The sequence below is a fragment of the Niallia tiangongensis genome (assembly GCF_044704065.1).
GTDB classification, from domain to species: domain Bacteria; phylum Bacillota; class Bacilli; order Bacillales; family Cytobacillaceae; genus Niallia; species Niallia tiangongensis.
Window position 1 is genome coordinate 2,129,970 of the sequence record NZ_CP162613.1, and the last position, 230,686, is coordinate 2,360,655.

234 protein-coding genes, 7 pseudogenes, 3 riboswitches and 3 other annotated features (2 of these 247 only partly in view) are annotated in these 230,686 nt (G+C 35.9%); of the genes and pseudogenes, 193 read left to right on the forward strand and 48 right to left on the reverse strand.

Annotated features, from left to right (window positions below):
• The 65 genes and pseudogenes from AB3U99_RS09910 to AB3U99_RS10230 all read left to right on the forward strand — a co-directional run.
• A protein-coding gene (locus AB3U99_RS09910) for a flagellar hook-length control protein FliK (RefSeq protein ID WP_400247229.1) crosses the window boundary here: on the forward strand, positions 1–1,597 show its 3' portion. Its footprint begins 884 nt before the window's first position; 1,597 of the gene's 2,481 nt are visible here — the last part of the coding sequence; its start codon lies off the left edge, out of view; it ends in the stop codon at positions 1,595–1,597.
• A gap of 15 nt (positions 1,598–1,612) precedes the next feature.
• Positions 1,613–2,251 carry a flagellar hook assembly protein FlgD gene (gene flgD, locus AB3U99_RS09915; RefSeq protein ID WP_400247230.1) on the forward strand — a complete coding sequence of 213 codons (639 nt, stop codon included), beginning with the start codon at positions 1,613–1,615 and terminating at the stop codon, positions 2,249–2,251.
• 11 nt (positions 2,252–2,262) lie between these two features.
• Positions 2,263–2,664, forward strand: a complete 402-nt coding sequence (locus AB3U99_RS09920; RefSeq protein ID WP_400247232.1) for a TIGR02530 family flagellar biosynthesis protein — start codon at positions 2,263–2,265, stop codon at positions 2,662–2,664.
• Between the two features lie 75 nt (positions 2,665–2,739).
• Entirely contained in the window at positions 2,740–3,627 is an 888-nt protein-coding gene (gene flgG, locus AB3U99_RS09925) for a flagellar basal body rod protein FlgG (protein ID WP_400247233.1), read from the forward strand.
• A 50-nt stretch (positions 3,628–3,677) separates the two neighbouring features.
• Entirely contained in the window at positions 3,678–3,899 is a 222-nt protein-coding gene (locus AB3U99_RS09930) for a flagellar FlbD family protein (protein ID WP_400247234.1), read from the forward strand.
• Positions 3,889–4,317, forward strand: coding sequence for a flagellar basal body-associated protein FliL (fliL, locus tag AB3U99_RS09935; RefSeq protein ID WP_400247235.1), 429 nt, complete (start codon positions 3,889–3,891; stop codon positions 4,315–4,317). The genes AB3U99_RS09930 and fliL overlap by 11 nt, the downstream gene beginning before the upstream one ends.
• Positions 4,318–4,349: 32 nt before the next feature.
• Complete coding sequence (gene fliM / locus AB3U99_RS09940) at positions 4,350–5,348, forward strand: flagellar motor switch protein FliM (protein WP_400247236.1); 999 nt, start codon at positions 4,350–4,352, stop codon at positions 5,346–5,348.
• Positions 5,338–6,564: a flagellar motor switch phosphatase FliY gene (gene fliY, locus AB3U99_RS09945; protein WP_400247237.1), complete on the forward strand. Its 1,227-nt coding sequence runs from the start codon at positions 5,338–5,340 to the stop codon at positions 6,562–6,564. The genes fliM and fliY overlap by 11 nt, the downstream gene beginning before the upstream one ends.
• A 21-nt stretch (positions 6,565–6,585) precedes the next feature.
• Positions 6,586–6,948, forward strand: a complete 363-nt coding sequence (locus AB3U99_RS09950; protein WP_400247238.1) for a response regulator — start codon at positions 6,586–6,588, stop codon at positions 6,946–6,948.
• A gap of 24 nt (positions 6,949–6,972) precedes the next feature.
• The gene (locus tag AB3U99_RS09955; RefSeq protein ID WP_400247240.1) at positions 6,973–7,710 is read left to right on the forward strand and encodes a flagellar biosynthetic protein FliO; all 738 of its coding nucleotides are present in this window, start codon (positions 6,973–6,975) and stop codon (positions 7,708–7,710) included.
• A complete protein-coding gene (fliP, locus tag AB3U99_RS09960; RefSeq protein ID WP_400247241.1) occupies positions 7,703–8,368 on the forward strand; it encodes a flagellar type III secretion system pore protein FliP in 666 nt (221 codons plus the stop codon). Before AB3U99_RS09955 ends, fliP begins: the two co-directional genes overlap by 8 nt.
• A 12-nt stretch (positions 8,369–8,380) precedes the next feature.
• Positions 8,381–8,650, forward strand: a complete 270-nt coding sequence (gene fliQ, locus AB3U99_RS09965) for a flagellar biosynthesis protein FliQ (RefSeq protein ID WP_031534510.1) — start codon at positions 8,381–8,383, stop codon at positions 8,648–8,650.
• A gap of 7 nt (positions 8,651–8,657) precedes the next feature.
• Entirely contained in the window at positions 8,658–9,437 is a 780-nt protein-coding gene (gene fliR / locus AB3U99_RS09970; RefSeq protein ID WP_400248018.1) for a flagellar biosynthetic protein FliR, read from the forward strand.
• Positions 9,438–10,517 (forward strand): flagellar biosynthesis protein FlhB, encoded by a 1,080-nt coding sequence (gene flhB / locus AB3U99_RS09975; RefSeq protein ID WP_400247243.1) that lies wholly within the window; start codon positions 9,438–9,440, stop codon positions 10,515–10,517. It abuts the gene before it with no gap.
• A gap of 74 nt (positions 10,518–10,591) precedes the next feature.
• A complete protein-coding gene (gene flhA, locus AB3U99_RS09980) occupies positions 10,592–12,628 on the forward strand; it encodes a flagellar biosynthesis protein FlhA (RefSeq protein WP_400247244.1) in 2,037 nt (678 codons plus the stop codon).
• On the forward strand, positions 12,625–13,815 hold the full coding sequence (gene flhF / locus AB3U99_RS09985) for a flagellar biosynthesis protein FlhF (protein ID WP_400247246.1): 1,191 nt from the start codon (positions 12,625–12,627) through the stop codon (positions 13,813–13,815). The genes flhA and flhF overlap by 4 nt, the downstream gene beginning before the upstream one ends.
• 2 nt (positions 13,816–13,817) lie before the next feature.
• Positions 13,818–14,696 (forward strand): MinD/ParA family protein, encoded by an 879-nt coding sequence (locus AB3U99_RS09990; protein WP_400247247.1) that lies wholly within the window; start codon positions 13,818–13,820, stop codon positions 14,694–14,696.
• Positions 14,697–14,708: 12 nt separating this feature from the next.
• Positions 14,709–15,818: a chemotaxis response regulator protein-glutamate methylesterase gene (locus AB3U99_RS09995; RefSeq protein WP_400247249.1), complete on the forward strand. Its 1,110-nt coding sequence runs from the start codon at positions 14,709–14,711 to the stop codon at positions 15,816–15,818.
• Between the two features lie 21 nt (positions 15,819–15,839).
• Positions 15,840–17,903 (forward strand): chemotaxis protein CheW, encoded by a 2,064-nt coding sequence (locus AB3U99_RS10000; protein WP_400247251.1) that lies wholly within the window; start codon positions 15,840–15,842, stop codon positions 17,901–17,903.
• A gap of 199 nt (positions 17,904–18,102) precedes the next feature.
• Positions 18,103–18,579 carry a chemotaxis protein CheW gene (locus AB3U99_RS10005; RefSeq protein WP_400247252.1) on the forward strand — a complete coding sequence of 159 codons (477 nt, stop codon included), beginning with the start codon at positions 18,103–18,105 and terminating at the stop codon, positions 18,577–18,579.
• 2 nt (positions 18,580–18,581) lie between these two features.
• The gene (locus tag AB3U99_RS10010; RefSeq protein WP_400247254.1) at positions 18,582–19,220 is read left to right on the forward strand and encodes a chemotaxis protein CheC; all 639 of its coding nucleotides are present in this window, start codon (positions 18,582–18,584) and stop codon (positions 19,218–19,220) included.
• Entirely contained in the window at positions 19,213–19,710 is a 498-nt protein-coding gene (locus AB3U99_RS10015; protein ID WP_400247256.1) for a chemotaxis protein CheD, read from the forward strand. Before AB3U99_RS10010 ends, AB3U99_RS10015 begins: the two co-directional genes overlap by 8 nt.
• Positions 19,711–20,481: 771 nt before the next feature.
• Positions 20,482–21,246: a FliA/WhiG family RNA polymerase sigma factor gene (locus AB3U99_RS10020; protein ID WP_400247258.1), complete on the forward strand. Its 765-nt coding sequence runs from the start codon at positions 20,482–20,484 to the stop codon at positions 21,244–21,246.
• 18 nt (positions 21,247–21,264) lie between these two features.
• A complete protein-coding gene (locus AB3U99_RS10025) occupies positions 21,265–21,576 on the forward strand; it encodes a hypothetical protein (RefSeq protein WP_400247260.1) in 312 nt (103 codons plus the stop codon).
• Positions 21,577–21,585: 9 nt separating this feature from the next.
• Entirely contained in the window at positions 21,586–22,149 is a 564-nt protein-coding gene (locus tag AB3U99_RS10030; protein ID WP_400247261.1) for a hypothetical protein, read from the forward strand.
• A 151-nt stretch (positions 22,150–22,300) separates the two neighbouring features.
• Positions 22,301–23,002, forward strand: coding sequence for a 30S ribosomal protein S2 (gene rpsB, locus AB3U99_RS10035; RefSeq protein ID WP_400247263.1), 702 nt, complete (start codon positions 22,301–22,303; stop codon positions 23,000–23,002).
• A 199-nt stretch (positions 23,003–23,201) separates the two neighbouring features.
• Positions 23,202–24,086, forward strand: coding sequence for a translation elongation factor Ts (gene tsf, locus AB3U99_RS10040; RefSeq protein ID WP_400247265.1), 885 nt, complete (start codon positions 23,202–23,204; stop codon positions 24,084–24,086).
• An 83-nt stretch (positions 24,087–24,169) separates the two neighbouring features.
• On the forward strand, positions 24,170–24,904 hold the full coding sequence (gene pyrH / locus AB3U99_RS10045; RefSeq protein WP_400247267.1) for a UMP kinase: 735 nt from the start codon (positions 24,170–24,172) through the stop codon (positions 24,902–24,904).
• On the forward strand, positions 24,897–25,454 hold the full coding sequence (gene frr / locus AB3U99_RS10050; RefSeq protein ID WP_400247269.1) for a ribosome recycling factor: 558 nt from the start codon (positions 24,897–24,899) through the stop codon (positions 25,452–25,454). Before pyrH ends, frr begins: the two co-directional genes overlap by 8 nt.
• Positions 25,455–26,169: 715 nt before the next feature.
• Entirely contained in the window at positions 26,170–26,946 is a 777-nt protein-coding gene (locus tag AB3U99_RS10055; protein WP_400247271.1) for an isoprenyl transferase, read from the forward strand.
• 17 nt (positions 26,947–26,963) lie between these two features.
• The gene (locus AB3U99_RS10060; protein WP_400247272.1) at positions 26,964–27,755 is read left to right on the forward strand and encodes a phosphatidate cytidylyltransferase; all 792 of its coding nucleotides are present in this window, start codon (positions 26,964–26,966) and stop codon (positions 27,753–27,755) included.
• Between the two features lie 38 nt (positions 27,756–27,793).
• Positions 27,794–28,936, forward strand: coding sequence for a 1-deoxy-D-xylulose-5-phosphate reductoisomerase (locus tag AB3U99_RS10065; protein WP_400247273.1), 1,143 nt, complete (start codon positions 27,794–27,796; stop codon positions 28,934–28,936).
• 15 nt (positions 28,937–28,951) lie between these two features.
• Positions 28,952–30,217 carry an RIP metalloprotease RseP gene (rseP, locus tag AB3U99_RS10070; protein ID WP_400247275.1) on the forward strand — a complete coding sequence of 422 codons (1,266 nt, stop codon included), beginning with the start codon at positions 28,952–28,954 and terminating at the stop codon, positions 30,215–30,217.
• A 115-nt stretch (positions 30,218–30,332) separates the two neighbouring features.
• Positions 30,333–32,039, forward strand: a complete 1,707-nt coding sequence (locus tag AB3U99_RS10075) for a proline--tRNA ligase (protein ID WP_400247277.1) — start codon at positions 30,333–30,335, stop codon at positions 32,037–32,039.
• Between the two features lie 188 nt (positions 32,040–32,227).
• Positions 32,228–32,695: an IS200/IS605 family transposase gene (gene tnpA, locus AB3U99_RS10080; RefSeq protein ID WP_400247279.1), complete on the forward strand. Its 468-nt coding sequence runs from the start codon at positions 32,228–32,230 to the stop codon at positions 32,693–32,695.
• Between the two features lie 239 nt (positions 32,696–32,934).
• Positions 32,935–35,853: pseudogene (locus AB3U99_RS10085) on the forward strand (PolC-type DNA polymerase III); the annotation flags it as partial.
• Between the two features lie 1,403 nt (positions 35,854–37,256).
• Positions 37,257–38,660: pseudogene (locus AB3U99_RS10090) on the forward strand (PolC-type DNA polymerase III); the annotation flags it as partial.
• A gap of 275 nt (positions 38,661–38,935) precedes the next feature.
• Positions 38,936–39,409, forward strand: coding sequence for a ribosome maturation factor RimP (rimP, locus tag AB3U99_RS10095; protein ID WP_400248020.1), 474 nt, complete (start codon positions 38,936–38,938; stop codon positions 39,407–39,409).
• 99 nt (positions 39,410–39,508) lie between these two features.
• Positions 39,509–40,639 carry a transcription termination factor NusA gene (gene nusA, locus AB3U99_RS10100; protein WP_400247281.1) on the forward strand — a complete coding sequence of 377 codons (1,131 nt, stop codon included), beginning with the start codon at positions 39,509–39,511 and terminating at the stop codon, positions 40,637–40,639.
• A 15-nt stretch (positions 40,640–40,654) separates the two neighbouring features.
• Positions 40,655–40,939 carry an RNase P modulator RnpM gene (gene rnpM, locus AB3U99_RS10105; protein ID WP_400247282.1) on the forward strand — a complete coding sequence of 95 codons (285 nt, stop codon included), beginning with the start codon at positions 40,655–40,657 and terminating at the stop codon, positions 40,937–40,939.
• A complete protein-coding gene (locus AB3U99_RS10110; RefSeq protein WP_016201165.1) occupies positions 40,936–41,238 on the forward strand; it encodes a YlxQ family RNA-binding protein in 303 nt (100 codons plus the stop codon). Before rnpM ends, AB3U99_RS10110 begins: the two co-directional genes overlap by 4 nt.
• Before the next feature lie 19 nt (positions 41,239–41,257).
• The gene (gene infB, locus AB3U99_RS10115) at positions 41,258–43,429 is read left to right on the forward strand and encodes a translation initiation factor IF-2 (RefSeq protein ID WP_400247284.1); all 2,172 of its coding nucleotides are present in this window, start codon (positions 41,258–41,260) and stop codon (positions 43,427–43,429) included.
• Positions 43,426–43,707: a DUF503 domain-containing protein gene (locus AB3U99_RS10120; protein WP_400247286.1), complete on the forward strand. Its 282-nt coding sequence runs from the start codon at positions 43,426–43,428 to the stop codon at positions 43,705–43,707. Before infB ends, AB3U99_RS10120 begins: the two co-directional genes overlap by 4 nt.
• Positions 43,708–43,728: 21 nt before the next feature.
• The gene (gene rbfA / locus AB3U99_RS10125) at positions 43,729–44,094 is read left to right on the forward strand and encodes a 30S ribosome-binding factor RbfA (protein ID WP_031534565.1); all 366 of its coding nucleotides are present in this window, start codon (positions 43,729–43,731) and stop codon (positions 44,092–44,094) included.
• A 332-nt stretch (positions 44,095–44,426) separates the two neighbouring features.
• Positions 44,427–45,344 (forward strand): tRNA pseudouridine(55) synthase TruB, encoded by a 918-nt coding sequence (truB, locus tag AB3U99_RS10130; RefSeq protein WP_400247288.1) that lies wholly within the window; start codon positions 44,427–44,429, stop codon positions 45,342–45,344.
• A gap of 80 nt (positions 45,345–45,424) precedes the next feature.
• Positions 45,425–46,372 (forward strand): bifunctional riboflavin kinase/FAD synthetase, encoded by a 948-nt coding sequence (ribF, locus tag AB3U99_RS10135; RefSeq protein ID WP_400247289.1) that lies wholly within the window; start codon positions 45,425–45,427, stop codon positions 46,370–46,372.
• 427 nt (positions 46,373–46,799) lie between these two features.
• Positions 46,800–47,069 (forward strand): 30S ribosomal protein S15, encoded by a 270-nt coding sequence (gene rpsO, locus AB3U99_RS10140; RefSeq protein ID WP_016201171.1) that lies wholly within the window; start codon positions 46,800–46,802, stop codon positions 47,067–47,069.
• A 228-nt stretch (positions 47,070–47,297) separates the two neighbouring features.
• Positions 47,298–49,418 (forward strand): polyribonucleotide nucleotidyltransferase, encoded by a 2,121-nt coding sequence (gene pnp / locus AB3U99_RS10145; protein WP_400247291.1) that lies wholly within the window; start codon positions 47,298–47,300, stop codon positions 49,416–49,418.
• Between the two features lie 194 nt (positions 49,419–49,612).
• On the forward strand, positions 49,613–50,569 hold the full coding sequence (locus tag AB3U99_RS10150; RefSeq protein ID WP_400247292.1) for a polysaccharide deacetylase family protein: 957 nt from the start codon (positions 49,613–49,615) through the stop codon (positions 50,567–50,569).
• A gap of 367 nt (positions 50,570–50,936) precedes the next feature.
• Positions 50,937–52,175 (forward strand): M16 family metallopeptidase, encoded by a 1,239-nt coding sequence (locus AB3U99_RS10155; protein ID WP_400247293.1) that lies wholly within the window; start codon positions 50,937–50,939, stop codon positions 52,173–52,175.
• Positions 52,176–52,740: 565 nt separating this feature from the next.
• Positions 52,741–53,637 (forward strand): dipicolinic acid synthetase subunit A, encoded by an 897-nt coding sequence (dpaA, locus tag AB3U99_RS10160; RefSeq protein ID WP_400248021.1) that lies wholly within the window; start codon positions 52,741–52,743, stop codon positions 53,635–53,637.
• Positions 53,638–53,639: 2 nt separating this feature from the next.
• Positions 53,640–54,236 (forward strand): dipicolinate synthase subunit B, encoded by a 597-nt coding sequence (gene dpaB / locus AB3U99_RS10165; RefSeq protein WP_400247295.1) that lies wholly within the window; start codon positions 53,640–53,642, stop codon positions 54,234–54,236.
• Between the two features lie 209 nt (positions 54,237–54,445).
• Positions 54,446–55,492: an aspartate-semialdehyde dehydrogenase gene (locus AB3U99_RS10170; protein WP_400247297.1), complete on the forward strand. Its 1,047-nt coding sequence runs from the start codon at positions 54,446–54,448 to the stop codon at positions 55,490–55,492.
• 361 nt (positions 55,493–55,853) lie between these two features.
• Positions 55,854–57,071, forward strand: a complete 1,218-nt coding sequence (dapG, locus tag AB3U99_RS10175; RefSeq protein ID WP_400247299.1) for an aspartate kinase — start codon at positions 55,854–55,856, stop codon at positions 57,069–57,071.
• 47 nt (positions 57,072–57,118) lie between these two features.
• The gene (dapA, locus tag AB3U99_RS10180; protein WP_400247301.1) at positions 57,119–57,982 is read left to right on the forward strand and encodes a 4-hydroxy-tetrahydrodipicolinate synthase; all 864 of its coding nucleotides are present in this window, start codon (positions 57,119–57,121) and stop codon (positions 57,980–57,982) included.
• A gap of 309 nt (positions 57,983–58,291) precedes the next feature.
• Positions 58,292–59,629: an amino acid permease gene (locus AB3U99_RS10185; RefSeq protein ID WP_400247303.1), complete on the forward strand. Its 1,338-nt coding sequence runs from the start codon at positions 58,292–58,294 to the stop codon at positions 59,627–59,629.
• Positions 59,630–59,824: 195 nt separating this feature from the next.
• A complete protein-coding gene (locus AB3U99_RS10190; RefSeq protein ID WP_400247304.1) occupies positions 59,825–61,498 on the forward strand; it encodes a ribonuclease J in 1,674 nt (557 codons plus the stop codon).
• Between the two features lie 277 nt (positions 61,499–61,775).
• Positions 61,776–62,516: a ClpP family protease gene (locus AB3U99_RS10195; protein WP_400247305.1), complete on the forward strand. Its 741-nt coding sequence runs from the start codon at positions 61,776–61,778 to the stop codon at positions 62,514–62,516.
• On the forward strand, positions 62,513–62,725 hold the full coding sequence (locus tag AB3U99_RS10200; RefSeq protein WP_400247307.1) for a YlzJ-like family protein: 213 nt from the start codon (positions 62,513–62,515) through the stop codon (positions 62,723–62,725). The genes AB3U99_RS10195 and AB3U99_RS10200 overlap by 4 nt, the downstream gene beginning before the upstream one ends.
• A gap of 100 nt (positions 62,726–62,825) precedes the next feature.
• Entirely contained in the window at positions 62,826–65,162 is a 2,337-nt protein-coding gene (locus tag AB3U99_RS10205; RefSeq protein WP_400247308.1) for a DNA translocase FtsK, read from the forward strand.
• Between the two features lie 381 nt (positions 65,163–65,543).
• Positions 65,544–66,275, forward strand: a complete 732-nt coding sequence (locus AB3U99_RS10210) for a GntR family transcriptional regulator (RefSeq protein ID WP_400247309.1) — start codon at positions 65,544–65,546, stop codon at positions 66,273–66,275.
• Between the two features lie 65 nt (positions 66,276–66,340).
• The gene (locus AB3U99_RS10215; RefSeq protein ID WP_400247310.1) at positions 66,341–67,408 is read left to right on the forward strand and encodes a BMP family protein; all 1,068 of its coding nucleotides are present in this window, start codon (positions 66,341–66,343) and stop codon (positions 67,406–67,408) included.
• Between the two features lie 256 nt (positions 67,409–67,664).
• Positions 67,665–69,194: an ABC transporter ATP-binding protein gene (locus tag AB3U99_RS10220; RefSeq protein WP_400247312.1), complete on the forward strand. Its 1,530-nt coding sequence runs from the start codon at positions 67,665–67,667 to the stop codon at positions 69,192–69,194.
• Positions 69,194–70,252 (forward strand): ABC transporter permease, encoded by a 1,059-nt coding sequence (locus AB3U99_RS10225; RefSeq protein WP_400247314.1) that lies wholly within the window; start codon positions 69,194–69,196, stop codon positions 70,250–70,252. The genes AB3U99_RS10220 and AB3U99_RS10225 overlap by 1 nt, the downstream gene beginning before the upstream one ends.
• Positions 70,253–71,215: an ABC transporter permease gene (locus AB3U99_RS10230; protein WP_400247316.1), complete on the forward strand. Its 963-nt coding sequence runs from the start codon at positions 70,253–70,255 to the stop codon at positions 71,213–71,215. It abuts the gene before it with no gap.
• Positions 71,216–71,605: 390 nt separating this feature from the next.
• Here AB3U99_RS10230 and gpmA read toward each other — a convergent pair whose 3' ends face one another.
• A complete protein-coding gene (gene gpmA, locus AB3U99_RS10235) occupies positions 71,606–72,397 on the reverse strand; it encodes a 2,3-diphosphoglycerate-dependent phosphoglycerate mutase (RefSeq protein WP_400247318.1) in 792 nt (263 codons plus the stop codon).
• A 189-nt stretch (positions 72,398–72,586) separates the two neighbouring features.
• Here gpmA and AB3U99_RS10240 point away from each other — a divergent pair, with 189 nt between their 5' ends.
• The 17 genes from AB3U99_RS10240 to AB3U99_RS10320 all read left to right on the forward strand — a co-directional run bounded on the left by AB3U99_RS10240 (position 72,587) and on the right by AB3U99_RS10320 (position 89,545).
• The gene (locus tag AB3U99_RS10240) at positions 72,587–73,138 is read left to right on the forward strand and encodes a hypothetical protein (RefSeq protein WP_400247320.1); all 552 of its coding nucleotides are present in this window, start codon (positions 72,587–72,589) and stop codon (positions 73,136–73,138) included.
• A gap of 102 nt (positions 73,139–73,240) precedes the next feature.
• On the forward strand, positions 73,241–74,521 hold the full coding sequence (gene yfmF / locus AB3U99_RS10245) for an EF-P 5-aminopentanol modification-associated protein YfmF (RefSeq protein WP_400247322.1): 1,281 nt from the start codon (positions 73,241–73,243) through the stop codon (positions 74,519–74,521).
• The gene (gene yfmH, locus AB3U99_RS10250; protein ID WP_400247324.1) at positions 74,521–75,804 is read left to right on the forward strand and encodes an EF-P 5-aminopentanol modification-associated protein YfmH; all 1,284 of its coding nucleotides are present in this window, start codon (positions 74,521–74,523) and stop codon (positions 75,802–75,804) included. Before yfmF ends, yfmH begins: the two co-directional genes overlap by 1 nt.
• Before the next feature lie 86 nt (positions 75,805–75,890).
• Complete coding sequence (gene ymfI / locus AB3U99_RS10255; protein WP_400247325.1) at positions 75,891–76,613, forward strand: elongation factor P 5-aminopentanone reductase; 723 nt, start codon at positions 75,891–75,893, stop codon at positions 76,611–76,613.
• A 93-nt stretch (positions 76,614–76,706) separates the two neighbouring features.
• Entirely contained in the window at positions 76,707–76,964 is a 258-nt protein-coding gene (locus AB3U99_RS10260; protein WP_031534605.1) for a DUF3243 domain-containing protein, read from the forward strand.
• A gap of 105 nt (positions 76,965–77,069) precedes the next feature.
• Positions 77,070–77,324, forward strand: a complete 255-nt coding sequence (locus AB3U99_RS10265) for a hypothetical protein (RefSeq protein WP_400247327.1) — start codon at positions 77,070–77,072, stop codon at positions 77,322–77,324.
• Between the two features lie 51 nt (positions 77,325–77,375).
• Entirely contained in the window at positions 77,376–78,167 is a 792-nt protein-coding gene (locus AB3U99_RS10270) for a DUF3388 domain-containing protein (protein ID WP_400247329.1), read from the forward strand.
• A gap of 11 nt (positions 78,168–78,178) precedes the next feature.
• Positions 78,179–79,072, forward strand: a complete 894-nt coding sequence (locus AB3U99_RS10275; protein ID WP_400247330.1) for a helix-turn-helix domain-containing protein — start codon at positions 78,179–78,181, stop codon at positions 79,070–79,072.
• A 115-nt stretch (positions 79,073–79,187) separates the two neighbouring features.
• The gene (pgsA, locus tag AB3U99_RS10280; protein WP_400247332.1) at positions 79,188–79,766 is read left to right on the forward strand and encodes a CDP-diacylglycerol--glycerol-3-phosphate 3-phosphatidyltransferase; all 579 of its coding nucleotides are present in this window, start codon (positions 79,188–79,190) and stop codon (positions 79,764–79,766) included.
• Positions 79,767–79,864: 98 nt separating this feature from the next.
• Positions 79,865–81,103, forward strand: a complete 1,239-nt coding sequence (locus AB3U99_RS10285; RefSeq protein WP_400247334.1) for a competence/damage-inducible protein A — start codon at positions 79,865–79,867, stop codon at positions 81,101–81,103.
• A 202-nt stretch (positions 81,104–81,305) separates the two neighbouring features.
• Entirely contained in the window at positions 81,306–82,349 is a 1,044-nt protein-coding gene (recA, locus tag AB3U99_RS10290) for a recombinase RecA (protein ID WP_400247335.1), read from the forward strand.
• A 526-nt stretch (positions 82,350–82,875) separates the two neighbouring features.
• A complete protein-coding gene (rny, locus tag AB3U99_RS10295) occupies positions 82,876–84,447 on the forward strand; it encodes a ribonuclease Y (RefSeq protein ID WP_235247713.1) in 1,572 nt (523 codons plus the stop codon).
• Between the two features lie 146 nt (positions 84,448–84,593).
• Positions 84,594–85,391 carry a TIGR00282 family metallophosphoesterase gene (locus AB3U99_RS10300; protein WP_400247337.1) on the forward strand — a complete coding sequence of 266 codons (798 nt, stop codon included), beginning with the start codon at positions 84,594–84,596 and terminating at the stop codon, positions 85,389–85,391.
• 175 nt (positions 85,392–85,566) lie between these two features.
• Positions 85,567–85,827 (forward strand): stage V sporulation protein SpoVS, encoded by a 261-nt coding sequence (gene spoVS, locus AB3U99_RS10305; protein WP_016201204.1) that lies wholly within the window; start codon positions 85,567–85,569, stop codon positions 85,825–85,827.
• Positions 85,828–86,312: 485 nt separating this feature from the next.
• On the forward strand, positions 86,313–87,236 hold the full coding sequence (locus AB3U99_RS10310; RefSeq protein ID WP_400247339.1) for a dipeptidase: 924 nt from the start codon (positions 86,313–86,315) through the stop codon (positions 87,234–87,236).
• A 375-nt stretch (positions 87,237–87,611) separates the two neighbouring features.
• Positions 87,612–89,162: a tRNA (N6-isopentenyl adenosine(37)-C2)-methylthiotransferase MiaB gene (gene miaB / locus AB3U99_RS10315; protein ID WP_400247341.1), complete on the forward strand. Its 1,551-nt coding sequence runs from the start codon at positions 87,612–87,614 to the stop codon at positions 89,160–89,162.
• Positions 89,162–89,545 carry a RicAFT regulatory complex protein RicA family protein gene (locus tag AB3U99_RS10320; protein WP_400247343.1) on the forward strand — a complete coding sequence of 128 codons (384 nt, stop codon included), beginning with the start codon at positions 89,162–89,164 and terminating at the stop codon, positions 89,543–89,545. The genes miaB and AB3U99_RS10320 overlap by 1 nt, the downstream gene beginning before the upstream one ends.
• Positions 89,546–89,695: 150 nt before the next feature.
• On the opposite strand, the gene AB3U99_RS10325 is transcribed toward AB3U99_RS10320, so the two are convergent.
• The 3 genes from AB3U99_RS10325 to AB3U99_RS10335 all read right to left on the reverse strand — a co-directional run bounded on the left by AB3U99_RS10325 (position 89,696) and on the right by AB3U99_RS10335 (position 90,960).
• Positions 89,696–90,049 (reverse strand): hypothetical protein, encoded by a 354-nt coding sequence (locus tag AB3U99_RS10325; protein WP_400247344.1) that lies wholly within the window; start codon positions 90,047–90,049, stop codon positions 89,696–89,698.
• 110 nt (positions 90,050–90,159) lie between these two features.
• A complete protein-coding gene (locus tag AB3U99_RS10330) occupies positions 90,160–90,468 on the reverse strand; it encodes a hypothetical protein (RefSeq protein ID WP_400247345.1) in 309 nt (102 codons plus the stop codon).
• Between the two features lie 36 nt (positions 90,469–90,504).
• Entirely contained in the window at positions 90,505–90,960 is a 456-nt protein-coding gene (locus AB3U99_RS10335) for a hypothetical protein (protein ID WP_400247347.1), read from the reverse strand.
• A gap of 352 nt (positions 90,961–91,312) precedes the next feature.
• Between AB3U99_RS10335 and AB3U99_RS10340 the strand changes: the two genes are divergently transcribed.
• Positions 91,313–91,861 carry an outer spore coat protein CotE gene (locus AB3U99_RS10340; protein ID WP_251627950.1) on the forward strand — a complete coding sequence of 183 codons (549 nt, stop codon included), beginning with the start codon at positions 91,313–91,315 and terminating at the stop codon, positions 91,859–91,861.
• 99 nt (positions 91,862–91,960) lie between these two features.
• Here AB3U99_RS10340 and AB3U99_RS10345 read toward each other — a convergent pair whose 3' ends face one another.
• On the reverse strand, positions 91,961–92,185 hold the full coding sequence (locus AB3U99_RS10345) for an excalibur calcium-binding domain-containing protein (RefSeq protein ID WP_400248023.1): 225 nt from the start codon (positions 92,183–92,185) through the stop codon (positions 91,961–91,963).
• A 406-nt stretch (positions 92,186–92,591) separates the two neighbouring features.
• Here AB3U99_RS10345 and mutS point away from each other — a divergent pair, with 406 nt between their 5' ends.
• On the forward strand, positions 92,592–95,213 hold the full coding sequence (gene mutS / locus AB3U99_RS10350; RefSeq protein ID WP_400247349.1) for a DNA mismatch repair protein MutS: 2,622 nt from the start codon (positions 92,592–92,594) through the stop codon (positions 95,211–95,213).
• 212 nt (positions 95,214–95,425) lie between these two features.
• A complete protein-coding gene (gene mutL, locus AB3U99_RS10355) occupies positions 95,426–97,351 on the forward strand; it encodes a DNA mismatch repair endonuclease MutL (RefSeq protein ID WP_400247351.1) in 1,926 nt (641 codons plus the stop codon).
• A gap of 63 nt (positions 97,352–97,414) precedes the next feature.
• Here the strand turns inward: mutL and AB3U99_RS10360 are convergent, their stop codons facing one another.
• The 4 genes from AB3U99_RS10360 to AB3U99_RS10375 are packed head-to-tail and all read right to left on the reverse strand — an operon-like array spanning position 97,415 to position 98,445.
• Positions 97,415–97,561 carry a hypothetical protein gene (locus AB3U99_RS10360; protein WP_400247353.1) on the reverse strand — a complete coding sequence of 49 codons (147 nt, stop codon included), beginning with the start codon at positions 97,559–97,561 and terminating at the stop codon, positions 97,415–97,417.
• Positions 97,561–97,791, reverse strand: coding sequence for a tyrosine-type recombinase/integrase (locus AB3U99_RS10365; RefSeq protein WP_400247355.1), 231 nt, complete (start codon positions 97,789–97,791; stop codon positions 97,561–97,563). Before AB3U99_RS10365 ends, AB3U99_RS10360 begins: the two co-directional genes overlap by 1 nt.
• Entirely contained in the window at positions 97,760–97,960 is a 201-nt protein-coding gene (locus AB3U99_RS10370) for a tyrosine-type recombinase/integrase (protein ID WP_400248025.1), read from the reverse strand. Before AB3U99_RS10370 ends, AB3U99_RS10365 begins: the two co-directional genes overlap by 32 nt.
• Entirely contained in the window at positions 97,939–98,445 is a 507-nt protein-coding gene (locus tag AB3U99_RS10375; RefSeq protein WP_400247356.1) for a hypothetical protein, read from the reverse strand. Before AB3U99_RS10375 ends, AB3U99_RS10370 begins: the two co-directional genes overlap by 22 nt.
• A 120-nt stretch (positions 98,446–98,565) precedes the next feature.
• Between AB3U99_RS10375 and AB3U99_RS10380 the strand changes: the two genes are divergently transcribed.
• The 7 genes from AB3U99_RS10380 to AB3U99_RS10410 all read left to right on the forward strand — a co-directional run bounded on the left by AB3U99_RS10380 (position 98,566) and on the right by AB3U99_RS10410 (position 102,942).
• Positions 98,566–99,372: an SMI1/KNR4 family protein gene (locus tag AB3U99_RS10380; protein ID WP_400247358.1), complete on the forward strand. Its 807-nt coding sequence runs from the start codon at positions 98,566–98,568 to the stop codon at positions 99,370–99,372.
• Positions 99,373–99,637: 265 nt separating this feature from the next.
• Positions 99,638–100,198, forward strand: coding sequence for a hypothetical protein (locus AB3U99_RS10385; protein WP_400247360.1), 561 nt, complete (start codon positions 99,638–99,640; stop codon positions 100,196–100,198).
• A 65-nt stretch (positions 100,199–100,263) separates the two neighbouring features.
• Complete coding sequence (locus AB3U99_RS10390; protein WP_400247361.1) at positions 100,264–100,419, forward strand: sporulation protein Cse60; 156 nt, start codon at positions 100,264–100,266, stop codon at positions 100,417–100,419.
• 62 nt (positions 100,420–100,481) lie between these two features.
• Positions 100,482–101,012: a hypothetical protein gene (locus tag AB3U99_RS10395; RefSeq protein WP_400247363.1), complete on the forward strand. Its 531-nt coding sequence runs from the start codon at positions 100,482–100,484 to the stop codon at positions 101,010–101,012.
• A 158-nt stretch (positions 101,013–101,170) separates the two neighbouring features.
• A complete protein-coding gene (locus AB3U99_RS10400; protein ID WP_400247364.1) occupies positions 101,171–101,614 on the forward strand; it encodes an NUDIX hydrolase in 444 nt (147 codons plus the stop codon).
• Positions 101,615–101,649: 35 nt separating this feature from the next.
• A complete protein-coding gene (locus AB3U99_RS10405) occupies positions 101,650–102,111 on the forward strand; it encodes an NUDIX hydrolase (protein ID WP_400247366.1) in 462 nt (153 codons plus the stop codon).
• 30 nt (positions 102,112–102,141) lie between these two features.
• Positions 102,142–102,942, forward strand: a complete 801-nt coding sequence (locus tag AB3U99_RS10410) for an EcsC family protein (RefSeq protein WP_400247367.1) — start codon at positions 102,142–102,144, stop codon at positions 102,940–102,942.
• Between the two features lie 127 nt (positions 102,943–103,069).
• On the opposite strand, the gene AB3U99_RS10415 is transcribed toward AB3U99_RS10410, so the two are convergent.
• Positions 103,070–103,207, reverse strand: a complete 138-nt coding sequence (locus AB3U99_RS10415) for a hypothetical protein (RefSeq protein WP_400247368.1) — start codon at positions 103,205–103,207, stop codon at positions 103,070–103,072.
• 152 nt (positions 103,208–103,359) lie between these two features.
• Here AB3U99_RS10415 and AB3U99_RS10420 point away from each other — a divergent pair, with 152 nt between their 5' ends.
• From AB3U99_RS10420 to AB3U99_RS10445, 6 genes are all read left to right on the forward strand, one after another.
• Positions 103,360–103,533 carry a hypothetical protein gene (locus AB3U99_RS10420; RefSeq protein ID WP_400247370.1) on the forward strand — a complete coding sequence of 58 codons (174 nt, stop codon included), beginning with the start codon at positions 103,360–103,362 and terminating at the stop codon, positions 103,531–103,533.
• Between the two features lie 127 nt (positions 103,534–103,660).
• Positions 103,661–103,975 (forward strand): hypothetical protein, encoded by a 315-nt coding sequence (locus tag AB3U99_RS10425; RefSeq protein ID WP_400247372.1) that lies wholly within the window; start codon positions 103,661–103,663, stop codon positions 103,973–103,975.
• 139 nt (positions 103,976–104,114) lie between these two features.
• Complete coding sequence (gene psiE, locus AB3U99_RS10430) at positions 104,115–104,528, forward strand: phosphate-starvation-inducible protein PsiE (protein ID WP_400247374.1); 414 nt, start codon at positions 104,115–104,117, stop codon at positions 104,526–104,528.
• A 261-nt stretch (positions 104,529–104,789) separates the two neighbouring features.
• Positions 104,790–106,007: an ATP-binding protein gene (locus AB3U99_RS10435; RefSeq protein WP_400247376.1), complete on the forward strand. Its 1,218-nt coding sequence runs from the start codon at positions 104,790–104,792 to the stop codon at positions 106,005–106,007.
• Between the two features lie 316 nt (positions 106,008–106,323).
• Positions 106,324–106,767, forward strand: coding sequence for a cell wall hydrolase (locus AB3U99_RS10440; RefSeq protein WP_400247377.1), 444 nt, complete (start codon positions 106,324–106,326; stop codon positions 106,765–106,767).
• 686 nt (positions 106,768–107,453) lie between these two features.
• Positions 107,454–109,421: a CoA-disulfide reductase gene (locus AB3U99_RS10445; protein ID WP_400247379.1), complete on the forward strand. Its 1,968-nt coding sequence runs from the start codon at positions 107,454–107,456 to the stop codon at positions 109,419–109,421.
• 716 nt (positions 109,422–110,137) lie between these two features.
• Here the strand turns inward: AB3U99_RS10445 and AB3U99_RS10450 are convergent.
• Positions 110,138–110,326 (reverse strand): hypothetical protein, encoded by a 189-nt coding sequence (locus AB3U99_RS10450; RefSeq protein ID WP_400247381.1) that lies wholly within the window; start codon positions 110,324–110,326, stop codon positions 110,138–110,140.
• Positions 110,327–110,617: 291 nt separating this feature from the next.
• On the opposite strand from AB3U99_RS10450, the gene AB3U99_RS10455 reads away from it, so the two are divergent.
• The 15 genes from AB3U99_RS10455 to cydC all read left to right on the forward strand — a co-directional run bounded on the left by AB3U99_RS10455 (position 110,618) and on the right by cydC (position 122,606).
• Positions 110,618–110,968 carry a hypothetical protein gene (locus AB3U99_RS10455; protein ID WP_400247382.1) on the forward strand — a complete coding sequence of 117 codons (351 nt, stop codon included), beginning with the start codon at positions 110,618–110,620 and terminating at the stop codon, positions 110,966–110,968.
• 49 nt (positions 110,969–111,017) lie between these two features.
• Positions 111,018–111,281 carry a metal-sensitive transcriptional regulator gene (locus AB3U99_RS10460; protein ID WP_031534652.1) on the forward strand — a complete coding sequence of 88 codons (264 nt, stop codon included), beginning with the start codon at positions 111,018–111,020 and terminating at the stop codon, positions 111,279–111,281.
• Positions 111,282–111,367: 86 nt separating this feature from the next.
• Positions 111,368–111,595: a sulfurtransferase TusA family protein gene (locus AB3U99_RS10465; protein ID WP_400247384.1), complete on the forward strand. Its 228-nt coding sequence runs from the start codon at positions 111,368–111,370 to the stop codon at positions 111,593–111,595.
• Between the two features lie 63 nt (positions 111,596–111,658).
• Positions 111,659–112,138: a DsrE/DsrF/DrsH-like family protein gene (locus AB3U99_RS10470; protein ID WP_235247659.1), complete on the forward strand. Its 480-nt coding sequence runs from the start codon at positions 111,659–111,661 to the stop codon at positions 112,136–112,138.
• A 42-nt stretch (positions 112,139–112,180) separates the two neighbouring features.
• A complete protein-coding gene (locus tag AB3U99_RS10475; RefSeq protein ID WP_400247386.1) occupies positions 112,181–112,546 on the forward strand; it encodes a rhodanese-like domain-containing protein in 366 nt (121 codons plus the stop codon).
• Between the two features lie 12 nt (positions 112,547–112,558).
• Positions 112,559–112,855: a rhodanese-like domain-containing protein gene (locus tag AB3U99_RS10480; protein ID WP_400247387.1), complete on the forward strand. Its 297-nt coding sequence runs from the start codon at positions 112,559–112,561 to the stop codon at positions 112,853–112,855.
• 53 nt (positions 112,856–112,908) lie between these two features.
• Positions 112,909–113,484 (forward strand): sulfurtransferase TusA family protein, encoded by a 576-nt coding sequence (locus AB3U99_RS10485; protein ID WP_400247389.1) that lies wholly within the window; start codon positions 112,909–112,911, stop codon positions 113,482–113,484.
• 256 nt (positions 113,485–113,740) lie between these two features.
• A complete protein-coding gene (locus AB3U99_RS10490) occupies positions 113,741–114,133 on the forward strand; it encodes a DsrE/DsrF/DrsH-like family protein (protein WP_400247391.1) in 393 nt (130 codons plus the stop codon).
• 50 nt (positions 114,134–114,183) lie between these two features.
• Positions 114,184–115,311, forward strand: a complete 1,128-nt coding sequence (locus tag AB3U99_RS10495; protein WP_400247392.1) for an MBL fold metallo-hydrolase — start codon at positions 114,184–114,186, stop codon at positions 115,309–115,311.
• Between the two features lie 26 nt (positions 115,312–115,337).
• Positions 115,338–115,565 carry a sulfurtransferase TusA family protein gene (locus AB3U99_RS10500; protein ID WP_031534664.1) on the forward strand — a complete coding sequence of 76 codons (228 nt, stop codon included), beginning with the start codon at positions 115,338–115,340 and terminating at the stop codon, positions 115,563–115,565.
• Between the two features lie 53 nt (positions 115,566–115,618).
• Positions 115,619–116,395 carry a sulfite exporter TauE/SafE family protein gene (locus AB3U99_RS10505; RefSeq protein ID WP_400247394.1) on the forward strand — a complete coding sequence of 259 codons (777 nt, stop codon included), beginning with the start codon at positions 115,619–115,621 and terminating at the stop codon, positions 116,393–116,395.
• 360 nt (positions 116,396–116,755) lie between these two features.
• A complete protein-coding gene (locus tag AB3U99_RS10510) occupies positions 116,756–118,108 on the forward strand; it encodes a cytochrome ubiquinol oxidase subunit I (RefSeq protein WP_400247396.1) in 1,353 nt (450 codons plus the stop codon).
• Entirely contained in the window at positions 118,105–119,118 is a 1,014-nt protein-coding gene (locus AB3U99_RS10515) for a cytochrome d ubiquinol oxidase subunit II (protein ID WP_400247397.1), read from the forward strand. Before AB3U99_RS10510 ends, AB3U99_RS10515 begins: the two co-directional genes overlap by 4 nt.
• Before the next feature lie 39 nt (positions 119,119–119,157).
• Positions 119,158–120,891, forward strand: coding sequence for a thiol reductant ABC exporter subunit CydD (gene cydD / locus AB3U99_RS10520; protein WP_400247399.1), 1,734 nt, complete (start codon positions 119,158–119,160; stop codon positions 120,889–120,891).
• Positions 120,888–122,606, forward strand: coding sequence for a thiol reductant ABC exporter subunit CydC (gene cydC, locus AB3U99_RS10525; RefSeq protein ID WP_400247400.1), 1,719 nt, complete (start codon positions 120,888–120,890; stop codon positions 122,604–122,606). Before cydD ends, cydC begins: the two co-directional genes overlap by 4 nt.
• 40 nt (positions 122,607–122,646) lie before the next feature.
• On the opposite strand, the gene AB3U99_RS10530 is transcribed toward cydC, so the two are convergent.
• From AB3U99_RS10530 to AB3U99_RS10540, 3 genes and pseudogenes are all read right to left on the reverse strand, one after another.
• Entirely contained in the window at positions 122,647–122,781 is a 135-nt protein-coding gene (locus AB3U99_RS10530; protein WP_400247402.1) for a hypothetical protein, read from the reverse strand.
• Between the two features lie 256 nt (positions 122,782–123,037).
• On the reverse strand, positions 123,038–123,427 hold the full coding sequence (locus tag AB3U99_RS10535) for a CBO0543 family protein (protein WP_400248027.1): 390 nt from the start codon (positions 123,425–123,427) through the stop codon (positions 123,038–123,040).
• 225 nt (positions 123,428–123,652) lie between these two features.
• Positions 123,653–124,202: pseudogene (locus tag AB3U99_RS10540) on the reverse strand (GNAT family N-acetyltransferase).
• 155 nt (positions 124,203–124,357) lie between these two features.
• Between AB3U99_RS10540 and AB3U99_RS10545 the strand changes: the two are divergent.
• Positions 124,358–125,065, forward strand: a complete 708-nt coding sequence (locus AB3U99_RS10545) for a DNA alkylation repair protein (protein WP_400247403.1) — start codon at positions 124,358–124,360, stop codon at positions 125,063–125,065.
• 242 nt (positions 125,066–125,307) lie between these two features.
• On the opposite strand, the gene AB3U99_RS10550 is transcribed toward AB3U99_RS10545, so the two are convergent.
• Together AB3U99_RS10550 and AB3U99_RS10555 are read right to left on the reverse strand one after the other, a co-directional pair.
• Positions 125,308–125,775, reverse strand: a complete 468-nt coding sequence (locus AB3U99_RS10550) for a CBO0543 family protein (RefSeq protein ID WP_400247405.1) — start codon at positions 125,773–125,775, stop codon at positions 125,308–125,310.
• On the reverse strand, positions 125,772–126,263 hold the full coding sequence (locus tag AB3U99_RS10555; protein ID WP_400247407.1) for a CBO0543 family protein: 492 nt from the start codon (positions 126,261–126,263) through the stop codon (positions 125,772–125,774). Before AB3U99_RS10555 ends, AB3U99_RS10550 begins: the two co-directional genes overlap by 4 nt.
• An 806-nt stretch (positions 126,264–127,069) precedes the next feature.
• On the opposite strand from AB3U99_RS10555, the pseudogene AB3U99_RS10560 reads away from it, so the two are divergent.
• Both AB3U99_RS10560 and AB3U99_RS10565 read left to right on the forward strand, forming a co-directional pair.
• A pseudogene (locus AB3U99_RS10560) lies at positions 127,070–127,531 on the forward strand (VOC family protein).
• 150 nt (positions 127,532–127,681) lie between these two features.
• Positions 127,682–127,825: a hypothetical protein gene (locus AB3U99_RS10565; RefSeq protein WP_400247409.1), complete on the forward strand. Its 144-nt coding sequence runs from the start codon at positions 127,682–127,684 to the stop codon at positions 127,823–127,825.
• A 216-nt stretch (positions 127,826–128,041) separates the two neighbouring features.
• Here the strand turns inward: AB3U99_RS10565 and AB3U99_RS10570 are convergent, their stop codons facing one another.
• From AB3U99_RS10570 to AB3U99_RS10580, 3 genes and pseudogenes are all read right to left on the reverse strand, one after another.
• Entirely contained in the window at positions 128,042–128,668 is a 627-nt protein-coding gene (locus AB3U99_RS10570) for an isochorismatase family cysteine hydrolase (protein ID WP_400247411.1), read from the reverse strand.
• A gap of 360 nt (positions 128,669–129,028) precedes the next feature.
• On the reverse strand, positions 129,029–129,685 hold the full coding sequence (locus tag AB3U99_RS10575; protein WP_400247412.1) for a cupin domain-containing protein: 657 nt from the start codon (positions 129,683–129,685) through the stop codon (positions 129,029–129,031).
• A 182-nt stretch (positions 129,686–129,867) separates the two neighbouring features.
• Positions 129,868–130,234: pseudogene (locus AB3U99_RS10580) on the reverse strand (manganese catalase family protein); the annotation flags it as partial.
• Between the two features lie 149 nt (positions 130,235–130,383).
• On the opposite strand from AB3U99_RS10580, the gene AB3U99_RS10585 reads away from it, so the two are divergent.
• Positions 130,384–130,932 (forward strand): ATP-binding protein, encoded by a 549-nt coding sequence (locus tag AB3U99_RS10585; protein ID WP_400247414.1) that lies wholly within the window; start codon positions 130,384–130,386, stop codon positions 130,930–130,932.
• Between the two features lie 256 nt (positions 130,933–131,188).
• Here the strand turns inward: AB3U99_RS10585 and AB3U99_RS10590 are convergent, their stop codons facing one another.
• Together AB3U99_RS10590 and AB3U99_RS10595 are read right to left on the reverse strand one after the other, a co-directional pair.
• Entirely contained in the window at positions 131,189–131,551 is a 363-nt protein-coding gene (locus AB3U99_RS10590; RefSeq protein ID WP_400247416.1) for a hypothetical protein, read from the reverse strand.
• Positions 131,552–131,567: 16 nt separating this feature from the next.
• Positions 131,568–131,897, reverse strand: coding sequence for a YolD-like family protein (locus tag AB3U99_RS10595; RefSeq protein WP_400247418.1), 330 nt, complete (start codon positions 131,895–131,897; stop codon positions 131,568–131,570).
• Positions 131,898–132,244: 347 nt separating this feature from the next.
• Here AB3U99_RS10595 and AB3U99_RS10600 point away from each other — a divergent pair, with 347 nt between their 5' ends.
• Positions 132,245–132,349: a hypothetical protein gene (locus AB3U99_RS10600; protein ID WP_400248028.1), complete on the forward strand. Its 105-nt coding sequence runs from the start codon at positions 132,245–132,247 to the stop codon at positions 132,347–132,349.
• Positions 132,350–132,384: 35 nt separating this feature from the next.
• Here the strand turns inward: AB3U99_RS10600 and AB3U99_RS10605 are convergent, their stop codons facing one another.
• The 3 genes from AB3U99_RS10605 to AB3U99_RS10615 are packed head-to-tail and all read right to left on the reverse strand — an operon-like array spanning position 132,385 to position 133,698.
• Positions 132,385–132,627, reverse strand: coding sequence for a DUF2164 family protein (locus tag AB3U99_RS10605; protein WP_400247420.1), 243 nt, complete (start codon positions 132,625–132,627; stop codon positions 132,385–132,387).
• A gap of 44 nt (positions 132,628–132,671) precedes the next feature.
• Positions 132,672–133,118 carry a GNAT family N-acetyltransferase gene (locus AB3U99_RS10610; RefSeq protein WP_400247422.1) on the reverse strand — a complete coding sequence of 149 codons (447 nt, stop codon included), beginning with the start codon at positions 133,116–133,118 and terminating at the stop codon, positions 132,672–132,674.
• 22 nt (positions 133,119–133,140) lie between these two features.
• Positions 133,141–133,698 (reverse strand): GNAT family N-acetyltransferase, encoded by a 558-nt coding sequence (locus tag AB3U99_RS10615; protein WP_400247425.1) that lies wholly within the window; start codon positions 133,696–133,698, stop codon positions 133,141–133,143.
• 174 nt (positions 133,699–133,872) lie between these two features.
• Here AB3U99_RS10615 and AB3U99_RS10620 point away from each other — a divergent pair, with 174 nt between their 5' ends.
• Positions 133,873–134,922, forward strand: coding sequence for an LLM class flavin-dependent oxidoreductase (locus tag AB3U99_RS10620; RefSeq protein ID WP_400247428.1), 1,050 nt, complete (start codon positions 133,873–133,875; stop codon positions 134,920–134,922).
• A 538-nt stretch (positions 134,923–135,460) separates the two neighbouring features.
• A complete protein-coding gene (gene ltrA, locus AB3U99_RS10625; RefSeq protein ID WP_400243428.1) occupies positions 135,461–136,756 on the forward strand; it encodes a group II intron reverse transcriptase/maturase in 1,296 nt (431 codons plus the stop codon).
• A gap of 557 nt (positions 136,757–137,313) precedes the next feature.
• Positions 137,314–137,396, reverse strand: a riboswitch (cyclic di-GMP riboswitch).
• A 239-nt stretch (positions 137,397–137,635) separates the two neighbouring features.
• On the opposite strand, the gene AB3U99_RS10630 is transcribed toward ltrA, so the two are convergent.
• From AB3U99_RS10630 to AB3U99_RS10645, 4 genes are all read right to left on the reverse strand, one after another.
• Positions 137,636–138,115 (reverse strand): hypothetical protein, encoded by a 480-nt coding sequence (locus AB3U99_RS10630; RefSeq protein WP_400247430.1) that lies wholly within the window; start codon positions 138,113–138,115, stop codon positions 137,636–137,638.
• 72 nt (positions 138,116–138,187) lie between these two features.
• The gene (locus AB3U99_RS10635; RefSeq protein ID WP_400247432.1) at positions 138,188–138,928 is read right to left on the reverse strand and encodes an AAA family ATPase; all 741 of its coding nucleotides are present in this window, start codon (positions 138,926–138,928) and stop codon (positions 138,188–138,190) included.
• A gap of 14 nt (positions 138,929–138,942) precedes the next feature.
• On the reverse strand, positions 138,943–140,160 hold the full coding sequence (locus AB3U99_RS10640; protein WP_400248029.1) for a DNA polymerase thumb domain-containing protein: 1,218 nt from the start codon (positions 140,158–140,160) through the stop codon (positions 138,943–138,945).
• Positions 140,161–140,226: 66 nt separating this feature from the next.
• Positions 140,227–140,556: a YolD-like family protein gene (locus tag AB3U99_RS10645; RefSeq protein WP_400247434.1), complete on the reverse strand. Its 330-nt coding sequence runs from the start codon at positions 140,554–140,556 to the stop codon at positions 140,227–140,229.
• A 230-nt stretch (positions 140,557–140,786) separates the two neighbouring features.
• Positions 140,787–140,897, forward strand: a riboswitch (SAM riboswitch).
• A gap of 122 nt (positions 140,898–141,019) precedes the next feature.
• Positions 141,020–141,209, forward strand: a riboswitch (cobalamin riboswitch).
• Positions 141,210–141,429: 220 nt separating this feature from the next.
• Between AB3U99_RS10645 and metE the strand changes: the two are divergent.
• The 10 genes and pseudogenes from metE to lysS all read left to right on the forward strand — a co-directional run bounded on the left by metE (position 141,430) and on the right by lysS (position 152,182).
• Positions 141,430–143,715 (forward strand): annotated as a pseudogene (gene metE / locus AB3U99_RS10650) (5-methyltetrahydropteroyltriglutamate--homocysteine S-methyltransferase).
• Positions 143,716–144,082: 367 nt separating this feature from the next.
• A complete protein-coding gene (locus AB3U99_RS10655) occupies positions 144,083–144,802 on the forward strand; it encodes a YebC/PmpR family DNA-binding transcriptional regulator (RefSeq protein WP_341192871.1) in 720 nt (239 codons plus the stop codon).
• Positions 144,803–145,266: 464 nt separating this feature from the next.
• The gene (locus tag AB3U99_RS10660; protein ID WP_400247436.1) at positions 145,267–147,120 is read left to right on the forward strand and encodes a heavy metal translocating P-type ATPase; all 1,854 of its coding nucleotides are present in this window, start codon (positions 145,267–145,269) and stop codon (positions 147,118–147,120) included.
• Positions 147,121–147,311: 191 nt separating this feature from the next.
• Positions 147,312–147,557 (forward strand): heavy-metal-associated domain-containing protein, encoded by a 246-nt coding sequence (locus tag AB3U99_RS10665; RefSeq protein ID WP_400247439.1) that lies wholly within the window; start codon positions 147,312–147,314, stop codon positions 147,555–147,557.
• Positions 147,558–147,609: 52 nt separating this feature from the next.
• Entirely contained in the window at positions 147,610–148,317 is a 708-nt protein-coding gene (locus AB3U99_RS10670; RefSeq protein WP_400247440.1) for a Crp/Fnr family transcriptional regulator, read from the forward strand.
• Positions 148,318–148,643: 326 nt separating this feature from the next.
• On the forward strand, positions 148,644–149,054 hold the full coding sequence (locus AB3U99_RS10675) for a VOC family protein (RefSeq protein WP_400247443.1): 411 nt from the start codon (positions 148,644–148,646) through the stop codon (positions 149,052–149,054).
• 67 nt (positions 149,055–149,121) lie between these two features.
• Positions 149,122–149,331: a class I SAM-dependent methyltransferase gene (locus AB3U99_RS10680; RefSeq protein ID WP_400247446.1), complete on the forward strand. Its 210-nt coding sequence runs from the start codon at positions 149,122–149,124 to the stop codon at positions 149,329–149,331.
• Positions 149,315–149,875, forward strand: coding sequence for a class I SAM-dependent methyltransferase (locus AB3U99_RS10685; RefSeq protein ID WP_400247448.1), 561 nt, complete (start codon positions 149,315–149,317; stop codon positions 149,873–149,875). The genes AB3U99_RS10680 and AB3U99_RS10685 overlap by 17 nt, the downstream gene beginning before the upstream one ends.
• Before the next feature lie 86 nt (positions 149,876–149,961).
• Positions 149,962–150,276 (forward strand): DUF3892 domain-containing protein, encoded by a 315-nt coding sequence (locus tag AB3U99_RS10690; RefSeq protein ID WP_400248031.1) that lies wholly within the window; start codon positions 149,962–149,964, stop codon positions 150,274–150,276.
• 72 nt (positions 150,277–150,348) lie between these two features.
• Positions 150,349–150,626: a binding site (T-box leader), on the forward strand.
• Positions 150,627–150,721: 95 nt separating this feature from the next.
• The gene (gene lysS / locus AB3U99_RS10695) at positions 150,722–152,182 is read left to right on the forward strand and encodes a lysine--tRNA ligase (RefSeq protein ID WP_400247449.1); all 1,461 of its coding nucleotides are present in this window, start codon (positions 150,722–150,724) and stop codon (positions 152,180–152,182) included.
• 162 nt (positions 152,183–152,344) lie between these two features.
• Here the strand turns inward: lysS and AB3U99_RS10700 are convergent, their stop codons facing one another.
• Entirely contained in the window at positions 152,345–153,676 is a 1,332-nt protein-coding gene (locus AB3U99_RS10700) for a methyl-accepting chemotaxis protein (protein WP_400247451.1), read from the reverse strand.
• 948 nt (positions 153,677–154,624) lie between these two features.
• Between AB3U99_RS10700 and AB3U99_RS10705 the strand changes: the two are divergent.
• Positions 154,625–155,217 (forward strand): annotated as a pseudogene (locus AB3U99_RS10705) (kinase).
• 67 nt (positions 155,218–155,284) lie between these two features.
• Here the strand turns inward: AB3U99_RS10705 and rarD are convergent.
• A complete protein-coding gene (rarD, locus tag AB3U99_RS10710) occupies positions 155,285–156,217 on the reverse strand; it encodes an EamA family transporter RarD (protein WP_400247453.1) in 933 nt (310 codons plus the stop codon).
• A gap of 316 nt (positions 156,218–156,533) precedes the next feature.
• Between rarD and AB3U99_RS10715 the strand changes: the two genes are divergently transcribed.
• The 3 genes from AB3U99_RS10715 (at position 156,534) to AB3U99_RS10725 (ending at position 160,175) form a co-directional block, all read left to right on the forward strand.
• Positions 156,534–157,454 carry a LysR family transcriptional regulator gene (locus AB3U99_RS10715; RefSeq protein ID WP_400247454.1) on the forward strand — a complete coding sequence of 307 codons (921 nt, stop codon included), beginning with the start codon at positions 156,534–156,536 and terminating at the stop codon, positions 157,452–157,454.
• Between the two features lie 108 nt (positions 157,455–157,562).
• Positions 157,563–158,132, forward strand: coding sequence for a dienelactone hydrolase family protein (locus AB3U99_RS10720; RefSeq protein ID WP_400247455.1), 570 nt, complete (start codon positions 157,563–157,565; stop codon positions 158,130–158,132).
• A gap of 1,107 nt (positions 158,133–159,239) precedes the next feature.
• Entirely contained in the window at positions 159,240–160,175 is a 936-nt protein-coding gene (locus AB3U99_RS10725; protein WP_400247457.1) for a DNA/RNA non-specific endonuclease, read from the forward strand.
• 217 nt (positions 160,176–160,392) lie between these two features.
• On the opposite strand, the gene AB3U99_RS10730 is transcribed toward AB3U99_RS10725, so the two are convergent.
• Positions 160,393–161,892 (reverse strand): transposase, encoded by a 1,500-nt coding sequence (locus AB3U99_RS10730; protein ID WP_400242960.1) that lies wholly within the window; start codon positions 161,890–161,892, stop codon positions 160,393–160,395.
• Between the two features lie 195 nt (positions 161,893–162,087).
• Here AB3U99_RS10730 and AB3U99_RS10735 point away from each other — a divergent pair, with 195 nt between their 5' ends.
• From AB3U99_RS10735 to AB3U99_RS10745, 3 genes are all read left to right on the forward strand, one after another.
• Complete coding sequence (locus AB3U99_RS10735; protein ID WP_400247458.1) at positions 162,088–162,264, forward strand: hypothetical protein; 177 nt, start codon at positions 162,088–162,090, stop codon at positions 162,262–162,264.
• A complete protein-coding gene (locus AB3U99_RS10740; RefSeq protein WP_400247460.1) occupies positions 162,254–162,487 on the forward strand; it encodes a hypothetical protein in 234 nt (77 codons plus the stop codon). The genes AB3U99_RS10735 and AB3U99_RS10740 overlap by 11 nt, the downstream gene beginning before the upstream one ends.
• 421 nt (positions 162,488–162,908) lie before the next feature.
• Positions 162,909–164,033, forward strand: a complete 1,125-nt coding sequence (locus AB3U99_RS10745; RefSeq protein WP_400247462.1) for an IS4 family transposase — start codon at positions 162,909–162,911, stop codon at positions 164,031–164,033.
• Positions 164,034–164,834: 801 nt separating this feature from the next.
• Here AB3U99_RS10745 and AB3U99_RS10750 read toward each other — a convergent pair.
• Positions 164,835–166,412: an FAD-dependent oxidoreductase gene (locus AB3U99_RS10750; RefSeq protein WP_400247464.1), complete on the reverse strand. Its 1,578-nt coding sequence runs from the start codon at positions 166,410–166,412 to the stop codon at positions 164,835–164,837.
• A 617-nt stretch (positions 166,413–167,029) separates the two neighbouring features.
• Between AB3U99_RS10750 and AB3U99_RS10755 the strand changes: the two genes are divergently transcribed.
• A complete protein-coding gene (locus tag AB3U99_RS10755; RefSeq protein ID WP_400248032.1) occupies positions 167,030–167,776 on the forward strand; it encodes an aspartate--ammonia ligase in 747 nt (248 codons plus the stop codon).
• 579 nt (positions 167,777–168,355) lie between these two features.
• Here the strand turns inward: AB3U99_RS10755 and AB3U99_RS10760 are convergent.
• Together AB3U99_RS10760 and AB3U99_RS10765 are read right to left on the reverse strand one after the other, a co-directional pair.
• Entirely contained in the window at positions 168,356–169,645 is a 1,290-nt protein-coding gene (locus AB3U99_RS10760; RefSeq protein WP_400247465.1) for a hypothetical protein, read from the reverse strand.
• 60 nt (positions 169,646–169,705) lie between these two features.
• Positions 169,706–171,103 (reverse strand): PLP-dependent aminotransferase family protein, encoded by a 1,398-nt coding sequence (locus AB3U99_RS10765; protein ID WP_400247467.1) that lies wholly within the window; start codon positions 171,101–171,103, stop codon positions 169,706–169,708.
• 150 nt (positions 171,104–171,253) lie between these two features.
• Here AB3U99_RS10765 and AB3U99_RS10770 point away from each other — a divergent pair, with 150 nt between their 5' ends.
• Complete coding sequence (locus tag AB3U99_RS10770) at positions 171,254–171,781, forward strand: ECF transporter S component (protein ID WP_400247469.1); 528 nt, start codon at positions 171,254–171,256, stop codon at positions 171,779–171,781.
• 675 nt (positions 171,782–172,456) lie between these two features.
• Here the strand turns inward: AB3U99_RS10770 and AB3U99_RS10775 are convergent.
• A complete protein-coding gene (locus AB3U99_RS10775) occupies positions 172,457–173,227 on the reverse strand; it encodes a phosphotransferase (RefSeq protein WP_400247471.1) in 771 nt (256 codons plus the stop codon).
• 114 nt (positions 173,228–173,341) lie between these two features.
• On the opposite strand from AB3U99_RS10775, the gene AB3U99_RS10780 reads away from it, so the two are divergent.
• The 3 genes from AB3U99_RS10780 (at position 173,342) to AB3U99_RS10790 (ending at position 176,259) form a co-directional block, all read left to right on the forward strand.
• On the forward strand, positions 173,342–173,860 hold the full coding sequence (locus AB3U99_RS10780) for a general stress protein (protein ID WP_400247472.1): 519 nt from the start codon (positions 173,342–173,344) through the stop codon (positions 173,858–173,860).
• A gap of 893 nt (positions 173,861–174,753) precedes the next feature.
• Positions 174,754–175,272 carry a DUF3841 domain-containing protein gene (locus AB3U99_RS10785; protein WP_400247474.1) on the forward strand — a complete coding sequence of 173 codons (519 nt, stop codon included), beginning with the start codon at positions 174,754–174,756 and terminating at the stop codon, positions 175,270–175,272.
• A gap of 96 nt (positions 175,273–175,368) precedes the next feature.
• Entirely contained in the window at positions 175,369–176,259 is an 891-nt protein-coding gene (locus AB3U99_RS10790) for an NAD-dependent epimerase/dehydratase family protein (protein WP_400247476.1), read from the forward strand.
• A gap of 192 nt (positions 176,260–176,451) precedes the next feature.
• On the opposite strand, the gene AB3U99_RS10795 is transcribed toward AB3U99_RS10790, so the two are convergent.
• A complete protein-coding gene (locus tag AB3U99_RS10795; protein ID WP_400247478.1) occupies positions 176,452–177,456 on the reverse strand; it encodes a phosphotransferase in 1,005 nt (334 codons plus the stop codon).
• A 236-nt stretch (positions 177,457–177,692) separates the two neighbouring features.
• Here AB3U99_RS10795 and AB3U99_RS10800 point away from each other — a divergent pair, with 236 nt between their 5' ends.
• A complete protein-coding gene (locus AB3U99_RS10800; RefSeq protein WP_400247479.1) occupies positions 177,693–178,001 on the forward strand; it encodes a hypothetical protein in 309 nt (102 codons plus the stop codon).
• Between the two features lie 44 nt (positions 178,002–178,045).
• Here AB3U99_RS10800 and AB3U99_RS10805 read toward each other — a convergent pair whose 3' ends face one another.
• Together AB3U99_RS10805 and AB3U99_RS10810 are read right to left on the reverse strand one after the other, a co-directional pair.
• Positions 178,046–179,224, reverse strand: a complete 1,179-nt coding sequence (locus tag AB3U99_RS10805) for a CynX/NimT family MFS transporter (protein WP_400247481.1) — start codon at positions 179,222–179,224, stop codon at positions 178,046–178,048.
• Between the two features lie 64 nt (positions 179,225–179,288).
• The gene (locus AB3U99_RS10810) at positions 179,289–179,966 is read right to left on the reverse strand and encodes a FadR/GntR family transcriptional regulator (RefSeq protein ID WP_400247483.1); all 678 of its coding nucleotides are present in this window, start codon (positions 179,964–179,966) and stop codon (positions 179,289–179,291) included.
• A gap of 248 nt (positions 179,967–180,214) precedes the next feature.
• On the opposite strand from AB3U99_RS10810, the gene AB3U99_RS10815 reads away from it, so the two are divergent.
• From AB3U99_RS10815 to AB3U99_RS10840, 6 genes are all read left to right on the forward strand, one after another.
• Positions 180,215–180,907, forward strand: a complete 693-nt coding sequence (locus AB3U99_RS10815) for a response regulator transcription factor (RefSeq protein WP_400247485.1) — start codon at positions 180,215–180,217, stop codon at positions 180,905–180,907.
• Positions 180,885–183,146, forward strand: a complete 2,262-nt coding sequence (locus AB3U99_RS10820; RefSeq protein WP_400247488.1) for a histidine kinase dimerization/phospho-acceptor domain-containing protein — start codon at positions 180,885–180,887, stop codon at positions 183,144–183,146. Before AB3U99_RS10815 ends, AB3U99_RS10820 begins: the two co-directional genes overlap by 23 nt.
• 2 nt (positions 183,147–183,148) lie before the next feature.
• The gene (locus AB3U99_RS10825) at positions 183,149–183,328 is read left to right on the forward strand and encodes a hypothetical protein (RefSeq protein WP_400247490.1); all 180 of its coding nucleotides are present in this window, start codon (positions 183,149–183,151) and stop codon (positions 183,326–183,328) included.
• Between the two features lie 106 nt (positions 183,329–183,434).
• Positions 183,435–184,355, forward strand: coding sequence for a ketopantoate reductase family protein (locus tag AB3U99_RS10830; protein WP_400247491.1), 921 nt, complete (start codon positions 183,435–183,437; stop codon positions 184,353–184,355).
• A 31-nt stretch (positions 184,356–184,386) separates the two neighbouring features.
• Complete coding sequence (locus AB3U99_RS10835; RefSeq protein ID WP_400247493.1) at positions 184,387–184,818, forward strand: NUDIX hydrolase; 432 nt, start codon at positions 184,387–184,389, stop codon at positions 184,816–184,818.
• Positions 184,819–184,876: 58 nt separating this feature from the next.
• Positions 184,877–185,533 carry an HAD family hydrolase gene (locus AB3U99_RS10840; protein ID WP_400248034.1) on the forward strand — a complete coding sequence of 219 codons (657 nt, stop codon included), beginning with the start codon at positions 184,877–184,879 and terminating at the stop codon, positions 185,531–185,533.
• A 182-nt stretch (positions 185,534–185,715) separates the two neighbouring features.
• On the opposite strand, the gene AB3U99_RS10845 is transcribed toward AB3U99_RS10840, so the two are convergent.
• Both AB3U99_RS10845 and AB3U99_RS10850 read right to left on the reverse strand, forming a co-directional pair.
• Positions 185,716–186,219, reverse strand: a complete 504-nt coding sequence (locus AB3U99_RS10845) for a GNAT family N-acetyltransferase (RefSeq protein ID WP_400247495.1) — start codon at positions 186,217–186,219, stop codon at positions 185,716–185,718.
• A gap of 166 nt (positions 186,220–186,385) precedes the next feature.
• Complete coding sequence (locus AB3U99_RS10850) at positions 186,386–186,640, reverse strand: YueH family protein (protein ID WP_400247497.1); 255 nt, start codon at positions 186,638–186,640, stop codon at positions 186,386–186,388.
• 233 nt (positions 186,641–186,873) lie between these two features.
• Between AB3U99_RS10850 and AB3U99_RS10855 the strand changes: the two genes are divergently transcribed.
• From AB3U99_RS10855 to AB3U99_RS10870, 4 genes are all read left to right on the forward strand, one after another.
• The gene (locus AB3U99_RS10855) at positions 186,874–187,245 is read left to right on the forward strand and encodes a GntR family transcriptional regulator (RefSeq protein WP_169188452.1); all 372 of its coding nucleotides are present in this window, start codon (positions 186,874–186,876) and stop codon (positions 187,243–187,245) included.
• A complete protein-coding gene (locus AB3U99_RS10860) occupies positions 187,238–188,104 on the forward strand; it encodes an ATP-binding cassette domain-containing protein (RefSeq protein ID WP_400247499.1) in 867 nt (288 codons plus the stop codon). Before AB3U99_RS10855 ends, AB3U99_RS10860 begins: the two co-directional genes overlap by 8 nt.
• Before the next feature lie 5 nt (positions 188,105–188,109).
• Entirely contained in the window at positions 188,110–188,340 is a 231-nt protein-coding gene (locus tag AB3U99_RS10865; RefSeq protein ID WP_400247502.1) for a hypothetical protein, read from the forward strand.
• A gap of 115 nt (positions 188,341–188,455) precedes the next feature.
• On the forward strand, positions 188,456–188,809 hold the full coding sequence (locus tag AB3U99_RS10870; protein ID WP_400247505.1) for a hypothetical protein: 354 nt from the start codon (positions 188,456–188,458) through the stop codon (positions 188,807–188,809).
• 471 nt (positions 188,810–189,280) lie between these two features.
• Here the strand turns inward: AB3U99_RS10870 and AB3U99_RS10875 are convergent, their stop codons facing one another.
• The gene (locus AB3U99_RS10875) at positions 189,281–189,808 is read right to left on the reverse strand and encodes an isochorismatase family protein (protein ID WP_400247508.1); all 528 of its coding nucleotides are present in this window, start codon (positions 189,806–189,808) and stop codon (positions 189,281–189,283) included.
• Between the two features lie 223 nt (positions 189,809–190,031).
• On the opposite strand from AB3U99_RS10875, the gene AB3U99_RS10880 reads away from it, so the two are divergent.
• The 7 genes from AB3U99_RS10880 to AB3U99_RS10910 all read left to right on the forward strand — a co-directional run bounded on the left by AB3U99_RS10880 (position 190,032) and on the right by AB3U99_RS10910 (position 194,472).
• Positions 190,032–190,505: a DinB family protein gene (locus AB3U99_RS10880; protein ID WP_400247509.1), complete on the forward strand. Its 474-nt coding sequence runs from the start codon at positions 190,032–190,034 to the stop codon at positions 190,503–190,505.
• A 331-nt stretch (positions 190,506–190,836) separates the two neighbouring features.
• Positions 190,837–191,481, forward strand: a complete 645-nt coding sequence (locus AB3U99_RS10885; protein ID WP_101731346.1) for a TVP38/TMEM64 family protein — start codon at positions 190,837–190,839, stop codon at positions 191,479–191,481.
• A 119-nt stretch (positions 191,482–191,600) separates the two neighbouring features.
• The gene (locus AB3U99_RS10890; RefSeq protein ID WP_400247512.1) at positions 191,601–191,837 is read left to right on the forward strand and encodes a hypothetical protein; all 237 of its coding nucleotides are present in this window, start codon (positions 191,601–191,603) and stop codon (positions 191,835–191,837) included.
• 103 nt (positions 191,838–191,940) lie between these two features.
• Positions 191,941–192,384, forward strand: coding sequence for a hypothetical protein (locus AB3U99_RS10895; protein WP_400247515.1), 444 nt, complete (start codon positions 191,941–191,943; stop codon positions 192,382–192,384).
• Between the two features lie 98 nt (positions 192,385–192,482).
• On the forward strand, positions 192,483–192,695 hold the full coding sequence (locus AB3U99_RS10900) for a hypothetical protein (protein ID WP_400247517.1): 213 nt from the start codon (positions 192,483–192,485) through the stop codon (positions 192,693–192,695).
• 52 nt (positions 192,696–192,747) lie between these two features.
• Complete coding sequence (locus AB3U99_RS10905) at positions 192,748–193,605, forward strand: GyrI-like domain-containing protein (RefSeq protein WP_400247519.1); 858 nt, start codon at positions 192,748–192,750, stop codon at positions 193,603–193,605.
• Positions 193,606–194,049: 444 nt separating this feature from the next.
• Positions 194,050–194,472 carry a hypothetical protein gene (locus AB3U99_RS10910; RefSeq protein WP_400247521.1) on the forward strand — a complete coding sequence of 141 codons (423 nt, stop codon included), beginning with the start codon at positions 194,050–194,052 and terminating at the stop codon, positions 194,470–194,472.
• Between the two features lie 77 nt (positions 194,473–194,549).
• On the opposite strand, the gene AB3U99_RS10915 is transcribed toward AB3U99_RS10910, so the two are convergent.
• Positions 194,550–194,843, reverse strand: coding sequence for a hypothetical protein (locus AB3U99_RS10915; protein WP_400247524.1), 294 nt, complete (start codon positions 194,841–194,843; stop codon positions 194,550–194,552).
• Between the two features lie 117 nt (positions 194,844–194,960).
• Positions 194,961–195,173 (forward strand) — a binding site (T-box leader).
• 48 nt (positions 195,174–195,221) lie between these two features.
• On the opposite strand from AB3U99_RS10915, the gene argS reads away from it, so the two are divergent.
• The 15 genes from argS (at position 195,222) to AB3U99_RS10990 (ending at position 208,327) form a co-directional block, all read left to right on the forward strand.
• Positions 195,222–196,898: an arginine--tRNA ligase gene (gene argS / locus AB3U99_RS10920; RefSeq protein WP_400247526.1), complete on the forward strand. Its 1,677-nt coding sequence runs from the start codon at positions 195,222–195,224 to the stop codon at positions 196,896–196,898.
• A 208-nt stretch (positions 196,899–197,106) separates the two neighbouring features.
• On the forward strand, positions 197,107–197,775 hold the full coding sequence (locus AB3U99_RS10925) for a YcnI family protein (RefSeq protein WP_400247528.1): 669 nt from the start codon (positions 197,107–197,109) through the stop codon (positions 197,773–197,775).
• Positions 197,776–198,038: 263 nt separating this feature from the next.
• A complete protein-coding gene (locus AB3U99_RS10930; RefSeq protein ID WP_400247530.1) occupies positions 198,039–198,410 on the forward strand; it encodes a VOC family protein in 372 nt (123 codons plus the stop codon).
• A gap of 480 nt (positions 198,411–198,890) precedes the next feature.
• Positions 198,891–199,817 (forward strand): DUF2268 domain-containing putative Zn-dependent protease, encoded by a 927-nt coding sequence (locus AB3U99_RS10935; protein ID WP_400247531.1) that lies wholly within the window; start codon positions 198,891–198,893, stop codon positions 199,815–199,817.
• Between the two features lie 141 nt (positions 199,818–199,958).
• Positions 199,959–201,395: a PLP-dependent aminotransferase family protein gene (locus AB3U99_RS10940; protein WP_400248035.1), complete on the forward strand. Its 1,437-nt coding sequence runs from the start codon at positions 199,959–199,961 to the stop codon at positions 201,393–201,395.
• 160 nt (positions 201,396–201,555) lie between these two features.
• Positions 201,556–201,987 carry a YfmQ family protein gene (locus AB3U99_RS10945; protein ID WP_400247533.1) on the forward strand — a complete coding sequence of 144 codons (432 nt, stop codon included), beginning with the start codon at positions 201,556–201,558 and terminating at the stop codon, positions 201,985–201,987.
• A gap of 629 nt (positions 201,988–202,616) precedes the next feature.
• Positions 202,617–203,792: a DNA polymerase III subunit beta gene (dnaN, locus tag AB3U99_RS10950; protein WP_400247535.1), complete on the forward strand. Its 1,176-nt coding sequence runs from the start codon at positions 202,617–202,619 to the stop codon at positions 203,790–203,792.
• A gap of 95 nt (positions 203,793–203,887) precedes the next feature.
• Entirely contained in the window at positions 203,888–204,835 is a 948-nt protein-coding gene (locus tag AB3U99_RS10955; RefSeq protein WP_400247537.1) for a DUF2268 domain-containing putative Zn-dependent protease, read from the forward strand.
• Positions 204,836–204,886: 51 nt separating this feature from the next.
• Positions 204,887–205,180: an antibiotic biosynthesis monooxygenase family protein gene (locus tag AB3U99_RS10960; RefSeq protein ID WP_400247539.1), complete on the forward strand. Its 294-nt coding sequence runs from the start codon at positions 204,887–204,889 to the stop codon at positions 205,178–205,180.
• 349 nt (positions 205,181–205,529) lie between these two features.
• Entirely contained in the window at positions 205,530–206,129 is a 600-nt protein-coding gene (locus tag AB3U99_RS10965; protein ID WP_400247541.1) for a DUF2441 domain-containing protein, read from the forward strand.
• Positions 206,130–206,276: 147 nt separating this feature from the next.
• Complete coding sequence (locus AB3U99_RS10970; RefSeq protein WP_101731331.1) at positions 206,277–206,465, forward strand: hypothetical protein; 189 nt, start codon at positions 206,277–206,279, stop codon at positions 206,463–206,465.
• Positions 206,466–206,569: 104 nt separating this feature from the next.
• Positions 206,570–206,761, forward strand: coding sequence for a DUF6366 family protein (locus AB3U99_RS10975; RefSeq protein WP_400247544.1), 192 nt, complete (start codon positions 206,570–206,572; stop codon positions 206,759–206,761).
• Positions 206,762–206,980: 219 nt separating this feature from the next.
• Positions 206,981–207,136, forward strand: coding sequence for a DUF3934 family protein (locus AB3U99_RS10980; protein ID WP_400247547.1), 156 nt, complete (start codon positions 206,981–206,983; stop codon positions 207,134–207,136).
• A gap of 141 nt (positions 207,137–207,277) precedes the next feature.
• A complete protein-coding gene (locus tag AB3U99_RS10985) occupies positions 207,278–207,733 on the forward strand; it encodes a GNAT family N-acetyltransferase (protein ID WP_400247549.1) in 456 nt (151 codons plus the stop codon).
• Between the two features lie 60 nt (positions 207,734–207,793).
• Positions 207,794–208,327 (forward strand): dihydrofolate reductase family protein, encoded by a 534-nt coding sequence (locus tag AB3U99_RS10990; protein WP_400247550.1) that lies wholly within the window; start codon positions 207,794–207,796, stop codon positions 208,325–208,327.
• A 114-nt stretch (positions 208,328–208,441) separates the two neighbouring features.
• On the opposite strand, the gene AB3U99_RS10995 is transcribed toward AB3U99_RS10990, so the two are convergent.
• Entirely contained in the window at positions 208,442–208,624 is a 183-nt protein-coding gene (locus AB3U99_RS10995; RefSeq protein ID WP_400247552.1) for a hypothetical protein, read from the reverse strand.
• A 167-nt stretch (positions 208,625–208,791) separates the two neighbouring features.
• Here AB3U99_RS10995 and AB3U99_RS11000 point away from each other — a divergent pair, with 167 nt between their 5' ends.
• Both AB3U99_RS11000 and AB3U99_RS11005 read left to right on the forward strand, forming a co-directional pair.
• Positions 208,792–208,968: a Fe3+ hydroxamate ABC transporter substrate-binding protein gene (locus tag AB3U99_RS11000; RefSeq protein WP_400247554.1), complete on the forward strand. Its 177-nt coding sequence runs from the start codon at positions 208,792–208,794 to the stop codon at positions 208,966–208,968.
• Between the two features lie 20 nt (positions 208,969–208,988).
• A complete protein-coding gene (locus AB3U99_RS11005; protein WP_400247556.1) occupies positions 208,989–209,216 on the forward strand; it encodes a hypothetical protein in 228 nt (75 codons plus the stop codon).
• Positions 209,217–209,769: 553 nt separating this feature from the next.
• On the opposite strand, the gene AB3U99_RS11010 is transcribed toward AB3U99_RS11005, so the two are convergent.
• The 4 genes from AB3U99_RS11010 to AB3U99_RS11025 form a co-directional block, all read right to left on the reverse strand.
• Positions 209,770–210,420: a hypothetical protein gene (locus AB3U99_RS11010; RefSeq protein WP_400242608.1), complete on the reverse strand. Its 651-nt coding sequence runs from the start codon at positions 210,418–210,420 to the stop codon at positions 209,770–209,772.
• Positions 210,350–211,354 carry a transposase gene (locus AB3U99_RS11015; RefSeq protein ID WP_400242607.1) on the reverse strand — a complete coding sequence of 335 codons (1,005 nt, stop codon included), beginning with the start codon at positions 211,352–211,354 and terminating at the stop codon, positions 210,350–210,352. The genes AB3U99_RS11010 and AB3U99_RS11015 overlap by 71 nt, the downstream gene beginning before the upstream one ends.
• Before the next feature lie 80 nt (positions 211,355–211,434).
• A complete protein-coding gene (locus AB3U99_RS11020; RefSeq protein ID WP_400241655.1) occupies positions 211,435–212,772 on the reverse strand; it encodes an ISLre2 family transposase in 1,338 nt (445 codons plus the stop codon).
• Positions 212,773–212,928: 156 nt separating this feature from the next.
• Entirely contained in the window at positions 212,929–213,207 is a 279-nt protein-coding gene (locus AB3U99_RS11025; protein WP_400247558.1) for a tRNA-binding protein, read from the reverse strand.
• A 311-nt stretch (positions 213,208–213,518) separates the two neighbouring features.
• On the opposite strand from AB3U99_RS11025, the gene AB3U99_RS11030 reads away from it, so the two are divergent.
• The gene (locus AB3U99_RS11030; protein WP_400244534.1) at positions 213,519–214,886 is read left to right on the forward strand and encodes a transposase; all 1,368 of its coding nucleotides are present in this window, start codon (positions 213,519–213,521) and stop codon (positions 214,884–214,886) included.
• Here AB3U99_RS11030 and AB3U99_RS11035 read toward each other — a convergent pair.
• The gene (locus AB3U99_RS11035; RefSeq protein WP_400247560.1) at positions 214,870–215,601 is read right to left on the reverse strand and encodes a class I SAM-dependent methyltransferase; all 732 of its coding nucleotides are present in this window, start codon (positions 215,599–215,601) and stop codon (positions 214,870–214,872) included. The two genes, AB3U99_RS11030 and AB3U99_RS11035, sit on opposite strands and share 17 nt — an antisense overlap.
• A gap of 174 nt (positions 215,602–215,775) precedes the next feature.
• On the opposite strand from AB3U99_RS11035, the gene AB3U99_RS11040 reads away from it, so the two are divergent.
• From AB3U99_RS11040 to AB3U99_RS11110, 15 genes are all read left to right on the forward strand, one after another.
• A complete protein-coding gene (locus tag AB3U99_RS11040; protein ID WP_400247562.1) occupies positions 215,776–216,306 on the forward strand; it encodes an RNA polymerase sigma factor in 531 nt (176 codons plus the stop codon).
• A complete protein-coding gene (locus AB3U99_RS11045; protein WP_400247564.1) occupies positions 216,266–217,156 on the forward strand; it encodes a DUF4367 domain-containing protein in 891 nt (296 codons plus the stop codon). Before AB3U99_RS11040 ends, AB3U99_RS11045 begins: the two co-directional genes overlap by 41 nt.
• Before the next feature lie 393 nt (positions 217,157–217,549).
• Positions 217,550–218,029: a hypothetical protein gene (locus AB3U99_RS11050; protein ID WP_400247566.1), complete on the forward strand. Its 480-nt coding sequence runs from the start codon at positions 217,550–217,552 to the stop codon at positions 218,027–218,029.
• An 823-nt stretch (positions 218,030–218,852) separates the two neighbouring features.
• Positions 218,853–219,062, forward strand: coding sequence for a hypothetical protein (locus tag AB3U99_RS11055; protein WP_400247568.1), 210 nt, complete (start codon positions 218,853–218,855; stop codon positions 219,060–219,062).
• Positions 219,063–219,118: 56 nt separating this feature from the next.
• Positions 219,119–219,655 carry a DUF5412 family protein gene (locus tag AB3U99_RS11060; protein WP_400247569.1) on the forward strand — a complete coding sequence of 179 codons (537 nt, stop codon included), beginning with the start codon at positions 219,119–219,121 and terminating at the stop codon, positions 219,653–219,655.
• A gap of 160 nt (positions 219,656–219,815) precedes the next feature.
• Complete coding sequence (locus AB3U99_RS11065; protein WP_400247571.1) at positions 219,816–220,136, forward strand: HesB/IscA family protein; 321 nt, start codon at positions 219,816–219,818, stop codon at positions 220,134–220,136.
• A gap of 192 nt (positions 220,137–220,328) precedes the next feature.
• The gene (locus AB3U99_RS11070; protein WP_400247572.1) at positions 220,329–220,718 is read left to right on the forward strand and encodes a VOC family protein; all 390 of its coding nucleotides are present in this window, start codon (positions 220,329–220,331) and stop codon (positions 220,716–220,718) included.
• A gap of 133 nt (positions 220,719–220,851) precedes the next feature.
• Positions 220,852–221,107: a binding site (T-box leader), on the forward strand.
• A 71-nt stretch (positions 221,108–221,178) separates the two neighbouring features.
• Positions 221,179–222,858 (forward strand): glutamine--tRNA ligase/YqeY domain fusion protein, encoded by a 1,680-nt coding sequence (locus AB3U99_RS11075; protein WP_400247575.1) that lies wholly within the window; start codon positions 221,179–221,181, stop codon positions 222,856–222,858.
• A 224-nt stretch (positions 222,859–223,082) separates the two neighbouring features.
• On the forward strand, positions 223,083–223,598 hold the full coding sequence (locus AB3U99_RS11080; RefSeq protein WP_400247577.1) for a GNAT family N-acetyltransferase: 516 nt from the start codon (positions 223,083–223,085) through the stop codon (positions 223,596–223,598).
• A 239-nt stretch (positions 223,599–223,837) separates the two neighbouring features.
• Entirely contained in the window at positions 223,838–224,314 is a 477-nt protein-coding gene (locus tag AB3U99_RS11085) for a DUF2975 domain-containing protein (protein ID WP_341192956.1), read from the forward strand.
• A 10-nt stretch (positions 224,315–224,324) separates the two neighbouring features.
• Positions 224,325–224,543 carry a helix-turn-helix domain-containing protein gene (locus tag AB3U99_RS11090; RefSeq protein ID WP_400247580.1) on the forward strand — a complete coding sequence of 73 codons (219 nt, stop codon included), beginning with the start codon at positions 224,325–224,327 and terminating at the stop codon, positions 224,541–224,543.
• A gap of 88 nt (positions 224,544–224,631) precedes the next feature.
• A complete protein-coding gene (locus AB3U99_RS11095) occupies positions 224,632–225,384 on the forward strand; it encodes an isoprenyl transferase (RefSeq protein ID WP_400247581.1) in 753 nt (250 codons plus the stop codon).
• 106 nt (positions 225,385–225,490) lie between these two features.
• On the forward strand, positions 225,491–226,087 hold the full coding sequence (locus AB3U99_RS11100) for a class I SAM-dependent methyltransferase (protein ID WP_400247584.1): 597 nt from the start codon (positions 225,491–225,493) through the stop codon (positions 226,085–226,087).
• A 632-nt stretch (positions 226,088–226,719) separates the two neighbouring features.
• Positions 226,720–228,237 (forward strand): NADH dehydrogenase subunit 5, encoded by a 1,518-nt coding sequence (locus tag AB3U99_RS11105; protein ID WP_400247586.1) that lies wholly within the window; start codon positions 226,720–226,722, stop codon positions 228,235–228,237.
• Between the two features lie 14 nt (positions 228,238–228,251).
• Positions 228,252–230,686, forward strand: partial view of a DUF2309 domain-containing protein gene (locus AB3U99_RS11110; RefSeq protein ID WP_400247588.1) — the 5' portion only. Its footprint extends 196 nt past the window's final position; 2,435 of the gene's 2,631 nt are visible here — the first part of the coding sequence; it begins with the start codon at positions 228,252–228,254; its stop codon lies off the right edge, out of view.

Below are 230,686 nucleotides of genomic sequence, written 5' to 3' on the forward strand. Positions count from 1 at the left end.
ATTACAAACGCCAGCAATGAAACTAGAAATGAAGTCCGAGAAGAACGTTTCTGAGAATTCAATTGGACGAAATGAAGATAAAATGAATTTTATCCCTAATGATAAGCAAAGTAGTCGTGTTAATGAGCATATGGTTGATCAATGGAATATAAGCTCTCAGGTGAAGAATTCAGTTGTAAATCATTCGTCTGAAGAAAATTATCTAGTCCAAATGAATGGAGTAGAAGATAATGCAGGGGAAAATCAAGACGGGTTAAGGCTATCTATTGATTATATAATGGATGCTGTCTCAGAAGGATTAATCCCACCAGCTGATCAAAGAATGCGAAACCCAAATGACAAGTCTTCAGATCTAACTGAAGTAGAGATGACTGTTCAAGGGGGTAAAGCAAATTTACAAATGGAAAGAGATCTCTATAAAAGAAGTCGAAATCAAATAGAGCATAGCTTATCCAAAGTAAATAATGCAATAGAATCTCTGGCTAAGGAAACAACGATAGCTTCTGATATCAATAGTAAAATGACTGCGGGTACAGTGATAGCAGACAATGGGACTGAAGAAAATCATTTATGGATGGCAAGTAATCCAAATAACGGATTAGAAAAGCAAAAAGAAAACAGCTTATCTATAAAAAATAGTTCGAGTGATTCTAAGCCAGAAGAAACGGCAAACTCCTTTAACGAAGCAGAATTAATGACTAGTAAGTATAATAGTGAAAACGCAAAAAGATTTTCTACAGTTGATTCAAAGCTATTAGCAATGCAAAATCGTGTATTGCAAGAAACTAGAAATGCGGTTGGGAAAGAAACGAATACACCGAAGCCGAAGATAGATGCTTCGCAGTCTATTCAATCGAATCTTTTTCATGCAGATCGAGCAGAGAGTCGTGTTACAGAAGCAACAACTGAGCTTAAATCGATCATTTCTTCTATTCTATCAAAGCTAGATAAACAACCAGAAGGAAAGAGTGCAACCGTTGCTCAAAAAGTCATCAATCCGATAATGGTAAGTTCCTTACGAAAATCGGGAGAAACTATCTTGCCAAGTGTAGGAATGAAGGAAGCAGCTGAAGTGAGTCATAAAGATATGAACACCAATGTACTTCCATCTGTGCAAAATCCCTTTATAAAGGAAAATCCATTTATATTGTTGACTGATGCAGGGAAAATGGTACAGCCGAAAGATGTGGAGGAACAGTTTGCTAAACTATTAGCTAATAGTACGTTTACAAAAGTCGGCGATATGCAAAAGCTTTCGATTCGTCTCGCACCAGATCATTTAGGATCGATTCGAATCGAAATTACGCAAAATGAAGGCAATTTGATAGCAAAAATTATCACCTCAAGCGCTGAAGCAAAAGAGGCTTTAGATAAACAGCTTACTAGCTTAAAGCATGGATTTACTGTACAAAATTTGCAAGTGGATAAACTGGATATCATTGTCTCTTCTCAACCACAGGAAAAACTGCAAAAAGAGCAACAACAGCAACAAGAGCAGCAACAGTCTCAATCACAAAGAGACAAGAAAGATGCTGATGAAGACGAGAATAAACGAAAAACTTCCTTTTTCGAGGAATTATTAAATATAGAAGTATAGAGGAGCTAGTAACTTATGGTAAATACAATTAATGATACTTCTCTTTATTTATCAGACTATCAGAAATCAAATAATTCTACTGGCAGCTCTGCTTTAGGAAAAGATGATTTCTTGAAAATTTTAATTACTCAATTGCAGAATCAAGACCCAACTAGTCCGATGGATGATAAAGAGTTTATCGCACAGATGGCTCAGTTCTCAAGTTTAGAGCAAATGCAGAACTTGAACTCATCTGTGACAAACTTGATTTCACTGCAAACACAGTCAAACCTAATTTCTTACGGACAATTTATGGGACAAGAAGTGAATTGGAGTAAGATAGAAACAGATAATGTGGGGAATAGTACGACAACTTCTGGTATAGGAAAAGTAATTTCTGTTGCTTATACAGAAGACAGTGTAGTATTCACGTTAGAGGATGGAACAAAAGTAACTCCTGCAAATATAGCAAGCATAAGCACAAATTCATCGGAAAATAATCTAGTGCTAGCAAGCCAATTGATTGGAAAGACCGTTTCTTATTTAAATGCGAATAAGGAAGAAATCAGTAGTAAAGTTCAATCTGTATCACTAAAGAATGGACAAATACAACTAACATTAGATGATGAGGCAGAGAGCAAAATTACCTCAGGACAAATTACAAAAATTGAATAGGAAGTGATTAGATGGATAAACCTATTTATCCTTCCGTAAAATCACATGCTGCTATTAAAAATGGTATTGAGGCGATTAAATCCAAATCAACTGTGCATAAAGCACAAAATCTCACATCGTTTTCTACCCATTTTCATCAGTCAATTTCTTCCTTAAATACGCTTAGTATTAGCAAACACGCAAATGAGAGACTTCAGCAGCGGGGGATTGAAATAGATGATGCCAAATGGAAGGCGATAGAAGAAAAAGTTAGCCAGGCAAAGAAAATTGGAATAAAAGAATCACTCGTACTTTTAAATAATGCCGCATTAATTGTAAGTGCGAAAAACAATACGGTTATCACGGCCATGGATCGTGAGGAAGCAACAAATCAAATTTTTACTAATATAAACGGAACAATCGTTATGAATTAATAAGGCTGGACCAATACTGGAGGCCAAAAACTGCTGAGTGATAGAGGCAGTTCATTCGAAGGGAGATAATTATACATGTTACGTTCATTATATTCAGGAATCAGTGGGATGAAAAACTTTCAAACAAAATTAGATGTTACAGGTAATAATATCGCAAACGTAAATACGTATGGATTTAAAAAGGGACGTGTGACGTTTAGTGATCTAATCAGTCAAACAACAGCTGCTGCAACTGCACCATCCCAAACAACAGGTGGTATTAATGCCAAACAGGTCGGTTTAGGGGCACAAATTGCTTCTATCGATACATTGCATACACAAGGTAGCATGCAGACAACTGGTAGAATATTAGACTTAGCTATTTCAGGAGATGGATATTTTGTTCTAAGATCACCTGGGGCTACAACGGATTACTATACAAGAGCTGGTAATTTCTACTTGGATGGAGATCGCAATATTGTGGCGACAAATGGTATGCAATTACAAGTGGAGAATGGGATTACAAGCTATGAAGTTACAGTTAATGAAAATGGGTCAACAACCACAGCAGTGGAAAGAGTGACTGCAAATCCTCCTGTATCTGGAACAAAAATTCCTGAAACTGCACAAAGTTATAGTATTTCAGCAGATGGAAAAATCACTTATGTTGATGAAAATGGTCAGACTCAAGAAGCTGGACAAATTCTTATGGCGAAAGTAGCAAACCCAGAAGGCTTAACAAAATCTGGAGCTAATTTATATCAAGCTTCTAATAACTCAGGTGATTTAGCTACTGGTGGACTTGTAACATCTGGTGTTGCTGGAACAGGGTCCATCAATAGTGGTTTCCTTGAAATGTCCAATGTGGACCTATCAGAAGAATTCACTGATATGATTGTTTCTCAAAGAGGATTTCAGGCAAATACTAAAATCATTACAACTTCTGATGAAATTCTTCAAGAATTAGTTAACTTAAAACGATAATTTAATTGGAGGGGAAGAGGCTTTCCGTTAGGTTAGCCTCCCATATAAAAATGATACATTTAACTCGACTAAACGGAAAAAAGTTTTTATTAAATGCTTTATTTATTGAAACAGTCGAATCCTTTCCTGATACAACAATTACATTAACAAATGGGAATAAATTTGTTGTTAAAGAAAGCGAAGAGGAAGTTTTAGAGAGAATGAATCATTTTTATCAAAAGGTGAACCTCTTCGGATTACCACATGTGGGAGAGAAGGACGATGAAGAATAATAAAGTTATTATTACGATGCTTGTTTTATTACTAGTCATTACACTAGCAGGAGCAGGAGCATTCATTTATATTTGGAAATTCACTGGAGATGAGAAGGAAAAAGAACCATCGATTGAAGAAATCTTGGAATCCTCTGTTGATATTGAAGAAATTACGACGAACTTAGCATCCGATAATTTCATCCGAATATCCTTTAAGATTCAGACAGATAGTAAGAAAGCGAAGGAAGAACTAGAAAAAAGGGATTTCCAAGTGAAAAATATTATTATTCAAGAGCTATCTGAGAAAAATACAGAAGACTTAAAAGGGAAAAATGGACAAATTACATTAGAGAATGATCTCAAGGATAAAATTAACGAACTGATGCAAGAAGGCAAAGTAGTCCAAGTTTATATTGTAAACTCTCTACTCCAATAAAATAAAAGTGAAAAAGATGGAGGTGAGTAATTTTGTCAGCTGATATTTTATCCCAAAATGAAATAGATGCCCTTCTTTCTGCATTATCATCTGGTGAAATGGATGCAGATGAATTGAAAAAGGAGCAACAGGAAAAAAAGGTTAAGGTATATGATTTCAAAAGAGCATTAAGATTCTCAAAGGATCAGATTCGAAGTTTAACAAGGATTCATGAAAACTATGCTAGATTATTAACCACCTTTTTCTCTGCACAATTAAGAACATATGTGCAAATTACAGTTACATCGGCAGATCAAATTCCATACGAAGAATTCATTCGTTCGATTCCGAAAATGACTATTTTAAACGTATTTGATGTTCCTCCATTAGAGGGAAGAATCTTGATGGAAGTGAATCCTAATATAGCCTATGCCATGATGGATCGAATGATGGGTGGAAGAGGCAGCAGTATAAATAAAGTCGAAAATTTGACTGAAATTGAAACAAAAATCATGTCGAATACTTTTGAAAGTGCCTTTGATTACTTTAGAGAGGCAATGGAGGATCTTATAGATATTGAACCGAGCCTTGCTGAATTCGAAGTAAATCCACAGTTTTTACAAATGGTTTCTCCAAATGAAACGGTAGTAGTTATTTCGTTAAGTACTACGATCGGAGAAACAAGTGGGATGATCAATATCTGTATTCCACATGTGGTGCTTGAGCCTATCATGCCAAAGCTATCCGGACATTATTGGATGCAGGCAGAGAAAAAGGAAAGACTGCCTGAATTTACTTCCCGTTTAGAAGAGAATATTCAGCAGTCAATTGTGCCGATAGTAGCTGAACTAGGTACATCTGATATTTCCATCCAAGATTTTTTAATGTTGGATATTGGTGATATCATCGAAATGAATCAAACGATACAACAACCCTTAATCATTAAAGTTGGAGATATCCCTAAATTTATTGGACAACCAGGAAAAGTAAATAAAAAAATGGCCGTTCAGGTTTTAGGAACTTTAGAGGAGGGGAAGGAAGATGGTGAGTAAGGATATGCTTTCACAAGATGAAATTGATGCTCTCTTAAGGGGAGATACTGTAACGAATGAAAGTCCAGCAATGGATGTGGAAAAATACTTATCAGATATAGAAAAAGATACCTTAGGGGAAATTGGAAATATATCCTTCGGTAGCTCGGCAACAGCTCTATCCACATTACTAAATCAAAAAGTAGATATCACGACACCGACTGTAAGTGTAATTTCAAAAAATATGCTGTCGGACGAATTTCCACAGCCATATGTGGCAATAAGAGTTAATTATACAGAAGGATTTTCTGGCATGAATTTACTTGTTATTGAACAAGCGGATGCTGCTGTTATTGCTGATTTAATGCTTGGTGGAGATGGGCTTAATGCCAATAAAGATATGTTAGATGAAATCCAGTTAAGTGCGGTACAAGAAGCAATGAACCAAATGATGGGTTCGGCAGCTACATCCATGTCCACCATTTTTAGCAAAAAAGTCGACATTTCACCTCCAAGTATTGATCTATTAGACTTTAATCATGGAGAAGGAACAGATAAGATTCCGGATGAAGATATTTTTGCGAAAATTTCCTTTCAAATCAAGATAGGAAATTTAATTGATTCTAATATTATGCAATTATTACAGCTTTCTTTTGCGAAAGATCTAGTAGAAGGATTATTAAATCCAGATATTAAAAAAGAAGACGTTTCAAATATTCCCGAAGTCGATTATAATTCAGTATATGAGCCAAAAGAACCGATGCAAGAGTCACGTACAACAAATAATTATCAGCAGGTTTCTAACGAAATGCCTAATAATAATCATGTCCATTATGCCAATGTAAGTGCTAATCAGACCAACGTGAATCATCAGCAGCAATATTTTGGCTCAGGATTTAATACACAAGGTCCTCCACCGAATGTGCAACCTGCAGGATTTTCTAGTTTTGAAACGCAACCACAAATGACGACTGAAACAAAAAATTTAGATATGTTGTTAGATATTCCTTTACAAGTAACGGTTGAGCTTGGAAGAACGAAAAGATCCGTTAAAGAAATATTAGAGCTTTCTTCAGGGTCCATTATTGAATTGGACAAGTTAGCTGGAGAACCAGTGGATATTCTGGTAAATAATCGTTTGGTTGCACAAGGGGAAGTAGTGGTAATTGATGAGAATTTCGGTGTTCGTGTAACCGATATTGTTAGTCAAAAGGATCGATTAAAGAATTTAAAATAATTTTTGGGGGTATTGAGGAAAATGGCACAAAAAATACTAATTGTAGATGACGCTGCATTTATGCGAATGATGATCAAGGATATTCTATCAAAGAACGGATATGAAATCGTTGGAGAAGCTGCTGATGGCATGCAAGCAATTGAAAAATTTAAGGAAACACAACCAGATTTAGTAACAATGGATATTACCATGCCAGAAATGGATGGAATTACAGCATTAAAAGAAATCAAAAAAATGAACCCAAATGCGAAAGTTATTATGTGTTCAGCAATGGGACAACAAGCGATGGTTATTGATGCAATACAGGCTGGTGCGAAGGATTTTATTGTTAAGCCATTTCAGGCAGATCGTGTATTAGAAGCAATCAGTAAAACATTAGGCTAAAAATTAAAATAGAGGGTGCCGAATGTGAATAAAGCATATTTATTAATTCGTTGTTCACTACTCATCATTGTTCTGCTAGGCTTTGGAACGAAAGCCTATGCAGAACAAATTGATAAAAGTGTATATGATATTTTACATAATGAGGAATCGGAAGAGAATAAAAATCAAGAAGAGGCAAAAAAAGATACAACAGAAGAAAGTCCTAATGCAGAAGATCAAACAACGGATCAATCTGAATTACTGCTAGATGAACCAGATGCAGAGGAATCAGGTTCTATAGGCGTTACCATTTGGGATTTTATTAAAATGATCTTTGCGACCATATTTGTCATTTTCTTAATGTATTTTATTCTGCGATTTATCAATAAAAGAAATCACGGATATAAAAACTCACAAATTATTGAAAATATTGGTGGTACAGCATTAGGTTCCAATCGATCCATTCAATTAATAAAAGTAGGGAACCGATTATTAATCGTAGGTGTGGGAGATAGTATTCAATTAATTAAAGAGATTGACGATGAACAAGAGTATAAAGAAATATTAGAAGAATATAACCGAAAATTAGATCAGCTAGTACAACCAAGCGATATTGTGACAAAGGTGAAGAATATAGTAGCTTCAGGTCATTCTACATCGAAGACAAAAGATTCTTTTTCTATTCGTTTGTCAAAAGAACTAGAGCGAATATCAAGTGAACGTAAGGAAAAGATGGAAGTACTAGAGAAGAATAAGAAAGGAACGTCTGAAAAAAATGAATGAGTTTATGCAGTTGTTTAATAACAATGACCCAGGAAACGTCTCAACTTCTGTTCAATTGTTATTATTATTAACCGTCCTTTCTTTAGCACCTAGTATCATCATTTTACTAACTAGTTTTACGAGAATAGTGATTGTTCTTTCCTTTGTCAGAACGGCGCTTGCAACACAGCAAATGCCTCCTAACCAAGTAATCGTTGGGTTAGCTTTGTTTTTAACATTCTTTATTATGGCACCAACTTTTCAGGAAGTAAACGATAAGGCGTTGACCCCTTTATTTAATGAAGAAATAACATTAGAGGAAGCATATGATAACGCAGCATTACCATTTAAAGAATTTATGAGCAAGCATACGAGACAGAAAGATCTAGCCCTGTTTTTAAATTATTCGAATGCAGAAGCTCCTAAATCGATTGAGGATATCCCATTAACTACAATGGTTCCTGCTTTTGCAATTAGTGAATTAAAAACGGCCTTTCAAATTGGATTTATGATCTTTATCCCATTTTTAGTTATTGATATGGTTGTTGCAAGTATTCTGATGTCCATGGGGATGATGATGTTACCACCTGTTATGATTTCCTTGCCGTTTAAGATTCTATTATTCATTATGGTAGATGGTTGGTATTTAGTTGTAAAATCACTGTTAGAAAGTTTTTAAGAAGGTGAAAAAATGTCACAGGAAATGGTTATTTCCATTGCTGAGAAAGGTATACTTACCGTATTAATCGTCAGTGGTCCATTGTTAATTATTGCTTTAGCAGTTGGACTAATAATCAGTATTTTTCAAGCAACCACACAAATTCAAGAGCAGACTTTGGCTTTTGTACCTAAAATCGTAGCTGTTCTTGTTGGGCTTGTTTTCTTTGGATCATGGATGTTAAGTCACATGCTATCCTATACGAAAGATATATTTTCTAATCTAACAAGGTTTATTGGATAGAAGGATGATGGATGAACTTTTATCAAATTTCCCAGCATTCCTACTTATCGTTGTTCGGGTTACTTCGTTTTTTTTTATGTTGCCTTTATTTTCTTATCGGACGATTCCTACATCTTTTAAAGTAGGTTTAGGCTTTTTTTTATCTTTAATTATGTTTTGGGGAATGGATGTACCAACACTAACAATTGATTCAACCTACTATTTTCTTATTATGAAAGAGGCGATGGTAGGGCTGTTAATTGGATTTGTCGCATATATGCTGTTTTCTGCTATTCAAATTGCTGGTGGATTTATTGATTTTCAAATGGGATTTGCTATTGCAAATGTGATAGATCCACAAACTGGAACGCAAAGTCCTCTAACAGGTCAATATTTAAGCATTATTGCTATGTTCTTTTTGTTAGCAACTAATGGTCATCATTTATTGTTAGACGGCATCTTTTATAGCTATCAATTTATACCAATGGAACAGGCTTGGATTAACTTTGGAAACGGGAATTTGGCTGAATTTCTCCTTAAAACATTCAGCTTAATGTTTGCGATTGCTTTTCAGATGTCTATCCCAGTTGTCGGAAGCATTTTTCTAGTCGATGTGGGATTAGGAATTGTTGCGAGAACCGTACCACAATTAAATATCTTTGTTGTTGGTGTGCCGATTAAACTTATTGCAGGCTTAGTCATTCTCTTTATTGTTATGGGGGTACTTATGACTTCCGTATCTCATTTATTCTCGTCTATTTTAACAACGATGAAGGGAATGATGAACATAATAGGAGGTGTTGGTTAAATGAAACTCCTACCATTAAATCTTCAGTTTTTTGCAGGGGAAAAAACTGAAAAAGCTACTCCTAAGAAAAAACAAGATACAAGAAAAAAAGGACAAGTTGCAAAAAGTCAGGATGTTAATACAGCACTTGTTCTTTTAGTTGTTTTTGGTGTATTAAGCTTCACAGGAGGGTATCTTTTAGATGGATTAATGTCCATTCTCACCTTTACATTTAGTGACTTTACGAACATTAACTTGTCTGTGAATTATATGCAGACATTGTATTTGGACATTGTGAAGGAAGCAGCACTTCTATTAAGCCCTATTTTAATTGCAGCCCTTGTTGGGGGAGTAATCGCCAATTATATGCAAGTTGGTGTTTTATTCTCGCCAGAAGCAATTAAATTTAAATTAGAAAAAATAAATCCCATTTCTGGATTTAAGAGAATGTTTTCCCTTCGCTCAATTGTAGAGCTATTAAAGTCTTTGCTGAAAATTACAGTGATTGGCATCGTTGTTTTTTCTGTTCTATGGGGGAAAATGGATGAAATTCTTATTCTCTCCCATAAATCAATCGGTTCTATTGCCGTGACAATTGGCAAATTAACTGTGCAAATGGGACTTTACGCGTCCGTTGCGCTGTTAGTATTATCCTTAATGGACTATATGTATCAACGATATGATTATGAAAAAAATATTCGAATGTCAAAGCAAGACATTAAAGATGAATATAAAAACATGGAAGGGGACCCATTAGTAAAATCAAAAATAAAACAAAAGCAGAGAGAAATGGCGATGCACCGAATGATGCAAGATGTGCCTACTGCCGATGTAGTCATCACCAATCCAACTCATTATGCGATTTGTTTAAAATATGATGAGGAAAAGTATGACGCACCTTATGTTGTTGCGAAGGGGGTAGATTTTATTGCACAAAAAATTAAGTTAGTCGCAAAAGAAAATAATGTTGTGATGGTAGAAAATCGTCCCTTAGCACGTGCTATGTATAATCAAGTTGAGATAGGCGATTTAGTGCCAGAAGAATTTTATAAAGCTGTTGCGGAAATTCTTGCAGTCGTCTACCAAACTAGAGATAAATAACGCCTGAATTACTAGTAAATGAATTATTGTAAATAATAAGGAAACAAATGAGAGTTTTTTAAGGAGCGGAAGAAATGGCAAGGAAAGACTTAATCGTAGTGATAGGAGTAATTCTCATTATTGCAATGTTGATTATTCCATTTCCAACTTGGTTATTAAGTGTTCTTATACTACTTAATATTACGTTGGCACTACTCATCTTATTATTAACTATGAATATGAGTGAAGCTCTCGAATTCTCTATTTTCCCTTCCCTTTTGTTATTAACAACCCTTTTTCGCCTAGGGCTTAACGTATCCACCACTAGATCCATTTTATCAACAGGGGATGCAGGTGGGGTAGTACATACCTTTGGAACCTTCGTTATTGGCGGGAATATCGTTGTTGGGTTAGTGGTGTTTTTAATTCTTGTCATCATACAATTTGTGGTTATTACGAAAGGTTCAGAACGTGTATCAGAAGTTGCTGCACGTTTTACATTAGATGCAATGCCTGGTAAGCAAATGAGTATTGATGCTGATTTAAATGCAGGAATAATTTCCGAACAAGAAGCGAGACAACGTCGTGAAAAAGTAAGTAGAGAAGCTGATTTTTATGGTTCGATGGATGGTGCCAGTAAGTTTGTTAAAGGGGATGCCATTGCAGGTATTATTATTGTTTTTATTAACTTGATTTTTGGAATTGTAATCGGGATGACCCAGCTTGGAATGGTAGCCGGAGATGCTGCCCAGCATTTTTCTTTACTATCAGTAGGGGACGGAATTGTCAGCCAAATACCTGCACTATTAATTTCTACTGCAACAGGTATCGTGGTAACAAGAGCTGCTTCTGAAGGAAATCTAGGTTCTGATATTACATCACAGCTAATGGCTTATCCGAAAATGCTGTATGTTGCAGGCGGAACGATTTTTCTCTTAGGATTATTTACACCAATTGATGATTTTTTAACGATTCCTATTGCAGGTCTTCTTATCTTTGGCGCCTATTACTTATCGAAAAAGCCAAAGCCTGATTTAGAACATATGCAGGAAATGGAGGAAGAGATACAGACAGATGAGCTGAAGAGTCCAGAAAGTGTAGTTAGTTTATTAAATGTTGATCCGATTGAGTTTGAGTTTGGATATGGTCTCATTCCACTTGCAGATGCCAATCAAGGAGGAGACCTGTTAGATCGAGTTGTTATGATTAGAAGACAACTAGCCATAGAATTAGGACTGGTTATTCCTGTTGTACGGATAAGAGATAATATTCAATTACAACCAAATGAATATCGGTTAAAAATAAAAGGGAATGAGAGAGCGCGCGGAGAGCTATTACTGGATCATTATTTAGCGATGAGTCCAGGAATGGATGATGATGCTATTGAAGGAATTGATACTATTGAGCCATCTTTTGGGCTGCCAGCTAAATGGATTACGGAAAGTACAAAGGAACAGGCGGAAATATTCGGATATACAGTAGTGGATCCACCATCTGTCGTATCCACACATATTACTGAAGTTATTAAGGCAAATGCCTATGAATTATTAGGTAGACAAGAGACAAAGCAATTAGTTGACCATGTGAAGGAAAGCTATCCTATTTTAATTGAGGAAGTGACACCTAGTCCTTTATCTATTGGAGAAATCCAAAAGGTTCTCGCAAAATTACTAAGAGAAAACGTCTCTATCCGTAATTTGCCAGTGATTTTTGAAACATTAGCTGATTTTGGGAAAATGACGTCTGATACAGATTTACTGGTCGAGTATGTAAGACAATCATTAGCGCGTCAAATAACCAATCAATACTCAAATCAAACTGATTCACTAAAGGTTGTAACTTTGTCAGGAAAAGTGGAAAAACTAATAGTGGACAATATTCAACAAACAGAACATGGAAACTTTTTGGCGCTGGATCCAAGTATTTCCCAATCCATTTTAGAAAGCATTGCAGGACAAATTGAGCAACTATCTGTTATGGAGCAGATGCCAATTCTTTTATGCTCGCCAGCAGCAAGAATGTATGTAAGACAATTGACAGAACGCTATTTTCCACAAGTTCCAGTATTATCGTACAATGAATTAGAAGCAAATGTGGAAGTTCAAAGTGTGGGAGTTGTGAATATCGAATGAAAATACAAAAATATATAGCACGGGATATGCCAGAAGCTATGAAAAGAATTCGAGCAGAATTAGGAAACGATGCCGTCATTCTTCATTCTAAAGTGATTTATACAGGAGGATTCTTAGGTCTTTTTAAAAAAAGAAATATTGAAGTTCTAGCTGCAATTGATCCAAGTATTTCGGATATGCCTGGCCCGCAGCAGAAACAGACTAAGAAATACGAAGTGCGGAACCCAATATTAATAAAAGAACCACCATCTCATACGAAATCAGTTGATCATGCTAGTATGTCGCGTTCGATGGAAGAAAAAAGAGTTTCTGATTTTCCGGATATAGTAAAGCAACTCGATGAAATTAATCAACATGTACAAGCATTTGGAGACTTCAGCAGCAACGTCTCCTTCTCCATTCCTACTCCAATAAAAAAAGTAGTGAAACAGTTAGATAAACATGAAATTGATAAAACGATTACAAACAGAATGGTCAAAGAGCTTGTGGCAAAATGGTATGCAGCCGGGGAAAATGTACAAGACACCGATGTTTTTAAATGGATACAACAGCTTCTTTTGACGGAGATTTCCTCCTATTCCTTTGGGGAAATCTCTTTATCAAAAAAATATATTAATGTAATTGGTCCTACGGGTGTAGGGAAAACAACCACTTTAGCAAAAATAGCAGCCAATATTATTCTAAAGCAACAAAAAACGGTAGGTTTTATTACAACAGATACATACAGAATTGGAGCGATTGAACAGCTAAAAACATATGCAACTATTTTAGATGTTCCGCTTGAGGTTTGCTATTCAATGGAAGATTTTGAAAATGCAACAAAAAAACTAGAAAATTGCGATATTATTTTAATTGATACGGCAGGTAGAAATTTCCGAAATAAAAAATATGTTGAAGATTTGATGCAAGTGGTCGATTATAAAAGAGAAATGGAAACGTTGCTTGTTCTTTCGTTGACGGCAAAGCAGAAGGATTTAGAAGAGATATATCGACAATTTTCAGCAATTGAAATCGACTCATTTGTTTTTACAAAATTAGATGAGACGTCTTCTTATGGAGCAATGATCAATTTAATCGTTTCATGCAAAAAGGGTGTTGCCTATATTACGACAGGGCAGAATGTTCCTGACGATATTATCCCAGCAACGCCAATAGAGCTGGTAAATAAAATAATTGAGGTAGATTAGGTATGACAGATCAGGCTTCGATCTTAAGAAAAAAAATTGAACAATTGAATTCGAATCGTAAAAATCAGAGCAATCACAAAACGTTAGCAATTATAAGTGGAAAAGGTGGCGTTGGGAAATCAAATTTTTCTCTAAATTTTGCCCTAACGTTACAAAAACGGGGCTACCGTACATTGCTGATTGATATGGATATAGGAATGGGCAATATTGATATTTTAATGGGAACCCAATCTCGTTTTACGATCGTTGATTTTTTTAGAAATAATATAGGATTTGAGCATATTATTACGAAGGGCTTTAAGGGATTAGATTATATTGCAGGTGGTTCTGGGCTTAGTGATTTTGTTGATATCGAGGATACGAAGCTAGATAGCTTCTTTCAGCATTTTCACGTCTTGTTGAGTCAATATGATTTTATCCTCCTTGATATGGGAGCAGGAATCAGTACTGATTCCTTAAAATTCATATTATCTGTCGATGATTGTATTGTCATCACTACACCGGAACCAACATCGATTACAGATGCCTATGCTGCGATGAAATTCATTCATACGAGGAATAATACCCTACCGTTGTACCTTGTCGTTAATCGAACAATCACGAAAAAAGATGGAGTGGAGACACTTCAAAAACTTCGCCAAGTGGTGAAACAATTTTTACATCGAGACCTCATAAACCTAGGCTATATTCCAGATGATCCGAATGTTGCACAGGCTGTAAGAAAACAAATTCCTTTCGTCTTTTTTAATGAAAAATCGGAAGCAGCTAAAGCTTTGCGCGAAATTGCCGATAGATATGGTAAACAACAGTTTACAGAATCTCATCCAGATAATAGACACTCTTTCGTGTCAAAATTAAAAAAGTTTTTGATTGAAAGGTAGTTGGGGGTTAAAGTGGAGAAAATAAAGGTTCTCGTTATTGACGATTCTGCATTTATGCGTAAGCTAATTACTGATTTTCTCTCTGAAGACACGAGAATAACCGTTATTGGTACCGCTAGAAATGGCGAGGATGGCATTAAAAAAATCAAGGAATTAGCTCCTGATGTGGTAACGCTTGATGTTGAGATGCCGGTCTTAGATGGATTAAGTGCTTTAAAGAGAATTATGAATGAACATCCTGTACCGGTTCTTATGCTTTCAAGTATAACGAAGGTAGGAGCGGAAAGTACCATTCAGGCAATGCAGGCAGGAGCAATTGATTTTATTACAAAGCCATCCGGATCTATTTCTCTAGATTTATATAAAGTAAAGCAGGAATTGATCGCGAAAGTAATTTTGGCAAGCAACATAAAGCCAAAAACATTAATAAATCTCTTCAATGAAGGAAAAAAGACTGTTGCTTCACAATCTTCTTATAGTAAAATGGAACCAAGTGAAGAGAAGAAAAAAATAGTACAAAAGATTGGTTTATCTGATAATTGGATGAAATCTATGAAAAAAGTAGTGGTTATTGGAACATCAACTGGTGGTCCAAGAGCATTGCAAAAAGTTTTAACTAATTTACCAAGTGATATAGAAGCGCCGATTTTAGTCGTTCAGCATATGCCAGCAGGATTTACCCGTTCGCTTGCAAATCGTCTTAATACATTATCGGGCATTACAGTAAAGGAGGCCGAGCATGGTGAGGTTATCCGTAATGGAGTTGCCTATATCGCTCCAGGTGGTCTGCATTTAAAGGTAAAGACAGTTGGTGTCCATACAGCAATTGAGTTAGACAAAGCAGCTCCTCTAAATGGCCATAGGCCATCGGTTGATGTAATGTTTGAGTCTGTTAGCGAATTGAAAGCCTATGCAAAAATCGCGGTTATTATGACAGGTATGGGTTCAGATGGTACGGAGGGTTTAAAGAAATTAGCAAGACAAGGCAATCTAAAAGCTATCGCTGAGTCACAAGAAACATGTATTGTTTTTGGAATGCCTAAAACAGCTATTGCCACGAATTATATAGATGATATTCAAAAGGTAGATCATATTGCTGAAACTATTATGAAATATGTATAACGTCAAGGGATGTGAAGTAAGGTGGAATTGAGTCAGTATTTAGAAGTTTTTATTGAAGAGAGTAAAGAACATTTACAAGCATGTAATGAACATCTATTAGAATTGGAAAAGGATCCTGAGAATTTACAAATAGTAAATGAGATTTTCCGTGCAGCACATACTTTAAAAGGGATGTCAGCAACAATGGGATATGAGGACTTAGCGAGTCTAACCCATCAAATGGAAAATGTACTCGATGCTATCAGAAATAAGAAAATTGTTTTTTCTCCAGAAATATTGGATGTCATTTTCTTAGCTGTTGATGATCTTGATGCGATGGTAGAGTCAATTGCTAGTGGTGGAGACGGAAAGAGAAATGTAGAGGAAGTTGTTGAAAAGCTTGTACAAATCGAAAAAGGTCAGCTATTAAATCAAAGGAATACAGCTAAGGTTGAAGTAGCCGCTACTGCTATAGAAAGAGAACCGTCTAGAGAAAATCAGTATGATCAATTTGAAACGACTGTATTACAACAATCAGCTGATCAAGGTTTTTTCACTTATGAAATTAACATTACCTTAAAAAGTGACTGTTTATTAAAAGCTGCAAGAGTATATATGATTTTTGAAGCATTAGAATCATTAGGAGAAGTCGTTAAATCGATTCCCACAGTAGATGAACTAGAGGAAGAAAAGTTTGACTATGACTTTATGGTAACCCTTATATCAAAAGAAGCAGCTAATAAAATTGAAACATCTATCATGAAAGTTTCAGAAGTAGATAAGGTAGAAGTAAGAGAGTTTTTTGCAACTAGTTATTCTGGTAAGCAAGCAGAGCAATCTACTACTGAAATGAAAGAGTTGGAAGAAGTACAGGAAGAAACGAAAAATACTCCTGTTACAAAAGAGGTTGCTCCTATAGAAAATAAACAATCAGAGAAACAAACGGCGACTAAAATATCGAATAAGACCATTCGTGTTAATATTGAGCGTTTAGATATTTTGATGAATCTATTTGAAGAACTCGTTATCGATAGAGGAAGATTAGAGCAAATATCTTCTAATCTGAAAGATCAAGAGCTTCATGAAACAGTGGAGAGAATGTCAAGAGTCACAGGAGACCTTCAAAATATTATTTTAAATATGCGAATGGTTCCTGTTGAGACAGTGTTTAATCGTTTCCCAAGAATGGTTAGACAGCTTGCCCGTGATTTAAATAAGAAAATTGATCTGCAAATTGTTGGCGCTGAAACCGAGCTCGATCGTACAGTAATTGATGAAATCGGCGATCCATTAGTCCATTTAATTCGCAATGCGCTTGACCATGGAGTGGAAACACCAGAAGTAAGAAGAGCAAATAATAAAAACGAAGAAGGTACAGTCGTTCTGCGTGCTTATCATAGCGGTAATCATGTTTTTATTGAGCTCGAAGATGATGGAGCAGGGATTAATAAAGAGAAGGTTCTTTCTAAAGCTATTAATAAAGGCATTGTTTCAAAAGAAACAGCTAAGACGTTAACAGATTCTCAAATTGCTGAACTTATTTTTGCATCTGGCTTTTCTACCGCAGACCAAATTTCTGATATTTCGGGACGTGGCGTAGGGCTTGATGTTGTAAAGAATACGATTGAATCTCTAGGTGGTTCGATCACAATCGAATCAGAGGAAGGGAAAGGATCGCTATTCTCTATCCAATTACCATTAACCTTATCGATTATTTCTGTTATGTTAGTAGAAATTCAAGCAGAAAAGTATGCAATTCCATTGTCATCGATTATTGAGACGGCCATCGTTAATAAAAAGGATGTTATGCATGCCCATAATCAGACAGTAATTGATTTCCGCGGCAAAGTGGTTCCGTTATTATTCTTAAAAGATATTTTTGATGTTCCATCAACAAAAGAGGAAAGTGACTATTATTCTGTTGTAATCGTACGAAAAGGGGAAAAACTAGCAGGTCTTGTTGTGGATGGATTTATAGGACAGCAAGAGGTTGTATTAAAGTCACTAGGCGCTTACCTTTCAAGTGCGTATGCAATATCTGGGGCAACTATTTTAGGTGATGGACAAGTAGCACTTATTATGGATTGTAATGCTTTAATTAAATAATTCTCTCAGATAGAACGATTTATGTGAGAAGTCTATGTAGCAAACGTATTAGCCTTTATAAGACGAGACCATGTCGACTGAAAAATGGAATGGTGAAAACATTACTTTATGCTATAAATGACACAAGCATTACTTCGGTGATGATATATAATCTTTCGCTTTAGTATACAGATAGGTTAATTTGAGAGGGATGAAAAAAATGAGCGATGCAGTTTCAACAGAAAAAAAATTAATTATATTTGAATTGAAAGGGAAGGAATATGCTATTTCTGTTAATGAAGTCATGTCCATTGAGAAGAATATGCATATTACTAGAATTCCAAATATCGCTCCTTTTGTTAAAGGTGTGATTAATTTAAGAGGAGTAGTTACTCCGATTATTGATTTACGACTTCGTTTTAATTTGGAAGAAATTCCTTATACAGAAAGCACAAGAATCATCATTATTATGTTAGAAGATATGGAAGTAGGTATTATTGTTGATTCAGCTAATGATGTAGTAGATGTCGATACCTCTTTATATGAGCCCGCACCAGAAACCATTAGTGGGGATGAGGTTGATTATATTAAAGGAGTAGTCAAGCTTGATAAACGTTTACTAATTCTCGTAGATTTAGAAAAAGTGTTTGACCGAACTATTTTAAGAAATTATTCCACTACTAAAAGCGATGAATAAGCATGGGATATATTAATGATATTGATTCAATAAAACTAGATGTATTAAGAGAAATCGGTAATATTGGGGCAGGACATGCTGCAACTTCTTTGTCAAAGCTTCTTAATAAAAAGATTGATATGAAGGTACCGGATGTTCAAATTGTAACATTCGATGAAATGATGGAAATGGCAGGAGGTGCTGATAATATTGTTGCAGGAGTTTTCTTAAGAATAGAGGGGGATGTTCCAGGAAGTATGTTCTTTATTCTTCCTATCGAGCAAGCTACTAAATTTGTCCAAGATATGATTGGAGATGCTTCTGTTAACTTAGCACCTCCATATGATGAGTTATCTATTTCAGCATTACAGGAATTAGGAAATATTTTATCTGGTTCCTATTTATCTTCCTTATCTGATTTCACACAGTTATCCTTATATCCATCCGTTCCAGCGCTTGCCATTGATATGGTTGGCGCGATTGTTACATATGGATTAGTCGAACATTCACGAGTAAGCGATTATGCAATCGTCATCAATACGGAATTAAATGGAGAAGATATTAAGCTATCTGATACTGTCAATGGCCATTTCTTTTTGTTGCCCGACCCCGACTCTTTTAGCACATTATTTCAGTCATTAGGAGTGAAAGATGGTGACTGAACAGATTACAGTGATAAAAGTAGGGATAGCTGATATGAATGTGGTGCAGTCTCCTAACACGATTCGAACCTCAGGGCTTGGCTCCTGTGTTGGGATTGTATTATATAGTCCAATGAAACCAATTGCTGGTTTAGCACATATCATGCTACCAGAAGCGTCAATTTCCAAGTCTGGAGCCGTAAATAAGGCTAAATTTGCAGATACTGCGATTATAGAATTAGTAGAGCGTTTAAAGAGATTAGGGGTAAAAAAAAATACGTTAATAGCCAAAATTGCTGGAGGGGCGCAAATGTTTCAGTTTAATGGAACAAGCGATATTATGAGAATTGGGCCCCGAAACGTCGAAGCAGTGAAGAATACACTGCAAGCATTAAGGATTAGAATAGTTAGCGAAGATGTAGGAGGGAATAGCGGAAGAACGATTGAATTTTCCCCATCTACCCATCAACTAACAATTCGTACGGTGAACAAAGGGATTCATATTATTTAAGTCGGACGAAAAGTACTTTGTTTAACGAACCAAATACGAGCGAAGAATAAGACTGTCTCTAATAAAAAGAATTCCTATCATATAGGTAATTCATTATTAAGAGCTAGTCTTTTTTTGCTGCATTTTTTAAAGGATCATTTAGAAAACTTTAGCAACCTGACATGTAGACTCATATGGGGATTAGCAAGAAGAATGAGATTCACTACTGATCTGATGTGGCTAAAAGAAACCCGATTATTTATAGGATTAAAACAAAATAAGTCTTTATACCTATTTTTAATGGCGATTTTAGAAAGCATAGATAAAAAATCATGTCTTCTGCTAAAATCAATAGTGAAATATATACATAATAAGGGACTGGGTGTATCCTACTTATAATTCTTATTTTTTTGCTGAATGGATAGGAATGTAAATGATAAAAATAAAGGAAGCACGAATGGAGAAAATGGGACATCCCATTGTATTAATCCCACCCTTAAACTTCAGTAAGACTCTCACCTCAAGCTTTGGAGAATACAAGGAAGATAGGTGGGAGATCAACTGTTCGTAAAGGTCCGAATGGTTCAACTAACCATCAGTGAGAGATGAAGGACCCCTCTACTGATGGGAAGGTTCACTTTATTAAATTGGCTTGATAAATGTAGTTTTCTTGCAGAAAAAGGGGAAATAGAAAATGAAAGTATCTATCTCTTTTTTTCTAATTTTACTTGTATAAACAGAAAAGTTTTAATGCGAATGTTATGTTCATTGTTTTTTAGAGGAGGGTATTTAATGGCCAATGAGTCAACAACAGAAGAAAAGCAAGCATGGGAAATATGGATTAGTTCGAGAGATCAAGAAGCGGGCAATCAATTAATAAAGAAGTATATGCCATTAGTGAGCTTTCATGTGCAAAGAATATCAATAGGATTACCAAAAAGTGTGTCCCGAGATGAATTAACGAGCCTCGGGATGATGGGTTTATATGATGCTTTGCAACGATTTGATCCAAATAGAGATTTAAAGTTTGATACATATGCATCTTTTCGGATTAGAGGAAGTATTATTGATGGCCTTCGGAAAGAAGATTGGTTATCAAGGGGGACAAGGGAAAAGTCCAAAAAAATCGAGGCTGCAATTGAAAAGCTTGAACAAAAATTAATGAGGAATGTCACTGCACAGGAAGTTGCCAATGAATTAGGTACAAGTGTCGAAGAAGTGTGCAGTACGATGAATGAACACTTTTTTGCTAATGTGTTATCCATTGATGAGCAAATGAATGAGGGCGAAGAGAAAGAGGCACAAAGTTTTTCGATTCGAGATGATAAAACCATTATTCCAGAGGAAAAAGTTATAAAGGATGAATTAGTGCAAGAAATGGCAGGGAAAATTCAGGAGCTTAATGATAAAGAACAGCTTGTAATTAGTTTGTTTTATAAAGAGGAATTAACGTTAACTGAAATTGGACAAGTAATGAATTTATCTACCTCGAGAATATCGCAGATTCATTCAAAAGCTATTTTTAAATTAAGGCATTCTTTAGAAAAAGTAATCTAATGAAATGGGTGAACGCATATGAGTTTGAAGGCGATAGAAATGCAAGTTGCCCTACCAAGAACTTATGATGCAGGCAAGCTTCAGGAACAACAGGATCAGAAACATCAGCAAATGTATTCATTCGCTGCTCAAGAAGCAGGAAAAGAAGAAGAAAGAAAAAGAACAATGGTTATAAAGGGAGAAGGAGAGGGTAAAGTCAATTCTAATAAAAAGAGGGATAAACACCTTCATGAACAAACAGGGAGTGAAGGGGAGAAGGAGTCTGACGAAATAGAGAGAAGAAACACGATACACCCATATAAAGGACAAAGTATCGACTTTAGTGGATAGAGGGATGAAATGGTTAACTTTTTACTTTTTTTAAGCATCACATTAAATTTAATCGCTATACTTAGTATTGTAATTTTATATCTTAGGCAAAATCGGTTTGTCGACATAGAAAAAGAGCAGAAAAAGAATATAGAGGAAATGGAAGAAGTAATTTCTACCTTTATAACGGAAATTAAAGAGGAAAATGAACAGTTTTTAGACAAGCTTTATTCCTTTCAACCCAAAGAGATGAAACAGGAAAGGATAGAGGAAGAAGGGATGGATGTTGATTCGGCAAGTGTTGAATTTAAGCCGAAAGATTTGAAAGGGAATAAAGCCATGCTAAATGTATATAAAAAAGCTGCTCCTTCTGTACGAGAAAAAAATAAAAAAGAAGATCGACTGGAGAAGGAAGATGTGGATGAGCTGTTGAATTTAATTTTGCCACCAGAGAAAGAGCAGAAGGAAAAATCGATTGTTGAAATAGCCTCTGAGATGCAAGCAGAAGGAAAAAGCATGGAAGAAATAGCGAAAGCATTAAATAAAGGGAAGACTGAAATGGAGCTACTCCTTAAATTTAGACAAAATTCGTAAATATACTTGATTGTGCACAGTACATATGCTATATTAACAAATGGTGTTAATACACACGCTTTTGGATTTAATCAATGGTGCTGTATTACTTACAGTTTTGATTAAAAATGAAAAAAGCGGAGGAAATCAAAACCATTAGGAGGAAAAAAACATGTCAGTTATTTCAATGAAACAATTACTTGAAGCTGGTGTACATTTCGGTCACCAAACTCGCCGTTGGAACCCTAAAATGAAAAAATATATTTTCACAGAGCGTAACGGCATCTACATCATCGACCTTCAAAAAACAGTTAAAAAGGTTGAGGAAGCTTATAACTATGTGAAAGAATTAGCTGGAAACGGCGGTACAGTTCTTTTCGTTGGTACGAAAAAGCAAGCACAAGATTCAGTTAAAGAGGAAGCTATCCGTTCTGGTCAATACTATGTAAACCAACGCTGGTTAGGTGGAACTTTAACTAACTTTGAAACTATCCAAAAACGTATTACTCGTCTTAAAGATATCGAAAGAATGTCTGAAGATGGTACATTTGAAGTACTTCCTAAAAAAGAAGTAGTTCAATTAAACAAAGAGCTTGAGCGTTTAGAAAAATTCTTAGGCGGAATTAAAGATATGAAAAAAATTCCGGACTGCTTATTCATCGTAGATCCACGCAAAGAACGTATTGCAGTTGCAGAAGCTCATAAATTAAATATTCCAATCGTTGGTATTGTTGATACTAACTGTGATCCAGACGAAATTGATGTTGTTATTCCTGCGAATGATGATGCAATCCGTGCTGTTAAATTATTAACTGCAAAAATGGCAGATGCTATTCTTGAAGCTAAACAAGGCGAAGAAGTAACTTCTGCTTAAATTAGAACTGAATGACTTGTTATACGAAATAGTTTAGGGTCAATGGATAAACTTAATGGATAATAAGTATTTGTTTAGGGACTTGTGGAAAAGGTGATAAAGAGCATCCCTCTTATCACCTTTTTTTCAAGCATCCTGCTTAAAAGTGAAATAAAATGGTTAAAAAAATAATACATAAACCTTAAGGAGGCTAATTACTATGGCTGTTACAGCTCAAATGGTAAAAGAACTACGTGAAAAAACTGGTGCTGGAATGATGGATTGTAAAAAAGCACTTACTGAAACGAATGGAGATTTAGATAAAGCGATTGACTTCTTACGTGAAAAAGGTATTGCAAGTGCTGCTAAGAAAGCGGACCGTGTAGCTGCTGAAGGTTCAACTTATATCGCTGTAGAAGGTAATGAAGCAGTGATTCTTGAAGTAAACTCTGAAACTGATTTCGTTGCAAAAAACGAAGGTTTCCAAAACTTAATAAAAGAACTTGCAGCACATTTATTAGCAAGTAAGCCTGCAACCGTAGAAGAAGCACATGCTTCAAATATTACGGAAGGTGCAACAGTTGAAGCTCATATCAATGCAGCAATCGCTAAAATTGGTGAAAAATTATCTCTACGTCGTTTTGAAATCAAAACAAAAACAGATAATGATTCATTTGGTGCTTACCTTCATATGGGCGGACGCATTGGTGTTCTTACTGTATTAGAAGGAACTACTGATGATTCTGCAGCTAAAGATGTAGCAATGCACATTGCAGCATTGAATCCTAAATATGTATCTCGTGACCAAGTTTCTCAAGAAGAAGTGGCACATGAGAAAGAAGTATTAACACAACAAGCTCTTAATGAAGGAAAACCAGCTAAAATCGTTGAGAAAATGGTTGAAGGCCGCTTAAGTAAATATTTTGAAGATGTATGTGCACTTGATCAAACATTTGTTAAAAACCCAGACCAAAAGGTTCGTCAATTTGTAGAATCTAAGGGTGCTACTTTACGTGAATTCGTTCGTTACGAAGTTGGAGAAGGAATCGAAAAACGTGAAGATAACTTTGCTGAAGAAGTTATGAACCAAGTAAATAAGAAATAATGAATGAGCGATTAATTGTTTTCATAGGGGGCACCATGGTGTTCCCTATTTTTCAAAATATTACATATTAAGCGGAGGTTTCCATGAGTAGTAATCCAAAATATAAACGTGTTGTTCTGAAATTAAGTGGCGAAGCATTAGCTGGTGAAGCTGGTTTTGGCATCAATCCAAGCGTCATCAAAAACGTAGCGCAGCAAGTGAAGGAAGTTGCAGATCTTGGTGTAGAAGCGGCTGTAGTAGTTGGCGGCGGAAATATTTGGCGCGGTAAAATCGGGGAAGAAATGGGAATGGACCGTGCAAACGCTGATTACATGGGAATGCTTGCTACTGTAATGAATTCATTGGCACTTCAAGATAGTTTGGAGCAAATGGGCATTGAAACACGTGTGCAATCTTCTATTGAAATGAGACAGGTAGCAGAGCCTTATATTAGAAGACGTGCAATTCGACATCTTGAGAAGAAACGTGTTGTGATTTTTGCAGCAGGAACTGGAAACCCTTATTTCTCAACAGATACAACAGCTGCCCTAAGAGCTGCTGAAATAGAAGCAGACGTTATTTTAATGGCGAAAAATAATGTGGATGGCGTATATTCAGCAGATCCGAAAGTGGATAAAACGGCAACGAAATATGAAGAGCTTTCTTATTTTGATGTTATTAAAGACGGTCTTGCAGTAATGGATTCAACTGCTTCATCATTATGTATGGACAATGACATTCCGTTAATCGTATTCTCTATTATGGAAAACGGCAATATTAAGAGAGCGGTAATGGGTGAAACAATTGGAACAATCGTGAGGGGGAAAAATAATGCCTAAACAAGTTATCGCTAATACAAAGGAAAAAATGAATAAAGCGATTCAAAGTTATTCACGTGAGCTTGCAAGTATTCGTGCAGGTAGAGCTAATGCATCCTTATTAGACCGAATCACAGTAGATTATTATGGTTCGCCAACACCAATCAATCAAATTGCTGGTATCAGTGTTCCAGAAGCTAGATTGCTTGTTATTCAACCGTATGATAAAACGATTCTTGGGGATATTGAAAAAGCAATTCTTAAATCTGATATTGGTTTAAATCCTTCAAATGATGGTAGTGTTATCCGTCTTTCTATTCCAATGCTAACAGAAGAGCGTCGTAAGGAATTAGTGAAGAACGTGAAAAAAGAATCCGAAGAAGCGAAAATTGCTATTCGTAATATTCGCCGAGACGGCAACGATGATTTGAAGAAATTAGAGAAAAACGGAGATATCACAGAAGATGCACTTCGTGGCTTTAATGATGATATCCAAAAATTAACGGATGAATTCATTAGTAAAATTGATGCGTTAACGAAAGAGAAAGAAAAAGAAATTTTAGAAGTATAACACTGCAAAGTAATAAGGTGTATTCTAATGTTAAAGATTCTTTAGTTGATTCTAGTAGCAATGGACACTTGACTCCTGCGGGAGGAGAGGGAAGTGGGAGAATCCCGCAAGCTATAATAAACCAAGGAGTCGCCCCTCCTGTTCCTCTCCCCAAAAAAGCAAGCGTCTGGAGCGGAAATCAACGAGCTTCGTTTATATGTTGATAAAACCCTCTACTTTATAGGGGGTTTTTTTCTTCATCAAATTCGTAGTGCTCTTTCTTAAAGATTGCATTTTGTCTATTATAAGCGAGTTGCTTGCTGCAGAAAAAAGGGGAATAACTTCTGTGGCTCGAGAATAGTGACAAGCCGCTTACTGGAATTAACTAATTGAAAAAGGATCGAATATTATCCAAAATATTAATCTTTGTTCAAAAATAGCCAAAACTAGCTAGTTTTTTAATTCTTAGTTGCTTAAGCTGACTATTTTCCTATAATATAGAAAGGGAACTTATTGTGTTATCCTATTAGAAGGATAAGATAGGTTTATTGGACACGAAGAATTTAATAGAAAAGTCGATCCTTGTATTCATGCAATATCGTTATCATGATGATTATCTAAATCATAATCGTTTAGTAGAGAATATAAACAGATACAGTTGAAAGCATATACTGTATACATATAATCACTGTTAATAGTAAGATACGAAAGGGATCTATTTTGGAGGAGCTATTTTATGTTTAACAAAATAAGGTTATGGAAGAAGAAACCAGTTTCTTCTAATTTCCAAGACCGTATATCTGCATTAAAAATGCGAAAGATTCCAGAGCATGTTGCGATTATCATGGATGGTAATGGGCGATGGGCAAAAAAAAGAAAATTGCCTAGAATTGCTGGACATCACGAGGGAATGAAATGCGTTAAGCGGATTACAACCATCGCAAACGATCTTGGAATTAAAGTGTTAACTCTATATGCCTTTTCAACAGAAAATTGGAAAAGGCCGAAATCGGAAGTTGATTATATATTGTCCCTTCCAGAACAATTTCTTGGTACATTTTTGCCGGAATTAATAGAGAAAAATGTTCGTGTAACAGCGATTGGTTATACAGTCGGATTGCCAGAGTCTACACTTAATGCCTTAAATCGTGCTGTGGAACAAACAAAGCATAATACTGGTCTTCAATTAAACTTTGCCTTAAATTATGGTTCTCGAGCCGAAATCATAGACGCTGTTAAAGGTGTTGTGAAAGATAGTCAATCGGGGAAAATAGAGATAGACAATTTAACAGAAGAAATGTTTGCCTCTTATTTAATGACAGGAGAGATAATAGAGCCTGATTTATTAATTCGTACAAGTGGGGAAATAAGAATAAGCAATTTTATGCTATGGCAAATAGCTTATTCAGAACTTTATTTTACAGAAGTCTTATGGCCAGATTTTAGTGGACAACATTTAATAGAAGCAATCGAAGAATTTCAAAACAGACAACGCCGTTTTGGCGGTGTCTGAAGAGAGTTGGTTTAGAGATGAAGCAAAGAATAATTACAGCAATTATTGCAATAGCCGTATTTTTGCCGTTCGTTTTAATAGGAAAGCTACCATTAGTACTTTTTACTTTTCTGCTAGTCGGAATAGGCGTATTTGAAATGTTTCGGATGAGAAAAATCCCTTTTCTTTCTATTCCGGGAATCATTTCTTTAATTACTGTATGGATGATTGTGCTACCTAACCATTATTTAACTTCCTTAAATATGACAAAATTAGAAATGGGATTAATCGCTGTTTTGTTGTATTTAACGTATATGGTTTTTTCTAAAAATAAATTTACATTTGATGATGTCGCATTTTCCATATTGGCTGTTATTTACATAGGAATAGGATTTCATTTCTTTATTGAAATTAGAGAAACGCATTTAGCGTATCTTATTTATTCGTTATTTATTATTTGGGCAACAGACTCTGGTGCTTACTTTATAGGCAGAGCTATTGGGAAGCGGAAATTATGGCCAGAAATAAGTCCAAATAAAACAGTCGAAGGATTTGTTGGAGGGATTATCAGTGCTTTAGTGGTAGGAGTTCTATTTAGTGTATTTGGCTACATAGAATGGTCTATAGGCTTTGCTTTTACTACCATTATCTTATCTATTTTTGGACAAATTGGAGATTTAACAGAATCAGCGTTAAAGAGACATTATGATGTGAAGGATTCTGGTAGATTATTACCAGGACACGGTGGGATTCTGGATCGATTTGATAGCCTTATTTTTGTCTGGCCACTGCTTTATTTTATCTTTGAACGATTTCTTGATTTAATTTAAAATAAAAGGTAGGAAATAATGGGTGTAGGAGTGAGGTAGTGAAGTATATTAGTTTGCTTGGGGCGACTGGATCGATTGGAACACAAACTTTAGATGTTATTAAAAATCATCCTGATATGTTTCAATTAGTTGCCTTTTCATCAGGAAGAAATATAGAACTTACAAAAAAGATTATCGAAGAATTTAGACCATCCCTTGTTTCTGTTGCAGAAAAAAGCAATTATGAGCAATTAAAACAAATCTTTCCGACCGTTCATTTTAGCTATGGAATGGAAGGGCTGATTGAAGTGGCTGTCTTTGACAAAGCGGATATACTAGTCAATGCAGTAATTGGAAGTGTTGGACTACATCCAACGCTACAAGCAATTGAAGCAAAAAAGGTTATAGCGATTGCAAATAAGGAGACATTAGTTACAGCAGGGCATATTGTGATGGAAGCTGCTGCAAAATTTAATGTACCTGTTTTGCCAGTTGATAGTGAGCATTCGGCTATTTTTCAATGTTTACAAGGGGAAAATCAAAAGAATATTGAGCGCCTAATCATTACAGCCTCGGGAGGAAGCTTCCGAGATCTTAGCAGAACAGATTTAGAGCAAGTAACAGTAGAAGATGCTTTGAATCATCCAAACTGGTCAATGGGTGCAAAAATTACGATTGATTCTGCGACAATGATGAATAAAGGGTTGGAAGTAATTGAAGCACACTGGTTATTTGGACTTCCATATGAGAAAATAGATGTATTATTACATAAAGAAAGTATCATTCATTCCATGGTAGAATTTCATGATAGCAGTGTGATAGCTCAATTAGGGACACCAGATATGCGAATACCAATCCAATATGCACTTTCCTATCCTGAGCGCCTTTCTATAGCGAATGGGAAACGATTGGATTTAACTGCTATTGGGAAATTGCATTTTCAGCAAATGGATATGGAGAGATTTAAATGTCTTCATTTTGCATATGAGGCCGGGAAAGCAGGCGGCACATTGCCAACAGTATTAAATGCAGCAAATGAAGTGGCGGTTCAAAAGTTCTTAAATAACGAAATTAGCTTTCTGCAAATTGAAGACTTAATCGAAAAAGCACTAAATAGTCATCAGAATATACTAAACCCTAGTTTTGAAGTGATCCAAGAGGTTGACTTAGAAACAAGAAAAAGAGTAAGCACACTTCTATAAAAAGGTGGTTAAATTTTGTATACAGTTATAGCTTTTATCATCATTTTTGGTGCGTTAGTATTTTTTCACGAATTAGGGCATTTCGTATTAGCTAAGCGTGCAGGTATTTTATGTCGTGAATTTGCAATTGGAATGGGACCTAAAATTCTTTCATTGAAAAAGGGAGAAACCGTTTATACCATTCGTCTTCTACCAATTGGAGGCTATGTCCGTATGGCAGGGGAAGATCCTGAGATGGTCGATATTAAACCTGGTCATCGAATCGGTTTAATCCTAAATGAAAAAGAAGAAGTAACCAAAATCATTATTAATAATAAAGAAAAGTATCCAAATGCCCGTGTCATTAATGTAGAAGATGCTGATTTAGAACATAAGCTTTTTATTAAAGGCTATGTAGAGGATGACATGGAGGAAAACCTTCTTGTTTTCCCTATTAAAAAAGACGCTGTCTTCGTTGAAAATGGCGTTGAGACACAGATTGCGCCATATGACCGTCAATTTGCAAGTAAGTCATTAGGACAACGAACGCTTGCTATTTTTGCAGGTCCTGCGATGAACTTTGTATTAGCTTTCCTTATTTTTATCGTTATAGCTTTATTACAAGGGATTCCTTCGAATGAAGCTAAGCTTGGAAAGTTAACAGATGATGGGGTGGCAATTAGTGCTGGGTTACACGAAGGCGATAATGTAATAAGTATTGATGGTCAATCGGTTGGATCATGGAAAGAGGTTGTCTCTATTATTCAAAAGAGTCCTGGGGAAAACCTAGAATTTCTAATTGATCGTAATGGACAAGAGATAGCGATTGATGTTACACCGAAGGAAACAGAAGTAGATGGGAAAACGATTGGGCTAGTTGGTGTATACAGCCCAATGGAGAAATCCCCATTAAAATCTATTCAATTTGGAGCAACACAGACCTATACATGGACAAAAGATATTATTGGCGCAGTTGGAAAACTAGTAACTGGCCAATTCTCGATTGATGCATTAGGTGGTCCTGTAGCTATTTATCAATCAACAGATACTGTTGCTCAATCAGGTGTCTATTCCTTAATGAATTGGGCGGCTGTCCTAAGCATTAACTTAGGAATTATGAATCTACTGCCATTGCCGGCATTAGATGGTGGGCGGCTACTGTTCTTTGCAATTGAAGCAGTTCGTGGAAAACCAATTGATCGACAAAAAGAAGGTTTAGTCCATTTTATTGGATTCGCCTTACTTATGCTATTAATGATTGTCGTTACTTGGAATGATATCCAACGATTTTTTATACAGTAGGGTACTTTTTCATTCCTCTTTTAAAAAGGGGAATGTTGTTTTGTGGGGAAAAGTTTTTTGTACCTGCTGTAACAACAATAATAAATATATAAAAATATTAGAGGTGCAATCATAGATGAAGCAAAGTAGAATGTTAATTCCAACATTAAAAGAAATACCGGCAGATGCAGATATTAAAAGCCATCAGTTATTATTAAGAGCAGGGTTTATTAGACAAAATGCAAGTGGAATCTATTCCTATCTACCATTAGCAAACAAAGTAATAAAGAAAATTGAACAAATAATTCGGGAAGAAATGGATGCAGCAGGAGGGGTAGAATTACTAATGCCTGCTTTGCAACATGCGGAATTATGGCAAGAATCTGGTAGATGGTTTACTTACGGACCAGAATTAATGCGTCTAAAAGATCGTAATAACCGGGAATTTGCATTAGGTGCAACCCATGAAGAAGTAATCACAAGCTTAGTTCGTGATGAAGTAAAATCCTATAAGCGTCTACCACTTACGCTTTATCAAATCCAAACGAAATTTAGAGACGAGAAAAGACCACGTTTTGGTATTTTACGCGGTAGAGAGTTTATAATGAAGGACGCCTATAGTTTCCATTCATCTCATGAAAGCTTAGGAGAGGTTTATGATGCTATTTTCCAAGCATATTGCAATATTTTCGAGCGTTGCGGTTTAAACTATCGTGCAGTTATCGCAGATAGTGGTGCGATGGGTGGAAAGGATACCCATGAATTTATGGTGTTATCTGATGTTGGAGAAGATACTATTGCGTATTCAACAGAATCCAATTATGCTGCAAATATTGAAATGGCGCCTGTTGTTAACTCCTACGAAAAATCGGACGAGCCTGCAAAAGAATTAGATAAAGTAGAAACAAAAGAGCAAAAATCGATTGAAGAAGTGTCTGCTTTCTTAAACGTAGCAGCAGATAAATGCATCAAATCTCTATTGTTTAAAGTAGATGAAAAATTTGTTCTAGTATTAGTTCGTGGCGACCATGAAGTAAACGACATTAAGGTGAAAAACTTATTAGAGGCAAATGTGGTAGAATTGGCAGATCACGCTGATACAGAAAAAGTATTAGGAAGCAAGATTGGCTCACTAGGACCTATAAACGTAAAAGATGTAGAAGTAATTGCAGATCACGCTGTGAAAGCAATTGTTAATGGAGTTTGCGGGGCAAATGAAGAGCATTTCCACTATGTGAATGTGAATCCTGATCGTGATTTTGCTGTCAATCAATATGCAGATATTCGTTTTATTCAAGAAGGTGACCTTTCACCAGATGGAAAAGGGACGATTACGTTTGCTAAAGGGATTGAAGTAGGTCATGTCTTTAAGCTTGGTACTCGTTATAGTGAAGCAATGGGTGCAACCTATTTAGATGAAAACGGCAGAGGTCAAGCACTTATTATGGGTTGCTATGGAATTGGTGTATCAAGAACGATGGCAGCAATTGTGGAGCAATTTAATGATGACAGAGGAATTGTATGGCCAAATGCTGTAGCACCATTCGATGTGCATTTAATTACTGTCAATACAAAAGACGAAGCACAAAATGAATTAACAGATAAATTATATGCTTCATTAAAAGCAAATCGTTTTGATGTACTAGTCGATGACCGTGCAGAGCGTGCTGGTGTGAAATTTGCTGACTCTGATTTAATTGGTTTACCAATTCGGATAACAGTTGGGAAAAAAGCAGCAGAAGGAATTGTAGAAGTGAAAGTAAGAAGTACAGGAGAAATGCTAGAAGTTCATGAAAGTGAACTGGCAGCTGCCATTCTTCGTTTAATACAAGTAAAGGAATAATTAAAAATAGATATACAAAAGATTTAGCAATTGGCTAAATCTTTTTCTTTTTGATGGTTTCGAAAACCCCTGGCTATGCCGGGGGTTCCGGAGAGCTTATAGCGAGGTAACAAAAAAACCTCCTTTCATGGTAGGATAAAGTTGGTTTCCCGACCACTTTATCTCACGCAAGAAGGAGGTATGCCCTTATGAAGGACATGAACAGTTTAGCACATACAACATGGAATTGTAAGTACCACATAGTCTTTGCCCCAAAATACAGAAGGCAAATTATATATGGCAAATACAAAAAGAGTATTGGACAAATCATAAGAGAGCTATGTGAAAGAAAAGGTGTTATCATACATGAAGCAAATGCCTGTCCGGATCATATCCATATGTTGGTTAGTATCCCATCAAAATTAAGTGTATCGCAGTTCATGGGTTACTTAAAAGGAAAAAGTAGCCTGATGATATTTGATCGACATGCGAATTTGAAATATCGCTATGGGAATCGGAAATTTTGGTGTCGTGGTTTCTACGTTGATACCGTGGGGAGAAATAAGAAACAAATACAAGAATATATAAGAAATCAGCTGAAAGAAGATTATATGGCTGATCAGCTAACGTTGTTCGAAGAATTCGATCCGTTCACGGGTGAGAAAAATCGGAAGTAAATAAAGAAATTCTTTAGAATTGGTGAGTGAATGTGGTGCAGAAGGGAAACCTTTTCAGTGGGCCTTTAAGGCCGAGGCCGGTAAGAGAGGCTTTTAGCCGCAGAGCAAACCACCAGTTCACACTGGTGGTTTTGATTTGTAGATAAGATTGTATGCTAAACTGCATTAAGTAAAAGAACAGATTTTCTGTGCTATAATAATTTTTATAGAATTTAGCAAGATTGGAAGGAGCGACATAAATGAGTGATATACAGGGGAAAGTGGATCGTTTCCAGATTTTGTTGCAGCAATTGCAATTAACAGACGATCAATATATTTCCCATTTTCGCAACGCCAGCATTGAAAAAATTGTTGTCGAAAAGCGGTCCAAAAAATGGCATTTTCATTTTTTATTTGACGATATCATTCCATTTCAAGTCTATCAATTATTTACTGCAAAGTTAAGAAGTAGCTTTTCGCATATTGCTACTATTACGTATGATATTCGAGTAAGAAATGGAATTGTCACAGACGTTTTAATTCGTGACTATTGGTCTGCGTGTATTGAGGAAATGCAAGGAATTTCTCCACCGCTATTAAAATTATTAAATGAGCAAGTGCCTCAATTTAATGGGAATAAGCTAACCATTCAAGTTAGAAATGAAATGGAAGGCTTAGCGATTAAACGAAAATATGCTAACTTGATTACCGATGCCTATCAGTATTTTGGCTTTCCTGCAATGAGTTTAGATACAGAGATAGTAGAGGAAAAATCGAATTCAGAGTATGAACAATTTTTACTAGCGAAGCAAAAAGAGGACGAGGAGAGAGGAAAACAAGCTTTACTAGACATTCAAAAGATGGAAGCTGAGAAAGAAGCTGGTGACTCTCCGATTCCAAGTGGTCCGTTAACAATCGGACTAACGATTAAGGATGATAGCGATTATCGTCGCATGGAAGAGATAGTGGATGAAGAAAGACGTGTTACCGTACAAGGCTATGTCTTTTTTGCAGAAACGAAAGAGCTTCGTAGTGGCCGAACGCTTCTAACATTTAAGATAACAGATTACACAAGTTCTATTCTTGTGAAAATGTTCTCACGTGATAAAGAAGATGCTGCTCTTTTCCAATTAGTCAAAAAAGGTATGTGGCTACGAGCACGAGGAAGCATTCAAAATGATACCTTCGTTCGTGATCTAGTGATGATTGGGAATGATTTAAATGAAATTAAGCCTGCGGAACGGAAAGATACTGCAAAAGAGGATGAAAAACGAGTAGAGTTACATCTTCATACACCGATGAGTCAAATGGATGCTGTTTCATCCGTTGCTACTCTTGTTGGGCAAGCGAAAAAATGGGGGCATAAAGCGATTGCTATTACAGATCATGCTGTTGCTCAATCCTTCCCAGAAGCGTTTGGAGCTGGAAAGAAAAACGATGTTAAGATTCTTTACGGAGTAGAGATGAATCTAGTAGACGACGGAGTGCCGATTGCCTATAATCCAAAGGATATCGTACTAGAGGATGCTACGTATGTCGTATTTGATGTGGAGACGACAGGGCTTTCAGCTGTATATAACACGATTATTGAGCTTGCGGCAGTGAAGATTCATAATGGGGAAATCATTGACCGATTTGAGTCCTTTGCAAATCCTCATCATCGACTTTCTGCGACAACGATTAATCTAACCGGCATTACCGATGATATGGTAGAAACTGCACCTGAAATTGAGATTGTCTTACGAAAGTTTGCAGAGTGGACAGGCGATAGTATTTTAGTTGCCCATAATGCCTCCTTTGACGTTGGCTTTTTAAATGTCGGCTATCAGAAGGCTGGTTTGCCTAAATCGACAAATGCGGTTATTGATACGTTGGAACTCGGTAGATTCTTATATCCGGAAATGAAAAATCACCGCTTGAATACGCTAGCGAAGAAATTTGATATTGAATTAACCCAGCATCACCGTGCGATATATGATGCAGAAGCTACTGGATATCTGGCTTTAAAAATGCTGAAGGATGCTTCTGAAAAGGGCATCACGAATCATAATCAATTAAATGACAATATGGGGCAGGGAAATGCGTATCAAAGAGCTCGTCCTTATCATTGTACGGTGCTTGCTCAAAATGAGGTAGGGCTTAAAAATCTATTTAAGCTTGTATCGATTGCTCATATTAATTATTTCTACCGAGTTCCACGTATTCCGAGATCTGTGTTGCAAAAGTATCGGGAAGGCTTACTAGTAGGTTCAGCCTGTGATAAAGGGGAAGTCTTTGAAGCGATGATGCAAAAGGCACCAGAGGAAGTAGAAGATATTGCACCATTTTATGACTATTTAGAAGTAATGCCAAAAGAGGTTTACGCTCATTTAATCGAAATGGAGTTAGTACAAGATGAAAAAGCGCTAGAAGAAATAATTGGGAATATCGTAAAACTAGGTGTTAAATTAGATATACCTGTTGTTGCAACCGGAAATGTCCATTATCAAAATCCAAATGATAAGATATATCGGGAAATTTTAGTTGGGTCACAAGGGGGAGCAAATCCACTTAATCGCCATAAGCTTCCAGATGTCCATTTTAGAACAACGAATGAAATGCTGGACTGCTTCAGCTTCCTTGGCAAAGAAAAGGCAAAGGAAATAGTCGTCACAAATACAAATAAAGTCGCTGATATGATTGATGTCATTAAACCAATCAAGGATGATCTTTATACTCCAAAAATTGAAGGCTCTGAAGAAGAAATGCGGGAAATGAGTTATGGAATGGCTAGACGCATTTATGGGGATGAACTTCCTGAAATCGTAGAAGCCCGGTTGGAAAAAGAACTGAAGAGTATTATTGGCCATGGATTTGCCGTTATTTATTTGATTTCTCATAAACTCGTGAAAAAATCATTAGATGATGGATATTTAGTAGGTTCCCGTGGATCTGTCGGTTCTTCCTTTGTCGCCACGATGACAGAAATAACCGAGGTAAACCCACTTCCTCCTCATTATATTTGCGCAGAATGTAAATATTCGGAGTTCTTTAACGATGGATCTGTCGGTTCTGGATTTGACTTGCCGGATAAAGATTGCCCTAACTGTGGGGCACGGTTGAAGAAAGATGGTCATGATATTCCGTTTGAAACTTTCCTCGGATTTAAAGGGGATAAGGTTCCTGATATTGATTTGAGTGCGCCACGTTACCAATTGAAAAGATTGGTCACTAGCTTTTGCTAGGAGAACTGTTAACTCGAAGTGTGGAATGATAGGGTAACGCCTTAAAACACACTCACTGAATCTGCGGCAAGCGAAGGATACATTGTAAATAGTTGAACTCGTTTGAAGCCCGCTAAAGTCGGCTAAAGTTTACCCTAACACTTTATAGTGAGGAAAGACCTAATAAGGTTGTAAATGATAGGCCGGGTGTCTACAAAACTTTTATGGTTAGAATGGATAGAGTTATCTGGACGAATCCTCGACTGACTCTTCGTGAATGTCACTAAGTAGAAATGCTTAGGGGTCCTTATTGGACTTTCTAGTGTGGATGAGTAAGCGTTAGGTTATGAAAATCCATATAGCTTTCTCAGGAGCTATCAAGCTAGACGGAGTATAGAGGAAACCTAAGAAAGTATGTACAGATAGAGTTAATGGAACGTGGGAAGCTTCGGAGACTTGAGGTGATTACACACCATTTAAAAGTCGTTCTTCAAAAAACTCAAATTGAGGATAATGAAGATTTGTCGAAGTGGCAGTAAAGCCGTAGTACCGTTTGCAAGAGCTGCCTATGACGGCCGAATATAGTGAATAGGCCAGAGGGGAAAACAGTTCTGAGGGAAGGGCTTGAGTTGTCTTTTACGATCCAAATCCTACAAAAGTCAGTATTCTAAGTAAGATTAAAAAGAAACGAAAGCCTTGTTGGAGGTGATTAGTTGGCTGACTTAATGGTTCAAAAGTTAAGAAATTAAGAATACTTTAATGCTCAAGAAACATTTGAGGCTTTGTTATAGCTGATTGTTGATTGTAATGTTTATGAAAAATAACCGGTAAAATTACGCTGAAATTAGGAAATATCCATATTTTCTTAAATTTAAGGGGAGTTTTTCCGTTTATCTTCTCCAAATCTTTGGATTTAGTCATATTTAGAGCATATAACCGGAATATCTCTGCTTATATCTGCTACTTATGCTCACTTTATATACATTAGCCGGAAATTTTCCGCCTATAATTTCTCATACTTACAAGATAATCAACAATGAATGATAACAGAACCTATGCTGAAAGTACAAGTGGAAGATATTTAAAAAAGCTGTACGATTTAATCATCTCAGAAGAAAATATTCTTCTCGCTTTTCGAAACTGGAATAGGACACTGGAAGCAGAACAAATGGTCAAACTATTATCATGTCAAAACACTAGACGCCAAAGGATTAAAGAAACTTAATGCACTACGCAAGGTAGTAGGATTCCAAGCGTTAGTGATCTAATTATCGTAAATAGAAAGACGATGGAGCGCCGTATGACGCCGAAAGGGTCACGTACGGTGTGGGACAGGGGAAAAGCTGGAGATAATTTCAAAGGTTTACCTATTGTCATATTTTTCCGGTGAATATCAGCCAATCGCCCATAACTATACAAAAGTACTGTTTGGTGATGAATATGTATACCGTGCAGGAACAATAGGTACTGTAGCTGATAAAACAGCATATGGTTATGTTAAGGCATATCAAAACGACAATAATTTGCAAATTCGCGGTGCGGAAATCGACCGATTAGCATCTGGCTGTACGGGTGTTAAGCGAACAACTGGACAGCATCCAGGGGGAATCATTGTTATTCCTGATTATATGGATGTTTATGATTTTACTCCAATTCAATTTCCAGCGGATGACCGAAATTCTGAATGGAAAACAACCCATTTTGATTTCCATTCCATCCATGATAATGTACTGAAGCTTGATATTCTAGGGCATGATGATCCGACTGTTATCAGAATGCTTCAAGACTTAAGTGGAATTGATCCGAAGACGATTCCGACAGATGATCCGGAAGTAATGAAAATATTCAGTGGTACGGAGTCCCTTGGGGTAACCCCAGAACAAATTTATTGTAAAACGGGTACATTTGGTATCCCTGAGTTTGGAACTAAATTTGTTCGACAAATGCTAGAAGATACAAAGCCGACAACGTTTTCTGAGTTAGTACAGATATCTGGTCTATCTCACGGTACGGATGTTTGGTTAGGAAATGCACAAGAACTTATTCATAATAATATTTGTAACTTAAGTGAAGTAATAGGATGTCGTGATGACATTATGGTTTATCTGATATATCAAGGACTGGATCCAAGTTTCGCTTTCAAAATCATGGAAAGTGTGCGTAAAGGGAAAGGTCTATCAGATGAGATGGAAGAAGAAATGAGAAAGAACGAAGTACCCGAGTGGTATATTGATTCTTGTAAAAAGATTAAGTATATGTTCCCGAAGGCGCATGCCGCTGCTTACGTATTAATGGCAGTAAGAATTGCCTATTTCAAAGTGCATCATGCATTGCTTTATTACGCTGCTTATTTCACTGTTCGTGCCGATGATTTTGATGTTGATGCAATGGTGAAAGGCTCCCATAGTATTAAAGCAGTAATCGATGATATTAGTGCAAAAGGGTTAGATGCATCAACGAAAGAGAAAAACCTATTAACTGTAATGGAGCTAGCCTTTGAAATGGTAGAAAGAGGCTATTCCTTTAAAAAGGTCGATTTATATAAATCTAGTGCTACTGAATTTATTATTGAAGGCAATTCTCTTATTCCGCCATTTAATAGTATTCCAGGATTGGGAACAAATGCTGCGATTAATATTGTGGAAGCTAGAAAAAATGGAGAGTTTTTATCAAAAGAGGATTTACAGCAGCGCGGAAAAGTTTCCAAAACGATTATGCAATATCTTGACAATCATGGTTGCTTGGCTGATATGCCAGACCAAAACCAGCTTTCCTTATTCTAAAAATACATTTAGAAATGGGAAGAAACGTTGAAGCAACGGACTTTCATTTGCATAAATGAAGCGGTTATGGTATAGTTTAATTGGAAATACTAAGAATAACTTTCGCGAATGGAGAGTGGGGCAACCCACTCTTTCCTGTTTGTATTAGGTTTTTTTCTAAATAAACAAGCGAAGGATATCGCACTAATTTGATGAATGAGCAACAAGTATACATATTTTAGTTTGCTAAGTTGACTCTAAAAACATAATAAGGTTCCTTGCTTAAGGAGGGAAAAATTTTGAGCAAAGTAACACAAATAGTGGAAGAAATGGTACATCCCATTTTAGATGAACTGCATTTAGAATTAGTAGATGTCGAATATGTAAAAGAGGGACCAAACTGGTTTTTACGTGTTTACATTGACAAAGAAACTGGTGTGGATATTGATGAATGTGCAGTCGTTAGTGAAAAACTAAGTGAAAAGCTAGATGAAATCGACCCGATTTCAGAGAACTACTTTTTAGAGGTTTCTTCACCTGGAGCGGAACGACCATTGAAAAAAGACAAAGATTTCGAAATGGCAATTGGGAAAAATGTTCATATTAAAACATATGAACCAATTGAAAACGAAAAAACCTTCGAAGGAATCTTAACAGCTTTTAATGGAAAAACGGTGACAGTCGAAGTCAAAATCAAGACAAGAAAGAAAACGATTGAGATACCATACGAAAAGGTTGCTAAAGCAAGGCTTGCAGTTACTTTTTCATAATTTATAAAAGACCTTAAAAGAAGAAGGTTTATGAAAAAGCTTCGCTAACATACGGTCGTATCATTATTGATAATAGAGAATAAAGGGGGATACACGCTCATGAGCAGTGAATTAGTTGATGCTCTAGTGTTACTTGAAAAAGAAAAAGGAATATCACGAGAAGTGATCATGGATGCAATGGAAGCGGCATTGATCTCTGCTTATCGTCGCAATTTTAACCAGGCACAAAATGTACGAATAGATTTGAATTTAGGTGCAGGTTCTATGCGTGTATTTGCTAGAAAAGAAGTAGTAGATGAGGTATTTGATCCACGTCTGGAAATTTCTTTGGAAGACGCACAAAAAATTAATCCAAACTATGAAGTAGAAGATATTGTAGAATTAGAAGTTACACCAAAAGATTTTGGTCGAATTGCAGCCCAAACTGCAAAGCAAGTAGTAACACAAAGAGTGCGTGAGGCAGAAAGAGGAATTATTTATTCCGAATTTATCGATCGCGAAGAAGACATCATGACGGGGATTGTTCAACGCCAAGATAGTAAATTTATTTATGTAAGCTTAGGCAAAATTGAAGCAATCTTACCTACAAATGAGCAAATGCCAAATGAGCATTATAAACCACATGATCGAATCAAAGTGTTTTTAACAAAAGTAGAAAAGACTACAAAAGGTCCACAAATCTTTGTTTCTAGAACACATCCTGGTTTGCTAAAAAGATTATTTGAGATGGAAGTGCCGGAAATTTATGATGGTACAGTTGAAATCAAATCTGTTGCTCGTGAAGCAGGAGATCGTTCCAAGATTTCCGTTCATTCCGATAACGAAGAAGTAGATCCAGTAGGTTCATGCGTAGGTCCTAAAGGAACTCGTGTGCAGACGATTGTAAATGAGTTAAAAGGGGAAAAGATTGATATTGTTAAGTGGTCTAGTGACCCAACAGTATTCGTCGCAAATGCTTTAAGTCCTTCAAAAGTATTAGAAGTAATTGTGAGTGAAGAAGACAAAGCAACAACTGTCATTGTTCCAGATTATCAATTGTCATTGGCAATCGGTAAGAGAGGCCAAAATGCACGCTTAGCAGCGAAGCTTACTGGCTGGAAAATTGATATCAAATCTGAATCTGAAGCAAGAGAAGCTGGAATTTATCCAACTGAAAATTCATTAATTAAATTTGATGAAGAGGTAGAAGAAGAGGATGATTTTCGTTTAAGCACGGAAGATTTCGAGTGATAGAGGTGAATGTGTGTGAACAAACCAAGAAAAGTACCAATGCGTAAATGTATTGCTACCGGTGAAATGAGGCCGAAAAAAGAATTAGTTCGCATCGTTCGTTCCAAAGAAGGGGATGTATCCGTCGATTTAACGGGAAAAAAATCCGGTCGCGGAGCATACCTTTCATTGGATAGAGAAGCAGTACTATTAGCCAAGAAGAAGAATATTCTTTCTAATCAGCTAGAAGTTACAGTAGATGATTCTGTCTATGAGGAGCTGTTAGAACTAATAGATAAGGAGCAAAGACAATCCAAATGAACGATAACAAGTGGATGTCATTACTTGGCTTAGCAAATCGAGCACGGAAAATAACCTCAGGTGAGGAATTGACCGTAAAAGAAATTAGAAGCGGTAATGCAAAACTAATATTATTGTCGGAAGATGCGTCACAAAACACGACAAAGAAAATCACAGATAAATGCCGCTCCTATAAAGTACCAGTGAAGCTTGTTTCAAATAGGGAAATCCTAGGGAAAGCGATAGGGAAAGAGCAAAGAGTGGTTGTCGCTGTTTTGGATAATGGATTTGCAAAAAAACTTTTAACGCTGCTCGATTAATTCTAGCGGGGGTGAAATGATGAGTAAAGTGCGAGTATACGAATACGCAAAACAATATAACATTTCAAGCAAGGATGTTATTGCTAAATTAAAAGAGATGAACGTAGTAGTCTCAAACCATATGACAACATTGGATGAGGACGCAATAAAAAAATTAGATAGTGTATATAATAAAAAGAACGAAGAAAATAAGCCAAAAACACCCGCTCAAAAAGCGGCTGCTAAAAATATCGCGGACGAGTATGAAAAAGAAAGCGATTTGATGGCTGAAAAGGGGAAAGTAAATCAATCTGTGAAAAATACTAAAGATAATAAACCAGGGTTTAATAAACCAAAAAACAACAATAACAATAATAATAAAAATAGAAATAACAACCGCAAAGGGAAGCAAAATGCTGCTCCAGTTGCACCACCTGTTCCGAAAAAAGAAAAAGAATTACCGGAGAAAATTACGTTCAGTGAGTCTTTAACTGTTGCTGAATTAGCAAAAAAATTACATCGTGAACCATCGGAAATCATCAAAAAATTATTCCTTCTTGGTGTAATGGCAACGATCAACCAAGAATTAGATAAAGATGCGATTGAGTTAATCTGTACGGATTACGGAGTGGAAGTCGAAGAAGAAATTAAAATCGATACAACCGACCTAGAAGTATACTTTGCAGATGATGAAAACGCAGAATTAATCGAGCGTCCATCTGTTGTTACAATCATGGGACACGTTGACCACGGGAAAACAACATTACTTGACAGTATTCGTAATACAAAAGTAACAGCAGGAGAAGCTGGTGGTATTACCCAGCATATCGGTGCATACCAAATTGAGGAAAATGGCAAGAAAATTACGTTCCTTGATACACCAGGACACGCAGCCTTTACTACAATGCGTGCACGCGGTGCGAAAATCACTGATATCACCATTCTTGTTGTAGCTGCTGACGATGGTGTTATGCCACAAACAATCGAAGCAATCAACCATGCGAAGGCTGCTGAGGTTCCAATTATTGTTGCAGTCAATAAAATGGATAAACCAACTGCAAACCCTGATCGAGTAATGCAGGAATTAACAGAACATGGATTAGTACCTGAAGCTTGGGGTGGGGAAACTATCTTTGTTCCACTTTCCGCATTAACAGGAGAAGGTATTGACTCTTTACTTGAAATGATTTTATTAGTAAGTGAAGTAGAAGAATATAAAGCGAATCCGAACCGTAACGCGGTTGGAACTGTTATTGAAGCAGAACTAGATAAAGGTAAAGGTTCTGTAGCAACATTACTTGTTCAAAATGGGACATTGCGCATTGGAGATCCAATTGTAGTTGGTAATACATTTGGTCGTGTTCGTGCAATGGTTAACGATTTAGGCAGACGTGTGAAATCAGCTGGACCATCCACTCCTGTTGAAATAACTGGTTTAAATGAGGTTCCACAAGCTGGTGATCGCTTTGTTGTCTTCAATGATGAGAAAACAGCAAGACAAGTCGGAGAAGCTCGTTCTACACAAGCAATCCAAGCACAAAGATCAGAAAAAACAAGAATCAGCCTTGATAATCTGTTTGAACATATGAAACAAGGGGAAATGAAAGATATTAATATCGTTCTTAAAGCCGATGTTCAAGGTTCAGCAGAAGCGTTAGCTGCCGCTCTTTATAAGATTGAGGTAGAAGGCGTAAACGTTAAAATTATTCATACTGGTGTTGGTGCCATTAATGAATCAGATATTACACTTGCAGCAGCATCTAATGCAATTGTTATCGGATTTAACGTACGACCTGACGTTAATGCAAAAAGAGCTGCAGATGCTGAAGAGGTAGATGTACGTTTACACCGTATTATCTATAAAGTAATTGAAGAAATTGAAGCGGCAATGAAAGGGATGCTTGATCCTGAGTTCCAAGAAAAAATTATTGGTCAGGCTGAAATTCGCCAAACCTTTAAGGTTTCTAAAATCGGTACAATTGCAGGTTCATATGTAACAGACGGAAAAATTACAAGAGACAGCGGCATTCGCTTAATCCGTGACGGTGTTGTAATTTTCGAAGGCGAAATCGATGCATTAAAACGCTTTAAGGACGATGCAAAAGAAGTAGCTCAAGGTTACGAATGTGGGATTACAATCAAAAACTTTAACGATGTTAAAGAAGGCGATATTATTGAAGCATACGTTATGGAAGAAATTGAGCGTAAATGATTGTCGGTATAATGACAGTGGAATGCATCATTTATGATGCCCACTCATTAAAAGAAAAGCGGGCGGTTCTGCAAAGAATTATGACCCGCTTAAAGCAAAAATACAATATCTCTATTTCAGAGGTGGACTTTCAAGATACTTGGCAAAGAACAAAGTTTGCTATCGTTACGGTTGCTTCTGCACGCGTCTCTGTTGAAGGCGTATTGCAGCAAGCACAGCAGTTTATCGATTCTTTCCCTGAAATAGAGAGAACAGTAACAGATATAGAATGGCTTTAATAAAATGAGGTGAATTGCGCGATGAGTCTAAGACCAAATCGTGTTGGTGAACAAATGAAGAAGGAATTGGGCGAGATTATTACTCGTAAGATAAAAGATCCTCGCATTGGCTTCGTAACAGTAACAGATGTTAACGTTACAGGTGACCTTCAACAAGCAACCGTGTATATTTCCGTACTTGGCGATGAAGAGCAACGTGAAAATACACTAAAAGGATTAGCGAAAGCGAAAGGCTTTATCCGATCAGAAATTGGACAACGCATTCGTTTACGTAAGACTCCTGAGATTACTTTTGAATTTGATGAGTCGATAGATTACGGAAATAGAATTGATACATTATTGCATCAAATCGCAAAAGAAAATCCGTCTAGTAACGACGAAAGATAAGATGTAAAAATAAGTATGCTCCTATCGGACTTTTTCCATGATGGTTATGGATATGGACGATAGGAGTTTTTTTGTAGAGGCTGAAAATAGAGAAATTTAACTTTTGAATAAAGCCCGTTGATTTCCGTTCCAGGAACTTGCTTTCCGCGGGGAGGGATGAGAGCCTCCTCGGCTTTGCCTGTGGGGTCTCTCATTTCCCTCATTTCCCGTAGGAGTCAAGTTCCCACCACTACAATCAACTCAGAGTATCAAATGACATTACAATAAAAAGTTAAGATTCATTTTCGCATTAAACATGATAATTTATAAATGAATGATAAAGGATGAGGTATATGGAAGGGATTTTACCGTTATGGAAGCCGAAGGGGCTTACTTCGCATGATTGTGTTTTTCGGTTGCGAAAGATTTTACATATGAAGAGAATTGGTCATACTGGCACACTGGATCCGGATGTAACGGGTGTATTGCCGATTTGTTTAGGAAGAGCGACGAAAGTAGCGGAATATATAACAGATGCCGGCAAAGAATACGTAGGAGAGGTAACGATAGGCTACTCTACTACTACGGAAGATCGTTCTGGAGAAAAGGTAGAGGAAAAGGAAGTAACTGAAACGATTACAAGAGAAAGAATCGAAGCAATATTACAAGAATTAACGGGGACCATTACGCAAACACCGCCAATGTTTTCTGCCGTTAAAGTAAATGGAAAAAGGCTTTATGAATATGCAAGACAGGGATTAGTGATTAAACGACCTTCAAGACAAGTGACTATTTATGCATTAGAATTAATAGAAGAATGGAAGGAGCTAAAGGGTGATACTGTATCCTTTCGCTTTAAAGTAAGCTGCAGTAAAGGGACATATATCAGAACGCTTGCTGTGATGATTGGAGAAAAATTAGGGTATCCTGCCCATATGTCAGACTTAAGTCGAACACGTTCTGCAACATTTACGGGGAAAGAATGTGTGACCTTTGAAGAGCTTGAAGAATATGTAGAAAAAGGGATAGTTGATAAGTATATTTATCCGATTGAATACGCGCTTTTACATTTGCCGAAATATGAAATAAATGATACATTAGCAATGAAGGTACGAAACGGAACGGTATTAGATACTCCTGCTCATTTAGTAGAAGAACAGGAGCCAATTGTCATTCAAACAACAACAGGTGAAGCGTTAGCTATCTATGTTCAGCATCCGTCAAAAAAAGGATTAATAAAACCGTCTAAAATATTAAAAATTTTGGAGTAATGAATGGATACTTCGTACACCTTGAAACAGTGTGACAAAAAAGGTAAAGAAATTTTAAGCTAGAAAAGGTGAGTAGCGTAGTGAAAATAGTTAGAATCAATCATTCAGAACGAAATAAAGAGCAAGATCATCCACCAATTTCCATTGCTTTAGGTTCTTTTGATGGTGTACATCTTGGTCATCAAAAAGTAATCGGGGAAGCCAAAAAAATAGCAGATCAAAATGGATGGAGCAGTGCTGTTATGACATTTGATCCCCATCCTTCTATCGTGCTAGGTGGAAAAACGAAAAAAGTAGAGTATTTAACCTCATTTGAATCCAAGGTGGAAGAATTGGCAAAATTAGGAATTGATTATTTATTCATTGTCGATTTCACTATTGAATTTGCTAGTTTACCACCTCAAGAATTCGTTGATACGTATTTAATTGACTTAAATGTGAAGCATGTTGTAGCAGGCTTTGATTATACCTATGGCAAGAAAGCCCAAGGAACGGCTGAAACACTTTCTGAACATTCACGAGGTCAATACGAAACAACCATTATTGGGAAAGAAACCTTTGGAGGGGAGAAAGTAAGTTCCACATTGATTCGTTCCCTGATTAATAATGGGGATATGGAAAAAGTTCCTGCTCTATTAGGCAGATATTATACGATTAAAGGCACCGTTATTCATGGCGACAAGCGCGGAAGAACGATTGGTTTTCCAACAGCAAATGTGAAGCAAACAAACGATGTTATTCTGCCACCACTTGGTGTATATGCCGTGCGCTTATTAGTAAATGAAAAGTGGTATGAAGGAGTATGTAATTTAGGTACAAAACCAACCTTCACTCCAGAAGAGAAAACAGCTAGTATCGAAGTTCATATTTTCGACTTCCACCAAGATATCTATGGTCATTCCGTTACAGTAGAATGGCATAAACGAATCAGGAGCGAACAAAAATTCAACGGAATCGACGAACTAGTAGCCCAAATAGAAAAAGACAAGCAAACCGCTTTACAGTATTTCTATGACAAAGCACAATAAGAAAAAAATAAAAGTAATACTGAATATTTCTAAATGGATTTGGAAATACTGATTAAATATATCCAAAGGAAGTAAATGGAAAGAAACTAGTAATTGTAAGGTAACTTTTTATTTGATTTTATTAGTATCGATGTTAATGATTGGTACTAATATAGCAGGGTGAATATACGTAGACTCATGCGGGGATTAGCGGAGGGCACTGAAGGAAAAGGTTGTTACTACCAATCAATAGTACCAACTTTTTGCCAGACTCTATTTTTGTTTTCTTTGTATATTTTTAAAAATAAAAGGTTATGTCTTGATTTTTCACAAGAAAACAGTTATTCTTAAATACGTACTAAAAACAACCTTTGCTTGGCAAATCGAATCACCAACGTTTTGCTCGGTAATTGGGGATTAGTGTAATAGAATTAGGAGGTGAAACAGGATGGCAATCACTCAAGAACGTAAAAACGAACTTATCAATGAGTACAAAACGCATGAGAACGATACTGGATCTCCAGAAGTTCAAATCGCTGTCCTTACTGAGTCAATCAATAACTTGAATGAACATTTACGTACACATAAAAAGGATCATCACTCACGTCGTGGTCTTTTGAAAATGGTAGGTAGACGTCGTAATCTTTTAACTTACCTACGTAATAAAGACGTTCAACGTTACCGTGTTTTAATTAACAAACTTGGTCTACGTAGATAGTTAAAAAAGCGGGATATTTTTCCCGCTTTTTTATTGTAAATAAATGCGAATCTAACATATGGTTTCTATAGATTACATAAATTAATTTCGTTTTTTAGTTACATAAAATGTGTATACTAGTAGAAGAGAAATTTAAGGGTAGTATTCTTTATTTTATAAAATAGTAGGTTTTAGGTAGTACTTAACCGGAAACCTCCATGAAGTGAATGAGTAGAGAGGGGTTTATGAATGGGACAAGATAAGCATGTCTATTCCATTGACTGGGCTGGAAGAAAGCTTACAGTCGAAATTGGACAATTAGCAAAACAAGCAAATGGTGCAGTACTTGTACGATATGGTGATACTGCTGTATTAAGCACAGCGACTGCTTCAAAAGAACCGAAAAACTTAGACTTCTTTCCATTAACAGTAAACTATGAGGAACGCCTATATGCAGTTGGTAAAATTCCAGGTGGTTTCATTAAAAGAGAAGGACGTCCAAGTGAAAGAGCAATTCTTGCAAGCCGCTTAATCGATAGACCAATTCGACCATTATTTGCTGATGGCTTCCGTAATGAAGTCCAAGTAGTCAGCTTAGTAATGAGTGTGGATCAAGATTGTACGTCTGAAATGGCGGCTATGTTTGGATCATCATTAGCATTATCTGTTTCTGATATTCCATTTGGCGGACCAATCGCTGGTGTATATGTCGGTAGAATCGATGGCGAATTTGTCATCAACCCAACAGTAGAGCAAGCAGAGAAAAGTGATATTAATCTTGCAGTAGCAGGAACCAAAGACGCGATCAACATGGTAGAAGCTGGTGCAGAGGAAGTACCAGAAGAAGTGATGCTTGAAGCAATTATGTTTGGTCATGATGAAATAAAGCGTTTGATTGCTTTCCAAGAAAAAATTGTTGGAGAAATTGGCAAAGAGAAAACAGAAGTTGTTCTATATCAATTGGATAAAGATATAGAAGCGGATGTTCGCGCATTATGTGAAAGTGAAATGCTAGATGCTATCCGTGTACAAGAAAAGCATGCTCGTGAAGCGGCTATTAAAGTAGTAAAAGATTCTGTTCTTGCAAAGTATGAAGCGGAAGAAACAGAAGATGAAGACTTAAAGCAAGTGAAGGCTATTTTAGATAAATTAGTAAAAAATGAAGTTCGCCGTTTAATTACTGAAGATAAGGTTCGCCCAGACGGACGTGGATTAGAAGAAATTCGCCCACTATCTTCAGAAGTTCATTTATTACCAAGAACACATGGTTCTGGTCTGTTCACTCGTGGACAAACTCAAGCATTAAGTATTTGTACATTAGGTGCTTTAGGGGACGTACAAATATTGGACGGTCTTGGTGTAGAAGAAGAAAAACGTTTCATGCATCATTATAATTTCCCTAACTTTAGTGTTGGTGAAACTGGACCAATGCGTGGACCAGGACGAAGAGAAATCGGCCATGGCGCACTAGGGGAAAGAGCATTAGAACCAATCATTCCTTCTGAAAAAGACTTCCCATATACCATTCGCCTTGTATCAGAAGTATTAGAATCCAATGGTTCTACTTCACAGGCTAGTATTTGTGCTAGTACGCTTGCAATGATGGATGCTGGGGTGCCTATTAAAGCGCCGGTTGCTGGTATTGCAATGGGTCTAATTAAATCTGGTGAACATTACAGTATTTTAACAGACATTCAAGGAATGGAAGATCATTTAGGAGATATGGACTTTAAAGTTGCTGGTACTTCTAAAGGGGTAACTGCACTTCAAATGGATATTAAAATTGATGGACTATCTCGTGAAATTTTAGAAGAGGCATTACAGCAAGCGAAAATTGGTCGTATGCAAATTCTAGAATCCATGATGGCAACAATCAATACTCCTAGAGAATCTTTATCTTCTTACGCTCCAAAAATCTTAATGATGTCTATTAACCCAGACAAAATTCGTGATGTTATTGGACCAAGTGGTAAACAAATCAATAAAATCATTGAAGAAACTGGCGTTAAAATTGATATCGAGCAAGATGGTACAGTATTCATTTCTTCTGTTGATGATGAAATGAATAACAAAGCAAAACAAATTATTGAAGATATTGTTCGTGAAGTAGTTGTTGGACAAATGTATCTTGGTAAAGTAAAACGAATCGAGAAATTCGGTGCATTCGTTGAAATTTTTAACGGCAAAGACGGTCTTGTTCATATTTCTGAGCTTGCTGAAGAAAGAATTGGAAAAGTAGAAGACGTTGTAGCGATCGGTGATGAAATCCTTGTGAAAGTAACAGAAATCGATAAACAAGGAAGAGTTAACCTTTCACGCAAAGCGGTTTTAAAAGAACAAAAAGAGCAAGCTGAGAATGCTAAAAACTAACTAAAGAAACAAAATAAAAGATGACGGATAAAACTGTTAATTGCTTAACAGATATTTTATCCGTCATCTTTTTTTGTGGAATGAAAAGAATCATCTTGAACCAAAATAATAAAATAAGGATAAGTAAAGTCCATATTTCTGCGTTCTACCTTGTCCTTGATTATCATACTGTAATAACTAGGGGGGAAAAGGTGATGAAGAAAATAGTTTCACTAGTAGGGATTTTTGTTGTCTCTTGGTTTTTAGTTAATAATCCTTTAGCAGATACATATGTTAGCTCGTTACAAGAAAATTCAGTTACAGTAACAGCAAATGATTCCTTATATACAACCATTAGTGAAAAAGCAAAAGAGTTTGAAAAAGAACCAATTGATGCAAAGTTAGATCCCGTATGGAAAGCAATTCCTGGATTAAACGGGCTAAAGGTCGATGTTGATGCATCATATAAAAATATGAAAAAAGAGAAGAAATTCAATGAACAAAAATTAGTTTATCAACAAGTGAAACCAGACATTACATTAGCTGATTTGCCACCTGCTCCGATTTATAAAGGGAATCCAGACAAAGAAACAGTTAGTTTTATTATAAATGTAGCGTGGGGGAATGAATTTTTGCCTGATATTTTAGCTACCTTGAAAAAACATCATGTGAAGGCTAGCTTTTTCTTAGAGGGTAGATGGGTTCAAAAAAACCCGGATCTTGCAAAAATGATTGCAGAAGCTGGACATGAGCTCGGAAATCATTCCTATACACATCCTGATATGAGTAAAATTAGTAGCAGCAAAATTCATGAGGAAATTGTAAAAACAAATGATGTGATAGAAGCAACAACAGGAGAGCAAGTTACATTATTAGCACCACCAAGCGGATATTTTAATAATGAGGTAGTGCAGATTGCGGATCAGCAGAAACTGAAAACAGTAATATGGTCTGTAGATACGATTGATTGGCAAAAACCAAGCCCAGATACATTGCTTAAAAGAGTTCTTGGAAAAATCCATAATGGGGCTCTCATCCTCATGCACCCAACAGAAGTAACGACAAATAGTCTGGAGCGATTAATTATCGAAATTGAGAATAAAGGGTATAAAATAGATACAGTTAGTGACATGCTTAGTGAGGAACGGGAAAGCTTCAATACAAAAAAATAGTAGTTCATTACATCTTATAGTATTCTATAAGAAGGAAACGTTTTGTAAGGGTTGTTGCTTTACTTTTATGGATGCTTCTAGTTGTAAGTTTTAACATCTTCTGCGGGAATGTAGGAAATGGGAGCGTCTGCAGTAAAATTTCCGATGAAGCTTACTTGAAGAAAAAACGAAAATCAACAGGGGTCATAAGAAGTAATCAACATATCATCATCTCCCTTCAATAGGGAAGTAATCGTTATTTCATCTTTTAAACATTCGTATGTTATGATTATAATCAAACAATGTTTTGGAAAAAATAAGAGGAATAAGATATACTAGCATTCGCAGCTATTTTTTACAACTTGGTAGAAGAACAGGAGGAACATAATTGATCAAAAGATATACTTGCCAAAATGGAGTAAGAATTGTATTGGAAAACATTCCAACCGTTCGCTCTGTAGCTATTGGCGTATGGATAGGCACAGGGTCTCGGAAAGAGGATGAAAAAAATAATGGTGTATCTCATTTTTTAGAGCATATGTTTTTTAAAGGGACAAAAACACGAAGTGCAAGAGAAATAGCAGAATCATTTGATAGTATTGGCGGTCAAGTAAATGCTTTTACCTCAAAGGAATATACTTGCTATTATGCAAAAGTGTTGGATACACATGCGGATATGGCTTTAGAAGTATTAGCAGATATGTATTTTAACTCAACTTTTGACGAAGAAGAGTTAAAGAAAGAGAAAAATGTAGTATGTGAAGAGATTAAAATGTATGATGACACACCGGATGATATTGTCCATGATTTATTAAGTCAGGCAATCTATGATAAACATCCATTAGGCTATCCAATTTTGGGTACAGAGGAGACACTTGCTACCTTCAATGGAGATACGTTAAGAGAATATATGTTTAATCATTATACTCCAGAAAATACAGTTATTTCGATTGCTGGCAATATTACAGAGACATTTATTTCAGAGGTAGAAAAGTATTTTGGAACATATGAAGCGGGTAAATCGGATGTTGAGATAGTAAAGCCTTCCTTCCATGCCAAAAATTTTTCTCGAAAAAAGGAAACAGAGCAAGCACATCTATGCCTAGGCTTCAATGGATTACAGGTGGGCGATGAGAGAATGTATACACTTGTTTCCTTAAACAATATTCTTGGCGGCAGTATGAGTAGTAGACTGTTCCAAGATGTTCGAGAGCAAAAAGGCTTAGCCTACTCTGTCTTCTCTTATCATTCTGCATACCAGGATAGTGGCATAGTAACGATATACGGCGGTACAGGAGCAAAACAGCTAGATGAATTATTTGATACCATCCAAAGTACGCTTGCTACCTTGAAAAAAGAAGGAATTACCGAAAAGGAACTTCTAAATAGTAAGGAGCAATTAAAAGGTAGCTTAATGCTAAGCTTAGAGAGCACGAATAGTCGAATGAGCAGAAATGGCAAAAACGAATTATTATTAGGCAAACATCGCTCCTTAGATGATATCATTGCTGATATTGACCGTGTCACAAAAGAAGATGTCGATCAAATGGCAAATGATATATTCACTGACACATTCTCCGTCTCCCTAATCAGCCCAGACGGACAACTGCCAAAAGCACTACAATAAATAATAGCACTACATATATGAAGAAAGAACTAGGAAACAGAATTTACTTCTGAATCCTAGTTTTTTTTTGCCCCCATCTTTGAGACTCGTAGGTTGCTATCCACTACAGGATTCCCTCTTTCCGGGGTAGTCTCGCGCCTTTACTCAATTACCAGTTTTCCATAAACAGAAGGTTACATCCTAAGTTTATCTTCATTGGCTACTTTATTCTATAATATTAATTCGAATGAACAGAAAAGTTAGTGTGATGCAAATTAAGAGGCGACCGCTCCTATTGAAGATATGAACAAGTTCGAGCAGAAACTAGGACAGGAAGGGCGAAGCAGACTCGCCGCTCGCCCTGGAAATGAGAGCTATATTCCAATTTAACAGCAGGTTTCATTATATAAATAATACATAAGATCGAGAAGCTTTCCCATTTTTAACTATTTGTTCTAAATAAAGAAGAAATCCTTCTTTTTGAGGAATTCCTAGAAACAACTCACCTAATAATGTGTATTCACATAAGATGTTGAAGTAGCGAGCTATGAAAACAGGATCTTTAAAAAAAGAAGGTGAAATATTCATGCTGAAAGGGATGAAAATCGCGGTTATCGGCGGTGATGCAAGGCAGCTAGAAATTGTTCGCAAGCTAACCGAACAAGAGGCAATCCTTTCATTAATTGGGTTCGAGCAATTAGACCATGCATTCACCGGAGCTACAAAAGAAAAAATCGATAACGTAGATTTTTCGAAAATAGATGCTATTATCTTACCCGTTAAAGGTACCGATTTAAATGGGCAAGTTGATACAATCTTTTCGAACGAACAGGTTTTTTTAACAAAAGAAATATTAGAAAAAACCCCAGGACATTGCACCATATATTCAGGGATAACGAATGACTATTTAAATTTGCTAATTAAAGAAACGAACCGAAAACTCGTTCAATTATTTGATCGAGATGATGTAGCAATATTAAATTCCATTCCAACAGTAGAAGGTACGATTATGATGGCAATCCAACATACAGATACAACGATTCATGGCTCTAAGGTAATTGTGCTTGGGCTAGGGCGTGTAGGAATGAGTGTTGCACGGACTTTCCACGCATTAGGTGCGAAAGTAAAGGTTGCAGCTAATCAAAGTGAACATATTGCTCGCATTATAGAAATGGGATTAACTCCTGTACATTTAGATGATTTACAAATCGCGGTGGAAGATATTGATATTTGTATCAATACGATCCCCCATCTCGTCGTAACTTCTGATGTCATTGAAAAAATGCCCCTTCACACATTGGTGCTCGATTTAGCATCTAAACCAGGTGGAACAGATTTTCAATATGCAGAAAAAAGAGGGGTTAAGGCATTACTTGCACCAAGTTTACCGGGAATTGTAGCCCCGAAAACAGCAGGGAATATACTCGCAGATGTCTTAGCTCAATTACTTGCTGATCAACCGCAACAAGGAAAGGAGAAATAAGAATGAGTAGTTTACAAGGAAAAAGAATTGGATTTGGTATTTCAGGATCTCACTGTACGTACGCAGAAGTAGTACCACAGGTAGAAAAGTTAGTATCACTTGGCGCAGAAGTAGTACCAGTTGTAACGGGAAATGTTAAAAATACAGATACTCGTTTCGGCAAGGGGAAGGATTGGGTTAGCAAAGTAGAAGAAATAACAGGGCAGCCAATAATCGATAGTATAGTAGCAGCAGAGCCCCTTGGACCGAAAGCCCCACTAGATTGTATGGTAATCGCCCCATTAACAGGAAATAGCATGAGCAAATTTGCAAATGCCATGACAGACAATGCAGTATTAATGGCAGCTAAAGCTACATTAAGAAATCAAAATCCAGTTGTGTTAGGAATTTCTACAAATGATGCATTAGGATTAAATGGCATCAATCTAATGCGTTTGATGGCAACAAAGAATATTTTCTTTATCCCATTTGGCCAGGATGATCCAGAAAAAAAACCAAATTCCATGGTAGCAAGAATGTCTATGCTTGCAGAAACAATTGAAGCAGCATTAAAATATAAACAGATTCAGCCAGTAATTGTGGAGAAATATTTAGATTAACGAGTGTTTTTAGAAAATCACCGATAAAACAAGGCGCTTTTTGTAATCCATTCGGAACTCTTTAGCGCCAATCGGTGTTTTTTGAAAGAATCTGATAAAAGTTTCTTTTATTGCTGCTTGAATATGTTAAAATAGATAATATTATTTAAGGCAGTGCATTTACATTAGCCTATGATTATTAGAGAAAGCCTTTGGAAGGAGAACCATAGATGGAGCAATTAAAAGGATACAACGTAGCAGTAGTCGGAGCAACAGGGGCTGTTGGTCAACAAATGATGAAAACATTAGAAAGCAGAGATTTTCCTATTTCAACATTAACACTTTTGTCATCAAAACGTTCAGCAGGGACAAAAGTTCTTTATAAAGATAAGGAAATTGTGGTACAAGAAGCAACTCCAGATAGCTTTAAAGGAATTGATATTGCGTTATTCAGTGCAGGTGGTGGGGTATCGAAGGAGCTAGCGCCACATGCGGTAAGACATGGAGCAATTGTTGTTGATAATACAAGTGCATTCCGTATGGACAAAGACGTGCCATTAGTAGTACCAGAAGTAAATGAAGAGGATCTTCGCAAACATAACGGAATTATTGCAAACCCAAACTGTTCTACTATTCAAATGGTCGTAGCTCTACAACCGTTAAAAGAAAAGTATGGCCTTTCTAAAGTATTAGTGTCGACATATCAAGCTGTGTCTGGATCAGGTGCAGCAGCAGTAGAGGAATTAAATAGCCAAACGCAAGCGATTCTTAACAATGAATCATTTGAACCAAAAATTCTTCCTGTTAAGAGCGATAAGCAGCATTATCAAATTGCCTTTAATGCAGTTCCGCAAATTGATGTGTTCACAGAAAATGGATTTACTTATGAAGAAATGAAGATGATCAACGAAACAAAGAAAATCATGCATGCAGATGACTTAAAAGTTGCGGCAACATGTGTACGTATTCCAGTTGCGACAGGTCATTCTGAATCTGTTTATTTTGAGTTAGACAATGATCAAGCAACAGTAGCAGAAATCAAAGAATTATTAGCAGCTTCTCCTGGCATTGTTCTTCAGGATGATCCGAATAATCAAATCTATCCAATGCCTGCAGATTGTGTAGGAAGCAATGATGTTTTTGTCGGACGTATTCGTCAAGATTTAGACGTGAAAAACGGATTCCATATGTGGGTAGTGTCAGATAACTTATTAAAGGGTGCCGCATGGAACTCTGTTCAAATCGCTGAAAGCCTAATTAAATTAGGACTTGTATAAGTAAATGAAGAAAGGCAAGACTGTAAATGGTTAGAATACAGGAAAATGCCTGTAAGTAGAGTTCTAATTTTTCTACATACAGGAAGTACAAGTTTGGATACAGCAATATACGCCTCGTGCCAAAATCTTGTCTTTCTTAACAAATGAGTATTTTTAGAAGAAAGAGATCCTTTTTTTAACGAATACTATTATTAAATGGCTTAAAGGTTAACTAGAGTCAAACAACAAGGGATCCTCCTAGTAATATGATGTTTGAGGTATCTAATCTTTATAGTTAAGGATTTGAGATTCCTCCAATTTGTTCTAGAAAAAGGCACCCTTATATTTACACTCATTTAGAAAGTGTTCAGAGGTGTTTACTGTGAAAATAATGCTTCAAAAATTTGGTGGAACATCGGTACGAGATGAAAAAAGCCGAATTCAAGCAAAAGATCATATTAAAGATGCATTAAGTGAAGGGTATAAAGTGGTTGTAGTTGTTTCAGCAATGGGTCGTAAAGGAGAACCATATGCAACCGATACACTCTTATCATTAGTTGGCGGAGCAGAAACAAGTATCAGCAGAAGAGAAAATGACTTGCTAATGTCATGCGGTGAAATTATTTCAAGTGTTGTGTTCACACAGCTATTGCTAGAAAATCAGATTTCAGCTACAGCTTTGACAGGTGCTCAAGCTGGATTTAAAACGAATAATGATTTTACGAATGCAAGAATAATGGAAATGGACTGCAGTCGTATTCTTCAAGAATTGGAAAACCATGATGTAGTTGTGGTAGCTGGCTTTCAAGGCGCAGCCCCAAATGGAGATACGACAACATTAGGAAGAGGCGGAAGTGATACTTCAGCAGCCGCTTTAGGATCTGCCCTAAATGCAGAATATATTGATATATTTACAGACGTAGAAGGAATTATGACAGCTGACCCAAGAATCGCTGAAAATGCTCGGCCGTTATCAGTTGTCACTTATTCAGAGGTATGTAATATGGCATACCAAGGCGCAAAAGTTATTCATCCTCGAGCAGTGGAAATTGCGATGCAGGCGAAAGTGCCAATTCGAATTCGTTCTACTTATTCAAAAGGTGCTGGTACGCTCGTTACATCCAGTAATGCAGAGAACAAAGGAAGCGACATTAAAGAAAGACCGGTTACTGGTATTGCGCATGTAGTGAATGTAACACAAATTAAGGTATTTGCGAAAAAAGATCAGTATGATTTGCAGGCGCAAGTATTTAAAGCAATGGCAAACGAAGAAATAAGTGTCGACTTTATCAACATTTCACCAAACAGCGTTGTCTATACCGTAACAAATGAAATGACCAATAAGGCTATAGCTGTTCTTGAAAATATGGGCTACGAACCTGTTATTGAAAGAGAGTGTGCGAAAGTTTCAGTAGTTGGTGCTGGAATGGCCGGTGTACCAGGTGTTACATTTAAAATTGTTACAGCACTATCAAATAAAGGAATTCGAATCCTGCAATCAGCAGATAGCCATGCAACGATATGGGTACTGGTGAAACAGGATGATTTAGTAAACGCAGTGAATGTATTACACGATGCGTTTGAGCTAGAGAAAGAATAGATTAGATATAGATACGACGAGATCGAGATGAGAATAGGAGTGGAACGATGGGTTTATTTGGTAGGGTGTCAACGGCCATGATTACACCATTTGATGCCAAGGGACATATAGATTTTCCAAAAACAACACAGTTAATTAATCATTTACTTGAAAACGGAACAGATTCTTTAGTAGTAGCTGGTACAACTGGAGAATCACCCACATTATCCAAACAAGAGAAGATTGCGTTATTTAAACATGTGGTAAAGGTAGTGGAAAAGAGAGTTCCAATTATTGCAGGAACAGGTAGTTATAACACATATGAGTCCATCGAATTGACGAAACAAGCTGAACTTGCAGGTGTGGACGCTGTTATGGTAGTTGGACCATACTATAACAAGCCGAACCAAGAGGGTTTGTTTCAGCATATTAAAGCAGTTGCAGAATCTACAAAACTACCCGTTATGATATATAATATTCCAGGTCGTTCTGTTGTCAATATTGAACCAGACACTATTATTCGCATGTCTGAAATTGAAAATATAGTAGCAGTAAAAGAAGCTAGCGGAAATTTAAATAACATCACGAAAATTATTGCGTCAACACCAGATGATTTTTACGTATACAGTGGCGATGACGGTTTAACATTACCGTTATTATCTGTAGGTGGAACTGGAATAATCTCTGTTGCATCTCATATCATCGGCAAAGAAATGAAAGAAATGGTGAATTCTTTCTTAGCTGGAAATATAGAGGAAGCTTCAAAAATGCATCAGAAATTACTTCCTCTGATGTTAGCCTTATTTAAAGCACCTAACCCTGTACCAGTAAAAACGGCGCTTCAATTAAAAGGCTTTGATGTTGGTTCTGTTCGTTTACCTTTAGTTCCTTTAACAGAGGAAGAACGCAAAGAACTAGCGAAATATTTATAAGCTTTTTTAAGTTTTACGTCTTTATCCGTAAATACGATTAAAATGATACAAAAGCTTACTTTGCAAGGTTAAAAGAATCTTTACTTGTCAGAAGAGTTCAGCTATCTCTTATTACTAAGGATGAACCAGTAGTTAAATTGGTTCCTTCCTCCATGAGATAACTAGCTCTTCTGACTTTTTTGTTTGACAGCCTTATTAAGAAAAACTTGTTTCCAAACTAGTAATTGATTATGATTGGATACATAGTAAATGTTCGATTTATAGAAATTGTTTATTACTAGTAAATGTAAGAAACGCGGAGGAGAAAGCATGACGAATAATCAGTTACAAAAAAACTTATTGCCAAGACATATTAGTTTAATGGCAATGGGAGGAGCGATTGGTACCGGAATATTTAAAGGAAGCGGTGAAACAGTATCTATTGCCGGCCCAGGCGTTATCTTTACATACATATTTGCAGGACTTTTATTGCTCGTAGTAATGGGAAGTATTGCGGAAATGGCAATTATTTATCCCAATACAAATATGAAAGGCTTTATTGGGAAAGCTTTTGGCAATCGAATGGCATTCATTATTGGCTGGATGTATTGCATTTTATGGCTTGCTGTATGCGTGATTGAGGTTGTTGTAGCAGGAAGCTTTTTGCAATTTTGGTTACCAGATATTCCGCTTTGGATATTAAGCATTATTTGTTCCATTATTTTAATTGCTGTAAATACAATGAATGTTAAAAATTATGGTGAATTTGAGTTTTGGTTTGCAGGCATTAAAATTGGGATGATAATTCTCTTTATTATTCTAGGAGCGGCTGTTTTATTTGGCATCATTCCATCTGGCCAAACAAATTATTTGCAAAATTACACAGAGCATGGTGGATTTTTCCCAAATGGTTGGATGTCTGTCTTGTCAGCATTATTAATTGTTATGTTCTCCTATGGTGGCTCTGAACTAATTGGAGTTACCGTAACAGAAGCAAAAGATGCAGAGAAAATACTGCCTAAAGTAATTAAAAGCTTTATTTTACGAATCATATTATTTTACACGTTACCTATATTAATTATATGTGGTCTTATTCCTTGGAATAAGCTAAACGATGCTTCCAGTCCATTTGTACAAGTGCTGACTATTTCTGGATTATCTGGTGCAGCTCATATTATGAACTTTGTCTTGATTATTGCGGTGTTATCTGCAGCGAATTCGGGTATATACGGTTGTACGAGAATGATGTATTCCCTTGCTTTAGAAGGACAAGGACCAAAAGCGTTTAGCAAGGTAAATAAAAATGGAGTTCCTTTATATAGTTTAATGCTTACAGCTATTATTTTGATTGCTGGTTCCATGATTGCATTAGTAAAGCAAGATGAAGTATTCACTTTGCTTATGGCATTCCCAGGTTTTGTTGTTTCGATTGTTTGGATAGCCATTTGTTTAGCACAAGTAAAGCTACGAAAATCTTATCCCTTTGAACCAAGCTTTAAAATTTGGGGATATCCGTTCATACCTATAATTACGGTAATTTGTTTAGCAATAATTAGTATCAGTTTCTTATTTGATGAAGCAAATCGAATTAGCATCATGGCATGTTTAGCTTGTTTCTTTGTCGTAATCGTTATTTCTATTTTTAAATTTAAATCGAATGAACGTTAAAAATTATCATTTGACTAGGAAAAAAATCGATGAAATTAGGTTAAATCCAATAATGGAATAGCTATATTTTCTGAAGAAATCATTTTAAAAAAGAAGATTTCATAAAATTGGTTGTAAACATTTTTAAACATCAAGTATAATAAGCATAACTGATCAATGGTCGGCTTAACTCAACATAGGAGGAAACAAAAATTTATGAAGAATGAAAAAATAAAGCTCGTTGCACTCGGTGGAGTGGGCGAGAACGGAAAAAATATGTTTGTAGTCGAAGTGGATGAAGACATATTTGTAATTGATGCTGGTTTAATGTACCCACAAAATGAAATGTTGGGGATTGATATTGTTATTCCAGATATATCGTATTTAAAGCAAAACAAAGACAGAGTCAAAGGAATTTTCTTAACACATGCACATGAAGATCACATCGGAGGCTTATCTTATATATTAAGAGATTTGGACGTGCCCGTTTTTACGACTCTTTTAACAGCTGAACTGACAAAGGAAAAGATGAAAGAGCAGGATTACAAAGGACAAGCACAATTTGAAATTATTACCTCTAAATCAGTTCTTACGTTTGCTTCTTCAAAAGTATCTTTCTTTAAAACGAATCATAGTATCCCAGATAGTATTGGTATCGTTATTCATACATCAGAAGGTGCAATCGTACATACAGGGGATTTTAAATTTGACCAGACTGCAAGTGATTTATATAAGCCTGAGTATGGTGAGATGGCAAAAATTGGAGAAGAAGGCGTTTTAGCTTTACTTTCTGATAGTACAAATGCAGATAAGCCAGGCTATTCTACTACAGACTTTGTAGTAACGCAAAGCTTGATCGACTCCTTTTTACAAACAAAGGGCCGTATCATTGCAGCATGCTTTGCAACAGACTTAAATAGAATTCAGCATATCATTGACGCTGCAGAGAAAACGAATCGTAAAGTTGCAATTATCGGAAAAAATTTACAAAGAGTATTACAGATTGCTATAAAGAACCATTATTTAACAGTAGATGAGGAAACAATTGTTACCTATAATGAGCTTCAAGAGTATGCGCAGGATCAAATGGTAATTATCACGACTGGAACAAAAGGGGAGCCAATTGAAGCTCTGCAAAAAATGGTGAGAAAAAACCATAAGCAAGTAAGCATCATGCAAGGGGATACCGTGTTATTTGCAGCATCTTCTTTCTTAGGCAGTGAAGTGTTTGTTGGAAAAACAATTGATAAACTATATAGAGCCGGTGCGACACTTCTTGCAGACTATAAAACATTTAATAGCTCCAATCACGGCAGTCAAGAAGAATTGAAATTCATGATTAATATGATGAAGCCAAAATTCTTCTTGCCAATCCATGGAGAATATCGTTTATTAAAAGCGCATGAAAAAATTGCGGTTGAATGTGGAATTGCCCCTCAAAATATCTATCTTCCTGAACAAGGGGAAGTTCTTGAATATAAAGAAGATACGCTTCGAGTTGGTGGAAAGATTCCAGCAGGGAATGTATTAATCGATGGCAGCGGTGTTGGCGATGTCGGAAATATTGTCCTAAGAGATCGAAAGTTATTGTCACAGGATGGTATCTTAACAGTTGTCGTAACATTAAATAAGGCAGAGAGAAAGATTTCTGCTGGTCCAGAAATTATTACGCGAGGCTTTGTGTATGTTCGTGAATCAGAGAAATTACTCGAAGAAGCTTCTGATCGAGTAAGAGATATTGTAGAAAAAAGCATCAGCAAGGACAGCTTTGACTGGACTGGTATTAAGCAAGATATAAGAGACACATTAAACCAGTTCCTTTATGAAAAAACAAGACGCAGACCAATGATTCTGCCGATTATTATGGAAGTAAAACCAGCTAGAAAATAAAAGTAACAGTCTCCTTTGATAAGGAGGCTGTTTTTTTGTATGCCATTATTTAAAGAGCCAAATATAAAAAGGCGTACATACAGTGAATGAACGTCGAAAATGTAAGCGAGCTGATTGAAAAAAGCGTTCATACCTTCCTATTCAGGAGATACTATAAATATCATTGTGCATTCCAATGGCAAATAAACAGGCATTTTGTCTTTTCGATTTCAACCGCATGAAATAGTGTCTCTCGCTTCATACTAACATTATTATGGTCTTAGGAAGGGAGAACATTATGATTTCAGTAAATAATAATAATGAGCCTGAAGAACAGCCGAAAGAGGATAAACCAACTGGTGGTTTAATGGAAAAAATACAACAGCTGGGACAAACCAATGTACCACAGCTTTCTCAGGATTCAAAAATACATTGTTTAACGATTGTTGGCCAAATTGAAGGGCATTTGCAATTGCCACCTCAAAATAAAACGACGAAATATGAGCATTTAATTCCGCAAATTGTTGCAATTGAACAAAACCCGAAAATTGAAGGGGTACTGGTTATTTTAAATACAGTTGGAGGCGACGTAGAAGCTGGGTTAGCAATTTCCGAAATGCTTGCATCTCTTTCTAAACCAACTGTTTCTCTTGTTTTAGGAGGAGGACATTCTATCGGGGTACCGATTGCTGTATCCTGTGATTTTTCTTTTATTGCAGAAACAGCAACGATGACCATTCACCCAATACGATTAACAGGGCTCGTTATTGGAGTTCCCCAAACATTTGAGTACTTAGATAAAATGCAAGAAAGAGTCGTTAATTTTGTCACAAAGCATTCCAAAATAACGGAAGAAGATTTTAAAGATCTTATGTTTGCAAAAGGGAATTTAACAAGAGATATTGGAACAAACGTAATTGGTATAGATGCTGTAACTTCTGGACTTATAGATGCTGTTGGCGGGGTAGGAAATGCGATGAAAAAGCTCAATGAGTTAATTGATGCGAATAAAGAACAGACGGAAGGGATTATCCAATGATCATGTATACAATGATGCCGGAAGAATTGATTTTTCCAATGAGTCAAGATATTTATGAAAAGCAGCAGGTTATAAATTATAATGGAATACCTTTGTTAGTCGCGAAAAATGAAGCAAATGAATTTGAAGTAGTGAGAGTACTTAGCACCGATCCAAGTGATTTTCTCCATACAGGCATGCAACCAGGAACAAAAATTCCAAACATATAATCTGTTTTTCATAAACTATGGTATAATATAGTAATCAATAAAGAAGCAGCCTAAAGGCTGCTTCTTTATTACAAATGATTATAAATATTAGGTGATATAAATGGCGAAAAGGAAAAAAAGAAAGAAAAGACAAAAACAAGCACTTAAATTAACGATACAATATGAACTTGCAGCCCTCGTCATTATGGCGTTGAGTTTTATCTCGATTCTACAGCTTGGGGCTGTTGGAACAACAATGGTTTCTTTTTTTCGTTTCTTCTTCGGAGAGTGGTATATGCTTTGTCTGATTGGACTAATCGTATACGGTGGTTATTTAATGTGGAAACGAGAAAAACCTTATATGTTCCATACTAAATTGAATGGGATCTATTTAATTGTTGGAGCGATTTTGTTATTGAGTCACGTAACATTATTTAAATTGCTAGCCAGTCAAGGGGCTTTTACGAATCCGAGTGTTATTTATAACACTTGGGAATTATTTTGGATGGAAGTAAATAAACAGTCAACAAATATTGATCTAGGTGGTGGAATGATTGGTGCCGTTTTATTTGCCCTATTCCATTATTTATTTGATACAGTAGGTACGCAAATTATTAGCTTTATCGTCATTGTTATTGGTTTTATTTTGCTTACAGGCAAAACTTTAAGTGGTGCTTTTAAGAAAGTATTATCAGGTATTTGGAATTTTATCCAGGATCAATGGACAGCGTTTATTCAAGATTTAAAGGATTGGAAAGAATCCATGCAAAAAAATAAGGAAAAACGCAAAGCGGATAAACAGGGAAGAAAAGAAAATAATCAGCGAGAGGAAAATACAAACCCGCAGATTATCGTAAATACTCCGCAAGAAGAGGAAGAGCCATACATACAAGAGCCAATTATTAACACATTTGCAGAAAAAGCGTATCAGGATGAAGCAATTCATGAAGAGCCTGTTACACAGATAGAAGAACCAGCTGATGAGGGAGAAGTCGTTGTCCCAATATCCTTTACAGAAGTAGAAAATAAAGATTACGAGCTTCCTCCTCTTAAATTATTGAAGCTGCCAAGAAAGGCGGATCAGAGTGGGGAGTATGAACAAATTCATGCAAATGCTGCTAAATTAGAAAGAACCTTTCATAGCTTTGGAGTAAAAGCGAGAGTGACAGAGGTTCATTTAGGTCCTGCAGTAACAAAGTATGAAGTTCATCCAAGTGAAGGGGTAAAGGTAAGTAAAATTGTCAATTTAAGTGATGATTTAGCATTAGCATTAGCAGCGAAGGATATTCGTATTGAAGCTCCGATTCCTGGAAAATCAGCAATCGGGATAGAGGTGCCGAACTCAGAAGTTGCTGTTGTATCCCTAAGAGAAGTACTGGAATCAAGTAAAAATGATAAACCAGATTCCAAGCTGATGATTGCGTTTGGGCGGGATATTACCGGTGAGGCAGTATGTGCAGAATTAAATAAGATGCCTCATTTACTTGTTGCAGGAGCAACGGGAAGCGGAAAATCTGTCTGCATTAATGGAATTATTACAAGCATTTTAATGAGAGCGAAGCCTCATGAAGTCAAATTGATGATGATTGACCCGAAAATGGTGGAATTAAACGTGTATAATGGGGTGCCTCATTTGCTTGCACCAGTTGTAACGAATCCGAAAAAGGCATCGCAGGCATTGATGAAGGTAGTAAGTGAAATGGAGAGAAGATATGATTTATTCTCCCACACAGGAACAAGAAATATTGAAGGCTATAATGAATATATTAAACGCATTAATGCAGAGGAACAGGAAAAGCAGCCACTTCTTCCATTTATCGTTGTGATTGTGGACGAGCTTGCAGACTTAATGATGGTAGCATCCTCTGATGTAGAAGATGCTATTACAAGACTTGCTCAAATGGCCCGTGCAGCTGGAATCCATCTTATTATTGCAACACAACGTCCATCTGTTGATGTAATCACTGGCGTTATTAAAGCGAATATTCCATCTCGAATTGCATTCGCCGTATCCTCACAGACAGACTCACGCACCATTTTAGATATGGGCGGAGCAGAAAAGCTATTAGGAAGAGGAGATATGCTATTTTTCCCCTATGGAGCTAGTAAACCGGTTAGGGTGCAAGGTGCTTTCTTATCAGATGAAGAGGTAGAGGATGTAGTCGATTTTGTTATTGGACAGCAAAAGGCACAATATCAAGAAGAAATGATTCCAGATGAAATTGTCGAAGTTACTGGGGCAGTTGAAGATGAATTGTATAATGATGCAGTGGAATTAATCGTTGAAATGCAAACCGCGTCTGTTAGTATGCTGCAAAGAAGATTCCGTATCGGCTATACAAGAGCGGCAAGATTAATCGATGAAATGGAAGCTCGCGGAGTAGTCGGACCATATGAAGGTAGTAAACCGAGAAATGTCCTTATTCCAAAGGGTTCAGAAGAAATGAACATTCAGTAAGGAACAAACTAAATTAGTATGGATTAATAAGAAATTTATCGGTTTGAGTATGGAAATTTATGCTTAAATGGATAAAAAATAATCATATTATCAAAGAGAACCTGAAATAGTATAACCTATTTCAGGTTCTCTTTTTATCGTATATTCAGAACAATCTTTCGAGTATCGGAAGAAAAAGAGGGGGAAATGACTGTGTTTTTTATAGGAATATACAAATGCAAACGGTTGATTTCCGAACAATTCCTCATTTCAGTTTTTTTTCGACGAAATTCTTAAAAGTCTATTTATTTATTAGTCAAAAAGTGTTATAGTATTTTCGATTAGTAGGAATGATTGAACATCAGAGGTCTGATGTCTTAGAAATGTTTGGAGGAACATCATATGCTAATTAAATCGGATACGAGACATTTATATTTGCAAGTAGTCGATCGTCTAAAGAAAGATATTGAGAAGGGAATATATAAAGAAAAAGAAAAATTCCCCTCAGAATTCGAGCTTGCAAAGACTTTAGGTGTAAGTCGTGCCACTCTAAGAGAGGCATTGCGTACATTAGAAGAAGAAAATGTGATTGTCAGAAGACATGGGGTTGGCACTTTTGTTAACAGTAAACCGTTGTTTAATTCTGGCATCGAACAATTGAATAGTGTCACGAATATGATTAAGCAGGCAGGAATGAATCCAGGTACCATATTTCTAAGCTCAAACACGATGTTTGCCACTGAAGAAGATACGACACGCTTCTCTACTTTGCAAGAGGAAGAACTACTCGTTATTGAAAGAGTTCGAACAGCTAATGGCGAACCGGTTGTTTATTGTATTGATAAATTGCCACAGAATATCTTACCTGACCGTTTTTCATACGATCAAGAATCGATTTTTCAATTCTTGGAATCGGATAGTCAAAGGCATATTACATACGCTGTTGCACAAATCGAACCGATTGGATATCACGAGAAGGTATCTCCCATCCTGCAATGTGAGCCAGAAATTGCTCTGCTTGTTTTAAAGCAGATGCACTATGATGAGAGGGATGAACCGATTCTTTATTCAGTAAATTACTTTCGATCAGATAAGTTTAGCTTTCAAGTATTAAGAAAACGAATTTATTCGTAAAAAGCTGGACAAACTAATCACAAACGTTCTTTATTAAATTACAAAAAATCTAGGGGGTACAAGCTTTGAAGAAGCGTAAATTTGGCTTAGCACTATCTTTAGTATTAGCTGCGGGGACTGTATTAAGTGCTTGTGGAAGTAATGACAAAGGCAACGACAATGCAGCAGAGGGTGATAAAGATAAAGACTCATTTCAAGTTGCAATGGTAACAGATGTTGGTGGGGTTGATGATAAATCATTTAACCAATCTGCTTGGGAAGGTTTAAAAGCATTTGGTGAAGACAATGGTCTATCAAAAGGTAATGGTATTGATTACCTTCAATCACAGTCAGATGCAGATTATGCTACTAATTTAAATAGCTTAACTCGCCAAGGTAATGATTTAGTATTTGGTATTGGATTTATGATGGAAGGTGCAATTTCAGAAATCTCTCAACAACAAACAGATGCTCATTTTGCAATCGTTGACGCTGTAGTAGACCAACCAAATGTAGCAAGTATTACTTTTAAAGAGCAAGAAGCTTCTTTCTTAGCTGGTGTAGCAGCTGCTCATGCAACTCAATCGAAGAAAATCGGTTTTATCGGTGGGGTTGAAGGAGAAGTTATCGGTCGCTTCGAAGCTGGATTTGTTGATGGCGTTAAAGCGGTAGACCCTGATATTGAAGTAGATGTACAATATGCTGGTGCTTTTGATAAACCCGAAATTGGTAAAACAATTGCAAGTAAAATGTACTCTTCTGGTGCAGATGTAGTATTCCATGCTTCTGGTGGTACTGGTGCTGGATTATTCTCTGAAGCACGTGATTTAAAAGAAAAAGATCCTGAAAAATACATCTGGGCAATCGGAGTTGACTCTGATCAATCAGCTGAAGGTGCTGTTGGGGATCATAACATTGTGTTAACTTCTGCATTAAAAGGCGTTTCAACTGCAGTACAAGATATCTCTACAAAAGCAAAAGAAGGTAATTTCCCTGGTGGCGAAACTACTGTTTACGGCTTAAAAGAAGATGGCGTTGGACTTGCAGCAATCAATGAAGAAGTAGAAAACAAAGCAGAAATCGATGCAGCTGTTGAAGAATGGACTGCAAAAATTAAAAACGGTGAGTACACTGTTCCTGATACTGTTAAGTAAATAGCATATGCTAATTTTCCAGGAATAAGTGGTTTGCGTTGCAAACACTTATTCCTTTTTTACGACAAAAAATAGAATTTTAACTAAAGAGTAGAAGCGTTATTCTAGTCTTTATTAAAAATTTTATAGGTTGAAATTATCGTGATATAAAATTACATAATTTCTTTGCGGATTGTTTTAGAACATTATTTCTTTGACATCATACGTTTTTTTAAGCTTGAAAATTTATGTAAGCAAGTAAGAAGGAGTGGATTAGATGGAATATGTAATCGAGATGTTAAATATTCGAAAAGAATTCCCTGGTATTGTTGCAAACAACAATATCACCCTTCAAGTTAAAAAAGGTGAGATTCACGCGCTTTTAGGGGAAAATGGTGCAGGAAAATCTACGCTTATGAACGTTCTTTTTGGGCTATATCAACCAGAAAAAGGCGAAATTCGTGCGCGTGGGAAAGTCGTTAATATTTCCAATCCTAATATTGCTAATGATTTAGGAATTGGAATGGTCCATCAGCATTTTATGTTGATTGATACCTTTACAGTTACTGAAAACATTATTTTAGGAAAAGAAACAGTTAGCAAAGGAAAAATCGATCTGAAAAAAGCAGAAAAAGAAGTGCAGGAAATCTCCGAGCGATATGGACTAGCAGTAGATCCGAAAGCGAAAGTTGCCAATATTTCAGTTGGGATGCAACAAAGAGTAGAGATTTTAAAAACTTTATATCGCGGCGCGGAAATTTTAATTTTTGATGAACCGACAGCTGTTTTAACTCCACAAGAAATTACTGAATTAATTGGCATTTTCCGTAAGTTAATTCAAGAAGGAAAGTCCATCATCTTAATTACCCATAAATTAAAAGAAATTATGGAAGTTTGTGATCGTGTGACTGTTATCAGAAAAGGGGAAGGCATCGGCACGTACAACGTTAAAGATACAAATCCGAATGAACTTGCAAACCTAATGGTTGGTCGTGAAGTTTCCTTTAAAACAGAAAAGAAAGCCCCAAATCCGAAAGAAACGGTATTGAAAATTTCGGATTTAACGGTGAAAGACAATCGTGGTGTTCATGTAGTAAACTCTCTTAACCTAGATGTAAAAGCTGGTGAGATTGTCGGAATTGCTGGAGTAGACGGCAATGGGCAGTCCGAGCTGATTGAGGCAATCACTGGTTTAATGAAGAAAAATAGCGGAAGCATCACCCTTAACGGCAAGGAAATTAGTGTACTGGCACCTCGAAAAATAACGGAAAGTGGGATTGGCCATATCCCGCAAGATAGACATAAACATGGTTTAGTCCTTGATTTTTCGATTGGCCAAAATATGGCATTGCAAACTTATTATAAAAGACCATTTTCTAATTATGGTTTCTTGAATCAAACAGAAATTGAAAAAAAAGCAAGCGAATTAATTGAAGAATTTGATGTGAGAACACCAAGTATTCACACACCTGCAAGAGCACTTTCTGGCGGAAATCAGCAAAAAGCAATAATAGGTAGAGAAGTAGATCGTGATCCTGATTTGCTAATTGCAGCCCAGCCTACGAGAGGGCTGGATGTTGGTGCGATTGAATTTATCCATAAACGTTTAATTGAACAACGAGATAAAGGAAAGGCAGTATTGTTAATTTCCTTTGAGCTTGATGAAATTTTAAATGTAAGTGATCGAATCGCAGTTATTTTCGACGGGGAAATCATTGCAACTGTGGATCCAAAAACAACAACAGAACAAGAATTAGGGCTATTAATGGCAGGTTCGAAAGCTAAAAAAGTGGGTGTGGAGAAATAATGTCTAATACAATAAAGAAAATTAGCATTCCGATTATTTCCGTATTATTAGGGGTTATTGTTGGTACAATTATAATGCTTGCAACAGGATACAATCCTGCAGACGCTTATACTGCACTATGGAATGGAGCATTTGGCGAAATCTATTTTACTGGGGAAGTTGTTCGTCAAATTACACCATTGATTCTAGCAGGTCTTGCAGTTGCCTTCGCTTTTCGTACCGGACTATTTAACATTGGGGTAGAAGGACAATTAATCGTAGGCTGGCTTGCTGCAGTTTGGGTAGGAATTGCTTTTGATTTACCAAAAATCATTCACTTGCCACTTGCAGTATTAGCCGCTGCTGCTGCTGGAGCACTTTGGGCATTTGTGCCAGGCTTCTTAAAAGCAAGATTTAGAGTGCATGAAGTTATCGTAAGTATTATGATGAACTATGTTGCGTTACATGTATCCAATTATTTAATTCGAAATGTATTAACAGACAAGGCAGACCGTACAGAAACGATTCCGCCATCCGCTAGCTTACGTTCTGATTTTTTAGCTAGTATTACGGATTATTCACGTCTTCACTGGGGAATTTTAATCGCAATCGGTTGCGTTATTCTTATGTGGGTTATTTTAGAAAAGACTGTAAAAGGATATGAATTAAAAGCAGTTGGTTTTAACCAAAATGCATCTCAGTATGCTGGAATGAACGTAAACCGCAACATTATTCTATCCATGGTTATCTCTGGTGCTTTTGCAGGTCTTGCAGGAGCGATGGAAGGATTAGGAACCTTTGAATATGTAAGTAATAAAGGTGGATTTACAGGTGTTGGATTTGATGGAATTGCCGTTGCATTGCTTGGGGCAAATGGACCAGTGGGAATCTTGCTTGCTGCATGCTTATTCGGTTTCTTAAAAGTAGGTGCGTTAAATATGCCGCTTGAAGCTGGTGTTCCAAATGAGATGGTGGATATCATTATTGCCTTAATCGTATTCTTTGTTGCTTCAAGCTATATGATTCGCTTATTCTTAGACAGATTAAGTAAAAATAAAAGTAAAAAGGGGGAGAAGTAAATGGGATTAATGGATGTTTTATTAATTGTCATACCCTCTTCACTATTGTTTGCTGCTCCACTAATCTTTACTGCACTCGGCGGTAACTTTTCCGAACGAGCTGGGGTCGTTAATATTGGATTAGAAGGTTTAATGGTTATGGGAGCTTTCTCTTCCATTGTTTTTAACTTAACATTTGCCGATAGTCTTGGTGCTTGGACACCTTGGATTTCATTGCTTGTTGCAATGGTTGTTGGTGCGATTTTCTCTGTACTACATGCTGTGGCAAGTATCACATTCCGTGCCGATCAAACCGTTTCTGGTGTAGCGATTAACTTGCTTGCGGCAGGACTTGCTATGTTTTTAGTAAAATTAATCTATGATGGAAAAGGACAAACAGGTACCATTCGTTATAGCTTTAAGAAAATTGATATTCCCGTGTTAAAAGATATACCGGTGATTGGTGATTTATTTTTCTCCAATACGTATTGGACTTCCTACTTAGCAATTATTGTCGCTATCATAGCTTGGTATGTGATGTATAAAACGCCATTTGGCCTGCGTCTTCGTTCGGTAGGGGAACACCCAATGGCTGCAGATACGATGGGAATTAACGTAACAAAAATGCGCTATATTGCTGTTATTCTTTCTGGGGCATTTGGCGGAATCGGCGGTGGGGTATTTGCCCAGTCGATTACAAATGATTTTACACATGCTACGATTAGTGGACAAGGGTTCATGGCACTTGCTGCCCTTATTTTCGGAAAATGGAATCCGCTTGGGGCTATGGGAGCTGCGATTTTCTTCGGCTTTGCTCAAAGTTTGAGTATTGTTGGTAGCAGTTTACCGTTTTTAGAAAACATTCCAAATGTGTATCTGTTAATTGCACCATATGTATTAACGATTATTGCATTAACAGGCTTTATCGGTCGCGCAGATGCACCAAAAGCTTCAGGTGTACCTTATATTAAAGGTAGTAGATAAAATGAATTTTTAGGAAAATGAGAAAGAGGCTGGAACATAGGTACTCCAGCCCAAGTTATAGCCAAACAATTACACGAAAGTTTCGTATAATTGTTTGGCTTTTTAATTTGCTTTTGAAAATGCTGTTCCATGAAGTTTGTTGCTATTACGCGCAGCTAGAATACACTATTTCTGATATGACCGCTCGCTTTCCATGGGGCGAGCTCCGAGTCTCTTCACAGTTCACTAAGGGAATGAAAACCATTTTTGACTAAAGCGAGAGAAAAAATAGCGTTCATCAAGGGAATGAGAACCATTTTTGATAATTATTCGCCCTTACAGACCTTCTATTTAGTTATTTCCCATCCTCGTTCCTATTCTCGGAAAAAATCCTGCCTAACCTATGATTTCTTATTCCTCATGTGTATTAATCGCTTTCGTCTTTATTTCTGTATCTAATAATTCAATTGGAATATGTTTTGGAATGACATTCGCTGGAACTTCCCCATTTATATCTAAATAATAGTGGCGAATAGGCTTTAGGGTGCTATCGTCTAATTCATATACCAACGGAATGCTTGTTGGGATGTTCAAAGAGGCGATTCCATCTGATGAAACACGGTCTAAATACTGAATAATAGCCCGAATAGTATTGCCATGTGCAGCAATGATAACTTTTTTGTTTCTCTTTAACATTGGTGCAATTTCTTGATCCCAGTAGGTTAAAACACGTTTTTCCGTATCGGCAAGATTTTCTGTTAACGGAAATTCTCCTTCTTTAAGCTGCCCATAGCGAGGATTCTTGATTGTGTATCGGGGATCTTCTTTACTGAGTGCAGGTGGTCGAACATCCATGGACCTTCTCCACAACTGTACTTGATCCTCTCCGAATTTATCCGCTGTCTCTGCTTTATTAAGCCCTTGCAACGCGCCATAATGGCGTTCATTTAACTTCCATGTTTTATGTACGGGAATCCACATACTGTCCATTTCATCAAGGATTATCCATAGGGTGCGGATCGCCCTCTTTAAATAGGAAGTAAAGGCAGTATCAAAGTAAAAGCCATTTCTTTTTAAAATCATCCCTGCTTCTCTCGCTTCTGTTAATCCAGTTTCGGATAGCTCGACATCAGTCCAGCCGGTAAAACGGTTCTCTACATTCCAAATACTTTCTCCATGGCGGATTAAAACAAGTTTTTGCATCATCATTTCTCCTTTATCTCTTTTATATGCTTCCTTTATTTTTTTCCTATTTTTTAATAAATAGTCTTTTGAACTTCTTCGTTGAATAAATTAAATGGAATTATTTTCATTTTCGGTTGAATAGACGTAATCCAAATGATATGTTGAATATACAAAGTTGCTTAGACCTTTTTTTAGGGGGGGGAAACGATGAAAAGAACGCGAATAGTAGTTGTGGCAATCGGATTAATAGTTATTTTTGGATTTGGTCTTTTGTGGAATAAGCCTGTTTATGGGACTGATGAAGCATCTATTAAGAAGCTAATCGCCGAAAGTGATTTACTTCAGGTAAAAACGAATATTGAAATTATTGATATAGTAGATACAGATACGAATAGAATGGTTGGTTTTACAAATGGAGAAGGGCAGGGCATTATTCGGTTTGAAAAAGATTCTAACGGGGATTATACGTACCTTGGTATGAATTTTGAAAGTGGTGCGAGCAATGGAATCACTACCTATACCGTTCCGGTAGATAATAGCAGAACGCCACTTTTTCTATTTCTATCAGATGGTTCCACCGTTGGGACGATTGAATTGTTCATTAATAATCAATTAAGAGAAGAAAAATCAGTTCCTTTAGGCTCCTTTTCCATGGGGGCGTTTCAAGAGAGACTTTCAGAAGCAGAAGCGAAAGCCTTTAGTTTGGAGTTTAAGCTTTTTAACAAAGAAGGAAAAGAGGTAACAGAAATAGAATCATAAGTTGAAGGGAAATAATCCATACTTAATAAGAATAACCTTATAAATAGAGTTAATACTAGTAAGTAGTGTATGATTAGTGCAAGTATACGTAGGAGGTATGTTATGAGTGTAGTATCGGAAAAAATCACGAAATGTGGCGGCTTTCAATTACATACAGTAAAGACAGAAAAGTTTAAAACAAATAATATTGTAGTGAAATGGCGAACACCCATTACAAAAGAAAATGTAACACACCGGGCACTTTTGCCATATGTCATGCAAAATAGCACCGAGAAATATCCCACAACCGCAAAGCTTCGTTCCTATGTAGAAGAGTTGTATGGAGCGACCTTTTTTATTGACCTTGCTAAAAAAGGAGAATACCACATTGTTTCTTTCTCATTAGAAGTTGTCAATGAAAAATTTTTATCAGACCCTACTCCTTTATTAAAAAAAGGATTGGAATTTTTATCTGAAATTATTTTTCACCCGAATGTCACTGACAATAGCTTTGATTCAAACGTCATCGAAAATGAGAAGCGTGCTTTAAAGCAACGAATTCAATCGATTTATGATGATAAAATGCGTTATTCCAATCAGCGAGTGATTGATGTTATGTGTGAAAACGAACCATATGCACTAAGCGTATATGGAGAAAAGGAAGAGGTGGATAGCATTTCGCCACAATCCCTTTTTTCCTATTATCAAAATGCGCTTGCAGAGGATCAAGTTGATCTGTATATGGTAGGCGATATAAACGAAGAAGAGGTTGCTTCTTATATAGAAGAATTATTTCCGTTTAAGGAACGAATGGTAAAGTCTATTGATCGCAGAACGCCTCACGAAGCTAGAGAAGTAAAAGAGGTTCGTGAAGTACAGGATATAAAACAAGGGAAATTAAATATGGGATTCCGTACTCAGATTGTCTATGGGGACCCTGAATATTTTGCACTGCAAGTACTAAATGGCATTTATGGAGGCTTCTCTCATTCAAAATTGTTTATAAATGTCAGGGAAAAAGAAAGTCTTGCTTATTATGCAGCAAGTCGTCTCGAAAGCCATAAAGGGCTATTGCTAGTAATGTCAGGGATTGATAATCAAAACTACGAAAAAGCTGTGAAAATTATTAAAGAACAAATGGAGCTCATGAAAAAAGGAGAATTTTCCGATCAGGAAATCATGCAGACAAAAGCAGTGATTCATAATCAAATGCTGGAAACATTAGATACCTCCCGTGGGATGATTGAGTTGTTCTATCATAATAGTGTAAGTGACAAATATGTAGAGATGGGCGAATGGCTGCAGCAGATGAGCACAGTTTCTAAAGAGGAAATTATCGAAGCAGCCAAGAAAATTGAATTGGATACTGTTTATTTCTTAACCGGATCGGAGGGGAATGTATAATGGAAAAAATAGAATTTGCTCAATTGCAAGAAGAGCTATATTATGAAAAATTAGTGAATGGCTTAAAAGTGTATATTTTACCTAAAAAAGGCTTTAATAAAACGTTTTGTACGTTTACAACAAACTATGGTTCGGTAGATAATACCTTTGTTCCCCTTGATGGTTCTGATTTCACACAAGTTCCTGATGGAATTGCTCATTTCTTAGAGCATAAGCTCTTTGAAAAAGAAGACGGAGATGTTTTTCAAGATTTCAGCAAGCAAGGGGCAAGTGCGAACGCATTTACTTCCTTTACAAGAACGGCCTATTTATTCTCTAGCACCTCCAATGTAGCGAATAATTTAGAAACGTTGATAAATTTTGTGCAAGAGCCTTATTTCACGGAAAAAACAGTGGAAAAGGAAAAAGGAATAATCGGTCAGGAAATTACGATGTATGATGATAATCCAGATTGGCGCCTATATTTTGGTTTAATTGAAAATATGTATGTCAATCATCCAGTGAAAATTGATATTGCCGGAACGATTGAATCAATTTCCCATATTACGAAAGATATGCTTTATGAATGCTATAATACATTCTATCACCCAAGCAATATGCTTCTTTTCATTGTGGGGCCAGTTGATCCAGAAGAATATATGACTCAAATAAAAGAAAATCAAAACAAAAAGGATTATACGAATCACAGTGAAATCCAGCGTAAATTTGCGGAAGAGCCAATGCATGTCAATAAGGAAAAGCAAGTATTGAAAATGAATGTGCATACTTCTAAATGCCTTGTTGGAATTAAAGGGATTGACGTGGAGCGCTCAGGAAAAGAAATGATGAAACAAGAGTGGAGCATCAATTTATTACTTGATTTCCTATTTAGCGAAAGCTCAGAGAACTATCAAAATCTTTTCCAAGAAGGTTTAATTGATGATACCTTCTCCTATGATTACACACAGGAATATGGCTTTGGATTTGCGATGATTGGTGGAGATACGAGTGATCCTGATCGTTTGGAAGCTGCAATCAAAGAAATCCTCATGAAAGCGAAAACAAGTGATTTTGCAAGCGAGACATTAGAAAGAACAAAGAAAAAGAAAATTGGTGCATTCTTGCGTGCAATTAATTCACCAGAATATATCGCGAATCAATTTACTCGCTATGCATTCAATGAGATGAATTTATTTGATGTAGTGCCTACTGTTGAAGAAATCACAGTCGAAGATATTAAAAATGCGGCGACCAAATTATTGGAAAAAGACAGAATCACAACATGCCAAGTGGTGCCGAAATAATATGGAAGCAGACACAAAGGAAGGATTTTCTTTGTGTCTGTTGCTGTTTTTAGAAAAAAAGAAAGTAAATGGAGTGGAGACGAGCAATGGGGAAATGGATTTTAATTACTGGTGCATCTGGTGGAATAGGACAAGCGATAGCGAAACAGTTGGCAGAGGAAGGATATTCGCTTTATTTACATTTTCATCAAAATCAACCAGCAATGGAGGGGTTGCTTTCAGCGTTAGCAGAGTATGGGGGAGAATATTTTCCAATTCAAGCAGATTTAAAACAGCCAGATGCCTATAAGAAAATAGTGGGAAACATTTTTACAATCGATGGCATTGTTCATGCGAGCGGCATTAGTACATATGGGTTATTTACTGATTTGAAGGATGAAGAAATGAAGGATTTATGGAATGTCCACGTTCATTCGATGATGTGTATGACAAGAGAGCTATTACCCAAAATGCTTTCCCAGCAAAGTGGTAATATTATCGTTATAACAAGTATATGGGGGCAGGTAGGGGCTGCGATGGAAGTGGCTTATTCCGCTGTAAAGGGAGCACAAATTAGCTTCGTGAAGGCGTTAAGCAAGGAGCTGGCTTACAATGGTATCCGGGTGAATGCGGTAGCGCCTGGCGCAATTGAAACAAATATGCTTCAGGCATTTTCGCCCGAGGAAATGCAAATAATCGAAGAAGAAATCCCAATGGGAAGACTAGGAAGACCGAAAGAGGTTGCTGAAAGCATTGCATTTTTGTTATCAGAGAAATCTTCCTATATGACAGGACAAGTTCTTTCCCTAAATGGAGGATGGCATATGTAATAGCTTTTTCCATTTGCTTTTCATGCATATTATTTCAGGAACTATCCAAAATAATGATGTAATGCACATTAAGCAATGAAAGGAGTATTTCATATGTCTATTTTAGAAAATTGGGATCAATGGAAAGACTTTTTAGCAGATCGTCTTCATCATGCTGAAAATGAAGGAATGAACCAAGCGGTAATAGGAGATCTTGCGTTTCAAATAGGAGATTACCTATCCAATCAAGTTCAACCAAAAAACGAACAAGAAAAAATTCTATCCGATCTATGGTCAGTTGCAGATGAACAGGAACAACATGCGATCGCTAATATGATGGTAAAACTAGTCCATAATAACGGAACAAAATAATTATGTGTATAAAGAAGCTCGATAAATAGAGGAAGAAATTTTAGTCTATTTATCGAGCTTCTTCCATTAGTATAGTGTTGAATACTGCTGGAGGCTGTTGGGTCAGTGACTGGATTGGCACAGGAATATCATGTCAGTGACCGACCGAAAGAAAAACCAAAGCAAAAGGTAACAGAGGAAGTGCTTCATCAAATACCATCCCCCAACCCAAATAAAATCATCTATATCTATCAGAAATCAACGTTCCGCCTACAAAAAACAAAGCAACATTTTTCTAGAAAGCACCCTTTCAACAAAAAGTCCATCTTTTTTTCTATTTTTACCCCTTTTTTCTTGATTATTTATACTATTCCTATATGATAGAAATTAAAAGACTATAAAATTTCACTTGATATTTGTAGGAGGATTTTTTTGGAACAGAAGGAATGGTATTTAGAATACGAAATTCAAAAAAACCGACCTGGCCTATTAGGGGATATTTCCTCTTTACTAGGGATGCTTTCTATCAATATTATCACTATTAATGGGGTAGACGATGGACGTCGCGGCTTATTAATGTTAGCAAAAAATAAGGAACAAATAAAAAGGTTAGAATCTATTCTCTATACAATGGACACAATAAAAGTAATCAAGCTTAGAGAACCATCTTTAAGAGATAAACTTGCGGTGAGACATGGCCGGTATATTCAAAGAGATGCTGATGATAAAAAGACATTTCGATTTGTTCGCTATGAACTTGGATTGTTAGTAGATTTTATGGCTGAATTGTTTAAAACAGAAGGTCATAAATTAATAGGCATTAGAGGGATGCCTCGTGTAGGCAAAACCGAATCTATCGTTGCGGCTAGTGTTTGTGCAAATAAAAGGTGGCTTTTAGTAAGCTCTACCTTGTTAAAGCAGACCATTCGCCATTCCTTAATGCAAGGAGAATACAATGAAAATAATTTATTTATCATTGATGGAATTGTATCTTCTAAGCAAATCAATGAGCGACATTGGGCTGTAATTAGAGAAGTGATGCGCCTACCGTGTATTAAAGTGGTAGAACATCCCGATGCCTTTGTACATAATACAGAATACACTTTAGATGATTTTGATTATATTATTGAGCTAAGACATGAGCCAGGCGAGGAGATTCTTTATGATGTTCATAAAAAGAATACTCTTGCCATAGAAAGTGAATTCGAGGGTTTTGATTTTTAGTAAGTTGGAAGGTGTTATCTTTGAGTGAATTAGGAAATCGATTAAAGGAAGCTAGAGAAGCAAAAGGACTAACGTTAGAGGAATTACAGGAGATTACAAAAATCCAAATCCGATATTTAGTTGGCATTGAAGAAGGCAACTATAGTATGATGCCAGGTAAATTTTATACACGGGCATTTATCAAACAATACGCAGAAGCGGTAGATTTGGTTCCAGAAGAATTATTTGAAGAATATAAAGATGAAGTGCCGACAACAGCAAACGATGAGTTACCGCAAAATTTATCGAGAGTGAATTCAAGAAGATCCTTAGACGGAGCGAGTTCAAAAGTATTTGATATCCTTCCTACTATACTTATTGCTATTCTGGTTCTAGCTGTTGCTTTTTTGGTTTGGTACTTTTGGTATGCGAAAGATTCCAATCCAGACAAACAGTCCAATAATGATACGGAACAAAATTCTGTTTATATGAAATCAGATGCGTTAAATGAGAAGGAACAAGAAAAAGCAACAGATGAGAATGCGAATAAAGACGAAAAGAAAGTAGTAGAGGAAGAAGAGAAAAAGGTAGAAGAAGAAAAAACAAAACAAGAGATTACCAAAAAAGAAACAGAGGGAAGAACAACTACTTATGAAGTGGAAAATGCGGAGAAATTTGTTGTGAAGCTTGTTTCAACTGGAAAAGTTTGGGTTGATATCCAAAATGGCAAAAACTATTCGTTTTTCCAAGGTATTCTTGAAAAAGATGGATCTGATACCAAGGAAGTAGATCTATCAAAAGAGACTGAGGCGCATGTAATTATCGGAAATAGTCAGGTAGATGTTTTTGTCAATGATGAGAAATTAGAGCTTGGTGATTCTTCCTCTAGACAAGATCTTGTCATTAAATACGCAAAAGAAGAATAGTCATCCATTTGATGACTATTTTTCGCTATTATAACGTATTTAGGTTATAATACTAATGGTTTTAATTTATTTTTATGGAAGTGGCGATTATCGTCATGGTAATGGAGGTTGTAAGATGAATTTACCAAATAAGATTACCGTAGCAAGAATTTTATTAATCCCTGTCTTTCTAGTAATTATGCTAGTAGATTTTTCATGGGGAGAGCTGACACTTTTAGGTGTTACCTTACCGATGACACATTTTATCGGTGCCTTGATTTTTATTATAGCATCCACAACGGATTGGATTGATGGACATTTTGCAAGAAAATATAATCTAGTAACCGACTTAGGGAAGTTTTTAGATCCTTTAGCAGATAAATTATTAGTTTCTTCTGCACTAATTGTCTTAGTAGGATTAGATATGGCACCTGCGTGGATTGCCATTGTTATTATCAGTAGAGAATTTGCGGTAACTGGATTGCGTTTAGTACTTGCTGGTGGCGGCGAAGTTGTCGCTGCAAATATGCTAGGAAAAATTAAAACATGGGCGCAAATTGTTGCGATATCAGCACTTTTACTACATAACATGATTTTCGAACTTGTCTCACTTCCGTTTGATATCATTGCACTATGGGTTGCCTTAATCTTTACTATCTGGTCTGGTTGGGATTATTTTGCAAAAAACAAACAAGCTTTTGTTTCATCCAAATAAAATAGAGGAATAAAAAAGAGGACATCGATTTTACAAGCGAATATTGCTTTATAAAGATGTCCTTTCTTTATGAGCGACAAAAAGGGGGAGCACAATAGATGAATGCAGAAATTATCGCGGTTGGCTCAGAATTATTGCTTGGGCAAATTGCTAATACAAATGCGCAATTTATTTCCAAGCATTTAGCCGACTTAGGAGTAAATGTTTATTATCATACAGTTGTAGGAGATAATGCTGCTCGTTTAATGGAAGCGATTAAAATCGCAGAAAGTCGAGCACAATTGCTTATTTTCTCAGGAGGACTTGGTCCGACGAAGGACGACTTAACAAAAGAAACGATTGCCAATCATCTAGGAAAAGAGCTAGTCTTTGATAAAGCTGCACTTCAATCAATTGAAGACTATTTTTTTAAGACAAAACGCACAATGACCGAAAATAATAAAAAACAAGCGTTAGTTCTAGAAGGATGTGACGTTCTTCCCAATGATCATGGAATGGCTCCTGGCATGTTTTTGAAAAAAGACGATCAATTTTATATGCTCTTACCTGGACCGCCAAAAGAAATTCAGCCAATGTTTGTAAAATATGGATTTCCAGCGATACAAGAGCAAATGACAAGTAAAGATGTCATCATTTCACGTGTGCTTCGCTTTTTTGGAATTGGGGAGTCTTTATTAGAAACAAAAATTGAAGATTTAATTGATGCACAAACAAACCCGACAATTGCGCCTCTTGCAGGAGACGGGGAAGTAACATTGCGTATTACGTGTAAGCATGATTCAGTGGCAGAAGCAGATAAATTAATTGCAAAGACAGAGGAAGAAATATTCTCTCGAGTAGGCGAATTCTTCTATGGATATGATGACACAACGTTAATGAACGAACTCGCTCACGTATTATTAAAGAAAAATTTGACCCTCGCAGCTGCAGAAAGCTTAACAGGTGGCCTATTTCAACAAGAGGTTACGAGTATTCCAGGTGCCGGAAATATCTTCCAAGGAGGAGTTGTCTGTTACACAAATGAGGTGAAGCATCAAATCCTTCATGTGAAAGAGGCAACCATTCAAGAACATGGCGTTGTTAGTGAGCCATGTGCAAAGGAGCTTGCAGAAAATATTGCAAGATTATTAAATGCAGATATTGGCATAAGCTTTACAGGCGTTGCTGGTCCAGATGAACTGGAGGGGAATCCGGTTGGTACCGTTTTTATCGGAATAGCTAAAAAAGGTGAGCCGACTAAAGTGGAAGCTTTAGCGCTTAGTGGTACTAGAGCTGGTAATCGAAGCAGAAGTGTGAAATATGGTCAATATTTTTTATTGAAAATGTTGAAGGGATAGACTGAATAGACGTAAGTGATGATTTCTTGCTTGCGTCTTACTAGTGTAGTGCTTCTCCCGTTAGAAATAAAAAAACGAATGAATGTTCGATTTTTTGCTGTACAAATGAAAAGAAAAAAGGTATATTAAATATATAATCTTTTAAACAACGAATGAATCATGATTAGTGAGATTCATTTTTTATATAAGGAGGAGAACGTATTTGAGTGATCGTCAAGCTGCATTAGAAATGGCGTTAAAACAAATAGAAAAACAATTCGGTAAAGGTAGTATTATGAAGCTGGGAGAGCAAGCTGATAAAGTCATTTCTACTAGTCCAAGTGGATCGTTAGCTTTAGATGCAGCCCTAGGTGTTGGTGGATATCCAAGAGGTCGTATTGTTGAGATATATGGTCCTGAAAGTTCAGGTAAAACAACAGTAGCGCTACATGCTATTGCTGAGGTGCAGGCAAATGGCGGACAAGCAGCATTTATTGATGCAGAGCATGCATTAGATCCGGTTTATGCACAAAAGCTTGGCGTTAATATCGATGAATTATTACTTTCTCAACCAGATACTGGAGAGCAAGCGCTAGAAATTGCAGAAGCTTTGGTTCGAAGTGGAGCAGTTGATATTTTAGTAATTGACTCTGTAGCTGCACTTGTACCAAAGGCAGAGATTGAAGGAGAAATGGGAGATTCCCATGTTGGACTTCAAGCACGCTTAATGTCACAAGCCCTTCGTAAATTATCTGGAGCAATTAATAAGTCAAAAACAATTGCTATTTTCATTAACCAAATTCGTGAAAAAGTCGGAGTAATGTTCGGAAACCCTGAAACAACTCCTGGTGGACGTGCATTGAAATTCTATTCATCTGTTCGTTTAGAAGTTCGTCGTGCTGAAACGTTAAAACAAGGAACAGACATGGTAGGAAACAAAACCAAAATTAAGGTTGTTAAAAATAAAGTAGCACCACCTTTCAAAGTGGCAGAAGTAGATATCATGTATGGAGAAGGTATCTCTAAAGAAGGAGAGATTATTGATCTTGGTTCAGATCTTGATATTGTTCAGAAGAGTGGGGCTTGGTATTCCTATAATGACGAAAGATTAGGACAAGGCCGTGAAAACGCGAAGCAATTCTTGAAAGAAAATAAAGAAATGCGTCTAGAAATTCAAAAGAAAATCCGCGATCATTACGGGCTCGATAAAGAAGTAACACTAAAGCCTGAAAAGGACGACCAAGAACAATTTGAATTAATCGACTAATTGTTAACCAAAAGATGGTATAGTGGATATCCACTTTGCCATCTTTTTTTGATTGATTATTAATAAGCGACTATTAATTCAGCTAATAGAATCTATCGTTTATCTCATGATATTTTATTAAAATTATAAAAAGACTTCATGAGAAAAACACACTGAATAAAAGACTCAATTAGGTTTAACAAGCTTAATTTCTGACCATAATATAGATGATAGGTTAGAAAGTGATAATCTATTACAGTTTAATAGGGAGAAATTTTCATACATATATAGGAATAATAGAGCAATTGTTAGAGAAAAAGGCTAACAAGATAGCCAATGAGAAATAGGTTAATCCTACTAGTTCAAAGTCTTGACAATAAATTGGTACAACTATACAATTGAATTGTATATTTTACATTTTTATAAGTATGAAAACCTAGAAAACGATTATATGACTAGGGAAAATTTCGATTGAAAAAAGGAACATTAAGCCAATACTTTTAAAATCGTAACAAACACAATTTGATAGCAAGAGGAGGTGAAAATGATGGATCCACTATTAAAAATCATCTCCATTTTGCTTATTCTAATCGTTATTGCCGTTGTTGGCTTTGTTGTATATTTTATTCGAAAGTCCAATGCTAATGCAAAAATTAGCAATGCAACAATGACTGCTGAACAAATTATTGAAAATGCAAAGCGTGAAGCAGACGCATTGAAAAAAGAAGCTTTGTTAGAAGCAAAGGATGAGATTCACAAGCTTCGTAGTGAAGCAGAACTAGAAGTTCGTGATCGAAGAAATGAACTACAAAAACAAGAAAATCGTTTATTGCAAAAAGAGGAAAATCTTGATCGCAAGGGAGAAGCGTTAGACAAACGTGAATCAGTTTTAGAAAAGAGGGACGATTCTCTTAATAAAAGACAACAGCATATGGAAGAGATGGAAAGCAAAGTGGACGAGATGGTTCGCAAGCAGCAAACAGAACTAGAGCGCATTTCTGGCTTGACTCGAGAAGAGGCAAAGTCCATCATTTTAGACCGTACAGAGCAAGAAGTTGCTCATGATATTGCGGTAATGATTAAAGAAAGTGATACTAGAGCGAAAGAAGAAGCAGATAAAAAGGCTAAAGAAATTCTGTCACTTGCAATCCAACGTTGTGCGGCTGATCATGTTGCAGAGACTACAGTTTCCGTTGTAAACCTTCCAAATGATGAAATGAAAGGGCGAATTATCGGTCGTGAAGGTCGAAATATTCGAACACTTGAAACATTAACAGGAATTGATTTAATCATTGATGATACACCAGAAGCAGTTATTCTCTCTGGTTTTGATCCAATAAGACGTGAAACTGCAAGACTTGCGTTAGATAAGCTCGTTCAGGATGGTCGTATCCATCCAGCTCGTATTGAAGAAATGGTTGATAAAGCGCGTCGAGAAGTGGATGAACATATTCGTGAAATCGGAGAACAAACTACGTTTGAAGTCGGAGTTCATGGATTACATCCAGATTTAATTAAGATTCTTGGACGTTTAAAATTCCGTACAAGCTATGGACAAAATGTATTAAAGCACAGTATGGAAGTGGCACAATTATCAGGAATTTTAGCTGCTGAACTTGGGGAAGATCAAACCCTTGCCCGCAGAGCCGGACTACTACATGACATTGGGAAAGCCATTGACCATGAAGTAGAAGGAAGTCATGTGGAAATTGGTGTCGAGCTTGCTACCAAGTATAAAGAGCATCCTGTTGTAATCAATAGTATCGCATCTCATCATGGTGATACAGAACCAACTTCAATCATCGCTGTACTAGTAGCTGCTGCTGACGCACTTTCAGCTGCAAGACCAGGAGCGCGAAGAGAAACATTAGAAAATTATATTCGCCGACTGGAGAAATTAGAAGAAATTTCTGAATCTTATGATGGAGTAGAGAAATCATTCGCTATTCAAGCAGGTCGTGAGATTCGAATTATGGTGAAACCAGATCTTGTGGATGATTTAGAGTCTCATCGATTAGCTCGCGATATTCGTAAGAAAATCGAAGAGGAACTCGATTATCCAGGTCATATAAAAGTAACCGTCATTCGTGAAACAAGAGCGGTTGAATATGCAAAATAAAAGACGGTGCGATTGCACCGTTTTTTTTATCGAAAAATACAGCAGCATGCCTGAAAAGTTCCTTTTAAGGCAAATCGCGTTAGGAGCGAAAGGGAATTATATGTTACACTGTTACATAGTGAAAAGTAGAAAGTAGGAAATAGGATATGCATATTTTATTTATTGGGGATGTTGTCGGTTCTATGGGCCGAGACATGATTAAAGAGTACGTACCAAAGTTAAAGGATAAATACAGACCACAATTAACGATTATCAATGGAGAGAATGCTGCTGGGGGAAAAGGTATTACAGAGAAAATTTATCGAAGCTTTTTGGAAATCGGTGCTCAAGCGATAACAATGGGGAATCATACATGGGATAACCGCGAAATATTTGAGTTTATTGATAACGCGAAATATTTAGTGCGTCCCGCTAACTTTCCGGAAAATAATCCTGGAAAGGGGATGGTTTTTGTAAAAATAAATGATATTGAAGTAGCTGTTATCAATTTACAAGGACGTACCTTTATGAATCCAAGTGACGATCCATTTATTGTAATTGATGGCTTAGTGAAGGAAGCGAAAAAGCGTACAGATATTATTTTTGTCGATTTTCACGGAGAAGCAACAAGTGAAAAGCAAGCAATGGGATGGTATTTAGATGGGAAGGTTACAGCGGTGGTTGGAACACATACACATGTGCAAACTGCTGATAATCGCATCCTTCCAAATGGGACTGCGTTTATGGCGGATGTGGGCATGACAGGACCGTATGATGCTATTCTTGGTATGCAAAAAGAATTGGTGCTAAATCGCTTTCTAACGAATTTGCCAACACGCTTTGAGCCGCCAAAAAGTGGGAGAGCTCAGCTAAGTGGATGTCTGATTGAGGTGGATAAGAAGACGGGCAAAGCGAAGAAAATGGAGCGCATTTTAATTAATGAGGACCATCCTTTTTATTCCTAACAGAATATAGCTCTTCCTTCTTTCCTGAAAAATCAAATATTTTCAAAGTTTTTATGTCCAAGCTGGAATATGTGTATTAAACTTGGAATATAGTAACATTGGAATGATATATATCCTGATATGTTCATTAATCTTAATGAAACATGCGGGGGGGTTAAACAAGGAGGAGCTAGAAATGGAGATATTAAAGGTTTCAGCAAAGTCTAGTCCCAATTCTGTAGCTGGTGCGCTTGCAGGTGTTCTACGAGAAAGAGGTGGAGCGGAAATCCAGGCAATTGGTGCAGGTGCATTAAATCAAGCGGTTAAAGCAGTTGCTATCGCAAGAGGGTTTGTAGCACCTAGCGGAGTGGATTTAATCTGTATCCCTGCCTTCACTGATATCGTTATTGACGGTGAGGAAAGAACGGCCATCAAGCTCATTGTGGAGCCTAGATAAAGAGAAAATAAGATTATATGGAAAAAAGAAAGGAAAGCGTGATTCTCATGCTTTCCCAATTTTCCCTTCTTAATGATTGGTAAATTCGCTCGGGCAGAATGAATCCTTTTAGGGAGATTTTCATCAGAAGGAAATAGAGCAAACCTTCAAAATGAAGGGGGGTGTCTTATCGATTAGGTTTCGTCCTCACAGCTGTAAGATTTAAAGTTGGAGAATGAATATTCTTCTTAACTAATCTCTTAAAAGCAGTGCTTAAGTAACCGAATGAATGAGAACCCCTTTCTTTTTATTTTGGCCATGATGGAACGCCCCTGTGCTTTTTGTTCTACTTCTTAGCAAACAATACGCATGCAAAATAAATCTTAATTTTTGAAAAATTAAAAATACGGGTTTAAATAGTTTGCGATTAATGATATCTTGGTGGAAAGCCTACAAGATTTACATAGAAGAAAATAAAGAACATATTCGTATAGGAGTGAATTTTTTTGAATTACTTTGATGGGCATTGCGATGTATTGTTTAAAATGTTTAAGGATAAAACAATTAATTTTCAGAATAGTGAAAAGCTTCATATAACGAAAGAAGGACTCCAAAAAGGTGGAGCAAAAATTCAATGCTTTGCTATCTATATTCCAGAATCCGTTCATCCAGATATGAAGTTTGAAGCCGCATTATCCATGGCAACTATTTTTTATGAAAAAATCCTTCAGCCTAACCCAGATTTTAAATTTATCCGTAATAAAATGGATATCGAGCAATTGAAAGAAGGAGAAATTGGCGCGATTCTAACACTTGAGGGCTGTGATGCAATCGGTGGAGATTTATTGAAATTAAAGACATTGCTACAATTAGGCGTATCAGCAGTTGGTCTAACCTGGAACTATGCAAATGCTGTTGCAGACGGTGCGTTAGAGCCTAGAGGGGCAGGCTTGTCTTTATTTGGAAGAGAAACAGTAAAGCTTCTGAATCAACAAGATATATTGGTAGATGTTTCCCATTTATCGGAAAACTCTTTCTGGGATGTAATGGAGCTTGCAGATCATCCGTATGCATCTCACTCGAATACATATAATCTTTGTCCACATCCTCGTAATCTACGAGATGAGCAGATAAAGGCGTTGATAGAAGCAGACAGCGTGATTGGGATTACTTTCGTGCCGCCGTTTTTAAGTGGCTCAAATGCAGCAACCATAACAGATGTATTGCGGCATTTAGATTATATCTGTTCCCTTGGAGGGGAGGATCATGTCGGCTTCGGCTCTGATTTTGATGGAATCTCTCAAACCGTTAAAGGGCTATCTTCTACTGCCGATTATCGGAATCTAATTAACGAACTAACGAAATATTATACTAGTAGTCAAGTAGAGAAGTTTTTATATACGAATATGGTAAAAAGGTTTCCGAAATAAAGGGGAATTTTAATGAAGCATACGGGCAGTTGCGTTATCTCCTTTTGAGGTAGAAAACGCAACTGCCCGTTACTGTGAGATTCCTAGTTAAAGATAAAAAAATAGTAGAAATATTTCTTTCTAACCTTGCTATTGTTTTCAAAAGGTCAAAGGCTTATACTAGAATAATGAAAATATGTCTATAAAGAATAGTACATATGAAGTATAGATTGTTGTTTAAGTATCGCGACAGTACAGTACTTGACTTCTGTGGGTCATAGCAACAAACTTTACGAAAAAATCCTAAAAAAACAATCTATAAGAACTAGCCTAAAACATGTATATTAACAAACTTATGGATGAAACAAGTTTATCGATAAGAGAGGAGTAGTTGAAATGAACGAAAAACAACGTTTAGATGGACAAAAAATTGAAAGCAATAATTCTTCGGACAAAAAATCCGAAAAGGATTACAGCAAATATTTCGAAACAGTATACAAAGCACCTTCTTTAAAAGATGCAAAAAGACGTGGAAAAGAAGAAGTTCGTTATGAAAAAGATTTCTCTATTTCAGAGCAATTCCGTGGAATGGGAGAAGGACGCAAATTCTACATTCGCACATACGGATGTCAAATGAATGAGCATGATACAGAAGTAATGGCAGGAATTTTCTTAGCATTAGGCTATGAAGCAACAAATACTGTAGATGATGCCAATGTTATTCTTCTTAATACATGCGCGATTCGCGAAAATGCAGAAAATAAAGTATTTGGTGAATTAGGACATTTAAAGCATTTAAAAACAGAAAAACCAGACCTTTTAATAGGGGTTTGTGGCTGTATGTCCCAAGAAGAATCTGTAGTAAATAAGATTTTAAAAACATACACACAAGTAGACATGATCTTCGGAACACATAATATTCACCGTTTACCAAATATTCTTCAAGAAGCATATATGTCGAAAGAAATGGTAGTGGAAGTGTGGTCTAAAGAAGGGGACGTTATCGAGAACCTTCCAAAAGTACGGAAGGGGAAAATTAAAGGCTGGGTTAATATTATGTATGGCTGTGATAAATTCTGCACCTACTGTATCGTTCCTTATACTCGCGGGAAAGAGCGTAGCCGCCGTCCAGAAGATATTATTCAAGAAGTTCGTCAATTAGCTGCACAAGGCTATAAAGAAATTACGCTACTAGGTCAAAACGTAAACGCATATGGAAAAGATTTCACTGATATCGATTTCCGTTTCGGTGATTTAATGGAAGAAATGCGCAAAATTGATATTCCGCGTGTTCGTTTTACAACAAGTCATCCACGTGATTTCGATGATCATTTAATCGAAGTGCTTTCTAAAGGCGGCAACTTAGTAGAACATATCCATTTACCAGTACAGTCTGGTTCATCTGATGTGTTAAAAATCATGGCACGTAAATATACAAGAGAAAAGTATTTAGAATTAGTTCGCAAAATGAAAGCAGCTATTCCTAATTTAACTCTTACAACAGACATTATTGTAGGGTATCCAAATGAAACAGATGAGCAATTCGAAGAAACATTGTCTCTTTATAAAGAGGTTGGTTTTGAGGCTGCTTATACATTCATTTATTCACCGCGTGAAGGGACGCCAGCTGCGAAAATGAAAGATAATGTTCCAATGGAAGTGAAAAAGGAACGTTTACAGCGCCTAAATGCTTTAGTTAATGAGTATTCTGCAAATTCCATGAAGGGCTACCAAGACAAAATTGTTGAGGTTCTTGTGGAAGGGGAAAGCAAGAATAATCCAGATGTACTTGCAGGTTATACACGCAAAAACAAGCTAGTAAACTTTGTTGGACCAAAATCAGCAATCGGTAAACTTGTTTCTGTTAAAATTACGGATGCGAAAACGTGGTCATTAAACGGAGAAATGATTGAGGTATTAGAAGCAGAAGCTGTTGAGGCAAACTAATGGCTAAGTATACAAAAGAAGAAATAATCGAGCGAACAGAACAACTTGCCAAGATGATTCGCGATACAGAAGAAGTCGAATTTTATCAGCGGGCAGAACAGCAAATCAATCAAAACAAAAAAGTGAATGATCGAATTGCTCAAATCAAAAAATTGCAAAAACAAGCAGTCAATCTTCAGCACTATGGGAAAATTGCTGCTTTAAAAGAAACAGAAGCAAAAATTGATGCAATGCAAAAAGAAATCGATGAGCTTCCAATCGTCAGCGAGTTTAAAGAATCACAAGAAATCGTGAACGACATGCTTCAAATGGTAACAAAAACAATCGCAGAAACAGTTGAAACCGAAATTCTTTCTTCTGTTGATAAAAAGAAAGAAGATTAAAAAAGAGTTTTTTGTAAGATTGAATGTTCATGAGTTAAATAACGTTTAGCATACTAAGTTGATAGGAGGGGAAATCAACGGGCTTCCGTTATTTGCGAATACAATTAAATCCCAAAAGTAGAAAAACCAAGCATATTCTCGCTTGGTTTTTTACTTGTTCTGATTATTTAAAATGTTAATCGCTCGTAAGAAAGCTTTCCGATATTCCTGTTGTTCCTTCATAGCGGTTTGCAAGGTGGAAAGCAATGCTTTGTTCAGCTGCTTCGTTTCTTTATCTTTCGCGTCTCCATTATTAATCGATTGTTGAAGAAATGTATAGACTAGAAATAGAACAGAATAGTTATCAACATAAGTAAGGCTGACAGCACTTCCACCATTTCCTCCTTCTGCATGGGTATTAACAGAAGGCCCACCCGTTTCCAAAATTTTTTCAATAAGCTCCTCTGGTACACCAAGCTCCTTTAATTTCTCAGCAGTTAAGCCAATATTTTTATCCTTCGCCATTCTTTTCCCTCCTCCTATTAGGTATGTAAAAGAAAAGGGCAACCATCAAAAATGATGTTGCCCTTTATTATATGCTTATCTCTTGTAGGAGTGATTATCTTGAAAGGTGATTAACCTTCGTTCACCATTTCAGGGCTGTTTTCGTTGTAAGATACAGCAGTAGCAGCACCAGCAACGTTAGCATTAACTAAAATACCACCAACGAAGAAGTTTAATAAGTTAACACCTACAGCAGCACCACCAGCAGCACCAGAAGCAGTAAATTGGTTAGCAAGGTTACCATTTCCTTGAGTAGCGTTAGTGAATCCGCGAAGTTCTGCCCCTTTATTCCCAATGCCTTTACCTTTAGCAGCAACATCAGTACCAGCAACGCCAGAACCGTTACCTTTGTGACAATCAGATGTGTAGTTAGACAACATATGATTTCACCTCCTTTCAAAAGTGAGATTCATTGATTATTTTTTGATGAAATCTGATAAATCTAGTGAAAAAATAGGCTTGCCATTCACGTTTAATTTAAGATTCCCATCATCATTTGAAGCATCAATAACAGGTAATTTTTCCTGTAGCTTACTTAATGTTTCTTGATTTATTAAACTCTTTAGCGTTTCTGGATTAAGATTCGGCATTACTTTATCTTTAAGAGAATCTAAATCGACATTAGCCATTTTTTCTTTAATAGAATCAAAATCAATATTTGGTGTAACTTTCTCTTTCACTGCATCAATTGTGCTTTCAGATACATTACTGGTTAAACCTTTTGTTAATTTTTGAACTAAGCCACCCATTTCAGTAGATAGCTTGCCGATTAATTCTTGTGCGTATTTTGCTCCTTCTTCACCAGTAACCTCTTTACCATTAACATTGAATTTAAAATCAAACTGATCGTTTTTATTAAATAACCCTGCCAACTTCCTCACCCCCTTACCGTATACTACAGTATATAAAGATTCGAACAAGCTGTATCCGCGAATGTATTAATACAAACGCATATTTTTTTCATAGTATAAAAATTTCATCTAAGGAAAGATGATTTTTACCCATAAACAGAAATAAGTCGTACCAGTTCATAAGCAGGCAGTAAGGCTTAGCAAAAACGAGGATATTCGTCTAGAAAAATGGCTAATATCGGCACACTTACCCAAGTTTTACATACAATGAAGTAGATTTAAGCATTACTTACAGTCTTTAAAATTTATCGCACACTAGACTTCTATCCCGCATAGGATGAAATGAAAATGAATGAGGAGGTTTCGCTCGAACATGGGAGAATATAGAGAGATTATTACAAAGGCAGTCGTAGCGAAAGGACGTAAATTCACAAAATCCAATCATACGATCTGCCCAGACAACAGCCCTTCAAGCATTTTGGGCTGCTGGATTATCAACCATACGTATGAAGCAGAAAAGGTTGGTAAAACAGTAGAAATTTGCGGATACTATGACATTAACGTTTGGTATTCCTATAATGACAATACACAAACAGAAGTAGTTACAGAGCGTGTAAAATATACAGATGTCATTAAACTAAAATATCGTGATCCTGACTGCCTAGAAGACCACGATGTGATTGCAACTGTATTACAGCAACCAAACTGTATCGAAGCAGTGATTTCTCCAAATGGCAATAAAATTATTGTTCATGTAGAAAGAGAATTTATCGTAGAAGTTATCGGAGAAACAAAAATTTGTGTAGAAGTATGCACAGACGAATGTGGCAAAGATGACGATGCATGGTTTGAAGATGAAGTAGAAGACGAAGAATTTGAAGAATTAAATCCAGATTTTCTCGTAGGCGGAGAAGAAGAGTAAAGGCTAGGAGCTTCCTAGTCTTTTTTTCTTGAACCTTTTTAATACGAATCCATAAATATAAAACCTTTTTCCTATTTGCATAAGAAAAAGGCAGGCTGATTATCTTTCACAAGCGATTCCGTCTTTATCACGGTCACTTTTTTTATTTGCATCATATAAAGCTTTTGAAACATACGGTTTGTACTTCGTTTTTCCACCCTTATTTTTAGTGGATTTTGATTTAGCGACCCCACCCTTATAATCTTTGTTAAGTGCTGTACAATTTTTGTAAGTTTTAACTTTCGATTTTGCTGCAACACTTGAAAACGGCATAAAGCTAAACATAAGCACAATTGTTAGAAGAATAGATAGAAAACGTTTCAAAATAATTGCTCCTTTTCCTAATATTAGAATTTATAGCAAGCTAATTATAAAAGATTCGCTTGCGAAATACTAGTCTTAATTTAAATTGATAGTGGAATGGTGCGGAAGACATTTGACACCTGAGGGAAGAAGAGGAAAGGCTGAGACCCCACAGGCGTACCCGAGAAGGCTCAGCTATCTCCCCGGCGAATCATATGTCTGGAGCGCAATGGAACGAACTAGTTATCAAATCTTCCTTTACGTAAATACCAAAAATTTTATATGTATAAATTAGCTGCGTTTTCCCAAAACCCCCCACTCAAATATTCTATTTCTTTATGGTATAATGAGAAAATAATAGATTTGGACTTGGATTTTGGAGGAAGTTATGACAACATATACGCCAATGATACAACAATACTTACAGGTAAAGGCAGATTATCAGGATGCCTTTTTATTTTTTCGTTTAGGAGACTTTTATGAAATGTTCTTTGATGATGCGATCAAAGCATCTCAGGAGCTTGAGATTACGTTAACAAGTAGAGAAGGGGGCGGTGCAGAGCGAATCCCGATGTGTGGAGTTCCGCACCATTCTGCACCAAACTATATTGAACAGCTTGTCGAGCGCGGCTATAAGGTAGCAATATGTGAACAAACAGAAGACCCAAAGCAAGCAAAGGGAGTCGTAAAAAGAGAAGTTGTTCAGCTAATTACACCTGGTACGATGATGGAAGGGAAAAATCTTTCCGATAAAGAAAACAATTATATTGCAACTATCTCGATATTTGCAGACGATAAATTCGGATTTGCCTATAGCGATTTATCGACAGGGGAAAGCAAAGCAACGATTTTAACTGGAATCGATTCTTTATTGAATGAATTATCATTATCAGGAGCAAAAGAAGTGGTTGTTGCAGACGACTTTTCTAAAGAGTATCTGAAAAGATTACAGGAGCGCGGCACGTTAACGCTTTCGATTGAAAATGATACCGATGAAAAAGGCATGCATGCACCTTTATTACAAGGAATCAATGAACAGCAGCTGAAAAACACGGTTGCTCGCTTGTTTAACTACTTATATCGAACACAAAAACGAAGCCTGGATCACTTACAGCCAGTTTCTATTTATGTAATCGATCAATTTATGAAAATTGATTATTACTCCAAACGAAATTTAGAATTAACAGAAACGATTCGTTCGAAAGGAAAAAAAGGTTCTCTGCTATGGCTCTTGGATGAAACGAAAACAGCGATGGGCGGGAGACTGCTGAAACAATGGATCGATCGTCCGCTATTAAATAAGGGTGAGATTGAATATCGCCAAAATTTAGTCGAGACGATGATTGGTCATTATTTTGAACGCCAAGATTTGCGAGAAAAATTAAAGGAAGTCTATGATTTAGAACGCTTGGCAGGTCGAGTTGCTTTCGGTAATGTCAATGCAAGAGATCTTGTTCAGCTAAAAAAATCGTTGCAGCAAGTGCCGATTATACAGCAAATTGTTGCGTCATTTGGGTCAAAAGAAGCAAGCAGCCTTGCAGATAAACTGGATCCATGTGAAGATATTACCGATTTATTAGAACATGCAATTGTGGAAAATCCGCCCCTTTCGATTAAAGAAGGAAATATTATTTTAGATGGTTATCACCCTGAATTAGATAGCTACCGGGATGCAAGTCGAAACGGCAAGACATGGATTGCCCAGCTGGAAAGAGAAGAACGGGAAAAAACAGGCATTAAATCACTGAAAATCGGCTATAATCGTGTATTTGGCTACTATATTGAAGTGACGCGAGCTAATGTGCATCTTTTACAGGAAGGACAATATGAGCGCAAGCAGACACTTGCTAATGCAGAACGATATATTACGCCGGAATTAAAGGAAAAAGAAAGCCTAATCTTACAAGCGGAAGAAAAAATGGTGGAGCTGGAATATGAAATTTTCACGACTATCCGCGAGATGATTAAAGAATATATTCCACGCTTACAGAAATTAGCTAAAACAGTAAGTGCACTAGATGTATTGCAATGCTTTGCGACTGTTAGTGAGGATCGTCGCTATGTGAAGCCTCAATTTTCAACGGATCGAATCCTTTCTATTAAAAATGGCCGTCACCCTGTAGTAGAGAAGGTGATGAATGCTCAAAGCTATGTTGCAAATGATTGCACCATGCATAAAGATCGGGAATTGCTATTAATTACAGGACCGAATATGTCTGGTAAAAGTACGTATATGCGCCAGATTGCTTTAACCAGTATTTTAGCGCAAATTGGTTGTTACGTACCAGCAGACGAAGCAGTACTTCCGCTATTTGACCAAGTATTTACAAGAATCGGTGCCGCAGATGATCTTATTTCTGGGCAAAGTACGTTTATGGTCGAGATGCTAGAAGCTAGAAATGCGCTTTTACATGCTACCAATAATAGCTTAATTCTATTCGACGAAATTGGCCGAGGCACAAGCACCTATGATGGAATGGCGCTTGCACAAGCAATTATTGAATATATCCATCATGAAGTCGGGGCAAAGACATTATTCTCGACTCACTATCATGAGCTAACAGTGCTTGCGGACGAGCTTCAGTCATTAAGCAATGTTCATGTAAGTGCAATGGAGCAAAATGGAAAAGTTGTCTTCCTTCATAAAATAAAAGAAGGAGCAGCAGATAAAAGCTATGGTATTCACGTTGCCCAACTAGCAGAATTACCAGAGGCATTGATTGAGCGAGCACAAGAACTGTTAACAAGCCTAGAGCAAAAAGACCAATTTGCTGGAGAAGCAGCAGTGGCGCAAATCGAGCAACCTGTTCAAAAAACAGAAAAAATCGAGGAAGAGGCACAATTATCTTTCTTTGGTACAGAAGAAGAGAAGAAACCTCAAAAAGCGATTTCCACTAAGGAAAAGCAAATTTTAGCGAAGCTCAAAGAAATAGATATTCTAGAAATGACGCCAATGCAGGCATTAAATACATTGTATGAACTTCATAAAAAAGTTCGGAATGATGGATGAAGTGGTTTTCGTGAGTTGGATGAAAGCCGGAAATTAGAGGAACTTCAGAAAAGTGGCTTTCATAAGTGAAATGAACGCCAGAAACCAGAGAAACCACGGAAAAAGTGGTTTTCATACACAAAATGAAAGCCGAAATTAGAGCCACAGTTAAATCTATACATGGTACCGCCCACTTAATCTGAATAAAAGTAAGAAAGAAAAGAGGAGAAGCAATGGCAAAGATTATTCAACTGGATGATGCACTCTCGAATAAAATTGCTGCAGGTGAAGTTGTTGAGCGGCCAGCCTCTGTTGTAAAAGAGTTAGTAGAAAATAGTATTGACGCAAAGAGTACTTCGATTGAAATTTTTATCGAAGAGGCTGGTTTAGAGAGCATCCGTATTCTTGATAACGGACTAGGAATTGACGAAGAGGATGTCTTAACTGCTTTTTCCAGACATGCGACAAGTAAAATTAAAGACGAAAACGACTTATTCCGAATTCGGACCCTTGGCTTCAGAGGAGAGGCACTACCGAGTATTGCCTCTGTCTCCCAAGTAACCTTAACGACTTCAACAGGGGAAAAGGGGACAACGGTTGAGCTCAAAGGCGGTCATTTAGTGAAACAGGAAGGCGCACCTGGAAGAAGAGGTACAGAGATTATTGTCAGCGATTTGTTCTTTAACACGCCAGCAAGATTGAAATATATGAAGTCGATTCATACCGAGCTTGGCAATATAACGGATATCGTCAATCGTCTTGCCCTTGCGCATCCTGATATTAGCTTTCGCTTAGTTCATAATGATCGCAAGTTACTTCATACGAATGGCAATGGGGATGTAAGACAAGTTCTTGCAAGCATTTATGGCTTAAATATTGCCAAAAAAATGATTCCAATTTCCGCAAGCACCCTTGATTTTAAATTAAGTGGCTATATGGCGCTGCCAGAAATTACGCGAGCGTCACGTAATTACATTTCCACGATGATTAATGTGCGATTTATTAAAAACTATTCTCTTGTTCGCAGTATTCAGGAAGGCTATCATACCTTGCTGCCGATTGGAAGATATCCAATTGTTCTCTTAAATGTGGAAATGGATCCGATTCTAGTTGATGTCAATGTGCATCCATCGAAAATGGAAGTGCGCTTTAGTAAAGAACAAGAGCTGTATGAGCTTGTCAGCAATACGATTAAAGCAGCATTTAAGAAAAAAGAGCTTATTCCGGCAGGACTTATCCGTGAGAAAAAGGCTGCTCCTAAAGAAGAGCAGGCGGCCTTTAGCTTTGACACGGTTCGTGAACCGGCAATGCCTGTATCTGTTTCGAAAACGGAATCAATTTATTCAAATCAAACAGTAGAGCAAGAGGAAAAGGCAACTTGGAACGAGCCAGTAGAAGAAGCACAAAGTAGTTGGCAAGCTGGAGAAGGTGGAGAAGATGGAGAAGATACAACAATAACAGATGCCACAGCCTTTTTCTTTGGACAGGAAGACAGTAGTTTCATTCCACCTGCACCAGTGGAAGAGGTAGCGGAAACATGGGAAGAGGAAGAAATAGCCGACGTCGTGGAAGGTCCCAGAGTTCCGCCTCTTTATCCAATTGGGCAAATGCATGGAACCTATATATTTGCGCAAAACGAAAGAGGATTATACATCATCGACCAGCACGCAGCCCAAGAACGTATCAAATACGAATTTTTCCGGGAAAAAGTTGGAGAAGTTCATAATGAATTACAGGAAATGCTTATCCCGTTAACATTAGATTATTCCCTTGATGAGTGGATGAAAATAGAAGAAAATAAAGCCGAATTAGAAAAAGTAGGCGTATTTCTCGAACCGTTTGGCCAGCAAAGCTACCTAGTTCGCTCCCATCCACAATGGTTCCCAAAAGGAGAAGAAAAAGAAACAATCGAAGAAATGATTGAACAAGTTCTCTCCATGAGAAAAGTAGACATTAAGCTCTTACGAGAAGAAGCAGCCATCATGATGAGCTGCAAAGGCTCCATTAAAGCAAACCGCCATTTACGAAATGATGAGATTCAAAGCTTATTGGACGAACTTCGGACTACATCTGATCCATTCACTTGTCCCCACGGTAGACCGATCATTGTGCATTATTCTACTTATGAAATGGAGAAAATGTTCAAGCGCGTGATGTAGTGGAATTTACAAGGGTTAATAGGGGGTGGAAAAGTAGTTGCCCCCCATTTGCCCCCACATTTTTTATTCTTCTTCTTCTTCTACATACTTTTTGAACCGGTTAATACTTTCTAACGCATGTTTTTTGGTAATAGGTAATATGTAAATATACATCAGTTGTAACGCTAAGAGCTGCATGTCCAAGCCTATCACTAACAGCTTTAATATCATTACTCAAGCATCATAATAGCATGAGTGTGACGTAAGCCATGAGGACTAATTTTAGGAAGATCTGTTTTATCGATAATGGTTTTGAGTACCTTGTTGATACCATATGGACCTAGTGGTCTTCCACTCCACGTTGTAATAACATAATCCTGATCGATGTATTTTTCCCCGTATCTCTCTTTATTCTGTTGTTGCCAATCTTTAATGTAATAAATCTTTAATAAGCTTATCACCTATAGGGATAGTTCGGAAACTAGAAGACGTCTTAGGTTTTTTGATTTTTTTATCATTTCTAGACTTCGAAATAATGATTACTTTTTTATCAAAAAAAATATCTTGCCATTTAAGTGCTAATAGTTCGCCTTTTCTTAAGCCAGTCCTTATTTGGTCACTGGGTGATATTTATTAGACATATGACCATTTTTAACTGTTTCATATACTTTCTTACCATTTCCTTTAAATACTTGAACTTTTACTGTCTTTGTTTTACCTTTTGTTTTTATTCTTGTAGTAGGATAGATATTTATAGCTCCTCCATATGGAGGATTATTGTTTTTTTCAGCATATTCGATTGCGGGCGCTTTATCAGGTGATTCTGAATCAGAATCAAAATCGATAATTGGTTCATCATCAAAATCATCAATATTTTCAGGTTCATCTTCTAAGGTTTCAACTGGTACTGTTTCTAGTTCGTCTATATTGATATCTTCATAAGTCTCTAAATCTGGCTCAAGGTATTCATATTGTTCTTCTGTAACAGGATCGCTTGGATCTTTTGGGTATATATGTATATTTGGTGCAGCGTTAATATTTGCTTCGCTTAATGTACTAAAAATTAATAGAATTGGTAATAATACTGTTGCTATTTTTAAAATATATTTTTTCACAACTCTTCTCCTTTTTAATAAATTGGTATAGTATTGTAACAAGTCAGAATATTTACCTAAATTACATAATAAATTATTTTTTACAAAAATAAACATTTATTTGAAAGGAATGTTAAAGTTGTGAATATTTGGAAATCTAGAGAGAGTAGTTATACTCTAAATAATTTAACAAGTGAAGATATAGATAAAGCAGAAAAGCATTTTCGTGTAAAATTGCCAAAAGCATATATTGATACTTTAAGGGAAAAGAACGGAGGGAATCTATTATATAACGCATTACCAATATCTCTAAATCGTTGGGAAGGTGATAATTATTTATTAATTGAGCACCTATTAGGGATAAAAGAAAATGAGGGTATCATGATGACAGATTATTATGTAAAAGAATGGCAGATAAAACGAAAAAATATTATTTTGTTAAGTGGTGATGGCCATGAATGGCTTGCATTAGATTACAATCATTCAGAGAATCCTAAAGTTATCTATATAGATACAGAGGAAGACAAGATTATAGAATTATATTCATCGTTTGATGAAATGGTAGATAATCTTTTTATTCAAGAAGAAAATGAAGATGATCAAGTTGGCGAAGGTGCAATTATAATTACACTTGAAGAAGCAAGAAAATTAGTAAGAAGTAATGATATTTCTGAAATTAAAAATGGACTTGATGCATTCGAACATTATATATATGAGGACAACATCTTAACCGAACACCAAGATGATATTATTAGATTGTTAAAACATGATGAGGAGGATGTGGTCGAATACGCTGCACAAAAGGCTTGGAGTGCCATTACAATGGGCTATAATGTGAAAAGAGAATTTATAAATTATGTCATTTCAGATTTTGAAAAAAGACAAGATCAAATATTTAAAACATTTCTGTATCTTATATCTGAGTATTTAAATGATAATGAAAGATAATGAAATAGTAAGAATATATATGGTTAATGTAGTTTAAAGAGAAGCCCTTCTCAAATGAGTTGGGCTTTTTCATTTCAAATAATCATCTTCCTTAACCCTACTAAACTAGAAAAAATTACTTGTAAATGGGATGTCTTAGAATTTCATTATTTTGTGTAATAGAAAGGTCTACCCCAAAAAACAGTATCCACTGATTTTTGGAGCAGACCTGTTTTATTCCAAATTGAAACTTTTTGACTATTCAAACGTATTTCCTAAGAGAGGGGTGAGTAAAATAAATAAATTTGTAAGAAAATTTACGTCCATTTTATTCATTGCAATGTTGCCAATGGTAGTGGGCTGTTCCGCTGAAAATGACTCAGAGGATAAAAACAGTAGAACACTTGAAATGGTATTGAACGAAACGTTTACTGTACCTAATAAGGAGCTTCGTGATATTTTAGAGGATCCAAATAATTACACGATTATAGGAGCGGAAGAAAAAACTAGTTTATCTAATAACCTGGATGCTTACATAGAGAAGAAGTATAAGGCATATTTTACCGAGGAAATGTATGATAAATATACAGGAACCTACGCATTAAGCTATGTAGCACCTAGTCCTGAAAACAGTGAAATGAAGATTAGGGATGTTTATGTAGAGCAAAAGGAAAAATTGCAAAATATATATGACTTTACAGCTATTATAGATTATAAAAAGGGTGATGGCTCTGAGGTCGAAAAATATGAGGTGAAGGGCCAAGCGAATTTCTCGGAAAACGGAAAGATTGCTGCGTTTATGATTAGACAGGATAGTAATTTGTCTCTTGATATAAGAAGTAATTAAATAAAAATAGTTCATCTATTCACCTATAAGGAGAAGGGAGGTATTGCATTATGATCTAATCTAAAGTGGTTTCAGAATTTTATAAAAATTTTGAGCTTAATTTAAATAAAGCGTTAAAGGAATTGGAAAATCATGAAATAATAGATGTGAAGTTTGCGGTGAACAATGAACCTTTAACGGAACAAGAAATCTATGCAGCAGTTATTTTATATAAAGCATAAGGTTTCAACAAATCCTTTTCCTATTCTAATCGTATACAAAAAATGTCTGGAGCTGTTTATTTATGAAAAAATTACTTGCTTCCTTTCTTATTTTATTCACTTTGATTGGTTGTTCCAATCAAGGGAAAGATTCTGATGTAAAATCAGGTGATACTGCATCACTTGAAGAACAAATTTCGAGTGTAATGGAAGAACACAAATTAAAGAATAAAGAAATTATTGATTACGATCTAAAAGATGATTTCATTTATGTTATTTTTAAAAACAAGCATGAAAGCGGCAATACCCATAATCCTGATTTAGTTATTTTAGAGAATAAGGAAGGAAAGCTAACTTGGGTAGCGGGACCAGAGGATCGTACAGGGTCTGTTGATACGTCTATGATATTTGCAAGAGAAGATGGTCCTACTGTTACTATTACGATGCCAATGGGAAATGCATCAGTCAAAGAGGTAAAGGTGCTTGGAGAATCGGCAAAAGCAGTAACCTATTTAGAGCATTTTACAGATGATTTTTCTAGAGAATATACATATTGGATTTCTTATACAAAGGATAAACCAACGCATGAGGATATCGAAGTGATTACGGAGTAGGGATGTGCTCCATTATCTCCTTGTCAATTACTATGATAGGGGGATAATATTTAATTTTAGTGATCTATTATGAAGATGATTTTTCTAGTAAACTATGGAGTTCTAGAGAAAGACAAATGAGAGGAATTGGTAAATGAAATGTTAAGAGGAGATTCATAATGAAAATAATCACATTCGGTAAAAAAGAAGAAGGTAAAGAATACATAATAAGACCTGCTGCGTATTGTGTGATCTTTAATAAGCAGAAAGATAAAATTGCTGTCATTCAAACTAGTGATGGCAACTACTTTCTTCCTGGTGGAGGAATAGAAAAGAATGAGACCCACAAAGTATGCTTAGTAAGAGAAGCTTTGGAAAAAATGGGGATGGACATTGAAATAGGTTCCTTTATTGGGAGTGCGCGCAGATATTTTTACTCAACAAATGAATATAAGTATTATCTGAGTGAAGGGTATTTCTATATATGCAAGATCATTAAACAAATAGGGGAACCAACAGAGGAAGGTCATTTACTGAAATGGCTAGAACCAATTCAAGCAATAGAAGGTTTATTTCATGAGCATCAAAGCTGGGCAATTCAGGAAGCATTAAGAAAAGGATAACAATTTTCACTTATCGGAGCTGGGAGGTATAATAAATGGAATACTATAAATATTTAAGGCAGCATGTAGGGCATAAGCCACTTATTCTACCTGGTTCTGTTGTCATCATGCTAAATGAACAAGAGGAAGTGTTATTACAAAAAAGGCTTGATGGATATTGGGGATTGCCAGGTGGGTTAATGGATTTAGGTGAGAGCTTTGAAGAAGTAGCAAGAAGAGAGGTTTTTGAAGAAACAGGATTAAGCGTTGAAAATCTTACATTACTAAATGTATTTTCTGGTTCTGATTATTATTTTAAAATTCCCAATGGCGATGAAGTATATGCAGTAACAGCAATGTATTTTACAAAAGATATAAGTGGAGAAATGAACATTGATTATAGTGAGTCAGAAAAAATGCAGTATTTTCCTTTAAATAAATTACCTAGTGAATTATCGGATAAATATAGAGGATATCTGGAGAAATATATTGAATGGGAAAATAATGTGTTACGATAACGGAAGCATTTAATTATAAGAGGTGTAGCAATGGAAAATCTAGAACAGCTCAGAATAAAATTAAAGACCATTGAAAAATGGGAGAAAAACCAAAAAGGGTTGTTCTTCTGGGAAAAAATCGGGCGGCTTCCATTTGTGCTGTTAGACAAATTGACACCGAAATACATACAAGAGAAAATACATATCCTATTAGATGAAATTGCAGTATATATTGACAATGGCGGAAAATATTTAGTGAATAAGGAAAAAACAGTACATAAAGTAAAAAAAGAATTATCGTTACAGGAGGATATAAACCTTGATGATATCAAGTACTTTTCTATTGATTCCATGGAAAAGACAGCAGAAGCCTTTATAAAAAATCATGCTAAGAACGCGCAAATTCAGGGGGCTACAACTGGATTTGGTGGGATTTTTACTCTAGCTGTAGATATTCCCCTTATTTTTGGGATTACCTTAAAGACTATACAAGAAGTGGCAGTTGCATATGGATATGACCCATCCAATAAGGAAGAACGCATATTCATGATCAAATGTATGCAATTTACGTCATCTGATATAGTTGGAAAAAAAGCAATCTTAAATGAATTGACAAATGCACGAGAGGAGGAAGGCTTTGCGCAGCTACAAGGCTGGAGAGAGGTATTCGCCTCTTATCGAGATAATTTTGGTTGGAAAAAGCTGTTTCAAATGATTCCCGTCGCTGGAATGATTTTTGGTGCTTATATGAATAAAACAGCAATAAAAGATGTGGGAGAGGTTGCGAATATGCTCTATCAAAAGCGTAGGGTATTGGAGAGAATAGAGCAATACACAGGTAAGGAGGAATAGTCCTCCTTTATTTGATTACAAGGACGATTGAATTGGCAACAACCTTCCTATAGGACAAGTTAGAATGAAATTTGCGCTTGTCTTTAAGTAAGTTTCCCCCTAATTGGATAGGGGGCAGGGGGTGGAGCTATTTTCTCTTAGGCTCTTGGATTGATACATGTTTGGGACGTTTTGGATACGATGCTTTGTCTGCATCGGGTCCAGTAAGGTCATTTCGCTGGTCTAGAACCTTCCCAGTATATTCAACAGGATTTTGCTTGTTCATCTTTACCACCTCCAATAATAGGATGGGTAAAAATGAAAATCCCATGACAGGTAATTTTTCCATGGTGGCTTAAACCTTTTCTCATTGTTAGAGGAAAAGGAATAACGGTATGATATTTGGAAAGAATATCCTTAAAAAGGAGTCTCATTCAAATGAAAAATATCGTTTCTATTATCTTCATTTTGTTTTGTTCGATTTGTACTGTAGAGAAAGTATCTGCTCACTCCTTCTCGTCAGCGGTAGATGATGTAGCAGTGGTCGTTAACCAGCCAGAATTATCAATAAAAAAAGCGATCGATTTAGCTTATCCGTCTGCACAGAAATAAGAATGCGCAATTATTACAAGCGATTAATATAGACTTAGATCTGCCCGGAAATGCGAATGGAAGTAATGGTAAAAGAAAATTTTGGAATATTAGCTTTGGTGTACCAGACACGAAGCAATTTTTTCTAGTGACCATCCATGAGGGAAAAATAGATAATGCACAGGAATTAACGGAAAAAGGGGATACTCCTAAATCGAAAAATGAGTTTATTAAATTGGAAGATATACATTATGATCCACCTGAATTACTGAAAAAGGCACTTGATAAGGGCACTATTTATCCAGGTGAAGAATGGGCAAAAGGGTATCATTTTGTCCTTAGCAAGGATACGGAGACAAATAGGAACCAAATGCTAGTAATAGGCTGGAATAACAAGCAGACAAAAATGAAAGCAGCAGGCTTTAATATTACAACAGGGGAAGCAGTCCCGCCAAAGTTTTAAACTAATAAGTGCGTTATCCTATGGAGGGTTACCGCTTATTTGTTTCAACCGTATAAAAATTAAAGTATCTACTTCCTGGTTATTTGATCCAAATATAGCTCATATTAAGTTATACCACTGATAAAGGAGTTATAGAAAATTGAATCAAATAAAGTTTTTCTCTAAACTACCTATATTTTTACAAATACTGTTGAATATCTCCCTGTTTCTTATAGGATTGATTTTGAGTTTTCTACTTATAAAGGAAACGTGGTATATTTTTACATATGTAGCCTTTGTACCAGAGAATGAACAAGATTATTATTTATTCACAGAGGAGCTACTTACCTACTTTTTATACTTTGAATTTATCGCTTTAATTATTAAGTATTTTGGTTCTCATTTTCACTTTCCGTTACGCTATCTTATTTACATTGGTATTACAGCAATTGTCAGATTAATCATTATTGAACATGATGATCCAATTAATGCTTTCTGGTGGGCATTGGCTATTCTCGCTTTAACTATTTCCTTATTATTAACAAACTTAAAACTTCTAAAAAAAGATTATTAGTCCATTATGTAGAAATGTTACATCCTAAGCTTAAACAAATGTTAAACGTCTAACCCTTATTTTCCTAAAGGTAGACGTTTTTTTATTACTTTATAAAAAATAGGCACAAACCATAGCAATAAATAGACCGTAAAAATTGTTTTAGAGAAAACTAGACTACAAAAAGAAGGAACATTAAGGTAAAATAGACTTTTACATAGCCAAAGGAACATTTTTTTGAATAATTTAGTAAGATACAATAGTATTGTGAGGACTTTTTAAATGATAGACAATGAATTTTTACCTAGTATAAAGCTATATCGTATGATTATTGGCTTATTTATTACATTAATGAGTGCAGGGTTAGTATTAATTTACATAGAAGATGATCGAAATATTTCTTTATCTTTAATTTTGCAATTATTATTCGTTGTAAGCATTTCTATTCTATTAATCATTTTTCCAAAAAGAGATTCAGTAAATTTTAGAGCCACGATTATTCTTTTAATGTCTGCATACTTTTTCTTTATGTTTTTACGATTTCCTGACAGATTTGCTTTGTTATTACTGATTAGTTTTATCCCAGTTATTCCCGTATTATTTTTACATATAAGACTATTCTATATCACTTTGTTATGTAACATTACGATAACGATTAGCATTATTATCTATTTGATGATGTATGATACACATAGTATACATGTTTACAACTATTTGGACTTCTTTGGAGTAGCCATTAATTTCTTGGCGACACAGCTTTTGCTACTTTTCCTGTTCCTTCTCTTTCAAAAAAGAATGAAAGATCAAGAGTTATATTACGATCAAGTTAAGCAAGCTGAAAAGCTGAGGACAACTGGGCAGCTTGCGGCAGCTGTTGCACATGAAATTCGTAATCCTATAACGGTAGTAAAAGGGTTTATTCAACTACATGAAAATGATAAGGCATTACCAGAACATATCAAAAAGCACTACAAGCTGATGTTGGATGAGCTACAAGTTGCTGAGACCGTTATTTCTGATTTTTTATCACTGGCAAAGCCGTCGGAAACAAAGATGGAGGTTGTATCGGTCAACACTGCACTTCATACAGTGATGGACTTACTAAACACATATGCAATGGTTGATACGATTCATATTGAGCTAGAAATGGAAAAGGACTACAAAATTCACTGCACCATCATGGAGTTTAAGCAATTATTTGTAAATTTATTAAAAAATGCGATTGAAGCTTCTCACCATGGAGATACGATTCAAGTAAAAGTAACCGGTGAAGAGGATAGAGTGAAAGTTATGATAATCGATAGCGGTTCAGGCATGAGCCAGGAACAACAAGAGCGGGTTGGAACCCCTTTCTATTCCTTAAAGGCCAAAGGAACAGGATTAGGCTTAATGATTTGTTATAACATTATCGAAAAGTATGAAGGAACGATTAACATTTGGAGCGAGGAAGGAAAAGGGACAGAGGTTACAGTAACTTTTCCTATTGTAAAAATCGATTAATAATGCGTATATCAATTGTGAAACGTCTAAACTCTTTCTACATCAGGATTTAGACGTTTTTATTATGTACACATTTCTTCTATTTCGATTATCAGGGGGGCTTAGTTGACAAAACTTTTTAAAAGGGAATCTGCCTTCTATTTCGTCTACAAATAACTTTTATTTTATTTTAGGTAATTGACAGGGATTTTGTTGAATAAAACTATAAAAAAGAATGCTTTTCGTTTTCTTTTAAGTTCAAACGAAGCATTCTTATTTTCTAAATAAAAATCTTTCAATGAAGCTTTTTTTTATATTAATTTTAGGGGTGAAAAAAATGCCAAGAGTAAGCTATAAAAGTGCAGACGTTGACTTAATGGCAAGAATGATGAGGGCGGAAGCAGAAGGGGAAGGGCCACAAGGAATGCTATATGTTGGAAATGTAATTGTTAATCGTCTTAAAGCTGATTGTACAGATTTTAAAGATTTAAGAACCATTTCACAAGTTATTTTTCAAGTTCAAGGAGGAAATTATTCTTTTGAAGCTGTTCAAAAGGGGAATGTATTTTATCAAAGAGCAAGAGCTGCTGAAAAAAAATTGGCGAAACAAAATTTAGATTATTGGCGAGAGCATCCAGGAAAATATGCGCTTTGGTATTTTAATCCATATGCACCATGTCCTCCAACTTGGTATGGTCAACCTTTTGCAGGGCAATATAAAGATCATTGTTTTTATGAACCACAAGCTGGAACATGTGAAACGGTTTATACAGGAGGTTAAGCTTATTTTAATCTGTGCAGTAGATAATGGAGGAGCGGTTGCAATAGGTTCACTTGGTAATAAAAAATAAGAGTTCTTCCAAAATAAATACAGAATTTAGCCCAAGTATCGGAATTAAGTTCAAAGAATTTAAACATATTTATTAGGAGTCTGTAACCTGTTATGCTAATTTCAATGGTTACAGACTCCTTTTTAGAATTAGAATATAAAGTATTTATAGGACTACATTGTGGAAATTATACGTAAATTACCTGAGCATTGACTCGAGTAAGATTAATGCTTGTATTTTGAAATTAAAAAGTACATAATATTGCAACTGCAGAGTTCTGCAACTTGACATGGAGCCTCTATGGGCATGCTCTATAAGCCAAGACCCCAGCTGTTATTAGGCTTGGCTCGCTAATCCCACAGGGAGTCTACGTGTATTCCGGCTGCTCTATTTTTCCAACTAATTCTTTTTTCCTATTAAAAAAAACAATAATCTTTTAGAAAAATAGCCTTAAATAAATGAATGGAATATTTTTACAATATTACAATTATTTAATTGTGAAGATATTGTGAAAGAAACTCAAATAACCTTCACAAAATTAATTTATATTTTATAATACCCATATAGGTATAAACCTAGCGGGGTATATTTAAGGGTTTTTATTTGAATTAAATTAAAAATAGTTGGAGGGAATAATATGTCACAGAAACTCATTATAGTAGGTGGAGTTGCAGGTGGGGCAACAGCTGCAGCAAGATTAAGAAGAATAAGTGAAGATGTAGAAATTGTTCTTATAGAAAGGGGGGAACATATTTCATTTGCTAATTGCGGACTGCCTTATTATATTGGAGAAACAATCAAAGACAGAAGCAAATTATTAGTCCAGACCGTTAAAGGAATGTCAAATCGATTCAATCTGGACATTCGGAATTTAAGTGAAGTATTAAGCATTAATCCCAAAAATAAAAAAGTCACAATTAAGAATTTACAATCGGGGCAAGAGTATGAGGAATCCTATGACAAGTTATTATTATCACCAGGGGCTAAACCAATTGTCCCACCAATTCCAGGATTAAGTGAAAATGAGGTATTATTTACATTAAGAAATATTCCAGATACAGATAAAATAAAAAAATATGTTGATACCAATCATCCTAAAAAGGCGATAGTAATTGGCGGAGGATTTATTGGAATTGAAATGGCGGAAAACTTGTTAGAAAGAGGAATAGAAGTAACGATTATTGAAATGGCAAAGCAAATTATGGCACCAATTGATTTTGAAATGGCTAGTATTTTACACGGAAACATAAAAGAAAAAGGTGTGAATCTAATATTAGAAAACGGGGTCCAAGCATTTGCTAATAAGGGAAAGAAAGTTATTCTCTCTGATGGAACAGAAATAGAAACCGATATGACCATTCTTTCTATAGGTGTTAAACCGGAAAATGAATTAGCTAAGGTAGCAGGACTTGAATTAGGAGAGCGTGGAGGAATTGTTGTAAATGAATACCTTCAGACTTCTAATGAAGATATTTATGCTGTCGGGGATGCAGTTGAGGTGGTGGATTATATTAGCGGGAAAAAAGCTATGATTCCACTTGCAGGGCCGGCTAACCGACAAGGCAGAATTGCGGCAAATAACATGATGGGGAAAAAGGAGAAGTACCATGGTACATTGGGAACTTCCATTGCTAAAGTATTTGATTTAACGGTTGCGGCAACTGGCAATAATGAAAAGACGCTAAAACGCTTAGGAGTTTCATATGAAGTTGTTCATATTCATCCAAGTTCTCATGCAGGATACTACCCAGGAGCAGCACCAATTGCTTTAAAATTAATCTTTGATAAAGAAACAGGAAAAATATTTGGTGCACAAGCTATCGGAGCAGATGGTGTTGATAAACGGATTGACGTAATCGCAACAGCAATAAAAGGTGGATTAAAGGTGAATGATTTGACTAATTTAGAATTATCTTATGCTCCTCCATATTCTTCAGCAAAAGATCCTGTTAATATGGCTGGCTATGTAGCTTCTAACATAATGGAAGGGGAATTAGAAATGGTTCAGTGGCATGAAATCGATGAGATTGTTAAAGCTGGAGGGTTATTGATTGACGTTCGCGAGCCAATGGAACGGGAATTTGGTTATATTAAAGGTTCCTTGAATATTCCGTTAGATGAAATCAGGAACCGATTAGATAGTCTTTCAAAAGAGCAAACAATATATGTCAGTTGTCAAGTTGGATTAAGGGGATATCTGGCAAGCAGGATATTAAAAAATAGTGGATACACTGTTAAAAATGTTGATGGAGGTTTTAAAACGTATTCCTCTGTATTTAGAAGCGTTATAAACAAAACTATTGAAACGAAAACAAATCAACCTTGGGAATCAGATATAGAAGATATTGATGAAATAGAGGTGAATGCTGTTGTTGATGTTACTGGTTTACCCTGCCCAATGCCGATTGTAAAACTAAAAAAAGCGATTGAGCAGTTGGATAGCGGTCAAATATTAGAAATCCATGTGACAGATAAAGGTGCGTTAAATGATCTGCCTGCATGGTCAAAAAATGCCGGACATACCCTTTTAAAAACAAAACAAGAGGAAAAAGTGATTAAATTTTGGATTGAAAAAAATGAAGAAAAATTAAAGGGAAGCATTTAACTTCTATTTAATCAAAAATACTTTTAAAAGAGGCTGGGACAAATCAAAATAGCCAACCTGTAAAGACGAACAATCCTTAATTCAGCTCTTAAATAAAGGCTACTTTTTCATGCTAGTTATTTATGATTTTAAATATAGTCAGTTAAAATCTAATTCGTTATTAAAGATTGTTTTTCTATAAACTATTATGGAAATAGAAAAAATTAATTAATTGGAAAGACGGAGCAGCCTGAATACACGTAGACTCCCTCCAGAAAAGTTGATATACCAACGTTTGTAGTAGATTTTTTGAGAAATAAAAAAATTTTTAAAAGTTATTTCAGACTCATTTCAGGTGGTGTTACCCATTTTTTAAAATAACTCCTATGGGAGCTGCGAGAAAGTCCGAGACCCTGCAGGAGCGTGAGCGACGAAGCGGCTCGGCGCTCGCCCCATGGAAAGCGAAGTGTATTCAGGCTGCGGATAATAACACCATCTTTACTGAAACAGCCTTTTATAAACCAATATAAACCCGAACAATCATATGGAATACCATATAGTTGTTCGGGTTTATCTGTGGCTGGAATACTTATGTCCTAGCCTCTTTTTTATCTTTCGCAAAATCTGTCAAAGTTAACAGTACGGTATTGGGGAATATAATTAATAGCTAATGCTTTGTATACTCATTCTTTGTTGAAAGTTACAGTCTCCCATGAAAATTTATGATTACTGCCATTTTAATATTTTTTTAAAGAAACATGATTGCTTTCAACATACGTTTCAAGAGCTGGATGATATTCTTTTTGATAATGATTATCAGGACAAGACTTTTTTACTATCGAATTCATAAAAGCTGTTTTATCCGTTACTAAAGTTTTCTTACATTCAGGGCACTTTTCGCTAAATAAAGTTTTAAATAAACTCATAATGACACCTCCACAATAACCTTTAAATCATATTGTAATACTTGGTATTATAAATGAGTAGTTAAAAAAACTCAATGGATTGAAATCCAAAAGTTAAAATAATAGGAGGTAGTAACTGCAAGATATACTTATTCGATATTATCAAGGTTTGTAAATGCTTGTGCTCTTGAGTAAGATGTCCAATGATTAAGTAATAAAAAACAAAAAGGAGTGTTGACAAAATACCTATCGGGGTATATTATAGGTTTTGTCAGTTATTCCTGCCTCTTTAATTTAGGAGGAAAGATTCATATGACTATTGTTATTTTAAGTTTTATTATTATTGGTTACTTTATGTTTAGAAGGAATATCCCAATAATGGGGGTTCCACAAATAAATAAAAAAGATATTGAATTAAGTATGTTGAATGTTGTAGATATAAGAGATTATAATGTTTCTTATAAAAGCCCTATACAAGGTGCGATTAACATTCCAGTCTCTTATATAAATAGGCATTACACAGATATATCAAAAAGCGATCTGATTGTAGTAGCTTCAAATCGCTTGGAAAAGAATGTAGGAGTTCGTTTATTACGCCAAAAAGGTTTCAAGATAGTCGGATACATCCTTTTCGATCAGTATGAAATGGGAGAACATAGGTAACTATAGGAAACAAGTTAAAAAGTAATTATTTGTTAAGGAGGGTAATCACATGGAGTACAATGAGCAAATGAAAAATAGAGTAAAACGTATTGAAGGCCAACTTAGAGGAATTTTAAGGATGATGGAAGAAAACAAAGACTGTAAGGATGTTATAACTCAGCTATCTGCAACACGTGCTGCTATTGATCGGACAATTGGTGTTGTAGTTAGTTCTAATTTAGTAGAGTGTGTGCGCAATGCAGAAGAAAATGGAGAAAAAAACACAGAAGATTTAGTAAAAGAAGCTGTAAATCTGCTTGTGAAAAGTAGATAAAAATAAAAGGGTTGACACCCACTTTTATTTTTATTACTATTATACCCATAGGGGTAATGGTAAATGATGAAAGGAGAGTTAAAAGAATGAATATAGATAAATTGTTAGATGCAAAAGGATTAGCATGTCCAATGCCAATTGTAAAAACAAAGAAGGCAATAAATGAATTAATTGCTGGTCAAGTATTAGAAATTCATACTACTGATAAAGGTGAAAAGAACGATCTCACTGCTTGGGCAAAATCGGGTGGACATGAGCTGCTAAAATATGAAGAAGCGAATGATGTGTTAAAGTTTTGGATTAAAAAAGGTTAAAATTTTTTGTTTATAAATATACCCATACAGGTAAGGGTGACTGATACATGAGGAGGAACTACAATGACAGAAAAGAAAAAAACAACAATTGTATTATTTAGTGGCGATTATGATAAAGCAATGGCAGCTTATATCATTGCGAACGGGGCAGCAGCGTATGATCATGAAGTAACCATTTTTCACACGTTTTGGGGACTAAATGCCTTGCGAAAAGATGCAGATATTCAAGTGAAAAAAGGCTTCATGGAAAAAATGTTTGGCAGAATGATGCCAAAAGGTGCAGATAAAATGGGGCTGTCAAAAATGAACTTTGCTGGTTTTGGTCCTAAAATGATTAAAAATGTGATTAAAAAACACAATGCAATGCCACTCCCAGATTTAATCGAAATGGCAAGAGAACAAGATATAAAGCTTGTTGCCTGTACGATGACAATGGATTTATTAGGACTTCAAAAAGAAGAACTGTTGGATAATATTGAATATGCAGGTGTTGCTGCTTATTTGGGTGATGCAGAAGATGGAAATGTAAACCTATTTATCTAAATCAGTAGGGGATTCTTCCCTACATAAAAGGGAGAGATAATCTTGGAATATCTAAATTATATAATAATTGGGCTACTGTTAATTTTTACCATCAGACGATTCATTCCTACAAAAGGTGTAAGACAGATTACAGCATTAAAGCTAAGGGATGAGTTAAAGGATATAAATAAACAATTTATTGATGTCCGTACTCCTGGGGAATATAGAGTAAACAATATTAAAGGATTTAAAAATCTTCCACTTCAACAAATTATGCAAAAAGCGGAGAAAGAACTCTCAAAAGATAAAGAAGTAATTGTTATTTGCCAAAGTGGAATGAGAAGTCAAAACGCAATTAAAATGTTAAAAAAATTAGGATATACTAAAGTGACCAATGTAAAAGGCGGAATGAGCGCCTGGAGATCATAAGGAGGCAAAAGTATGAAACAATTAACTGCAAAAGAAGTAGAGAAACTTTTAAGAGAAGGTAAAGCATTAAATATTATTGATGTTCGAGAAGTTGATGAAGTTGCAACTGGTAAGATACCAGGAGCCATTCATATCCCACTAGGGTTAGTAGAATTCCGTATGCATGAATTAGATAAATCTAAAGAATATATCATGGTTTGCCGTTCTGGTGGAAGAAGTGGTCAAGCAAGTCAATTTCTCGAAGATCATGGATATAAAGTAATAAATATGACTGGCGGAATGCTTGCATGGGAAGGCGAGACGAAGTAAATATTTTCGGCTAATCAAATACCCGATGGGGTAAAATAGGAGGCTTTAATAAGATGGAATCATTAAAAACAGATTTTTTATTAGATGCAAAAGGGTTAGCTTGCCCAATGCCAATCGTAAGAACAAAAAAAGCAATGAATGATTTACAAGCTGGTCAGGTCTTAGAAGTTCAAGCAACAGATAAGGGCTCAAAAGCTGATATTCAAGCATGGGCTAATAGTGCTGGTCATCATTATCTTGGAACAATTGAAGAAGACAATGTATTAAAACATTATTTAAGAAAATCATCTAATGATGCTTCAATTGAAAGAAAACATCCCAATGTAACTAGCAATGAAGAACTTGAAAAGAAGCTAGAAACGCATGAAAATATCGTGGTTCTTGATGTAAGGGAAGAAGCTGAATATGCATTTAATCATATACCTAATGCCGTTTCGATTCCGTTAGGAGAATTAGACTTGCGTTTAAACGAATTAAAAGCAGATGATGAAATCTATGTGGTATGCCGCACAGGTAACCGTAGTGATCTTGCTGCTCAAAAGTTAGCTGAAAAGGGTTTTGATAATGTGATTAATGTGGTTCCAGGCATGAGTGCTTGGACAGGAAAATCGGATTCATTAATCAATTAGAGAGATTAATATGGACGAAGTAACAGTATATACTATTTCGCGTTTTCCATAGTGTGTTCTGCTAAAAAACTTTTTGGCAGAACACATTGTTCCTTTCATAGAGGTGAAAGTTGCAACAAGACCTGAGGCTATGTACGAGTTAATAAAACAAAACAGGTCAAATGGGAATGCCACAGACTTAGGTAAACGGTAATTGGATTGTAGGCTATGACCCGAATACAATTATGTCGGCTTTAAAAAACTAGGAGGATGAATAATGAATAAAAAAGTAGCAATTATAGCAAGTAATGGTGGATTATTCGATGCTTACAAGGTATTTAATATTGCAACAGCAGCAGCAACAGATAAAGAAGTAGCCATTTTCTTTACTTTTGAAGGGTTGAACTTAATTCATAAAAATGAATACAAACAGCTACCAATGCCTCAAGGCAAAGAACATTTCGCGCAAGGGTTTGCTAATGCAAATGTACCAGCTATTCCCGAATTAGTTGCAATGGCCCAAGAAATGGGTGTTAAATTCATTGGTTGCCAAATGACAATGGATGTTATGGGATTAGAAAAAGATGCTTTTGTTGATGGAATTGAAGTAGGAGGAGCAGTAACCTTTTTAGAATTTGCTAAAGATGCAGACGTAACACTAACTTTTTAAGAGGGTTTATTATTTTTTTAACCAAAAATATACCGTAGGGGGTAAATGATATGACTGTTAAAGTTATGCAGACAAAAGAAGTAACTAAAAAAGTATTTAACAAAGAAGAATTATTTATTCTAGATGTTCGTAACGAAAGTGATTTTAAGGATTGGAAAATTGAAGGGGAAAACTTTGATTATTTAAATATCCCGTATTTTGAATTACTTGATGGAGTGGAAGGAATTTTAGAAAAACTTCCTGCTACAAAAGAAATATTAGTTGTTTGTGCTAAAGAGGGTTCTTCTGTAATGGTGGCAGAGATGCTTTCAGAACAAGGTTTAACTGTTTCTTATTTGCAAGGTGGTATGAAAGCGTGGAGTGAACATTTAGAGCCTGTAAAGATTGGAAATTTAACGGAAGGTGGAGAAGTATACCAATTTGTTCGTATCGGAAAAGGTTGTCTATCCTATATGGTGGTTTCTAACGGAGAAGCTGCAATTATAGACGCCACTCGTATGACAGATATTTTTCTAGACTTTGCGAATGAAATGGGAGTAAAAATCACACATGTTTTTGATACTCATCTTCATGCAGATCATATTTCAGGAGGAAGAGTCATCGCTGAAAAAACAGGTGCAACATACTGGTTACCTCCAAAAGATGCGACTGAGGTAACTTTTGAATACAACGCTCTAGAAGGCGGCAAAGTAGTGACAATCGGAAAAACAGAAATTGATATTCATGCGCTGTACTCTCCAGGTCACACAATCGGTTCTACATCATTTGTTGTGGATGGGAAATTCCTTCTGTCAGGTGACATCTTATTTATTGATTCAATTGGAAGACCCGATTTAGCGGGAATGGCAGAAGACTGGGTAGCAGATTTGCGTGAAAGCCTGTACTCTCGTTACAGAGAACTTTCAGAAGAACTAATTGTACTCCCAGCTCACTTTATGATCATTGATGAACTGAATGAAGACGGTAGTGTATCAGAAAGATTAGGTATATTGTTTGAGAAAAATCATGGTTTAAATATTGAAGACGAAAATGAGTTTAGAAGACTTGTAACAGAGAACCTACCACCACAACCAAACGCTTATCAAGAAATTCGTGAAACAAATATGGGGAAAATTAGTCCAGACTTAGATAAACAACGTGAGATGGAAATAGGACCAAACCGTTGTGCAGTCCGATAATTTATAAATAGGAGGAAAATATGATAATGGAATCAACTAAAGTATTAGATGCAAAAGGGTTAGCTTGCCCAATGCCGATTGTAAAGACAAAAAAAACAATGGGAGAGATGGAATCAGGTCAGGTATTAGAAGTTCATACAACTGATAAAGGGGCTAAAAATGATTTAACTGCTTGGGCTAAATCAGGAGGGCATGAATTATTACAACACGAAGATGAAAACGGAGTGTTGAAATTTTGGATTAAAAAAGGTTGAACTATAAGGGGACCAATTAAGGTTTCTTTTTTTTCTAAAGAGGGGGGATCTATATGGATATTAATTTCATCATCACTATTTTCACAATTGGCTTTATCGGTTCCTTTCTTTCTGGAATGTTAGGAATAGGAGGAGCCATTATAAATTATCCAATGTTATTATATATTCCAGTAATTTTAGGGGTGGGTCATTTTACATCACATGAAGTTTCAGTAATTACAGCCATCCAAGTGTTCTTTGCGACGCTTGGTGGTGTTTGGGCTTATCGTAGTGGCGGATATTTAAATAAAAGATTAATTGTTAATATGGGAATTAGCGTTTTAATCGGGAGTTTTATTGGGGGGATTAGTTCTACTCACATGTCGGAAAGTGGAATTAATATCGTATATGGCATTTTAGCTATTATTGCGGTTGTTTTAATGTTTGTCCCTAAAAAGGAGATAGATGCTAACCGTTTAGAACAAGTCAAGTTTAATAAATGGCTAGCTGCTTCATTTGCCTTTATCGTAGGTGTAGGGTCAGGTATTGTAGGGGCAGGAGGAGCATTCTTATTAGTTCCTATCATGCTTGTCCTATTAAAAATACCAACAAGAATGACCATTGCATCATCCTTAGCCATTACACTTATTTCATCAATAGGAACTGTTTCAGGAAAAATCTCAACAGGCCATGTACCTATCTTGCCTTCTCTTATTTTGGTTGTTGCCAGTCTGGTGGCGTCACCTATAGGAGCTAACGTTGGAAAAAAGGTCAACACAAGGGTCTTACAAGGAATAATGGGAATTTTAATTTTAGCGACAGCAGTGAAGACTTGGATGGAAATATTATAAGTATTTATTGATCAGCCAAAGAGAAGTAGTTGACTAAACTACTGTTTTCCTAATAATATTAACATAGTTAAGTTATATCAAAGGGAAAAGAAGGTAGAATTATTGAAGTACTGTGTTTATATAAAATCCCAATGAGATAATAAAAGTGATTTTAATTGAAATTAGTTTTTTATTTAATCAATAGGAGGCTAGATAGGTGCCTCATTCTATCTAGCGTATCCATACATAAGTATGAAATAATGTGGGCACTCTAAAAGGGAACTCTTAGTAAAATGAGGAAGGACAGCAATCCTATATCGATATAATATGGCATAATTATGCTCAATAATTCACTAATTCAAAATGAATAGGAGAGAAAATATGGATTTCGATACGGTCACGATTAGTAGATTGATTACAGCAATGACCCTGCTTTTTCATATAATCTTTGCAACACTCGGGGTAGGAGTACCATTGTTTATTTCAATAGCTGAATTAGTCGGTATTAGAAAACAAGACAAGCATTATGAATTGCTTGCTAAAAGATGGTCAAGGGGGTTTGTAATAACTGTTGCAATAGGAGTAGTGACTGGAACAGCCATTGCCCTACAGTTATCTTTAGTCTGGCCTAACTTTATGCAGCTTGCAGGGAATGTAATTGCATTGCCGTTATTTATGGAAGTCTTTGCTTTTTTCTTTGAAGCTATTTTCTTGGGGATTTATTTATATACTTGGGATCGATTTAAAAGTAAATACACGCACTGGCTATTAACGTTACCGGTCGTTATTGGTGCGGGCATGTCTGCTGTTTTTATAACGACGGTAAATTCATTCATGAACTCGCCTAATGGATTTACGATGGTGGATGGGGAATTTGTTGCTGTTAATCCATTAAAAGCAATGTTGAACCCATCATCTCCAACTAGAATTTTTCACGTATTGGGAGGTTCCTATTTAACTGTAGCCGCTATTTTAGCAACTATTGCCGCAATTGCGTTAATAAGGAATAAAGGTGCTCTTGAATATCATAAAAAAGCATTAAAAATGACGGTTATTGCTATGTTTATATTTTCGGTAATTACTGCGTTAGCCGGTGATGTGTCAGCAAAATATTTAGCAAAACATCAGACAGAGAAACTAGCTGCCGCAGAATGGCTTTTTGAGTCAGAGGAGAATGCTGATCTCCTTCTTTTTGGATGGCTGAATAAAGAAAATGAAGTCGTTGGAGCGATTCGCGTACCAGGATTTCTAAGCTTTTTAGCACATGGTGACTTTATGAGCGAGGTAACTGGATTGGAAGCAACGAAAGAAGAGGAAAGACCCCCATTAATCATACACTATCTATTTGATTCAATGGTATCCATTGGTTTCTTCTTATTAGGTATTTCATTCTTATATATTGTTTTAAGCAGACTCAAACGCTGGAATGTGCACAGTAAATTAATGCTTTGGCTACTTGCGATAAGTGGACCGCTTGCAATGTTAGCTGTAGAACTTGGATGGCTTTTTGCAGAATTAGGAAGGCAGCCTTGGATAGTAAGAGGATATATGACCGTTGATGAGGCAGCAACTTCTTCTCCTTATATCGTGCATATGTTTTTTCTATTTCTAGCATTGTATATAGTGCTCGGTACATTATTTACTATAACCTTGCGAAAATTATTTAAAGACAATCCAGCAGAACTTGAGTTAGAGAAGCATTACCCTGAATGGAAAGAGGGGATTGAAAAATGAGCTATGAAGTAATTGGAATTACGGTGTTATGGTTGTTTTTATACGGTTATCTCATTGTAGCATCGATTGATTTTGGAGCAGGTTTTTTTGCATACTATGCAAAGATAACGAAGCAAGATCATATCATTAATCAAATTATTTCGCGCTATTTATCGCCTGTTTGGGAAGTTACGAATGTGTTTTTAGTTTTCTTTTTTGTGGGAATCGTCGGTTTTTTCCCGTCTACGGCATATTATTATGGATCCTCTTTACTTGTACCTGCAAGTTTTGGGATTATCTTGCTAGCAATTCGAGGTTCCTTTTATGCTTTTGAAAATTATGGTTCAAAACAAAGTAATGTTTATATGTTTCTATATGGAGCTACAGGGCTATTCATCCCGGCATCGTTATCGGTCGCCTTAACGATTTCAGAAGGAGGATATATTTCTGAACAAAACGGTCAAGTTTCGTTAAAGTATTTAGAATTATTTACCAGTCCATTAGCATGGAGTATTGTTACGTTAGCTATTGTTTCTGTTTTATTTATTAGTGCAAGCTTTATCACCTATTATGCATCAAGAGCAAAAGATATAGCAGCACTTCAGTTAGTACGTAAATGGGCATTATTTTGGGCAACACCAACCATTATTATGGCGTTGACAACGATGATTGCTTTAAGTCAGAGAAACCAGGTCAACTATGAAAATATGTTGGATTTATGGTGGATATTTGGCTTATCAATGGGCTTTTTCATCATTGGGATTAGCCTATTATATATTGGTAGAAATTATGGTATTGCATTTATTGCTATTATGCTGCAGTTCCTCTTTGCCTTTTTCGGATACGGAATGGCTAAGTATCCCTATTTGCTCTATCCATACATCAATATTGAAGATAGTGTTACAAATTCATCTATGGCAATGGCGCTTATAATTGCCTTTATTGGGGGACTTTTATTATTAATTCCTTCTCTAATCTTATTGATGCGCCTCTTTTTATTTGATGCAGATTATGCCAAAGGAAAAAAATGATGAATACGCTAAATTATAGATTAGAGGGCTGAATTGTTCATGGGAAATTTAAAGAAAACGGTTTGGATTCATAAGAAGAAGGTTTATTTTTTAATGGGTCTCACATTGATCCTTGGCCTCGCAATAGTTGCACAGGCTTACGTGATGACAAGCATTGTCGATGGTGTTTTTCTAAAAAACCAAACATTTTCAGCAGTTATACCGTGGTTGATAGCGTTACTCCTCATTCTATTTGTAAGGTCCAGTATGGATTATATAAGTAAACGGATTGGTGTTTTGATTGCAAGCGATGTCAAGGGGGATACGCGTAAGAAGTTATTAAAGAAGTATGTTTCTAATTCTGTCCAACTAGCTGAAAAAGGTCAGACTGGGGAAAAAGTAAGTATGCTACTTGATGGTGTGGATGAGATGGATAGTTTTTATAGTCAGTTTATCCCTCAGGTTATGCAAAGTATATTTGTGCCGATTCTAATGCTTATTGTTATTTCCACACAGCATATGAATTCAGGCATTATTTTAATGGTCTGTGCCCTATTTATTCCTATTTATATGATAGTAATTGGTATCAAAACACAAAAAAAATCAGAGGAGAAGTTGGAGAAATTAGCTTCTTTTTCTGCTAAATTTTTAGAAACCTTACAAGGGTTAGTAACTATAAAGCTATTTGCACAAACAATTCGGCAAAAAGAAGAATTAGAAAAAAGTAGTTTAAGCTTTCGCGATACTACGCTAGAAATATTGAAGATTGCATTTACACAATCTTTTGCACTTGAACTTATATCGATGTTGAGTATTGGGATAGTAGCACTAGAACTTGCTATTCAAATAATTATATATGAAAGTCTCTCTTTTTTTACTGCATTTTTGATTTTAATATTGGTTCCGGAATTTTATAGTTCATTAAAAGAACTTGGAGTAACGTTTCATAATGGTAGAAGCAGCATGGGAGCAGCTAAAAAAGTATTAGAAGTATTTGACGAAGAAGATGAACCTACTATATGGGGGAAACAAATTTTTCCAGAGTGGGAAGTGCCACCAACCATTCAGCTCAATCAAGTGAATTTAACTTACGCAAATACTAACTTTCAATTGGAATCTGTGACAGCTTCTTTTTTACCTAAGCAAAAAATTGCCATTGTAGGCGCTAGTGGAGCAGGAAAGACAACCTTACTTCATTTAATAGCAGGTATGATTACTCCTGAGAAGGGGGCGATTTACATTAATCAAGAAGAGCTCACAAAATATACAGAATTCTCTTGGTTAGAGAAAATTTCCTATATATCGCAAAACCCTTATATTTTTTCAGGAACGATAGCTGAAAATATTGCGATGGGAACTACAGAAGAAGTTGGCATGGAAGCAATTAAAGCGGCAGCAGAATTAGCAGGAATCGCTTCATTGATTGAATCATTAGAAAATGGGTTTGAAACTAAAATTGGTGAAGCTGGAAGGGGGCTTTCTAGCGGTGAAAAGCAAAGAGTATCCATTGCACGTGCTTTTCTAAAAAAACCTCATATTGTATTGTTGGATGAACCAACACGTGGGCTGGATTTAGCTACTGAAAAAATCTTACAGCAATCGATCCAGAAATTAAATGAGACAGCAACGGTTATTACCGTTGCGCATCGTTTACATACGATAAAAAATGCTGACCGAATTCTATTTTTAGAAAATGGAAAACTACTAGATGTTGGTAATCACGAATCATTATTAGAAAATTCACCCGCATATAAGGAGCTAGTAATGATCCAAAAAGGGAGGGTACAAAAGTGAGCGCACTGCAGAAAATAATGAAATTGATGTTAATGGAGAAAAAAGATATTAGTATTGCTGTCATTTGTGGGTTTATTGCTGGAACTAGCAGTGTAGGTTTGTTTGCTGCAAGTGGTTATCTAATAGCTAAGTCTGCATTAATTCCTCCTTTTTATACATTGATAATATTGACTTCGACAGTAAAGTTACTCGGTCTTGTTAAAGCAGGAGCGAAATATGGGGAGCGACTTTATTCACATCGAGCAACATTTACGATTCTAGGTAATTTACGAGTAGCTTTCTTTGAAAAACTAACGCCACTTATTCCACAAATTTTTCACAAATATAGAAGCGGGGATCTACTTGCGCGTGTTGTCGGAGATGTAGAAAGCCTTCAAAATTTCTTTTTAAGGGTGTTTTATCCACCGCTTGTGCTCTTACTTGTTTTTGTTAGTACTATCTTATTTACTAGTTTTTATTCGATTGCCATTGCTCTAATTCTATTACTTGGATTTTTCCTAACGACGATTATCATTCCAGCACTATTTTCCTTAAAGCAAGTCAGAATTAAAGGGAAAGTTAGGCAGGATCGTGGTGAGCTATCAACTCACATTACAGAGGTAATGTATGGGTTTCGTGAATTAAAGCTGTTTCATCAATTACCAAGTAAACAACAACAGCTTTTAAGTCACTCTGAATCGTATATTAATCAACAACAAGTAGAAAATTTAAATAAAGTGTCTAGTCAATCGTTTAATGGTTTTATGACGTTTGTTACAAGTTGGTTTGTCATAGGAGCTGGAGCCTATTTTGTTACTAATGGGATGCTTGAAGGGATATTTTTGGCAATGCTTGTCATGATTTCTCTAACAGTCTTTGAGCCTGCTGCACCGATGGCGGTTTTTCCTATCTATATGCAAGAAAGTAGAGATGCATCTACACGTTTATATGAAGTAGTAGAAGATCTGAGTTTCATAGAAGATAAGAGGGAGACTACTCTTAATGAATTACCTAGCCTCGCACCATCATTAACGTTTAAAGACATTCAATTCACTTACACGGGAGATTGGCGTAAAACGATTCCAAACTTATCATTTATGATGCCAGCCGGGTCAAAGACGGCGATTGTTGGTGCGAGTGGCTCTGGAAAATCCACCTTGCTTCAGCTTATCTTAAAGCTACAACATGTAGATGCTGGAAAAATTTATTGGGGAGATTTTGACACATCGACAGTTTCCAGCGAGGCGATTTGGGAACAAACGAGAGTTGTCTTACAGGAAAATTATTATTTTTATGGAACTATTCGTGATAATCTTCAATTAGCTGGATTACAGCTTAGTGACGACCAAATGGAAGCGGCATTAAAAAAAGCAAGGTTAGAACATTTTTCGCTAGAGCATCGCGTGTTAGAAAAAGGAGAAAATCTTTCTGGGGGAGAAAAACAACGTTTGGCCATTGCTAGAGCATTTTTGAAAAAAGGGCATTTATGGTTACTAGATGAGCCAACGTCATCACTTGATGCACAGACAGAACAAAATATTTATCAGGAAATTTTTGAGTGTGCTGAACAGGATACATTCATTTTAGTTAGCCATCGCTTACAGGAATTAGAGCATATGGATCAAATTATTGTAATGGATCAAGGAGAAATTGTCGAGTGCGGTTCTTATAGGGAGTTAATGAATAAACAAGAATATTTTTATAATATGAAAGTAGTAGAAGAAAGCTTGCTTTAAGAACGAAGCGGATTTAAGACTTCCTTAGTTGTTATATAATTCACTCGATTTCCCTAATAATGGTAATCCCTTTACTTTGGACAAATTCATACGCTTCATCAATATCTTGAACGATAAAATTAAATAAAACGTGGTCAGAAGGATGAAAATCTGGATCAAATGAGTGATCGTCCAATATAATCCCGGTTTCTGAAGGAACGGGAATGTTATAGACAGGTGATCCTTATTAAACGGGAGTCCAAGTAATTCGCTATACCATGCCGCTGCTTTTTCAAGATTACTTACATGAATAAACACATTATTTACTTTGCAAGTGATAAGAAGGAATTGAATGCATAAACATTCCACCTTTATTTAGAATTTATTAAAAAGTTCTATAAAAACTAGAAATTAAATTCCTTTAAAAGATGGAATGTTTATATTGTAATTTATCATTCTTCTCCCGATTGCTTAATTGCAGCTTTTCTAATTAATACCATCATAAATCTTACGAATAAAAAAGTTCCTGCGATCGAAAGAAAACTATGGAAAGATGTCCAAGTTTTTTTATAACGAATTAAATTAGTATTTCTTTCAATCCAATGTTCTGCAAGTGTAGATGGGACGCTAAAAAATAGGCACTTAACCAATATCCCAACCATACTTGAATTTTTAGTCACTTGATTGAAATAAATGCAACTTGCAGGAAAAAGAAGATAGCTGAATAGAACGCTTACATCAAACGTTTTTAATAATTTTACTGGATAGGTTAGGAACCCTTTCTTTACTAACAGATTATCTAAGATGGAGGCTATATAACTTTTAAGTAAGAAAATAATCAGCCAATCCTTTAATGGCGGTTTTCAAAGCAGGTTAAAAAAAGAACCAATTCCTAATACACATAAAATTCTTAAAATGATTTTTTCATACTTTCGCTTCTTCATACGGATACTCCTTTGATTTTAAGTTAGTTTAACCAAAGGAGGAAAATTAATGTTGAATTTTTAAGGGAAATAGCTGGAGTTGATTCCCCTTGAATGCTTATTAAGTGGATTTAAAAGGAGAAGTTAAAAATCGAAATCTCCTTTAAGGATGGAGTACATGTATAAATCATCAAATTTTCCGCAAGTATATTCATAATGCCTTAATAAACCTTCTCTTAGAAAGCCGTGTTTTTCGACTAATTTTTGTGAAGATGTATTTAATGGTTCAATTAAGGCTTCGATTCTTTCTAAGTCAAAATGCTGGAATCCATATGCAAGCACGGCTTTTAAGGCTTCGCTAGCGATGCCTTGCGCCCAATAATTTCTGCTTAGTTCATATCCTATTTCTGCTTTATAATGCTTCTGCTGCATATTCAAAAAACCGCAGCTGCCAATTACGGTATCTTCGTCTTTTTAATGTAATGCACCATCTTATTCCAGTCCCGTTTTCCCAAATTGATTTGTACCAATCTATTTCTTCCATCACTTCTTCAGCAGACTTATATGGTTCTAGCCCCATATGTTGAACAACTTCTTGATCAGATAAGTAGGTAAACATATCCTTAGCATCTTTTGCGCTTACGTTTCGTAAAGATAAACGCTCTGTTTCAATAATTGGAAATATGTGCTTCATTGACAATTCTCCTTCTTTGTAAATACAATAGCTTTAGTACATATTTCAACATACAAACGGATAATTCCTGCTAACCATCGCTTATGGTAAAAGGAAGATACAAAGGGAACAAAAGATTTAAGAAGAGATCAATATTATTAGGAGGAAGTGAACCAATGGAGTTTGAAACAGTGATGCAAGAGTTAGAAGCTCTTGGGAAGGAAAGGACGAAAAAGCTTTATATGGGCAATGGTGCCGAGGAGCCTGTTTTTGGCGTAGCTACAGGCGCAATGAAGCCAATTGCTAGGAAAATTAAGAAGAATCAACGGTTAGCAGAGGAGCTATACGCTACCGGTAACTATGATGCGATGTATTTTGCTGGTGTCATTTGTGATCCAGATATAATGACAGAGGAAGATTTTGAACGCTGGATAGATGCTGCCTATTTCTTTATGCTGTCTGACTATGTAGTGGCCGTGTCTTTAGCAGAAACAGATATTGCTCAAGCTGTTGCTGATAAATGGATTCAAAGCGGAGAAGAACTGCGAATGTCGGCAGGCTGGAGCTGTTATTGTTGGCTTTTAGGAAATCGACAGGACTTTGAATTTAGCGAGAGCAAGCTTGCAAGTATGCTTGATCAAGTGAAAAATATGATTCATCAATCTCCAGATACCGTGAAATCTGCTATGAATAATTTTATCTACACCGTTGCCATTTCCTATGTGCCTCTTCATGAAAAAGCAGTAGAAACTGCTATGGAGGTTGGCCTAGTCGAAATTAAGAAAGGTAAGAAAAAAAGCACGATGTCTAATGTTTCGGAAAGAATTCAAAAGGATTTAGACAGGGGAATACTGGGGTTTAAGCGTAAATATGTAAGATGTTAACATAATCGAATTTTTCAAGTAGTATAGCGAAAAAGACCAAATTCTTTTTTGCAAAAGGGGATTTGGCTTTTTATTTATTCCACTCTTAAACTTCAGTAAGACTTTCGCCTCTCGCTAATGAGAATTTGAGGAAGATAGGTGGGAGAGCAACTGTCCGTAAACGTCCGAATGGTTTTGACTAACTATCAGTGGGGGAGAAAGGAAAATCCCCACCGATGGGAGTTTCCCTTTATGCTAACTCTTTATTTAAAACCTTTCCTAAACCAGAAAGCAAATGTTTTCACAAGGTACAAAATAAAAATGTCGATACTGACAGCGAACCACCAATGCCAGTTTATATCATGAATAAGTTCAGTATGTCTCTCCACTAAAAACATATAAAGATGCATAGCGTTGCTAAAAAGTAGGTAATGAATCAATACTCTCATCCAATTCTTCTTTTCCGGATAATAAAGCATGAAAAAAACTGCAAAAGTTGGCAAAACCAAATAATAGAGGGAAAAACTCATTTTGGTTGCATGCTCAAATTCTCGATATGGAAAGCTTACTACCCTTATATTTACTTGGATATATTGAACTATCCATGCGGTTGCATGGGCAACTAAAAAAATTATTTGAAAATACCTTTTTTTCTCTTTGGGAATAAATTTAATTAGTAAAAACAAACAGGTAATCCATGAAAGAAATAAAATAACTAGTTCTTTATTCATTTCGTTTCCGTTCCTTTTAGCCCTTTTTTAAACCAAATATAATAGGTATGGTTAATGAATAAGGTAACCATAACAGATATTAGTGTATAAGATCCATGCCAGGTTAGATAGTTCACGAGCTTAGTATGTCGCTCAATTATCACTTCAAGACAAGTGAAAAAGCCTGCAAAGAGAAAATAATAAAAAAAGGTCCCTGTTTTTTTCATTTTTTTAGGGAAGTATAAACTAAATATAATTGCTGTAACGGGAAAAAGGAAAAATTCAAAGGTGAAGCTGGATCGATTAAATTCGTTTGCGAATGAGAAAAGCTGAATAGGATAATCAATCATGTTCCATTCCACTGCAAGTAATCCAGCAGGCCAAGTGATAATCTGTAAAGAAAAAAATATCACCAAAGCTTCTCTAGCTCTATTTTTTGGAACAAGAAATAAAATGGCAAGGATGCTTATTGCAATAATCCCGATTAAGATCCATCTTTCCATATTCATACTAGCTTCACCAGCTCCAATAGATAATTAGTCATAGTATTACCTATAGGGAAAAATATATGTAAAGATAGCCAACGATAATCTAGCTAGCTGTTAAACGTTATATCGAACTTTCTATTTTATTTATACAACGAAAATATTTAATGACTATTAATAATAAAAACGGATTAAGTAAAGCAGAATACCACCATTTCCACCAGCCATAATGGAAGTAGCCCCAAGGCTCTGGAGAAAGAGTAAGGAATTCATAGAGTAGGAACGCAATATTCCATAGCAGGATTGCGGTTATTTTATGTAAAAAAGATTTTTTGAAAGGAAAGTAATTGAGAAAAATTATATTAACAGGAGGTACTAGAAAGATAGCATATAATAAAACATGCCATTCTATTTCTATTGTAAAATACCAATATGCATGCAGCTTAAAATCGATAATTATATCAAATAATAATTGGAACGCTATGGAAAAAATATAAATATGTAGTAGCTGATTCTTGTTTAAGTGCTTATTCAATCGGAAGGCAAAGAAGTTAAAAAGAAGTATGGAAATTAATAATCCAATCACATTGATCATTACTCCTAACGTTGCATAATTTTTCCTTTATTTTACCAAGAAACACTAAAAATAGAAATAGTAATTTTTTACATTTATTGTTGTTTTTGAGTGCAGAAAACGATTCTAAAAAAGTGTTTTAGCACTGTGTTTATGTGTGTAATGGTTTTGCTTAGGTATAACATTTATGGAAAATATTACTATCGCATAAACTAATGATATTAGTAGTCTACCAACCAATAAAGGTGGGAGTGTAATGATAAAAGGTTTGTATGAAGCACATTTACCTGTAAAAAGTTTAGAAGTATCTATTCCATTTTATCAAAATCTTGGATTATCTTTAGCATGGCGTGATGAGGATACGGCATTTTTTTTGATGGAAGAGGGGAAAAGCTGGCTTGGGTTATGGGAAGGGGAGGAATATGAAACACCTTATCACCCTTCATTAAGACATATTGCTTTTCGAGTGGATTATCAAGATATGAAGGAATCAATCGTTTGGCTAAACTCTATTCAAGTGGAAGCAGTGCCCTTTGGCAGCAGGAAAATTATTGATCCGTTTGTACGACCAAATCAAGGCAATGCCTCTGTTTATTTTAATGACCCAGATGGAAACAGTTTAGAATTAATTGTTATGTAGGAGGTTCCATCTGAGTTAAAAGAAATAACGACAAAGCTGTCTTTAGAGGAATGGGAAGAGTTAGTAGCTAAAAAATAGAGGAAGCTTTTTGATTCTATAGAAAGAGGAACATTATTTAATGTTCTCTCGCAATTCTCCATTATCATTCCTTAAGATTCGTTCATTATTCCACCTCCTTAATGATGAGACGAAGCGTATTTAGGAAAAGAATAGGGAGTCTTTAAAAGCATGCGAATTGTATTGGTTCTATTTAAGGGGTCAGACGACTTGCTAAAAGGCTATAGGCTCCAGGAATCAGAGACGAAGCTACTGTTTGCTGTCCTTATCGTAACGATTCCATACATAATAAACGCACCAGAATATGATAGGTAAAGATAATGGAATGAAATATTTTTCAGTTGGAAGAAAAAGTATAAGCAGAATACAGGCTATTAAAAAAGGTGGCATTAAAATCCAATATTTTTTGTTATAGTTCAAATGGAATCACTCCCCACTCTTTATAGTTTATTAATATACGGGAGAAAAGAGGGAAAGGTTTCCTTTTTTAGCCAGTATTCTTTTTTACTACCCTCTCAAGAGAAGCAGATTCTACAGCTGAGAAACAGCTTCTCTTGTCGACCAAGTTGCACTGCTAAAAGCACGGAAATTAGTAATGGCTGCATAAAAGTCTTGTTCACCTGTGGCTGCTGTTGCATCATAAACAACTGCTGTTTTAAAGCCATTTTCGACTAAATCTCTCATATGGGATTCTACACATATATTGGATAGAACTCCAGCTAAAATCACTTGTTCTTTTCGATGCTGCCGTAATTGGTATAATAAATCATTGGACTGAGGACTGGCAATTTTGTGTGCCGTTGCAATTACTGTTTCGGGATTTAGGATATAGGGAGCGAGGGAAGGAACCCAATCTGCACCTGCTGTTGGTGGAGAATACGCATTTTGTTTTTGAAAAACCTTCAGCTTTAATAACATATTTTGTTCATTTCCTGTTAAATTCCATGCATAATCATGTGGGAAAATGTAATGGGGGGAAATAAATAATTGATAGCCTTTCGTTAGTGCTGTACGCATAAGCAGCTCAAGGTTTTTTACCGTATCGTATTGCTCGATAGCTGTTTTTGTTAAATGATATCCTCTCCCTCCAAAAGACAGAAAATCATTTTGTGGGTCGGTTATAACGATTGCTGTGGTAGCAGGGGTGGGCTTAAACATCTATATTCCTCCTAATAATCACTAGATTTTGTATTTCTCACCTGGGAAAAACACTAAGATTATTTGCGAAATAATCTCCAGAAATAATGAGAGAATCAGAGTAATCTCCTTCCTGGTAATATATATTTCTTTGCAGAAAAAGATATGATTTTAGAGAAAAATCTAATTTGGTCCCTTCTATATTATGTATATTCAAAGGGAATTAGGAATAAAAAATGTTATTTTTCTATATCCAAATATACAAATAGTGCATAAGATAAAGAGGATGGACAACCAATATTTTTGCCAGCTAGGAACACAAAAGCTCTGCTCATTTCATCCTGAGTAGAGCGATTTTTATAAACAAGAGGGCAAGACAACCTAATAATCAATTCGTTTCTGGTTGATGTGGATGGATATTTTATCTTGTGAGGGGTTCTCTTTTTTGGGTCTTTCTTGCTTCGGTGCTAATGGTGGGTGTACCTGGTTTGAATCAGGCGGACCAATGACAACCGATTCTTTCAGCGTTGAAAACGCATTGGCAACTTTCTCTGAATCTATGCCGTAAGCAACTTCAAAAACTTTTGGAGGCGTTAAGCGCAAGGTATCAGAGCCTTCCGCACTTTCAAATTGGTCATTATTAAAAAAGAGATGCAGGTGTAATTTTTCTGAGACTGGCTGAATCCAATGCCACCATGCCATTGGAATAAACACAACATTACCAGGCCTTGCATGGTAATTATGGAGCTTCTTTGTATCTGGATCTACGATGGAAATCATAGCTTCCCCTGATACAATAACATCTAATTCCCAAGCATTTGGATGCCAATGGGGTTCTCTCATATGTCCTTTTGTTAAAAATAAATCGACAAATGCCCCGCCAATCATCGCTGGTAGCTGAGTAGAGGTCACTTTAAAAGCGATATTTTCTGGATTTCTTTCGAAAAATACATTATCACGCGTATTATAAATAAGATTCGGAGTTCCACTTGATTGATGAATATTGGTGTTATCAGGAATATAGCCTGACTTTGACATGCAAATTCCTCCAATACATAAATTTTACACAAGAAAAGGGATAGTATCCTATTTTTATATGCTTGATAAATCATACTTGTGATAAATCTAGAGGGGAGAAAAGGGGATATAAAAGAAAAACGGGAGAGGCTATAAGCTTCTTCCCATTGTTTTAGCAAAGTTATTAATTATTTAAATCAGCAAGGAAGAGAAGCTTTAGCACCAACAATATAATGATGGGGATTTGCACCAGCTTTTATCACATCATCTAAAGGAGCTCCGTAGCTTGCTAGATTACCTGGCATGCTTTCGCCTGAGTCGTTCAGCAGCTGATTGATGGTGGTTTGAACGAGCTTGATATGGCTAAGCTCTTCCAAAAAAACACCGCGAATTAAATCACGATATTGCTTTGCCTTTCCACGGAAGTTCGCACTTTGAAAAGAGAACTGCATCATTGTTCTCTTTTCTCCCAATTGCCCTCCTAACGCTTCTTGCAACACTTTTGCTGCATTCGGGATCTGGTTTATCAGGGACAATCATATTGATTAAATCTTCTCTATAAAAATACATAAATCATCGAACTCCTTTAGTTAAAATCACACTACCCTTTTATCCTTCCAAAAGAGGAAGGGGATATACATGAACCAGATTTTTTGATGGGAAAAGATAGTTGTTTTTTGTAGAATGAAGGTACAACTATTTTTGTGGAGGGAAAAAGTATGAACAGGGTAGTCATCATGACAGTTGGCATGACTCATAGCGGAAAAACGACATTTGCAAAAGCGCTCGAAAGCAGGCTTGGCAATGCGCTTGTTGTCGACCAAGATAACCATAGCGAATTTTTGCAGAGGTATTATGAAAAACTGGTTCCAAAGGGTGGAACCAATCATATAAAGCATGCACTGACAAAAATGATTGTTGATTATGCCGTGCATCACTCGGATTGTCATCTTATTTTGAGTAATGCTAATCGTAATCAGGAAAGTCGCAAGGAATTGCTTTCCTACTATAAAAAACATGATTTTACTACTGTCCTTGTCCATTTTGATCTTCCGATAAGCCTATTAAAAGAGCGGATTGCTAAAAACAACCGAGATACACTTCGTTTAAGAACTGCTTTCTCTTATGATGAGGTGCTTGCTCGTCAAGACAAGCAAACAGGTATGGAGGCACTTGATCCAATTGCTGGAGAAGCAGATTATTTATTCACGGTTAAGGAAGAAGAGAATGTGTTAGCTGTTATGGAAATGATTTGTAAGCTTACATAACATTTCAGCATTCCTGAAAGTGATTACAAATAATAGGAAGATTAATAGTATTGTATTGCCAGACATATCTTGATTATGGTAGTAGTTGATGGATAACGAAGAAGGGTAGTTGCATATAGTATTTTCGTTTCCTTTTTCATGGAATTGTAAAAGAGTATGGATAAGGGATAAAGCAATGTTTTCCTACTTGGAGGATTGCATTGCTTTTTTTGCTTGATGAGGGAGTTTTTTGTTGCTTCATAAAGATTCTTACTGATTAACCAGCATTTTCCTTAAATAAATAGTAACATAATAGCTTTTCCGTATTTGCCTTTAATGTCGCATTAGAATAACGACGGACTTCGTGATAGTTGGCCACATAATAATGATATTCGGTAAAGCTTTTATCTGTAGTTCCCTTTACCAGTTTCATTTTATTTTTATACATGTTCTCCTTGAATCCTTTTAAATCGGCTTGGACTTTTAACATTGTATTTTCTATAAGGTTTATATAGACTTGGTTTAGCTTAAAGGGAGTTGTTTTTGCTTGCTGGTAATCTCTTTCTAAAACAGCTAGTAAGAGGGGCAAATAAATGAGATGCTCCAGTATTTTTGTTTCTTCCTTTGATAGTCTATTCATGATGTTTTCCTCTAAATTATCGGCGTTCCACATCGATTAACAGATGAAACGGAATGTAGTGAATGGTATTGTTTTCGTCCTCGATTCGAATCTCTTTTTTTTTGTAGTCAATAAAAACCGTTCTTCCAATCAGTGTTTCGGCAAAGCCCTGTTTAAATAATGAAAATTGCAGGAATAAATGGTATTCCATTCCCTCGTGAATCAGTAAATCGATATCATTTAGCTTTTCTTGATCTAATTCTGGTTTTTTCCCTTTCTTCTCATTTAATAGCTCTTCTTTCACAGCAGCAACATGTTCTGGCAGCATCATCGCCACCCATTTTTTTGTTCCACGGTCTTTAATCATGAAAAAACACACTCCTTCTATATAATATATAATAACAGAACACTTGTTCTTTTTAAAGGTTTTTAAGAACGTTTGTTCGTTTGTAGTATATGCCAAATGAATAAATTTATCCCACTTTCTCTTGCTTAAGGAGAATTAACTGTCCGTAACAGAAAGGGAGTTTTGAAACCAACGGGGCATAAATTTCGTATAGAAAAGACGGAAAACTAAAACGAATGATTAGGGGATGATTACATGTATGAATATCAATTTGTGTCTATACCAGTTGGGGGATTTAGTGGAAAACCAAAAAAGATTATCAAGCAATTGTACATGAGTATGCAAAAAAGGGATGGAGGCTTCATAGTATCCTAACTCCGCCTTTTGGAAATGGTGGAATGGCTTTAACGATGGAATTAGTTTTTGAAAAAGAACAAAAAGAAGGGGAGAGCTTAATCTCACCCTTGGATTGAATTAGCAGATAGAGATAGAGACATAGCTAGCGCTCTTATTTAATCGGTCTTTCTAGTGTTAATAGCTCGTCTTCAAGAGCGTTAGATCTTTCTTCGACTATTTTTCTTGCGTCCTTAACCCCGGCATTATAAAAATGGGGAGCAAGGGATTTCTTCACAAAGTCTAACACTCTTTCGGCAGCGAATTCGGAGATTTCTTCCTCTCTTTCTTCAGAAAAGAAGGATTGAATATCTGCAATCATGTCATCTTGTTGTTTTTTTGTCAGTTTATAAAACAATAGTATCCCATCCTTTTTGTTTATGTCTAACAGTATTGGAGCAACTAATCTAGGGCTTTTTCAAAGCATATAGCTTCTGGCATATGCTCATATTTCCCGTAATTCGCTATTTTGCTATAGCCATTTTTCTGGTAGAATGCTACTGCATTTCTGTTTTTTAATCTTGTTTCCAACCAGATTTTTTGGTAGCCCGCATTTTTAGCCGATACTTCTAAATGCTGAAGGAGTGTTTTGCCAATTTGTTGACCAGGGTATTTCGCATACATTCGTTTCATTTCTGCAATTTGTGGAGTAAGTGGGCGAAAGGCACCACAACCAACTGGCATCCCTTTTTTATAAGCAATAACGAATTTCGCGTTTGGTTTTGTTAGATTTTCTAGCTGGATAGAGCTTTGCCCGCTACTTCCTGTAATAGATACAAGGGATTGTGATAATTCCTCCATCAACATTTTTGCATCTTTTGAAAAAGGGCTGACTTCGATGATTTTCATCTCATTCATTCCTCCAAGCAAATCAGCTTTGATTTTTTCCCCATTCTTCACGTAACAGTCCATAGATAACATGGTCCACATAATGATCATAAAGCCATTCTGCTTGTCTAATCGTACCTTCTTCTGTAAACCTTAGTCTTTCTGGCAATGCTCTACTTTTCTTGTTTTCGGTTGCTGCCGCAATTTCAATCCGATTAAGATTTAATTCTGTGAAGCCATATGTAATGAATGCTTCGCAAGATTTTGTCATAATTCCGTTTCCTTGATATTCTTCTCCTAACCAATAGCCGATTGTCCCAATTCTGCTTGTACGGTTAATCTCATTGTAGCCAATCGTTCCAGCAATTTTTCCTTTATAAAGGATAGCAACGGATTTTGGATAGCCGCCTGTTTCAACTATTCCTTGCAATCTTCCACGAATATTCTCTTTCGTATCTTCTACTGTGTTCGTATAATCAAGCCAGCCGAGCCATTCTTTTAAATAGGCTTTATTTTTCATCGTTAATTGAAAAAATTCTTCCGCATCATCTAAGCGAAACACTCTTAATGCTAAATTCTCATCGATTGTATGCTGAAACATCGTATCCCTCCAGTTAAATTATGTATGTTTACCTCATTGTAAGGGAAAGGAGCGTGAAGTTCATTACTTTTTTTCAGTAGCACACAATAGTTGTAATTCGAGACATCCCCTGTTTTAATAGAGAAGAAGTACCTAGTTTGATTTTTTGCTTTTGATTAAGGGGGAAATACAATAGTGGAGATAGGAATAAGTACATTTGTGGAAACAACACCAGACCCTCATTCAGGGAAGGTCGTTAGTCATGCAGAACGAATTCGCCAAGTTGTAGAGGAAATAATTTTAGCAGATAAAGTGGGATTAGATGTCTTTGGAGTAGGGGAGCATCATCGAAAGGATTACGCGGCATCAGCACCTGCGCTGATTTTAGCAGCGGCAGCTACACAAACAAGCCGGATCCGCTTAACAAGTGCAGTTAGCGTTCTTTCCTCTGATGATCCAGTTCGAGTATTTCAAGATTTTGCAACATTGGACGGACTCTCAAATGGACGTGCCGAAATTATGGCAGGTCGCGGCTCCTTTATCGAATCATTTCCGCTCTTTGGCTATGATTTAAATGATTATAATGAATTATTTGATGAAAAATTAGATTTGCTTTTAAAATTACAAGCATCTGAAAAAGTGACATGGAGTGGAAAGCATCGTCCAAGTATTAATAATCTTGGGGTTTATCCTCGGCCAGTGCAAGATCCATTGCCGATTTGGATTGGAAGCGGGGGAAACAGTGAGTCGGTTGTACGTGCCGGTATCCTTGGTTTACCACTAGTGCTAGCGATTATTGGAGGAAATCCAGCGCAGTTTGCGCCACTTGTTGATCTTTATTACCGTGCAGTAGAGCATGCCGGTCATGATCCGAAGAAGTTAACAGTTGCTTCTCATTCCCATGGATTCGTTGGAGAAGATACAGAAAGTGCAGCAGATGCATTCTTCCCATCCACACAATATGCCATGAATGTTCTTGGTAAAGAAAGAGGATGGGGAGCCTATACAAGAGAAACTTTTGATGCAGCGCGGAGTGAAAACGGAGCACTGTATGTAGGAGATCCGCGCACAGTTGCGGATAAAATCATCGCTCTTCGCAAAAATGTAGGAGTTACTCGTTTTATGCTTCACGTTCCAGTTGGCACTATGCCGCATGATCAAGTGCTTAGAGCAATTGAATTGCTTGGAACAGAAGTAGCGCCAATTGTCCGCAAAGAAATTGCTGAATGGGAAAAGAAAAACTAAAGAAGAAAAGGAATGCTTGTTACTAAGGGCATTCCTTTTTTGTGTGCCGGGCATGTTCACTAGCTTGGTGGTGAAAGTCCACTATGGGCGTTGGGATATGCGAACCATTAGTCGAAGGCAAGGGTGTCCGTGGTGACGCGGAATCTGAAGGAAGCCCTAGACAAATCCTCGGTCTGAGGTACACGAATCACATTTGAGGTTTCCATTTCAGGATGAGTTTGCAAAACAAAACAAAGTCCAAAATATCCACAGATGAAATGGGAATAAATGTGGCAGATATATGAGGAGAAAGCGAGTGAACTTACCCCGGGAGATCTCTTGAAAACCCTACTAGGAACCTATCTAGCGATAGATAGCTGAATCAAGAGAAGTCAGCAGAAGTCATAGTATCAAATTTTCGAATTTGAGAAGGACGGAACGAAAGGAGAGACCGTGTTAGAGTTATTTATAAGGAAACAAGGAAACAGCCAACATAATGACTATATGGGAAAGAAGGCTCGGAAAGCTGGTGAGTTCCATATAGAGTGTAGTTATCCTTATGCAATCTCCAAAACACGGAAACAATATGAAATCAAATTCAGATATAAGTTTAATGGAAAAAATAGTAGAACTAGATAATCTAAATAAAGCTTTCAAGAAGGTCAAAAGTAACAAAGGAGCAGCAGGAGTCGATGCGAAAGATGTAGAAGCTACTCACCTTCACTTGAAAGAAGAAGGTCAAAAGATTATCGGACTTATGAAGGAAGGAAAATATAAACCGCAAGCAGTAAGAAGGGTTGATATTCCCAAACCAAATGGAGGGAAACGGAAGCTAGGAATCCCTACAGTGACAGACAGAGTAATCCAACAAGCCCTTGTACAGAAGCTTACCCCTATTTTTGAAAGACAGTTTAGTCCTTATAGTTACGGATTTAGACCAAATAAAAGTGCTCATCAAGCGATAGAACAAGCAAGGCAATTTATCGAAGATGGATACAACTTCGTAGTAGACATAGACCTAGAGAAATTTTTCGACCGAGTTAACCATGATAAACTCATGTCTCTAATAGCTAAGACCATAACAGACAAACCTACCTTGAAATTAATCAGAAGATATCTTCAAGCAGGAGTTATGGAGAACGGACTAGTTAAACCGAATACAGAAGGGACACCTCAAGGAGGCCCGCTAAGTCCGTTACTAAGCAATATCATGCTTAATGAACTAGATAAAGAACTGGAAAAGCGAGGACACAAATTCGTGAGATACGCAGATGACTGCAACATCTTTGTCAAAAGTATGAAATCAGGAGAACGAGTAAAAGAAGGTATTACTCAATTCATCGAAAGAAAATTAAAACTGAAGGTGAATGAGGAGAAAAGCGCTGTGGGAAAGCCGATAGCACGGATATTTTTAGGGGTAAGTTTTTACCAGAATAGAAGCAAGACTAGAGTATTCGTGCCAAAAGAGAGAAAGAAAAGGTTTGAAGAAAAACTAAAGAAACTAACGAACCGAAACTGGGGAGTAAGTATGGAATTACGTATCGCGAAAATAAACCAACTAATACAAGGCTGGGGAAACTACTTTAAAATTGCGGACATCAAGAAATATGCCCGTGAAACAGACAGTCATATTAGGAGAAGATTAAGAGCTTGTAGATGGAAAGAGTGGAAAAAGGTCAAAACGAAATACAAAAACCTGAGAAAGCTTGGAATATCCATCGATGAAGCAAGAAGAAACGCCAACTCCCGAAAGGGATATTGGCGCCTATCATACAATCCTATCTTACATCTTGCCCTAAATAATCAATATTGGCAAGAGCGAGGTTTAAAATCCTTAATGAAGGTGATTTCATAAACTTTCGAACCGCCGTATACCGAACGGTACGTACGGTGGTGTGAGAGGTCGGCACGGTAACGTGCCTCCTACTCGATTGTTATATATTTATCCGTTACTTTGTAGAGTGTGGAAAAAGGTAACAGAGGAGCGTTCTCAGAGCCCAAATAGCCGGTGGGAGAGGAGAAAAGTAACAGAGAAGGCGTCTCTGAACCTCAAGAGCCGACAAAAAAGAAAAAAGGTAACGGAAGAGTCCGTCCCTATTAACCCAGGAACATCCCATAAGGAACAGACCAGAAGCAGACAAAATAAAAATCCATCATTAATTAATGATGGACTGGCAGTAAGGACAGGTGATATCAGGTAGCTGCTTAAATTCAATTCGTTTAAAGTCTGATTTTTTAAAGGTAGAATACGATTTGTATTTCGAACCACACATACAATAATTCTTGTCCTTTACAACATGTCTAACACACGGTTTTTCAGTTACTACGGTTGGATAAAACATAACATTCCTCTTTTCTAATTTTATAAGGCAAATTAGACAGGAAGATTTTTCAACAAGATATATGTATAATCTTGGCAACCCGGCTACCATAGCAATTGCTTTAGGCCCGTGGCTTTGCGTCTTTTACTTTCGTAAAATTTGCCCAAATTTAATTTTACCATGTTATTCGGTTAATTCAAGGTATAAAGTCGTATTTTTTTTTGATTTATAAAAAAACATGAGTTTATAGTCCTATTTGTTATTTAGAGGAATGTTGTCAATAGGAATAAGGGGTGTTTTGGTCGGTATATAGAATAAAACGGTTTCATCACTTAAACCAAACTGTAAGAAGAAAGAAAAGGTGGAGACTCTAAAGGAGTATTTGTTCTTATAATCCAAAGGCAAAACAATAATCATTCCATCGTCGAAAGGGATTTCTTCTCCAGTTTGGTTACTAGCTTATAATATTTTATTAAAATAAATAGTAAAATTGGATTAATGCAGAAGGAGTAGGAAAGCTTCCACCAGCCATAATGAAAATATCCCCATGGTGATGGGAATAAAGTGATCCATTCATACCCTACAATGATAAGATTCCACATGAAAATAAATAAAATTTTATTTAGAATCTTTTTCTTCATCGGATAAAGATTTAGGAAAATAATATTTACAGGCGGTACCAATAATAAAATGTGGATAATTGATTCCCAATCCACCTCTGATTTACTGAAGTACCAGTAGGCATGGTATCCTACATCTATATATAAATCAAACAGCTGTTGAAAGGCGATAGTGAATATCCATATATGTAAAACTTGATTGAGCGTTAATTTTTTATTCGTTATATAGGCAACAAAATTAAAGATAAAGACAGAGAGTAATAATCCAATCATAATAATCTCCTTAAGTAATCAGATAGTTATACTATTTACTTATTAAGATTAGAATATCCAACGTCCGGATTTTTACATCTCTTCTGTTTCTTCTTCAAATATATCTCGCAGCATTTTCTCCCGATATTGCAAAAAGTATTTGGTAATTTGATAATGCTCTGTGTTTTCGTATTCGATTTCCTCCATTTGGTCTCCATCAAAGCTAAGAATCGTCGCATTTGGATAGCCTAATAAAATCGGAGAATGAGTCGCAATAATAAATTGGCATTCTTCGGTCTCTGCTAAATCATGGAGGATGCGGAGAAAGCTTAATTGCCGCTGTGGCGATAATGCAGCTTCCGGCTCATCTAATAAATAAATCGCTTCTCCCCTGAAGCGATGGAGAAATAGAGAGAGGAAGGATTCGCCATGGGACTGCTGTAATAATGATTTTCCACCATAGCTCGCATACTTTTTTTCACTTTCCAATTGATCAATATGTGTAGCAAATTCATAAAAGGATTCCGCCCGCAGAAAAAATCCATTCGTAAGCTTAGTAGGAGACCATGATAACTGTAGATATTCTCCCAAATCGGACTGAGAGGAATGAACATCATAGCTGTTATTTCTGCCACCGCCTGCTGTGTTAAATTGGCATTGATAGGCAATAGCCTCAAGCAAGGTAGACTTTCCAGAGCCATTTTCTCCAACAAAAAACGTTACATTCTTTTTAAAATCAAGGGAGCTGAAATGACGGAGTGCAGGGATCGTAAAAGGATAAGTATTTTTGGAAGGGACATTTTCCTCTTTTAATCGAATTCGTTTTAACATCAATCCACCTCATTTTCTTATTTTTTATGTCCGCCAAGTAAATTAGCGCGCTTTAGGGCCGTACCCCCAGAGGTGTAGGAAACAGCACGTAAGATGGCGGTCGAGCCATAGCGATTTCGAATCGTATCGACAACATACCCAAGCTTCCTTTTTTTCCAGCCGCCTGTGTCAAATAAATCTAATTGCATTTCATAATCATTCTCTAATTTTGTAATAGAAACAGAAATTTGTCTAACAGTTTGTCCCCGGTAGTTTTCGTGAAATAATTCAAGGCAGACCTGATAAATAATCATGGTTACATTCGTTGGATTTTCAATTGTTCGCGATCGTTGGAAACCGCCGCCAAATTCATCTTTGCTGTAAGAAATCCCTAAGGTGATCGTTCGCCCTGCATGATGATTGCTTCGTGCTCTTTTTGCTACATCCTCACACATTTCAAGGAGAACGGATTTAATTTCGTGGATTTCTTTATAATCTCGCAGCAATATCTGGCTTTTCCCGTAGCTTATTTGTCCTTGCATAATGGGTGCACCAATTTCCGATAAATCAATTCCCCAAGCATGGTGATAAAGCTGATTGCCCAAAATCCCAAATTTCTTCTCAAGCAACGTTAAATCATAGCGTGCTAATTGACCAATAGAAAATATCCCCATATTGTTTAACGTTTTTTCTGTTCGTTTCCCGATTCCCCACATCTCGCATAAAGGGGAAATAGGCCATAATTTATGCGGAATGTCCTCATAAGACCATCTGCTTATTCCTCCATCTACCTTTTTCGCTTCTAAATCAAGGCAAAGCTTTGCCATGAGCATATTGGGCCCGATGCCAATTGTCGAAGGCAGCCCAAACTCGCGCATAATATCGCCTTTAATTTTCTGCGCTATTTCCATTGGTGTGCCAAAGCTTTTTTCCAGTCCGCTTACATCGAGAAAGCCTTCATCGACAGAATAGGTATGGACAGCAGAGGGGGGCACATATCGGAAAAATAATTTCGTTATCTCGGTCGATACTCGAATGAATAGTCCCATTTTCGGATTTCGCACGATAATTCTTGGATCATCTGGTATTTCAAAAAGTCTAGAGCCTGTTTTTATGCGAAAGTCTTTCTTCATAGCAGGAGATGCCGCTAAGACGACACTGCCTTTTTGGTCGGTATTGCCGACAACAACAAGATGGCAGGTGAGGGGATCTAATCCTTCTGTGACAGCAATAATGCTCGCATAAAAGCTTTTCATATCTACGCAAAGAATGGCTCTATTTGGAAATTGCGCATAATCAAACACGGTAATGCTCCTTTTTTATTAATCGTTTTGTATGTTTACCAAGTTGTGAAAAGGAATGGAGTGCGTATGATTATTCGTATCTAGAATACGAAGCTCTCGGTTTAAATGGTCTATAGAAGTTGTTTTTCCAGATAAACGCCTGATAGCTCCATCATCAAAAATATCAAAGTGAAGCAAAAGATTATATTCGATTCCTTCAAGTAACAGTAGCTCCATTTCGCGTATTTTATCTTCTTCTAAAATAGGCATTTTTATTTTTTTTGCTTCCTCTAAAATCTCTTTTATACTCTGAACATGTTCTGGCAGCATCATCGCTGACCATTTAATCGTGCCTCGATCGCGCAGCATATAAATCATCTCCTTAATGGTTTTATCATATCAGAACAAATGTTCGTAATCAAGAAGAGAGAGAAAGAAATCTATCATGTAAAAATAGGAAAAGGCGTGTAAAAGTGAATAAACTTAAAAATTTTACGTATCCAAAAAGATTAAAAAGTAATTTGCAGCATGTAAAACAAGAATTGACAACTAGATTTTATCGTGCTAATATTTTGTTAATTCAAAAAGTGCATAAAAAACTCTTATGTAGAGAGGAGGAGGGACTGGCCCGTTGATACCTCAGCAACCATTCTTTTTAAAAGAAGAGGTGCTAATTCCAGCAAAGTAATTCATGCTTTGAAAGATAAGAGGGGGATAAAGATACAAGACGAAACCTCTCTTTTTTATAAGGGAGGTTTTTTATTTTGCTAGGTTTCTGAAGCCAATTGGCGTCTAGCTACGGTTGCCTTCGCTTTTGTAAGGAATGAAAAAAAACTAAATAGCGCAAATAGGTGCTGTGAATTCCCATTCATGGCTTAAAAGGGAAGACCGGTTAGAATCCGGCACGGTCCCGCCACTGTAAGGAGGAGCAAATTCTCATATCCACTGTCTTTTTTAGATGGGAAGGAGAGAAGGAGTGATGATCCTAAGTCAGGAGACCTGCCTATTTGTAAGTAAGCTACTCTACGCGGATATAGAGGAGGGAGAATATGTGTTGGGATAAAGATTGTCTCAACTCTAGTTAGTGCTGTACTTAAATGAGTGAACCTCATAAGAGTCTGACTCCACTGTTGATCTAGGAAGCAAGAAAGTAGAGAGCTTCTGTATAGATATGTGGACGTCAGACTCTTTTTTTTAACTAACTTTTGTTGGAGATAAAAAAATCGGAAATGGGGAAGCAGAATGTACAAAAGTTCTAATTTAGGTTATCCAAGAATTGGAGAGAAACGAGAATGGAAAAGAGCATTGGAGCGTTATTGGAAGGGGAAGTGTTCGGAAGAAGAGCTGCTGCAAGAAACGAAAAAGCTTCGATTAAAAAACATACAAAAGCAAAAGCTTCAAGGAATTGATTTAATTCCTGTCGGTGATTTTAGTTTATATGACCATGTATTAGATACGGCTACGATGTTTGGGCAAGTGCCAGCTAGATTTGCTTATAATGGGGGAAAAGTGCCATTACAAACTTATTTTCAGATTGCTCGAGGGAATAAGAATGCAGTAGCATCAGCAATGAAAAAATGGTTCAATACAAATTATCATTATATGGTGCCAGAACTGGGGGAAAGAAAGCCAATATTAACAGAGAATCGCCCACTGGCATTTTTCCGGGAAGCAAAGGAAGCATTAGGAATTGAGGGAAAACCGGTATTGTTAGGACCACTGACCTTTATAAAATTAGCGAAAGGCTAGGAAGAAGATAAGCTAGAAGAAACAGTGGAATCCTATCTTCCTTTATATGCACAGATTTTAACAGAGCTAGAAAGAGAGGGAGTGGAATGGCTTCAAATAGATGAACCATATTTAGTTACAGATGTCACAGCAAGAGAATGGCAAATTACACAGCAAATCTATCAAACATTGCAAGAGGCGGCGCCAAAATTAAAAGTGATTCTTCAAACCTATTTTGACGCTGTGACAGATTATAAAACGATTATTTCGTTACCTGTCGCAGGAATTGGTTTAGATTTTGTTCACGATGACGGAGAGAATTTAGCATCTATTCAGCAATATGGATTTCCAGAAGAGAAAATCCTTGCTGCTGGTATTATTGATGGTAGAAATGTGTGGAGAGCTAATTTGGAAGAAAAGGGAAATCTGCTTGCAGAAATACAAAAGGCTATTGGAAGTGACAAGATAATTATCCAGCCATCATCAAGCTTACTTCATATACCGGTAACAGTGAAGGAAGAGCAAATAGCTCCGATTTTAAAAGAGGCACTTTCTTTTGCTGATGAAAAATTACAAGAAATAAATACGTTAACAGAGGGTGCCAGAAAAGGAAAAGCCGTCATTCAAGCACAAATCGATAAAAGTAAAGAAGCGATTAGTAGGTTGAATGCTTCTACTGCAAGAAATAATCAAGTTCTTCAAAAAAAATTAAAAAGGGCTGCTGAAAAACCAGAAAGAAGCGATAATGCAAGGATAAGACAGCAAGCACAACAAGAAGCTTTTAAACTTCCAATTCTTCCGACAACGACAATTGGAAGTTTTCCACAGACGAAGGAAGTGCGGAAGGAGCGGTTAAGATGGCGAAAAGGGGAAATAACCAATGAAGAGTATGAGACTTTTATTCAAGCAGAAATTAAATAATGGATAGAGATACAAGAAGACTTGGATTTGGATGTAATTGGTACATGGAGAATTCGACGAACAGATATGGTTGAATATTTTGGTGAGAAACTAGCTGGTTTTCAGTTTACAACTGCTGGTTGGGTCCAATCCTATGGTTCCCGCTGTGTAAAGCCCCCCATTATTTATGGCGATGTCGCTTATGTGAATCCGATGACGGTAAAGGAAAGGGTCTATGCGCAAAGATTGACGACTAAGCCTGTCAAAGGAATGCTGACAGGGCCAATCACCATTTTAAACTGGTCCTTTGTAAGAGATGATATTTCAAGAGCAGAAGTAGCAAAACAAATCGCTTTCAGCCTCAAGCAAGAAGTAGAGGAGCTCGAGAGAAATGATATTCGCATGATTCAAGTAGATGAACCGGCTCTACGTGAAGGACTGCCATTAAAAAAAGAAAAATGGAAGCATTATTTAGATACAGCTGTCTACTCTTTTAAACTCGCAACAACATCTGCGGAAAGAGAAACGCAAATTCATACCCATATGTGCTACTCGAATTTTGAGGACATTATCGATGCCATTGATGCACTTGATGTCGATGTGATTTCGATCGAAACTTCCAGAAGTCACGGGGAATTTATTCAAACATTTGTAGAGAAAACATATGAAAAAGGAATAGGTCTTAGCGTATATGATATACATAGTCCAAGAGTGCCAACAAAAGAAGAGATTACTCGAAACATTGAACATGCTCTAGCTGTTCTTGATTCACGCTTATTCTGGATTAATCCAGATTGTGGCTTAAAAACAAGAAATGAAGAAGAAACAATCGGTGCGCTAGAAGTAATGGTAGAGGCAGCGAAGGAAAGAAGAGCAAAGCTGCTAGTGCAAAACCAATAATAGATAATAAAAACTTGTAACTTTTGTTGCAGGTTTTTTGTATTAGGCTCTATTAGTGTTCATTGTGATTTTTTCTAGTGGAAGAGACAGAATAAGCGGAGAATTTCCGGCTGATTTATAGAGAAGGAGCTTAAATAGCGGATATAAAAGTAATGTCAGAATTTTCTATGGACAAATTTGTCCAAGCTTTGCCACAAAGTTTTTAACAAAAAGCTGAATAAAATGGCCATTTCATGTATAATATTAGTGGCTTTAAGAAATGGCGGGGAGATAAACGCCTAAATACAATAAATAAAAGTTGAAGAAGTGCTGTGTTTTTATCTATAATAAATAAGTTGAATGTATAAGCAGAAAGAGAGTGTTCATAATGGGTCGTAAATGGAACAATATTAAAGACAAAAAAGCTTCAAAAGATGCAAATACTAGTCGTATTTATGCAAAATTCGGACGTGAAATTTTTGTAGCAGCAAAACAAGGGGAACCAGATCCAGAATCTAACCAAGCGCTAAAAGTTGTACTAGAGCGTGCAAAAACATATAGTGTACCAAAACATATTATTGACCGTGCGATTGAAAAAGCAAAAGGCGGTTCAGAAGAAACATATGATGAGCTTCGCTATGAAGGCTTTGGTCCTAACGGTTCGATGGTAATCGTTGATGCGTTAACAAATAATGTAAACAGAACGGCTTCAGATGTTCGTGCCGCATTTGGTAAAAATGGCGGAAACATGGGAGTAAGTGGTTCCGTTTCTTATATGTTTGATGCAACAGCGGTTATTGGGGTAGAAGGAAAAACAGAAGAAGAAGCACTAGAGCTTCTAATGGAAGCAGATGTAGATGTACGCGATATTATGGAAGAAGAAGATTCTGTTATTGTATACGCAGAGCCAGATCAATTCCACGCTGTACAAGAAGCATTTAAACAAGCTGGTGTAACAGAATTCACAGTAGCTGAGCTAACAATGCTTGCACAAAATGACGTAACATTAGATCCAGAAGCACAAGCACAATTCGAGAAAATGATTGATGCGATTGAAGAGTCAGACGATGTGCAGCAAGTGTATCATAATGTGGATTTAGGCGAGTAAGGTTATAAGGATAAGGGAAAACTCACTGTTTGTATGGAATTAGAACCATACAGAAAGTGGGTTTTTTGTTTGTTATTTGAAGAAGCAATATCAAAGAATATTAAAGCATTTTTAATGTTTTGAAAGAACAAGAGATTAACTGAGTTATACATCAATACTGTACATAAATGTGTACGTTCCTTGTTCAACAAACCGGGCAGGGCAGGATAGCATTGGTTGTGTTGGTAATGCCAGTCTTGATCCGAATGGATAGTAGTGCGATAGGTTGCATGATTTTCTATTATCTCAATTGTTTCTTTTTAAAGGACCTATTCACGTATAGGTGTCTGACTTCCAATATTATATTTTTTTGCCAATGATCCATAGTAGAACTTGATTTGAATCAATTTTTATTTTATATAAACACCCTATACTAGAGATATCAACAAGGAATACAAAAGAAAATGAAATTGGAGGGAAATAGCATGCAATGTTTTATATTAAGTAAAAAGAATTCGATTACACTGATTAGTGCGATTTTAATTGCACTTACATTTTTCGGACGATTTGCCTTAGACAACATGACCATTTTCAATTGGTCGCTCATCATCGCATCCATTCTTGGTGTAGCACCGATTGCTATTCAAGCCTATCAGGCAATAAAAGTAAAAGTTGTTAGTATTGATGTATTAGTCACCATTGCCGTAATCGGGGCAGTATTGATTCAAAATTATGAGGAATCAGCTATTGTTACTTTCTTATTCTTATTTGGTTCTTATTTAGAACAACGTACGTTGAACAAAACACGTTCTGCCATTAAGGAATTAACAGAGTTGGCTCCAGAAAGTGCTTTAAAACAAATGGAAAATGGAGACTTTGAAGTAGTAGACGTCGATGATGTAGACGAAGACGATATCTTGTTGGTTAAAACTGGTGCAAAAGTTCCAGTAGATGGAACCGTGATAACTGGTGAAGGTCACATTAATGAAGCAAGTATCACTGGTGAGTCTGTACCGGTAAGTAAAAAAGTTGATTCAGAAGTATTTGCAGGAACTATTTTAGAAAATGGAACCATTCAAATTCGTGCGGATCGTGTTGGAGAAGATACGACATTTGGCAGAATTATCGAATTAGTGGAAGAGGCACAGGATTCCAAATCAGAGGCAGAACGGTTTATTGACCGATTCTCCAAATACTATACGCCTGCTGTTTTAATCCTTGGTTTTATTGTTTGGTTATTCTCAAGAGATATTGAACTAGCCATCACAATTCTCGTGTTAGGATGTCCAGGTTCATTAGTAATCGGGGTACCTGTATCGAACGTCGCTGGTATCGGAAATGGTGCACGTAATGGTGTACTTCTAAAAGGTAGTGAAGTGATCAATGACTTTAGCAGAGTAGATACGATCGTTTTTGATAAAACAGGAACATTGACAGTAGGAAACCCTGAAGTAGCAGAAAAGGAATTCTACGGTAAAAACTCACAGGAAGTTCTAGGATATTTAGCAAGTGTGGAGCGTGAATCAGACCACCCACTAGCAAAGGCTGTCCTACAGGTTATAGGCGAGACCACTTTCTCAACAGTTGAAGAAACGGAAATTGTTAAAGGTGGCGGGATTGTAGCAAAAGTAAAGGGTCATCGTATAGTAGTCGGTAACGGAGCTTTAATGGAAAAAGAGAATGTGCTATTTAGCGAAAAAGCTAAAAGTGATGTTGAACGCTTTGAACAAAACGGAAACTCTCTTGTTTTAACTGCGGTCGACGAAGAATTAAAAGTTCTGATGGGGATTCGGGACAAAATCCGTCCAGGTGTAAAAGAAAATCTTCAACAATTTAAAAATCTAGGAGTCAAAAACCTAGTCGTCCTATCAGGAGACAACCAAGGAACTGTTGATTTGGTTGCTCGTGAACTTGGGTTAACGGAAGTACATGGTCATATGTTACCAGAAGATAAATCTGCATATATTGAGAAAATGCAAGAGAAAGGTAAAATCGTTGCCTTCGTCGGTGACGGAGTGAATGATAGTCCATCATTGGCCATAGCAGATATTGGAATCGCTATGGGAAGTGGAACAGATGTCGCAATCGAAACATCAGATGTTGTTTTAATGAACTCTGACTTTAGCCGCTTACCACACGCGTTAGGTCTGACAAAATCCACCTCAAACAACATGAAACAAAACATTTTCATTGCGGTAGGTGTGGTATTGGTTTTACTTACTAGCCTACTATTTAGTGAATGGATGAACATGTCCATTGGAATGTTGGTTCACGAATTAAGTATCTTGGTAGTTATTTTAAATGGTATGAGGTTGCTTCAATACCGTTTGAGAGGATAATTTTAATAGAAAGAGATACTTACGAACAGTAAACGGAGAGTATTCAGTTAGGAAGAACAAAATACTTCCCCACCTTTTTCTAAAACTTGATTTGCATCAATTTCATTTCGTTGAACTTGAGCTATACTTGAATTGTAAAGAAAAAGTAGTAAAACAAATAAAACCCAAAAAAGATGAAGGGGGAAATATTCATGCAAAAAGCAGTTATTCAATTAGAAACATTATCTTGTCCATCTTGTATGCAAAAGATTGAAAATGCGGTGAAAGGATTAAACGGAGTTAATCAAGATAGCTTAAAAGTATTATTCAATGCAAGTAAAGTAAAAGTAGATTTTGATTCAGAAGTAATCGCTATTAACGATATCGAAAAGGCTATTAAAGACTTAGGATATCCTGTTGTCAAATCAAAAGTAAAACCTGCTTACTTGAGTAAATAGAATGGAATCCTAAGATGCCCTCTTAGGCTTTTTATAAAAAGGAGAGGTTATTTTGGAACAAAACCAATATTGTCATCACCACCATGGACATGCAGAATGTATTCGTATCGTTCCCATTTTCAACCATTTGGAAGACCCACAAATGGATTTGATTGCAGAATCTGCCAAGACACTTCATCTAAAAAGAGAGGAAATGTTATTCCATGCAGGTGAGGAAGATGATACCTTATATATTATCAATTCAGGTAAGGTTCGGATTTACCGCTTATCAGATTCTGGAAAAGAACAACTTGTTCGCATTTTAAATCCGGGTGATTTTACAGGTGAAGTGGCCATTTTCCAACCTGGAAGCGTTCATGAAAATTATGCGGAAGCACTACAAAATACATCCATTTGTTTAATTAAACGAGAGGATTTACAGAAGTATTTGGTGGAATATCCGCAGATTTCTATAAAAATACTGTCAGAAGTAACGATGCGTTTGAAGGATTCTGAAAAACAAACCACACAAGTAGCGATTGAAAATGTAGAATCCCGCGTTATATCCTTTTTGGCTGAGAATGTTGAAAAGGGAAGTGGCAATAGTCCAACGATTACCTTACCAATGTCCAAAAAGGATTTAGCTTCGTATCTTGGTACCACACCAGAAACAATTAGCCGTAAATTTACATCTCTAGAAGAACTTGGATTGATTAAACAGTTACCGAAAAAGATAATTAAAATAATGGATTTAGATCAATTGTTACTTCGTACTGAATAAAAATAAGCAGAGCAGCATGCGCCGGGTTCGGTTTAATAGTACAAAACATAAAATAGCAAACCTTTTAGCAATCCAATTAGCATATAAAATGGCTTGCTAATTTTTGTTGGTTTAACAATGTTGATCTAAAGAGAATGTCTCCCTATTTTTGGCACTTGTTTTACCAGATAACATAAATTTGTGTGAACTGTGGATATTGCCACGTGTTATATCCACCTTTGCCTATCAGCCAAACCAGTATATATATGAACAAATACAAGAAAGAGGATATATTTTCCTTTTGTCGAATATAAAAGCAAGTTTACTCTTTGAAAAGGAGAATAATGATGAATACAATCATCCACAGAGTTGGAACAATCTATCTGCCTGTTGAGAATCCGGATCTAGCTTCAAACTGGTATCAAGAAAAATTAGGTGCAGTGGAAAATTTCAGAAATGAAGATAAAGCCATTCTGGACTTTGCAAACCAAAGCTTCTTTCTTGTTAAATCGAAAAAAGGGGAAAAAGCAGCCTTTCAAGATGAGAAAGGCAAGGAGCATTTTTATCTGACATTTGAAGTAGATGGTATAGAAGAATTAAAGAAACTGCATTCCGTGTTAAAGGAAAAAGTTGTGACGGTAGGCGATATCGAGGATAGAGGACATCCAGGTAATAATTTTATCTTTTTCGATATGGATGGAAATAAATTTGATGTGTGGAGTGAGTTAAGTCCAAGCTTTAAAGAAATTCTTGATTAGTCAAGGAATAATGAAAAATTTCCAATTTAAGATGTTTCTTCGATTTTAAAGAGAGGAGATGATCAATATGCAAAATGAATTTGTTCATAAAACGAAAGAGTATGCGATTGGAAGACCGTCTTATACAAAAGAAATATTAAATATCATTAATGAGCTAGGAATTAAAAAGCAATCTATTATTGTAGATATCGGGGCCGGAACAGGACTCCTTACAAATATGTTAGGAGAATTGGATTGCACTATTCTAGCGATTGAGCCAAATGAAGATATGCATTAAAGAATGCATGAACTATTGTTCGAATAGAAAGAATATTGAAATTGTTCATGCTGCTGCCGAATCAACTTTATTACAGGAGAATAGTGTAGATATTATCACGATTGCTCAGGCATTTCATTGGTTTGACAAATCGTTATGTAAGGTAGAATTTCAAAGAATTTTAAAAGAAAATGGATATGTTATTATTCTATGGAACGAAATGCAGACAGATAATGAATTTACCAAGGAATATACAAATATGCTATATAAACATAAAGTTAAAACAAATGCTGCAATTTCCGAATTTGACCTCGACCAAGAGAAACGTAAATTTTTTGGACAAGATTTTACAAAAGTTTACTATGACAATTGGCAAACAGTAACAGAAGAAGGTTTTATCGGTGGGGCACTCTCCTTGTCTTACGCACCATCCCGATTAGATAGAGGTTACGAGGAATTTGTTAGAGAGCTTCAAAATCTATTTTCAAAATATGAACAGGAGGAAAATATCACTTTCCATTACAAAACAGAAGTATGTATTTGTAGATTTAGCCAAAATAATTAAAATTCCTTCTACATAGTATGTCGATAACGATTATTCTACATAACCCTAAAACTCCAGAGCATACTAATGTTTTGGAGGTGGCAATGATGGATGATAAAGACTATCAAAAAATATATGACGAATACTTGCAACAAGCAAAAGGCCAAGCGCAAATGGAAGCTGCTGAGGAAATCGATTCAGGTGTAGAACAAATTGTGGCAGTTCGTAAAAATGAGGACGATGATATTATTGCTTTTAAAACAAGTAGCGGCAGAGAATTAGATTATATTACCGCACTTGATGAAGCAAAAGCAGGCAAGTTAGCGCATGTAGATGTGTTTCATAAGTATGGCAGGGACATCATCCGTAGTGAACCAGATGGGATTAAAGAAAATAATTTAGATAATTTGCCTTCTTTTTAAGGGTGATTGAAAAAAATTATCTATTGACTAAACTTTTTATATAAGGTAATATTTTCTAAAATAAATACGGAATATTTGGCTAAGAAGAGAAGAGTAATTTTGATTCATTATTTAAAGAGAGCTCCAGATGGTGAAAAGGAGTAATAAGGATCTTAATGAAAAAAGACTTGGAGCTTTCGCACGGATCAAAGAGTATGGTTCATTTTTTGTGATGCTGCGACGGGATCTCCCGTTATAGAGATAGGGTATAATCAATTTTTTAACGTTGCCGTACCCGAAGAGGTTGATATGGTAACATATCAATAAACTGGGGTGGTACCACGAAGTTTATAATAACTCTCGTCCTCAAGATGAATAATCTTGGGGGTGGGAGTTTTTTTATTTTAATCGATACATGTATAAATCTGTATTTGAAAATCCAATAAAAAGACTGGAGTGCAATAAAATGAGTCACGAACAAACAACTCGGAGAATCGAAAAATTAGAGGCTTTAAGAGAAAAAGGAGTTTTCGTCTATCCAGAAAGATTTGAGACAAATTATGAACTTTACGAAGCAGCGTTGCTTGAGGATTGTACAGAAGGAGTGCGAGTAGCAGGAAGAATTATGGGGATTCGTCAGTTTAGTAAATTTAGTTTCAACACGATTTCAGATATACAAGGTAGTCTGCAACTTCTTTTGAAAAAAGAAGAGGTTGGGGAGCAGTCAGCGAATGATTTCGGGAACTTTTTTGATGTAGGAGATTTTATTGGAGTGGAAGGGAATATATATTCGACGAAAACAAAGGAAAAAACGCTGCGGATTGAAAAATATGTTTTACTTGGAAAAGCACTACACCCATTGCCAGAAAAATGGCATGGATTAAACAATGTAGATACCCGTTATCGACAACGTTATTTAGATTTAATGATGACGAAAGAAACAAAAGAACGAATGTTAACTCGAATAAAGTTAGTGCGCGCCGTTCGTAGATTTTTAGAAGAAAAAGATTTCTTAGAAGTGGAGACACCTGTGTTGCAGCATACTTCTTCAGGTGCAATCGCACGCCCATTTAGAACGTATCATAATTCGTTAGATACAGAATTGAATTTACGCATTGCACCGGAGACTTACTTAAAAAGACTCCTTGTAGGTGGCTTTACAAAAGTATTTGAGTTTGCAAAGTGCTTTCGAAATGAAGGAATCAGTCCTCAGCACCTTCAAGAATTTACGATGGTAGAAGGCTATGCAGCTTATTGGAGCTATGAGGATACAATGACGCTGATGCGTGATTTACTTTTATCTATTCTGAAAGAAACATTCCATACAACCGTTATCACAATCCAAGGAAAAACAATCGATTTCTCCTTAGAATGGAATGTCGTATCATTTAGGGATTTAATTCTCAAAGATACGGACATTGATATTGATTTATTTCCTGATGTAAAAGGTTTATATGAAGAAACAAAACGGAGAAATATATATTTAGAACAAGACAATATCGAGACTTTAGGGAGAGGGAACTTTATCGACCTTTTATATAAAAAAATGTGTCGTCCGCAATTAATAGAACCAACTTTTTTAATCAATCATCCTATTGATTTATCACCATTAGCAAGAGCAAATGATCATAACCCAGCCATTACCGATCGATTTCAATTAGTCGTAAATGGTGCTGAAATTATCAATGCTTATTCAGAATTAGTGGATCCTTTAGAACAAAGAAGAAGATTAGAGGCACAAGCTGTTTTAAAAAGCGACGGTGATTTAGAAGCAATGGAAATGGATGAAGACTACTTATTGGCAATGGAATATGGAATGCCGCCCATTTCTGGTTGGGGAATTGGAATTGAACGTCTTTTAATGATAGTAACTGACAGTGAGACGATTAAAGATTGTGTTTTATTTCCATTAACTAAAAAGGTTTAATTGCACAATGTAAAAGAGGAAACAGCACATCACACACTTTTAATAAAATAGAAAAAGAGACCAAAAGGGAAGTAACTAACCTTTTTGGTCTCCTTTGTTTTTATATTTTTCACTAACGGTTGGTCTATTCAGCATTTCGAATCGAATGCGGTTGGATTACTATTAGGAAATCTTAAACTTATTAATCTGCTTATTTAATCTACTAGCCAAAATGTCTAACTCTTTAGCAGCACTTGCAATGGTTTCGGTAGAAGCTAATTGCTCTTGTCCTGTTGCAGATATTTCTTCTGTACTTGCTGCAAATTCTTCAACATGTGATGTTAAATCTTTAATTTGATTAGATACATTTTGAGAATTTCCATTAACAGTCTTCATAGCTGCTGCCGTTTGTTTAAAACCATCCACAATACCTTCATACATATTGCGAATTTTATTAAAGGCTTCTTCTGTAATCTTCAAGGCATCTTTTTGTTCATTTACTAATTTATTTGAAAGCCCAATATTGGAAACTGCTAAGTCTGTCTTCTCAGAAGTCTTTTCAATAATGGATGTTATTTCACGTGCTGAATTAGATGTCTCTTCTGCTAGTTTCCTAATCTCATCTGCTACCACAGAAAAACCTTTTCCAGCTTCTCCAGCTCTGGCAGCTTCGATAGAAGCATTTAATGCTAATAAATTCGTTTGTTCTGCAATGGAGGTAATGATACCAACAAATCCTGTAACTTGATTAATCATTCTTTTTAGCTCGTTAATAGAAACATTTACTTCATTTGAAACAGCAAGAGTTTCTTCCATTTTCTTTGTTTGAATATCGACACTGGATTGACCTTCAGTAATAGAATCTAAGGAGTGAGCAGCTTGTTCTGCATTTTCAGAAGTTTTTGTAGCTATCTCATCGATTAAAGAAACGACATCTGATAAAGTTCTACTAATTCCACTCATTGTCTCAGCTTGTTCTGAGTTACCTGCTGCAAGCTGGTCTATCGTATTTACTATTTGGGTTATGGAGCTCACGTTTTCTTCTGTATTATTAGTCAAGTTATTTGAGTGATTAGTAACGGTTGAAGATACTATTTGTAATTCAGAAGCCATATTCTTAAGTACTTCTCTAGTTTCATATAGTGCTCTTGCCATATTCCCAGTTTGATCTTTGATTTTTATTAATTTTTCTAATCCATCATCTGTATCAACCAAATTTAAATCAGCTGTTTTCTTTGAAATTTCTGTCAATTTAACAATTGGTTTTTCAATTGCTTTTCCTAAAATATAAGATAAAATAACTCCTATAATCAAAGAAATAATCAATCCCCACAATACTGGTGTGGGAACCATAAATCCTGGTTGCATTTGTTGTGCTGCTTCTACGTTTTGATTAGCGCTAGTTATATCACTGTTTCCTTTACTCATAATTAATGAGGCACCTACATTAATAATAGCTACTATAATGGAGTTTAATAATGATAATAAGATAATTTTCGTTGAAATTTTTTTCATATAATTCGTGACCACCCATAAGTTTTTTTCAGTTTCTACATTTTATATCGGTTCGTCTTCGAAGAAATGTATAGTATTAATAAAAAAATTTTAGCCTTATATAATTAGTTGCCCTTCTGATAGATTTTATGTACATAAATTATAGTCCAAGAGTAAGAAAGGTTTTAAATCCTTCCAGCATACAGCTCCTCTTTTACATAAGTCCCTACAACAATGCCTTGATTATCTAACATGCTAAAGAATTTTTCCAGCGCTAATCTGAACAAAAGTAACCTACCAAGAAAAAATTTAACACCAAAATATTAATTAATTGCATGTAGAGTTGTCATCTGGTAAAACATTCATGCGATAGTGGAATACCTGAAACAAGTTACATCAACAGTTCTGTTTTCGAAGACAGATATTAATATAAGGGAGAAAACTTAATTAATCCTTAAGGGATAAATTGTAAAATATAATTTTGAAATCTAGGTAGAAGGGATAGATTAGGCGCATAATTTGTGAATAAGTAATGATAAATCGGAGGATTATATGAAACAAACATTTAACCCTTCTCTCATTATTAATGTAGAAATCGAACGAATATTCAGCGGTACAGCACTTTTTTTCAAAGGGAACCGTATTTTGTTCCCCATGAAGTGTTTGCGGAACGGGAAATACTGCCAGGATGCTGGCTGCAAGTGGCAGAAGGTATTACATCCGAAGGCAGTGAACCGCTCCGCTTTGCTGTAAAAAGGATATCATCTTCGAGCAGGATCGCTTAAGGAGTGAGTTAGAAATAAAAGATTTTCAGATAGAAGGAATGGATAGGTGCCTGTTAGGTGGGAAACTTTCCAGCATCCTTGGGGAAATCAGATTGGTCTGTTTGAATACAACGATAGAGAGGAAGAACGAGAGCGAATGATGGCTATTTTCGGGAAACAGCTGTAAAGGAAAAGAGGGACTAATTTGCAAGATAATATAAATGCTATAGCAGCAAGTATTCCAACACAGGCAAAAGGGGAAAGAGTTGTCGTTGGTATAGACGGGCTAAGCCGGTCTGGAAAAACAAACATGGTAAAAAAATAGAAGCATGTCTCCATGCAAGAGGACATTCTATAAAAATATTACATATAGATGATTATATTGTAGAAAGAAATCGGCGTTATCATACTGGTTATGAGGAGTGGCATGAATATTATCATTTACAATGGAATGTCCAAGCATTACAGGAAACACTTTTTAAAAAGCTCAAAAATGCAACAGAATTACAGTTGCCTAAATATAATTCACAATCAGATACCCACCAAATAGAAACTATTCCATTGTTACATACTGACTTAATCATAATGGAGGGAGTTTTTTTACAACGAAAAGAATGGAGAGATTTCTTCGATTTTATTCTTTATTTAGATTGTCCCAAATAAACTAGATTTGCACGAGAAAGGAAGGAAACGCAGCTGAATCTAGATAAATTCAAAAATAGGTACTGGAAGGAAGAGGATTATTATATCGAGAAAGAATGTCCGAAAAAACGCGCAAATATCGTATTTCACGTTTAAGGGAAAAGGGTGATAAGATAGGGCAATCCATTTTTGGCAAAATGGTGTACCCTCATTGTTGCCCTTTTTAGCCCTTACTTCCTGCTTGAAAAAGATCATCAGCTTTCTTCCTTGTATGGTTTTTATCTTTCCACGATGAAAAAGAAAAAATAGCAAGGGAGAACCATATAATACTAAATGAAATCCATTTCATCAAAGTAATGGTATTTTCAAATATAAACAATCCAAGGAGAAAAGTGATAGTCGGAGTAATATACTGAAAAAATCCAATGGTAGTTAAAGAAATTCTTTTGGAGCCTTCTGCAAACCAAAGCAGTGGCAACACGGTAAGGATACCTGAACCAATTAATAATAAAGAAAAATGAATGTCTGAACCAAACTGCATTTGGTGATTTTGTTGTAAAAACAGTAAAAAAACGATTGCAAATGGGGCGACCATCAATGTTTCCATAAACATGCCTACTAGAGCATCAACCTTGATATACTTTTTCATTACTCCGTATATTCCTGAAGTAAAAGCTAATGAAATAGCAATCCAAGGTATTTTTCCGAAATCAAACGTGATAACGAATACGCCTAAAAAAGCAGTTCCTATAGATATAATGGTACCTTTCGTTACACTTTCTTTCAGTACAAGAATACTGAGGATCATACTAATGATTGGTGTAATATAGAGTCCTAAACTTGCTTCGATAAGATGATTAAAATTAACCGCCCATATAAATAAAAGCCAGTTTAGACTTATCGCAAGAGAGGCTACAAAGATATAAAAGATTTGTAGGAGATTCCGTTTAAATTCATTTACAAACGAAAAGAAAGCCTGTCTCTTTTTGGTATGGAAAAACAGAAGAGGAGCAACAAAGATAAATCCCCATAGAATGCGGTGTGCTAATATCTCCATGGAGGAAACTGAATTTAGTGTGTTCCAGTATAATGTTAAAAAACCCCAAAGTAAGTAGGCAGTGGCGGTATAAAGATAACCTATTTTCTCTTGATTCATACCTTTCACCTTTCTATAAAATTTATTTTTTAGTCAGACCATGTAGTGCCAATGGATAAAAAGCTAATTCTAGCCATCTATTGAACTTGAATCCTTGCTTTTTTATGGTGCGAGCATGGACAATGCTAAAGTTTTTATGAATAGCAATACTTCTATCAATTGCTGCATCCATTCCAGCAATTAAGATTATAAACTTTGCCTATTTATTATTGTAAAGTGTCTAAAGTAAGACGTAAAATGGAACTTTTTAATCGTTTGCTATAGGATAAAGTTATAGCAAAGAATCCAGCATAACTAGATAAGGGAAGGTGAGGACATGACTCCCCAACAACTTCGATACATAGTGGAAATTTCCAAGCATCATTCTATAAGTCAAGCTGCTTCTGCACTTTTCGTAACACAGCCGAGTATCAGTAAAGCGGTAAGGGAACTCGAAACAGAGTTAGAGATTACTATTTTAGATAGAACAAATAAAGGGGTTGTCTTTACAAAAGAAGGGACAGAGCTATTATTTCACGCAAAAAAACTTTTAGAGCAAATGGAGTTTGTTGTTGATCATTTTAACAAAGCGAAAAAAATAAACTTAACAAAGTTTGCTATTTCCTCTCAACATTATGGTTTCGCGATAGAAGCTGTTGCACATTTTATGGATTATTTTGCAGAGCAGAAGTATGAGTTGTCGATACGCGAGGGGAAGACAACCGATGTAATTGATGATGTGTATACAGGAAGAAGTATGCTTGGAATCGTATCTCTGACCGATTTAAACAAGCATTTTTTTAAACGTTATTTCACCACAAAGTTACTAACGTTTACTCCCCTTGCTACATTGAAACAGCACGTCTTTCTACGAAAAGAGCACCCTCTGGCTCATTTGGGGAGTATTAACTTAGAGCAATTAAGAGACTATCCTTATCTAACCTACCAGCAAGACGACATGTTGCTGCATTTTGCTGAAGAAACGCTGAATGTAGATAATATGGAGAAATTAGTCTATCTCAAGGACAGAGGAGCAATGAATAATCTCTTATCTAATACAGATAGCTACAATTTAGGAACAGGCTGTATCGTAAATAATTATATGAACTCTAACATTATCTCTATTCCATTGGAAGAAGGCACGCCGATCCAAGTAGGCTTGGTGAAACGAAATGATGTGTTTTTAGCTGAAGAGGCTCTAGTATATATTGATTTCTTAAAAATAGCTTTGGAAAAATCGTTACCGAAGGAAATGTAAAGTAATCAAAGCTTTGATACTTGAACTTTCCTTAAGTTCTTGCAGGTCAAACAGGCTTTCTTATCGAAACTTAGATATATGAAATTCATAAAATTGGAGGAATAACAGATGGCAGAAGTTTTGTTGTTACACCATGTTTTAGGCCGAACAAAGGGAATTGAAGCAATCGCTAATCATTTTAGATTTGCGGGTCATACTGTGCACGTGCCAGATTTATTTGACGGGCGCATATTTTCCTCGCTGGGGGAAGGCTTGGTATATGTTAAGGAAATCGGATTTGAAGAAGTGACGGCGCGTGGCGTTCGAGCAGCCAGCGAGCTTACACGCGATGTCGTCTATGCTGGTTTTTCACTGGGTGTCCCGGCAGCACAGCAGCTCGCTCAAACTCGTGAAGGCGCTATTGGCGCACTGTTTTTTCCTGCCTGCCTCCCTACCTCGGCGTTCGAATCTCAGTGGCCGGTCGACTTGCCTGTGCAAATTCACGCCATGAGTGCAGATCCTTTTTTTGTTGAAGACGGCGACATCAACGCAGCCCGTGAGCTTGTGGCGTCGGCCAATCACGCTGAACTTTTTCTGTACGAAGGAAAGGAACATCTCTTCACCGACAGCAGTTTACCGTCTTACGATGATGAAGCGACGAAACTGGTGATCAAGCGGGTTCTCGACTTTCTCGCATAGTTGTTAACGAAAAAATTTTCAGCAGCTGGGATTATAACTAGACTAAAATAGTAACAAAGGCGCAGAGCGCACGTTTAAAAATGTAGTGACTGGAGCACATCAACTGAGATAATGAAATCACAGTGAGCTTGCGAGCCCATGATGACTTATCTTCGGGCGAATTGTGAAGTCGCCTATTTTTTTGCGCTTGAGCTGGATCAAGTATACTTTCTTATCTTTTAAAAAGGGTAGCTTCATAATTAAGTAATTCCGTTTTCGTGGAGAGCACTGTAAATAGCAGACCATTTTTCGTTGGTATTTCAGCATTTTAAAATAAATCAAGCCCAATAACATCCTTTTTCGCACGATGATAATGTCAATTGTGATCGCGCGAATGAGAGTGTTATTTTACTTGTTATTTGGTATATCATGTTTGTCCCTTTCAAGAAACTTCAAGGGTTTTATACGATTATATGGTAATAGTTAAAAGATTAAGAAAATCCAGTTGGTCAACTAACAGGTGCTTTCATTAAACAAGAACAGTATATTTTAGAGAAAAAGCTTGGGATTATTCTCAAGCTTTTTGTGTGCTGGTGCTCTATATTGTCAATTTCCTTGTTATTTATGCTGCGAAATTGTATATTACTGTGACTGCGATTTCTTTGCTTTTCTGCACATTATCGGAATACTTTTGGCATAACCTAGGCGATTTTGTTTGGGCAATCTACAATTCTTATGTCTCTATCAAAAAAAAGCATACAAACCTTCATCCAAATATCGAAATTCATCCAATATTCAGTGGCTATTTCAGTTTCTCCCATTCACAAAATCTAACTCTCTATCAATCATAGACAAAATTTTAGGGGCACTGTGCACTGTGACCATTCCTTTGGTCTCTTTTGTTTTTTATAGGGATTTCATAGAATAGGCTTTATTACTCAAGTTTGCCATTTAAACCGTGAAGAATTTATTGAAACGTTAATCCTTCACACTTCCAACAAAAATCTACTGAAATAAAGTTAATCTTCGAATATACTATTATCATAAGGTTAATATTGTTAATTTATCTTAACATTCCGAGATTTTTAGAAGGAATAATAGAAAACTACTACCATGGGAGAGCATAGAATGAAAAAGAAAATGAACTATTTAATCATGATTTTAATGACCATTTTTATGGTTGGTTGTACCAACGTAGATGATACGTCCAATAAAAATGGAGAAACAGATTCACAAGAAGTAACCACAGATAATACAAATAAAAATAGTGAAGAAAAAGAAACTACCACTAAGGTCGATGAACCAGTAGTAGAGGAAACACCAACCCAATCAAAAAATGAACTGTTCAAAGGATATAAACTTATTGAAGTGGATGGTGGGGATTTGTCTGGGTATCGTGAATCTAGCGTCGTGGTGGATATTGGATATGGGGACCGTGAATACTGGGCATTTACGAATGAATATGGGCAATTAGTACGTGTTGTTGCTGATGAAATCATTCTACAAGATGACGATAGCGAACCTGTATTATCGTCTGGCAGATACTACCCAGATGAGGCAAAGGTTCCTGGTGTGGAAAGTGACGTTTTAGATGAAGGACATATCATTGCTGATTCTCTCGGAGGGGTATCGAATGCTTATAATATTACTCCACAAGATAGCACGCTCAACCGACATGGTGATCAAGCTTATATGGAAGAAGTGATCCGCAGCGCAGGTGGAGCGACAAATTTTGAAGCAATTATCACTTATCCGAATACGAAAACGCAGATTCCTTCCAGTTATCATTATACCTATACAATAAACGGAAATGTCATTACAGATTCATTTGAAAATGTGAACCCTGATAAAGTAAACGAATCACTTGGTTTAACAGATAGTGAGCCTTCCGATTCAAGTAGTTCAAACACAAACGATGATATTTCTAGTATTGATACAAATGGAAATGGTATCGTGACAATCGCAGAAGCAAAAGCAGCCGGTTTCAGTATGCCAATAACAAGTGATCATTGGTTGTACAAATATATGCGCGATAATGATAATGACGGTATGGTAGGGGAGTAAACCTCTAGAATTTTAGGAGATTGAAAAATCCTACTACACTAATAACTTATTATTCAAGATAGAGGCTCGGAAATTAAATGACTGATTCTGGGTCTTAAGGGGGATGATAGCTAAATTTTGGAGGATAAATTGGAATTTTCAAAGTCGTTTTTAAAAAAGTGCATATCAAATAAACCACCTATAGTGGATTTTTTTAAAAATGTATTTTAAGATGACTTTATAAGGACAAAAGAGATTTAATTAATGTGTTAAGATTTGCAAAATGATTCTTTTTTGCCTCCTTTAACCACGCATCGGCATGCTGGCACATGCCGATGATATAGGTTCGAATATTCCAATGCCTTGAACTACGTCCTCTTGAATCCTCTAAATGATAATCAATCTTTTGCCGTTTAATACAGCGCTCAATCCCAGTACGCAAGGAATAACGCTTATACCATTCCTTACTGTCACGTTTGACACGTGGAAATAGACGAGGATTATCCTTTGTCGATGTATAAAAAGTTCGTCCATATGTAGAGGTAGAACATGGGTTTGGGCACTTCCATTTTCCAACTACAGCTGGGCATCGCCATTTACGACGGTAACGTTTTTTATCCGCTCCCCAATCAAGCATTTTGCGACCAATTGGGCAAATCGGAACACCGTCTAAATTAATATCCATTTCATTGTAAATAAACTGCTTAGAACGCCTAGGATTGAGGTCAATGATGGCTGAAACATCATAGTGTTCTAACATTTTATAAATGGGATAAGCGTCTAAGGCTGAATCTAAGATGACTTCCCTAAATTTCCAATCAGGATACCAATGTAAAAGTTCATGATATGTACTTACAAACAGAACAGAATCGTGTTTACTAGCTCGATACATTCTTGGGTAGATTGGCAAATTATACGGACTATCTGAGGCACCTATCATAAAGAGATTTCGTCCATAATAGTACTTTTCTCTAGAGCTATCCCAGCCATAATCAGCATCAGGATCTGAAAATTGTCGTTTACATTGGCACTTCCAAATTCCTTGTTTTCGACAATCACAAAGGAATTTCCCATATGACCGACCTCCCGTTACAACAGGAGTTCCGTCAGCCAAAATGCTGAGTGACTGCGTATTTCCTAATAATCCATCTGATGCCGATTTATTTACGAATAGTGATTGAAATAGGAGTTGGAGTTGATCGTGTGCCTTTTGTTTATAATGAACTTTCTTGTTTTTTAGTGCACGGTTAACTAGCTTCTCCACAATTTTTGGATTTTTAGGTTCAAGTTTTTGATTCTTTTTGCCTTTCTTTCTTGGCTTTTTCAACCTTCTCTTCTTTCGATTGGATAGATGAGGAGTTGATGTAAGCCAAAGGCGTTTGAAAAAGTCATAAAACGTACCAACTCCAGGAACGTTGTCTGGAGAAAAGCCACTAAGAATGGCGAATATGGGAGTTGTTTTTAAGATAAAAACCCAGTGATCCACACTGGTTTCCTTTTGATAATGCATAAGCATTAAGCTTCGAAGCATATCACAAGGATTCCGTGGTTTTCTTCCTCTTGGATTAGAGGAATACCGTTGTTTCAGTAATTCTGTGGTGTCAGTTAGATCGATTAAAGAACACCAAATGATTGGTTCGAAGTAGAAATCTTTTAAAAACTTTTTATTGTAGTGTATGTCTAGCTGCTCTACAACAAAGTGTAGATAGGATTCATGAGAACGAATATCTGTAAGCATAAGTTTTCCCCCGTTTAAGTGATTAAAAAAATACCGTCACTTAATTATTTAGGGAACGTATGTTTGTCAAGAGGAAAGTTTGTTCGCATCTCCGTTTTGGGGGTGTCACAATAAAAAAGCCCTAGTCAAAAGACTAGAGCTTATGCGGAAAATTTAATTCCGAGAATCTATTCAATAAAAAAGGAGGTGAACTATTTGAATTCATTCATCGAAGTAACCGATAAAAAGTCCAAAGAAAAAATATTGATTAACACTTTGTTGGTAATAGAAGTAAGAGAAAATCGTATAATAGTAGCGAATGGTTTCTCTATAAACACATATAAAACTGTAGAAACTTATGAGGAAATAAAGGGTAAATTGAATGCGAGATAATATTCTCAAAATGTATCATAATAATGCCCGTCAATTTTTCTCTATTCTTTCTGGTACTGCAACACTAGAAGTTGATGGAGTATTTATAGAGTTGAGCGCACTACAAGGATATGAAGTTTCCCAAATAGTTCCGCCACAAATGCTAAAAAATACAAAGTTTATTGTTACTTCTCAGCCTAATAGTAAGAGAGACATGGTTTTAACAAAAAATAAGAACGGGTAATCTTATCAGATATTTTATAAAAGCATTCATTAAGGATTGGAGAACAAAATAAATAAGAGTGGTATCCTCACTTTGTGAGAACCACTCTATTTTTACTATGTTTGTTACAACTTCTATAAAAAATGATTCCAGCTTGCCGTATTCAATAGGCGGATTTACGACAACAAGTGCGTACTGAGCCTAAAGAGCTAAATGTCGTTCTAATGCTGGTCATGTGGATGAACAGACTTAATTCCTTTCAAATAATAAGCATACGGCTAACGAAATTTTTATAGATAATTTATTTCACTAGTGTCGCACTAAAATAATTCAACACAAATTTTAAAACTGAATTTTCTGCAACTTAATTTTTCCATAAAAAAATCCTTTATAATGGTTGGGAGGTAGTAACCTATCCAAATCCACAATAAAGGACATACGCATGGATAAGTTTACACGAAAAACATCATTTGAACAATGGTTTTCACCGCTTAATCAGAAATTATTAGAAGAACAGGTGAAAACACATCAATTAAACTACTATACAAAGAAGCTTTATATGGCTTCCTTTTTTAAATTACTTTTGTATGCGCAGCTCCATGAAACCGAGAGTTTACGGGCTTTGAGTGACGCTGTATTTTCAGACGATTTGCAATGTGCTACAGGGTTGAACTCGATTAGCTTCTCCCAATTAGGAAGACGAATCAATACAATTCCAACTGAGTTCTTTCAAACGATTTTTTTAGATTTGGTCGCCCAAATCCACAAGAAAACAGATTTTGAAAAACGAAGAAAGATTTCGACACCACTGAAAATCATTGATTCGAGTACACTCCCACTTAATTTAACCAATCATACGTGGGCAGAGTTTCGAAAGACAAAATCGGGTGTAAAGCTTCCCTTACGCCTCGTGTTCATGGAAAAGGGTTTCTCTTATCCAGATAAAGGAGTGCTTACGAATGCCATCGAACACGATCGAGGTCAGCTAGAAATATTCATTGACGACAAAGAATGCATGTACGTATTCGACCGTGGTTATTTAGACTACGAACGTTTTGATCGCATGACGGATGATGGCTATTTCTTTGTCACAAGACTTCGCAAAAATGCCGTAGTACGAGTACTTGAATCATTTACACTGCCTACACATTCCACGGTTTTATCGGATGATATGGTGGTGATTGGTACAACTCAAAACCGTTCAGAAAACGTGTTTCGTCGACTGAAATTACTTGATACAAAAGGCAAAGAGCTAACGTTACTAACGAATCGATTTGATTTAAGTGCAGACGAAATCGCAGAAATCTATAAATCACGTTGGGCGATTGAACTCTTTTTCAAATGGATGAAACAACATTTGAATATCAAAAAGTTCTATGGTCATAGTGAGCAAGCTGTACACAATCAAGTGTATATAGCGATGATTGTGTATTGTTTGAACGTATTGGCCCAGTTGAACTCGAATAGCGACCGAAGTTATTTACAAATTAGTCGCTATTTAAAAGCAGCTCTCTGGAAATCCGCAAACATTTGGTTACGCAAAATCAAAGGAAAGTGCGTGCCATAAGGGCTGTAACAGTCGTTGTTGGATAAGTCACAGGTTATAGTAAAAAAATGGATGTTTACTACCTTAGTTTTGGTGTTTTCATTTTTTCTTAAAAATATGGATAATTCAAAACTGAAAATTCAGAACTTATTTATGCGACACTAGTGAAATGATATAGAAAAATTAAATATCTTTACTTTTTTGGAAGAGTCTGTCACTAAGGGATACGTGTGTCTCTTAGTGACAGGCTTTTTTCTGAATTATGTTTGGTTTGGGACTTTTAATCGATTTGATCATCTGTCGTATTGATCCGAGATGGTAGGAGGAGTGAGCGAGCGCCCCCAACAAACCATTCGATGTCTGTCTATCTAAGGAGTCAAGAGAATCAATCTTTTTTATTAGTCTTGTGTAAAATCGTTCGATTCCAAAAAAACTAGGTTTTGAATTAGAAGGAACCTTAAGAAATGATGATTTGTCTGCAGATGGTAGCAAGCTAACTGACGTTTGTATTTATTCAATTATAAAGGAACAATCACACTTAAATTAATGGGTACTTTTATCAATAAACTAGGTTGTTTTTGGATATGGTAAGGCTATTTTAAATGATTAATGTACCAGAATCATCATACCTCTTTACTAACGTGGACCAAGATGAGGCATTGAATTTATTCAATTAGAAAATGAATAAATTCAGCTTAAGTGAAAAATTTACAAATCTACGTGGATATACCTTATGAAAGCATAGTTGGAGGGTGGGACAAAACCCTCCTCTGATAAGAACAGCTGAAGATTGTTTAGCTGTTTTTACCTACTTCATGTTAATTAATACCCGGAGTCTTCTGAGGTAAGGTTATCGAACATTTTATAATCATATTTTTGTAACGGCTTTTCAGCTGGTCCTTCAAGCACTTCCCCTGTATACGAGAATCTTGAACCATGGCACGGGCAATCCCAAGATCGTTCACCATCATTCCATGCAACTTCACACCCCATGTGAGTACAAGTTGTATCGACAATATGAAGCGTACCTTCTTTATCTCTATATGCACCTTTTCTGTGCCCATTAATGTCAATAACAGCCCCCTCATCATGGGATAGATTATTGATATCGTTCTGAGGAATTTCTAACTTACCTTTAATTAGGTGACTAACAACATTCGCATTTTGCATGAAGAAATTTTTTAGACTTGGATTCAAATTGAAACGGAAAGGAGAATACAATTTCTGGTACTTGTTCTTATTACCAAGTATGATATCTCGGAATAAAAGCGCAGCTGCAGTTCCATTTGTCATTCCCCATTTCCGGTATCCAGTAGCAATTAGTATATTTTTTTGACCGGAAGTAATTTCGCCAATGTAAGGAATCTTATCTAGTGTAGTTAGATCTTGAGCTGACCAACGGTAGGTAATATTTTCTATTCCGAATACTTGTTGACCGAAAGTCTCTAAGGCCTCGTAATGCTTCAGTGTTTCTCCGCCTTGTCCTGTTTTATGACTTTCTCCAGAAATGAGAATCATTTCTTCCCCATTGATTGTTGCATAGCGGAGAGATCTTTTCGGCTCATCTGCACTAATATACATACCACCTGGATAGTCTGTTTTTACTTTTGCAGCAATAATATAGGAACGGTCTGCGTGGATTCTTGTAGAATAAAGTCCAGCACCTTCATAAAAAGGGAAATGAGAACAGGCAAGAACATATTTCGCTGTAATTCGTGCTCCTTCACGGGTAAGAACTGCTGGGTGTTCGCCAGTCTCGATATTTACAGCTGTTGTATTTTCAAAGATGTATCCTTCTTTTTCGGCGATTATTTTTGTAAGATGTGCCAAGTATTTAAGTGGATGGAATTGAGCTTGATTTTTCATAACAAGTGCATTATATATTTCTAAATCGATAGGAAGTTTGTTTATGAGTTTGCCTTCAATAAGAAGTTCCTCATAGGCTTCTGCTTCTTTTTCTAGTTTACGCGCATATTCTTCTGTTGTGGAATAGACATAGGCATCTTGATGAGTGAAATCACAATCAATTTGATGCTTATTGACCGTTTCATGAATAAATTTTAAAGCATCAGTGTTGGCCTCGTAATATAATCTTGCCATGTCTTTCCCGGCATAGCGGATTAATTCATCATAAATTAAATCGTGCTGGGCAGTGATTTTAGCTGTGGTATGTCCCGTTGTTCCGTTCAGTAATTTGTTTGCTTCGATAAGAGCAACTTTCAGACCTTCATTCACCAACAGATAGGCGGAAGTAATGCCTGTAATTCCACCACCTACAATAGCCACATCAACTTGCATGTCATTCTCAAGGCAGGGGTACTCTGGTAAATGAATAGTGTCTGTCCAATAAGATTCGGCGCTAGGTGGTAATTTGTCATTGTAATTAGTGTTGTTAGCCACTTTAACTCCTCCATTTAATAGTTTATAACATTATTATTTCCATTTACTAGAAGGATAAACTTTTGGTTTGGAAAACTGCGGACTTTTATATCGTTTTTAATGGGGAATAAAAGTGATTCTATGACCTATTTTTATACGTATTTAGGCTGTACCACTATATAAGTTCTAATATGTAAACATGAGTAAAGAGAAGTATAAAAAATATTAACAGATTTTCTATGAAACAAGATGGATGTATGGTTGTAGGGGAACAATTGATGGAATAAACTAATTTATAGATTAAGGTCACCAGTATCTTTTCTAGTACAAGTTCTTTTAATAATCTGTACCGTATCATTTAGTAAATGGCAAGTGTTTAGGGGAATTTAATCCTCCAAATCAATAATTAGGCAGGAGCGGATATCAATTTTAGGATTCCATCATATAGTAAACAGAATCAAAACCCAATTATAAAGAATAACCCTAGATATAAATGGAGTATTTTATTCTATGACTAAATCACTTATTGTTCCAAGTGTATATCAACCTAATTTGAACTTTATAGAAATCCAAATCGCTATAAATAAATTAAACATTACTTTGAAAATCATTTTTCTAAAGAGCCAAATTTAACAAAGATTTCCGCCCCGATTATATTGAAGGCAGGAAATGGTATTAATGATAATTTAAATGGAGTAGAACGAATTGTAACTTTTAATGCACTGGATGTAGAACATTCACAAATAGAAATAGTTCAATCATTGGCAAAGTGGAAAAGAATGGCCTTAGGACGTTATGGATTTAGTTATGGTGAAGGGTTATATACAGATATGAATGCAATCAGAAGAGATGAGGTTTTGGACAATTTACACTCTATGTTCGTTGATCAATGGGATTGGGAGAAAGTTATCAGCTACGATGAACGTCATTTAACGACACTAAAATTAGAGTCCCAAAAAATTTATCGATCGATAAAGTCTACGGAGTATTTCTTATATACGTTATATCCTCACATCGAACCCACCCTGCCAGAAAATATTCATTTTATTACGACACAAGATCTTGAAGATAGATATCCATCTCTAACACCAAAACAGCGGGAAGATGAAATTGCCAGGGAGTTTGGGGCAGTTTTCATTATGAAGATTGGAGGAGAATTGTTATCTGGTAACAAGCATGATGTACGTTCGCCAGATTATGATGATTGGAATCTAAACGGAGATATTATTTTATGGTATCCGCTGTTAGAAAAGTCTGTCGAGATATCTTCTATGGGGATACGTGTAGCTGAGAAGACACTTTTACCGCAACTAAAATGCTCTAATCATGAAAATCGAAAAGATCTTGAGTATCACCAGATAATAAACCGATTAGTACATATTTGAGGTAACGTAACTATATTATTTCTACTTGGGGTTACTTATAATAAAACATGGTTGGCTGGAACAGCCTCCGATGGCATCAGATTGTGATGAATTAATAGGAAAATGAGTTCTCTTTAACTTATTGGGATTGAAATATTTCTGTCCCAGCAGAAAAATCGCCTACCTTAGTCCATTATTTTAATTTAGGTTAAGAAGGGGTTTATAATAGATATTTAAACTAAGGTGTATTGAATATATGAATAATACCCTTTTCCTTGTTTTGTTATAATCAGGGGTTAGCTTGCCTGTAATAATTGAAATCTTGCTTATGGTAGAGTTAGTGGAACAAATAATGTTTAACTTGTTCCACAATCAGGCCATGATGTGCAACACCAACTGCCAAATAAAAACTAATACTTTCATAATATCTATATTTATAACTACCAATAACGGGAATTTTGCGAAAAAAAGTCTATTCATATTCTCTGAAGAGACTTAAAAGCTTTTTCTATATACATGGCGACACCAATATAGAGACTTAAAATGACTTCCTGAAATAACTTAGTCAAATTATTTCAGGAAGTTTATCAATTATTAGAATTAAGTAATCATCAAATTAAAGTATTTATTAAAAAGTTCCTGTCTTATAAATGCTTTAGTTTCTTCTTCAAATAATGCTTTTTCATCCCATCCCTGAAAAACACAATTATCCATTAAACAAACAAATTTTATATACGCAGGTGAAAAACCTTCATATATACCATTAAAACCAAGCTGATCAAAGAAGTCTATTCCCCATTTTTTAAAGTATATAAATAGATGCGATTGGACATTATCTACTTGAAGATTTATATTTTCCATTTCTAATATTATCTCCTTTTTTAAAATGTTTTTTGAAGGAAGATTATTTATTTGAAGAATTGTGTTTAAATCAATAATTGGGTCATTTAAAAAAGTCTCTATATTAAAGTCTCCATCTTCTACGATGTTTTCTAACAAAGCCATGAATACAATTGGTGGTTGCATATCAGTTGATTCCGCTAAAAAACTATTTACTAATCCTCTAAATAGGGTACCTTTAGTCTTCTTTATGGCATTATAGTATTTAAAAGGTAGATTAAGACTGATATCTGAAAGTAACTTACTAAATTTAAAAGCATAAAAAAAAGATCCTAAGTTAGCAAAAGATGATGTGAAATGCGCTGCAGTTGAATATACGAATAGCTCTGGATCATAAAGGTACTTTTTATAGGTATTTTCAAATCGAGCAACTTCAATTAATCGTTGATCACCATCTTCAATAGACATTAATGCAAGACGATGATAGTCTAATTCGGCATACATTGCATTTGTTTCCCATAAAGATTCCATTGTAAAGGGAACTTTAGCATAAGGTATGTTTGAAGAATTAAAAGTTACTGTTAAAATAGGATTGTTTGTTTCTCCACCGCGAATATTTAAAATCTTATCTTCACTCAAGTTGAATGCCCAATCCTTTATATTAATATTGCTGCTTTTTAGTTTGTTAAAAACTTTTGAATGCGGTTGTTGCTTCCACTCATTAAATAATTCCAGAAAGGCAATTATATTGTCTATAGCAGGTCTTTCTCTTCCAGCACTTAACTCTGAGTTAAAATATTCAAACTCGTTTATGGCACTATAAATCTTTTCTAATATTCTTAATCCTGATAATGTAGAAATGTGATCAATAAAATGGCACCCTTCATGGGCAAATAACTTTATTGACTCTATAGAATCCGAACCATAATTCTCATTATTTACATTTTTCAAAGCTAAGTTCTGATGTTTTTTTATTAAGTCTCTGAAGTTAATTGTTTGGCTCATTAAATTATAACTAGCAATAGTTTCTACATTAGCAAATTTAATCATAGTATCATCTTTCCTTTTTCTTATTTTAACTTACGGGGACTTTAGTTCATACAATCTTGATTATTTTGTCATTTCCCAGCATTGCATTAATTGGTGAATGCTTTCCTCGATTTTCTCTAATGGGATGCCTCCAAATCCTAACAGGAATGTTGGATGCTTATACTCTATTGGTTTTAACAGATAATCGCTTAAAGGATAAATGGAGATATGGCTTTTTGCTGCGATGGCTTTTAACTCATTTTCACTTTTTTGTAGCGGAAGGGAAATTAAAATATGCATTCCTGCTTGATCTCCAGTGATGATAACTTCAGGATAATCTGTTTTAAAAATATGAGTCAGTTTATCATGTTTCTTCCGATAAATTTTCCGCATACGGTTTAAGTGTTTTGAAAAATAGCCGTCTCTCATAAAGCTTGCTACTATATGCTGGTCGAATCTTGGGACAGTTGCTGAATAATAACTGAATGTTTCCTTATATTTTTTCAGCAATGTGGAAGGCAAAAGAAAATAGGCCAATCGCAATGATGGCATTAATGACTTGGTGAATGTACTTAGATAAATTACCTTATCGTTTTGGTCCATCCCATGTAAGGCGGGAATGGGTTTACCAGTGTAACGAAATTCGCTGTCGTAATCGTCTTCAATGATATAGCGATTTTTACTTTTTGCTGCCCATTGCATTAACTGTGTTCTTCTAGTGGCAGAAAGAACGGCACCTGTCGGAAATTGGTGAGAAGGTGTAATGTAGACCACATTGGCATTTGTTTTTTCAAGTTGTTCCACAATCAGTCCGTCTTCATCAACTGGAATAGGGATCGCTTTATTTTGCAGTTGAATTCTAGGGCTAGCTGAATAGCCAGGATTTTCAAGGGCTAAGGTTGAATCATTATCAAGCAACCTTAAAATCATGGGAAAGAGTTGTTCTGTTCCTGAACCAATCACAATTTGCTCCGGTTTACAGACAATCCCACGCGATTGATATAGATATTTGGCTATTTCCGTCCGTAAAGTGTATTCTCCTTGGGGTTCTCCAATCTGTAACAACTCCTTCGACGGAGTATCATATAAATTTTTTGCATACTTTCTCCACTGTGAAAAAGGAAAGGAATCTGTATCGATTTTTCCAGGGTGAAAGTCAAATTGGATCATTTTTTTCTCCGTATCCTCTATAGGCAACTCAATATGTTCTGTTTCAATATAAGGTAATTCATTTATATCCTCTACAAAAAAACCAATCCGCGGTTTTGATACAATAAATCCCTCTGCAACCAGCTGCGCATATGCCACTTCAATCGTTGTTTGGCTAATGTTTAAAAAATCGGCCAATTTTTTTTTGGAGGGGAGTTGCGTTCCAACTTCAATTTGTTGACTCAAAATAGCGGATTTGATCCCCATATAAAGCTGCTCATACAAGGGTTTTGTTGTGTTTTTATTCAATGCAAACATAAGCATATCCATTCGGGAACCCTCTTTTCTGACCATGTTAATTTTATAAAAATTGACACTTTTTATATTGTCAGTTTTTATTATACTAGTAAACATGAAAGAAGAGGAGATTCTTTTTTTAAAACTAAAAAAACAAACACTTGAAAGAAGAGGATGATTTACATGTTTGCGACTGAACAAAACAAAACGAGAACCCTGGTTCTCAATGCACTATTTATTACTTTAACGTTTCTTGCAACAATGTTTATCAACATCAGGCTGCCATTGATGGGAAATGGGGGACTAATCCATTTGGGTAACGTGCCGTTTTTGATTGCTGCATTTATTTTTGGCAAGAAATCAGGTGCGATTGTAGGCGCTTTTGGAATGGCTTTATTTGATATAATGTCAGGATGGACATTATGGGCTCCGTTCACATTTGTTATCGTTGGTACTATGGGGTATATAGCTGGACTTATTGTGGAAAAGATGCCTGGCAAAAAATCTCTTGTATATGTACTGGCAGTTGTTGTTGCCATGATTATCAAAGTTGTCGGCTACTATTTTACAGAAGTAATCCTTTATGGAAACTGGATCTTGCCATTCGGCTCCGTCCCAGGTAATATCATGCAACTAGTCATCGCCGGCATCATCGTTGTGCCACTTACAAAAGGATTTAAACAAAGAATTGTACGCACTAAGAGTGCCTGACACCACAAAAAGACAAAAGGTATTTAAATGTCCTTGCTGAGAGAACATTTAAATACCTTTATTTATTGGGAAAATGTTATTATTAATCAAATGAAGAAACAATCTCAAACTTAGTTAATTTGGCAATCAGTAAAATATAAAAAAGTTCTTGGACTGAACTACCGAGTGCTTTAGATTTTACAAGATAATATAAAAACAGGAGGCTGGGACATAAGAATTCCAACCATAGATAAACCCGAACAACCACATGATAGTTCATATGATTGTTCGGGTTTATATTAGTTTATAATAGACTGTTTCAGTAAAGATGGTGTTATTATCCGCAGCCTGAATACACTTCGCTTTCCATGGGGCGAGCGCCGAGCCGCTTCGTCACTTAAGTTCCTGCAGGGTCTCGGACTTTCTCGCAGCTCCCATAGGAGTCTACGTGTATTCAGGCTGCTCCGTCTTTCCAATTAATTAATTTTTTCTATTTCCATAATAGTTTAGAGAAAAACAATCTTTAAAAATGAATTAGTTTTTATACTGACTATATTTAAAATCATAAATAACTAGCATGAAAAGTAGCCTTTATTTAAGAGCTAAATTAAGGATTGTTCGTCTTTACAGGTTGGCTATTTAGTTTTGTCCCAGCCTCGTTTTTGATTACTCTATATACAATTTTTGTATTTATCTTTAAAAAAACTCGTATAACCCTTCATCAAAATATCGAAATTCATCCAGTGTAATCTTATAATGTTTATAGCCTTCATAAAATGCATTTTTTAATTTTTTATCATGCACAAAGCTTCTAATTGCTAGTGCTTCATCATAGCGAGGATCCCCAACAGTCATACCAGCTACATCAATGAATTTCGTTACTGTTCCATTAACAACGAGGACATTATCTGTTGTACAATCCCCATGAATGATCGTTTGTTTTACTTTTAAAGGCTTGTTTTTTACCAATAATGTGAGAAGTTCATTTGAGCCCTCTGTCCATCCATTTCTGACGTAATATTCCGCTTTTTGAAGACGTTCTGAAAGCCATTCGTCTGAATGATGGAATGGTTCCTTAATCTCTGTAGAATGAAGCTTATGTAATAATTGGCCAAGGCTTTTTATTAAAGGGAGTTTCGCCGTGTCAGTTTTTGCTTGTGCTAAAGCAGTTGTTAAAGTAATACCCTGTTCAAAAGACATAATTAAGTGACTGCTATTTTGTTCCTCTAGAAATCCATAGTAATGGGGAACGGGGATGATTGATTGGCTAACTAATTTTTCTAAAACAATTGCTTCTGCTTGTAGCCACTCTCGATATTTTTCTTTAAAAGAGCTTTTTAATAGGTAGGTGCCACTTTTTGTTATCACTTGATGAACGATAGATGTACCGCCTTGTTCCTCTAATCGGTCTATCGTACTTATCGAGCCTATTAAACTCTCTAATTGCATTTTCAATAATTTGTCCAAGTGGTTCACCAGCTTTTTTTGTAAAATGAATAATTTGATATCCTAATTATACTATTAGACAAATCTCAATTTCGACCGTTTTTTTAATATAATATGTCAGGAAGTGAGCAAAGTTTGAAGGGAATGGTAGAAAGAAGGCTATCTTATTTGTATACAGGAGAATTAACTTCGGTCATTGTTTTTGTTTTTGTCAGTTATCTATTTAATTATGCATTTCCAAATCTGCGAATGTATTCGCTATATTCCTTTTGGGCATCATTCATCCTGTTAGAATGTCTTCTAATACAAGGAACCATTTTTTGGTATGCAAAATTAAAAAGACTGCGAAAGGAGAATACGTCTATAACACCGATTAAGATCGTTCGACAGTTGTATCGTTTTAAAAGGCTAAACATAATGATGATAATCGTCACAATCATTGCATTTGTTTTTGATTTTATTAAATGGAATCCGTTGCTGCCAATAGGTGGGTTATCCATTGCATTATTGATTTATATTTTTGCCATTTTAGAGTTTATTAACTATTTTTATATTCAACTCTCATACGGTAAAATCTCTGACATTAGTCATTTGTTAAAAAGTAGAAAATGGAAGAAATCCTGTTTGAATAAAGAATTCAGACGCTTATTATAGGAGATTTTTTGAAAAGAAAAACTTGTGGAGCCATTCCCATATCAAATAGAAGAACAGATCAATGGGAAAGGCCGCTTTGTGAAAGAGGTGAAGAAAAAAGCACTTCAGTGGGAGCCTAATCTTCTAAAAATATAAGTAACCCCGTTCAAACAAATTAATATTAATAACTCTACAAAAGCAAAAACAAAAATAGTTAAAAATAAATCAAAGTAGAATTCGCCTGCAGATATAAAATCTGTCTTATCCGTTGTCCATGATTTAAATAGAATGAATAGGAAAATGGAGCATAGGAGTCCTATATAAATACATGTCCAGTGATGATAAAAATCTATTTTAAATTTACTACGCCAAATCCATACATTCAAAGGCAAAAAAGTGATAAGAAAATATAAAAGCAGCAATAGGAAATTGGGATTATGAACAGAAAAGAATAAATACTGATTTAGACAAAAGATAACGATATTTAATAAGATTATTAGAAGTGATTGCTTTTGCAAATAAATACCCCCAATCAAAATTCATTTATTCAATAGAGAGAATCAAGGTTCATTCAAAAAAAACGAACTAATGAGAGGTATTACTACCGTTAATGTGAGAATAAGGATATTACCGATAAGGCCGCTAATTTTAAAGAATCCTCTTTTTCCTAAGAACCCACAGATAATCCCAATGAGTGGAAAAAGCCAAAGGAGTAATATAGAGAAAGTATCGGGAAAAGTAATGTTCATAAAAAACGGAAGGATATAAGCCACAAGAGCTATTACAAAAATAACAAAAGAAGCTCCGCTAAAAAATTATGTTTCATTAGTATCCTCTTTTCCTTTTTTTTGTTTAATATTACCATAATAGTGATTTTTCTAAAATAGCGAAATGGAAGAATAGGAGCTCGATAGATGTCTGTATACTTCACCAACCAAGCAGTGGAAGTGGTCAATAACTTAAATAAAAAAGGTTTTTTAACTGGGAACGGGGAGTTTGTGGATAAAGATTTCCTCCCTTCCTATAAGTGGATGATTGAACAAATGGATAAGAGGATAAATAATAATGGTTTGATGCCTATTTGGCTATGGGCGACAAAACCGAATTTAAGCGAGGAAGGTCATTTTAACAAAGGAACAAAAGCTGTATGTTTAACAGTCGAAATACCAGAAAATAAAGTTCTTCTTTCTGATTTTGATGCTTGGCACTGTGTGTTAAATGACGGCTTTTGTATGATTTCAGAGGAAGAAGATAGGTTGTTTGAACAGGGGAAATTAACGATTACAAAGGAACAAAGCTGGGAAAGAATATTTCACATAGCGAAATTACGCAACTCAGAAATGTGGAATAATGGGGACCAAATTGTTCAGGGAGTTACATCCGTGATTCAGAAAGAACAGATTTTGAACATAGAATATTTTATTGCTAATTAAGATCGATTCATGGAAATAATATAATGAATGCAAAAGGAGGAAATATCTTTTCCATATGGAATGTAATACGCATGTCATTGTTTAGGAGTGAAATAGATGAAAAAAATATTAGTACTTGGGGGAACGCGTTTTTTCGGAAGAAAGCTTGTGGAAGTGCTGTTGGAAGAGGGGCATCAGGTTACGATTATGACCCGTGGGACAACAAGTCATCCATTTGGCGATCGAGTGGAGCATATCATCGGTGATCGCTCTATGAAGGAACAACTTAAAAATCATTTTGAAGGACGAAAATTTGATATTGTTTATGACAATATTTGCTATACATCGAATGAAGCAAGGGATTTCTGTGAAGTTTTTAACGGGAATATTGGCAAGCTTGTGTTTACATCTTCCTTATCAACCTATTCTGCAGATGGAAAAGAAAAAAGTGAAGAAGATTTTGATTCTTATCATTATCCGATAGCATGGGGAGATAAAGAGGCTTTTACGTATGATGAAGGAAAAAGACAGGCGGAAGCCGTTTTCTTTCAGTATGCAACCTTTCCAGTTGTGGCAGTAAGGTTCCCCATCGTGTTAGGGGAAGATGATTACACTCGTCGTTTGCATTTTCATGTGGAGCGGATTCAGCAAGGAAAAACAATAGGCTTTGTTAATATGGAAGCAGAAATGTCTTTTATTCTTGCCTCAGAAGCTGCTGCATTCCTAAAATGGACAGGTTTGTCAGACGTGGAAGGTCCATTTAATGCAACGGCAAATGGAAAAATTTCAATGGGAGAATTAATCCATATAATCGAAAAGGTGACAGGGCATGATGCGAAAATAACGTTAGAAGGGGACGAGGAAGATACATCCCCATTTGCCATTCCTGCCACATGGTATATGAATACGGAAAAAGCAGGAAAAGCGGGCTTTGTTTTCAGTAAACTGGAAGATTGGTTGCCAGCTTTGATTGAGACGATTGCAGGTAAAGATAAGCATAGATTGTGATGCTTAATGGTGTAAAGTATATAGCTTTTAAGGTGTTTTAAACAACTGGATCGAGATCTTGTAATCAATTTTAAGTAGAAACAGAAACCACTGAAATTAGTGGTTTTCTTTTTGTAGAATCATACCCCTTGGTTTTTTCTTTCATATACGATTCTTGTTCAATTAAAAAACAGTTAGTTAAGTAACAAATGATTATTCTTCCTGAATAAGCCAATCCACTAATATTGGAATTTTCTCTACGTAATCTTTAATTTCTTTTATTGTTTCAATTGCTTGAGTCGTCCCCATCATTTGTTCCTCCTCATCTGAACACTCCATCCACAAGGAACGTTTTAAATTATATTCTAGCCAGTCTAATTTACCTGAAAATCCATTTTCTAATACGGTAGACCAATTTGCTTGAACTTTTCCATATCTCTTTTTATAACCGTTTATAAAAGTAGAAAATCTTTCTTTATCCATACTTCCTGTATCATCCTCAGACCAGTATAGTGCCGTTTCTATTAAATCATGCATTGGATTTATATAACCAGCGGATTCCCAATCAATTAATACGGGTTTGTCATTATGCCATAAAACATTTTTGGGGTCTAAATCCCTGTGACTAATTACTAAATTTGCTGAAAGTAATTTATTTGCATTGTTTGCTAATGAAGTCCACTCATAAAGTCTATCAACAATTTCAAGTAACAGTACAACCCATTCAGCATTACTTTCTTGTCCCTTTTGAATATAATATTTCCATTCTATGGATTGTAATCTTTCTCCCAATTCTTCATTTAGATTAAGTTGCGAAAAATCTGTCCTATGGATTTCGGCAAGTATAGAACCTATCTTTTCACAATGACTACAATTAATTGCAGTAGCTTTAAGCATTTTACCCTCTATCCAATTGAAAATCATATAGTAATGGTTGTCTATCTCTTGAATAGAGTCACCATTTATTATTTTTGCTGGAGTAGCAGGTACTTTCTTTGATACCAAGTTAGCGATTCTCTCTGAATTAATATAATTTTTCCATGCATTTGGTCTTTTCATAATTTGAGGATTTAATCTTTTAATAGCAAATTTTCCTTTATCTGTTTCAATAGCATACATTTTATGCAAAAGACCACCAGAAATGGAAAATGGAACCCCGACTATTTCTCCAAGATTGGACTCATTACATATCTTTTTAAACACTTGAATATCAACCATTTCACTAATCCACCTTTAAATTTAAATCATGATTATTGCCGTATGCTTTAGATAGTACTACTTTGATTTTTTTCTTCGCTAATGTTTCTAAATAAACCTTTACAAATCACACTCCTTAACCATAAACTTACAATCATTTATTCGCTATGGCCATGTCTATTTCCTGCACTGGAAGAATAGTGATTTTTTCTAACGGAAATACTAGAAAAAACAGGAATAAAGGTAGGAGGAAAATAATGCCTCGCAAAGATGAAGAGATGAGCGAAGAAGTAGAAAAGGAATTGACGAATACAAAAAAGAAAGAAGGAGAGGTAGATAAATTAAACCGCATGCTAGCAGCAGTATTGGAGTATATTTCCGATGATGAGGTAGAAGAAATCGACATTGATTACATATTGGATCAAACAGAAGGACTTCGTGCTTGGTGGAATCTATACCGAGAGAAAAACCGTAAGCGCATGGAAGAAGAAATCAAAGAATCATTAGGGGAACTGTCCCTTGAGGAGCTAGAGAAGATTCGGGAACAAATTAAGGCTAAACAATAAGAAAAATGGTTTTCATCGTCCAATGATGAAAACCATTTTTTTCTTTAAGCATCAGTGGATGTAATTGTCCTTTTTTCCTTCCATCCAGATAAAGTAAGAATCATAACGAAACAAAGGATTATCATGACTACAAATACTTGTTTATCGTATGGGATATAGTCTCTTGTTAATCCTGCCATAATTGGAATAATTCCACCTATCATGTACCCAACTCCTTGCATCATGGAAGTCCATGCACTTGCTTCATTAGAAGAGTTTGTCGCATTTAATGGCAATGCTAAAGCAAGTGGAAATAATCCACCAAGTCCGATAGCAATTAGCCCGGTAGCGAACCAAGGATTGACTACAGGATAAAGGAAAAATATTAAACCAATAAATACCCCTCCAATACTGCCCAATAACCATGTTTTTTCCTTTTGAAACAAATCGGCTAGAGTAGGAATCAGGAAGCTGAAAATCATTTGAATGATTGTGAAAAAGGTAATAAGTGTCCCTGATTTAGCGCTGCTAAAGCCCATTGATTGAGCAATTGGAGCTAGCCAAGTGCTAATTGTGTAGAAAATTCCAGATTGTAAACCAAATAAGAGGGTAAACATCCATGCTTTTCTATTTTTCCAAGGTAGCTTTGTTGTCCTTTTGGAGGGAAGGGTAATCTTGTTCTGATTTGTGATTTGCGGATACCAAAAAAGAAACCCGATTACAGCAAAAATACTCCAGCTTGCCAGAGCCAGCTGCCAAGAGTGAAGTAAATGCTTTTGTAGTGGCAGCATGAATCCTGCACTAAAGGATGCACCTAAACCCATTCCGACTGAGTATACACCAATCATTATCCCAATCCGATGAGGAAATTGCTGCTTGATATAACCAGAAACAAGGGGTCCCGCAACGGCGATACCAATTCCAATAAAGAAGGCGGTTAGCAGTAAGGTAAAAGCGGAATGGCTGAAAGCACGTAGAGCAGTAGCGGTCCCAATTAGGATTAAGCAAGCTACGATGGTCTTTTCTAAACCAATATGTGCACTTATTCTTGCTGCAAAAAAGGCAAACAAGCCCATGCAAATAACAGGGATGGCAGTCAATAAACTGACGATTCCATTTGATAAATGTAAATCTGCACGAATGTTTTCTAAAACAGGGGAAATCGCAGCAATGCTTATTCTTAAATTAAATGATACAAAAAAGAGTGCAATAATCATTAAAATCGTTTGTTTCTTCATGTTCATTCATCCTTTATTTTTAATATAAACATCATATCATCAGACGTTTAGTTTTGTAAATAAGGAGCTATTATAGCTCCAAGTTATTAAGTACACATTGAATCGCCTTTTTCTCATCCTGATTTAGAATAGCCTCAAATAATTGTTGATGAATGTCAGAGTTATCCTTGTAATTACTTTGATGTAAAAGAAAATTACTTAAAATCTTTGTTAATACAGGGGAGAAGGATTGATAGAGGTCCAATAAAACTTTATTATGACTTGCCTTTGCAATAGCAAGATGGAATTCGATATCTGCCTCTACATAGGTTGCATAATTTCCATTTTGCAAAGCTTGGTACCGTTTATCTAACCATGATTTGATATGTAATAAATCCTCTTGTGTTCTTCGTCTGATCGCTAATTTGACTACCTCTTGATCCAACATTGCTCTTGCTTCATAGATATCCTTCGTATCTGCCTGCTTAAGCTGTTGATCAAAGGATGCTTCACTTGCCCAGTCTAAGGAGACAATTCGTGTTCCTCTTCCTTGCTTTACTTCTAAAATCCCAGCATGCACCAGAACCTTGATTGCCTCTCGTAGCGTGGAGCGGCCAACTGAAAATTCCTCCATTAACTGTGGTTCAGGTGGAAGGCGATCTCCAACTTTAAAGGCACCAGAAAATATTTTATTTTTAAGCTGTTCAATGATTTCATCTGTCAATTTTCTTCCTGTTACTTTAGAAAATGAGGATGAATGATTCGCCATGCTTGGTCACTCTCCTTACATGTTGCCTCTTGCAATTTCTTCAATATGCATTCAATTGCTCTAAATATACCATAATTTTAAAAGAAACAAAAAAGATAGGATGGGAACAAAACGATTCCTCTGATAGAATGAGAGAATGGAATATCCTAGTAGAATATTAAGAAAATCTTAAGAATTTTGCTTAGCAGATATTAAGATTTTTTGCCTATGATAGAGACATCGAAGAGAGAGAAAGCAGGTGGTCTAAGGTGGAGAACGTAAATGTGCTAGTAGTGGATGATGAGAAAGAAATTAGAGATGCCATTGAAATATATCTTAAAAACGAAGGGATTACCGTTTTAAAAGCAAGTGATGGACTAGAGGCATTGGATATTTTAATGGAACAAACCGTTCATTTAATTCTAATGGATATTATGATGCCGAATTTAGATGGGATTTCTGCTACCTATAAAATTCGTGAGCAAAAAAATATCCCGATTATTATGCTGACGGCGAAAAGTGAGGATACGGATAAAATCTTAGGCTTGCAAATAGGCGCTGATGATTATATCACAAAACCATTCAATCCAATGGAACTAGTCGCAAGAGTGAAATCGCAATTAAGAAGATATGTGACACTTGGAACCTTTGATGGTGTGAAGAAAAAAATAGACCTACATGGTTTAACATTAGACCAAGATGCAAAAGAAGTAGCGGTAAATGGAGATAGTGTAAAGCTAACGCCGATTGAATATAAAATCGTTGTTTTATTGATGAAAAATGCAGGGAGAGTATTTTCCATTGCGGAGATTTATGAAAGTGTATGGAAGGAACCTGGATACAATGCCGAAAACACGGTGGCAGTACATATTCGAAAAATCCGCGAGAAAATCGAAGTGGATCCAAAAAATCCGCGTTTCTTAAAGGTGGTGTGGGGCATTGGCTACAAAATGGAGAAGTAGAGGACTTTTTATTGTTTGGACATTGTTGGTTACGATAGGCCTTAGTGGGCTAGCGCCGCTAAAAATATGGCTAACGCAATATATACATACAAATTATTATGACTCCACCAAGTTTGAAGACAAACGAATGTATTTTACAGAACTATTAAGTGATTATCAATTATATCAGGTGTCGATAGAAGAAGCGAAAAAGAACATCAGCGCCACAAAAGAAGAAATCGCTGAATATCGTGATTCATACGCAAGTTTAAAGGAACAAATGCAATTAATTAATGAGCAGTATGAAGAAGATAGAGCGATAGTAATCGAAAATGGCGATGAAGCTGCTGAAAAGCTTTTAACAGAAGAAAGAGACAAAGATATAAAGGAAATCACAGAGCTATTGCAAAATGATGAATATGTCCAAGAAAAAATAAAAGAAGAAAAAGGAATGGAAATTGACCAATATTACCAAGAGTTAGAGAGAGGGCAATTTGAATTTGAACAATGGGCTAAATCCTTTTATTATTATTTGGAAAATGAAAAAACTGGAAAAGTAATAACCAATATGTCCATTTCTAAAAGTAAGTCAATTGAACATATTGTTAACAAGGACAATACAAATTTTTTCGGTGATTACTACTTTACGGCAGAAACCGAGAAGTTAGATATGCGAGGGAAACCAATAATTTATAGAGATAATTCTTTAATATTGGGACCTTGGGAAGAGGAAATTAGTGAACCTAGTATCGTACATCAGTTAAAACGGAAGATTGGTAATTATGAAGGAATCGTAGCTGTACCCAAAAAACTAAGCAATAGTACCTTACTGATAGAGGAAGAGAATAAGTATTATGCTTATCAAAAGAAAATGATTTTTGCAAGCTCATTGAGCATTATCAGTTTAGTAGTATGTATTTTCATGCTTGTAAAGAGGAAAATCAGCTTTGCGCAATGGGACTATCCTTCTTATCGAAAGGTTCCAATTGATATCCGATACGTATTATTGGTGATAAGTACTATCATAGCTGTTATTGGACTATGGGGAATCGGGGACCAACTATCCATGGAGGTGAATGAATTAGGAGGGAATTGGGGTGATATTCTTGCATTTCTTCTTTTAGCATGGGTATTTGTAACACTGTCTCTCATTCAAGGCTATCTACTATTTAAAGAGAAAGTAAAGTGGAAAAATACATTTATAAGTATAAGTGTAAATAAGTTGAAAACGGCTATTTTACAGGTTCTCTCTAGTAGAGATTTTACCAAAAAAGCGATTGGTAGCTTGCTAGTGATTTTTATGTTAGGTCTATTTTTACCAATAAGTCTGGTATTGCAAATTCTTATCCCATTCTATTTAGTAGCTGCTCTTTTCATTGGAATTCCAGTTATTATTTTTGTGGTGAGAAATATAAAGGCTTTTAGTAAGCTGCTTGCACAAACGAATGCGGTAATAAATGGAGACTTACATCAAGAAATATCAATCCAAGGAACGAAAGAATTAACAGAACTTGCGAATCATATTAACACCTTAAAATCTGGGGTAATTGTTTCAAAGACAGCCCAGGAAAAAAGCGAACGCCTAAAAACCGAATTAATTACCAATGTCAGTCACGATCTACGAACACCTTTAACATCCATCATTAACTACACGGAATTATTGAAAAATAAACATCTAACAGAGGAAGAAAAGGAAGGCTATCTGGCTATTATTGACCGAAAATCACAGCGGTTAAAAGTATTGATTGATGATTTGTTTGAGGTTTCGAAAATGGTTAGCGGCAATGTGGAATTGAAGAAGGAAAAGGTAGATTTAGTGCAGCTTTTACAGCAAGCATTAGGAGAATATGATGAAACAATCAAAGCCTCTACTCTTGATTTTCGTGTAACCAATCTAGAACCGTCAATTAATGCAGTAGTAGATGGGCAGAAGCTATGGAGAGTTTTTGATAATTTAATAGGGAATATTTTGAAGTATTCCTTGGAGCATTCTCGTGTCTACCTTTCGATTAAACAAGAAAAAGGGCAAGCGATTCTTCAATTTAAAAATATTTCTAAGTATGAACTAGATGACAATATGGATGAATTATTTGAGCGTTTTAAACGAGGAGATACCTCTAGACATACGGAAGGATCCGGACTTGGACTTGCAATTGCAAAATCGATTATCGACCTTCATGAAGGGATGATGACAATAGAGACAGATGGAGACTTATTTAAAGTTACTTTAGCGCTACCTGTAAATGAACAGCGAAGCTAAAAATGAATAAGAAACAAGCAGCCTATCTGTACTCATTGGTTTACCCGATTACGAGAAATGAAGTAATTGCAAGGAAAATAGTATTTGATGTACTAAAGGAATATAAACATGTTGAAGAAAAAATAATCATTCGCAAAGCCATTAACAAAGCGATTGAAGCAGGGAAAGCTAAGATAGGATAGAAGGTACTTCCTTTTCGATGATGAAAAGGAAGTACTTTTTTATCAGAAATATATGTTAAAATAATTTAAAAGATTATGAATAATCATAGAAAGAGGGAAGGCAAAAGTGACCATCAAAAAAATCGGTATCGTAGGACTTGGAGCGATTGGTGCAGTATACGGCAAAATGCTTCAGGAAGTAGAAGGATTAGAAGTACAAATTATTGTCGATGAGCATAGAAAAACAAAATATGAAAAAGAAAAATTCTACATAAACGACGAAGAAACTTCCTTTCATTACATCCATCCAGATACACAATCAGAAGCCTTTGATTTGGTTCTCCTTGCAGTAAAATATGGACAGCTTCAAGAAGCAATCTCCCTAATTCGTCCATTTGTAGGAGAGAAAACAGTAATTCTTTCCTTATTAAATGGGATTACAAGCGAGGAAGAAATAGCACAAAGCTATGGGGAAGAAAAGATTCTCTATTCCATCTGCAATGGCATTGACTCAACAAGAGAAGGCAATCGAATCTATTACAGTACTCCTGGAATCATCACTTTTGGGGAAAGAGTAAATATAGAGCTGACGGTTCGCGTAAAAGAGGTCAAAGAATGCTTAGAAAGAGCAAATATACCAGTTGATGTACCAGAAGATATGGAGCGTGCTTTATGGAATAAGTTCATGATTAACGTAGGCATGAATCAAGCTTCAGCTGTAACAAGAGCTCCATATGCCTTCTTTCAAAAAGAAGGATCAGCAAGAGAGCTAGCCATAAGTGCGATGAAGGAAGTAATTCAGCTTGCACAGGCAAAGGAAATTGACCTAACAGAACAAGACATGAATTATTTTTTTGCCAATGTATTAAGCAAAGTTGGCGGAACAGGAAAGACATCGATGCTGCAGGATATCGAAGCTGGCAGAAAAACAGAAGTCGCTTTATTTGCCGAAAAAGTTATCGATTATGGTCAGAAGCTTGGCATCGAAACACCTATTAATCAAGCATTCTATCGAATTATTAAAACAGTGGAGGAAATGCAAGGGTAGAAAAGCTCTAAAAAGAACGGAGGGAAATCAATTGATTAAAAGCACACAACAGCAATGGTCACCGCCAAAACATATCGTTTCAGCAGCGACGATTGTTATCAATGAACAGGGCGAAATTCTATTAATCAAGGGACCCAAAAGAGGCTGGGAAATGCCAGGCGGACAAGTGGAAGAGGGGGAGTCCCTGAAAGACGCTGCAGTTAGAGAAGCGAAAGAAGAATCAGGTATTGATATTGAAGTCGTCAAATTTTGCGGAATCTTTCAAAATGTGAACCGTTCTATATGCAATACGCTGTTTTTAGCAAAACCAGTTGGAGGGGAATTAACTACTTCTCCAGAAAGTTTGGAAGTAGGGTATTTTTCCATTGAGAAAGCGTTGGAAATGGTGACACATAAGAATTTTAGAGAAAGAATAGAGAAATGTTTGGATGAAAGTAGCCAGCCTTTTTGTGTAGCTTTTTAAAGAAGTATCCAGATATAGAATAGAATGGTGGTGAAATTATTTGAGCAGCTACAAAGCAATGCTATTTGATTTAGATGACACCCTACTTGATAGAGATAATGCGGTAGATAAACTGTTTTTCATTATGTTAGATAAATGTTATGAAGATATTGATGATTCCATAAAAAGGGAAATGTTGCAAGGATTTAAAGAACAGGACAAGAGAAGCTATGGTCAAAAGGATAAAACAAAGGTTTTGGAAGCCTTTTTTGATGTGTATCCACCAAAATACAGAATTCCACACAATGACATCTTAGCTTTTTGGAACAATCATTTTCCGTATTGTTTTTCAGTAAATCAAGATAGGATAAACATCGTAAATGAGATAAAGAGTCAAGTGAAGGTTGCAATTATCACAAATGGCACCGTCCATAGACAAAAAGCAAAAATAAGGAGCACCAATTTACATCATTATTTTGATACTATCATCATTTCTGATGAAGTAGGGCTTAGTAAACCGGACAAACGCATATTTGAACTAGCTTTAAATAAGCTTAATGTGCAGCCAGAGGATACATTATTTGTTGGGGATGACTTAGAAAGAGATATTGGTGGTTGTCAAAATGCCAATATAAAAGGGGTATGGTTTAATCCACTTAGAATCAAGAATGATACCGAGATTAAACCATTTGCTGAGATTGATTCTTTTGATCGACTATTAAGCTATTATACATAAGTCAATAAGAGGAGTGCTTCATGAAGGTATCTTTAATTGTAGCGATGGACGAGAAGAGAGTAATTGGGAAGGAGAATCAAAACACTTAAACGATTGTCAAAGTGAAATGTCCATCCGTTTGCAGACAAAAGGAGATCAGAAAATTTCATTCTGGTCTCCCTTTTTAACGATATCATTAATATTTAAAAAACAAACCCAAAATAAGCTTCTTCCTGCTCCAAATCCTCAAAATATTTGATTCCCATATACTGAAAGCCGATTTTGCCAAGTATGTTTAAAGAAGCCTTGTTTTCGATACTAGCAGAAGCAATTACTTTTTGAACACTTTCTTGCTCCTCAGCAAATTTCATACATGCAATGGCCGCTTCTGTCGCATACCCTTTGTTCCAATTGTCTTTTGTAAAATGGAAAATAAGCTCTACTTCGTCCAAAGAATCCTCTATATTAAAGCCAGCTGCCCCAATCACCTGATTAGTAGCTAAATCAACCACTCCGTAAACAGAAAGGCCGAAATCAGCTTGACATTGCTGGTAAAAGTTAATAACTTGAGGAAGTAAGGCAGAGTCAGTACTCCCGCCACAATAGGTCATGACTGCTTCACTTCCCCAAAACTGTTCACATGCTTCTACATCTTCTAATGTTAATAATCGAAAACCTAATCGCTCACTCGTAAAAAGAAACTCCAAGAAAAAAACTCCTTTAATCATTCTATTATTCATTTAACCATTTTAGCGTATGGGAATCATTTTATGCAATTAACTACAAGAAGGAAAGCATTAAAAAGCACAGAATAATTAGCCTTTGTGCTTTTTTTGTATGACGTTATATAAAATGAAAGATAGAGACATTACCTTATAATGAATTTTCATACTTACCAATGGATGAGGTTATGCATTCTGCTAGTTTAGAACAATTTCCCTCAAACATATGAAACGTTAAGGAATGAAGCAAATGATCAAATTGATCATGGGGTGAATCTGTTTTACTCAGTTCCGTAGACCAATTAATTTTAGGGATAGAAATAACAAAAGAATCAGTTGTTTTCATGATATATAATTTTGTATCTTTTAGTCCTAATGGAGCAATATCTTCTAGTAAGGTAATCATTACAACAACCTCCCCATTTTTTATTTCCATTATACTCCTTTTTTTCGACGTTTTTTTCCAAAAATAGAAGATTTAAATAAAATGTCAAATGAATGATATGTTTGCAATATAAAAGTGTTTTTTGTATAAAAAAATGAAATGGGCAGTTTGACAAATAGCAACATCCAATGTATAGTTGGTTACATAACTAATCAACCATTCAACTGTTCAACGTGTGAAGGAAGGAGAAATCCGTGAAAGCTGTTTTTGATGACTCAAAGCCTATTTTTCAGCAAATTTCAGATATGATAGCGAATGAAATTGTGGAAGGGGAGCTTGTAGAAGGTGATCAAATCCCTTCTACGACTGAAATTTCTAAGTTTTACCAAATTAATCGAGCGACTGCGCAAAAAGGGCTTGCAGCATTGGTTGAGGCTGGATATGTATATAAGCAACGTGGTGTTGGCATGTTTGTTGCAGAGGGTGCCAAACAAAAGCTGCTGGAAAAGCGTAAAGAAGACTTTTACAACGAATATGTAAAACCAATGATGGAAGAAGCAAAGCGTATTGAAATAAAAAAAGTAGAATTACTTCAAGTAATTAAGGAGGATTATACAGATGATTAAACTCGAAAATGTGTCGTTTTCCTATGGAAATGTGCCAGCTCTAAAAAATGTAAATATTTCAGAAACAGAACCAATCATAATGGGGCTATGGGGGCGAAATGGATCTGGAAAGACGACGTTTATGAAGCTTTTATCTGGTATGGAAAATATCAATGCTGGTTCTATTAATGTGAATGGTATAACACCGTATAACAATAAAGAAGCAATGAACAACATAACGTATATTCAAGAAAATCACCCCTTTTCGATTCTTTGGAATGTCGAGGATGCGCTTCGTTTTGGTGCCCTATTTAATAAAAACTGGGATGGAGAGCTAGCTGAACATCTAGTTACTTTATTTGAATTGCCAAGAAAAAAGAAAATCAAAAATTTCTCTAAAGGGATGCAAACAATGTTACAAATTGTCTTGGGACTCGCTAGTAAAGCTCCTGTAACCATTATGGATGAACCAACAAATGGGTTAGATGCATACATGAGAAAGCAGTTTTACGATGCACTCCTGGATACGTATGAGGAAGATCCTCGCTTCATTATTTTATCTACCCATCATATCGATGAGATTGAAGCAATGTGTGAAAAGATTGCGATCATAAATAAGCAGACAATTGTCCGTTATGAAGAAACAGGAGAATTGAAGATGTATGGTGTTCATTTATCCGGATCAGCAAATGCAATAGAGCCTTTAATAGAAGGCCATACTATTTTAGAAAAAAGAAAACTTGGAAAACAAATCAATGTGATGATTGACGACGTGTATACGGATGAATGGAAATCAAGAGCTAAAGAAGCTGGTGTTACAGTGGAAAAAGCAAAATTACAAGATTATCTAGTTAACTATACAACAAAAAAAGAGGTGTAAAAAGTATGAATACCTTTACTGGACCATTCAAATTAATGATGAGGGAAATGAGCCTAACATTTTATATAAATGCAGCTATTACTTTTGTGCTCTTTGCTTTCTACAATATTTTAGGATTTATTGGTGTTGCAGACGCTGGATCCTTTATCTTATTCGGTCCTCTATTTATTGTCTTTCTCATCTATCCGTTTGCTAATTTTAGTGGATACAAATATATTCTTTCTCTAGGGTACTAGAAAACAATTTGTTTTTGCTTTGTATCTTACAGCATTCATTTATGGTGTTATTAGTGTCGTAGTCCTTAATCTATTTTATCTAATTACCAACCATATAAACGGGTCGATTAATCTTTTGCATTTAGCAGAACTCACAAATAGCTCTAATTGGCTTGTATATGTATGGGTAGATTTTTGTTGGCTATTCTTTTTATTCAGTTTAGGGATGATTATAAAAACGATTTGGTTTAATTATGGGACGATTTTATCCCTTTCAGCAGCGACCTTCCTTGTAGTTATCGGTACGATTGTGGTTGTTTTTGGAGATATGGGCTGGTTAACAGAATTGATTTTTACGAAACATCTCCAATTTGTTGCGATTTTGCTTGGAATAGCCATTGTCTTTCTGCTTTCAGCCTATTTATTAATGAAAAATGCCCCTTTAGAAAAAAGCAATCGTATGTTTATTAGACAAAAGAAAGCATTTTAATCATCATGAAAAGTGGCTGGGACATAAGCATTTCAAATAATAATAAACACGAACATTTATGTAATTAATATGCATAGGTGTTCGCGTTTATTGGTTCGAAAAAAGGTTTAAAAACGAAGTGGAATGGAGTGGAGGACGCTCGACTCCTGCGGGAAATAGAGGAAAGGCTGAGACCCCGCAGCACAGCGAGGCTCAGCTTCCTCCCCGACGCATCGTGCGTTTGTAGCGCAATGGAACGACTTAGTTTTCTTACCCCTTGACTATATTAAAAACATAGATAACCATCATGAGAAGCTTTATTTAAGAGCTAAATTAGAGATTGTTCATCTTTAAAGATTAGTTATTTAGTTTTGTCCTAGCCTCTTTTATATTTATAGCATGGATTTTCTTATAACAAATTCTCATTAATAATCTTTTTAACGGAAGGCATCTCAATAATCTCTTCACCAAAAGTATAGACGACCCTTAAGGTTATAGTTTTAATTCACCTTTTATCACTGTCAAAAATCGATTATTCCATATTCCTTCATGATGATAAATAATATCATCTGCATGTAAAACGGAGCCATTAATCGTACTTTGGGTGTTTTGGAAAAGTAGATTATTTTGAAATCCCAAGCTATAGGCTGCTCTTATAGTAGTATCAAGACAAAACTCCGTTTGTGCGCCAGCAAAAATAAGCTGTTCGATTTTCTTGCTTTTTAAATAATTCAAAAGTTCTGTTTGGTAGAACGCATCCCATTTTGACTTTCTGATTATCTTATCGTCAGAGGAAAACAATAAATTTTGATGCAGTTTCCAATCAACTTTTCCCTCAAAAAGCTCGTCCTGCTCATTTGAATCTGTATGTTGGATAAAAATAACCTGAATATTTTTTTCGTGAGCTTGATTGATTAGTATATTGATATTTTGTACAATTTGATCCTTATTGAATAAATAGTATTGGGGATGGTTAAAGAAAATTTCTTGCATATCGATGATAATAAGTGCTTGTCTCATAAAATAACACTTCCTGTTTGTTTCTTTTAAAGTATAGCAGATGGAAAAGGAGCTAAACAAGGACATTTAAGAAAGATTCAAGGCTAATAAATTCAAAGCAATAGGTCCGTCTTCATATCCTCTTTGTTTAAAAGTCAGAATAAACGAGTTTTAGTGTTGAATATATGATAGAATAGACTATAATCAAAAATGCGAACGTATATTCTTTTTAGGAGTGGCGTTATTGAAGAATTCATATATTACTAGTGCACTAAATCAAATAGAAATAGCTTTAAAAACAATAATCGAAATAATAGAGACATTAGAAGAGGCTGACTTACAGAAAAGGCCAGCAAGTAATAAACGTTCGATAGGTGAGCTATTAGAACATATTGCTGTAATTTGTAAGGCTGATTTATTGATATTAAACGGTTCGACTCAAAAAGAGATGACGGAATACTATTCTAGTGTTTCATTAAAAAGTGTCAAGGATGTAAAAGATGCTATTGCCTATAATTATGAAACATTAAAAGAAAGCTATAGCAATCTCACAGAAACAGAATTACAAGAAAGAACGACATCATATTGGGGAGCAACCTATACAATGTATGAATGGCTATTAGAAATAGTCGCACATATCTATCATCATAGAGCTCAATTACATACACTGCTTGTTTACTGTTATGGAAAAGACTTGAATATTTTATTATTTGAATGAGCTAGAATCACCAGACATATAGTTGTTAGAAAAAAATGAAAGATGAGATAATTAATAAATAAAACACTATTCATCTTGGAAAGTTATTACCAATGAATAGTGTTTTTTGTTTCATTAAAGGTAATGCAATGGCTGTAAATAACAAGTATTGGTAATCTAGATTCAAAAATATTAAAAAAGGGTAGAAAACTGATAATTATAAAAAAAAGAAAAAGCATAAATTTGTAGTAAAATGAATCATCTAGAGTGTACCACTATTTAGTATGTGACATATAATTTATGAAAAAGGTGATTTATTATAAAACATTTTTGGAAGCCATTCACATTTTTTGTGACGATCAGCCTCTTTATTTTATTTTTCCGTTATACAGATATTTTGCAGGCGATTCGTCAAGGGGAAATTGATTCTGTCACATCTGTATTTAAAGATAATATTTCTTATGCACTTATTGTAAGTTTATTTATAATGATTATTCAAAATAGCTTTACTGTTATCCCGTTAATATTGGTTATTACCCTTAATTTTTATTCATTTGGCTTCTTTTACGGCTTTTTGTGGAGCTGGCTTTCTAGTGTGATCGCAGCAATGATTATCTTTCTTGCTATTCGCTTTTGGTTTCAAGATTTCGTTCATAGCAAAGTCAAGAATCACCAAGATATGCTTGATAAAATCGAACATAAAGGGATGAGATATGTAATCTATGGCAGGGTTTTTCCTTTCTTCCCTACAAGTATTTTAAATATCATTGCAGGTGTCAGTAATATTTCCTTACGTCCCTTTACCATCGGAACAGCGATAGGAAATTTCTTTTACTTTTTTGTCCTTGCATTAATTCCCTACGGTGTATTTTCCACAAATATTAATCCACTTGCACTAATTATTATCGTTTTGCTGATTACAGGGATTTTCTATTATTTTAATAGAAGAAAGCCGTCCTTTATGGAAAAAGTAAAGGAAATAAAGAAAAGAGCATAATCAAATTTTCCGAAAGGTAGAATATCTACTTTTCGGTTTTTTAATTGTAAAAATTATGAAACCATTTCAGAGGAAGGTTCGTATACAAACTATAAGAATAAAGAGGGAGGAATTGAACGATGTTAGGAATTATTATTTTTGTATTTGTAGCAATCTTATTGGTAAATATTTTTAGTTTTTCATCAAAAGGAAAGACAAACAACATAAGTCATCAGAATAATAGCTATTATTCTCCACCATTTTCAGGGACACCTACAGATAGTTCAAATGCATCTTTCTATGATGGAGGGAATGACTGTGGAGGTTCTTCCTTTGATAGTGGGGGAGATTGTGGAGGAAGTGGAGGAGGAGAATAAAAATATCTCCAAAATTTTCTATTTATAAAGAAAAATCGAAACTTTTCTGCAATATCAATCGTCCAATAGTTAAAGAGAAAGGAAAGGGGATAAAAAGGCTCGCATGTTTATGGTGGTAACAATAATTGCATTTATTTTTGTTTGTTTTTGGGTACTAATGGATACGATATACTTTTCCAAGCCACCAAAACCTGAGGTATTATGGAAGAATAATAGAATTCCGACAACAATTGGCTCAAATTGCTGGCAAGGCTCCTTGAAAGGCTCCTGTGTCGATTATGTTTATGCATCTCCTTGGGATATGGGGTTGAAAAATGGTTCTGTTCGAGTGGAACCGAATGCAACGATTACGATTGATTTTAATAAAAAACCGTTAGCCGGATCATTACAGGTTGCGGAAGTGTTTGAAGATGGGGAAGAGGAATTTATAGAGGTTAATAGAAACAAAATGACAGTTCCAGCCAAAGAAGGTATATATGTATATAACATCTATGCCAAATGGGATCAAGGAAATCCTAATTATACGTTCTCTATTGAAGTCAAATAGGTTGTCTAAACCCAAGCTGTTAGCGGGATAGACAGCCTATTTTACCGTGAGAAATACATACATAAGTATTTAATTTAGAGTCAGGGAAGGGAAAAGGAATGAAAAATTATCCGCTTTTTAATTTATGGATAGCGCTAGTTTTCCTATTATTATTAATTGCTAGTAAGAAGATATTTGATAATTATGTAGCCGCACTTATCATTTTTGGCACTTTTTTCTGTATTTATTTAGGACGGTCTATTCTCTATTTAATCCGTCATTTTGACACGCAAAAAACAAATCGCATATCTGTCAAAAGCAAGCAGAAATGAACCGGAAAACGATAAATAATCCCTATATAATAGTGGTAAGGATGTGAGATAGGTGACATGGTTGGAAGGATTACAAAAAGCATTGAACTATATCGAGAAAAACTTAGAAGAAAAGCTCGAAATCGAAGTGATTGCACGTGTTGCGAATGTATCTGCTTTTCACTTTCAACGCATATTCGCCATCCTTACGGAAATACCAGTAGGGGAGTATATTAGAAGAAGACGGCTGTCAATAGCTGGGCAAAGCTTGCTTCACTCAAGGGAAAAGATTATTGATATTGCTTTAAAATATGGATATGAAACACCTGAAGCTTTTACAAAAGCATATCGCAGGCAGCATGGTGTTACGCCGAGTGAAACGAGAAGAGGAGTTGGCGCCCTGAAAATATATAACCCACTTGTCATTCAAGTACAGCTGAAAGGGGCAGAACCAATGAAGGTAAAAATAGTTGAGAAAGAGGCATTTACTATTGCCGGTATGAAAAAGTCTTATTCCTTTCAAGAAGACGAAAATCTTCGCGAAATCCCTAAGCTTTGGGAAGAGGTAAATAATGATGGAACAGTGAACGAGCTATTAATGTTATCAGTAGGTGAAGTACCAGGTATACTTGGTGTTTGTGTAGACCAAACAGAAATTGCAGGGAAAGACATGGATTACTGGATAGCGGTTGCTACCGAAGAAAAGTCAGCAAAGTATGACCAGCTTATCATTCCAGCATCTAAATGGGCAGTTTTTGAAGTACATGGACCAATGCCCCATAGCATACAGAAAGTTTGGAAACAGATTTATTCGGAATGGATGCCGACTAACAGCTATAAACAAGGAGGAACCATCTCCTTCGAACGCTACACAGAAGATGATCCGTCAAGCGAAGATTGCTATTCGGAAATATGGATTCCAGTTAAATAATAAAAACCGATGGAATGACAATGCTAGTAGGTAAGCATAAAGTCAGTTTCCATCGGTTTTTTTATTGAATGAACGCCTCTTTTTAGTGGAAGGGAGGGAAAAATGGCATTCATAAGCGAGATGAAAACCATTTTTAAGAGGAAGGGAGGGAAAAGTGGCGTTCAATAGAGGGATGAAAACCATTTTTTCAGAGAGAGATAGGAAAAGTAGCGTTCACAAGGGGAATGAAAACCACTTTTCAGAGAAAGATAGGAAAAGTAGCGTTCACAAGGGGGATGAAAACCACTTTTTAGAAAAAAAGCATCGTTCCTAAGCAAAACAAAGGCCCATTCTTAAGAGAATAATAGAAAAATCCTCCCACACACTCTATCTATTAAAAAATTTAAGAAAAAATTAAGCCAACTCTAGCATAATAAAACTACATTATAGATAGGAGAGATGAAAGTGAAGAAAATACAAAATTGGATTGCGATCCTTGCGATGATATTCTTATTGGTTCAATCAACAATTGGAGTTGTATCATATGTAAATAGAGAAGAACCTTCTGAGAGAATGGGCATGAGGGGTCAAGGTCAAGCGCCGACTAATGCAACTGCCTCTGCAAATACAAATGCAAACACTGACACAAATGCAGATTCAGATACTAATAGCAATACAACAGAAAACAATGGATTCTCAGTGGATAATCAAAATGGTATGATGCCGTTTAATGGAATGGAAGGAAGAGGTGACGGTGCACCAAACGGGGATAATGTAAGTACTGCAAGTTTACTAGGATACATTGCTGGTATAATCCTTTCACTTGGTGGATTAGTAGTAACCTTCCTTAGCTGGCGGAAAAATAAACAAATCAATATCGCAGAATAATAACAGCAAGTAGAAAAAAGCAGCAACCAGATTCCTTTCAACATAAAGGGAGTCTAGTTGTTGCCTTTTTCATTAGGTCAATAAAATGGGTAATTTCCATAAGTAGAATAAGCTGGATTATAGCCATATGGTTGAGCATATGAAGGGTAAGTTTGACCATAATTCCAATGCTGTTGATGAGTAGTAGGAACATGATGAAAAGGGGTAATAATCAGTGGGTTACCCGCAGTAAAGCCCGCTGTTGGCGTAACTGCACCAAGAGGAATAGCTCCGACTCCTACTGCGCCATGGCCAACACCTGCAAACCCACCAACTCCAATAGGACCAACAGTACCTATATGTCCACCGAAAGCTCTATTTTGAGAATTCATTATTGTTTCACCTCCCCCAATACTATATGTAAATGGAAAAGAATGGCGCTTGCCTCTTTTTTCATAAAAAAAGTATTGGATTCTTTCGAAAAGTGTGTGTATAATAAGAAAAAATATGGACAATCGTAGAAAAAGAGAGTAGCTAATTGGAAAGCGCTAGCGAATTAGGGATGGTGGAAGCCTAATGTGGAACAATTAGTGAAACGCACTTTCGAGATATCATTCTGAATGGAAGTAGGAATGATCGGTTACAGGCCGTTAACTGATTTAAGTGGTTATGAAAATAACAATTAGAGTGGTACCGCGGGAAATTGAGCTCTCGCCTCTTCGTTTGGAAGAGGTGGGGGCTTTTTTTATCTTCAAAAAAGGAGAATATAGATGAACATCAAAACTGAAATAGCAAATGTATTAGAAACATATTTAGATTTAACAAAGGAAACGATGGAACAGCTGTTAGAAAAACCGAAATTTGCTCATTTAGGAGATTTGGCTTTTCCATGCTTTACACTCGCGAAATCAATGCGGAAAGCACCACAGCTCATTGCTGCGGAGATTTCGGAAAAAATAGAGTCCCCACTTATTGATCATGCTGAAGTAGTAGGCGGCTATGTCAATATTTTCTTAAATCAGCAATTGGTGTCCTCTAAAGTAATTGGTGAAATTCTTGAACAAAAGGAGCATTATGGAGATCTCCCGCAAAATAAAGGGGTAATGGCAATTGATTTGTCTTCCCCAAACATTGCCAAGCCGTTTTCAATGGGGCATTTACGTTCAACGGTTATTGGGAATGCACTTGGTCTTATTGCGGAGAAAAATGGCTATACAGCCATTCGCATTAATCATCTTGGGGATTGGGGGACACAGTTTGGTAAATTAATTGTGGCCTATAAACGATGGGGAAAAGAAGAAGAAGTAAGAGAAAATCCCATTAAAGAATTACTAAAGCTATATGTCCTGTTCCACGAAAAAGCAGAAGAAGACCCTACCTTAAATGAGGAAGGGAGAAAATGGTTTAACTATTTGGAACAGGGAAATGAAGAAGCGACAATACTTTGGAAATGGTTTCGAAAGGAATCGTTAAAAGAGTTTAATAAAATCTATAAACTACTAGGAATTACATTTGATTCAAATGATGGAGAAGCATATTTTAATGACAAGATGGAAGCAGTTGTCGACTTATTAAAGGAGAAGCAGCTTTTAGTGGAATCAGAAGGAGCGCAGGTGGTAGAGCTTGAGGACTACCCGCCCTGCTTAATCAAAAAGAGCGACGGAGCAACCCTATATGCTACACGGGATTTAGCCGCTGCAATCCATCGTCAGGAAAACTATCATTTTGTCAAAAGCTTATATGTGGTAGGAAATGAACAAACGCTTCATTTTAAACAGCTCTTTCAAGTATTAGAAAAAATGGGATATGATTGGGCAAAAGGAATGGCGCATATTCCATTTGGCATGATGCTGAAAGACGGCAAGAAGATGTCTACTAGAAAAGGAAAAGTTGTTTTATTAGAAGAGGTACTTCAAGCTGCAATCGAGTTGGCAGAGAAAAATATCGAAGAAAAAAATCCCTCTCTTGAAAAGAAAGAAGAAGTAGCGAAGCAAGTAGGAACAGGGGCAATCATTTTTCATGAATTAAAGCATTATCGTTTAACAGATATAGAATTTTCCTTAGAGGATATGCTTAAGTTTGAAGGAGAAACAGGTCCCTATATCCAATATACACATGCCAGAGCTTGTTCCTTATTACGGAAAGGACAATTTTCCCATCCAGCTAGCATTACTGACTTGCAGTGGAATGATATTAGTTTTCCAATTGTGAAGATCTTAATGGACTTTCCGACAAGTGTGGAAAAGGCCATTGAGAATTATGATCCTTCTGAAATCGCTAAGTATGTTATCGACTTAGCGAAAGCATTTAATAAATACTACGCACATGTTCAAATCTTGGAAGAAAACGATGAAAAACAAGCGAGACTATCATTGGTATACGCTGTAACACTTGTTTTAAAAGAAGGATTAAGATTGCTAGGAATATCCGCTCCTGAAGCGATGTAGAAGATTAAAGAGGATTAATTTTGGCTAAAATAGGATGTAGCTCGTTAAAAATACATTTGTCATAAAACGTTCACAGAATAGACACAAACACAGCTGTTTTATCTTTGAATGAAGTTACTTGATTTGTTATGATGAAGGAGGTTAACACGTAAGAGATAGTGTTAACCTCTCTTTATGGAATCAGTAAAAAAGTAAAGGAGATTTAGAAATGATACATAACAAGAAATTATTATCGATACTAGTTGCTTTTGCAGCTGTCTTTTTCATTGCATTACCAGTGAGTGCCCATGTGACAGTAAATCCTTCTCAATCGACTACAGAGGCTTGGGAAACTTATCAAGTAAGAATACCGGTTGAAAAAAATGTGGATACAACCAAGGTTACGATCAAAATTCCGGAAAATGTGGAATTCAAAATGTATGCACCAGTGGATGGCTGGAAGACGACTACCACAACAGATGATAATGGGAAAGTTGCTACGGTTACTTGGGAAGCGGAATCAGAAGATACAGCAATTAAAGCAGGCCAATATCGCGACTTCACCTTTAGAGCCCAAAATCCAAAAGAGCCTGGGGATATTGCCTGGGATGCATTCCAATACTATGCAGATGGCAGTATTGTCGAGTGGACAGGAGACAGTGATTCTGAATTACCTCATTCTATTACAAGTATTGCTCAATCCAATGAAACGGTTGATAGTCATGGACATAGCCATGGAACGGATGAAGCAACAGATGACACAGCAGATGATCATCACGCTGCAGACGAGGATACTGAGCATTCACATGAAGGTACAAATGTAAATACGATTCTTTCCATTATCGCGATTGTTTTATCGGTTGTAGCGATTGGATTGACTTTTATTAGAAAAAAATAAGAGGGTGAAAAAGTTCATTTCCTAAGGAGAAGATTAGCTTCTAGGGAATGGACTTTTTTTGGTTTGTAAATGAATAATATTTATTGAATTTTTCAAACGGTTGTTCTTTCACCGGTAACATAAACTGTGTTATCTAAATTTTTAGAATAATAATAAGAATAATGTTCCGTTAAAGATAGGGTTAATTTAATTCAATTATCGGAAGGAAATAGGGATATAGAAAGGGAATATTATATACCGGATTAAATAAAGGGGAGAAGGCTATGAGTAAATCATTTATTGAACAAGTACATTATATTAGAATTCCTGTAAAAGATTTAGAACTGTCTGCAAAATGGTATAGAGATGTACTAGGGCTGCAGTTGCTAAACAATACAGAGGAACTTGCAATTATAAAAGTAAATGAAGGACCTTTCTTACTTATCTTAGTTCCTACTGAAGATGAAACATTTGCACATTTTACAATTGATAATAAACAAGAATTTAGTATTGGTTTTACAAGTTCAGAATTAACTGAATTTCATCAACACTTAATTGATAATCAAGTTAAGGTGGAGGATATAAAAGAAGATAATGGTCACGCCTTTTTCCACTTTTATGACCCAAATGGAAATAAACTTCAAGTACACTGGTAAGACTAAAATATATTTCCGTATTTTTACTTAAATGGCCTATTTACTATGCAAAATACATTGCGATATATTTCCATTGTATATGTAGTTCTACTATCTGTTGGACTTTTTGCTTATGTAATAATAATTCTAGGGATTTTAACAATAGTCAAAAGAGACGCGTGGATTAGTGTTCTACCAGCATTCATTGTTCTGCCACTTTGTGTATGGTTACTTTATAAAAGTGTTCCTAAGCTCAACTCGAAATATCAATCATAGTATCCAAGAATCTTCATGTGAAAAAGGAAGAAATAATATGACAAGCTGCAAATTTGTAGCTTGTTTTTTTGTGGGAAAAAGATAAATGGACTGGTACATTTATTTTTCGAATCTTTAAAAAGTGATTGCTCAGATAGCAATAGTGAATGTATGATTATTCCAACTGCCTTAAAAATATAATGGCTTAAGTAATCCATTACATTGTAACTATCGAGGTGACATTTTATGCGTTTATTTGGTGTTTTAATCGTTTTACTTTTTTGTACAGTGCTGATATCATTTGATCAAAAATCGGAAGAAGAAACGTTGATTTATTCATACAATCATCCTGAAACAAATCAAGAATTTAATATTGTCCATGTTTATAAGCTATATGACAATTATGAAAAAAGGATAGAAAAGGATTCTACTACTCCAAAAGAGCGAATATTTGAAGAAGAAGTAATCGAACCGGTTGTCGAAGCGTGCTATCAAGATGCGGAATACTTTGAAAGAAGCGGGAAAACCTATTCAGTCGAGCCTCCGGAAGACATGGAACTAGTTAACGCGATTATAAACACAATCGATGAGGAAAAAATAAATAATGCTATTAAAGAAGCATTAATAGAATCCGCTAATTATATTCCATCAAACAAAGCTACAAATGTATGTATTTATCCAACTCCATACGATCCTGATTTACCACAAATGGTAACCGAAGGAACAGGGAAAATCAGTGTTCTTTACACGTTATTTTTTGATGAAGAATTTTTGAAGGTTGGAATAGCACATGAATACCATCATAGTGTTTGGACGGAAAAGTATTTTAATAGAGAAAACTCTGATACAGTATTGGATATTTTAGTTTTAGAAGGAAAAGCAGTGATGTTTGAAAACATTGTTTACCCTGGTAATTCGTATGAAGATCCAAGCTATCCTTTCTTAACAGAATATTGGGAACTAGTAAAGCCTGAATTGAATTTTTATGATGCTTACCGTGCCTATGAAATAATCTATGGAGGGGACGATCTTCCAGAGGATTATGGGTATAACGCGGGATATCATTTAGTAAAAGCTTATTTGGACTCGTACACAAGTCTTACTCCCGAAGAATGGACAGAGTTATCAGGAGAAGAGATTTATGAGGATGGAAAATATATTGAGATCTATTAGTAAAAAGTAGGGGAATATTCTAAGTAAAAAGGAAAGGACTATAATTGTTTAAAAGAAGAAAATTAAGATATAATGGAAAACAATATAATTTAGATAGCTGTCCTATATGGATACAATATGAGGTAAAGAAGTGTGGATACAATGGAGTGGAAACCTGATCGACAAATAAAAAAAGCAATCTATAAGCAATTAGCGGAGTTTATTGAAAATGGTATTGCAGATGGATCCTTTCCTTTGGACAAGCCACTGCCATCTGAAAGAACTTTAGCAAAATTGCTAGAATTGAATAGAAGTACAGTAGTTGCAGCCTATGATGAGTTAGAATCAAATGGATTAATTGAAAGAAAAAGAGGTAGTGGAACAACGATAAGTAAGGATATATGGGGAATAACCAAAAAGCGTGTGCCTAGCTGGAATCGCTATATTGAAGCAGGATCCTTCCTGCCTAATGTACCTGTCATGCAACGGATACGAAAAGAGATGGTGGATCATCATTTGATCAATTTAGCTAGTGGGGAGCTTTCAGAGGATCTTTTTCCTTTAAAATCGCTACGGGAAATTACTTCTGATCGCTCCTATATTGGGTCATTAGGTTATGATCATCCACAAGGTAGCGAGTTGCTAAGAAAAACCATTGCCCATCATATGGAGGAATATCGTGGTTTGCATACGAACCTGTCTTCTATATTGATTACATCAGGCGCCCAACAAGCTTTACATTTAATCATTCAATGTTTGCTTAAACCCGGGGATGCGGTAGCAATTGAGGATCCCTCTTATCATTATAGTCTGCCATTATTTGAATCAGCAGGAGTTAAAACCTATTTTTTGACAGCAGATGAAAACGGCATAAAACCTGATGATTTAATCTCGTTACATAGAAAACACAGGATTAGGATGATATTTCTAAACCCAGCCTTTCAAAATCCAACTGGCGTTTCCCTCAGTCAAAAAAGGAGGAAGGAGATTTTAGAAATTTCTTCCCAATATGGCATACCAGTTGTAGAGGATGATCCATATAGTTTAACCTCTTTTTCCGGAAAACCAATATTTCCGCTGAAGTCGATGGATCAAAATGGCAATGTATTATATATTAGCTCACTCTCCAAAATTGTCGCTTCTGGTCTTCGAATTGGCTGGATTATTGGTCCAAAGCCTGTGATAGAAAGATTATCCGATGCTAAGCAACAGGTTGATTTTGGCCATTCGAGTTATTCCCAATGGGTAGCAAACGATTTTCTAGAATTGCCTTCCTTTGCATCCCATTTAAATCATTTAGTTAAACAACTTGAAAGTAGAAGAAATCAAATTATCGAAAGCTTAGATACCTATTTAAAAGGAGAAGTAGAATTCATAATTCCAAATGGCGGGATTCATTTGTGGTGTAAAATAAAAAATGAAGTCAACGAAAACCGTTTATTGGAGGAGTCTTTAAAAAATGGAGTTATTTATGCACCTGGCTCCACTATGGGTTCCAACCCTCATTATGTTCGATTTACTTATGCGAAAGAAATAGAAAGTAATATTGATGAGGGGATAAGAAGATTTGCAGAGGCACTAAAGTCTAGTAGAGAATAATGGTGGAAAGATGCAAGGAGTTAAAAAGACTTGCATCTTATTTTTTATTGAAAGTGGATGGTTAATATATATATCAATTGGATGGTCAATATCGAGAAGAAATTTAGTACTATTAATAATGTAGAAAACATGAATTGAATACGTAATGGAGTGAATTTAGATGACTTGGATTTCTATCATAGCATTAGTGTTGTTTTGTATAATAAAAATTTTAATGACATGCTTACCAACTGGAGTGGTAGATTGGCTTTTGGATAAGTATAGGCTCCATTTGAAACTTGATAACCTGGAAACAGAAATAATCTACAACGAAATGAAGGTAGATGGGGAAAATAAAGAGACGATAATAAAAGTATTTAATGAAGCGGTGGTCAGAGAAAAATATAGTCTATATCCAGGAAGTGAAGAAACATACCTCCATTCAAATAACGCTGAGTATTCCCTCATTATTCATACGAAAAAAGGAAATAAGAATATAAAATTGTTCTTAAATAGTTATCAGGATCATGTGGATATTGTGAAAAAATACAAAAACAAAATAGTCGCGTATAGCACCTATCCTCTTCATTTAGATGTTTTAAATAAAAAATAGAATTCGATTGATACAAGATTATAACTACCAGTTTGGTAGTTTCAGACTGTAGACAAACTCCCATATTTTAGAGACAGAGGTTTTTATATATATTTTTATTAATCTCTTTGAATAAGGTGTTGCTTTCCGCTACAGGGGTTCGCTTTCCGTGGGGCTCGCGCTGAGCCGCGGTCTGCCTTTGGCCTGCAGGGTCTCAGCTGTCTCGCTAATGAGGGCACTGAAAAACTGTAAGCTATTGATGATTGAAAGTAACCTCTTTCTAAACTTAGATGTGGGAATTGTTTTCCGAGGTGACCGCTCGCTTTCCATGGGGCGAGCGCCAAGCCTCCTCGTCACTGCGTTCCTGCGGGGTCTCGGACTTTCTCGCAGCTCCCATAGGAGTCGAGCGGTCACCTCTCCAAACCAACATATTTTCGCTTTCAAAGCTCAAAATCCTAGTTGGATTTAGATTAAACATACTTTTTCAGTGCCCTCCTCGCTAATCCCACAGGAGTCTCACCCCTTTCGCTCCAAGCAACGCATAAAAATAAGTTTAACTTATTAAAATTCGCTACCGGTTTGGTAGTTTTTTTTATGTAATTTTTGAAAGTTGGTTTGAGAGAAAAAATGCACAAGGGAATTGGCAAAAAATGTCGAATTGTATAATTATCAATTATTTTGGAGTGTTGCCAGTAATGGAATTTATTGTTGATAGTGAATGCTTTAATAGAGCGATAGCAGATGTGAATAAAGCAGTATCCCAGAAAACACCTTTTCCTATTCTTTCAGGTATAAAAATTATCGCTAATAAAGAATCTGTAATTGTTATTGGAAGTAATGCAGATATTATTATCGAAAAGGTGATTCCATTAGAGATGGATGGAATCAATGTGTTAGAAGTAAAGGAGATTGGCAGTGTCGTATTATCTGCTAAATATTTAAGTGAACTAGTGAGAAAGTTACCGGATAAAATCCATCTAACAGTTAACGAAAAGCAAATAGCTACCCTGAAAGCGGAGGAGGTTATTACAACAATTAACGGTTTCCAGTCAGAAGAATATCCGAGGCTTCCACAAATAGATGAAATGAAGCATATTCAAATGCAAAGCACAGATTTAATAGAAATGATTAAACAGACAGCTTTTGCTGTATCAAAAAGTGAAGCGAGACCAGTTTTGACTGGCGTTAATATGTTATTTAAAGATAACAAACTTACATACATTGCTACAAATTCACATCGCTTAGCATGGAGAGAGCTTACAATCGATTCACATGTAAGTGGTTCATTCATCGTTCCAAGTAAAAGCCTCATGGAGCTTAGTAAGTTAATTCAGAATGTATCTGGATTTATCGATCTATTTGTTACAGATAGCTATATTGTATTTAAAACCAATTTAACTTCTCTTTATTCCCGATTAATCGAAGGGAACTATCCAAATGTCTCAGGATTATTCCCTAAAAATGCAAGGACTATAATTATAGTCAATACAAAGCAATTTTTAAAAGGCGTGGATCGAGCTTGTCTTTTTGCAAGTGAATGGAAAAATAACAATGTCTATTTGGAAATAAAAAAAGATATGAAATTAAAAATCACCTCAAATTCATCTGAAATAGGGAAAATAGAGGAAACACAAACTATAAATAAACTGGATGGAGAGACAGCTTTAAGTATCTCTTTAGATGGAAGCTTTTTGATGGATGCTTTAAAAGTAATAAAAGAAGAAGAAATAAGAATAAGTTTTGGAGGTTCAATGAGACCGGTCTTAATGGAACCAGTTGGGAATAATACGTCTCTTCATCTAATATCCCCAGTGCGTTCGTATTAATGACTGAACTTGACTCTCATTCATTTGATTTGAAATTTTCTGAAACCTTTTTAGAGTTACGTCCGTAATTAATCAAAAAGGGGTAGGAGAATGTTATGCGAAAACCTGGAGTGTTTGTTATTCTACTATTATTCCTTCTATTAATCTCTTGTGAACAGAAAGAGACGTTAAAAGAAGAGAAAGAATCAGATGATATCTATTATTCCTTTAAGCATCCCGAGACAGGACAGGAATATCAGATTGTGCATGCTTATAAACTTTATGCAAATTATGAAGAAAAGATGAAAGAAGATGAAACGGTAAGAAAGTTCAAGCTGTTTAGAGAAGAAGTAATAGAACCAATCAATGACGCATGCTTTCGGGAGGGAGAACATTTTATAAAGAGTGGAGAAATCTATTCGATTCATGCTCCTGAGGATATGGAAGAAATAAAGGATCTTATTAAGATAATGGATGAGAAAACCATAAATAGTGCTATTAAAGAGGCATTAATCAAATCCACTAATTACATACCTTCTAAAATAGAAACCAATGTATGTGTTTTTCCTACGGAAGCAGATCAGAATTTACCGTATATGGAAACACTAGGAACTGGTAAGATAAGTATATTTTACAATCATAGTTATGATGAGAATATGTTGAAAGTTGGAACAGCCCATGAATACCATCATAGTGTATGGACGGAAAGGCATTTTCAAGAGGAAGGTTTAGAGACTGTATTAGATTATTTAATTTTAGAAGGAAAAGCAGTGATGTTTGAAAAGTTAGTTTATCCTGATATGGATGGAACCGTAGTTTATTTCAATTTTAATAAAGAATTATGGAAGCAAATAGAGCCAGACTTACAGAAAATAGATTATAGCAGAACCACTCAAATACTAAATGGCGGAAAACAATTTCCATATAGTTATGGCTATAGTGAGGGCTATAATATGGTAAGAACATATTTGAATAAACATCCAGACTTGACACCAGAAGAATGGACGGGACTTACTAGTAAAGAAATATATGAAAAGGGAAATTATATAGAGCATTATCAGTAAGTGATTTGTAAAAAAATAAGTACATCAAATAAAGAAAATAGGGAGAATTAGATGATACTAGAAGCCGTGATGTTACAAGTTAAGGAAGGCATGGAGTCAAAATATGAAGAAGCATTTCGCGAGGCATCCAAAATTATTGCTTCTATGAATGGGTATATCTCCCATGAATTACAGCGCTGTATGGAAGTGAAAGGGAAATATTTGCTGCTTGTTCAATGGGAAACATTAGAAGACCATACAGTTGGCTTTAGACATTCAAATGAGTATCAAGAATGGAAAAAACAGCTACATCATTTTTATGATCCATTTCCAATAGTGGAGCATTTTAGTAGAGTCAGGCTTTAATCGGGTTTAGCTAGGTCTTTAAATATTAAAATAATATAGTTGCATAATAAAAAGAGAAGTGGTGTATATATGATATTTATCATAACGATTGGAATAGTTATATTAGCCTTTACATGTTTATCAATAGAAGTGAAACTAAGAAAAGTGACTGAACAAAATAAGGAAATTATAGAATTATTGAAAAGCGAAAGAGATAAATAGTCTATTTAACATGTATAACTATGTAGCTAGTCCGTTTTATATTAAACAGCAAAGAAAATTAATGTAATAGAAAAAATGGAGCAGATAATTGAAAAGTGGTAAATGTTTTCTGATGATGCCATTTTTGTCTTATACAGAAGGAGGAAACATGAAAGAATTTTCTGCCTATCATCTTGTCACAAACAAAAAAATGTCGCTTGGACAGGTCATTAACTTTGATGAACATCAAAAAAACACTTTATACCATTTCTTTTTTGAAAAAGAACAGTTAAATGATCAAAACAAGGACTTTATGCAAATTTTAAATAATCATTATACAAACGAAGGCTTACACCTTGATAAAGAGAATGCCGAAGTTGTTGTTCAGTATGCTGGGCACACAATGAGAGCGATTAGAGAAGTAATAACCGAAATGGTTAGGCTACAGGATTACCCCAATTATCCTTCCAGGTTGTCTTGTTTATATGCTGCGAAAAGCTATGACGAGGTTCTAAAATGGAAAGCATTATTTGATTCCTTTAATCGCAATGTCTTACAAATTGTTAAGCTTCGCGTGAATGGGAATTATTTTGAAGGGGATGGAGAGCTATTGCCGACTATTGAGGCTGCACCTTTCCATAGAAAAATAGAACAAGCTCGGGAGTATTGGAAGGGTAATGGAAAAAATGAACTTCCTGAGCTTTTGATAAATGGAAAAATTGAAGTGGTGGAAATTATTCGTGATTTTACAAACAAGGAATTTAAGTAAAAGTAACAAATGAAATTTTGATAGAAAAACTTTAGTTAAACCTTCTTGTGCAATGAACGTATTATTTATTAAATGGAAAAAATAGCAAAAATATCTTTACCTATACATCAAACGATGAAGAATAATCTCCAAAAGGAATGGTGTTAAATGTTTAAATCTGAAATGGTAAACAGAATTTTTTCATTGGTTGGTTTTTGGATTATCGTCCTTATTGTCTTATCTAGTGATAATTCGATTGGTAGCAGTTTGATTTTTTGGGGAATAGTGGTTGTGTTTACTGCTTTTGATTTATATAGGGTTGTGATTGCTGGAAAGAAAAACAATAGGGAAGTCTAAAGGGAACGAGTGCATTAATCTACGAAAGATTAGTGCTTCTTTACTATTTATTAATGGATAAGCAATCTAAATGATTGTTAGCTTATTTTATAGGGGGTTAGAAAATGGAAAAAGAGAAAGATGTTCCAGAAATAAGAAGAGAAAAAATGCGACAAGAGGAATTGAAACATCCATCTAGTAGTATTCATGGCAGCAATCTCGCTGACTTAGTGGGCGGGTTAGGCTGGAAGGGGACTGGAGTATTGCTTCTTGTCCTAATAGTAGGGTTTATTCTTTATGCAGCTTTCTTTCAATAAGGATAGCATTTTTGGGAAAATGGCTTTTATTTGTATTGTCAGAGTAGGTTAGTGGAAGAAAAAACAGCTTTTAATCGTATACAAAAATTATTAATTGTTTCAAACATGAACTCCTTGTTATATACTTATAGTTCATTATGTATGTTTTTTACCATAACAAAAGGATAAGACTAACTAATGATAGATACGTAAATGGACAAGAAAATCGGAGTTGATTGTATGAGTAAAGCAAAAGGTAAGGGCGGAACAGGCAGAGGAACAGGGAAAAAGGGCTGGAATCGCTGGCAAGCTAGTGCAAACAAAAAAAAGAGTAACAAGCCTTACACGAGTAAGGGTGTTAAAAATCACAAAAATACAGAGACATCGGAAAAATAGTTTCTGTTGCTATATAACTAACGGAGCGATTCTTTCATGAGGAAGGATCGCTTTTTCTTTATTCAAATATTTTTCCAAGCTACGTAAAGCAGGAATCGATTGTTAAAAACTAGAATAAAAAGTGAAGGGGAGTGATAAACAATGATTAAATTAGATTTAATGAATTCTAATGAATATAAAACATATCTATCTTCTGCAATTAAATCTTATGCACAAGAAAAAGTTTTGTCAGGAAATTGGAAGCAGGAAGAATCCATAAGAAAAGCGGAAGCGGAATATACAAAACTTTTGCCTCAAGGAGAGAAGACGGAACGAAATTTCTTATACACCATTCGAAAGGATGACGAGACAGTTGGCGTTATATGGCTTGCACAAAAGTCTGAAAAACTAGGATTTATCTATGATATACATATAAGTGAACAATACCAAGGGAATGGCTATGCCAAAGAAGCACTAAAGCAAATAGAGATTGTTGGGCAGGAGATCGGATTGAAAAAAATAGGTCTCCATGTTTTTGGTCATAATCTAGTAGCCCGAGGATTATATGAGAAAGTAGGCTATAAGACTACGAATGTGTTGATGGAAAAAGATATTTAATTCTGCTGTTTATGAAAATCGTTATTATTGAATAATTGATAATTTAATAAAGGAGAACTTATGAGTGAAAAACGAAAATTAGTATTATTTATTGCCACTAGCTTAGATGGATATATTGCCACGAAAGACGATTCTCTTGAATGGCTATTCAATGTAGAAGGGGAAGGGGATAACGGAATTAGCGAGTTTTATGACACGGTGGATACCATATTACTTGGTAAAAGGACTTATGATTGGATTATGGACCAAGAAAAAGGGGAATTTCCGTATAAAAACAAAAACTGTTATGTCTTTACCAAGTCTTCTATTGAGGATACAGAGTATGTAAAATTTGTTAATGAAGATGTCACTAAATTTGCTGAGACATTAAAAAGCCAAGATGGAAAATCGATTTGGATTGTTGGTGGAGGAGAACTATTATATTCTTTCATGAAAGAAAAACTGGTTGATGAAATCATTGTAACGATAGCTCCAACTATTCTAGGCAAGGGCATTCCGTTATTTAAAGAAGGGGATTATCAATTAGATCTTTCATTAAAGGGAATGCGAACCTTCAATCAGTTTGCAGAGCTCCATTATGTAGTGAAAAAATAATTAATAAATTGGCTAATTAAAGCATTGCTACAGTATGTGGTAATGCTTTTTTGCCTATAGTTTGACAAAAAAAGAGAACTCCCATAACTTTGGAAGTTCTGTGTAAAGCGGATTTTATGATTGGAGATTTTGAAAAAGGGAGATGGTCAGAATAATGGTTGATAAGGTACCTGCAGACATTAAAGTGATTACTTTACGTCTGTTTTTCTGATTGTTCTTCACTTCTGAAGATTTTACAAGCTCTCGAGATAACGTACTCCATATAACGATTGATACGATTGCTATTAGTAAAAGCAATATATAATCACCTCCTACAGAGATTTTTGTTGATTGAATATTTTGAATTATAAGTGTAACATATGTGTCTGCATTTTTCATTTGAGCTTAGTCTAAATGGGGATAAACGGAACTTTTACTAGCTGTTGTCCGTAGTAAATAGTAGATAAATTATAGGAGGAACAGCGATGTTTAAACTAAAACCCCAGTGTTCTTATTGTGGCAAACCTATTGAAGGAAATGAAGTTGTTTTTGTAAAAATGCGCTATCCAGAGCGAAAAGGGATGACGGAAATAAAGGCTTATATACATAATGAAGGGAAATTAATTTGTGAAAAATGCTTTAATACGAAGCAATCTCAATAAATAATTTAGGAGGGAATAGATTGAGAACGATATTATATAATATTGCATTTGCAATAGTGGCAGTGTATATAATCATTCATATAGATAATTATTTGGTAGGAATTATTCCGTTAATTTCTTTATGGGTTATGTATGACTATACACATAATTTAGAGAAAAAAACAGATGTGAATCGTAAAGTGAAAATTATCGGAACAATATGTTATTTGGTAATTGCTATTATTGGATTATTCCTATTCCTTTTTTAAAATGGACCACAACCAATTAGCATTTTAAATTGGACGAACGGTTTATGAACAACTGGGATTTCATCATATGTTGGATTTGTTATTTGTGAAGCAGGTCCTATTGAGTTCCATGAAAGGGAATGTCATATTATTGTTGTTCTGAAGTAAATATATATAATACATTAAAAACCAATGCGATTAGCAACCATATGCACATGAAATAATAGTGTAATCAATAAAAAAGAAGACCGACTTAATCGATCGGTCTTTCACATTTTTATATAAAGTCATGTTCAACTAAGGTCAGTTAGTCCACCAAGAACATCTATAAAAATGGTTACGCTATCGGTGTTCCATTTTTTACAGGTACGTCTGGTTTTAAATGTACCACATCACCTTCTTTTGGGACACCGCCAATTACGAATAGATTGAGTCAAGTTTTTGTGGGAGTTTTTTATAGCTCCCTTTTTATAAAGTAAAACTTCTAATTTTGTATCCGTTTTCTAAATGTTTTCTTTCATCAACATTTCGTTTTTTTCTTTTTTAACTTAGACGGCACAACTAACACAATAGGTTAGTTGTGCTCGTTCCATTTGCTCTCAATATTGAGTAAATATGCATTTGGGTCCTTTTTAAACCTTCTCTGTTTTGTGTGTTCAAGTATCCGGTTATTCCACTTATTAGCTTCGTTCTTATAGGTAGAATAGTCAGCTTTCCTTATCTTATTCAAACCGTCTCGTTCATCTGTAACACCTTCAACAAAAACAATGTTTTCACCATGACGAACAATATAACGATTCCAAGTTCGACTACCAGTTATTCGCCTATGCCTTACTTTTGTACGTCTAAAGAATAGTTCTAAATCATTGTTCGTCCTAGGTAAGAGAGGGAAATCGTATATAGTAAAAAGTCCTTTCCAAAAGCCATTACTATATCTTAAAAGATTATCCACAAACGCATGATCCTCTTCCCGATTAAGCTCTTTTTTAATATGATCTAGATACTGTTTTAGTCTATTTTCGACCCAAGAACTTGTTTTATTTTCAGATGGCTCCATAATAGTGGCAATCCGTTTAAAACGCAGGTCCCAACGTTTCACAAGTTGATAATCTGAGTTAAAGTTATCAACATTACTGACTATTCTGAATAGCTTTTCAAGTAAAAGAGTCCCCTTTTTTATCCAGGCATTTTTCAATCGAGTCTTTGATTGATTTTGTTCGTTCATAGACTCGAGTACCAGGTAATTCAAACGGGGGCTTACCATCTTCCAGTAATACGGAGCGAATGGCTGCCACATAATCACTTGCGATTTCATCTTCTAAGCTTTCTGAAGGGGATTCTTCTATTTTTCTCTCGATATCTCGAATTCCCCTTAGCTTCTTTTTAATATTTGTCTTTAACTTTCGGTCCTTTTCCACTAATGGTTTGGCAATATCCTTAAAGTAATGGAACTGACAATACTGATATGGAATGTTTGGTGCGACTTTCTCAATCGCTAAACGGATTGACTGTTGCCCATCACTAATAAACCCTTGAATTGGGTAACCCCAATTAATGATGGGTTGAATAATCCCAACCAATTCTTGAGATGCACTACTCTTTAGATTGTGTGCAGCTAGGACAGTTCCACTTAGTACCTCACGGATTACATAAAGTGTTTCGTTTCCTTTTTCAGGTTGAACGCCATCAATAGAAAGGATTAATCCGTCACTTTCTTCTACGACTTTCTCTAAAATTTCTTTCGTGTTCTCTTCGACAGATGACCTAAGTAGTAACGCGTAGCGTTCATAGAGTTTTTGAACCTGTCTTTCAGAGATTTTAATCTGCTTCTCCGTTAGTATGTCGGTAATTTCTAATCGTGTTTTATGTTCTTTAAAGCGTAAATGACCAATATGAGCAATGACATCCATTCCATATGTAATATGTTTCATACTGAGTTGTTCAGCCTCTGCAGAGCGATAAACGATATGATTATCACAGGAGTTATTTTCGCATCTGTAACCTAGATTGATTACTTTAAATTCACCTTTAAGAGTAGAGATGGTTTTCCGCCATACAGGATGACAGTATGTTAATTTGCCTTCACATTTAGGGCAATGTGTAATCTCAGGAGTATAGTAAATAGATTCAACTGGATTTAACCGATTTTTTGTACGCATAAATAAACACCAACTTAAATAATTTATAAGTCTATTATAACTCATAAACATGGTTGGTGTTATTTATTCCGCGTAAGTTTTTAAAAACCTTTTAATGCCTGTAATGCAAAGTGAATGGGTTTTCCAATCGCCTGATTTAAGTATGGAATGTTCTGACGCACGGTTTCTGTTACTAATTTTGTTGATATTTTTCTGTTCGGTCGATGCTCTTTCTTTGATTTTTCCGTGGCTTTTTCCCATTTACCGAATATCGTTTGGATGGATAGGTCATCTTTTAGTCCAATCCGTAATCGCGCTATGCTCATGACCCCTTCTTTGCTCCATGCTCTTCCATTTTTTAATCGTTTGGCTAATTGATTCATCATTGCTTCTGCACTTCCCATCGGACGATAAGCTTCGGTGTTCACATCCTTCTCCTCTAACCAAATACGATAATCTTTTATTGCTTCCTGATGATGCGTCAAAAATGCAAGTAAATGCTCTAGTTTTTCTTCTTCTTCTGGTGTTTCCATTGTTCCTACTGCACTATTCAACTCTAGAAGTAATTTTTCTACCTGGTAGTTTTTTAACGCTATTTTCATGTAGCGGTATCGGGGATGGCTCTTCATTAGCTGTTTCATCGAACGAGCTACATGAAAACGATCCATGGTGAAAAAGGCGCGTTCACGAAAATACTCCCGACATGCCGTTATCCATCCTGCTCCATCGCCATTAATAATAAGCAAGGTTTGGGTAGGATCATACGCATAATTATTCTGTAAGAACGTTTCAAACGCTTCCCAAAATGCTTCTTTTCCTTCATAGAGAAAATGCCTTTTATTTCGGAGCCTGACTCGCTTTCCGTTTCCTTTCCATCCCTCGTGTACAGCGGCGAATTTCAACTCAAATCCACGCTTTTTCTTTTCTTGGCTCTTCACATATAATCCATCTACTTCGACAAACAAGACCTTTTGAAAGGGACGTTTTTCCGTAACTGGAAGCACGTTTGTTTGAAGAAGATGTTGCCGTAATGCTTCGTGGCTCATCGCCGAATAGCCTAAAAACTGTTCTAAGGTTTCCACAGCCTTTCGATAGGAGGAACCATTCGTCGCTAATTCTAACCCCCATTCTTCTAGTAGAGGACTAAATCCTTTATTCCCTTGAAATTGTAAATATTGATCTAATAAACAAACATATTTTTTTGTCACACGATCGAAATAATAATTACGCTTCAGCTCCACTGCTCCAAAGGCTGTCTCTAATCGTATATCTCGTTTATCTCGTAAAGCAAATCTTCTTTTATCTCGTTGCTGGGCAATCTCTAAATCCCAATTTTCTAATGTTTGAACAAGGATTTCTTGAAACGTATTTTGTAGCGTTCGAAATAAAGTTTTTTCCAATTCTTTTAATGATGGTAATTTTATGTTACATTCATTCATGAGAGCCGCTCCTTTTCGTAGTGTTTTAGGCAAACTCTACTTTACAAAAGGAAGCTCTCTTTTTTAATGCTTAATTTTTTCCAGCTACCGCGCTCTCGCTTGGTGGCCTTTTTGTATAGTTGGGGGACTCGTCCCCCAACTATACAAAAAGGATATTTATTCCCCCACAAACATTTTACTCATACTTACGAATACTTCAGATTTAAAACCAGCTATACGTCGTGCTGGGAAGTTTACTACTGCAACTACTTGGCTACCAATAAGTTTTTCTGGTGTATATCGTTGTGTAATTTGTGCAGAAGAATGTTTAATGCCAATTTCTCCAAAGTCAATTTCTAATTTTATAGCAGGCTTACGTGCTTCTGGAAAAAGTTCTGCTTTAATAATAGTACCAACACGGATATCCAATTTTAAATAGTCTTCAATTGTTGCCATGAATACATCTCCATTTTCGTTTTTTTAGGATATCTTTAATGAAATCTGTTTTTTAATTGATTCCCTATTATTCTTTCACACCAATCACTCGAAGCCTTTTATAGTCTGCCATCCATTTTCCTTTTATATATAATATACTCAACTTTCGGAGTTGAATTTAACTTTTAAAGCCTTACGATTGATAGGGTAGACCCCATTTAATATCCATTTGCTTTTCTTTGTCTTTTGTGAAGATAAAAAGAAAAGACACCTGTTTCTTTGGTAAAATAACGGTGACTAAACCAATTACACAAAGAAAGGTGTCTACCATTATGTTATCGAAAAATTCGTCTTTTGTCCATCTCTCGCAAGCTATGAAACACAGCTTTTCGGAGTTAAATGTGGGAAGGCATTTACGGAATGCGGGTATTACCAAAAAACTTGGATTTTCATGCCTCACCATTTTTCAACTTTTGTTTCTTTTAGTATTTGAACATCGTACCTGGTATCAAGCTTGTTTGAGTAAAAAAGCAACCGTTCTTCCAGGTAAGGATGTCATTTATGACTTCTTAAAGGTGCCTACATTTAACTGGCGCAAGTTTTTATTATCCCTTTCATTTGAAGTTACACAGCGTTTTGAAAGGTTAACTTCATCAAAGAGGATTTCCGTTTTTATTTTGGATGACTCAGTTTTTTCACGTAACCGTAGTAAAAAAGTAGAGCTGTTAGCACGTGTTCATGACCATGTGACACATAAATTTGTTAAGGGGTTCTCCATGTTAACACTCGGTTGGTCTGACGGATTTTCGTTTGTACCAGTTGACTTTGCGCTCCTCAGTTCAACTAAAAAGGAGAACCGTTATTGTGAAATAGATTCTACTATTGATAAGCGAACTTCTGGATATAAGCGTCGTCTGGAAGCTATACAACCTAAACCTGAAATGGCCGCTACTCTTATCCAAAACTGCTTAGATAAAGGCATAGTGGCGGATTATGTGTTGATGGATACTTGGTTTACACATGCGCCTTTAATCGAATCGATTACAGAAAAAGGCTTATTCGTGATTGGCATGGTCAAACAAATGAAGCAACGCTACCTTTATAACGACAAACTATTGAAACTAGATGAGTTGTTTAAGGTAGTTAAGCCCAACCTTCAAAAAAAAGGTGTCTTGGGCTCTATTCAAGTATGCCTTCAAACGGATAAACAGACGTCTGTCAAAATTGTTTTTGTTAGAAATCGCAATAAGAAGAGTGAATGGTTAGCCATTTTAAGCACGGATACTGCCCTTTCAGATGAAGAAATTGTAAGGATTTATGGTATGCGTTGGGACATTGAAACATTCTTTAAATGCACAAAGTCAATGTTAAAGCTCGCAAAGGAATTTCAAGGTAGATCGTATGATTCCATGATCAGCCATACAACCTTAGTTTTCACACGCTATACTCTGCTTGAATGGAGCAGAAGAAATGAACAAGACCCAAAAACAATCGGAATACTCTTTTTCTTAATGTGCGAAGATGTAAAAGATTTGGATATGCTTACGGCTTTACAACAGTTACTAGAACTTTTCGAAACAATGTCAAAAGGTACTGTTTCTTTAAGCACGGAAACTTTAACGGGTCAATTAACACATTGGTTTGAATCCCTGCCAAGTTACATCAAGGGTTCATTGAGTTTTTCTATGTCCGAAAGTTGAGTAATATATCTTTAACATTTTCTTCAACCCTTGAAATGATTTCGTTCTTATCATCTAGAGGAATACCATTAAACAGTTCATCCCCAAACATTATAATCCAGTTTCTCAACCCATTCTCCCCATCTAATGGAGTCGGACGATCAAAGTGTTGCGCAAAGGTAACCCTAAATCCGACTTTTTCCATTAAACTTGAATACTCTCCGATACTTGGGTAATACCAAGGGAATTGTTCTTCGCTAAACGGAAATCCAGCTTGTTTTATTTGACGGATAATTTCATCTAATATTGTTTGAACATTGCCTTTGCCGCCAAATTCAGCAACAAATCTTCCTCCTTTTTTTAAACTTTGATAGACACCTTCTAGAGCTTGGATAGGAGGGTGTACCCAGTGTAGAGTCGCATTAGAGAATACTGCATCAAATTCGCTAGGAAAATGTAAGCTTGTTGCATCTTGAACCATGAATTTTAGATGAGGGTATTTGTTGTGTGCTTGCTTCACCATATTTTCCGATTTATCGATACCTAAAGTCTCAGCACCAAAATTATGAATGGTGTTCGTCAAATCACCCGTTCCACACCCAAGATCAAGGATTTTTTCACCTTGTGTTGGATTCAATAATTCGACTAAATTATTCCCCAATTTCGAAACAAACGAATGTTTATCATCATATAAATCTGCATTCCAATTGTCTTTTGCATTTTGAGAAGATTCCATTTCTACACTCTCCCTATGTATATATTTGTAAGTTGAATTATAATGGAAAATATTGATAAAGGGAATTAGTAGAATGATAGATGTGGGATTTAGTATAAAAAATTGGAACCTTTCCTTAAGAAAATACATCTTACTAACGAAAGACCATAACCAAATAAATAAGGAGGGGAATTTTTGAATAAGAAAGAAGTTCTAGAATTGTGGATAGATCAGTATACGCAGCGTCTTGTTAGGCTTGCATATACATACACGAAAGATTGGTTAAAAGCAGAAGATCAAGTGCAAGAAGCATTTGTTAAGGCTTTTTATTCCATGGATCAATTAAAGAATAAGGAAGAGCCATTCTCATGGCTAGCGAGAATTGTAATAAATGAATGCAATAGTTCATTTCGAAAATCTTGGCGTGAAGTTATATCTGATTTTTTACCAGAAAAGAAACAAGAAAGCAGCGAAGACTCCTATCTCCGAAGTGTACAGGAAGAAGAAATACATAATGCTGTCTATGATTTACCGAAACATTATAGTTTGCCTATTACACTCTTCTATTTTGAAGAGCTTTCGATTCAGCAAATAGCGGAAGTTTTAAATCTTAAAGTTGGCACAGTAAAATCTAGACTTGCCAGAGGTCGTCAATTATTAAGTAATAGAATGAAGGAGGATGGAGATGGAGGAAAAAGAATTAAGATCAGCAAAGATGTACTTTAAGCATGAAGTAAATATGGGAAAATTTAAAAAAGAAACATTCAAAAAAATAGATCAGGAATTACATAGAGAAGAAAAGCAAAGAAACTTTCCTAAGTGGGTACTTGTATCTGTAGCTTCGATTATGATAATTGGAGTGAGTCTAGCTTTTGGTGGTTCGCATATTGCAGATGCTGCACAATCTTTGATTAGTCAGCTATTTGGATCGAAAGAGAATTTAATGCAGACTTATCCTGAAGAAAGTCAAGGAGAAATAGATTTCTTTGAACGCCACATGCAAATAGCGAAAGAAAATTTAACCAACGAAGAGTTCAAAAAGTATAGTCAATTGTATATAGAACAGGCTGAGACGTGGAAAAAGATAAATAAAGAAAATCGACAGCCAGATAGCAAGGAAGCCAATAGACTACATGAAATCAAAGAATTACAAAGCACATACGAAAAGGAATTTGCCCTAAAGGAAGCACAAAGTTTCGCAAGTTTTCCTATTATAAAACCGTCTTATATTCCAGATGGATATGAACAAGTGGATGAAAGCTTAACTATTCAAAAAGAAGGGGAAGAATCAGTTGTTTCGTTAGATTACAGTGACGGGAAATCTGAATTTTCAACCATACAGCTAAAAATAAATCAATCAGTTGATTTAGAATGGGAAGAGGGTGGCTTTTTTGATCAAGCAAAACCCTATTCATTACATGGCATTCAGTTTGATTATGCTCCGCCAAGTGAAGAATGGGCATGGGTTGGGATGAGGATAACTGTACCTAACAAAGGATATAGAATCATCTTAACTGCAGATGCAATGTCTAAAGAAGAGATGGAAAAAGTATTGCTGTCAATGATTAGAAATTAAGGGGGTATTGTGTAAAAGACTCCATTTTTTATGAATGATTCAAAGGTGAATCTTTTAGATGAATAGGATAGGGTTCACTTGGGAACTGCCAAATCCAAATTTTTAAATAAATTCGAATGCAAAAACGCAAGTCAATCACATTCTTGTGTTTTTGCCTATTTACTTTCTAATTGTTTCGAATTGCGAATTCCTAATTGTTTTCAAGATTTTTTTACTGTGGATTGCTTCCATTTTGATAATCATGGTATCTTTTTATCTACTATGCAATATGTTCATTTAATACATTTGCAGTTCTTAATAAACATTCACAGTTCCGTCATAAATCATCGACCTGAAATTTTTGCTACACGCTATAATTAATCTGGAAAACATAATCTTTCTGGAGATGATTCTATGATTGCCAATCAACGGAAGTCTATTGCTTGTTACTTGTTAATCTTATTACACATTTTTCTAGGAATAGGTGCTCTTTTTGGTGGAGGTTTATTGATTGTTTATCCTGACGGGTCAATTCTGTCAATGTCAACGGATATTTTGCAAACTAGCCCCTTTGATGATTTTCTGATTCCAGGTCTTATATTATTTTTTGCGTTGGGAATTCTTCCAATGATTACTGCCATTTTTCTTATCTCTGAAAAGTCGTTAAAAATTGCCGAAAAGCTCAGCCTGTATAAAGAATTACATTGGTCATGGAATAGTTCGTTGTACATTGGTTTTACCTTAATTATTTGGATTATAGTCGAAGTGTATATGATTCAAGGAGTTGCTTTTATTCACGTGTTCTATATCTTCCTAGGAATCGCCATTCAGTATATTACTCTACTTCCGTCTGTTAAAGAGCATTACACAAACAATTGTATAAAAAGTCAGTAGCTTAATGTATTTCTAGGCTTTGTTCTAACTGGTTGTTGATTTTACTGTGTTTGAAAAATAAACGAAATAATTCCGGTTAAATTAGAAAATACACACATTTCTGTAAAAATAAAGGAAGTTTTACCGTTTAACGTAGCCAAATCTTTAGATTTTGTCTTATTTTCAATAGTTAATCGGAATATTTTCGTTTATATCTGCTATTTATGCTTCGTCTTTATCCATTTGCCGGAAATTCTCCGCTTATTCGTTCTTGCGTTACAGAAATCAACATTGAAAAATAACAGAGCCTATTTCTAAAAGAAGCTAACAATCAATCCTCCATTTATTTCATTTCTTTTCCATTAAAATAACATAGAAATTTGAAAAGAAAGTATTGCTAAAAACAAATGCCATTACTTTTATTGTTAAAAAGTCAGCTATTAACTAATAAATTCGGATTGTTGATTCCGCTTGTTTTCTCTTTGGAGTGAAACTTAATTGCGTTCTAAAACGTATAAATAGATAACAAATAGAAAGATAGGAGCATGTTCATGGCCGAGCCTATTTTATCACTAATATTAATAATCGTACTGGTTTTTTCGGTAATTATCGTGATAAAGAAGAGAAAAAAAGCAGGTATAACAGGGATTAAAAGTGCTTTAACACATATTTGCTTTTTTCTTATAAGTATATTCAGCTAACTAGCTTATTGGTTCAAGTATACAGGGCTGACTGTTTGGGTAATTAATGGTGTTCTGTTAATAGTGGCATCCTTTATTACAAAATATATGATGAAAGCTTTCCTATCTAACCGTAAAATCGAAACAACTAATTTGAGGTGTTTATGATAATCAATCTACTAGAAACAATCAATCAATTATCAGTAGTATTACTACTACTATGTACCTTTTTCTACTATTGGCATTTAAAAAGGACTAAAAGGCAAAGAAAACTAACAACATTTGAGTTTTGGATGTTTTTCACTATTAAAATAGCCATTTTTGTTGGCGCAAGTAGTTATGTTCTGCTTTTTTTAGATCGAAATTATGGGTAGAAATTCAACAGATAAATGGAGAGTGTGAAAGAACAATCTTAAATAGGGGGATTCTTATGGAAAAGAGCTATAATGTATGGTCATTTTATTTAATACTTGTTTGTTTAGCCTTGGGAGCATACTCCTTGTATTCAAATATTAACAACACTTGGTTGATTGCGCCTCCCAATTATATTTTACTTATCTTTAGTCTAGCTGCTATTATTTTCAGCATTATTGGTTTTAAAGATAAAAGAAATAGGCATACAAAAACAAGAAGTTGGGTAACGGTCATTTTATCTTCCATTTTGTCGATCGCATTTCTACTTGCAACACTGTTTGTAATATTTGCCTCAGGATTTGGAGCAAATAAACATCTGGAAACCGTACAATCTCCTGATGGAACGAACACCATTGATTTTTATCGATATGATGCAGGGGCAACGGGGTCATTTGGAGTAAGAGGAGAATTAAATGGTCCACTATGGTTTAAAAAAAGAATTTACTATCAAGACAATATCGAAAATGTTGAGGTTAAGTGGGAAAACGAAAATACCGTTTCGATTAACAATCATCTGTTAGATTTGAAAAAAGGAGAAAGATACGGGTACTAAATCAATTAGCAAAATGTTTATATAATATTCTTGTATCTTCATCTGAAAGCAGAAATTTTGCAACCATTTCCAAAATCCATTAAGCTGAAAGTAAGATTATCTACATTCTTATATTGGAATAGTATATATAGGGAAGTAAAAATAGGTAGGAGATGGCAAGATGAAGGTAACAATCACAGATGCTGCTGTTGAAAAATTCCGTAGCTATGAAGTTCCTGAAGGTGCAGTTTATCGGTTAAGTACAATCTTTAGTGGTGGGTGCAGCTATGTTTATAATTTCGATTTAGCGGTTGATTTTCCCCATGAGGACGATACAGTCTTTGAGGATAATAGCTTAACGATTTATTTAGATCCATTAACGATTAAGCATATTAATGAGGATTTAAAGTTTGATTATGTACAGGGAAAAGGATTTCGCTTAATTGGCGCAAGTGAAATTTATTCTTTCCATTTGGAAGTAAAGCAAAAAGTGAATAAATGAGAAAAAGAAAAAATCAGGCACTCATGATAAGGTCTGATTTTTCTATTGGTGGAACTTGTTGATATAGATAGCATAGACATTTATTTAAAGGATTGTTCAAGGGAGTTGTCGAACTCTTTAGTTGGAAAATTGTCTTTATATAATGTCGGATTTATCAATTTTGAAGAAAAAAACAAAAAGGAAGTGAATGTTTTGATTAAGTACAAATCCCTCCATCATGTAAGTCTTACAGTAACAGATTTGGAAAAAGCCAAATATTTTTATGAAAAAATACTTTGCTTAAAAGAATTACCACGTCCTGATTTTGATTTTCCAGGTGCCTGGTACCAGATAGAAAATCAGCAGCTTCACTTAATTGTGTATCCACAGTCACAAACAATTCGAAAAAATAAAGCCCTAAATAGCAAAGAAGGACACTTTGCACTTCGAATAGAGAACTACTATGATGCGCTTAAGTGGTTAAAACAGCATAAAGTGGAAATCCTCGAAAAACCATATGGAGTAAGTGGGTTTGCACAAATATTCTGTGCGGATCCAGATGGTAATTTAATTGAACTAAATGTGGATCAGAAGGATTTATAAGAAGAAAGAAAAGCTCGTAATGTAAGTGGACGTTTTGAAACTATATACGAGTATTTATAAGATTATTGTGAATACTATCTTTACAAAAAGGAAAGACCTTGTTACCATATGAATAATTTAAATCGAAAAAATAGGAATGGCAATGACGAGAAGAGTAAATAACCTAATTCTTTGAAAGAGAGCTCCAGTTGCTGAAAAGGGGTAAGAATTACTTATTGAACCAAGACTCTGAGCTTTCACATTGGAACTTATGTTGAAGGGATAGTGTGACAGGTGCTCCTGTTATAGAGCTAGGGTATAAGTAGGTAACTACCGTACCTGAAGAGTTTAATATGGCAACATATTAATAAACTGGGGTGGCACCACGGATATAAAATCTCGTCCTCAAGACTAAATGTCTTGGGGGTGGGATTTTTTTATTGGCAAAATAGTTTTTTTCTATAAAAATGGAGGGATAAAAATGATGGAAGAGAAAGTGGAGTTAGATAATAGCTTGGAAAAAACGGTAGCTGAAGACTTACGAAATGGGGCATATAATCGAACGATTTGCACGAGATTTCCTCCAGAGCCAAATGGATATCTTCATATCGGCAGTGCATATGCCATCCATATGAACTATGCGATTGCGCAAAAATTCAACGGGAATTTTAACTTGCGCTTTGATGATACTAATCCTTTAAAAGAAGATATGGAATATGTGGATTCGATTATTGAAGATATTAATTGGCTAGGCTATTCTCCAGAAGAACGGATTTTTTACGGGTCTGACTATTCCAATGAAATATTTCATGCAGCATTGAATTTGATCAAGAAAGGCAAGGCATATGTTTGTGAATTGTCTCCTGAGCAAATAAAGGAATACCGCGGAACACTTACAGAGCCTGGTAAAAATAGTCCTTATCGAAACAGAACAGTGGAGGAGAATCTCGATCTATTTTGGAGAATGAAAAATGGCGAATTCCCAACAGGATCGCATGTTTTACGAGCAAAAATCGATATGGCTTCACCAAATATGAATTTAAGAGACCCGATTCTTTACAGGATTATTTATGCTAGTCATTATAGAACGGGAAACGAGTGGTGTATTTACCCAATGTATGATTTTGCTCATCCACTTCAAGATGCAATTGAAGGTGTTACCCATTCCTTATGCTCTATCGAATTCAAAGACCACAGACCTTTATATGAGTGGGTATTGACAGAGCTAGAAATAAAGGAAGCACCAAAACAAAGAGAATTTGGACGAGTGAATATAACTGGTGTTGTAACGAGTAAACGTTATTTAAGGGAATTAGTATTAGGGAAGCTGGTAGATGGATGGGATGATCCAAGATTACCAACAATCCGTGGACTTCGGAGAAGAGGCTTTACCCCGGAAAGTATACGTACCTTCGTTGATGAACTTGGCTTTGTAAGAAATCAAAGTACAGCAGACATAGCGATGCTAGAAAGTACACTAAGGAGAGAATTAAAATCAAAAGTAAATACAGTGATGGCAGTATTAAACCCATTAAAGGTGACAATCACCAATTATCCCGAGGACAAGACAGAGCTTTTATCAATGGAAAATAATCCGGAAAATCCGGCATTAGGAAATAGAGAAGTTGTATTTTCAAAAGAGATTTATATCGAAAAAGAGGACTTTATGGAAGTCCCAATAAAAGGGTTTAAACGATTAGCTTTACATGCAGAGGTACGATTAAAAGGGGCGTATTTCATCAAGTGTAATGAGGTGATTAAAGATGAAGCTACAGGTGAAATTATCGAGCTTAGATGTATTTATGATCCAAAGACCAAAAGTGGAACAGGATTTTCTGAGCGGAAAGTAAAAGGAACGATTCATTGGGTTTCCGCTATAAATAGTGAAATAGTGGAGGTAAATCTTTTCGAAAAATTATTTGAAGACGAAACGATTGTGAAAGATGTAGAAAAAACGTGGGAGAAAAAAATGAATCCCAATTCTAAAGTTACACTAAAACATGGCAGAATTGAATCTTGGATGAAGGACGCAAAAATCGAAGAGAGGTTCCAATTTTTGCGACACGGCTATTTTTGTGTAGATAAATATTCAACAGGAGAAAAATTAATTTGTAATCGAATTGTGTCATTGAAGGATTCTTGGAAAGGGAAAAAAGGCTAAAGGTGAAATCGAGTGCAGAGATTTTGTGCTCGATTTTTTACAAATAGCTATTTTAACTTCTTCAAGCGAAGGGATCTAAAGTTGGCTGAATTATTGTAAAATAAACAGAGGCAAAAGGTAATTTATGTTAACATAGATTAAAGCGTGAAAGAACAAGGGAAGATGGGTGTAAAAGTTAGAAATTTAGATGATACATAAAAATAGATAGAGAGAAGGGGATTTCAATGGAATTATTGAGACCATCTGAGCAGTATAGGGAACAGTTAATGGAATATAGGTCAGCATTTTTACATAGAAAAGAACAGCCGTATGGTGGCAGCTCCTTGCAAAATTATACGGACTTTCATGAATGGCTCAATAAAGTAATCAGCCAGGAAAATGGCGATAACCTACCACCAAATCGGGTTCCGGCTACTCAATTTTTAAGCATTAGCAAGGGGAAATTAATAGGGCTTATTAATATTCGCCATCGATTAACGCCAGAATTGTTGATGGAAAGTGGACATATTGGCTATAGCATTCATCCAGATGAGCGCAGGAAAGGATATGCGACAGAGCAGCTGCGACTGAGTTTATTAGAAGCTAGAAAACTGGGCCTAAATAAAGTCTTAGTAACATGTGATAAAGAAAATATCGCCTCTGCTAAAACGATTCAAAAAGTGGGTGGAGTGTTAGAAAATGAGGTGATTTCCGCAGAAGGGAAGGAGATTGTTCAGCGTTATTGGATTGAAATTGGTTAACATTTTATGTAATAGAAAAATTAATGTAGCAAACTATTCTGCAGTCCACTTCACAATGAATTGGACTGCTTTTTTTACAGAATCTTTTTTAGCAGAAAAATGAATATTTATAAGCTTGAAATAATCATCCAACCTGTTTATCAATAAAAAAAGTATAAAATTAAATAAAAATTTATTGTAAAACGATAAATGATGTGGTATCTTTCAATAAGATAATAATTAGGAGAGGTGCTTTTTTTATGAAAAAAGGAACAACATTTTTTTTAAAGATAGCTGTCGTTCTTATTGGAACCCCCGTTCTTGCTTTAGGATTATGGGGAATATATGATTTGGCTAAAAATCCAGCAAATCCAGATTATGCCCATATACTATATCCGATTGTAATAGGGATATATTTATCAGCAATTCCATTTTATATGGCGCTTTATCAGACTTTCAGACTTTTGGGGTATATTGATAGGAATGAAGCTTTCTCGGTAATGTCTGTAAAGGCATTAAGCCATATAAAGAAAGATGCAATCATCATCAGTATCTTATATGTACTAATGATGCCTTTCATTTTTCTCTTAGCACAGTCAGATGATGCTCCAGGTCTTATCTTATTTGGAATGATTCCGATTTTTGCTTCCATCGTAATCGCGGTCTTTGCAGCTGTTCTTCAAAGACTTTTACAACAAGCGATCGATATAAAATCAGAAAATGATTTAACAGTCTGAGGTGAATGAAATGGGAATTATTATTAATATTGATGTGATGTTAGCGAAAAGGAAAATGAGCGTGACCGAACTTTCAGAGAGGGTTGGAATCACGATGGCGAATCTATCTATTTTGAAAAATGGAAAAGCAAAGGCCATTCGCCTTTCAACATTAGAGGGGATTTGCAAGGCTTTAGAATGTCAACCTGGAGAAATTTTAGAATATCGAAGGGATCAAGATAGTGAATAAGCAGAATATCAAAGGATATCTCAAAAAGTATCGTAACGTATTGGAGGACATAGAAATATAAAAAACATTTCGAAAGGAGGGACAATCAATGAAGCTACCTTTTTTCCATAAGAAAGAAGAAGGATCTGTCCTTTATCCGAATGAAAATATACCGGAACATATTGCTATAATAATGGACGGAAACGGACGCTGGGCAAAGAAGAGGGGCATGCCAAGAATTGCTGGTCATAAAGAAGGCGTATCTACTGTCGTAAACATTGTTAAAACAGCAGTGAATTGCAAGGTGAAGATTCTCACCCTATATACGTTTTCTACAGAAAACTGGAAACGTCCAAAAAACGAGATAGAGTTTATATTGAGGCTTCCTAAGGAGTTTCTATCTATTTATCTACCAGATTTGATAGCTAATAATGTCCGCATTGAGGTAGTTGGAGATATCGAAAAGCTGCCAGTTCATACACGTGAAGCCATTGAGTATGCAATGGAACGTACTCGCAATAATGACGGCCTTTTGATTAATTTTGCGCTTAACTATGGAAGTCGACACGAGATTTTAGATGCGATGAAAGAGATGTTTTCAGATATAAACAATGGAAAACTTTCACTGGACGAATTAGATGAACAGAAGTTTTCAAACTACCTTTATACAGCTGATATGAAAGAACCGGACCTGCTTATTCGAACAGGAGGAGAAATACGTCTGAGTAATTTTCTGCTTTGGCAGCTTGCGTACACGGAGTTCTGGTTTACAGATGTACTGTGGCCAGATTTCTCTGAGAAGGACTTTCTGCAAGCGTTGGAAGAATACGGGAATCGGAAAAGACGGTATGGTGGACTATAAGAGTTTAATAATATATGTTGTAAAAAAAGCAGACCAACTCCAAATTGTACTTTAACAGTTGATTATTGCTATAATAAATCAATATTTAAAGTAGGGGGAGCGTAGGATGGAAGCGAATGTTTTTGAAGAGCTGGCAAAAAGATATGATACAGAAGATAGAATAGAATTGGCGAAAGTGATCGTGAAGGAAGTTAGAGCAGAACTAGAAAACAGTAAATCCCAATCTTTAATAGACTATGGGAGTGGTACTGGGCTCGTTAGTTTAGAATTAACTGATTTGGTAGATTCCATTTTGTTGGTAGATTCGTCGGAACAAATGCTAGAGGTTGCGAAAGGGAAAATAGTGCAAAAAGGTATTACGAACGCAAGCGTACTTTATTCCGATTTTACGAAAAAAACTACTGAACTTAAATCGGACATTATTTTCATGTCACTAGTTCTTCTTCATATACCGGATACGAAAAAAATCTTGCAGGAATTGTTCCATATCTTAAACGATAGCGGAAAGCTAATTATTGTTGATTTTGACAAGAACGAGAACATCAGTCATCCGAAGGTTCATAACGGTTTTTCACATGAAGAATTGAAAGAAATATTATCCGAAGCTGGTTTTAAGTCATCAAAAATGAAGACATTTTATCATGGTAATCGTATATTTATGAATCAGGATGCTTCGATGTTTATTTCCTGCAGTATAAAGTGATTTAGCACTATTCCTGTTCCGGTTCGTGATAATCGAACTGATTTGTCACGAACTCAATTGTTGCAAAATGGGAAGAATAATTTATGCAATGATCTTATTTAATTTTCCATTGTAGAAGGGCTTTCTTGTTGACAAATATAAAAATTTGGAATATCTTATATTTAGCTTAATACTTAGTTATAAGTTAATTTTCTTTGTTTCAAGATTAAGACTTTAGCATTCTTTTAATGCTTACATTGACTGAATGAAAAAGTAACTTAATAGAAAAAGGAAAAGTGATTTTATAAATAAGTAGCCAATTAATAATGGAATATTTTTTTATGAAAGTTAATTTACATATAAAACCTATAAAGGGTAGCTCTTCAAAAAATGCGCTGCAATTAGTTGAAGAGAAGCCGACAATTTTTTGTTTCCTATGATTAAAATCATGGTGAAGCATAAAGATTGTCGGCTTTTTTATTGGAAAAAAATGTTTGTTATACTCTTGCAGTTTATAAATGTCCGAATGATTCAACTAACCATCAGTGGGAAAAAGCCGTACTGATGGAAGTTTCACTTTATTAATAAGAATGTATGGAATTTTTGAGATTAAAGGGGTTTTCTAAGTAAGTTAGTTAAAGGAGAATTTCAACATGTTTGTTTCGCTGAGTTTGCCATTATTACTAGTATTGTTTTTTATGATGATTATTGTTTCTATGCTAAGTGGATTATTACTTCTGCATCCAAGAATGCCATTGAGCTATGTGAAAATACATAGTTGGATTGTGTCTTTTCCGCCTTTGGTTTCTTTAGTAGCACTTGTAAAAACGAATGGAAGAGAAAATATTGGTCCTTTGCAGTTGGATTCCTTGGCTTGGTTAATGACCTTTTTTGTTCTTGCCATTGGATTAATTGTGCAACGTTTCTCTATACGTTACTTAATGGGGGATCATTCTTATCGAAAATATTTTCCACTCTTTACGTTCACAACAGCTTCTGCATCTATTGCCTGGTTAAGTGCTGATCTGCGCTTGATGGTTCTATTCTGGGGGGCAACTCTTGCTGGATTAACCTTGCTTATAAGATTAAACAGTGGATGGAAAGTAGCGAATGAAGCATCTAAGATTTCTAGTCGCAACTTTATATTTGGCTGGTTGGCCTTATTATTGGCGGTCCTTTGGCTATTTCAAGGCACTGGTTATTGGAAATTATCGTCTGTATTATCCAGTGAAAATATAGCACTGCTTTCAACTGGGGAGAGAACAGGGATAAACTTATTGATTGTCCTAGCGGTCATTATTCCAGCAGCTCAATGGCCTTTTCAAAGATGGTTAGTAGAGTCTGTTGTTGCGCCTACTCCTGTTTCTGCGATAATGCATGCAGGGATTGTGAATGCAGGTGGGATTATGCTAGCTCGTTTTTCTCCACTCTTTAATGGAGATATGGCTTCTATTATCTTGCTTGTTATAGCAGGGATATCTGTCTTGATTGGTTCTGGAATTAGTTTAGTACAAGTGGACTATAAGCGTCAGTTAGTAGGATCCACGATTGGACAAATGGGCTTTATGCTCATCCAATGTGCGTTAGGTGCTTATATTGCTGCCATTATTCATCTTATTCTGCATGGTTTGTTTAAAGCAACGCTCTTTTTACAATCAGGTTCAGCGGTGCGTCGTTTCGAAATATCTAATCAAAGTAATAAACAGACATCCTTTTTTTGGACAATAACGGGGTGGATTTTAGGCTTCGCTGTTGGATGGGTCTTTTGGCTCCAGTCACCAGGAGAGGGATATCAATTTATTAGTGCGTTAATCTTAGGGTGGTCCTTGTCTATTTCTTGGAGACAGCTAGTAGCTTTTGGAGAGGGGAGCATTGGTCGAATTACAGGGTTATTAATGGTAGGAGGTACGGCTGCTATTTATTTCGCTATTCATCATTTTTTCTATGATTTCCTGCAGTCTACTGTTTCCCAAGGGAATCAACCTCCAATTGCTGCAGTCATCATTATTGCTTTTCTTTTATTAGTTGGCAGTGCAATAGGAGCATTTACAGCACGTAATCGTTCGTCTATTTTCTTTACGGTACTTTATCTTTGGTTAGTGAGATTAGGGGAAGCAAAGCCCAAATCTGTAGAGAGCCATCCGAGCTATTTAAAACAACAATTACCATAAGGAGGTAATTAGTGATGAGTGTTACATCTGTATTAACAAAAGAAAGATCTAATAAGAAAGATATAAAGAAAGAAAATACTAAAAGAGATATTAGTATTTTTGTTGAATCTGCTAGTAAAGTAATTGCACCACTTTGGCCGATTTCTACCTTTGCAGCACGTCATCCTTGGATGGGGCTTGAAAAGCAAACTTTTGATCAAGTGGCGGATCGGTTAAAGAATACTCGTGATGTGGATATTTATCCAAGTGCTTCTATGATTCTTTCAGCAAAAAATAAGGGGGAGATTAATGAAACATTTGTGAAGCAAGGACTGCAGCGATGGCTTGATTCAAATTTACAGACGTTTAATATCCCTCGAGATGTCGCAGAGCGCTTTTGCCATGCAGCACTGAAGTTGGAACCAATCCCATCTAATCTATTATCATCGATAGAACTCAAGAAAAAAGTGGAGGAACTTAGGAAACAGAATGCCGATTCTATCAATCATTCTTCCATGCAACCAATCAGTTCCCAAATAGAGAATCAAGATGGGGAAAAGTTAATCAATATTCTCGATTACCATATAATCAAGTGGTGTAAATTATATCTCGATGACTCTCAGGCAGGTTGGGAAATGCCTCATCGCGAGGATGGTTTCTATCGTTCTTGGCATCGTCTTGTTTGCTATGATCCAGCACTATCTAAATCACAGCGTGAAAGCTTAAAAAGTTGGGCAGAAGAGGCTGATAGTGCTTTGGAAAATGCATTAAAAGCACTGAATATTTCTGACGCAGAAATCCAAACATATCTGGAAGCGCATTTGCTGTCCTTACCAGGTTGGGCAGGAATGATGCTTTGGCGTTCTAAACAGTCGAATGAGGAGAATAATCTGCTAACTGAATATTTAGCAGTACGAATCTCCTTAGAATGGGCTCTAATACATCCCTATTTACCTTTTAGGAATAATCAATTGGAGAAAAGGGAGTCCATTCCTTCTCTCTTAGCAGCTTGGATTCATTGGGGAAGCCTTTCGCTAGAGGAATGGACACATATGTCAGGTGCTAAACAGCAGGAATATTTGTTATTTGCGGCAAAATTTGATGGGAAGCTTTGCAGAAAACTGTGGCTGGAATCTTGGGAACAAACCCATGCTGAGCAGTTAAGGCAAAAGATTATCTCCAATCAATCTAGTAACAGCGAGAAGGAAACAACATTAGCGCAATTTGTATTTTGTATTGACGTACGCTCAGAACCATTTCGTCGTCAATTGGAAAAAGAAGGACCATTTGAAACGATTGGCATGGCTGGTTTTTTTGGAATACCAATTGCAACGAATGAATTGGGGAGCGCGCACAGTCATCCATCCTTGCCAATTATGAATAAGCCTTTGCATAAAATTATGGAGAGTACAGAGGAGAATGAATTAATTTCTTTTCAACAACGTAAGCAGGCAGTTCATTCCTTAAGTTATACTTTTAAAACAATGAAACAGAACTTACTTGCAAACCTACTTTTACCGGAATTAAGTGGTCCCTGGCTTAGTCTTCAAATGGTAGCACGCAGTTTTGTGCCAAAAAGTGCAGATCGTTTGATAAATAATCTTCGTAAAAATTGGTTGCGTAAACCGAAGACAAACTTGGTGCTTCATCATGTTCATCAAACAGAGGAAGGAATACCGATAGGATTTTCGGAGAGCGATAAAGTGAACTATGCCCGACAAGCTCTAAAAATGATGGGAATAACAGACAATTTCAGCCCATTAGTTGTGATATGTGGACATGGAAGTCAAAGTATTAATAACCCTTATGCGTCTTCACTTGACTGTGGTGCCTGTGGCGGGGCATCAGGTGGATTCAATGCTAGGGTTTTAGCGACTTTATGTAACCTTCCTGAAGTAAGGAAAGAACTTTCTTTCGAAGGAATTGCTATTCCTGCTGAAACTGTCTTTGTAGCGGCTGAGCACAATACAACGGTGGATGAATTAGAGTGGATTTATGTACCAGAGCTTTCCAAATCAGCACAAGTTGCCTTTGAGCGTATCGAAGTCATTTTGCCAAGAGTAAGCCATCAGGCGAATGCAGAACGTCTTACGAAATTACCTCATTTCCAATCGAAACATAAAAAGCCAAAGTCTGCGGCCTATCAACTAGCAGAAGATTGGAGCGTGATCCGTCCGGAATGGGGGTTAGCTGGCAATGCGGCTTTTATTATCGGGCAACGTGCGTTAACGGAAGGTTCCGACTTAGAAGGCAGAGTCTTTCTTCATAATTATAATTGGCAGAAGGATGGCAATGGGGAACTTTTAGATACGATTATTTCCGGTCCAGGAACCGTTGCTCAATGGATAAATCTAGAATATTACGCATCAACGGTAGCTCCACATTATTATGGTAGTGGTAATAAGGCAACCCAAACTGTTACAGCAGGTATTGGTGTTATGCAAGGAAATGCAAGTGACTTATTAACTGG

Bases quoted from the DNA above. Each gene is read 5' to 3' on its own strand.
- AB3U99_RS10740 (WP_400247460.1), top strand. From the start codon at position 162,254: ATGCGAGATAATATTCTCAAAATGTATCATAATAATGCCCGTCAATTT.
- gpmA (WP_400247318.1), bottom strand. From the start codon at position 72,397: ATGCAAAAACTTGTTTTAATCCGCCATGGAGAAAGTATTTGGAATGTA.
- AB3U99_RS10210 (WP_400247309.1), top strand. From the start codon at position 65,544: ATGCTAATTAAATCGGATACGAGACATTTATATTTGCAAGTAGTCGAT.
- AB3U99_RS10955 (WP_400247537.1), top strand. From the start codon at position 203,888: ATGCGAAAACCTGGAGTGTTTGTTATTCTACTATTATTCCTTCTATTA.
- AB3U99_RS10825 (WP_400247490.1), top strand. From the start codon at position 183,149: ATGAATAAGAAACAAGCAGCCTATCTGTACTCATTGGTTTACCCGATT.
- AB3U99_RS10975 (WP_400247544.1), top strand. From the start codon at position 206,570: ATGGAAAAAGAGAAAGATGTTCCAGAAATAAGAAGAGAAAAAATGCGA.
- AB3U99_RS11080 (WP_400247577.1), top strand. From the start codon at position 223,083: ATGGAATTATTGAGACCATCTGAGCAGTATAGGGAACAGTTAATGGAA.
- AB3U99_RS10510 (WP_400247396.1), top strand. From the start codon at position 116,756: ATGGATTTCGATACGGTCACGATTAGTAGATTGATTACAGCAATGACC.
- AB3U99_RS10440 (WP_400247377.1), top strand. From the start codon at position 106,324: ATGCCAAGAGTAAGCTATAAAAGTGCAGACGTTGACTTAATGGCAAGA.
- AB3U99_RS10790 (WP_400247476.1), top strand. From the start codon at position 175,369: ATGAAAAAAATATTAGTACTTGGGGGAACGCGTTTTTTCGGAAGAAAG.
- AB3U99_RS10190 (WP_400247304.1), top strand. From the start codon at position 59,825: ATGAAGAATGAAAAAATAAAGCTCGTTGCACTCGGTGGAGTGGGCGAG.
- AB3U99_RS10415 (WP_400247368.1), bottom strand. From the start codon at position 103,207: ATGAACAAGCAAAATCCTGTTGAATATACTGGGAAGGTTCTAGACCAG.
- AB3U99_RS10685 (WP_400247448.1), top strand. From the start codon at position 149,315: ATGAAGATATGCATTAAAGAATGCATGAACTATTGTTCGAATAGAAAG.
- AB3U99_RS10680 (WP_400247446.1), top strand. From the start codon at position 149,122: ATGCAAAATGAATTTGTTCATAAAACGAAAGAGTATGCGATTGGAAGA.
- AB3U99_RS10445 (WP_400247379.1), top strand. From the start codon at position 107,454: ATGTCACAGAAACTCATTATAGTAGGTGGAGTTGCAGGTGGGGCAACA.
- AB3U99_RS10930 (WP_400247530.1), top strand. From the start codon at position 198,039: ATGAGTAAATCATTTATTGAACAAGTACATTATATTAGAATTCCTGTA.
- flhF (WP_400247246.1), top strand. From the start codon at position 12,625: ATGAAAATACAAAAATATATAGCACGGGATATGCCAGAAGCTATGAAA.
- AB3U99_RS10915 (WP_400247524.1), bottom strand. From the start codon at position 194,843: ATGAATTCTCAAAATAGAGCTTTCGGTGGACATATAGGTACTGTTGGT.
- AB3U99_RS11000 (WP_400247554.1), top strand. From the start codon at position 208,792: ATGTTTAAACTAAAACCCCAGTGTTCTTATTGTGGCAAACCTATTGAA.
- AB3U99_RS10260 (WP_031534605.1), top strand. From the start codon at position 76,707: ATGTCTATTTTAGAAAATTGGGATCAATGGAAAGACTTTTTAGCAGAT.
- fliY (WP_400247237.1), top strand. From the start codon at position 5,338: ATGGTGAGTAAGGATATGCTTTCACAAGATGAAATTGATGCTCTCTTA.
- AB3U99_RS10010 (WP_400247254.1), top strand. From the start codon at position 18,582: ATGGGATATATTAATGATATTGATTCAATAAAACTAGATGTATTAAGA.
- dpaA (WP_400248021.1), top strand. From the start codon at position 52,741: ATGCTGAAAGGGATGAAAATCGCGGTTATCGGCGGTGATGCAAGGCAG.
- AB3U99_RS10075 (WP_400247277.1), top strand. From the start codon at position 30,333: ATGAAGCAAAGTAGAATGTTAATTCCAACATTAAAAGAAATACCGGCA.
- AB3U99_RS10500 (WP_031534664.1), top strand. From the start codon at position 115,338: ATGGAATCAACTAAAGTATTAGATGCAAAAGGGTTAGCTTGCCCAATG.
- spoVS (WP_016201204.1), top strand. From the start codon at position 85,567: ATGGAGATATTAAAGGTTTCAGCAAAGTCTAGTCCCAATTCTGTAGCT.
- AB3U99_RS10900 (WP_400247517.1), top strand. From the start codon at position 192,483: ATGAAAAATTATCCGCTTTTTAATTTATGGATAGCGCTAGTTTTCCTA.
- AB3U99_RS10120 (WP_400247286.1), top strand. From the start codon at position 43,426: ATGATTGTCGGTATAATGACAGTGGAATGCATCATTTATGATGCCCAC.
- AB3U99_RS10200 (WP_400247307.1), top strand. From the start codon at position 62,513: ATGATCATGTATACAATGATGCCGGAAGAATTGATTTTTCCAATGAGT.
- AB3U99_RS10450 (WP_400247381.1), bottom strand. From the start codon at position 110,326: ATGAGTTTATTTAAAACTTTATTTAGCGAAAAGTGCCCTGAATGTAAG.
- AB3U99_RS11025 (WP_400247558.1), bottom strand. From the start codon at position 213,207: ATGGCAACAATTGAAGACTATTTAAAATTGGATATCCGTGTTGGTACT.
- AB3U99_RS10020 (WP_400247258.1), top strand. From the start codon at position 20,482: ATGGCCAATGAGTCAACAACAGAAGAAAAGCAAGCATGGGAAATATGG.
- AB3U99_RS10150 (WP_400247292.1), top strand. From the start codon at position 49,613: ATGAAGAAAATAGTTTCACTAGTAGGGATTTTTGTTGTCTCTTGGTTT.
- flhA (WP_400247244.1), top strand. From the start codon at position 10,592: ATGGCAAGGAAAGACTTAATCGTAGTGATAGGAGTAATTCTCATTATT.
- AB3U99_RS10785 (WP_400247474.1), top strand. From the start codon at position 174,754: ATGTCTGTATACTTCACCAACCAAGCAGTGGAAGTGGTCAATAACTTA.
- AB3U99_RS10545 (WP_400247403.1), top strand. From the start codon at position 124,358: ATGGAGTTTGAAACAGTGATGCAAGAGTTAGAAGCTCTTGGGAAGGAA.
- AB3U99_RS11105 (WP_400247586.1), top strand. From the start codon at position 226,720: ATGTTTGTTTCGCTGAGTTTGCCATTATTACTAGTATTGTTTTTTATG.
- rny (WP_235247713.1), top strand. From the start codon at position 82,876: ATGGATCCACTATTAAAAATCATCTCCATTTTGCTTATTCTAATCGTT.
- AB3U99_RS10805 (WP_400247481.1), bottom strand. From the start codon at position 179,224: ATGAACATGAAGAAACAAACGATTTTAATGATTATTGCACTCTTTTTT.
- AB3U99_RS10700 (WP_400247451.1), bottom strand. From the start codon at position 153,676: ATGAAAAAAATTTCAACGAAAATTATCTTATTATCATTATTAAACTCC.
- tnpA (WP_400247279.1), top strand. From the start codon at position 32,228: ATGAAGGACATGAACAGTTTAGCACATACAACATGGAATTGTAAGTAC.
- AB3U99_RS10005 (WP_400247252.1), top strand. From the start codon at position 18,103: ATGAGCGATGCAGTTTCAACAGAAAAAAAATTAATTATATTTGAATTG.
- AB3U99_RS11050 (WP_400247566.1), top strand. From the start codon at position 217,550: ATGATTGCCAATCAACGGAAGTCTATTGCTTGTTACTTGTTAATCTTA.
- fliP (WP_400247241.1), top strand. From the start codon at position 7,703: ATGAATGAGTTTATGCAGTTGTTTAATAACAATGACCCAGGAAACGTC.
- dpaB (WP_400247295.1), top strand. From the start codon at position 53,640: ATGAGTAGTTTACAAGGAAAAAGAATTGGATTTGGTATTTCAGGATCT.
- AB3U99_RS10575 (WP_400247412.1), bottom strand. From the start codon at position 129,685: ATGTCAAAGTCAGGCTATATTCCTGATAACACCAATATTCATCAATCA.
- AB3U99_RS10720 (WP_400247455.1), top strand. From the start codon at position 157,563: ATGGCAGAAGTTTTGTTGTTACACCATGTTTTAGGCCGAACAAAGGGA.
- pnp (WP_400247291.1), top strand. From the start codon at position 47,298: ATGGGACAAGATAAGCATGTCTATTCCATTGACTGGGCTGGAAGAAAG.
- frr (WP_400247269.1), top strand. From the start codon at position 24,897: ATGCCTAAACAAGTTATCGCTAATACAAAGGAAAAAATGAATAAAGCG.
- AB3U99_RS10645 (WP_400247434.1), bottom strand. From the start codon at position 140,556: ATGCTGCGCGATCGAGGCACGATTAAATGGTCAGCGATGATGCTGCCA.
- AB3U99_RS10970 (WP_101731331.1), top strand. From the start codon at position 206,277: ATGTTTAAATCTGAAATGGTAAACAGAATTTTTTCATTGGTTGGTTTT.
- AB3U99_RS10330 (WP_400247345.1), bottom strand. From the start codon at position 90,468: ATGTTGTCTAACTACACATCTGATTGTCACAAAGGTAACGGTTCTGGC.
- AB3U99_RS10460 (WP_031534652.1), top strand. From the start codon at position 111,018: ATGGAGTACAATGAGCAAATGAAAAATAGAGTAAAACGTATTGAAGGC.
- AB3U99_RS10940 (WP_400248035.1), top strand. From the start codon at position 199,959: ATGGAGTGGAAACCTGATCGACAAATAAAAAAAGCAATCTATAAGCAA.
- AB3U99_RS10325 (WP_400247344.1), bottom strand. From the start codon at position 90,049: ATGGCGAAGGATAAAAATATTGGCTTAACTGCTGAGAAATTAAAGGAG.
- AB3U99_RS11075 (WP_400247575.1), top strand. From the start codon at position 221,179: ATGATGGAAGAGAAAGTGGAGTTAGATAATAGCTTGGAAAAAACGGTA.
- AB3U99_RS10840 (WP_400248034.1), top strand. From the start codon at position 184,877: ATGCTATTTGATTTAGATGACACCCTACTTGATAGAGATAATGCGGTA.
- AB3U99_RS10320 (WP_400247343.1), top strand. From the start codon at position 89,162: ATGGCTAAGTATACAAAAGAAGAAATAATCGAGCGAACAGAACAACTT.
- cydD (WP_400247399.1), top strand. From the start codon at position 119,158: ATGGGAAATTTAAAGAAAACGGTTTGGATTCATAAGAAGAAGGTTTAT.
- AB3U99_RS10555 (WP_400247407.1), bottom strand. From the start codon at position 126,263: ATGAATATGGAAAGATGGATCTTAATCGGGATTATTGCAATAAGCATC.
- AB3U99_RS10495 (WP_400247392.1), top strand. From the start codon at position 114,184: ATGACTGTTAAAGTTATGCAGACAAAAGAAGTAACTAAAAAAGTATTT.
- AB3U99_RS10965 (WP_400247541.1), top strand. From the start codon at position 205,530: ATGAAAGAATTTTCTGCCTATCATCTTGTCACAAACAAAAAAATGTCG.
- AB3U99_RS10660 (WP_400247436.1), top strand. From the start codon at position 145,267: ATGCAATGTTTTATATTAAGTAAAAAGAATTCGATTACACTGATTAGT.
- AB3U99_RS10410 (WP_400247367.1), top strand. From the start codon at position 102,142: ATGGAAAATCTAGAACAGCTCAGAATAAAATTAAAGACCATTGAAAAA.
- AB3U99_RS09950 (WP_400247238.1), top strand. From the start codon at position 6,586: ATGGCACAAAAAATACTAATTGTAGATGACGCTGCATTTATGCGAATG.
- AB3U99_RS10505 (WP_400247394.1), top strand. From the start codon at position 115,619: ATGGATATTAATTTCATCATCACTATTTTCACAATTGGCTTTATCGGT.
- AB3U99_RS10340 (WP_251627950.1), top strand. From the start codon at position 91,313: ATGGGAGAATATAGAGAGATTATTACAAAGGCAGTCGTAGCGAAAGGA.
- AB3U99_RS10795 (WP_400247478.1), bottom strand. From the start codon at position 177,456: ATGGTTGATATTCAAGTGTTTAAAAAGATATGTAATGAGTCCAATCTT.
- AB3U99_RS10455 (WP_400247382.1), top strand. From the start codon at position 110,618: ATGACTATTGTTATTTTAAGTTTTATTATTATTGGTTACTTTATGTTT.
- rpsB (WP_400247263.1), top strand. From the start codon at position 22,301: ATGTCAGTTATTTCAATGAAACAATTACTTGAAGCTGGTGTACATTTC.
- AB3U99_RS10570 (WP_400247411.1), bottom strand. From the start codon at position 128,668: ATGTTTAAGCCCACCCCTGCTACCACAGCAATCGTTATAACCGACCCA.
- AB3U99_RS10060 (WP_400247272.1), top strand. From the start codon at position 26,964: ATGAAGCAAAGAATAATTACAGCAATTATTGCAATAGCCGTATTTTTG.
- AB3U99_RS10865 (WP_400247502.1), top strand. From the start codon at position 188,110: ATGAATACCTTTACTGGACCATTCAAATTAATGATGAGGGAAATGAGC.
- flhB (WP_400247243.1), top strand. From the start codon at position 9,438: ATGAAACTCCTACCATTAAATCTTCAGTTTTTTGCAGGGGAAAAAACT.
- AB3U99_RS10550 (WP_400247405.1), bottom strand. From the start codon at position 125,775: ATGAATAAAGAACTAGTTATTTTATTTCTTTCATGGATTACCTGTTTG.
- rarD (WP_400247453.1), bottom strand. From the start codon at position 156,217: ATGAATCAAGAGAAAATAGGTTATCTTTATACCGCCACTGCCTACTTA.
- AB3U99_RS10230 (WP_400247316.1), top strand. From the start codon at position 70,253: ATGGGATTAATGGATGTTTTATTAATTGTCATACCCTCTTCACTATTG.
- AB3U99_RS11055 (WP_400247568.1), top strand. From the start codon at position 218,853: ATGATAATCAATCTACTAGAAACAATCAATCAATTATCAGTAGTATTA.
- AB3U99_RS11035 (WP_400247560.1), bottom strand. From the start codon at position 215,601: ATGGAATCTTCTCAAAATGCAAAAGACAATTGGAATGCAGATTTATAT.
- AB3U99_RS10565 (WP_400247409.1), top strand. From the start codon at position 127,682: ATGCGAATTGTATTGGTTCTATTTAAGGGGTCAGACGACTTGCTAAAA.
- AB3U99_RS11045 (WP_400247564.1), top strand. From the start codon at position 216,266: ATGGAGGAAAAAGAATTAAGATCAGCAAAGATGTACTTTAAGCATGAA.
- miaB (WP_400247341.1), top strand. From the start codon at position 87,612: ATGAACGAAAAACAACGTTTAGATGGACAAAAAATTGAAAGCAATAAT.
- AB3U99_RS10240 (WP_400247320.1), top strand. From the start codon at position 72,587: ATGAAAAGAACGCGAATAGTAGTTGTGGCAATCGGATTAATAGTTATT.
- AB3U99_RS10980 (WP_400247547.1), top strand. From the start codon at position 206,981: ATGAGTAAAGCAAAAGGTAAGGGCGGAACAGGCAGAGGAACAGGGAAA.
- AB3U99_RS10800 (WP_400247479.1), top strand. From the start codon at position 177,693: ATGCCTCGCAAAGATGAAGAGATGAGCGAAGAAGTAGAAAAGGAATTG.
- AB3U99_RS10895 (WP_400247515.1), top strand. From the start codon at position 191,941: ATGTTTATGGTGGTAACAATAATTGCATTTATTTTTGTTTGTTTTTGG.
- AB3U99_RS10515 (WP_400247397.1), top strand. From the start codon at position 118,105: ATGAGCTATGAAGTAATTGGAATTACGGTGTTATGGTTGTTTTTATAC.
- AB3U99_RS10760 (WP_400247465.1), bottom strand. From the start codon at position 169,645: ATGATTAAATTTGCTAATGTAGAAACTATTGCTAGTTATAATTTAATG.
- lysS (WP_400247449.1), top strand. From the start codon at position 150,722: ATGAGTCACGAACAAACAACTCGGAGAATCGAAAAATTAGAGGCTTTA.
- dapA (WP_400247301.1), top strand. From the start codon at position 57,119: ATGGGTTTATTTGGTAGGGTGTCAACGGCCATGATTACACCATTTGAT.
- AB3U99_RS10585 (WP_400247414.1), top strand. From the start codon at position 130,384: ATGAACAGGGTAGTCATCATGACAGTTGGCATGACTCATAGCGGAAAA.
- AB3U99_RS11060 (WP_400247569.1), top strand. From the start codon at position 219,119: ATGGAAAAGAGCTATAATGTATGGTCATTTTATTTAATACTTGTTTGT.
- AB3U99_RS10220 (WP_400247312.1), top strand. From the start codon at position 67,665: ATGGAATATGTAATCGAGATGTTAAATATTCGAAAAGAATTCCCTGGT.
- rbfA (WP_031534565.1), top strand. From the start codon at position 43,729: ATGAGTCTAAGACCAAATCGTGTTGGTGAACAAATGAAGAAGGAATTG.
- AB3U99_RS10730 (WP_400242960.1), bottom strand. From the start codon at position 161,892: ATGCTTACAGATATTCGTTCTCATGAATCCTATCTACACTTTGTTGTA.
- AB3U99_RS10400 (WP_400247364.1), top strand. From the start codon at position 101,171: ATGAAAATAATCACATTCGGTAAAAAAGAAGAAGGTAAAGAATACATA.
- AB3U99_RS10875 (WP_400247508.1), bottom strand. From the start codon at position 189,808: ATGAGACAAGCACTTATTATCATCGATATGCAAGAAATTTTCTTTAAC.
- AB3U99_RS10025 (WP_400247260.1), top strand. From the start codon at position 21,265: ATGAGTTTGAAGGCGATAGAAATGCAAGTTGCCCTACCAAGAACTTAT.
- argS (WP_400247526.1), top strand. From the start codon at position 195,222: ATGAACATCAAAACTGAAATAGCAAATGTATTAGAAACATATTTAGAT.
- infB (WP_400247284.1), top strand. From the start codon at position 41,258: ATGAGTAAAGTGCGAGTATACGAATACGCAAAACAATATAACATTTCA.
- yfmH (WP_400247324.1), top strand. From the start codon at position 74,521: ATGGAAAAAATAGAATTTGCTCAATTGCAAGAAGAGCTATATTATGAA.
- AB3U99_RS10985 (WP_400247549.1), top strand. From the start codon at position 207,278: ATGATTAAATTAGATTTAATGAATTCTAATGAATATAAAACATATCTA.
- AB3U99_RS10925 (WP_400247528.1), top strand. From the start codon at position 197,107: ATGATACATAACAAGAAATTATTATCGATACTAGTTGCTTTTGCAGCT.
- AB3U99_RS11015 (WP_400242607.1), bottom strand. From the start codon at position 211,354: ATGCGTACAAAAAATCGGTTAAATCCAGTTGAATCTATTTACTATACT.
- AB3U99_RS10300 (WP_400247337.1), top strand. From the start codon at position 84,594: ATGCATATTTTATTTATTGGGGATGTTGTCGGTTCTATGGGCCGAGAC.
- AB3U99_RS11065 (WP_400247571.1), top strand. From the start codon at position 219,816: ATGAAGGTAACAATCACAGATGCTGCTGTTGAAAAATTCCGTAGCTAT.
- pgsA (WP_400247332.1), top strand. From the start codon at position 79,188: ATGAATTTACCAAATAAGATTACCGTAGCAAGAATTTTATTAATCCCT.
- AB3U99_RS10110 (WP_016201165.1), top strand. From the start codon at position 40,936: ATGAACGATAACAAGTGGATGTCATTACTTGGCTTAGCAAATCGAGCA.
- AB3U99_RS10990 (WP_400247550.1), top strand. From the start codon at position 207,794: ATGAGTGAAAAACGAAAATTAGTATTATTTATTGCCACTAGCTTAGAT.
- AB3U99_RS10480 (WP_400247387.1), top strand. From the start codon at position 112,559: ATGAAACAATTAACTGCAAAAGAAGTAGAGAAACTTTTAAGAGAAGGT.
- AB3U99_RS10185 (WP_400247303.1), top strand. From the start codon at position 58,292: ATGACGAATAATCAGTTACAAAAAAACTTATTGCCAAGACATATTAGT.
- AB3U99_RS10485 (WP_400247389.1), top strand. From the start codon at position 112,909: ATGGAATCATTAAAAACAGATTTTTTATTAGATGCAAAAGGGTTAGCT.
- AB3U99_RS10770 (WP_400247469.1), top strand. From the start codon at position 171,254: ATGTTTGCGACTGAACAAAACAAAACGAGAACCCTGGTTCTCAATGCA.
- AB3U99_RS09930 (WP_400247234.1), top strand. From the start codon at position 3,678: ATGATACATTTAACTCGACTAAACGGAAAAAAGTTTTTATTAAATGCT.
- tsf (WP_400247265.1), top strand. From the start codon at position 23,202: ATGGCTGTTACAGCTCAAATGGTAAAAGAACTACGTGAAAAAACTGGT.
- dnaN (WP_400247535.1), top strand. From the start codon at position 202,617: ATGTCGAATTGTATAATTATCAATTATTTTGGAGTGTTGCCAGTAATG.
- AB3U99_RS10935 (WP_400247531.1), top strand. From the start codon at position 198,891: ATGCGTTTATTTGGTGTTTTAATCGTTTTACTTTTTTGTACAGTGCTG.
- AB3U99_RS11090 (WP_400247580.1), top strand. From the start codon at position 224,325: ATGGGAATTATTATTAATATTGATGTGATGTTAGCGAAAAGGAAAATG.
- truB (WP_400247288.1), top strand. From the start codon at position 44,427: ATGGAAGGGATTTTACCGTTATGGAAGCCGAAGGGGCTTACTTCGCAT.
- AB3U99_RS10195 (WP_400247305.1), top strand. From the start codon at position 61,776: ATGATTTCAGTAAATAATAATAATGAGCCTGAAGAACAGCCGAAAGAG.
- mutS (WP_400247349.1), top strand. From the start codon at position 92,592: ATGACAACATATACGCCAATGATACAACAATACTTACAGGTAAAGGCA.
- ymfI (WP_400247325.1), top strand. From the start codon at position 75,891: ATGGGGAAATGGATTTTAATTACTGGTGCATCTGGTGGAATAGGACAA.
- AB3U99_RS10745 (WP_400247462.1), top strand. From the start codon at position 162,909: ATGGATAAGTTTACACGAAAAACATCATTTGAACAATGGTTTTCACCG.
- AB3U99_RS10435 (WP_400247376.1), top strand. From the start codon at position 104,790: ATGATAGACAATGAATTTTTACCTAGTATAAAGCTATATCGTATGATT.
- AB3U99_RS10630 (WP_400247430.1), bottom strand. From the start codon at position 138,115: ATGATTGGATTATTACTCTCTGTCTTTATCTTTAATTTTGTTGCCTAT.
- AB3U99_RS09920 (WP_400247232.1), top strand. From the start codon at position 2,263: ATGGATAAACCTATTTATCCTTCCGTAAAATCACATGCTGCTATTAAA.
- AB3U99_RS11100 (WP_400247584.1), top strand. From the start codon at position 225,491: ATGGAAGCGAATGTTTTTGAAGAGCTGGCAAAAAGATATGATACAGAA.
- AB3U99_RS10860 (WP_400247499.1), top strand. From the start codon at position 187,238: ATGATTAAACTCGAAAATGTGTCGTTTTCCTATGGAAATGTGCCAGCT.
- AB3U99_RS10945 (WP_400247533.1), top strand. From the start codon at position 201,556: ATGACTTGGATTTCTATCATAGCATTAGTGTTGTTTTGTATAATAAAA.
- AB3U99_RS10590 (WP_400247416.1), bottom strand. From the start codon at position 131,551: ATGAATAGACTATCAAAGGAAGAAACAAAAATACTGGAGCATCTCATT.
- AB3U99_RS10490 (WP_400247391.1), top strand. From the start codon at position 113,741: ATGAATAAAAAAGTAGCAATTATAGCAAGTAATGGTGGATTATTCGAT.
- AB3U99_RS10395 (WP_400247363.1), top strand. From the start codon at position 100,482: ATGAAAAAATTACTTGCTTCCTTTCTTATTTTATTCACTTTGATTGGT.
- AB3U99_RS10285 (WP_400247334.1), top strand. From the start codon at position 79,865: ATGAATGCAGAAATTATCGCGGTTGGCTCAGAATTATTGCTTGGGCAA.
- AB3U99_RS11085 (WP_341192956.1), top strand. From the start codon at position 223,838: ATGAAAAAAGGAACAACATTTTTTTTAAAGATAGCTGTCGTTCTTATT.
- AB3U99_RS10465 (WP_400247384.1), top strand. From the start codon at position 111,368: ATGAATATAGATAAATTGTTAGATGCAAAAGGATTAGCATGTCCAATG.
- AB3U99_RS10345 (WP_400248023.1), bottom strand. From the start codon at position 92,185: ATGTTTAGCTTTATGCCGTTTTCAAGTGTTGCAGCAAAATCGAAAGTT.
- AB3U99_RS10715 (WP_400247454.1), top strand. From the start codon at position 156,534: ATGACTCCCCAACAACTTCGATACATAGTGGAAATTTCCAAGCATCAT.
- AB3U99_RS10360 (WP_400247353.1), bottom strand. From the start codon at position 97,561: ATGATATTAAAGCTGTTAGTGATAGGCTTGGACATGCAGCTCTTAGCG.
- AB3U99_RS10225 (WP_400247314.1), top strand. From the start codon at position 69,194: ATGTCTAATACAATAAAGAAAATTAGCATTCCGATTATTTCCGTATTA.
- AB3U99_RS11030 (WP_400244534.1), top strand. From the start codon at position 213,519: ATGTTATCGAAAAATTCGTCTTTTGTCCATCTCTCGCAAGCTATGAAA.
- AB3U99_RS10655 (WP_341192871.1), top strand. From the start codon at position 144,083: ATGGGTCGTAAATGGAACAATATTAAAGACAAAAAAGCTTCAAAAGAT.
- AB3U99_RS10640 (WP_400248029.1), bottom strand. From the start codon at position 140,160: ATGAAAAGCTTTTATGCGAGCATTATTGCTGTCACAGAAGGATTAGAT.
- AB3U99_RS10665 (WP_400247439.1), top strand. From the start codon at position 147,312: ATGCAAAAAGCAGTTATTCAATTAGAAACATTATCTTGTCCATCTTGT.
- AB3U99_RS10810 (WP_400247483.1), bottom strand. From the start codon at position 179,966: ATGGCGAATCATTCATCCTCATTTTCTAAAGTAACAGGAAGAAAATTG.
- AB3U99_RS10420 (WP_400247370.1), top strand. From the start codon at position 103,360: ATGAAAAATATCGTTTCTATTATCTTCATTTTGTTTTGTTCGATTTGT.
- fliQ (WP_031534510.1), top strand. From the start codon at position 8,381: ATGTCACAGGAAATGGTTATTTCCATTGCTGAGAAAGGTATACTTACC.
- AB3U99_RS10405 (WP_400247366.1), top strand. From the start codon at position 101,650: ATGGAATACTATAAATATTTAAGGCAGCATGTAGGGCATAAGCCACTT.
- AB3U99_RS10470 (WP_235247659.1), top strand. From the start codon at position 111,659: ATGACAGAAAAGAAAAAAACAACAATTGTATTATTTAGTGGCGATTAT.
- AB3U99_RS10725 (WP_400247457.1), top strand. From the start codon at position 159,240: ATGAAAAAGAAAATGAACTATTTAATCATGATTTTAATGACCATTTTT.
- AB3U99_RS10960 (WP_400247539.1), top strand. From the start codon at position 204,887: ATGATACTAGAAGCCGTGATGTTACAAGTTAAGGAAGGCATGGAGTCA.
- yfmF (WP_400247322.1), top strand. From the start codon at position 73,241: ATGAGTGTAGTATCGGAAAAAATCACGAAATGTGGCGGCTTTCAATTA.
- pyrH (WP_400247267.1), top strand. From the start codon at position 24,170: ATGAGTAGTAATCCAAAATATAAACGTGTTGTTCTGAAATTAAGTGGC.
- mutL (WP_400247351.1), top strand. From the start codon at position 95,426: ATGGCAAAGATTATTCAACTGGATGATGCACTCTCGAATAAAATTGCT.
- AB3U99_RS10610 (WP_400247422.1), bottom strand. From the start codon at position 133,118: ATGAAAATCATCGAAGTCAGCCCTTTTTCAAAAGATGCAAAAATGTTG.
- AB3U99_RS10170 (WP_400247297.1), top strand. From the start codon at position 54,446: ATGGAGCAATTAAAAGGATACAACGTAGCAGTAGTCGGAGCAACAGGG.
- rpsO (WP_016201171.1), top strand. From the start codon at position 46,800: ATGGCAATCACTCAAGAACGTAAAAACGAACTTATCAATGAGTACAAA.
- nusA (WP_400247281.1), top strand. From the start codon at position 39,509: ATGAGCAGTGAATTAGTTGATGCTCTAGTGTTACTTGAAAAAGAAAAA.
- AB3U99_RS10205 (WP_400247308.1), top strand. From the start codon at position 62,826: ATGGCGAAAAGGAAAAAAAGAAAGAAAAGACAAAAACAAGCACTTAAA.
- AB3U99_RS11020 (WP_400241655.1), bottom strand. From the start codon at position 212,772: ATGAATGAATGTAACATAAAATTACCATCATTAAAAGAATTGGAAAAA.
- AB3U99_RS09990 (WP_400247247.1), top strand. From the start codon at position 13,818: ATGACAGATCAGGCTTCGATCTTAAGAAAAAAAATTGAACAATTGAAT.
- AB3U99_RS10765 (WP_400247467.1), bottom strand. From the start codon at position 171,103: ATGGATATGCTTATGTTTGCATTGAATAAAAACACAACAAAACCCTTG.
- AB3U99_RS11095 (WP_400247581.1), top strand. From the start codon at position 224,632: ATGAAGCTACCTTTTTTCCATAAGAAAGAAGAAGGATCTGTCCTTTAT.
- flgD (WP_400247230.1), top strand. From the start codon at position 1,613: ATGGTAAATACAATTAATGATACTTCTCTTTATTTATCAGACTATCAG.
- AB3U99_RS10055 (WP_400247271.1), top strand. From the start codon at position 26,170: ATGTTTAACAAAATAAGGTTATGGAAGAAGAAACCAGTTTCTTCTAAT.
- AB3U99_RS10690 (WP_400248031.1), top strand. From the start codon at position 149,962: ATGGATGATAAAGACTATCAAAAAATATATGACGAATACTTGCAACAA.
- AB3U99_RS10615 (WP_400247425.1), bottom strand. From the start codon at position 133,698: ATGTTTCAGCATACAATCGATGAGAATTTAGCATTAAGAGTGTTTCGC.
- AB3U99_RS10030 (WP_400247261.1), top strand. From the start codon at position 21,586: ATGGTTAACTTTTTACTTTTTTTAAGCATCACATTAAATTTAATCGCT.
- ltrA (WP_400243428.1), top strand. From the start codon at position 135,461: ATGCAATCTCCAAAACACGGAAACAATATGAAATCAAATTCAGATATA.
- fliL (WP_400247235.1), top strand. From the start codon at position 3,889: ATGAAGAATAATAAAGTTATTATTACGATGCTTGTTTTATTACTAGTC.
- AB3U99_RS10675 (WP_400247443.1), top strand. From the start codon at position 148,644: ATGAATACAATCATCCACAGAGTTGGAACAATCTATCTGCCTGTTGAG.
- AB3U99_RS11010 (WP_400242608.1), bottom strand. From the start codon at position 210,420: ATGAACGAACAAAATCAATCAAAGACTCGATTGAAAAATGCCTGGATA.
- fliR (WP_400248018.1), top strand. From the start codon at position 8,658: ATGGATGAACTTTTATCAAATTTCCCAGCATTCCTACTTATCGTTGTT.
- AB3U99_RS10890 (WP_400247512.1), top strand. From the start codon at position 191,601: ATGTTAGGAATTATTATTTTTGTATTTGTAGCAATCTTATTGGTAAAT.
- flgG (WP_400247233.1), top strand. From the start codon at position 2,740: ATGTTACGTTCATTATATTCAGGAATCAGTGGGATGAAAAACTTTCAA.
- AB3U99_RS10850 (WP_400247497.1), bottom strand. From the start codon at position 186,640: ATGATTACCTTACTAGAAGATATTGCTCCATTAGGACTAAAAGATACA.
- AB3U99_RS10595 (WP_400247418.1), bottom strand. From the start codon at position 131,897: ATGATTAAAGACCGTGGAACAAAAAAATGGGTGGCGATGATGCTGCCA.